The organism is Peribacillus frigoritolerans (assembly GCF_001636405.1).
Taxonomy (GTDB): domain Bacteria; phylum Bacillota; class Bacilli; order Bacillales; family DSM-1321; genus Peribacillus; species Peribacillus frigoritolerans.
In genome coordinates this window covers 586030-816715 of sequence record NZ_KV440950.1, presented here as the reverse complement: position 1 = coordinate 816715, position 230686 = coordinate 586030, and the positions used below count along the sequence as shown (strand labels likewise).

The window sequence follows — 230686 nt, the reverse complement described above, 5'->3', positions numbered from 1 at the left end:
ATTAAGCAAAGTCTTCTTAACGGAAATTATACGGCCATTGCCTCACATGATGACAAAATCATTGAATATACAAAAGAGCTGGCCAAGAAATATGACATCCCAAATACACAATTCGAATTCCAAATGCTTTATGGCATGAGGAACAAGACTCAATACGAATTGGTCAAGCAAGGTTACAAAATGCGCGTCTATGTACCATACGGTCTGGATTGGTATGGATACTTCATGAGAAGGCTTGCAGAAAGGCCATCCAATATTGCCTTTGCCTTCAAAGGGATGGTCAGAAGCTAAATATACTTTCAACATTATTAATTGCTACAAAAAATCTATTAAAAGGTGTGATTATCAATGATTTCATATAAACACGAACCATTTGTTGATTTTACAAACGAGGAAAACAAAAAAGCATATCAGGAAGCACTTCAAACTGTTGAGGGCTACTTAGGGCAAGACTACCCTCTTTATATCGGTGCAGAGCAAGTGACGACTGATGAGAAAATCGTTTCATACAACCCTGCAGATAAGCAAGAGGTCATCGGCCGCGTATCGAAAGCGAATAGGGACCTTGCTGAAAAAGCCATGCAGGAAGCTGTTACCGCTTTTGAAAGCTGGAAAAAAGTGAAGCCGGAAATCCGCGCTGACGTTTTGTTCAAAGCGGCTGCCATCATTCGCAGACGCAAGCATGAATTCTCTGCATTATTGACGAAAGAAGCGGGAAAACCTTGGAATGAGGCTGATGCCGATACAGCGGAAGCAATCGATTTCCTTGAATTCTATGCTCGTCAAATGCTTACTCTTAAAGATGGTGTGCCTGTTCAAAGCCGTCCGGGAGAATTCAACCGCTATGATTACATTCCATTAGGAGTAGGGATCATCATTTCTCCTTGGAACTTCCCATTTGCGATCATGGCAGGTACAGCTGTTGCCGCTATCGTTACCGGGAACACAATCCTGTTGAAACCAGCTTCCACTACTCCTATCGTTGCTGCGAAATTCGTTGAAGTGATGCTTGAAGCAGGCCTTCCAGCAGGCGTATTGAATTTCGTTCCAGGAAGCGGAGCAGAGGTCGGCGACTACTTGGTCGATCATCCTAAAACACGTTTCATCTCCTTCACAGGTTCACGTGATGTAGGTCTGCGCATTTACAAACGTGCTTCTGAAGTGAACGAAGGCCAAATTTGGCTGAAGCGTGTCATCGCTGAAATGGGCGGAAAAGATACAATCGTCGTCGACAAAGAGGCAGATCTTGAATTGGCTGCTCAATCGATCGTTAAATCTGCATTTGGCTTCTCTGGACAAAAATGTTCTGCTTGTTCCCGTGCTGTCATCGTTGAAGATGTATATGATCAAGTTTTAGCTCGCGCTGTTGAATTAACAAAACAACTTACAGTTGGTAATCCTGTAGAAAATCACTTCATGGGACCGGTTATCGACCAAGCGGCTTTTGACAAAATCATGAGCTACATTGAAATCGGGAACGAAGAAGGACGCATTATGACTGGCGGAGAAGGAGATAGCTCTAAAGGCTACTTCGTTCAACCGACAATCGTTGCTGATGTCGATCCGCAAGGCCGCTTGATGCAAGAAGAAATCTTCGGACCAGTCGTTGCCTTCACAAAAGCCAAGGACTTTAACGAAGCACTAGAGATTGCCAATAACACTGAATATGGTTTGACTGGGGCTGTCATTACGACAAATCGCCTTAACATGGAAAAGGCACGCGAAGAATTCCATGTGGGGAACTTGTATTTCAACCGCGGCTGTACTGGTGCAATCGTAGGTTATCAGCCATTCGGCGGGTTCAACATGTCAGGAACTGATTCCAAGGCAGGCGGACCGGACTACTTGCAGCTTCATATGCAAGCAAAAACAACATCCGAAACATTCTGATAATGTTCCATAGAGCAATTTTGAAGATAATTTGAAATCCCTATGGTTTCCGTATCCTCCATTCTGGATATGGAAACCAAAATGAACTTAAATGGAGGAAGTGACAAATAGGTTGCTTCCTCTTTTAAAACAAAAAATTATATATTTCATCACGAAGGGAGTCTTTTATGGATTACGCATTAATAATTTCGATCAGCATTTACATGGCCGGCATGCTTCTCATCGGTTACTTCGCATACAAAAGGACTTCCAATTTAAATGATTATATGCTGGGCGACCGGGGTCTTGGACCTGCTGTCACTGCATTGAGCGCCGGTGCCGCGGACATGAGCGGTTGGCTTTTAATGGGTATGCCTGGTGCCATGTTCGCAACAGGACTAAGTTCAATCTGGATTGTAATCGGTCTCACATTAGGGGCCTATATGAACTGGCTGTATGTTGCACCTAGATTGAGAACCTATACGGAAGTCGCCAATAACTCGATTACGATCCCCGCTTTCCTGGAAAATCGTTTTGGCGAGGGCTCACAGATCTTAAGGCTCATTTCGGCTTTGGTTATCCTCGTATTCTTTACCTTTTATGTTTCTTCCGGAATGGTATCCGGCGGAGTCTTATTCCAAAGTACATTCGGCCTTGATTACCATACAGGCCTATGGATCTTGACAGGCGTCACCGTTGCCTATACTTTATTCGGTGGATTCCTGGCAGTAAGCTGGACAGACTTTGTTCAAGGGATCATCATGGTTGTCGCCTTGGTTCTTGTACCGATCGTCACCCTTTTCCATGTTGGCGGTTTCGGTCCTGCGATTGACACGCCACGTTCCATTGATCCTGCTCTGTTGAATATTTTCACAGGGACCAGCTTTTTAGGAATCATCTCATTATTTGCTTGGGGACTCGGTTACTTCGGACAGCCGCATATCATTGTCCGCTTTATGGCGATCAGTTCTATTAAAGAAATCAAGAAAGCCCGTACTATCGGAATGGGCTGGATGATTTTCTCCAGTATCGGTGCCATGCTGACTGGATTCATCGGTATTACGTATTTCCATCAGAACAACCTGAAGTTAGCTGATCCTGAAACGATTTTCATAGAGTTAGGGGAAATACTATTCCACCCGCTTATCACTGGTTTCTTGATTTCAGCGATACTGGCAGCCATCATGAGCACGATTTCTTCGCAGCTTTTGGTTACGGCCAGCTCTTTAACGGAGGATATGTACAAAACTTTCTTCCGTCGTTCCGCTTCAGATAAAGAGCTTGTTTTCCTGGGCAGACTTTCCGTACTGGCCATATCCGTCATAGCGCTCATTCTCTCTTGGGAACAGAATGACACGATCCTTGGACTTGTCGGCTATGCATGGGCTGGATTCGGATCTTCATTCGGTCCATTGGTCATACTGAGCCTCTGCTGGAAACGGATGACAAGATGGGGCGCTTTAGCTGGGATGATCGTTGGTGCCGCTACTGTAATTTTCTGGTCGATGGCAGGATTATCCGATACGCTTTATGAAATGATTCCTGGTTTTGGCGCAAGCTTGATTGCCATCATCCTGGTCAGTCTTCTAACAGCGAAACCATCAAAAGCAGTAGAAGCGAAATTCGAAGAATTCGAAAAAACTTTAAAACAAAAATAAAACCCCTAAAAGGAACGGTATTTTTTCATATACCGTTCCTTCTTTGTTCTTGCCCCTATATACATCATTAGTTTAAAAGTATTATTAAACTAAGTTGTCATATACTTCAAAAAATTGCAGGGGGCCATATATGTCATTAGAAAAAATCCTGACACTCACAAACATCAACGATATAACGGATATGGTCAGCACTTATTTAAAAAAACCAGTCGTCATCGAAAATGACCAATTTTTATTGCTGGCATATAGTTCATATTATATCGAACACTTCGACCAAGCCAATCGGCAAACCATCTTCACAAAGCATTGGCCGATTCCAATCCTGGAAAAATTCATGGATGAGGGCATTGTCGAACAGCTTAAAACAGTGGAGCATCCCTTTAGGGTGAAACAAATCGAGGAAATCGGGTTAAATCAAAGGGTCGTTGTGAGCGCCGTTCATAAAGGACAGGTCTTCGGATTCATTTGGGTCCAAGAAACGGAAATCATGACTGATTCCGATCTGGAATTTTTACACGAAGTTTCCCATCATATCGGCAAGCTTCTTTATCAGAAAAAACAGATAAACATGAAAAAAGATGAAGAAAAAAATGAGTTTTATCAAAAGGTCATTGACGAAGTCTATCAAACGGAAAACCAAATAAAATGGGAAGCCGCCAATATGAGTCTTCTCATTCCGGAAACCTTCCTTGTCAATGTCTTTACCATCGCTCAATCAGATGCGGAACATTTCGATGAATTAGCTGATACAGTCAGTCTGTTCGCCAATGCGTTGAATCATTTTACCCATGTATTCACAAACCAATTGAAGATCATCGTCCTGATTGGCAGCAACGGAAAAGGGAAAGACCTGCTTACCGATAGCGCCAATGATTTAACGAATACCGTTCTTTCCCAATTCACTGACAAAAAGGTATTCCCGGGAATCGGAAATGAGTACTCTTCGATTCTTCAATTAAGAAAATCCTATCTCGAAGCCCTGGAAGTGATCAACGCAGCCAAATTCATCGGTGAACCCGAACAGCTTCCCTTCCAATATAGCAAGCTTGGGATTTTCCGTTACCTCGAAATGATCTCCAACCATCATACTAAAACGAATTATATCAATACGGATTTAGAAATTCTTCAAAAGAAGGACCTGGAAAGCCAAACCAAACTCCTTCAAACACTGGAAATATATCTCTTGAACAATTGCCGGATCAAACCGACATCGGAACAGCTATACATTCATACCAACACATTGAAATATAGATTGAATCAAATAACCGATCTCACCTCCATCGATTTTGATGACTTTCATTCGAGAATGCAACTATACATCGACTTACAGCTTATAAAGCAGAGATCTTAAAGAACGTCCCGTTTTTGAGTTCGGGTGATTCAATAAGCGAAGGAGAGAAGAAACGCGGCGAGGCTGCCAGTTTCTTCTCTCCTTCTACATTTTTGTACTTCTTTAATGCTTTTACCATATCAAGTTAATGTTTTTATATAATTTTTTTAAAATCGGTTACTATTTATACAAGTTTCCTTCCAAAAGATCTTTCAAAGTGGTATTATCCAGCAGTTCTGCCACTTGATCTCTAATCAGTGCCCAAAGAGGTTTCAATAAACAGTTATTATCTTCAAGGGGACAATATTCATATGCTGTAATGCTTACACAACTCATAGGGGCAAGCGGTCCTTCTAAGTCCCGAATTACGTTTCCAATGATAATTTCATTAGGCAACTCCTTTAAGGTATACCCTCCGCGGACTCCCCTTTTACTTTTTACATATCCGTGACTTTTCAAATGCAATAGAATTTGTTCGAGATATTGGGGAGACACTAATGTCTCATTCGCAATATCTTTAATCTGCATGAGTTCTTCTTCATTCTTTGCTAAAGCTATTAAAGCTCTTAATGCATATTCCCCCTTACTTGAAATCTTCATATGATGATCACTCCCACCATTACCCTTTATATCAGGCTATTTAATGAATGATGATTATATACGTGGAAATTTGTGACCATTTCATTCTTACGAGTGCACATCCATATCATTTATTCATACTATATTTCAGAAAGTCGACAAACTTCATCATGTTACTTTGGAATCAAGTTAAATCATTAAAGAGAAAGGAGTCGAAAGGTTTCAGATTTAATTTAACTATTAACCTTCTCAAAATAAAGGGACGAGTCCAGCTTCCTGACATTGAAAAAAAATGAACGCTATCTTATTTGTAAGGAGCCGAGAAAGAATGGGTTTTTTAGAGACTATCAAAAGCACTTTGGATAACTTACCCTCATATAATGAGGTTAATCTAGTACAAGCCGTACAATCTTTAAATCTAACATTTAATGAAGTTTCTAAGTATGTTACTGAACCGAAGGATTTAGAATACGGAAGAAATGTTATTTACAGATCCGAAAATGTCGAAGTAATTGTTATTCATTTACCTAGTATGGCCAAGACTTTAATCCATGATCATGGATTATCTATTGGATGCATTTTTGTAGTGGCTGGAGATTTTCTAAACGTATTATATAAATTAGAAGACAAAGCATCTTATCCTATTTATGATCAAGTCGAGGTGTTTTCCCAGCATGAAATCCTCGTTGTTAAAGAAGATACCATCCATATGATGTATAATCCCACACTTTCACCTGTTATTACATTTCATATATACACCCCACCATTAAAAGGCGGAACAACTTATCCTTCCCCATGAAACATTCCCAGGTTCATAACTGCCCAAATATATGAGCGGATCAAATAATTTAAGAATGTCATTTTCACAATTGAAAAAAAAATTACAGGAGGATGCTATGAATTCGCAAAGCCATCAATTTATTCAAAGCCTGCAAGACGGCAGAAATGTTTGGATAAATGGAACAAAAATTGATGTCACAACCGACGAGAACTTCATTGGTACATTACGTACGATTTCCGGTTTATTTAATATGATCGATGATCCGCTAATGAGAAACTTGGTAAGCTATCCTAGTCCCAAAACGAAAAAGTTCGTCCATTCAGCCTTTTTAGTTCCCCACTCTTATGATGATCTACTGCAGAGGAGGGTAGCTTTTGAAACTTGGAGCCAAACAACAGATGGTGTGATGAGCCGTTTATCAGACTATGCAAGATCAAGATTAACAGGATGGTATGCATCGCGAGAGGATTATAAAAAGTTTGATGCCCACTTTCCACATAAAATGAAAGCTTATTATGAAGAAGCAAGAGATAAGAACCTTTTTTTAAGTGTCGTCCAACGAGATCCCCAAATCAATCGGGCCAATCAATCCTTCAAAGATTTAAATGATCTAGGATTATTAAGAATTACAAAGAAGACGAGTGATGGTGTTTTCTTAAGTGGAGCCAAAATGATCGGTACCGCAGCACCATATTCGAATGATCTAATCGTTTATCCCCTCACAAACCTGAAAGAAGAACAAAAATCGATAGCTCATATGCTTATTGTTGCGGCCAACTCTCCCGGATTGCATATGGTTTGCCGGGAATCCTTTGCTGCAAATCAAATCAAAAAAGCAGATTCGCCTCTAAGTTCAAGGTACGACGAGATGGATGCTTTATTAATTTTTGATGATGTATTCGTCCCATGGGAACGTGTATTACTGTACGACAACCCAGATGCTTTGTTACAAATCAAATTAAATCCCGCATCAAATGGCTTAGCCTACCATCAAGCCATTGTACGATTATTAACAAAGCTTGAATTCGTTACGGCCATAGCTTGCGAAGTTGCTGAAGCAATAGGGGCCGATGTCTATCTGCATGTTCAAGAAAAAATAGGAGAACTACTAATCCAAGTCGAAACGATCAGAGCTTTATTGATAGCTTCAGAAAGGGAAGGAAAGCTAGATCAATATCAAACGTTCATCCCAAATTTCACATATATTGAAACAGCCAGAAACCTTGGGACCAAATATTATCCCCGTGCCATAGAGCTCTTGCAACTCATAGGAGCAGGGGGATTCATTCAAATTCCCTCAAGTGTCCAGGATTTTCAAAGTCCCTTATCCGATTTGCTGAAAAAATATTATAAAGGAGCGAATCTGGATGCAGAAAGAAGAACAAAACTATTTAAATTGGCGTGGGATCTTGTGGGGAGCCCTTTAGGGTCGAGGCATGAATTATATGAACGTTTTTACGCAGGAGATCCGATACGTAATATCGCTAATCAGTATAATAATTATGATAAAAAAAGATTTAAACAAATGTTGGAAAAGCATTTAGATGATTAATAGTTGGCGAAATCGGTAATTTGAAAAAGCTTGTTAAATAGTACAAGCTTTTTATTCATTCATCCTTTGAGTAAACACCAAGAACCATTCCGTCTTTATCCGTGATAAGTACATCATGGACGATTACTTCACTTGTTATGTTCACAATTTCTTGAGCTAATTTGGCTAACATATTATCCCCCCTGGTTATCGCAAAACCATGAAAAACCAGCTCGTAAATAACTTGAGCTGGTTTTTCATGTATCTTCTTCTATTAAATTAATTTAATAGCATTTTCCCTCAAGAAACATTTTCCTTGTCGCCGGTGTACTCACGCTCCCAAAAATCGGCGTTTTTTATGCCTAAAGCTTTTGGATTGAAAACCGGATCGATTCCTGCTTTCTTTTGCTTTTCGTAATCCTTTAACGTAATGAGCGCCGGTTTAGCAAGGATTAAAATGGCAATGACATTGAGCCATACCATAATGCCTAAACCTGCATCCCCTAATGCCCAAGCCAGCTCTGCCGTACGCACGGATCCGTAAAAACTGGCCGCCAGGATGATGAGCTTCAAGGCGAACATGGCCGATTTACCATTCCGGTTGCGCATTAAATAGGCGATATTGGTTTCAGCGATATAATAGTAGGCCATGATCGTCGTAAAGGCGAAAAAGAAAAGGGCGATTGCGACAAAGCCAGCACCAAAACCTGGGATTACGCTATCAATTGCCGCTTGTGTATACCCTGGACCAGGTGTTACATCTCCCAAATTATTGACGATAAATGAACCATTTTCCGCTTGTGTATTATACATGCCTGTAAATAAAATCATGAAGGCCGTAGCGGAACAAACGAACAATGTGTCGATATAAACCGAGAATGCTTGAACAAGACCCTGCTTTGCCGGATGTGATACTTCCGCCGCAGCCGCAGGATGAGCTCCTGTCCCTTGCCCGGCCTCATTCGAATAAACGCCGCGTTTTACTCCCCAAGCTATCGCCATGCCAATGATCCCCCCAAATGCGGAATCCAACCCGAAGGCACTTCTGAATATCAAAGAGATGACTCCTGGTAATTCTGTGATATTCATCAGAACGATGACAACAGATAGCAATATATAACCAAGGGCCATAAAAGGGACGATTAAGGTTGCAGCATTAGCTATCCGTTTTACACCGCCGAATATAATGAAGCCAAGTAAAAGGACAATGGCCAAACCAGTGAACACCGGTTTGATGCCGAATGCATTTTCCACCCCGGCAGCAATCGAATTGGATTGAACACCAGGCATCAGCACAGCCATGGCTATAAGTGCAGCGAATGCAAAAAGGACAGCAAACCACTTCACGCCCATTCCTTTTTCAATATAATAGGCTGGTCCCCCTCGATATTGACCGTCTTGTTTAACTTTATAAATTTGAGCTAAAGTGGATTCCACAAATGCACTGGCCGCTCCTATGAATGCTATGGCCCACATCCAGAAAACGGCACCGGGACCGCCAAAGGCGATAGCCGTGGCCACCCCTGCAATGTTACCTGTACCGACCCGACCTGAAAGGGCTATGGATAAAGCCTGGAATGAGGAAACCCCCGCTTCCGAACTTTTTCCTTGGAACATCAAAAGGACCATTTCCTTAATATGCCTCACTTGCAGGAAACGGGTCAAAATCGAGAATAATAAACCTACTCCCAATAAAATATAAATGACTGGCGAACTCCATAAAACCCCATTTAAAGCCGTAATAAAATCAGACAATCAATTTCCCCCTTTATAGTTTGAAAATTCTAATTTATCTTTTAATGATTATATTTCATCTTGATGGATTAAACAATAGTTTTTACGTAAGGAAACCTCACATACATATTTTTATTTTTCCACTTGCAAATACCCCGATAATCACATTCCGAATACAAAAAAACGCCAGCGATTCCGCCGGCGTCATGTTTTTTGCATATAAGTCAAGATACTTTAATCGCACCCAATATTTCCTGTTCCAATTGATTGGTTCTCTCCATTTTTGTTGATTCCGTCCATCCAAAATATCCAGCCATATAATCGATCACTGCATGTTTATGCGTTTGGACTAAATCGATATCGAATAACAGTGTCCCCGTCCTGCGGAAAAAGAAATCCACTGGGGTTGCGGCCATTTCATGATCAACTGCGTATTTCAGCTGTACGAACAATTTCTTTGGAAGACCGCTGTTCGCTCCTCCGTCTCCTTCGTTTTTGGCGATATCGAATAACACAGGTGCGTTGGACCCGTACATGGCCAATATCTCTTTGGCGTCCTTTGCAGCGAGCCCTGAGTCCACTCCCATTTGAACATGTTGCTTGATATAATCGGAGAAGTTGCTTGATCCTCCGACATCCCCTCCGGAAATCGGCATGCCTTTCGTGCTGCTGGCTGGATAAGCTTTATTGGATTGCTGGGCTAGCTTCCCTGCCAAAAGGTCGACCGTCGTTTTGGCCATTTTGCGATAACCGGTCAATTTCCCACCAGCAATCGTGATAAGGCCAGAATCGGACTCCCAGATTTCATCTTTCCTTGATATCTCAGAAGGATCTTTCCCTTCTTCAAGAATCAACGGCCTTACCCCAGCCCAGCTGGATTCGATATCATCATCCGTAATGTTCACTTCTGGAAACATATAATGTATGGACTTTAATAGATAGGCACGGTCTTCGGAAGTAACGGTCGGCACTGCAGGATCACCATCATAAAAAGTATCCGTAGTCCCTACATAAGCTTTACCGGCTCTCGGGATGGCAAAAATCATCCGGCCATCAGGCGTATCAAAATAAAGCGCCTGCTTCAACGGGAATCTCGATTGGTCGATGACCACGTGAACACCCTTGGATAACTTCAGCGTTTTCCCTTTTTTCGATTGGTCTTTCTCACGAATGGAATCCACCCACGGACCTGCTGCATTAATAACTTTGTCTGCGTATATTTCATAAGCATCACCTGAAAGCAAATCGGCCACTTGGACTCCGTTCACCTTACCGTTTTCATATAACAATTTATCTACTTTTGTATAATTTATCGGTGTTGCACCTTTATCGACAGCCGCCTTCATGACTTCAATCGTAAGACGTGCATCATCTGTCCGATATTCAACATAGTAGCCTCCGCCCTTCAGTCCCTCTTTCTTAACGAGAGGCTCCCGTTTTAGTGTTTCATCCGCCGAAAGCATTTTCCTGCGTTCAGATTTTTTAACCCCTGCAAGGAAATCATAGACCCGAAGCCCAATCGAAGTACTGAATTTCCCGAAGGTGCCTCCTTTATGCATCGGTAACAGCATCCATTCCGGCGTGGTCACATGCGGTCCATTCTCATATACGATTTCTCGCTCTTTACCAACCTCGGCAACCATTTTTATTTCAAATTGCTTCAAATACCGCAATCCGCCATGAACAAGTTTTGTCGAGCGGCTTGAAGTACCTGCAGCAAAATCCTGCATTTCAACCAAAGCCACTTTCATCCCACGGGTCGTTGCATCCAGAGCGATCCCTGCACCGGTAATTCCCCCACCAATGACAACCACATCAAATTTCTCTTTTCTCAGAGTTTCGACCGTTTCTTCCCGATATATATTTGAAAACCTCATGCCTGACTCCTCCTTTAAGTATTGCATTCTATTGTTTTTTGTATGAATTGGCGCTGATCACTCGTGAATTCTCACGATTTACTCATGAATTCTCACGGATTACTCGTGAATTCGAGGTTTACTCATGAATTCTCACGGTTTACTCGTGAATTCGAGGTTTACTCGTGAATTCGCGCTGTTTACTCGTGAATTCTGCACTTTTACTCGCGAATTTGCGCCATTTACTCGTGAATTCTCACGGTTTACTCGTGAATTCTGCGTTTACTCGCGAATTCACACGATTTACTCGTGAATTCTGCACTTTTACTCGTGAATTCACACGATTTACTCGTCAATTCTCCACTTTTACTCGTGAATTCGGTCATTATATTCAATTGGTTCATTTGTTCGCATAAGTTATATAGATATTAATATCCCTAATCTGCCATTAAAAACAAAAAAAGAGACCATAAATGCACATTATCGAATTAACGATAACGCATTCATGGTCTCTCCTGTTCTCCGGCCGAGTTATTAACTTAATTTCATTATAGCATACTCCAGCTCATTTGAGAAAGAATTCATGTTGTTTTTTATTTAAACGCCATAGCGGCATGTACGGCTTTCTTCCAGCCTTCATATAATTTTTCACTTTCTTGCTCTTCCATGGATGGTTTAAAGGTTTTGTCCACCGCCCATTGCCGGGAGATTTCTTCTTGATCCTTCCAATACCCGACAGCAAGGCCTGCTAAGTATGCAGCACCTAATGCTGTAGTTTCGTTTATGGTCGGCCTCTCGACGGGCACACGTAATAAGTCGCCCTGGAATTGCATCAAGAAGTCATTCTTGACTGCCCCGCCATCCACTCTTAATGTTTGCAGCTCGATTCCTGAATCCGCCTCCATTGCATCAAGGACATCCTTCGTTTGATACGCAAGTGATTCAAGTGTGGCGCGAATGAAATGTTCTTTTGATGTGCCGCGCGTCAAACCAAAAACGGCTCCCCGCACTTCGCTGTCCCAATATGGAGTTCCAAGTCCTACGAAAGCTGGTACCACATATACTCCATCCGTACTTTCCACCCGTTTTGCATAGTCCTCGCTGTCCTTGGCATCATGCAGCATCCGCAGGCCATCGCGGAGCCATTGGATGGCGGAGCCAGCTACGAATATACTGCCTTCAAGTGCATATTCGACCTTCCCATTCAAGCCCCAAGCAAGGGTCGTCAATAGTCCGTGTTCGGAGCTGACAGCCTTGGTTCCTGTATTCATGAGCATGAAACACCCTGTTCCATACGTATTTTTAGCCATTCCTTCCTTAAAGCAGGCTTGGCCGAATAATGCTGCCTGCTGATCACCGGCTGCCCCGGCGATCGGAATCGATTGGCCGAAGAAATGATATTCGATCGTACGTGCATATTCCTCAGAGGAAGGCCTCACTTCCGGCAGCATTGACTTTGGTACAGTCAATATCTCAAGCAGTTCTTCATCCCATTTCAGTTCATGGATATTGTACATCAATGTCCGGGATGCATTGGAATAGTCCGTTACATGAGCCTTGCCTCCTGATAGCTTCCAGATCAGCCAAGTATCGATGGTACCGAATAACAGCTTGCCTTCATCCGCCTTTTGCCGTGCCCCTTCCACATTATCGAGGATCCATTTCACTTTCGTTCCGGAAAAATAGGCATCTATCAACAATCCCGTTTTATCCCGGAATAAATCATTAAGTCCCTTTTCCTTCAACTCATCACAGATTCCACTTGTTTGCCTGGACTGCCATACAATCGCATTATAGACAGGCGTACCTGTTTCCTTATCCCAAACGACTGCCGTTTCACGCTGGTTGGTGATCCCGATACCGGCAATTTGCTCTGGCTTTACACTGGATTCAGATAGTACACCGGCGATCACCGCCAGGATCGATCCCCAAATCTCATTGGCATTATGCTCGACCCAGCCTGGTTTAGGGAAATGCTGTGTGAATTCCTTTTGGGAGGAATGGACGATTTCCCCCTTTTCATTAAATAAAATCGCCCTCGAACTTGTTGTTCCTTGATCTAATGATAAAATGTATTTTTCCATTGTGCATGCCCCTCCTTTTAATTAACTAGCGATATTTCTGCTATCCAATTCATGTGACTGTTTTTTACCAAAAGCATAGGCTACTATCAATAGTACCAGGCTTGCACCCATAACAGACCAAAATCCTGCCGTTATTTCCCCCATGAAGAATGCTTTATAACAAACGGCACCAAGTGAACCCCCTACAATCGGTCCAACGACCGGAATCCATGAATAGCCCCAGTTGGAATTTCCTTTACCGGGTATCGGCAGCAAAAAGTGAGCGATGCGCGGCCCCAGGTCGCGGGCCGGGTTAATGGCGTATCCTGTCGTTCCCCCAAGTGACATCCCGATCACGACAATCAATAACCCGACTGCGAATGGGTTTAGACCCTCTGTAAAATTATTGGCCCCTATAAATAATAGACCAAGAATAAGGATGAAAGTTCCAATCATCTCACTTAATAGATTTGAAAATGTGTGCGGGATTGCAGGTGAAGTCGCGAATACACCAAGCTTCGCCCCTGGATCATCCGTAGCTTTCCAGTGTGGCAAATAGTGCAGGAATACTAGAGTTGCGCCGAGTATCGCGCCAATCATCTGGGCAACGATGTAACCGGGCACATCACTCCATGGAAATTCTCCAATAATGGCAAACCCTACTGTGACCGCCGGGTTTAAATGCGCCCCGCTTATGGAACCCACTGCAAATACACCCATGGTAACCGCCAATCCCCACGCAATCGTGATAACGATCCAGCCGGCATCTTTTGCATAGGAACCCTTTAAGGATGAACCTGCCCCAATACCTGCTCCGAATAAAACTAAAATCATCGTGCCTAACACTTCTCCCCAAAATGGAGTCATGATAAAACCCCTCCCCTGATAATTTTTTAAACCTTGCCAACAAATAAAAGGAGATCCACAGCAGAACCATCTTCATAAAAAAAATTATGAATAGATCTGTTGTGAATCTCCTAGTCTCCGTCACATATATTAACTTGTACTGTAAAATATACTAGGTTATGAAAACGCTGTCAATAATTTGTGAAAAATTAATCTATTATTCTGTAATTTTTTTCAATTTTTCCCTATTAGACGATATCCCATAATTCAGTTTTTGAAGTGGTGATTGACGAGGCGCCGGCATCAAGGGCATTCAGGACTTCATCCGAAGTTCGTATGAGGCCGCCAGCAAAAATCGGTGTCTGCAATCGTTCCTTCACTTCTTTTATCATCCATGGCATGGCGCCCGGCAATACTTCGATATAATCCGGCTTGGTTTTCTGCACCAGCTTATAACTTTTCTCAAGTGCATGTGAGTCAATTAAAAAGATTCGCTGGATGGCAATGACCCCCTTTTGCTTCGCCTTCAATATAACGCTTGATTTAGTCGAAATCAGCCCATAGGGGTTATATTCCTGACAAATGAATTCTGTCGCGTACTCATCACTTCTTATGCCATGGATCAAATCGACATGATAAATCATTTTCTTATTATGCTGCTTTGCCATCATACTTACATTTTTCAATTGTGAGATATGCAAATCAAGAAACACACCTATTTCATAGGAACTTTCTAGAAATCTTTCAAAATCCTTCATGCTTGCAGAAGCAGGCAAAATCTTCTGATCCATCATTATCCTCCTCATTCCCAGAAAAACTCAAAACCTCAAGTCATTTAGTATATTTTAAAGAGCTTGAATTATCAAACACATTTTTTTCATGAACCATGTCATCTTAACACTATCATACCTGGCAAACCCTTTATAGTTTGCGGCTAAGGATATATGTAAAATATCCCCTTGAATCATAAAGAAAGTTTCATTTTCAATGCACCTTCGGCGAGTTCATACGATTTAATTGTGCCAATCGGAATTTTCCTCACGATGCTCCAAGCATTAACATTCATTTTGATCGCTCTTTTTTCATATTCAAAAAATGGCGGTCTGTTAAATATCCTTTGGTTGATGAAATTCCTGTCAATGGGTTCCATTTCCACTAATTCGAATGAAATCGTTCTTTTTTCCACATGAACCGGTTTTAATGTAATCCGGAAAGCTACGTTTTTCTTAAACATCATTTTTTTCACTTCCATCGTTCCGGAAAGCACAATATGCCTTGGCGTAATCTCGACTTTAATATCCTGACCAGATGATTTCATTTTTATGATTCTCTCTATCATGACTTCAGTGACCGTAATCGGTATGCCATTTTTGAATGGACTCACCCTTGCATTCCCTCCCCACTCAAAGCATATGCCGGATTCCCTGATGCCGTTAACATTCCAGCCCGGATTAATAAACGGTATATTCGAAATATTCCAGCTCCACCCCTTGACCTTCATAAAAACTACCTGTATAGTCATAGTTAATTTAATAGACAACTCTTATCCAGAGAGGTGGAGGGACTGGCCCTTTGATGCCTCAGCAACAGACTGATCTTGTACTGTGCTAATTCCAGAAGTGTAAAAACTTGAAGATAAGAAGAGTATATAGCTTTGTTGCCAACACCTCTTCTTATTTTTAAGAAGAGGTTTTATTTTGGCTGTTTTCACATACTTTGTTGCTATTTACCAGGTAGTGGGTTGTGGTTGATTTCCCCTCAAGATGCTCGCTTTCCGCGGGGCGGGCGGTGAGCCTCCTCGGCGTAAACGCCTGTGGGGTCTCACCTCTCCCGCTGCTCCCGCAGGAGTCTCGCACATCCGCTCCAATCAACTTTAAATAGTTTCGTTTAAAAACAACAATCTTTACGAAAAGAGCCTTTATTTTTAAAAGGAAAGAAGGAATCAACATGTCAATCACATTAACGAAAGCACCATTCAGGGCGGACCACGTCGGAAGTTTATTAAGACCGGAACGTTTACATATTGCCAGGAAGGACTTTAATGAAGGTACCATTTCAGCTGAGCGGCTTCGTGAAATTGAAACTGAAGAAATCAAACGGATCGTCGATAAACAAATCGAAGTTGGTTTAGAGGCCGTTACGGACGGTGAGTTCAGACGGACATGGTGGCACTTTGACTTCCTCGAACATTTAAATGGCATCGAGGGTTATGTAACTGAAAAAGGCCTTACATTCGATGGTGTCGAAACAGAGAGATATAATGTTCGCAATACCGGGAAGGTTTCATTCAACCCTGAACATCCCTTCATTCGTGATTTCATTGAATTGAACAAAATCGTGAACGGACGTGCAGTTGCCAAGCAAACCATTCCCAGTCCGAATCAATTATTTGCTGCAGGCATTCATAATGAAGACGTCTACCCTGATATTGAAGACTATGCAAATGATATCATCAACGCCTATCAGCATGCTTTGAAAGCCTTTTATGAAGCAGGTGTGCGTTACCTTCAATTGGATGATGTATATATTGCCAGACTTTCAGCTCCGGATTTCCAGTTCAAAGATGGAAAATATACGAGGGAACAATTAATCGATCTTGCACTTCGGGTCATTAATGGTGCATTGGAAGGCAAACCAGAAGACCTTATCGTCACTACCCACCTATGTCGCGGAAACTACCAGTCGACATGGGCGTTTGAAGGAAGCTATGCCCGTATCGCGCCAACTTTATTGGCAAAAGAAAAAGTGGATGGATTCTTCTTGGAATATGATGATCAACGCTCAGGGGATTTCAAACCATTGGAATACATTCCAAATGGCGGTGCACGGGTCGTACTGGGTGCCGTCACTTCAAAAAATGGAGAAATCGAAGACAAGGAAGCTGTTAAGGCACGCATTAAAGAAGCATCGCACTTCGTTCCGCTCGAACAATTATGCTTAAGCCCTCAATGCGGCTTCGCCTCCACACATCACGGCAACAAGCTAACCGAAGCACAGCAATGGGAAAAGCTGAGATTCGTCGTTGATGTAGCGAAAGAAGTATGGGAATGATTATTTTACGGAGACTTTAAAACTTATTTACAGGATTCGAACAACCTAATCGGCTTCAATATACGTGCCGATTAGGTTTATACTTAAAACCCTAAAACTGAAAGCAAACAAAAAAGAACGGCCATCTGGACGTTCCCTTTTTACTTGCAGCTATCATCATCCTCCATTTTCTTCACGAATATATCATCCGTCACCCTATCTTCCAGCTTGTTCCTCAAGGCCAATTCCGCAGCCTTCCCATCACTAGGCGATCCGTCCGAGAAATACATCGGAAACAGGGAGAAAAACATAATGTAGAAAGAAAAATAGATAAATTGATACCAGATTACCGAGCTGTCCAGGATATTCTGATACACTAAGCTGTATATGATCAGCATGCTGATTAAATTAAAGATAGCACCCCCTAAATAGATCAGGGTATTCGTCAATCGATTATCATGTTTCAAACCCTTGAACTCGCAAGTCCCATTCCAAAAATAATATTTCCTCACCTCTATGTTCCGAAAGGCGAAAAGCTTATTACCACACCCGATCAAGATCTTCTTTTCCGCTCCCCCAAAGATCGTAACGAAGAAAATATGCCCGCTCAAATGTATCAGTGTAACGATCGGCATGATCAAAAAAAAGGAAAATAGAAATTTAATGATATCAGAGAGACCAAACATATTTAACTAACCCCCTCCTTACCAGCGATTTCCTTACCAGGATGCTACTCTGATACCCTGCCCACACTGGTTATAACTAGTAAATTTTCACAGTGGTAATATGTTGCTTTCCACAAATGATAAGAGGATAATTGTTCTCCTTCCGCTTCACTTCGACCTTCGAACGACTATATCGACCCTTCCCCTGCTTTTTCCGGCATTCAAAAAAAACAGGCTATCACCTTCCAAAAAACCCGGAAAAGCGATAGCCTTTACATCTTTATTTAGCGATTGGGGGTGCGAAGGATTTCTGCGTTGTTTTGTCCTGGCTCCAAGCCTGCATGTTTATATCCAGGGGTGAAAACCGATGTTTTGATCGGGCAGGCGATTTGCCTCTGGACATTCCCTTTTCCGTCAGGTACCTCGACGATCATTCCCCTCTCCTTCAATTGGGGATGCTCGGCCGCTTCGGTGAAAGTCAGCACTGGTTCTGCGCAAGCCTCGAATTCAGCGAATATCTCCTGCCATTCATGAAAATCTCTTTCGAGGAAAGCCAGCCGGACGGCCGTTTTAAACCTGATTCCGCTTTCTTCACCGCTTTTCATGCTCAGCTCATATAATTCGGGTGCACCAATCGCTTCACATAATGCTTTTCGAAAAGGGGGCTCAAGGCTGCCTACCGAAAAATAGCGTCCATCTTTCGTTTCGTAAAAGTCATAAAAAGACCCTCCGTTCAGCATCAATTTTTCTGGTTCAAGTTCAAGGCCACCTTGTAAATTCAGAGGTGCGGATATGGCATTCAAGGTAAAACTGCAGTCGGTCATGCTGATGTCGATGGCTTGGCCGAATCCTGTTCTTTCCCTGTGAATGACTGCAGATAATATTCCGATGACAGCATGCAATGAGCCTCCGGCAAGATCTGCTATTTGGGTTCCGTTTTTTGCCGGGCCGTCCTTTTTCGTACCGGAATAGCCTGATAAGCCTGCTATCGAAATATAATTGATATCATGTCCCGGTCGGTCTTTATAGGGACCAGTCTGGCCGTAGCCCGTAATCGAACAGTAAATCAGCTTCGGGTTGATCGATTTTAATGTCTCATACCCCAAACCCAGACGTTCCATGACACCTGGACGGAATTGTTCAATGACGATATCGTATTCCGTCACTAGGTTTCTTACGGATTCGATAGACTCGGATTGTTTTAAATCCAGTGTGATCGACTTCTTCGATCTGTTAAGATATTGGTTCACACTCCATGAATCCTTTGTCCCCGGCCTCTCCACCTTCAAAACATCCGCTCCTAAATCCGCTAGCATCAAAGTGGCAAATGGACCTGGCAGTAACGTTGAAAAGTCCAATACTTTTAAATGAGTCAATAAGGTCATCAGCCTTGCACCTTCCCTTTCCCTTGAAAATAGTAAAAGCCTTCCAGTCGTTCCGTACATGCAATTTAGCCGAGTTTACGATTATCATATAACACCCCCCATAACATTTGTATAAATTTCCATTTAATAAAAATAAAAAACCAGGAATCAGCTTCCTGGCTTTTTATAATGAGCCTATAGAAAACAAGTAAAAGCCGGACAATTTAAAACATATTGTCCGGCTGCTTTTACTTTAAGCTTGTTCATTCATATTTTTTGTCAAAGTCAAATTCGACTTCATCAAGTTTAACGAATTTAGTTTTTCTTATAAATTTATAGCCAAGCCATAGACCAAGGAAAAGCGGAATCCCCAAGTATGCAGCTACAACACTGCCCCAATCGATATGGTCTGAGAAAAAGGCTTGGATATTTTGGGACAGGATGACGATCATGCCGATTAAAATGGCAAAGATCGGTCCGATCGGGAACCATAATGCCTTATATGGCAGCTTCTCCAATGAATGGCCTTGAGCGATGAATGCTTTCCGGAAACGGTAATGGCTGATGGAAATGCCGAGCCAAAAGATGAATCCTGTAATTCCGATGGCATTCATTAACCAAATATACACTTTACCATCGCCGAATATGGAGGCTAAAAAGGCCAGCATGCCGATGGAGCATGTCAAAATCATGCCTGCTACCGGTACGCCGCGTTTATTAAGTTTTGCAAAAATACGCGGTGCTTGCCCATCTTTTGCCATTGAGTATAACATACGCGTTGATGCATATAGACTTGAGTTACCTGCAGATAATACCGCTGTTAAAATGACGGCATTCATAAGCGAAGCGGCAAAGGCGATTCCAGCTTTTTCAAAAATGAGCGTGAATGGACTTACCATGACGTTATCACCCTGCAAACTTGAGTTCGTATAAGGGATAATCAGTCCTATTACGAAGATTGCCAATACGTAAAAGAGCAAGATTCTCCAGAAGACACTTTTAATGGCCTTCGGTATATTCCGTGCAGGATCTTCACTTTCCCCGGCAGCCACACCGACGATTTCGGTACCTTGAAAAGAAAAGCCAGCCGCTATGAAAACGATGAAGACACCCATGAACCCGCCCGGGAAAGGAGCGTCATCGACGGTGAAGTTTTTAAAGCCTACCGCTTCGCCGCCCATAATGCCGACGATCATTAGCAGCCCGACGATAATAAAAATAACGATGGCGGTTACTTTTATGAAGGAAAACCAGTATTCCCCTTCACCATATCCTTTAACGGATAAATAGTTCAATAGGAAAATGAGCACCAAGAATGATGAACTCCATAACAATGATGGACTATTCGGAAACCAGAATTTCATGATCATTGTCGAGGCTGCCAACTCTGCGGCTATCGTCATCGACCAATTGAACCAATACGTCCATCCCAAGGCAAAACCAAATGCCGGATCGACGAATTTCGATCCATAGGTACTGAAAGAGCCGCTTGTCGGCATAAAGGCTGCCAATTCCCCTAAGCTCGTCATCACGAAGTACACCATTGCCCCAACTAAGGCATAAGCAAGTAATGCCCCGCCTGGCCCAGCTGTATGAATGGCTGCACCGCTGCTGAGGAACAGCCCGGTACCAATAGCCCCGCCAATGGAAATCATCGTTAAATGGCGGGATTTCAAACCGCGCTTTAACCCTTGTTCTTCTTGCTTTGGAGGATGCAAGATGTCATTTTCTTGTTTTGGTATCATAATTTTTCATCCCTTTCTATATAAGCGCTTTCATATATGGGGAAATCATTTAATAAATTTTCCTATTTCATAGACTCTCAAATAGATCTAATTTACAATTCGAATTCCTTTTCTGAATATATGCAATTTTCATGCCAAATTTACAAAGCGCAATATTCAACAGATTATCCAAAAAAATGCCTCCAATAGACAAATTTCTTTGCACTTTACGCCATGGTTTTTTGCACATTATGCCATGGTTTTTTGCACATTTATTCATTTGGTTTAATTTAAATACATTCCAAATATTACTAAAAGAATATATTCAAAGAATATTTCTATCAAAATCCATTTTTCTCCATTTTATTCCTTTAAATGTCATATTTTTTGCGAGTTTTCTCCATTTGATAATAATTATGAAACGATGTAAAAATGAGGTATTCTCATGAAGGAGTTGAGTGTTATGAAAGGTAAGGTATTTTTAGGAACTGCACTATCAATCGGTCTATTATTTTCTGCTATTCCCCATCAAGAAGCTTTAGCGGCAAAAAATGTGTTAAGTGTTGAAAAGTACAATAAGCATAGGGATTCACTAGAATACAAGTCTGGGAAGCTTACGGACCCCTCAAAGCAAACGGCAGAAGATATCATTCTTACCTTTTTTGATGAGAACAAAAAGTCTTACAAGCTAGAAAAGCAAAAGGCGAAGGACTCCTTCACGATCGAGAAAGAAAGCAAGGATGAACTGGGCAATACCGTCCTTAAATTGCAACAAACCTATAAAGGCGTACCAGTATGGAATTCCACACAAGCCGTATTGATTGACGCTAAAGGTGTATTGACCGTCGTGTCCGGTACGGTTGAAGCCAATCTAAACACGAAATTAGGGAAAAAGGCTAAAAAAGGCATCAGTGAATCCGAAGCTATCAAAATAGCTGAAGCGGATCTGGGGTTCACACCTGCCTACGAGCAATCACCTGAATCTGACCTGTATGTATACGCAAATGAAGGCAAGGCCGATTATGTATATAAAGTCAATTTGAAATTCTTAAGTCCGGAACCAGGAAATCATAATTATTTCATTTCAGTCAAAACGGGTAAAATCCTGAATAAATATAATACATTGGATGAAGTGACGGGGACCAACTCCGTCGGAACGGGCACTGGCGTCTTAAACAATACGGTGTCGCTGAACACTACCTTATCCAACGGTCAATACTACTTACAAGACAATACACGCGGTAAAGGCATCTACACGTATAACGCCAATAACCGTTCAAGATTGCCTGGTACACTCTTTTCCAACACAACAAATGCTTTTACTGCTTCTGCCGATAAAGCTGCGGTGGATGCCCATTATTATGCGGGTAAAACCTATGATTATTACAAATCCACATTTGGCCGGAACTCCTATGATGGTAATGGAACCATCCTGAAATCAACAGTCCATTATGGCTCAAGATACAATAATGCTTTTTGGGATGGCACCCAAATGGTTTACGGTGATGGAGATGGCACGACGTTCATCCCATTGTCCGGCGGGCTCGATGTCGTTGCGCATGAATTGACGCATGCCGTCACTTCCTCGGAATCGAACCTTACCTATCAATATGAATCCGGTGCTTTGAATGAAGCGATATCTGATATTTTTGGCACTGTCGTAGAATTTAAGAATCAAAGTGCCAAAGCCGATTATTTGGTCGGGGAAGATATTTACACACCTAACATTTCCGGTGATGCACTCCGCTCGATGGCTAATCCAACATTGAATGGGGACCCTGACCATTATTCGAACCGTTATACAGGAACGGGTGATAATGGCGGAGTCCACACGAACAGCGGAATCATTAATAAGGCAGCTTATTTAATCTCTGCAGGCGGAACCCACCATGGCGTGAGTGTATCCGGAATCGGCATCGATAAACTAGGAACCATCTTTTATCGGGCAAACACAACATATTTAACTTCGTCGTCTACTTTTTCACAAGCCAGAGCGGCCGTCATACAATCGGCCTCTGATTTATACGGTTCAAGCAGTTCAGAAGTCACGGCTGTCAAAAATGCCTTTACTGCTGTCGGTGTGAATTAACAGATTTACCTATATATCAAACACCTCCCTAGCTTCCCTGCTAGCGGAGGTGTTTTCATCTTATGTATTGGTCTACCTTCCGAGGATCATGTCGGCCGCCCTTCATGTGAGGAATTCCGTCCTACGGTACAGGCGGGGCCTCAATAAAAACAAACTGATTCTTTTACTAAAAATGATTAATTCCGTAAAATAGTTGCTTTTCTTCTTATTAACTGTCAAGCTTAGATGATCTGGACTATATTGAATAGAACAAGTAGGTGACGAACATGATTGAAGTTAAAACTTCCACACTCAGTGATGGCGAGTTCAATAGAGGCGTATTCGCAACACGAGATATTAAAAAAGGTGAGCTTTTGCATGAGGCACCTGTCATTGCATATCCGAACGAGGAGCATGTTTTCATTGAGAAGACATTGCTGGCTGATTATGCGTTTGAATATGGAATTAACCATACTGCCATGCTTTTAGGCTATGGCATGCTGTTTAATCATTCTTATACACCCAACGCTACGTATGACATAAACTTCAAGAATCATACGTTTGATTTCTTTGCTTACACCGACATAAAAGCAGGGGAGGAAATCCTGATTAATTATAATGGTGAAGTCGATAATGAGGATCCGCTTTGGTTCAATAAAGAAAATGACGGCGAAGATGAAGCTGAATGATCATTGATCCTTCATGAAAGCACTTGTACTTTTGAATGCCTGTCCATGGTCTTCAAAAGAAACGAGTGCTTTTCCTTTTACCGGCATGATGAATTCACTAAACCTAAAAAAAGCCCCATTAAGATTAACTTAATGGGGTAGTTTTTTGAAGACGATTGAATAAATTTGCCACACTCTTGCCGAATGACTGGTTAGCCGAAACCGCTTGCTTTGATTAGGCTTGGCAGACAATCGGGCGGAAGCAGCAGATTTGAGGGTTAGTAATATGATTTCCACTCCAGGCACTCGCTTTCCGCAGGCGGTCCGGGAGCCTCCTCGGCGCCTTTGCGCCTGTGGGGTCTCCCCTGGACTCGCTTTTCCCGCAGGAGTCTCGTACCTTCCGTTCCATTCAACTTTTCATTTAAAGTAAGGTGAAACCCTCATTTACAAATCCGCGACACTCCTGCCGAATAACTGGCTAGACGAGACCCCACAGACGCTTGTGTCGAGGAGGCTTGGCAGACAGTCGGCGGAAAGGAAGCGGATTTCTTTAATCAGCGGGAACTTAAAAAAACTTTGACCCCATTAAGAATTACTAATGGGATCATTTCACCTTAACGTACGGATGGGTTACTTGATTTTGTTTTGGTTATTGATTGGAATTGGCTCTTCACCTTATCAATGGTTTCTGGTGTGGCTAGAGATCTTATTTGACTCATGGTTTTTTCACGGGTTTTCTTATTGCGCATTAAAAATGCGGCTGCTCCTATCAGGACGGTTCCAAGCATTTTGTTTGATGGCATGTTAGTTTCCTCCTTCAAGTTAGTCCTATATAGTATTCCCTCTATCAGCTGATTTAAACAAAAGCACCTTTTTGAGAGAGCGGTTTCGCTTTATTCATCCTCGCTCAGGCTTTCGATGAATTTTATGCTTTCCGGATTTTTCACGACTTTTTCCGCTTGATCAGGGTCAGCTTTCGTTTGCTTCATGTTGTTAAGTTTATATGTCAACACTCTTTTCACTGACTCGTTAATTCTATCCATTGGAACTTCCCCTGCTTTTACTGCTCGCAGTAATCCGTTATATACCTCAAGCTCATGGGAATATTCATGACAGACAAGTAATAAGTCCGCTCCAGCAAGGATTGCCTGCTTCCCCATCTCATCATAGGAGAAGTACTTGTTCACGGCTCCCATTTCCAAATCGTCGGTAACAACAAGTCCTTCATATTTGAGTTTCCCCCGAAGCAGGTCTTCTATGATGATTTTAGAAAGGCTTGCTGGTTTTTCTTTATCATAGGCTGGATATTTAATGTGGGTCACCATCACGAAAAACTTTTGGTTATCCATTTCACTTATGATTTGCTTGAAGGGATAGATATCCGAATTTTCCAGATCCAGTTGGTTGGCCTCCACGGATGAAGTTTCGACATGCGGATCGATTTCGCTGCGTCCGTTGCCGGGAAAGTGCTTCAATGCACCCGTTATCGATACCTCATTCAAGCCTTGAATGGCTTTCTTTCCGAATTGATAGACCTTTCCCGGATCTTGCCCCAATGAACGTTTATCCGTTTTTGATAAATCAAGTACAGGGGCAAAATTAATGTTAATCCCCATGGATCCCAGTTCTGTCCCATTCAATCTGGCCACCTTGTACATCTCTTCAATAGAGGCATTTTTCCCAAGATCCTGTTGCGCAGGGAGGGGCGATACCCTTTCCTTCATCCTGATGATGTCCCCCCCTTCCTGATCGATGGCCACCATCAACGGAAGCGAATGTGCACTTTGATTGGCCGTTTGCTGAAGCGAGTTGGATAACCGGGCCACTTGTTTAGGTGATTTCATATTGCGGTCAAAATAGATGACGCCTCCTATATGTTTTTGTTCGATGAGCTCCGTAATTTCATCGCTCTTTTCAGTCCCCTTGAAACCGACCATCATAAGCTGTCCGATTTTTTCTTCAAGCGTCATTTTATTCAGCAATTTCTCTATTCTCTCATGATTATCCGCATCGTCGTCCTCCCCTTTTTCCGCTCTGGAATTGACATCCATATTCAACTGAATGAACACGGCTGAAAAAGCGAGGATTGCGATGAAAAGCAGGCCCATAAATATTTTTTTATTCCTCATGCTTTGACCTTCTGTCCTTTCTTGATTGCCCTTTTATATTTGTTGCACACTTCTTAATCATGTTCATAAAGTGACGATTCTATATCATCATTGCCGGTTTTTTTGCATAAACCATTAGCCGCGTCTAATACTACATACATAGCCTAATTCAAAGGAGATGCACCCATGAACGGAATCTTGAAGAACATTGCCGGCACTTTCAGTCATGCAGTCGATTATGCAAAAGAAAAAATAACAGCCATTACAGGAACAACTTCTGTTACGATAGCGGAATTGAGTGAGCACATCATCAATCAGCCCGAAACAAAACTAATCAGGAAAGACCTTTTAGGGATACCTTTTTCCTTTTATCATTTACAAATAGAAGACGTTACGTACTATTTGGAAATGAAAAGCTCACAGGTTCTCCAGTTGGACGTTCAAGCGCATAATCATACGATTGTGTCTTACAGGTCTTATCGAGATAAATCCAGCTTGCCCACGGCCATTAAATTTCCTAAAACCCTTTTATCCGAATGAAAAATAAGGCTGTTTTCGCATACTTTGTTGCTATTAACAAGTAGTGCGGTGTGGTTGATTTCCCCTCCAGATGCTCGCTTTCCGCGGGGCGGGCGGTGAGCCTCCTCGGCGTAAACGCCTGTGGGGTCTCACCTGTCCCGCTAATCCCGCAGGAGTCTCGCACTTCCGCTCCAATCAACCTTAAATAGTTTCGTTTTAAAAACAACAATCTTTTCGAAAAGAGCCAAAATAAAAAAGCTGATATCCCCTGCATATGGGGTTATCAGCTCTTTTTTTCAAATCTTATAGGGAGAAAAAACGGTCTCTCTCACTTGAAATCCATTTCTCGGCATCTTCTTCATCCTTTTTAACCAAGCGGTTAACGAGGATATCATGCCAAATGTAATTTTCGAGAAAATTGATATGAATGGGATCATCTGTGTAAAACGCCGTTTCTCTCGTTTCGGGCGAAGGGCCGTAAATCGTCTCCTTGCCATCAATGGATAAGATGAACCATTTGTTTTCCCCGATATTTTCCACATAGCTTGTTTGACGATGAATATCTATACCCGATAATGGGTTTTCAACCTGAAATGCAATCCCCTTCAGCGTGCAATGCGCAGCGGCCCCTATTAGCTCTTGTTCAAGTTTTCCATACATCTCGTCCCATAGGGAAACCACCACCCTCTTCTCGGCTTTTTGAATCAAGGTACGGCAGAAGGATAGGATGTGCCCTTCACCTTTAAGCGTCATTACACGATTGTCGGACATCGGTTCGTTTTTCTCGAATTGCTTTAATGTATGGCTGATGGATTGATAGGTATTGTTCCATTTTGATTGAACCGATTCCAAAAAAACATCAACTGGCAGCGGTGAATATTTTATCGAGTCATTGATTTCCTCTTTTAAGACGATGCCTTCTTCTTGCAGTCCATTTAATATTTCATAGATGCGGGCCCTTGGAATTCCTGACTCCTTGCTTACTTGATAGGCACTGGTTGGGCCTTGGCGAACCAAAGAAACATAAGCCTTTGCTTCATATTGACTAAACCCGAGAGACTGTAGTTTTTGAATGATATCTTGCATAGTACCTCCTAGTGCTTTGGTAAGTTATATGCCTATCATACCAAATCTCTTATCGAAATCTATTCGATTTCAAACAGTATGGCTCAAATATTCTTATTTACAGAATGGTTCATATTAGTTACTATCTAAATAGTGACTAATATGAACGCGTGGATTATGGCTCAAGCAAAACAAGCATTTCAGCCATAATGCCATCGATACGGAGGCTTCTTGGATGGAAGATATACAAATTTCGACACTATTGCTGCTGATGTTTTTCGGATTTTTGGCAGCATTCATTGATTCCGTGGTCGGCGGCGGCGGCCTGATTTCGATACCCGCTTTATTATTTTCAGGACTTTCCCCGTCAGCAGCGATCGCTACGAATAAGTTAGCAAGTTCCATGGGGTCTTTAACAAGCACCATTGCCTTCATTCGCTCAGGTAAGGTTGATTTCAAATTGGTTTCAAAACTTTTCCCATTGATTTTCATAGGTTCCCTGCTAGGAGCTTGGGTTGTCAATTTCGTCTCGCCTGAATTATTAAAGCCAATGATCTTGGTTCTATTAATAGCTATTGCCATTTATACCTTTTTTAAAAAGGACTGGGGCCAGAAATCGACTTACCATACACTCACATGGCAAAAGGCTGCACTATTTGCGTTCGCTATATTTGCCATTGGTTTTTATGATGGCTTTTTAGGCGCTGGAACGGGATCCTTCATTTTGTTTGCCTTTTTAATGATTGGTTTTGATTTTTTGCACTCTGCAGGAAATGCCAAATTTTTGAACTTCGGAAGTAATTTGGCGGCACTGATCATGTTCATTTTCCTTGATACCGTCAACTTTTCCTACGGAATTCCAATGGGGATCTCCATGATAGCAGGAGCGTTGGCCGGTTCTAAATTTGCCATTAAGAAAGGAGTGGCATATGTAAGAGTATTATTTATCATCGTGACCGTCATTTTGATCGTGAAAAATATAATGGATTACTTAATGGGCGGCTAATCTTTTAAAAAAATAGACGACAGCACACTGTTCCCCGCACAGAATGTGACATATAGGGATTATTTGGGTATATGATAGGTAAAGACTGTGTGGAAAGGTGTGATTGGATGATTGAAAAGTGGGATGGCGAAGAAATGGCAGATGTATTGGGGCAAACCATTGTGATTACTGGTGCAAATAGCGGGCTTGGCTTCGAAACGGCTTTTGCATTGGCCGGTAAGGGGGCAGAGATCATCCTTGCGGTCCGGAATGCTTCAAAGGGTGAAAAGGCGGTCGATAGAATCTTATCGGTCCATCCAAAGGCAAATGTACGTGTGATGGGAGCTGGATTTAAGTGATTTGAGCAGCATTCGGCATTTTGCCGCTTCCTTTCAGGAAAACTATGAATCTCTCTCCGTCCTCATCAATAACGCAGGTGTGATGATCCCGCCCTACAGTAGGACAAAGGATGGCTTCGAGCTGCAATTCGGCAGCAATCACCTCGGTCATTTTGCTTTGACAGGCCTCCTTCTTCCGCGTATCCTTTCTACGCCAAAATCGCGTGTGGTCACATTGAGCAGCTTGGCCGCCATCAATGGATATATAGACTTCGAAAATCTAAATGGTGAAAACGGTTATAAACCAATGAAATACTATGGGCAAAGCAAGCTGGCCAATCTACTCTTCGCCCGCGAATTACAGAATAAATTCAACCAGCATGGCGCAACCCCGATCAGTGTTGCCTGTCATCCAGGCCTTTCCCATACTAATCTCATGTCCCGCGGTTCCGGAAAACCCATAAATAGATTCGTGCACTTTCTTTCCAAAACCATCACCCAGCCGGCAAGTATGGGAGCATTGCCTACCCTTTATGCCGCAACGGAACCTTCATTGACAGGCGGGGAGTATATCGGACCCGATGGAAAGAAGGGCAGAAAAGGCTTTCCCAGAAAAGACGAGGTCATCCATACCTTATATAATGAAGAAACGTCGAAAAGGTTATGGGATATTTCAGAAACCTTGACAGGGATCAAATATCGTTTCATTGAAAGCATGACTCCAAAATGACTCTATATTTCCCTGTCTTCGCTCATGAACAGAGCAAAAAGAAAGAGGGGGCATAATGCCCCCTCTTTTCGCTTCCATCATTCAGCGTCAAAAACTTCGACTTTTTCCATTTTGTCGCCATTTTTCATAGCTTTGGCTGTTTCAAGTCCAGAAGTCACTTTACCGAATACTGTGTGAACACCGTTAAGATGCGGTTGTGGTTCATGCACGATAAAGAATTGGCTTGAGCCTGTGTCTTTTCCAGCATGTGCCATAGATAGGCTTCCTGCCTCATGTTTATGAGGGTTTCCTTCTGTTTCACATTTGATTTGTGTGCCGCTTCCGCCTGCGCCTGTACCTGTTGGGTCTCCGCCTTGGCTTACGAAACCAGGGATTACACGGTGAAAGACTACGCCATTATAAAATCCTGTGTTTGCCAAGTTTTCGAAGTTAGCCACTGTGTTAGGTGCTTCGTTCGGGAAAAGATCGAATTCGATTTTTTCTCCATTTTCCATAAGTATGTATCCTTTTTTAGCCATGTTAAACATCTCCTTTAATATGAACTGAATCAAATCTAATAGTACCATTTTTAGAAGCAGAAAGAAAAGGAAGCGCTACTTATTTCGAATTGTATCATTATACATTCCTCTATTTTTTCTTTTATAATGGGGTAGATTCATTATTATAAGGGGGAACGAACCATGATACAGCAATTTGATGCATTAGTCGTGAATAAGCAAGATGATCAATTCACCGTTAACATTCAGCAGCTATCACTTGATGATCTACCTCAAGGCGAAGTGCTCATCCGTGTTCATTATTCCGGTGTGAACTATAAAGATAGCCTTGCAGCCATTCCAAATGGAAACATTGTCAGCGGCTATCCGATCGTTCCGGGAATTGATATGGCTGGTGTTGTCGTTTCATCTGAGGATTCCCGCTTTAAAGAAGGAGACGAAGTCATTGCGACCTCCTACGGAATTGGCGTTTCCCAATCAGGGGGCTATAGTCAATTTGCCCGTGTTCCTGCAGAGTGGATCGTCCCGCTTCCTGATGGCCTAACAATGAAAGAGGCGATGATCATCGGAACGGCCGGTTTCACTGCAGCACTATCGGTTCTGCGGCTGGAAGAAAATAACCTCACACCTGAGCAAGGGAACGTTCTTGTCACTGGTGCAACTGGCGGGGTCGGCAGTTTTGCCGTCTCGATCCTTTCCAAACTTGGCTATTCCGTTGAGGCTAGTACAGGAAAGGAATCGGAACATGGATATTTGAAGGCAATCGGTGCGTCGACCATTGTATCGCGTGAAGATGTATATGATGGCAAGCTGCGGGCTCTGGGCAAACAGAAGTGGAGCGGGGCGGTAGATCCCGTCGGCGGTGAACCGTTAGCTTCGGTCCTTAGCCAAATCAAGTATGGCGGAGCTGTGGCGGTCAGCGGATTGACAGCTGGGACAAGCCTTCCTGCCACCGTCTTTCCATTCATCCTAAGAGGTGTTAATCTACTTGGGATCGATTCGGTCAATTGCCCGATGGATACAAGATTGAAAGTTTGGCAACGCCTTGCCACCGACTTTAAACTGGAGGATTTGGAACAGCTCGTTCAACAGGAAATTACACTTAAAGAATTGCCTGACGTCCTTCCTACCCTATTAAAAGGGGAAGCAAGAGGCAGGACGATCGTTAAACTTTGAACCAAAAAGTGACGAGAGCATGGCTTCTCGTCACTTTTCATTGTGAACTTTCATAGATAGGGAGACTGATATCCACAATCGTCCCTTCTCCCACTTCGCTAGTGAAATGAATTTCCCCATTATGTTCATGGATGATTTTGGTGCTGACCATGAGCCCAAACCCTGTTCCTTTTTCAGATGTACTATAAAAAGGCTGCCCTAGATGCTTCATTCGTTCATTTGAGATTCCGCAGCCTTCATCAATGAACCGGATCATCGCAGAGTCACCTTCATGGTTTAACTGTATATGAAGTTTACCCCCATTCGGCATGGCTTCTATCGCATTATTGGCGACATTCGTGAATACTTGTTTTAACTGATTCGGTTCGCCAAAGACTGATGCCGTATCCGTAGTATATTCCTTGATGATTTCGACATCATTCAATATCGCTTGAAATTCGGCTAACGTAATCACACTGTCCAATATCTCGTTAAGCTGAATGAGTTCACAAACCTTCGCTTCAGGCTCTGCTAAACTTAAAAACTCATTGGCCAGGATTTCGATTTTTTCAACTTCACTGACCGTCATTTCAAGATAGTCCTTTTGCTCAGGGTCTTCCCTTAATAATTGCAAAAACCCTTTGACCGTAGTTAATGGATTTCTTATTTCATGTGCGATGCCTGCAGCCATCTGTCCCACTGCCGATAACATATTGGATTTACAGAGCAGCTCTTCGGTCTTTTTACGCTCCGTAATATCCCTACAGAATACCTGTATGGCTGGTTGCCCTTTATAAATAATCGGAAGACCGAGTGTTTCTCCATAAAATTCTTGTCCGTCAAGCCGAATGAACTTTTGTTCCAGTAAACCAACCGCCTGATGATCGTCCCTCATGATTTCGATTCTTTTTTGTACACTTTCCTGGGACTCCAGGTGGACGAACTGAAAAACCGATTTACCGATAATATCTTCCACACTATCCATCCCAAGCATTTTTGCCCCCATGGGATTCATATACTCGATGATCCCATTGCGATGTACGAAAATCGCTTCAGGTGACACCTCCACTAAACTGCGATACCTTTGTTCACTTTCCTTCAAGGCAGCTTCAGCAAGTTTTTGATTCGTAATATCCCGATAAACGAAAACCAAAGCGCACGGCTCATTTTCATTATCGCGGATATTGAACAGGGAGATGCTTACATCGATTAACTGGCCATCCTTCCTTAACCTGACCGTTTCAAAGCCTTTCTTTTGTACCCCAGCCTTAATTTGGTCATGCAATTCATTGACTGACTCCTTCAAGAAATCAGGAATAATTGGAAACGGCATGCCAATGAGCTCATCATTCTTCCATCCGAAAAACTCTTCAAAAGCTGCATTCACCTGAAGGGTCTTTCCTTCCAGATCAACAATGGAAATGGCGTCCGGGTTGTTCTCCATGAAAGACTTGAATTTCTCGGTACTATCCTCCGGCTGTTCTCCCATTTGCCCTTGTCCATAATCAATAAGCCTTTTACTCATCAATTTTTTATTCCTTTCTTATCCGGAAATTTACAGTCTCAATTTTACAGTATCAGTAAATCATTTGCCAGTTTTATCATATGTTTTTTCCAAGTTAAGGATTGATGCACAAAGAGGCCAAACCCCCATTAGGTTCAGCCATTTCCTTAAAATGTATTATAAATGTTGGGACATTCTGTACCTGTTGGTTCATAAAAGCAATGGAGCTTGAAACGCCCAACAAGGGGTTGATTATACCAGGTTGCCGGGCAATCTCCCGGTGGCCTGAAGTACCATAGGCTAAATTTCGAAGGCCATAGCCTTTCGCCGCTTACGCTACGGCGTGCAAGCCTCTTTTCCCTGTCTCTTGCCCGCTGATAAAAATACCCCTTCTGTACAGCCTCAAAGGCATGCTCCTGATAAATCATGTCTGGAATCGTCCTCAACCCCTTGAAATCGGAACAATTCGACCTAATCCGATTGACCCCTACATTACCGATCATCAGCATGCCTTGATCACCTTCACCCTCGCCTTCCGCCCTAAGCAATCTTGCCAATAAGGCAATATCGGCATCAGTGTGCTTTACAACGGCCATCCCATCGCCTCCACTTTTTTTATCCTATGCCTTGGTTATGGAAAAATACTCCGTTTATTAACAAAATCTTCATATGGAGTACACGTCCTATCAATAATACAACCCTATACTTAAATAAGGCTGGATAGCACGCGTGGCTATCATGGTATTTGGCGAAGGCGGGGCCGATACTTTCCTTATACATATAAAAAAGGCGGCACACATTGTGCCGTCTTTTATCTTGTCATTCTTTCGCTTCAAATGCCGCTTCAAACGCCAATGATACCTTTTCGAATTCTTCATCCGATTCGATATCGAGCAGTTCACCTTCGCCTTCGACCCTGAAAAAGAAAATATCGATATCTTCATCCGTATCCTCTTCAATATCTTCAAGCAAGCCTACTGCAACATATTCCGTTCCTTCTACATCCAATGAACCTAAAACCTCAACTTCATGGCCTTCATCACTGTCATCAGTAAGAGTAAAAACTTCACCTTCACGAATTTTTCCCATACTACCTCTCCTCTCCTATCCATTAATAATGGAGTTGTTTCCATAGTATATCGACTATTCCATTTAGAAACAAATTTTTGCCCTGGAAAATGATGAATACATTTCTTTCCAAGAAAAGAATCTATCAAGTGATACTATGGAAGAAAAGTATTATCCCATAAGCCATTTGTCATTTTTCATTATTTACCAATACTTTCCCTTTATTAACATCATTTTAAAAATTATCTAAAAACGGCTATAAAAAAGTAATTTAATTCCGAATAATCTTATATATACTACTATTAGCAAGTTGCATACGGATTTAATGAAGGAGGAAGATTTCTTGGCTGTAAAAAGGGTCGATCACATTGGCGTTGTTGTAAAAGATCTTGAAAAATCCATCGCCTTTTATCAAGATGTGCTGGATTTGAAATTAAAGGAACGCATGACTCACACTAATGGAGTGATCGAACTGGCATTCCTCGGTTACGAAGAGTCGGACGAAACAGAAATAGAATTGATTCAGGGATATAGCGACACACTTCCCTCCGAAGCAACGATCCACCATTTCGCCATTACCGTGGATGATATCGAAGAAGAATATGCCCGGATCAAAAGCTTGGATAACACCGAACTGATTGATGAAGAGATTGTCACCCTTCCGAATGGTTATCGCTATTTCTACGTATATGGACCGGAAAAAGAGTGGATTGAATTTTTCCAAAGGTAAAAACCATCCTAAAAAGGCAGAGTCTATAGACTTCTGCTTTTTTTAACGTTCACTCTATTCTTCAAACAAAATTTACAGATAAAAATCCTTTCTTTACTTATATGAAGTAATTTCTTAATATACTGCATTTATCCTAAATGTAATCATATTTTTGGAGGTATGCATTTTGGGGAAAATGAGCAAAAAGGTAGCAGGAATTACTTTAGCGGGCGCGGTGGCCATATCATCACTTGGTATTTCAACAATGAAGGAAGATGTTCAGGCTAAAGACAAGAAAAAAGAACCAACCAACGTCATCATGATGGTGATGGATGGAACAAGCACAGGAGCAACAACCCTTTCAAGGTGGTATAAAGGCGATAATCTAGCCATGGACGAAATGCTGTCTGGCGGCATGCGTACATACTCGGCTGAATCGGCGATTACCGACTCAGCTCCTGCAGCAACAGCGCTTGCGACAGGAAATAAATCAAATGATAAATTTGTCGGTGTCCTGCCAACCATCGTTAATTCTCCAGGGCTCGATCCAGTTAATCCGAAAAATGTCCATAAACCAGTCGCTAACGTTTTGGAGGGTGCGAAACAAGCCGGAAAGGCTACGGGCATCATTTCTACATCTGAAATCCAGCATGCTACACCCGCAGGCTTCTCCGCTCACGTGACACATCGAAGCAATTATGGTGATATTGCGGAACAGCAGGTTTATCAGGGGATTGACGTCGTTTTGGGAGGGGGCAAAGAATCCCTTTTACCAGGTAAAACAAAAAATGCAAGAATTGATGGAGAAAACCTTTTGGAAGTGCTCGATGAAGACAAATATGATTTTGTTGAAACCCGTGACGAGCTGTTAAAATCCAAATCGAATAAAATTTGGGGAAGCTTTGCACCAAGCGCCCTGGCATATGATTTAGATCGTAAAACAACAAAGCCCAGTGAACCCACTTTAGCTGAAATGACCAATAAAGCCCTTAAAACCTTGAAAAAAGATAAAGATGGCTTTTTCTTATTTGTTGAAGGAAGCAAGATTGACTGGGCTGCTCACGGAAACGACACGATCGGAATGATTAGTGATACTTTAGCTTTTGATGATGCCGTGAACGAAGCCCTTACGTTTGCAAAAAATGACGGAAACACGATGGTCATTGCTGTAACGGACCATGGGAACAGCGGAATTACAATGGGTAACGTAAACACGAACTCCTCCTACCCGGAAACACCCGTATCAGCTTATATCGATCCATTAAAGAAAGCGAAAATGACTGTTGAAGGGGCCTTAAGTAAGCTAAAACCAGATCATTCCAATCTGAAGGAAGTTGCGGCACTGTATGGACTGGATAATCTGACTTCTGAAGAAACAGCAAAACTTACCTCTTCTAAAAATGTAGGTGCTGAAATGACAAAGCTGCTTGCTAACCGTGCCAACATTGGCTTTACAACTGGCGGTCATACAGGTGAAGACGTATTCCTGTATTCTTATGGCCCTTCAAAACCGACTGGATTAGTGGAGAATACAGACCTCGCTAAAAAAATGGCCGAATTCATGGGCTTTGATTTACAAAAATTATCGAACAAACTATACATGAATGCTAAAGATTCCTTTGAGAAAAAAGGATATTCAACCCGCATTGATGTTACAGACCCGAATAACCCAGTTTTTGTAGCGAAAAAGGGGCAGCAAAAAGTGGAGTTGCCTGCAAATAAGAATATCGTTATCAGCAAGACTCCTAAATCCACTAAACAAAAAGAAATTAATGCGATCACCGTTTACAACGGAAAAGACTTCTATATATCCGAACAAGCATTAAAGGCAGTCAAGTAAGCAAACACTTTTGAATGGGAAGGAGCCCTTGTTTAACAAGGGCTCCTTTTCTTATGAATGATTTAGAACTCCCCGCTTCACCAGCTTGACTTTTTGACACCCGGCAGTTGCCCTTTATGAGCAAGTTCCCTAAAAACGATACGCGACATGTTGAATTTCCGCATATATCCACGGGGCCTCCCCGTTACTCCACAACGATTGTGGACCCTTGTCGGCGAGGAATCACGAGGGAGTTTGGCCAATGCGGCATAATCCCCTTTCTCCTTCAATTCCTTTCTAAGTTCTGCATACTTTTCGACCATTGCCAACTGTTTTTGCGCTTTTATCACCTTGGATTTTTTCGCCATTTATATTCTCCTTTTTTTAAATCTTGAATGTATGAAAAATCTATAAACTATTCACAATTCGTTCCGCTGCCTGTCTTGCTCCCGATATATTCCTGGATATCGGTCCCATTTCAAGTTCAGCCAATGCACCCGTGACATATAAGCCAGGTCCCCATTGCAACGACTGCGATACAATTGGATAACCACATTCCGCGCAGCGTAAATCATGCGACCGGATGACTGGCGTCAGCCAATCCTTCCCTGGCAATGATGACTTAAAGCCGGTCGCTAAAAGAATCGTCCCTGTTTGTTGAATGACCTTTTCGTTTTTATCCCTGAGGCTGATATGCCCGTCCCTCCACACAGCGCTTTTCACCTCAACATCCATGACACGCAATAATCCCTGTTTAACCTGATTCATCAGCGCTTTATGTAAGTCAGGTGGGATGGATCCCTTATTACGGGCCTGGATAATGGTCTCGCGTCTTTTTTGAAAGCTGGATATAGCACGGAAAGGTCGCTGTTTTTTCGGCCCCAACCAACCAGGATCACTGTCGAAATCATGAATTCTAAAAGGATGCCGCTTCAGAACCGTCACATCATGTGGATAGATATTACTCAGCTTTAAAGCGAGATGGACAGAAGATATGCCGCCCCCAATGATCGTAATGGGTCCCTGTAATTGTGTCAGCTCCGGAATATTTTCATCGAATATGTGGTAAACGGAACCCCCATGCTCTTGTTTGAATTGCCGTGCCCATTCAGGCCAATAAGGCTGTTCGCCAATGCCAATTGAAATCACAAGTTTTTGCCCCTCAAGCCGTCGCTTGTTTTGCAATTGGATTTCCCAGCCCTGTCCCGTTTTGCAGGCAGAGATGACTTCCCCTTGCACCCATGCCTGCTTAATGGTTAAATCATCAGCCAAGTGAACACAATGTTCATTGAAGGATTGTAGGGATGGCCGCTTATATTGGCCGTAAAAGTTATTTTTCCAGTCTGCCTTCTCCACATATTTCTGCAGGCTGAAGGGATTCACATCCAGATGGTGTACGGATGGAGAACGTAAATATGGCATTGAAATGACTTCCGTACACTGCTTCCATCTTGCCAATGGTTCTTCATTTCTATCGACAATCGCCAGCTGGTCCACCGTCGTTTTTCCTGACTTAAGTAAAAATGCAGCCATCGTCATACCTTGAATGCCTCCGCCAACAATGATCCATTCCAACATGAACTTCCCTCCTTTCACATCCATTCACTTCGATAAAACATAATCATTACGATTTAAACCTTAAAATTACTTCGTTTCACGGTGAAGCGTGTGTTTCTTCAATCGCGGGCAGTACTTTTTCAATTCGATCCTGTCCGGATTATTCCGCTTGTTTTTCGTCGTAATATAATTTCGGTCCCCTGATTCTGTGCATGCTAACGTAATGTTTACTCTCATTTCTATTTCCTCCTAAAGTTTTTTAATGAACGATTTCCGTAAATGCAGGCAATCGATCTTCATAAAGAGACCAATCCTGCTGCATCTCGATTTCCGTCAATAAGCATTGATCTAATTCATTTTCGAGTTCCTGTTGATTCATTTGAATGCCAATCAGCACAAGCTCCGTCATCCTGTCACCGTATACTGCATTCCACCGTTCCAATAATTCAGGTGCTTCCTTTAAAATTTGGCGCTGTTCTTCCTCAGGGTAAGCTGCAATCCATTTACCGGCTGCTTGTAAAGTCAATGACGGTCCTGCCTGCGAAAGCAAGCCTGCCGTATCATTTCTCGATGCCAGCCAAAGGAATCCCTTCGACCTCACCACTTGTACGGGCCAGTTTTCCAACCACTCCATCAGCCGTTCGGGATGAAAGGGTATTCCCCTCCTGTAAACGAAGGAAGAAATCCCATACTCCAAGGTCTCCGGGATATGCTCTTCATTCAATTCCTTTATCCAGCCGGCTCCTTGGCTTGCCTCTTCAAAATCAAATAAATGTGTATTCAATACATCCTTTAGCGGCACCTTGGAATGGTTTGTTTCGATAATTCTCGCATCGGCATTCATTTTATGAAGAACCGCCTTCAATTCCGCAACGGTATCAGCATCCATCAGATCGATTTTATTTAACAGGATGACATTGGCGAACTCTATCTGATCTATTAATAGATCGACCACTTCCCTGCCATCCGCAGCATCAGTTGCCTGCATCCTATCAATAAGCGTTTCTCCGGAAGTGAAGTCTTGCCAAAAATTATACCCGTCAACAACGGTAACCATCGTATCAAGCCGGCAAGATTTCGATAAATCAATTCCCATGCTTTCATCAACATAACAGAAGGTTTGGGCTACAGGGACCGGTTCGCTTATCCCAGTCGATTCAATCACGATGTAATCAATGTCCCCTTGTTTCGCCAATTTCTCCACTTCAATCATCAAATCTTCACGAAGCGTACAGCAAATGCAGCCATTCTGCATTTCCACCAGTTTTTCATCCGTCCGGGTAAACCCTCCTTGTTTGACCAGCGAAGCATCAATATTGATTTCACTCATATCATTAACGATGACGGCAACCTTCAGATCATCCCGATTCTCAAGAATATGATTCAAAAGCGTCGTCTTTCCTGCACCAAGGTATCCACTCAATACTGTAACCGGAATTTTCTTCATCTCCAACCCGTACCACTCCTTACCTAATTTCTTTGCTTAAATTAAATCAAAATCATTACGATTTAAACACCAAAGCAATCTCCATATAAAAAAACACTCTCTAATAATAAAACGTAATCATTACTATTTGCAAGTTTTTTTCAAAATAGCCTCCGAATACTTCTCTTGAACCCATGTAATCACGCTTGCTCCGACACATGGATAAATGAAAGAGGCTTACATTAAAACAATAAAAATTAAATGGAAGCCCCATCACACATTACATCATGTGTAAGAAACCTCCATTGCAGTTTAATCATTTTAATGTACTTCAATATTTACAAACAGCTGATCATTAACAACGTTTCATTATCCAATACATTTTTCTTTTTCTTTGTTGCAAATCGAGAAAAAAATTATTGGCCATTGTGCTTATTCCGCCATTTCCCACCCTGAAGATGTTACTGTCTTTTGTTCAAAAGTTTCACTCTCTCTCTGTTTCGCCAGCTTAGAAGCTTGTGACATGGACCACGTTAAATTCCCAAAGGCAATCACTGTCCCGATCGAGATAACCAACACCTTTTTACAAAGTACTTTTTTCAATAGCTTCCTCCTGAGAATGTATTGGAATACTCTAAATATAAACCAACATTGTTAACCTAACATGTAGCTGCTGTAAATGTACGAAATTGTTTCTGTACATATCCCTAAACACAAAAAAGCTGAGTGCATATGCAATCAGCTTTTCTTAGGTGTTTCTTATTTATAAAACACTTTATCGACGTTGTATTTAGCATGAAGCTTATTGATCATGTACGTTTCATAGATTTCACGTTCCATAGCGTCTTCGACTAAAAGAATGTCAATTTTCTTGACTTCATTACGATGCTCTTTAATCGGAGATACGTTATCCTCGAAATGCTTCTTGACCCTTGGTCTTAATTTACGGGCTTTACCGACAAAAATCAGTTCATCATTCTCATTGTAAAACAAGATGATGCCGCCTTTATCACGGGGAATCAAATGAAAATCGATAAACCCGTAAATTTCAGGAATGACAGCTTCGTCTCCTTCTATAACTTGCTTTCTTTGTTTGATGCTTATATCCGCTGCAGGGATTTCAATTTTAATCATTACAATTCACGTCCTCTATTCGTATAAGGTGAAACTTTCAATCGACTCCAGTTTCACGCCAAGCTCATCACTTCAATCTTAAAGGTAAATGGTATCATAATTATGAGTGAAAAGCCATGAATGCCTTGCTTGGATTAAGATGATTCTAAATATAAAGAAGAAGACTCGCTGGGAGCCTCCTTCTTTGTCGGAAATATCCGTTACCACCTGTGAGCCTTTGCATTGCTTCTTAGTATAATGTTTGTTTGTGATTCTTGCGTGTGGCCATTAACTTGAGATTTTGAACGCTTAGGTCTTGTCCAATTATGGTGAAACTTTTGAGAATGTGGATCTAATTGATCTTTATAGCTCATTCTGTGTCACCTCATCATTAGGATTTGGATATTCCGTTCAGTGATAGTAATCCCCATCACTTGTTCTAGTATTTTATTTTTCCAAGCCATTTATACATATTCTTTAAAAAGCGAATTCAGCTGACTTGCCTTTTGCAAGGACTTTCCCTTCGTCATCCACCGCATCACTTGACATGACGGATATGCCTTTTATGTTTCCATCATTTAGAATGAAACCAATGTTTCCGCTTTTTGAACCGTTTCCTTCTATTTCACCAGTAAGTTCTTCCAAATAGATCTCATCTTCCCATGTCAGATGTTCTCCTCTGTCCGTTTCAAGGAAAGCAACTGGCGAAAACTTAATTTTTTTATCCGAATTGTTTTTGATTTCCACATTCACTTTTACGATATCGAAATCTTCATCATGCGTATAGCCGTGGAAGAAATCGATCATGCTGTAATCCGGAGTGGCATGCATCACTTTCATTTCTTTGATGTTAACCTCGATCGGGCCAACATTCAACGTTTCATTCACTTTTTTATAGGCCTTCAAAGTTAATTCGCCTTTGGCATCGGAAACGTTCTGTCCGATCTGGTTCAAGTTTATATCATCAGGAAGCTGCGGATTCGGAACATAGACATCCTTTTTTTCCAGTGGTCGTGCAATTTCCTCTGTTTTTTCTTTAGCTGTCGTTTCTTCTTCGTAAGCTGGTTGGGTATTAAGAGCACCAAATGCCGTTAATAACAGGGCACCGATCATCAGTCTGTTCATTGAATCCCTCCCTGAAGTCATTATTTCTTTAATAGCTCAAAAATGATTTTGGCTTGATCCGTGTTATCGACCTGCCCGGCAAAACGTTCTTTATAAGGCCCGTATGCATAGACTGGAACATCTTCACCCGTATGTCCCCCAGTAGTCCAGGCAGTATTGGTCCGGTTATCGAATATGGCTTCGATGGCATTATCGACATTCGTCACATTTTTTGATTTGGCAGCTTCAGTTACCGTTTTGATTTCACCGTCAGTTAGCTTCACTACATTTTGGTTAATATATTGCTTTAGGGTCTTTTCGACATCAGCGCCTTTGACGATGGCATCCGCCATGAAGTCAGGAGTGCGTTTGGCTGCCTTGATTGGCTCACCGTACCAGTTATATATTCCTTTTGCTCCGATCGAGAATCCTCCTGTAGAGTGATCCGCCGTAGCCACCACTAAGGTATGTTTGTCTTTCTTCGCAAATTCCATGGCCGCTTTGTATGCTTTTTCAAAGTCTTCCATTTCACTCATTGCACCTACGATATCATTATCATGTCCTGCCCAATCGACCTGGCTTCCCTCGACCATAAGGAAGAATCCATCTTTATCTTTATTCAAGCGCTGGATCGCCGAACTTGTCATGTCTGCCAAAGAAGGCGTTTCACTTGGACGGTCAATCATTTTCGGAAGTCCTTCAGAAGCGAATAAACCAAGAACCTGCTCATTTTTGTCCTTTAGCATTTGATTTTTATCCGTCACATAACTGTAACCGTCTTTTTCGAAGGCTTTCGCCAAATTGACATCAGGCCGGACAAAATTGGACTTCCCTCCGCCCAATAGGACGTCAATTTTATGTTTGCCTTTGATTAATTCGTTATAATAATCGTCTGCGATTGAATTCATGTTTTTCCGATTTTCATCATGGGCGCCAAAAGATGCAGGCGTAGCATGAGTGATTTCCGAAGTGGCAACCAATCCCGTCGCTTTTCCTTTTTCCTTTGCTGCTTCCAATACGGTTTTGACTTCGGATTTATCATTATCCACTGCAATGGCAGCGTTATAAGTCTTCACACCTGCAGACATTGCCGTAGCGGCTGAAGCTGAATCCGTTATATTTTGTGCAGAGTCTTCTGGGTAAGTCATCTGCTGGCCAACCAAGTATTTATCAAACTCTGTCCGTTCTGCCACCTTCGTACCAGGATTATCTTTTAAATACCGGTAAGCGGAGGTATAGGAAACACCCATGCCGTCACCGATAAGGAAAATGACGTTCTTGATTTCCGGTTCTTTATTTGGGTTCCCCTTTGCCGAAACACGATCCGCACCGGACCATGATAAACTTCCAAATGCCAATGCAGAAACGAGCGTGATGGGTAAAACCTTTTTACTCCAAGTGCGATTCAAATGAATGACCTCCCGTTAATGTTTTCTATTTAATTTAACTATAGGTGAAGAAAATGAACTCAATGTCAAGGCTATGTAAAAAGATGACAGGATAATTGTTAAGACAAAGTAAAGACAGCATGTGGAATTGGTTATTCAGGGAAGTCATCAGTAAAGGGGGCATATTACAATGAAAAAGATTTGGTTAACACCAGTGTGGGTAAGTGAACTTGAACAAAGTTTTTTTCATTCAACGTCTTCAAATCTGGTGATTGTCAGGAGTTTAAATTGCTATTAATGGAGGAAAGTAATAAAGCATCCGAATAAGGATGCTTCAGAGTCAGACTGCAGACAAATTCGTTACCTACAGTTTTTTCTTTGAGAAACGTTACATTTTTTTCAGAAATCCGTTTTTTTGTCGAAAAACTGAAGCTCCATTCAAGAGCGCGTTTTTCACTATTCTCTCTCTACAACTAAACATTCCAAAGCACGGGCCGCATTCACTCTCGCCACCTCGGTGGAATCGGCAGACGACAGGGCGACCGCAACCCTTCTACCTGCCTTTGTAACAGGTTTTCCGAAAAGGCGCACTTGTGTATCAGGTAAAGCCAAAGCCTGTTCAACACCGACTATTGAATATTCCGATAACTCATCTTGCGCTTTTAATGGACGGCTGGCACCTGGACTGATCAGCTTGATTTCCGGGATGGGGAATCCTAGAATCGCCCGAATATGAAGGGCAAACTCGGACAAATTCTGAGTCACCAATGTCACTAGCCCCGTATCGTGCGGACGTGGGGAAACTTCACTGAAATAAACTTTATCCCCTGAGAGGAACAGCTCTACCCCGAATAATCCGTACCCGCCAAGTTCATCCGTAATGGCATGGGCAATTCTTTTCGCTTCCATTATTTGTGCTTCTGTCATATTATGCGGCTGCCAGGATTCAATATAATCCCCGCCCTGCTGAATGTGACCGATTGGAGCACAAAACATGGTACCATTTACGGCCCGGACAGTAAGCAGCGTGATTTCCGAATCAAAACGGATAAATTCTTCAATGATCACCCGTCCATTTTGAACCCGGCCGCCTTCCATCGCGATTTTCCAGCAATCCTCCAGGTCACCTTCCGTACGGCACACACTTTGCCCTTTACCTGAAGAACTCATCAGCGGTTTGACGACATTGGGAAACCCAACTTCCTTGGCAGCTTGGACAAATTCTTCATAAGTGTTTGCGAATTTGTAGGCTGCTGTCGGAATCTCCAGAGTTTCAGAAGCCAGCCTCCTGATCCCTTCACGATCCATCGTCAATTTAGCGGCTCTTGCTGTCGGAATGACTTGAAAGCCTTCCTCTTCCAACTTGACTAATTCGGATGTGGCGATGGCTTCTATTTCCGGTACAATCAAATCGGGTTGTTCTTTCTCTACAACTCCCCTTAGTTGTTCCGCATCCAGCATATCGATCACATAACTGCGATGAGCGACTTGCATGGCAGGGGCATGTTCATAACGGTCTACAGCAACGGTCTCCACACCAAGTCGCTGAGCTTCAAGTATGACCTCTTTCCCCAATTCACCCGAGCCCAATAATAAAATCTTTTTCGATTTATACATTCAGTCTCTCCTCCTTAATTCCTCAAAAACATTATATACGAACTATAAACGAATAAACATAAATATTTATTCGTATTTTCATTTAAAATCATACTGAAAACAGGAAATGAATATATTTATTTCCCGTTATCAAATACCAACTTGACAAATAGGATTAATAAACTTTATACTGCTTTTATATAAGGAATATATATAAGCTGACTAGTCTACTGGAGGCTCTCTATTCAACAGGAATAGGGGGTTTTTTCGTTTTTATCAATGAGGGAGGAGTTTACTATGCAAAAGGAATTGCTAAGGACCATTTCCCCTGTCATGAATGAGAAGAAAAATGGGGGCTTAGAAGATATGGAGTACCTTAATCTTCCTGACAGACTATTTTTCCACTGGTGCCAGCAGAAATATCGACTGAATAAAGGGGTTTACAACACGATTGATCATTGGTTCTATGAATACGGCATTGTCCATATTCTTCACCGCCGGATCAACCTTTTAGCCTTTTTGGATTTCGCTTCTACCTCGGAACAGGAAGCCGGAAAGACAAAGTTCATTAAATTCGGCAATGGTGGCCTAAGGCAAAAGCTACAGGAATTCATTGCAGATTAATCTGAATCTTATAGGGCCCTTATCAGTAATATGCCCATTCTCCACCTACTGGTAAGGGACGCTTATACGAATGTCGAAATTTGCAGTACGATTATTTTTGAAAATGTAAGCGCTTTCTATTATAATGAAATTAGGTTGGATGGCATGCGTGGCCGTCACAGTATATGGCGTAGGTGGGGCCAATACTAGCGCTAAGGAAGGTTAACTTCTTTACCGTAAAACTATTAGATTTCCTTTTGGTAGGGGCTGCAATATAACCGAGGCATGGAAAATGTCCGTTCATTTCAAGCTAAAAAGCAATTTAATCATGCAATCGATAAGTAAAGCATAACTTTACTTATTTTTTGCAGCAGCCCTCATCGTTTCAAGTCTAATAGTTTATAAGACTAAAAAGCTCTACCCCTTGGAAACGGAGTTGAGCTTTTTCATTTGGTCAAATTTCACATATATAACCCTGCCAAGAAAATCCCAAGCGACTTCTGATAAATCTCATCGAACTGAGATATGGGAAGGGGATTCGTTCCTTTGCCCAGCTCCACGGTAAATCCCGGTCTGCGCCAATCCTGAATGAACCAATCCTTATACCCTGCATAACTATTGGCGGATTTAACAGGCTCATATCCACTGACCCTCGCAAACTCATTGACTATCGTTTCCGACTCGGGTGGTTCCAAACCTTCAAACCCCCAAAAAATCACCTCTCCTTGGGTGTGGAACGCAAGGACTTTGCCAAAATCACGTTTTTTTGTCAACTCTGACATTGCAATGGCCTCTGGCTGTGTAAGCGGCCCTTCCCCTGGATAATTAGCCGGACCTGGCTCCGTTACATTATTACGGGCTTGTTCCAGTTCCCATTCGGCGGGAAATTGATCATTCAAATCTACACCATTAATATTGGCTTTCCAGCCAGAGAAGTCTTCGCTGCCATTATTCCATTCGATGAGCCGTCCTCTCAAAGGCTCATCTGCAGGCGGTCCTTTCAAAACCAACTCCACTCCGTCCGGATTCACCATTGGGACGATCGACAGCATCGTCTGTTGATAAAAGGGAAACATATCTAGACCGCGGATGTCAGCCTGATTCGTGATTGCAAGTAAATAATCATTTAAAAAGGTCATGATCACAGGCGTCGTTATCCACTCATTCGCATGAAAGGAACCATTATAGTGAACTCGTTTGTTGCCATTTCCAATCAGAACTTCGGGGATATCCCTTTCAAGCACGGAGTCCCCGATGGGGGAGGTTTTTATAAATGGATAGATTGTTTTCAAACGTCTAACATCGGTCATCATCGTCTCATAAGCATATTCCCGATTTCCTTGAATGAGCCTCCACGTAATCCTTAATGGTACAGAAATTGTCTGACCGACTTGCAAGGCATTCGGGTTGAGATTGGGATTAACTAAAAATAGGGCATCCAATGAAAGATTGCGTGACCTGGCAATTGCCCATAACGAATCACCTTGCTTTATACTATAGCCGGTTGTCGTAAAGCCAGGTATTTTGATTTGTTGGCCAATCATAAGTGCAAGTGGATCTATCCCACTATTGGAATCAATGATAAGTTGGTAATTCACCTTGAATAATTGGCTATAATACCACAAGGAATCATTTTGCCGCACAAAAACATCCATACTGCACCTCCTCTTAACCAAATGTATGCAGATTCGATTTAATTATTGCCAAAGCAAAAGTCACTTCTCAAAACGAACCAAATTGGGGTTTTCATCCAGAATGCTTTGATATTGCTCAGTACTTCCATACGTACCATCAGGGTCCAATTCCCGATATCTTTTGAATTTCGCCATCCGATCTTCTTTTTTGGCCCAGCCCAGATGCTTCAATCGTATGTCGGATAACTTGTGAGGCAATTCAAAGACATTTTCGGCAAATCTACCGCAATGCTGCGGCCTATCGTTCCATTTGCATTCAAACCCCTCCCGATATCTTACCAGGAACGGCCGGTAATACTGGTGAGCGCACCAGTGTTCATCCTCCCTGTAATGGGTTTCATTCCAAAAGTCATATAACCGGAAGCAATATACATCCACTTCCTGATCGCTTATCAGCTGCCTGACTTCCTCTTTGAACCTATTTTCAAACACTTCATCGGCGTCAAGATTTAAAATCCACTCGGGATTTGACTTCACTGTCTCTTTCCATTGCATTTTACGAAGTTCAATTTCATTGGAGAACTTGGAAATGTCATTCCTGATTATACGCACGGGCATCCCTTTCAAAACCTCTAAACAAACCTCTGCGGAATTGTCCGTGCTGCCATCATCAATAATCACGGCTTCATCAATATAATCACGAATTTCCTCTAAAACCCTCCTTAGATAGCGCTCGCTTTCATTTTTCATGACCATGCTCAGCGTTAATTTAGGACGTGATGCCTCTGAACCTTCCCCCATATCCGTTCGATCGAGGAATTCCATCGCACCTTCCAAATCCGAATCCCTGTATATATGATAAGCGGGTAAGTGGGTATCAACATACATCGAAATCCCTAAAGCTGCTGCACGGATGCAAAAATGCCGGTCTTCACCCCAAAATGACAGATTCTCGATTCTATTAAAAGTCACCCCAGCTTTCAAAGCTTTTTGGCTGATGAGTGTACAGGCACCCAGTCCCCCAACTTTATGAACACCAGGTGTTCGCATCTTACGGATGAACGATTGATAACGTGTGTTGATCTCCGAGTCCGTCAACACCTGACCGCGTGATATCTCCCATTGGGTATATTCATCATATAACCATACTTGAGGACGCTCTTCGGCATCAGGCTGCCATTTTGTCCAGAAGATATTAGAGGTGATATCCTTATTTGCAGAAATAAGCTGGTTGATGGTCTGAGGATATAGCAGGAGGTCTGAATCGATTAGAAATAAATAATCATATTGTTCTTTAATTGCATGTTCGATAATCATATTTTTGAAACCCGCGACCTTCCATACCAAATTTTCATTCCAGTAATGGGTAGTGCCATTACACACATAAACATCGCTTTGATTGGATGCCAGTAATTTGACATTGTTCTGCTCCTGACTGAAATCTTCGAGCATCTTGCTTGATCGCTCATCTTCATTGTCGTCAATGAAAAAATAGGCAAGTTCCTTCCCCTCCGCATCCAACCGTTTGAGTGAAAGCAGGAACTTTTGTAAAATATGTGGTTTTTGGTAAATTGGACTGCCCACTAACACCCGAACCTTTTTACTGGTCATTAATACCACCCTTTACTGTAAATCTTAACTGGCCCCCAATTAATCTGATTGCAAAACTTTCCCTGAAGACATTTATAACTATATATTCTTAACGAACTTGTCGGATGTCATTTAAAAACGGCGCCCTGCATAAACAAAACAGGCATCCATTCATGAATGGATGCCTGTTTGCATTTACTAGATTGGGAGTACCATATATTACACTTCCTGCGGTACTGATAAACCTAAACCTTCGGCTATGCGCGTTCCGTATTCCGGATCGGCTTTATAAAAATGACCGATTTGACGAAGCTTGATTTCCTCTAATTCCACAGGTTTCATTGCGCCCACGATCGTGTCAACAAGGCGCGTTTTCTCTTCGGCACTCAATAGACGGTATAAGTCACCTGCTTGAGTGTAGTGATCATCACTATTATGACCAACTTGTGCAGCTTTCCCGGTTACCTCGAAAGGAGTGACTTTATTTTCCGTTGATTCGGCAGGGCCGCCAAAACTATTCGGCTCATAATAAACAGATCCCTTGCCATTGTCATCTGCACGCATGAAGCCATCACGCTGATAGTTGTTCGCTTCCACTTTCGGACGGTTAACCGGAAGCTGGTTATGGTTCGAGCCCACACGGTAACGGTGTGCATCTCCGTATGCGAATAGACGCCCTTGAAGCATCTTGTCCGGGGAAGCCTCAATTCCCGGTACGAATGTTCCCGGTGAGAATGTGGCTTGCTCTACTTCAGCAAAGTAGTTTTCAGGATTTCTGTTCAATTCCATACGGCCAAGCTCAATCAGCGGATAATCCTTTTGAGACCATACCTTCGTCACATCGAATGGATCGAAACGGTATGTATCCGCATCTTCCAGAGGCATGATTTGAACATATAATTTCCAGGCAGGGAAGTCCCCTTTTTCAATGGCATTGAAAAGATCTTCCGTATGGTAATCAGGGTTTTCCCCTGCTAGTTTTGCAGCAAGGTCCACATCTAGGTTTTTGATGCCCTGTTCTGTTTTGAAGTGGTATTTCACCCAAACGCCTTTTCCTTCTGCATTCACCCATTTAAATGTGTGGCTACCAAAACCATGTGTATGGCGAAGTGTAGCAGGAATGCCCCGATCGGACATCAGGATCGTCACTTGGTGCAGGGATTCCGGTGAATGTGACCAGAAATCCCAAACAGCCGTAGGATTTTTCAAATGTGTTTTAGGATCTCTCTTTTGTGTATGAATGAAGTCGGGGAATTTAATCGCATCGCGAATAAAGAATACTGGCGTATTATTACCGACAATATCGTAGTTTCCTTCTTCGGTGTAGAATTTAACGGCAAATCCACGCGGATCACGGACTGTATCTGCAGAACCCAATTCACCTGCAACTGTGGAGAAACGGATAAAAAGATCTGTCTTCTTGCCCACACCATTGAAAAGTTTAGCTTTCGTGTAATGAGAAAGGTCGTTCGTTACTTCGAAAGTGCCGTATGCACCGGCACCCTTCGCATGAACCACACGTTCAGGGACACGTTCACGGTTGAAGTGGGCTAGCTTTTCCAATAAGTGTACATCTTGAATGAGCACAGGGCCGCGTTCGCCGGCAGTGATAGAGTTTTGATTGTCTCCAACTGGTGCTCCCCAGCTTGTAGTAAGGTTTTTCTTATTCGACATAATTGAACCACCTTTTCATTATTATTTATGTATATAATGATAAAGCTTCTCAGAAAAAAATCAATACTTATTTATAATAATTTTAATATAATAATCAATTCATTATTCGTTCGTTGATGATATAACACCAAACACATCCATAATATGGATAATGAAAAAGGTATAAACGCTGAGGGAACAGCCTATTCACATAATTCCATTCCTAATAATGGTATACGACCCTTATAGGCGATTTTCCTTCATGACGAGTGATTTTATCATTTCTCCTACCAATGGGACAGCAATCGAGAATGGTTAACGAATAATCATAGATACTTTGAACTACTTTACCTCTTTCCTTCTATTCATCTTATAACAAACAGAATTGTTCTCCTGTGACTTTGTTCACATCGTCAGACTTTATTTAGAGAATGACGAATAGCCGGATGCACAGAAACTGAATTTTTCATTGCTTTTGTGAATCCTATCTTTCAACAGAGCCCTTCCTGAATCAGCTGAAACAAAAGGCCATCCCCCTTATTTTGCTAGAGAATTTGTAAACATACTGGTTTGTGTTCATATAGAAAATAAGATACTATTACGTTAAAATGACCGTCCAATAAGAGTAAGGGTGATATATATGAATGAGCGCAAACAAATGGTAGTTAAATATGCGCACCAATTATTTATTGAAAAGGGTTACCAAGCAACTTCCATTCAGGATATTTTAGATTATAGCGGCATTTCAAAAGGAACATTTTACAACTATTTTTCTTCTAAAAGCGAATTGCTTAAGGCAGTCTTCCTAACTTCGCAAGAAAAATTCGAAAAAGAGCGGAATGAATTGCTGATTGGGCAAAACCTTGCAGATATTGAAATATTCATCAAACAATCAGAATTACAAATGCACTCAAACAAAAACAACAAAATCTTTTTCTTATATGAAGAAGTAATGATTTCAAATGATAAAGAACTTAAGAACTTCATAACACACGCTAAATTCCAGCATATCCATTGGTTATCAAAACGGTTTCTGGATATTTTCGGTGCTGATAAAAAACCTTATATTTTGGACTGTGCCATTCTTTACTCGGGAATGATGCATCAAACGATTCATTTTAATGCCTTGGCTAAAGAGCCCGAGTTCAACCCTACTGAAATTATCCGTTATTGTGTCGATAGGATTAAATCGATTTTCGAAGATGTCAGCAAGTCAAATGCACAGCTATTGGAACCCGATCTCATCAAGCAATGGCTTCCTGAGTGCTTCCATAACCAGCAGGATTTTCATACAGCACTCCTGCACTCTGCAAATGACCTAAAAAAGATGATCTTGAGGCTTTGCCAAGATGATGAAGCGGAACGGGTTAAAAACTTAAAATTGATTCACTTTATCCAAGAGGAATTATTACAAAACGTTGAACCGCGAACCTTTCTTATTGAAAGTGCCCTGCTTTCCTTAAACACCAATCCCAAATTAAAAAACACTTTGGAATTAAGTGAATTCGAAAAGATCATTGCCAACAACTAAAGAGAACCTAATGAATCCCATTTTGTAGACAAATGGGAACGTTCGTTGATTTCCACTACAGGCACTCGCTTTCCGCGGGCGGGCGGGAGCCTCCTCGGCGTCGCCTGCGGGGTCTCCCTTGGCCACGCTTTTCCCGCAGGAGTCTCGTACCTTCCGTTCCAATCAACCGAAATGTTTTTTAAAATAAAAACTGCAGGCAGATATCTATTCGGAACCAAGTTTAAAACTAGTTTATCCTTTAAGTTTTTTTCACCTGTAATCCTCATTGGATGGAAGAAAATTGCGACACTCCTGCCGAATTACTGGCTAGCCGAGACCCCACAGGCGCTTGCGCCGAGGAGGCTTGGCAGACAGTCGGCGGAAAAGGAGTGGATTTCTGAAATCGACTGGACCTTTTAATGAAAAGACTGTAGCCAAACCGTGTTTTTAAAACAAGGCTTGCTTACCTTCATGGTTTACTTTTATATTGATGAAACACTATATTGGATTGAAGAAATTTGCGACACTCCTGCCGAATTACTGGCTAGCCGAGACCCCACAGACGCTTGCGTCGAGGAGGCTTGGCAGACAGTCGGCGGAAAGGGAGCGGATTTCTGAAATCGACTGGACCTTTTAAATGAAAAGGCTGTAGTCGAACCGTCTTTTTAAAACAGGACTTGCTTACCGTCATGGTTTACTTTTATATTGATAAAACCTATATTGGATTGAAGAAATTTACGACACTCCTGCCGAATTACTGGCTAGCCGAGACCCCACAGGCGCTTGCGTCGAGGAGGCTTGGCAGACAGTCGGCGGAAAGGGAGCGGATTTCTGAAATCGACGGACATTTTAAATAAAAAGCGTCTATTCCATTCTGGGAATGCATACCGTATCCTCTTTTTTTTGTGACAATTCTGCAAACATATAACTGAATTCATTAAATTTTAGTATAATGACTTGTAGAAAGTGACTTCAGGAGGAGTTTTTCATGAACATAATCATGCGTTTTCTTATCAACGGGCTGGTATTGCTCGTTATTGACTGGCTTCTCGACTCCATCACGATCAAATCTTACGGAACTGCCTTGCTGGCGGTTTTTATATTATCGATCATGAACTTGCTGGTTAGACCCATCCTCCAACTTATCACATTGCCGATCACCATCCTGACGTTCGGGTTGTTTTCTTTCATTATCAATGCCTTCACATTCCAAATCACTTCCTATGTTGTCAGTGGCTTTGTAATCGATTCTTTTTGGGGGGCTTTAATCGGATCATTGTTATTGAGTTTCATTCAAAGTCTTCTTATAAAACAGAGTAAAAAAAACCGTCAGTAGCATGCTGACGGTTTTTCGTGTCATTTCCATGACAGCCTTCGATATTTCCCGGGCTATTTCACTAAATTCCGCTAAGCATCCCTAGCTGTTTTCTCTCATTTTTGACAATCCAGAAGGGAAAAGCGGCTAATATCCATAACCTTACATATACATGCCAATTTCTCTGGAAATGGTCATGAATCGAATTATGGAGGAATCACATGTTCACAAAGCATGAACCACCTTCGCCCTATTGATGCCTCCGTCAACAGTACAAGAAACAACCTGGACTTTGATAATGGAGGCTCTGAACATACCGAAGCGACAGGAAATTACTATGATTCTGATTCGTGGGAACCTCGCGATAGCGTCAAAGGTGATGTCGCCCGGATGCTGTTTTATATGGCGGTTCGTTACGAGGGTGATGCAGGGGAAGTTAATTTAGAGCTGAATAATCAAGTGAACAATGGCACCGCCCCTTATCATGGTAAATTGGCTGTCTTACTGGAGTGGAATGAACAGGATTCTGTAGATGCCTTCGAGCGTAACCGAAATGAGATCATTTATAATCAATATCAGCATAATCGCAATCCTTTCATTGATCATCCTGAATGGGCCTCCGCCATCTGGCAATGATGAAACTAAACCACAGCTTTTCCACTTTTAAATGTCTAAATCTTTTGAAAAATCACATAATTATATTTTGTTTGTATAGCATTATAAATAGTTTCGAAAAATTATTATACGAGAAAAAACACGGGAGCACTCCTGTAGTAAGCGTTTTCATTTTTTGCTTTACATTCATCCTATTAAAATATATTATTTAGTTGTAATATTATGTGAAAAATCAATAAATAATATGTATTCTCCTCTACTAGTGATAAAATGCTAGATAGAGAAAATTAAACTCCAACATAGAAAAGGGGAAAATTATGCAAAACTCCAAAGAATCTCAACTACATAGAGGTTTGGAAGAAAGACATATCGCATTAATGTCTCTTGGCGCAGCCATTGGAGTCGGTTTATTTCTCGGCTCGGCATCCGCGATTAAATTAGCCGGTCCAGCAATCATCATTTCTTATGCCATTGGCGGACTTATGATCTATCTTATCATGCGTGCACTAGGTGAAATGGCAATAAAAAATCCAGTCGCAGGCTCCTTCAGCCGCTACGCAAGCGAATTTGTCGGTCCTCTTGCCGGATATATTACCGGATGGAATTACTGGTTCGTTTGGATCGCCACCTGTATGGCCGAAATTACGGCAGTCGGAATCTACATGCAATTTTGGTTCCCTGATACTCCGCAATGGGCTTGGGCGTTAGCCGCACTTGCCATCATGACAACGATTAACTTTCTTGCTGTAAAAGCTTACGGTGAATTGGAGTTTTGGTTCGCCCTCATTAAAATCGTAACGATCATCCTGATGATTGTCCTTGGCTTCGGAATGATCATCTTTGGTTTGGGGAACGGCGGAATCGCGGTCGGTTTCGGCAACCTTGTTGAAAATGGTGGATTTTTCCCTAATGGGATTTCTGGAGTCATCCTCTCGTTCCAAATGGTCATGTTCGCCTATTTGGGAATTGAAATGCTCGGTGTAACCGCAGGTGAAGTTAAAAACCCTGAAAAATCTTTAAAAAGAGCCATCGATACCGTTTTTTATCGGATTTTACTTTTTTACGTTTTAGCTCTGACGGTCATTTTATCAATCACTCCATGGGATGAAATGAATGGAGAAAACAGCCCATTCGTTATGATGTTTGATAAAATCGGTATACCAGGCGCAGCAGGAATCATTCAGTTTGTCGTACTGACAGCAGCCCTTTCATCTTGTAACAGCGGGATCTTCAGTACAGGAAGAATGTTATTCAACCTGGCACAGCAAGGTGAATCACCAAAAAGTTTCGAACGTACAACAAAGTCAGGCGTTCCTGGCGTTGCCATTATCGTTTCGGCTATCGTACTTCTTTTCGGCGTTTACCTTAACTACATGGAAGCCGATAAAGTTTTCACTTACGTCACAAGTGTCGCTACATTCGGCGCCCTCTGGACATGGGGAACGATACTTGTCACACAGATTATGTCTAGACGAAAAATGAGTCAGGGAGAAAAACAAGGCTTATCTTACAAGATGCCTCTTTTCCCATTGACTTCTTATTTCACTTTAGCCTTTTTAGTATTCGTAATGATCGTACTCGGTTTTTCAGCAGATACAAGAATCGCTCTAATCGTTGGTCCGATTTGGATCTTACTGTTGGTAGTCCTGTATTATGTGACCGGCTTGCATAAACGGAAAAGATAAATGCCAGAGGGTGCCAATCTAATTGGCACCCTCTATTTCTTGCCTTCACCTTTTACCCCTTCTTTTGATCACCCAATGGACCACCGCACCAGCTCCGCCTAAAATAATGAGTATCGGCAAGTTTCCGATTACAAAAACAATGATTCCTGAACCCGCTTTAAGTAATAGATTCGCACTCGTTGCAAGTTGTTTCTTTGTCCTCTCCCATGTATTCAATTCCTTATTATCAATGCCCGGCACAACTATCCTGTCCTGTGATAACGTAATGGTGACCGTCGAATATGAGGTCTGGTTTTCAAGATACTTCATTTGCCCGGTCAGCTGCTCTATTTCTTCTTGCACCACGGCAAGATCGGATGATATTTTCAGCAAATCTTCCGTCTTCTCAGCATCCTTCATGAATGCAAGTAACCTTTCCTCCACTGCCCTCTTTGACTTCAACCTTGCTTTAAGATCCACATATTGCTCCGTTACATCCTGTCCTGTCACATTCCTTCCGACCACTTCTGAAGCCTCGCCCTCGCTATCGGTTAGAAAATCCTGAAAATGGGCTTCAGGGACCCGAACAGTGATCGTTCCTTCCACCAGTTCTTCATCTTCCCTGTATACATTGGACTCAACAACATATCCGCCATATCCAGCCGCCTTATTCTCAATCTTCATTTGAGCCTTTTCAAGGTTCTTCACCTTCAACTCAAGCTGGGCCTGATGGATGACCTTTCTTTCATCCGTCATCCCTTCCTTTTCCGCTGCTTCTTCCTGCACCTTATTCCCGGAAATGGAAGCGTCCATTTTACTTTCCGCCTTTTCATCCTGTGATTCCGATGCTGAATCATCTTTTTCGTTACTGCTGCATCCAGCAAGTAAAAGGAACAAACTGAACATTAGCATCATTGTTTTACGGTTCATCGGTATTCCCCCTTTTCTTAATAGTACCGACGTAAAGTTTGGAAGAAAGTTACACTTCTTGATTAAAGGGGATGTTTTATTTTCAGGTGCGAAAGTAAAGGTATAAGAAATGAAGAAAGAAGAGGATTGCATTATGAACTACGGAAAATTGGCTAAAAGTGTGTTGGTACCTGTCGTCGGAGGTTCACCTGTGGGGATATTCGCCACAAGGAATTCAAAAGAAATTTATGACAAACTCAAGAAACCTGCTTTTGCTCCTCCTTCCTGGACTTTCCCCGTTGCTTGGCCAGCCTTTATACGATTATGGGAATAGCGAAATATCGTATTGCATCCAAAGAAAAAGAATCGAAGTCCGCTGAACTCCTCCATGAAACTCAACTAGGGTTGAATTTCTTATGGTCTTTTTTATTCTTCACATGTGGCTTGAGCGGAACAGCCTTTATTGAAATGGCTGCACTGCTGAACTTGATAACAGTGACGGCATTCGAGTTTTATAAAATAGACCGTACATCAGGTTTAGCAATGATTCCCTATATAGCATGGGTCACCTTGCTATTTAGATTGAAATTTTCCATTTTTAGAAACTATTAATCACAAAAAAGAGCGCCCCTTATATTAAGGAGCGCTCCCTTTAGAGTTTCACAAGTAAAAGTTGAAAACTCACGAGTAATTGCTCAATTTTCACGAGTAAACCCGCTAAACTCACGAGTAAATGTGCTATTTTCACGAGTAAACCTCAACTAATTATTGATATTCGTAATTCTGCCTTCAATTCCTGCGGTGATCTTTCCGCCTTTAAAGGTCTCTTTCACATAGTTAACGAATGCTTCCAGGTCTGCATGTCCAAACACACGCTCTTTTCCTTTCAGGACGGTATAGTTATCACCGCCGCTTGCCATGAAATCATTGACGGCCACCGTGTATGTTTCGGTATCCTTGATCGGTGTTCCGTCCGCTTTCTTCAATAAGGTGACACGCTCCGTGACAGGTTTACTGAAGTCGGCTGTATAGTTCAGTCCAGAAATTTGCAAAGTTTTCGGAGATCCTTCCACGATCCATTGCTGTTGAAGCAGCGTTTTCACTTCCGCTCCAGTCAATTCCAGCTTAACCAATACGTTTCCGAACGGCTGGATTTTCGCTAAATCGGAAAAAGTGACTTCTCCCTTTGGAATATCTGCACGGATTCCGCCTGGATTCATGAAGGCAAAATCGGAGTTCAAATCGGCCTTCATTGAATCGGCAATTAAATTTCCAAGGCCCGTTTCCTGCGTATAGGCATTGGTTCTTAAAATTTTCTCGTCCGTTGTCCCAAGCGGAGCTTTCAGCTCGGGGAACATGTCCAGGTAGTCGCTGATGAATTTCGTCGTCCCGGCATCCGGTGTGATGCCATCTTGTGTAACCGTAACAATCTCAGCTGACTTTTTGACAATATCCTTTGTGCTTGGATCGATTTCCAAATCCACATCTTCAAAAGCCGTTCCATAAGAGTAAGCTTGTACGATCAATTTATTATCGACATAGTTATTGACCTTTGCATGATTATCTCCGGCTAAGATCACATCCACTTCATCATCCACGGCATTAGCAAGATTAGCCACTTCGCCTGTGATGACCCCTTCCTTTTCCGTGCCCGGGTCATGTGAAATGATCACGATCGCTTTGACGCCTTTACCTTTCAACTCACTAACCGCCTTATTTACGGCAGGTGCCTGTTCTATGAATTCCACATTCTTAATGCCATCCGGACTTACTTTTTGAGGTGTTGCATTCGTGACTACACCTATGAACCCAATATCAACCCCGCCGGCCTTTTTTATGACGTAAGGGTCCAAAATCGGTTTTTTCGTGTCTTTATATACGACATTGGCCACTACATATGGAAAGTTCAATTTATCGAATACCACTTCGGATGTTGGCGACTTTCCGCCATTGATCTGAGCCATCAAGGTTTCTACCCCTTTGTCGAACTCATGGTTCCCGACAGTTCCGACATCGAATTTCATATTATTCAAAAACTGAAGCGTCGGTTTATCCTGGATCAAAGAAGAAACGGGTGCACTTGCCCCAACGGCATCCCCTGCCGAAAGTAAAAGAGTATTTTCAGGGTTTTCAGCTTTACGCTGCTTCAAGTGCGCGGCTAAATAATCTGCACGCCCTTGTTTGATGCCGCCGAAATCGGAGGTGGTATCAAGCTGGCCGTGAAGATCATTGATCCCGAGCAGTTGCACCTTAACGTTTTCTTTTCCCAAATTGTATTTGTAAATGCCAAAGCCTTTATCATCCTTTTTGCCTGTATAGGAAATCGGGCTGTCTTCCTTTAAATATTCCGCACCTTTAGGCGATGAGGTGAAAGTAACGTTCACCTTGCCTGAAATCGGTGCTATCGACCAGTTATTATCAGCGGTTGGATTGATCTTACCCTCTTGTGTGATGTAATCCATCAAGATCTGGCGATTTTCATCCGTAGAGTCAACCACATATTCGCTGCCCTTGACTCCTGGGAAGTTCCCCCCGCCCGAAGCACGGTAATTATTCGTCACGACGATGAAATCTTGATTCGGGTCCACTGGTTCACCATTATATTTCAAATCTGCAATCCTGCTTGAATCCGACACTTTTATCCCTTTTTCATCATAGCGCGGAGCCTTGGTGACATCGATTTGGTAAGTGACACCGTCAATCACATCAAAATTATAGACGGCAAACTTTCCATTAAGCAGCTCCTGTTCCTCAGACTTGGCAGGATCGATCGTATTATATTTCCCGGCAGACATCTCAAGCCACTCTTTAACCACGGACCCTTTGATCTTGATTGCCTTCAAGGTATTATCGTATAAATATAAATCACCGGCGCTGCGGATGGTCAGTCCGCCTTCCTTGATTTCCGTGAATTCCTCGACGCCATTGCGCCCCGCTTTGAATGGTGCTCCTACAGAGAGGATGGGCAGGTCTTTGTATTCAGGGCGGTTGCTTTGAATGTATTTTTCTACATACCATTTCTGTGCGCTCGTCACGACCTGTACGGAAGGATCGTCTTGCACAAGGGCGAAATAACTATGAATTGGAGCTGTAGTCGTTCCGATTGGCGTGTTAACATACTTTATCGTTCCTTCGTGTTCCTTCTTCACGGCTTTGACGACAGCTGCATCTTCAGCCGCTTTTTTTCCTGTTATTTTGTCGTTGATTGCCCGTGTTGATGACTCGGAATTCACGACTTTCCATTTCCCCTTGATATTTTGGATATCAAGATCGATGATCCCGAGATTACTGCCGCCATATCCTGCTTGAACGGCTGGTACACCATTGATGGTACCCTTTTTATTATCCACGCCTTCAAGGACTTTTCCTTGGCTATCTTTGAATAGGCTGTCTAAAGAAGCCTCATCTTGTGCCGGGAAGACTTTATGCGTGTGGGAGAACGTGATGGCATTGATACCGGATACCTTGCTTAATGAATAGATGACATCCTCGGTATTCTTGGTATCGCCATTAAACCCGGAATGCGTGAGGGCCACGATGACATCCGCGCCTTTTTTCTTCATTTCAGGTACATATTTTTTTGCAGTCGTGACGATTTCCTTTGTCATGACCTTACCGTCTAGATTCGCTTTATCCCAATCCATGATTTGCGGAGGGGCAAATCCAATGTATCCTATTTTTACTGATTTTTCTTTTCCATTGATGTCCTTCACTTTCTTCGTGACGATTTTATAAGGAGCATATTTATTTTTATCATTCTTTGGATTATTGTCTTTATCCTTTTTATAAACATTGGCATTGACGTAAGGGAAGTTCGCATCGTTGATGGCCTCGTCCAAATAAGATAAACCATAATTGAATTCATGATTGCCAAATGTGGCCACATCATAGTCAAGCAAGTTCATCGCTTTATAAACGGGATGGACTTCACCCTTTTTAAGAGGTGCTATTTTCGCTTTGTACGTACCTAGGGGGGTCCCTTGAATAAGGTCGCCGTTATCCACTAAAACGCTATTTTTCACTTCTTTTCGTGCCTGTTTGATTAAAGATGCCGTGCGGGAAAAGCCGACGGAGTCCAATACGGCATCCTTATAATAATCATAGCTCACCAGATTGGTGTGTATATCAGTCGTTTCCATGACCCTTAGTTCAAATGGTGCATCCGAAACGGAGGCTGCCAGGCTTTTGCCGAAGTCACTCGTATGGTCGTTATAATTGGAGACAACCGATACGTTAACCCAATAACCCGATTTGTATGAGTTGAAGTACGCCGAGAACTTTTGGGCCGACTTAATATCCGCCTCAACGGCTGATTGTGAAATGACCTTCGTCCCATTCATTAATTGAAAGACAACGGTTTCATTTCCTTTGTTCCCCTTTTTCGGTGTGACCGTTACAGTCGCTTTGGTGCCTTTTGAGTAATGAACAGTAGGAGCTGAAATGATAAATGGTTCAGTCGTGGCCGGTTTCTTATTAGACTCTTTGGCGGATGCCTCCCCCGGTACGGTAAATGGCGCTGTAATCAAACTCACAGCAAGAATCGGGGCGAGCATCTTCTTAACATGCATCTTGTACGACATACTTCACAACCCTTCTAGTTTTGTAAAATGCTAGAATAATATATCATGATTTTGTCGAATTATCGCCAAAATTTACCGTAATATTACGAATTTTGAATAAATGGTACTTTTTATCGATTCCCATCCAAAGTGCCTAGTTCGATATACCTTCAATCATGTATATAAATCATCATAGAATCCCTTTGTATCCTTAGGGAGAATGTCCTCTGATAGAGAAAGCTGGCCCATGAAAATGAACCAGCCTGCTAACATCGTATGGATTTCAAATATGTTCCTTACGCTTTTTTTTCAGGGAAACCCTTTAAAAACGGCAAACCTATAAATCCCGATCTATTAAACTGGCGGATACCGGTTCGATGCCCATCTCCCTCGACCAGATGGACAGCTGGCCTATATGGTGAATTTCGTGCGCTATGAGATGGCGCAATATCCTGCCTTTTTCATATGTCCCCTCCATCCAGGATGGCTGAACCATTCCATGCCCTTCTTCAATTGCATGCGAGTTCAAATAGTCCATGACCTCTGAGTGATATTGGTTAGATAAATCCGCCACTTTTCCGATCGTTTCATAAGCGTCCAAATCGATCGCGACATCAGGCCTCCCTTGTATGGCCCTGATCCAGCTGTATTCGACATCGATAATATGGGCAAGTGTCCGCAATATATTGCCCATTCCTCCCGTACGCTGCCGTTTCAGCTCCTCATTCGGTAAGGATCGGCACCACTTGATCCATTCCCTTCTCACCTGCCAGTTATAATCGAATAATGTCAACATCCTTCCCAGCCCCCCTAACACTCTTTGTCGTCAAATCCCCTTCAGCCTTTGTATTGATAATAATCCTGTCTTTGAATCGTTTTGAAGCCACAAGATTCATAGAGTCTTAACGCATGCTCATTAGTCGCCTCGACCTCGAGAAAAATATCATATCCCAGCTGGCATTGTTCGGCTACAACCTTTTTCAATGCCTTTCTTCCAAGTCCTTTTCCCTGGTATTTTGGCAAAATGGAAAATCCATAAATCCACGCTTCCCCGCCTGAGTGATCAACACGGATCTTACCGACTGGGCGGCCGCCCTTTTCAATCATCATGGTTTTCAGAGTATCCTCATATAGGATGCGCTGATAATAATCCTTCGCCTCTCGTTTCGTAAAATGGAAACATTGAATATCCAGCTGAATTTCCGTTTCCTCATCATCTCTCCGTGAAGGGCGAACGACTGCATCATCATAATCATCAAGCTCCGTTTCGGACCACTTCATTTGAAACTCTGAAAAAGCAAACTCACATGGGAGCTGTTTCAAAAATTCTGTCCCAGAATGTGATTGAGCGGGTGAGTTCAAGAGAATCACCTTATAGTTGCGCTCCACGGCACTCCTTATCGCCTCTTCCAGCAGCTTAGTAAAAATGCCTTGCCTCCGGTAGTCGGGATGCACCATCCCGCACATCTCCGCTTTGTTTCCAAAATCGTAAAGACCAAGAAAACCAACAAGCTTCAATCCATCATAGTGGAGAAAATCATTCTTATGAACACCATTTCGACTGCGAAGCGTTTCCCAATTCAGTTTTAACGTAAAACCTTCCCGTTCACATTCTTGCTGCAGGATCCGAATATCTTCCAGCTGTTCATTTTTCAAATTTGCCACCCCTTTTCCATATTATCAGTTTATTACCAAAAAATAAGAAAAGCAGCACCCTTTTACTTGGGTGCCGCATACTATTCAGAAGTTTATTGATGAATGTTGTTTTTTTAAAAGTATTTTCACTTTAATCCATAAAACTAAAATCCTACGAGGGGAGGATTTCCTATCTAATTCCATTGACGGATGAATTATAGCAGTAAAATGATTCCAAATGACGATTATTTTTTACCTATTTTGTGCTATATTCCAAATAATGGTTTATTATTATTTTATTTTAGGTTAAGGGGGGGATTTAACAAAAGCTTGAATCAGTTAGTACCCATTTCTTTATACCCGAATTCCGGACCCTTTTTAGTATAGAATCCGAAATTCGGTGTTTACCATCCGGCACTTACGTCCTGAGGTTATCGTTTTTTCGTTTTATGAGCGGACTTTTTTAAGTTCTCTACGTCCGTTGTCAGTTCTTTTAATTGTTTACCGAAGCGGAAGAGCAAAAACATAGAAACGACGAATGGATAGCCAAATTCGCTAACTAATGAAACCCACATAGTAGCATCCTCAATCATCATCCTCTTCACCCCTTTTCTTGTATCTGATATCTAAAGTGAAACTTGTCAAAAAAAATCAATCTAGCACTATTGATTTATGGAAAAAAGAACGAATGTTCCTATATAATTGATTTATTCCCCTTGTCTATCACTTTATTAATAAAAGGAGGGATAACAATGAACCAATTAACTTCTCATTTTTTTTCTCATTCATTGGAGTTTCTGCAGCAACAGTACTCATCTTTCTTTGCACAACCGATCATTCAATTATTCTTACAGAACCCAGAGCATTTAAAGATTTTCACTGAAACTCTTGATTCCCCTTCTTCCCACAACATTGATCATCTCAACGAGACTTTCAAAATTTTCTACTACCGGGCTAAAGTATACAAATACATGTGCTCCTTAATTTACTTTTTCTCTGTTGATTTTGATAAAAGGGCACGGAAGCAGCGGGAACGTTATCGAATGGTACTTGATGCGACGCCAAGGGATACTGGAGGATTGATCGATCGAATCGGCACCTTGGATGTTCAACTTGAAAAGATGGGGGAATTGAATGAACTCGCTTCACACATAAGTGATGAAGAGATGGCAAAAGCCTTGAAGAAGTTAACAGCCAAACAAAACCTGGTGCTAACCATGATCTTTTCCTACGGCCTATCCAACAAGGAAATCGCTGCCTATTTCCAGGAGTCGCCACAGAATATCTCAAGCATCCGTAAACAAGCTCTAAAAAAACTTCGAAAGCACTATATGGATGAGGTATATGTTAGAAAGGAGAAAAGCCATTGTGGATAAAAAACTGTCAAAAGAAGAATTGTTGGACCTGATCGAATCTTTGAATCCTAAAATAAAAAAATCATTAAAAAATACGAACTATCAAGACCGGAATGATCTGGAGCAAGAAATTAAACTCAAGATCATTGAATCATATGAAAAAATCGCAGCGATCGAAGCCCCTAATTTTGAGGAGTTCCTTGCAGAATTCCTGACTAAGCAAAAACAATGAAAAAGTACCAAGTCCAGAGAAATCTGCTGGACTTGGTACTTTTTTTTGAATCTCAGTTTGATGGTTTCAATATCAGCTTATCCCCTTTTGGATCGTCCATCGTGGTTTTGTGATAAGTACCCTCTGCCCAATCATCAAGCTGATCGTGATACCACTCACTTTTAACGTTACCTGATTGACCCGGTCCAACAAGGTGATATCCTTGTTTCATGTCGGCTAGGTCGATGACGAATCGCCAGGAGCCACCGTGATTAACGGTTCCATCATCTAAAAATGCCGCCGCCTGTACGGTGACACTGCTGCCGCCTACCGGAATGCCGCCGCCGCCGTTAAATAAATAATGTAACGGGGCGACACTTGATAGCGGGTGGTTAAACCTGACCTGATGATAGTTTCCCCATTCCCAATCAGCTATATCGTCACCTTGTGATTCTGCCAGTTCCGTTAACGTCACCTGTAACGACTTGGCAAGCACCTGCTCAAGTCCGCCTGCATCTTCAATCCATGGGCCCGGCTTACCGTCCAGTGCCCGCCTTAGCAGTTCATCAACTGCCGAACGCCTTCCATTAAAAAGGTTGAGGGTTTCTTCCGGTATTTCTTCTTTAAGCAGAACATCCCCTATATTTCGCATCCAGACATTAAAAATCATCGGAGCCGCTTCATCAGCGGAATCGATATGATTCCATTTCTTCAGAATCGTCAGTGCCTGGGCTTCCTGTTTCCCAGATGGACCCTTCAATACCTCCGCGAATCGAGGAACAAACTCCTTAGCTTGCAAATTCACTTTATCCATCTGCAGGCTTTGCATATCCTCGGCCGTAAGCTTTTTATTCGCCTTTAAAAACTCCTGTATCCTCATCTGGCGGTATGGCTGTGCCCAGTTATTGCTGATATGGTAAGGGTAATCATCCGAGATGACTTTATTATTCGCTGTCGAAATGAATCCCTCTTTTGGATTCACCGTTTTTGGAAGTTCATCAAAGGGAATGTAGCCTTTCCACTCAAATTCATCCATCCAGCCAGGTACAGGCAGCATACTATCACCTTTTTTCCGGATTGGGATTTTCCCATTCGCCTTATAGGCAATGGTCCCATCGGCTGAGGCAAAGACGAAATTCTGTGCCGGCGTTTCGAATTTCAAGAGGGCCTTTTCGAATTCTTTCCAGCTTCCCGCCTTATTCATATTCAGTACCGCTTCAAGCTCGGCAGATGGATCAAGTGCCGTCCACCTTAAGGCAAGCACGGTATCTTTTCCGCTTTTCCCGGCAAACTCGGAGACAACGGGTCCGTGGCGGGTAACCGTCACTTGATAGTCAAGTGTTTCCCCATCCTTCACCTTGATGGGTTCGTCCAAGATTTCAGCTTTTTCCCATTTACCTTTGTAGGAGAATTCTTTCTCGTTTTCCGGGTTTCTCCTCTCAATATACAGATCCTGAACATCCGGACCGGTATTGGTCACACCCCAAGCGACCTTTTCGTTATGGCCTAGTATGATTCCCGGAATCCCGGCAAAAATGACACCGCTCACATTGACTGACGGGGCCTCCAAATGCATTTGATACCAAACCGACGGTGTAGCCAATCCCAGATGGGGATCATCCGCCAATAACGGCTGACCGGATTGCGTGTTCTTGCCTGAAACGACCCAGTTATTGCTGCCGTTGAATTCATAAGGAATAACGGCCCCTGCAAAACTTTTTTCAATATCCAGTTCTTCCTTGCTGATGATATATGGAGCGTTCTTTGGATAATCAGGAAATAAATCATATGCCTTTTCCTTGGGGAACGTTTGCAGCAAATACTGCCTAAATGCCTGATCTTCCCAGTTTCCGCCTAAATCAAAGGCCATATATTTACCGATGGTCAGCGAATCGACGGGTGTCCAAGGCTCCGGTTCGTATCCAAGCAGAGTGAACTCCGCCGGCCATTTCCCATTCTCCTTCAATTCATCGATATAAAGATTTACACCCTCGGCAAACATATCCAAGGCTACTTTTCCGTCACTTGAATATGCAGCATAAGAGGCTTCGGCCGCCCGCCTCAAACCAAGTGTGCGGAAATACTTATCATTTTTGACGGTTTTCTCACCAATCACTTCACTCAATCTACCTGACGCCTGACGCCTGCTTAAATCCATTTGAAATAAACGGTCCTGGGCTTGGATATATCCTTGGGCTAAATACAAATCATGTTCACTCGCTGCGTTTATATGCGGGACCCCACTTGAATCCCTCACCACCGTAACCGGTTTCAAAAGACCTGGAAGCGATATTTCCCCCTTTGTTTCCGGCAAGGATCTTGAAAGGAATACATTTGCGGCAATCAAGACAGACAGCAAAAGTATGATCAGGATACCAAAACTCCATAGCGCCCGCTTTCTCCACTTCCGTTTTGGCTTTTGCTGAGGTACGGCAACTTCCATCGATTCATCTTCCTCTCCCCTTAAAACTCTCTTTCTTTCTATTTAAGATATTCCGCGTTTAACTCCATCTTTCCTACCACCCTCCCCACATTCTCTCTTTTTATTTCAAGAAGGAAGAAAGGTGCAAGTACGGATTATTCCGAGCAACGTCGAATTATTACACACAAGGTCGAATCAACTCGCTCAAGGTCGAATTTTCACCGTGAAATTGCTCCGATAAACAGTAAATCAAATGCAAAAACACCGATACAATGTATCGGTGTGGCAGGAATGCTAGCTATTTGCAATAATGTATTCAATCACTTTATCTGCATCGTCTGTATAAAAGAGGGCTTTATCAAAGTCATGGGCCGCCTTCGTCTCGGCTTCCATATAATCAATCGGGGAAAGGAGACCAAAGATCCTCTTCCATTTATGAGTTTTCTCCAGAAGTTTTCTTTCCTTTTTTATATCCTCTGGTATGAATTCATTAATGATAAACCATGGGTCGGAAAGTGAGGGGTCCCCAAAACGTTCATTCAAGGCTTGCAATTTGTCCCGATCCCATTGCACCCTTACCAAGTCCGATATGACCGAGACATTTTGGACCGAGTCAAGGATGCGTTTGGATAAAACATCATATTCTTCATCCTCCAGCCCATTATCCGTCATGATTCCTACACAATACCATTTTTCGTAATGTTCAGGTTCTTCATTTTTCTTGAAAAACACTATTCAACCACCTTCCTTACACGCTTTACATGTCCTATTTAATTTAAATCAAAAACAACATGTCCGTCCACGTCACTTCACTATAACATGGAGAAATATCGATGGGCGATTAAATATGGGAGCAGCAGGAATGTTAGCCTGACATAGAAAAAAAGATACCCTAAAAAAGGATACCTCCATCATACTGGCTGAAGAGCCAGCCCTCTTTGGTTAAACAGATATTCCAGGGCCTGCCTGAACGATAGAAAGGCTTTTACCTGATTTGCAAAATCAAGTTTGACGATCTCTTTCACGACATCAGGGGTAAAACCGACAAACATCGTTTCCGTTCCCATCAAGGCCAATGCCCCCACTAATTGATCCAGCAGGGAGAGCATATCGCTTTCCTTCGTAAAGGTAATTCCCGAGAAATCCATGATCAATACTTCCGCATGCAGATCTGCACATTTTTGCAGCACCGTCGATTGAATCGACTCCATTCTCCAATCGTCAATGCGTCCGATCAACGGTAAGAGCAGCACATCCTTTAATATGGTCTGAACAATCGGGGTGGACAATTCTTCCATGACTTCTTGGTTTTCTTTTATCTTCTGCAACGATTCGTTTGCCATTCTCGCCATTTCTTTATAATGATTCACGTAACTGATACTCACACAGTGTATGAACTGGTCCAGGATTGCATCAATTATCGAGCTTGCCTTTAACAGAATTTCAATGGAGTAATATCGGTTGCTCACCTCTTCTTCAATGAAACTCCAGAAAAGGTTACGCACAAGCTGCGCTTCCTCAATATTCTTATCTAAAGGAATGCCCATATCCACGATGCGCTTACCTATTTCCATACCCGTTATTTTCATGCTTTCCATCGCTTGTGCCTTTCCATGAATCAAGGCATCTGCATGAATTTGAATAAGTTTTGACCGTACCTCTTTACTGGTTTCTAAATCATAGAGCGGTTCCTCTTCTTCAAACAACTCGATATGCTCCACTAAGATATATTTAAATTTTTCAATTTTTTCGCCGATCATTCTTAATTCTTCCATATGGACCTCCCATACAGGGCTTTTATCATATTTTAGCAAATAAACGAGGGTTAAGGATATAAAATCCTTCTATTACCAATATGCTAGTAGACGTTTACCCTTTTCTTGATAAGGGTATTATGATATATGACTTGGAGGGATGAACATGAAAAAAGATCAACAAGACTTCGAATCTGAAAACATGAGCGATTTAGTCGAGCTCATAAACAGTAAAAATAACAGCCGCAGAATCTTGGATGTACTTCGGCGTAATAAAAAGGATAAAAGTAAAGACAAAGATAAAAAATGAAAAAGCCCAGTCCAAATTGGCCTGGGTTTTTTGAATGGGATCAAATAAAAGAGCTGAGCTGTTCATTAAGCAAGCCCAGCTCTTTCGTCATTAAAAATCGATAAGCCACTACCTTTTTCTCCGGATCTCCTTCACATGGTTCCCTTCAGTAGTAATATAGACTGTTTCATCAATTTTGTATGTTAAATAACGGTCACAATCGATTTCAAACGTTTTTCCATTGTCGAATTTCATTGCGCAATTGGATCCCTCTTCGGTTTCCGTAACATCAATGACTTCGTTCGTCTTAAAACCGACTGCCTTGCCATCGGAGAAATGCGGATAGTATTTTTCAACAATCTGCACCTTATGCAATCTGCCCGGACTTGTTAAGTATACAACGAATAATATAATTAAAACGGCTATTAACCCAATGAGAATTACTGCTTTTCGTTTCACTCTATCTAATACCCTCTTCTCTTATCAATCTATTATTCAATATCCATTTTCACTAGATTATATTCAGGATTCCGGAAAAACATGATAGAAAAGATCATTTTATTTAACGATTTTCACTTTTTCAACCATCATCGCACAAGCGGCAGCAAGGAGGATCAGAATGGATACAGCCGAGATGACCCCTCCCCAGCCGAACTTCATCAGGAATAAACCGCCAGATGCCCCCACTATACTTGACCCTGCATAGTAAAACAGGAGATATAATGCGGATGCTTGTGCCTTTTCACTCTTATCTGCCAAACTGCCGACCCAGCTGCTCGCAATGGAATGTGCTCCAAAAAAGCCAAATGTAAACAGGGCAAGCCCCATTATTTTCAGCAGAAGCGGGTCCAATAAAGTTAACAGGGCGCCCATCAGCATGATTGCGATTCCGATAAGAAGTACACCCCTCCGACCATATTGATCGGCAAGCTTCCCCATCCATGTTGAACTAAACGTCCCCACAAGATAGATTATGAATATGAAGCCAATCAATGTCTGTGATAAATGATATGGCGGTCCCATTAAAGGTATACCCACAAAGTTATAAACGGTAACGAACGAGCCCATTAATAGGAAGGCCATGCCGAATAAGAGTACTAGTCTGTTATTCCTTAAGTTATTGATAAGGGAGGTTTTGATTCTCGATAATGAGACCCGTACGCGGACAGCATGCTGCGAATGCGGTAGCATCCACCAAAAAGCCAGACTGATGATCAAACTTAAAGCTCCAAGGCTTCCAATCGCTATGTTCCATGAGAAATGGTCGGTCAGCACCCCGACAATCAGCCTGCCAGCCAACCCGCCGATACTCGAGCCGCTCACATAAATCCCCATCACATAGCCAAGGCTTTTCGGATGAAACTCTTCATTGATATAGGCCATCGCAATGGCCGGGAAACCTGCAAGCACCGCTCCTTGAATCGCCCGAATTGCGATCAGGATGTATAGATCATCCTGGATGAAGCTGACACATATGGATAACAATGCAGACAGAGTGAGCGCCGTCCCCATTATTTTTTTCCTATCGATATTTTCTGAGAAAAAAGAAACAAGCAATAAACAGAGTGCAAGCGTTCCAGTCGCGAAAGATAATGTGAGGCTTGCCATTGCAGGAGAGACTCCAAATTGCTTTGCGAAAACCGGAATGACCGGTTGGGTACTATACAGATCCGCAAACGTTACAAAGCTACCGAGAAATAAAGCCAAGATCGTTTTCCTGAATGATTTACCAGCAGGCTCGATATAATTCACTTTTGTTCAGACCCTTCACTATTTAACTTTCCCCCTATGTTAATACGAACTTCCCGAGTTGTCTATTTCACCACTTCTATCCAACTGGAAAATTTCATTCCAGCAACAAAAAAAACCTTCACTGCATGCAGTGAAGGTTTTTTCATTAATTTGAACGTTTACCATCCCGCTCATTTTTCTTAAGGAGCCAGTACACTGGCATACCGATAATGAGGATGATCACTGAGTACAAGGCATTTAAAGGTGTTTGGATCAACGTGCTTAAAACGATGTATATTGCACCAGCAATCGCCACGATGGGGATGAATGGGTAAAACGGCACTTTATACGTTTTTGCATCCGGATCTTTTCTGCGTAAGATGAAGACCGCAAAGAAGGCTAATCCATAAAAACAGAAGACAGAGAAAACAGCCATATTGGTAAGTTTGTCAGGGTCTGTTGCAACCATCATGATGATTGCAATGAACACTTGCAATACCGTGGCATTTATAGGCGTTTTGAACTTGGGCGATATTTTTCCGATTTGTTTATGGCCTGGCATCATTTTATCAGTCGCCATCGCCAAGGTAATGCGCGGAAAGGTCAAAAGCTTTCCGTTCAAGCAACCGAAGATTGAAATCGCAATTCCGATCGATATCAATTTCCCGCCCAATTCACCGAATAGAAGGGTTGCTGCAACATTCGCTGCATTCGTACCATGGGCTATGACTCCCTCCGCCCCCAATACATGAAGCATGGCAAGATTCACACCCAAGTAAGCGACCATGACCACGACCAATCCCGTTATGATTGCCCGCGGCAACGTTTTCTGCGGATTTTTCATTTCCCCTGCCATGAAGCCGACATTCATCCAGCCATCATACGCCCAGAGCGTTGCCAAAATCGCACCGGCCATACTGATTTTCATTGAACTTTCGCTATCGATATTGAATACAGGCATATCACCTTGTGCGATACCGAATACCGCTATGAAAATGATTGGGATCAATTTAGCAACGGTCGATAAGGTTTGGATGATACCGCCGTATTTTGTCCCCAGCAAGTTCATGCCTGCTATGAATACAATCGTAAGAATCCCTATCGCCAAAGAGTAGCTTGAAGCGATCTTAAATATTCCGGCAACTAATAACCCGAAGTATAAACTGAGTGCGCCCATGACTGCAGGTCCGTATACCAATGTCTGAACCCAGCCGCATAGGAACCCCCATGCTTTACCGTACACTTCTTCCATATAGACATATAAGCCGCCCGTTTTAGGAATCCGTGTACTTACTTCCGCAATCGTCAACCCGCTTGCAAGGGTAATCAGACCGCCTATCAGCCAAGCTAACAAGGCCATGGTTGAATTACCGCTCAATTCAAGCACGTCACCAGGTCTCATGAAAATACCAGAACCGATAACTGTACCAACTACAATAGATGTTCCAACCCAAAAGCCAATCGTTTTCTTCAATTGGTCATTTCCCATGTTGTCCTCCCCAGGTGTACACATGTACTTTATTTATACTAAAATTATATCATATAAATTATACGGAAATAGTTTATGTAATCATTTGAATATTCCGGAAAATACTCAAACACGTTGGTATCATTACGCTCAGGCAGTTTTATTTCATTTATATTTTTTTTATCAATTATGACTGAAATTGCACTGAAAACCGAATATTTTTTTATTATAAAAAGATTTATTAAGTTTTTACTCAATAATGACGAATTAAAAACTTAAAAAGTGAATTATCATTCGTTATTAATTTCATGGGGATTCTGCTTATTTTCGGACACACAAAAAACCACCCCGAATCAACGGGGTGGTTCCTCTCCTCTTTCAAGCTTCATTTCGTATTACCAAATAATGAATAGAAGCACAACCGCCAAGACGATCCGGTAAATGGCAAAAGGAGTCAATTTAACTTTATTGATTAAAATCAAGAAAAAGCGGATACAGAATAACGCAAAGATAAATGCACTGATGAAACCTGCAATAAAGAATGGCAGGACTTCAGGCGTGAAGCTATCCCAGTACTTCACGATTTTTAACAGACTGGCACCAGCCATGATCGGCACTGCCATGATGAACGTGAAATCGGAAGCAGCCCGATAGCTCATCCCTAATAGCACACCACCTGATATCGTTGAACCTGAACGGGAAAATCCCGGCCATAGTGACAAACATTGAATTAACCCTACACCTAAGGCTTGTTTATAAGTGATTTGGTCAACCGTCTCTGCAGTCAGCTTTGGACGGAATTTATCCGCAGCAATCATCAAAAACGCGCCAAGGAACAATCCGACGATAACCGTCTTCATCGTAAATAGATTATCATCAATGTAATCTTCGAATAATAGACCTAAAACGCCCGCCGGCAACAATCCGACAATGATCTGCAATAGGTTAAGCTTTTGGCCGTTCCCAGCGGATGTGCCTTTCAGCTTCCTTAAACCAAGCAAGTCCATGAATCGCCCCCAGAAGAGCACCACAACGGCGAGTATCGAACCAAGCTGGATGACCACCTTAAAGGCATTAGCCACTTCACTCCCGAAAAGCTCTTTCGAATTCAGCCATAAATCATCAACGATAATCATATGCCCTGTTGACGATACAGGAGCAAACTCAGTTAATCCTTCTACAAGACCAAGGATAACTGCAACAAAAATTTCCCACATATTCATTTTATTCACCTCATATTTCGAACACCTATTTATGGAAATACCATATGTATTTTACTCGTTGTTTAAAATATTGTCTATTAAACATTGCTGAAACAATTCAAGCGTACATGTATGATAGGGTTCAAGATAAAGTTTAAAGGGGAAGTGATGATTTTGCAAAACATACTGATTTTCGCCCATAGAGGGTCCAAGGGGACGCATCCTGAAAATACCATGGCAGCCTTTCAAAAGGCGGCAGAAATCGGGGCCGAGGGGATCGAGTTCGATGTCCACCTCAGTTCTGACGGGGAATTGGTCATCATCCATGACGAAACACTTGATCGAACGACCACCCTTACTGGTTATGTAAAAGATCATTCGGCACAAAAACTGAAAACGGCTGATGCCGGGAGCAAATTTTCCAATGAATTCCTTGGGGAGCGGATTCCTTTTTTAATGGACGTTTTCGACTGGGCTAAGGGGAATGCTTTATTGATGAATGTCGAAATCAAGACGGATAAACTCGCTTATGAAGGAATCGAACAGAAGATCATTGATTCAATTCGCCAATATGGAATGGAAAACCGGGTGATTCTCTCTTCCTTCAACCATCAATCCATTGAAAAAGTGAAGATGCTTGCCCCAGATCTTGAACGGGCATTATTGTTCGAGGGACTTCCTGAAAATTTCGAAGAAATCTTACGTGATAAAAAAGAATTGGGTTTTCATCCAGATAAAAACAGCCTGACTCCAGCGGTTAAAGAAAAAGCGAAAAAACTTGGATATAAAATCCGGCCTTGGGTCGCCAATGATGAAGCCGACATCGTCAGGCTGGCAGAGTTGGGAGTCGACGTCATCATGACCGATTTCCCTGAAAGGGCAATCAAGATTTTAAAAGCTTGGCAGTCACATGGCTGAACCATGCGAAAGAGAAGGAGCGTTGCTCCTTCTCTTTCAAATCCATATTTATTCAATTAATTAACGAGAAAAGTTTGAACCGCCTAGTTGTTGTTCAGCCATTTGAACCAAACGTTTTGTGATTTCCCCACCAACAGATCCGTTAGCGCGAGAAGTAGTGTCAGCACCTAGGTTTACACCAAATTCACTAGCGATTTCATTCTTCATTTGTTGTAGAGCTTGTTCTGCACCAGATACTAAAAGTTGATTGCTGTTATTGTTGTTTGCCATGTGTTTTTCACCTCCTACTAATATTAATTAGCATTTTAAGCTTAAATTATTATTGCCAATTTATTGAATTTTTTTGTTTGCGTTTCTCCCAATCCTGAGCTCTTTATCATGAATTTCTTTTTATGCTCATAAACTGTTAGGAAACTTTCAGTAGGAGGGAAAAGAATTGCAAATACATGTGGTTAGGCCAGGCCAGACGTTATATGGCATCGCCCAGACGTACAGCGTAACCGTTGACAGGCTCGTTGAATCAAATAAGATCCCTAACCCAAATAATCTTGTTTCGGGGCAGGCCCTTGTCATTCCAATCGTCGGCAGTTATTATTTCGTTCAACCGGGTGATAGTCTTTATTCCATTTCCCAAAGGGTTGATGTCCCTGTTCAAGAATTGGCAAATATAAATGGCATTGCCGAAAATCAAATCCTATCCGTTGGATACCGGCTTTATATTCCGGCACGGAGGAAAAGGACCGCCGAATTCAACGGTTATGTCGAGCCGAGGGGTACGACGGTTGCACCGGCCCTTGTGACGGCCGCCAGGGAAGCTGCGCCCTATTTAACCTACTTAGCCCCTTTCAGCTTCCAGGCGCTGCGAGACGGCTCCTTAAAAGAGCCATTACTCGATGACTTCCCTGCCATCGCCAGGGAAAATAAAAATGTCCTGATGATGGTGATCACAAATCAGGAGAATGACCAATTCAGCGATGAGCTCGGGCGGATCATCTTAACGAATACTTCCGTTCAGAATAAGTTCCTGAACAATATCGTTACAACGGCAAAGAAATATGGTTTCCGGGATATCCACTTTGACTTTGAGTATTTACGGCCGGCCGACAGAGAAGCCTATAATCAATTTCTCCGAAAAGCCAGGGATCGCTTCAAGAAGGAAGGATGGTTCATTTCCACGGCACTGGCCCCTAAAACAAGTGCTGAGCAAAAAGGCCGATGGTATGAGGCGCATGACTATAAAGCACATGGTGAAATCGTCGACTTCGTCATCATCATGACATATGAATGGGGGTATAGCGGCGGACCGCCAATGGCAGTGTCACCTATCGGACCTGTTCGGGATGTCCTCGAATATGCCGTCACCGATATTCCTTCCAACAAGATCCTGATGGGGCAAAACCTATATGGCTATGATTGGACCCTGCCTTTTGTACAGGGATCCACCGCCAGGGCCGTGAGTCCGCAGCAGGCCATCCAAATTGCGGCGGACAATGATGTTTCAATCGAGTATGATGAAACCGCACAGGCCCCTCACTTCAATTATACCGATATTGAGGATAGGCAGCATGAGGTGTGGTTTGAAGATGCCAGATCGATTCAGGCAAAATTCGATTTACTCAAAGAATTGAACTTAAGGGGAATGAGTTATTGGAAGCTCGGCTTAGCCTTCCCCCAAAACTGGCTGCTCATCAGTGATAACTTCAACGTACGGAGAAGGGTTTAACAAAAGATGTAGGAATACCGCAGCTGAAATGGGCATATAATCAACCATCGAGCATGAAGTCCATTCAGGATACGTGACTCAGCACTAAAAGCCTTCCGACATCTTCCGGAGGGCTTTTAACATTTACGGTAATTCGATCAGGCTATATGCCGATATTCATCATTCAAAGTTTGTCTGTCCGGACCCTTATGAGCCATGCCTTTTTTGACCATACTATAAGGAACAGCTCAAAGGGTGTGAAAATAATGATTCGAATCGGTCCATACATCAGTACCGTTCCCAGATTTCCGCGTTTCATCAGATTGCTTTCCATCATCGCATTATTTTTACTTTCATTCGGGGTCTTGATCCACATTGTGGAGCCGAAGAGATTTCCCACCTTACTTGATGGCATCTGGTGGGCAATCGTGACGATGTCAACGGTCGGCTATGGAGATTTCACTCCCGTGACCAATCTTGGCAAAATCATTGGGATGGTCCTCATTTTGTCAGGGGCCGGCCTGATTACTTCTTATTTTGCGTACATCGCTAAAATTTCCATATCCAATGAACAGCAATTTCTAACAGGAAAGAAAGTATTCGGCGGCGGCGGACATATTATCATTGTGGGCTGGAATGGCCGTTCCAAGAGAATCATCCAAAACATCCATGATCGTAAGCACCATCAATCCATTGTCCTTATCGATGATACACTGCAAAAGCACCCGCTTCCACGAACGAATATCCACTTTATCCAAGGAAAGGCTACATTGGATTCCGTTTTGCAGAAAGCCAATATTAAGCAAGCCATTCGCGTCCTTATTACGGCTGACCTTAAGCAGGACGAGCTGCAAACGGATATGTTCTCGATTTTAACGTTACTTGCCGTCAAAGGGCTGAATCCGCATGTGTATTGTCTTGTGGAAATATTGACGCATGAACAAAAGGAAAATGCTTTACGGGCTGGGGCGGACGGTATAGTCGAAACGAATAAATTCGCGAGTGAATATATGCAGGAGTGCTTATCGAAGGGGATCATAACGGAAGCCAAAGAACAAAATGAGCTGGATGGATTGAGCCTCAAACAGCTGCCCATCCAGGATGACTGGGCGGAATTGACGTTCAAACAGCTGAACGTTAAGCTATTCGATCAAAACATTTTATTGGTCGGCATCATTTCAGGAGGCAAGACCTTAATCAAGCCCCCCGGAGATGTAATCATCCATCGTGATGACACTCTAATCATCATTGATGATTAATCTAATAAAAGCTTTTCCAGATTACGGACAAGCGTTTTTCCTAATGAGATATAGTTTTCCGGAAATTCGGCATCCGGATTTTCAGGCTCGGCAAACTGATTGAAGGAAGCGGATAGGTTTCCGATATTTCCTTCATCATCAATCCCGTCCTCGTACTTATGAGATAACAAAAACGGTTGTAAGAGTTCGACCATTACCCCGTCCTGATCGAGTGAACCATCAACAGCCTTGAAAGGGACCCGCAAGAATTGGTAGCCATCACTGTCATCAATCTTATAATCAAAAGACCCGTGGTCATAATCCCATCCCCCGCCTATTGCATATCCTTCCGGTTTTAACTTTGTCTCCAGATCGAACAAACCGAATGTTTTCCCTTCCAACTGAGAAGAAATTTTAATCATTGTATAAAACCTCTTTCGCTAATTTTCTATTAGCTTAACCAAAGCGCCTAAAAAAAAACCTGGAACGACTCTATTGCCCCCTTGATCAGGCATAAAGGAAGATTGGCTTCCTCACTGATTTCCAAGCTTTCCTTACGCTTTTATTTCAGCTTCGTCGCTCCCTCCCCCTCCTCCATTCGTAATTACTGGATCTTCTGCTGGTAGCGTCAGGAAAATGCGGATTTACAACTTTAAGCACATTTTCCTGACGCTGCCCATATATAACTTTGGCTCTTTGGCTCATTGAGTTTAACTATAGCATTGAACGAGACTTTAAATTCCCCACTTTTAACCTCAGAAATATGAACTAGGAACAGCACATAGAATAGGTATAGAAATATTGCGGCTAATGCTGGACATGGAGGGGATGTATTTATATGAGTACCAGAATAATCCGGCAACTGATAAGGTCAAGGCAACAGGAATTAGTCGAACTTGCTGCTTCATTTATTCGAATTCCATCTGAAAATCCATCGCCCGAGTTTAAGAAGCGGTCAGCAGAAATGGGACGCCATATTAGCCGATACCTAGCAGCAAAAGGGTTCTTGATTACCGAGCACCGCCGTAGCGAAAATGCGCTGGTTACCGTGGTCTGTGATGCTCCCTTAACCAGGGTACCTGGTCCACGGCTCCTATTTTGTGGGCATACAGATGTCGTACCTGCAGGCGATTGTTCACATTGGACCTTCGATCCTTTCTCAGGAGAAGTCAGAGCAGGTATGCTTTTGGGTAGGGGAGCCTCCGATATGAAAGGAGGCTTGGCATCACTGATTTTTGTGGCTGGACTACTTCAGGAGTTCGCCCCCACCCTTAATTTGAAAGGTAGCCTAGGAGTTATTGCCTCTCCGGATGAAGAAACTGGCGGCATTGAGGTGGCCTCGCTCCTGGATCAAGGATTGATTAAGGGTGATGCTTGTCTGATTGGTGAACCAACGGACCGCTACCATCCGAATGCCGGTGAAAAGGGCAAGGCATGGATGCAGGTGATCATACCAGGTCAGACAGATCATGGCAGCCTACAACCGCTTTATGGAATCTCCGCCGTACGAAGAGGGGCAGCTGCGGTCGAAGCACTAACCAAGCTATGGGAGCTCAAGTCAACGCCTCCGTCAGAGCCTTGTCAACTTTTGTACAATACTGAGTGGCTCCTATCTCAGAGTCTAGGAAATCCCTTACTGTCACAGTTACTTTATCGTCCCTCTTACAATCCAGGTGTAATCCAGGGCGGAACAAATGTAAACGTCGTCGCAGACAAGTGTATCATTAAAGTGGATACCCGAGTTCCATTCGGTATGAAGCCCGAGTTTGTACTTGATATCGCTAGGAATCTTGTTTGTGCTGTAGCGCCAGGTGCGGTTGTAGAGCCAATGGTACCCTGTACTAACCCGAACTGGACCTTAGAGGATCGTACAATTGTGAGGGCCATGGAACTGGGAATCCAGCGTGTCCTTGGAATGGAGGAACCCGTCTTCAGCGTACTTTTGCTTGGTTCAAGTGATGCCAGTCACTTCCGGCGCCATGGCATTGAAACCGTCCTTTACGGTCCTGGGCTGGAACACACTATCCATGGGTACGATGAGCGGGTTTCAGTGGAGAACTTAATAGAATCTGCCGAGATATATGCTGAGACTGCAGTCAAGTATCTTAGGTCATTTTAAATCTATTTTCACTAAACTTTATGCAGGTGCAGGGTATACTGCACGCGCTACTGCTAATGTTCTCTTTCAAGGTGTATATGGTGGTGGTCATTGGTGGGAATATTTATATACTCGTTGGTATTAATTCTTTAGTTCAATGCTAAACTAGATATATTTATTGCGTGTTTTGATCAAACTTTGTTTCAAATTTACATGAAGACCAAAAGCTAAAAAAAGAGCCTGGAGCAGTAAAACCGCTTCAGGCTTTTTTCTTTTTGGGAAAAGTGGGAATTCCTTTTTTCTCTGAATGAACTAGGATTTTTTTTAATAATTCTTTGCCTTCTTTTTTAGTCAGGTTCACTTTTTGTATTTTAACATCTGACCTGTAGACAAACCAAGGGTTACAACGGCCCCTAATATGGGTCCTATGCAAGGAGTCCAAACAGCAGCATATCCTATCCCAATTAAAATAGAACCTATCTATCGGATGGGCGATTTTTATCCATCATTAAGAATTTTGGTTGAAAAACCCCAATAATCATTAAACCAAAAACAATTATCAAAATGCACCTACTTGTCTAATTAAATCAATGTATTCATAAAAGAGATCGTAAATAAAATTGGCCTGCTATTTAATTTGTTATTATCTTCTTTTAATTCTGTAACTGATAATCCTGTAATATAAGATAAAAAGGCAGGATATACGGGCAAACAGCAAGGAGAAATAAAGGATAAACCCCAGCACCAAAAGATATAAAAATATTTAAGTCTCCCAATATGATTTCCTCCAGTTTTGATTTTGTCTTGTTTTAGCATCTTACATCTTCTTCTTTCCATCCGGCAGGCAGGCTTCTTGCGGACCGGGGAACCGTTCACAGTTTCTCTAGCTCCTCGATACTAATCACCCCCCACTTTCATTTTCGATCCAGTGTCGTTTATTCTTACCCTTTGGCGTTCAACAAAAAAAAGGCATCAAGCCGGATGTTATTCCGGCTTGATGCCTTTTATATTATAAGCGCTGTTCGAGCTCCGCTTTTTTCTTTTCATAACCCGGCTTGCCTAAAAGAGCAAACATGTTCACCTTATAGGCTTCCACTCCAGGCTGATCAAATGGATTTACACCCAGTAAATAACCGCTCATTGCACAAGCTTTCTCGAAGAAATATACAAGGTAGCCAAAAGTATAAGCATCGAGCTGAGGAACCGTTACGATCAGGTTGGGAACGCCGCCGTCCGTATGGGCTAACAGCGTACCTTCAAATGCTTTATTATTCACGAATTGCACCGTTTCACCTGCTAGGTAATTCAGGCCGTCCAAGTCATTGGACGCTTCTTCAATCAAGATTTCGTGTCGGGCCTTATCGACTTTGATGACCGTTTCAAAAAGATCACGCCGTCCTTCCTGGACATACTGCCCTAATGAATGCAGGTCAGTCGAGAAGTTAGCCGATGAAGGGAATATCCCTTTTTGATCCTTCCCTTCACTTTCTCCAAATAACTGTTTCCACCACTCAGAGAAGTATTGAAGTCCAGGCTCATAGTTTATCAGCATTTCAATCGTTTTCCCTTTATTGTAAAGGATATTCCGAACCGCCGCATATTGGTATGCCTGATTCTCCCCTAGCTCGGAAGAACTGAAGTCGGCCCTGGCACGCTCGGCTCCCTCCATGATTTGATCGATATCCGCCCCGCTGACAGCAATCGGAAGCAGCCCTACAGCCGTTAAGACCGAGTAACGTCCGCCAACATCATCAGGAATGACGAAAGTTTGGAAACCTTCCTCCGTTGCTACCGTTTTTAATGCGCCCTTCTCTTTATCAGTCGTAGCATAAATGCGGCTCTTAGCTTCTTCAACGCCGTATTTTTGTTCAAGCAGTTTCCTGAAAATCCTGAAGGCCAGTGCAGGCTCCGTGGTCGTACCGGATTTAGAGATGACGTTGATCGAGAAATCCCTATTTTCCAATAGGTCCATCACGTCCTGCATATATGTAGAGCTTATATTATTACCGACAAATAAAATTTGCGGTGCTTTCCTTTTATCCGAAGGTAGAATGTTATAAAAACTATGTTGAAGCATCTCAACTGCTGCCCGTGCTCCCAGATATGATCCACCGATTCCGATAACCAGCAGCACTTCTGAATCTTCTTTTATTTTCGCGGCCGCTTTTTTGATTCTTGAGAATTCTTCTTTATCATAATTGGCGGGTAAATCAAGCCAGCCAAGATATTCATTGCCTGCCCCTGTCTGCTCATGCAGGGAATGGTGTGCCACTTTTACAGCATCCTGTAGATAGGTAATTTCATGCTCCCCGAAAAACGGCAGGGCTTTTGAATAATCGAAACGAATATGGGCCATTCAAATTCCTCCTTGAATTCTTTAGTTTCCCTTTCACTTTATCTGATGTAATTCTCATAATCAAGAAATCGATCAAGTAAATAACGAATTATGCATATAAAGCAATCTCCCACCTGGCAAGGAGGGAGATCGGATCATATCACTTGTTTATAAGGAAGCCCGTAAAATGGCAAGGACATCTTCACGGTTCAGGACTTTGAATCGTCCAAATTCCCCTCTGCTCATCGCTTTATCAGCCATGACTTCCAATTGTGAGTCATCGATGCCATAATCCGAAAGATTGGTCGGCGCCCCTAAGCTGCTCCAAAATGACCTAAGTCTTTCAATGCCTTCAAGGGCCGCTTCCTCATCCGTTTTACCTTCCGGATCTACATGGAATACACGGACTGCAACTTGTTTAAATCGTGCGACATTTTCATGGAGCACATGCTTCATCCAATTCGGGAATAAGATGGCCAATCCTCCTGCATGCGGGATGTCATAAACAGCTGAAACGGCATGTTCAATGTTATGCGTTGCCCAATCACCGCTGTAACCAACCCCAAGCGACCCATTCAAGGCTAGGTTTCCGGCATACAGGATAGTGGCCCGATGCTCATAATCCTCCAGGTCTTCCAATAGTTTAGGTGCCGTTTCAATCACCGTCGATAACAGAGATTCACAAAAACGGTCTTGCAGCGGTGCATGCGTTTCCGGGTGGAAGTACGTTTCGAATACATGTGACATCATATCGACCATTCCGTATACCGTCTGGTCTTTTGGTACTGAAAAAGTATTTTCAGGGTCCAAAATGGAGAATTGCGGAAATACCAATGGACTTCCCCATCCATATTTCTCTTTCGTTTCCCAGTTTGTTATGACAGATCCGGAATTCGCCTCAGAGCCTGTTGCAGCTAAAGTCAGCACCGTTCCGAATGGAAGGGCCTCTTCGACTGGTGACTTCTTAATGACAAGATCCCATGGATCACCCTCATATTTAGCACCTGCAACGATGGCCTTTGTAGCGTCTATAACGCTTCCCCCTCCAACCGCAAGGACAAAGTCGATCCCATGTTCTTTACAAAGGTCAACACCCTTCCGGACTGTTGAGATGCGTGGATTCGGTTCAACTCCGGAAAGTTCGTGCACCTCTGCATCGATCTCTTTCAAGGCATTGATCACTTTTTCATATAAGCCATTTTTCTTTATGCTCCCCCCGCCATATACAAGTAAAACTCTATCGCCATAGGCGGGAATTTCAGTTTTTAAGCTTTCAAGCTGACCTTTCCCGAAAATTACTTTTGTAGGATTTTTATATGTGAAATTCTCCAATGGTATCTCTCCTTTAATGCCACATTGACTCCGTTTTCGAATGAACGACAGGGCCAAGTGCTAGTTTTTCTTTTATTCATTATGACCAATGTTCCATTTAAATACAAAATATCCGCCCTAACTTTTGGGTGGATGTATATTTACATGCTGAAAATGCATGATAAGTAAAGAACTGATTTTTTCAAAAAAAAGGAGGCTGTACAATGAGTGGAATACAAAGAATTGCACTTGTTCTTACTATAATCGGGGCAATCAACTGGGGATTAATAGGGTTTTTCCAATTTGACTTGGTCGCTTCGATTTTCGGAGGGCAAGATGCCGGAATGGCCCGTATCGTTTATGGATTGGTTGGAATTGCAGGTCTCATTAATCTTGGTCTTCTCTTTAAACCAAGTCCTGAAATTTCCAGGGAGCCTGAAACCAAACCGACTCGCTGAGATCTTGATCATCGACAATGTTAGGTTCTATAAAATAAAGCCGGACCATGGATAAACACATGACCCGGCTTTATTTCTTCATGTGCCCCAGGACAAAAAAAACCGGCTGATCGAGGATCTGCCGGTTCTAAAAAATTATTTTTTGATTAAGTCTTCGCGTTGAGATTGTTCAATCCACTCTTGAAGTTTGTCTTTCAATGTGTTGAAACCTTCAGTAGATTCGATGTGAGATGTCGCTTTAACAGATGCTTGGCGTTTTTTCGGAGCTTTTTTCGGAGCTTCAGTACGCTCAGGAGCTTCTTCTGTAGCGCGGATCGATAAGCCGATTTTTCCAGCAGCTGAATCGATGGAAAGAACTTTAACTTTCACTTCATCGCCCACTTTTAAATGTTCGTTAATATCTTTAACGAAGCCGTGAGTGATTTCAGAAATATGAACTAAACCTTGAGTTGATTCATCTAAAGCAACAAATGCACCGTATGGTTGAATACCAGTAACTTTACCAGCAACTACCGCACCAATTTCGAATTTTTCAGACATGGTAACACTCCTATTTTATATATATTTTTTCGTCTTTTCACGCAATAAAAAATTATATCACATAATTGGAAAATAATCAAAGTTAAGTATACCATACTTTTTGGGATTTTACTCATTAAAAATGTTTGTTTTTTGGAAATAATAAATATTATAAGATCTTTGTATATAACTTAACCTAAAAATTTGCAAATAACCCCTATTTCCCTTAAGATATTTACTCATTTTTCTAAAGATTGTAATATTAAACCTATCCAATTGCCCTTAATCATAGTAAGATGAGAAAATGTTTTAAAAAAAATAATATACAGCTAGATATTCTTTACATCTAAAGGAGTTTTTCCATCATGTCAAAACAAGATCAATGGACTTCAAAACTTGGGTTCATCCTGGCAGCCGCGGGATCCGCTATCGGATTGGGCGCCATCTGGAAGCTCCCGTATATGACTGGGGAAAATGGCGGTGGGGTCTTTTTCCTGCTCTTCATTATATTCACCCTGCTTATCGGGGCACCGATATTAATAGCGGAATTCACGATTGGCCGCAATGCACAGAAAGATGCCATTAGCGCATATAAACATATCGCCCCTGGAAAGCCTTGGGCATTGATTGGATATGGCGGTGTCGTCGCTTCAATCATCCTTCTTTCCTTCTTCAGTGTTGTTGGAGGCTGGATCATCTCCTATTTAGCAAGGAGCTTTACAGGTTCCCTCTCAAACTTGACGCAAGAGGAATATGGGAACTTCTTCAATACGATAATCAGTAATCCTTATGAAACGGTCATCGCTCAGTTATTATTCATGGTCTTTACCATTTGGGTCGTGCAAGGCGGCGTTTCCAAGGGAATTGAAAAGGCTAATAAATATATGATGCCTTCATTGTTCATTCTTTTCATCATCCTTCTTATCCGATCCTTGACTCTGGATGGGGCAATGGAAGGTGTTAAATTCTTCTTGAAACCGGACTTTTCCGCATTAACAGGGGAAACGATCCTATTGGCACTCGGCCAATCCTTCTTTGCACTAAGTGTCGGTGTTTCCGTGATGGTAACCTACGCATCCTATTTAAGTAAAAAAGAAGATATTACAAAATCGGCCTTTTCTGTAGTTGGACTGAATATCTTCATTTCCTTGCTGGCAGGTTTGGTCATCTTCCCGGCTGTTTTCGCACTGGGCTTCAGCCCTTCAAGCGGGCCTGGACTGGTATTTGTCGTGTTGCCTGCCGTCTTCAATGAAATGGCGCTTGGCGGGATCTTCATGTTCATTTTCTTCATATTATTATTATTTGCCACCCTTACGACAGCATTCTCCATTCTCGAAATCGTCGTTGCAGCCATGATCAAGGGGGATTCCGCAAAACGGAAGAAGGCCTCTTGGATAGCTGGTATCACCGTTTTCCTGATTGGGATTCCTAGCGCATTGTCCTTTGGGGTGCTTTCGGATGTGAAGATTTTCAATTTATCCATATTCGATTTCGCGGATTATCTGACAAGCAATATCGCGCTGCCAGTCGGCGCCTTGTTCATATCCCTTTTCATCGGTTATCAAATGAAAAGGATCGAGGTACAAAAGGAGTTCGAAACTGGCGCTGATCCCGGCCGATCACTTTTTAAACTTTGGTACTTCCTGATTCGCTACATCGTGCCGATCATGATCATACTCGTATTCCTTAAGTCAACTAATCTCATTTAACATTCAACATGCCGTTTCGATATTTCTCGATGCGGCATTTTTTTCACAAAACCTACATATTCCGTTCCTTCACTTAAGTAATAATATGGTAAAATAATTACATAATAAAAATATATTTCCTGAAAAAGGAGTGTCTGACCATGTCAAATATCGCGAAGAATATCCGTCAATACCGAGAAGATCACAACCTAACTCAACAGGAACTGGCTTTGAAATTACGAATCGGCACGAAGAAAATCGAAAAGTATGAATCGGGTGAATCGGTTCCTGATACACAAACCATTTTACGTCTTTCCACCGTTCTTGACATTCCGGCTTCAGAATTCCTGAAGGATGCCCAGACCGGTAACGCCGCTGGTATCGACGAGGACATAAAAAAATTGATTGAAGAAATCGGAACCAAAAAAACTGAGCTCATTCTAAGAACAGCCAAGGACTTTAGCGAAGAACAAATTCTGAAAGTTATGCATACTTTATATAAAACACAAGCTTAATTCAAAAAATGGGTCGTAGTATGTGTATTTTTTTTCTGGGTACTGGATATACTATGATTAACACTTTCTATGTTAATCTATTAGATTAACTCTTTTTTCTAATTCCCCCTATGGAAAGGGATCCGGCTGCTAATGGCCGGATCCCTATTTTTTTGCTTTTATTGGCAATGATTCTTCATGAAACGTTCCATTCTTCTGAGTGCTTCCTGAAGCTGTTCCATGGAGGATGCATAAGAACAGCGGATATGACCTTCACCGCTTTCCCCGAACACATCTCCCGGTACAACGGCAACAAGTTCTTCCGTCAGAAGTTTTTCAGCAAATTCCATCGAAGTCATCCCCGTTCTCTCGATTGATGGAAAAGCATAAAAAGCCCCGCCGGGATTATGGCAATCCAGCCCCATATCGTTAAATGATTTCACGATATAATTTCGTCTTCTCCGATAACTCCGACGCATTTCTTCCACATCCTGCATACCGTTCTTTAAAGCTTCCAATGCAGCATGCTGCGCAACGGTCGGCGCGCACATCATCGCATATTGGTGAAGCTTAAGCATCGCTTCGGAAATTTCCTTAGGTGCACAAACGAACCCAAGACGCCACCCTGTCATCGCAAACCCTTTCGAAAACCCATTGATGACAATCGTCCGCTCAAGCATGCCGTCAACGGCAGCAAAAGAAGTGAATTCCTCATCATAAGCAAGTTCGGCATAGATTTCATCGGAAATCACCAGCAAGTCATGCTTTTTAACGATGTCAGCAAGCATCACTAATTCTTCCTGCCCAAGCTGGGTTCCCGTCGGGTTATTCGGTGAACAGATTAAAACGGCCTTCGTTTTAGGCGTGATCGCCGCTTCGAGTTGTTGGGGAGTCAGCTTAAAGTCTTCTTCCTTGGATGTTTGGACCGTGACCGGTATTCCCCCTGCCATGGTCACAAGCGGTGCATAGGCGACGAAACAAGGTTCGACGACAATGACTTCTTCACCTGGATTCAAGATGGTCCTCAGGGCAATATCGAGGGCCTGGCTTGCTCCGACCGTGACAATGATTTGATCATCCGGTCTATACGAAACATGGAACTGCTTCTCCATATACCGGCTGATTTCCGACCTTAATTCAAATAATCCGGCATTGGCCGTATATGAGGTATATCCTTCCTCCAGGGAGTTGATCGCCGCTTCCCTTACCGCCCAAGATGTAACGAAATCCGGTTCACCTACACCAAGCGAGACGACCCCTTCCAAATTGGCTGCCAAGTCGAAAAAGCGGCGGATGCCTGATGGCTTAAGCTCTGCAATCGTTTTTGAAACATAACTCGTTTTAATCATGGTGACACCACTATCCGCTTATCTTCTTCAGTTTGATCAAAAATGGTGCCATCATGCTTGTATTTTTTCATTATGAAGTGAGTCGTCGTAGAAATGACGGAATCCAGTGTCGAAAGTTTTTCCGAAACGAAGCTTGCCACTTCGTTCATCGAACGCCCTTCGACAATGACTGAAAGATCATAAGCCCCAGACATTAAATAAACGGACTCGACTTCTTTGAATTTGTAAATCCTTTTTGCAACATCATCGAAACCGACGCCGCGTTTTGGAGTGACCTTTACATCGATCATCGCTGTGACACCATGGTATTCATCCACTTTAGCCCAGTTGATGACTGTTAAGTAACGTACAATGACCCGCATATCTTCCAATTTCTTCAATGTTATTTCAATGTCCGAATCTGATTGATCGGTCATTTTAGCCAAATCCTTCAGATCAATCCGGCTGTTATTTTCAATGATTCTCAAGACTTCCAATTCCTCTTCATTCAAGTGCATTGGAAAACCCCCCTTTTGGAATTCACTAATTTAGCTGTAATGGTTTGGCTGGCAGATAGTCTCACGAATTACCTTATTAGACTTTTTAAAAAACCTATATGACAATATAATTTAATAAGTCCTATGCTGTCAGGATAAACTTACACTATTATATCAAAATTGGCTGGTGACCTGTTATAGTAATTGTCTTTTTTCATCGTTATTATTACAATTACTGTTATGCAACAGTATTATAGGACCTTTTTTGGAGTATTCAGGGTAATATGGGTTTTTATCACAATGGAGGAGGAGCTTATATGGAAAGTCATACAATCAAAGGTCTCGAACGGGTAGGGAATATCGAAATCTATTTTGAATATGACCGAATCGATGATTCTCTCCCCACCCTTGTCCTGCTTCACGGATTTTTGTCATCGAGCTTCAGTTTCCGTAAATTAGTCCCCCATTTAATCAAGGAATACAATGTGATCTCCATAGACCTCCCGCCATTCGGGCAAAGCGGAAAAGATTATCGATATACATATTCATTCCGAAACATCGCTAAATCCGTCGTTATGTTCCTGGAGGGAAAAGGCATCAGGAAATTCAGTATCATCGGCCATTCCATGGGCGGGCAGATTTCCCTGCAGCTCATCAAGTCATATCCTGATCTTGTCGACCATGCCATTCTACTTGCCGGCTCAGGCTATCAGCCCGGCTATTCGGAAAAAATGAAAATGGTCAGTTACCTGCCTTTCTTTTCATACGGGATAAAACGGTATCTGCAAAAATCAGGTATCGAAAAGAACTTGAAAAATGTCGTCCATGACCCGGCGATGATCGACGATGAAATGCGGCAGGGATATCTCGGGCCATTCATAAAGAAGCATGATATTTTCCGGGCATTGGGAAGGATGCTTCGAGATAAGGAAATCGATTTGCTGAAGGAGGACCTTAGTTATATTCATACACCATGCCTGCTTATTTGGGGAAGACATGATCGAGTGGTGCCATTGAGTATCGGCGAAAGGCTCCATGATGATCTGCCCAATTCCGAGCTTGTTGTCATTGAGGATTCCGGGCACCTTCTTCCAGAGGAGAAACCTGAAGAAGTGTATCAACTAATTAAGGGGTTTATTGGAGTAGCCACCCCAACGTAAACTCACGAGTAAATCGCTGTAATTCACGAGTAAATGGGCGAAATTCACGAGTAAATGGCTGTAATTCACGAGTATACTGCACAAACTTACGAGTAAAAGCACAATTCACCAATAAATCGCCGAATCTCACGGGTAAATCACTGAAATTCACGAGTATACTGCACAAACCATCAGTTAACTGAACAAACTATGGGTATAGAGCAAAAAAACAACGTAAAAAAGGTGCCCCTGATTTCCGGGTACACCTTTTTCACCTTTATATCGAACAGCTGGCATCATTTTTTATGATGAGTAGCTTTCGTGCAACGTCCAGGCACTTTTCCATCTGAATGGATTCATCGAATGCGAACTCGTAAATGGATTTTATTCTTTCCGCCAGTTCCTTCGGGTCATCTATATCCCGGATTGCTACGACCGTATCTGCAATTTCCGGCTCATATAGATCCCAACCTATCTTGAAAGGGTCCCATTCTTGTAAAACGGCAACCAACGCTAAATTCATTTGCTGTGTATCCATCTAATTTATCACCTGCTCAATATTTTCAAAGAACATGATATCATAGTATCATAACAACAGGCTTTTCGCGAAGACGACAAATTTTTATTCGGTGGTGGATATTTTGAACAAATCAATATTTGAAGAACAAATCAACAGGGAAAATTCAGGGTCTGCAAAATGGGATAAAAACTCCCTCACATCCTTATATGGGCGTGAGGATGTTCTGCCAATGTGGGTTGCCGATATGGACTTCCCATCTCCTGAGGGCATTCAAAAGGCATTGATGGAACGCTTGAATCATCCAATTTTCGGCTATACCGTCCCTTCTGAAACGGTTTTCACTGAAATTCAAAGCTGGCTTAAAGACCGGCACTCCTGGCAAATCGATAAGAAGTGGATTTCATTCAGCTCCGGCATCGTTTCCGCAATCGGTACAACGATCCAGGCATTCACGAACCCGGGCGATAAAATACTGTTACAATCTCCCGTCTATACCCCATTTTTTGATATGATCAAAAATAATGACCGGGAAGTGGTCAATAGTCCCCTTATCATAGAAAAGGACCGCTTCGAGATTGATTTCAACGATTTTGAGGACAAGCTGAAAAGCGGAGTGAAACTATTTCTTTTTTGCAGTCCGCATAACCCTGGCGGACGCGTTTGGACAAAGGATGAACTCTTGCGGATCGGGGAGCTATGTGAAAAATATGATGTAGTCATCGTCAGTGATGAGATACATGCTGACTTATTCCATACAACATCCAAGCATTATCCGATCGGCTCCCTTTCAGGAAAATTAGCGGATAGGACCGTTACATTGATGGCGCCAAGCAAAACATTCAATATTGCCGGCCTTCAGGCTTCATTCCTGATCACCAGTAATGAAAGATTGCAGAAGAAACTGCAAATGGCGCAAACGAAACTGGCCTTCCATGGCCTTAACATCTTTGCCTTAACAGCAATGGAAGCCGCATATCGGGAGGGCTTGGAATGGCTGGAAGACATGATTGGCTACATTGAGGAGAATATAAAAGTGGCAGAGGAATTCATTGCAGCCGAAATCCCTTCACTGCATGTCATGCATCCGGAAGCCTCTTACCTTTTATGGATTGACTGCCGTGACCTTGGATTGACCGACAAGGAAATAAAGGATCGACTGATCCATCAAGGGAAGCTCGCATTGGAGCCTGGTTCTAAATACGGACCTGGCGGAGAAGGTTTCGTCCGAATGAATCTCGGTTGTTCACGCAGCGTCCTGATGGATGGGCTAAACCGGTTGAAATTGGCTTTTTCTTAAATAAAGGCTCTTTTCGGAAAGATCTTTGTTTTTAAAACGAAACTATTTAATGTTGATTGAGCGGAAGTGCGAGACTCCTGCAGGAGCAGCGGGACAGGTGAGACCCCACAGGCGTTTACGCCGAGGAGGCTCACCGCCCGCCCCGCGGAAAGCGAGCATCCGGAGGGGAAATTAACCACACCTCACTACTTGGTAAATAGCAACAAAGTATGTGAAAACAGCCTAAATAAAAAAAGAACCAGGCTTAGAATCCTGGTTCTTCTTTTTCATTCTTTTTCTTCATCCACATAAGGATCATGCTCATATCGGGGTAAATCCCCAAACGGGGTTTGAATATTTTCTTCAAAAAGTTCTTCCTTCAATTCTTCATATTGAGAGTTCGGATAAACCGTTACCTCTTTACCGTATATATCCACACCAACGAAATTTTCATAATTTTCCACATAGCCGACATTTTCTTCAGATTCCACATACATATCTTCGTAATCGTTTGGCGGATTTAAGAAATCGGAAGGCGATTCAGATGTTCCATAACTGGCAACATCCTGCCAAGAATCTTCCGCATCGTACGCAACCGATTCATGCCGGTCATCATAATCAAACCTCCCAAATGGGGGTCCGAGCACTTCCTCTTCCACCGGCCGATTGTCCGAAGTTTCCTGTGAGGGGGTATGCTCGACACAATAAGTCGTAGTAGGGATCGCTTTCAAACGTTCAAGAGGTATTTCCTTTGAACAAACCTCGCATTTTCCATACTCACCTGCCTCGATGGCAGAAAGCGCTCGTTCAATATCCCTTATTTCATCCCGATCATGCTCGGAAAGGGCTAAATCCTTTTCCCGTTCATATAACTCGGTTCCTTCATCTCCGGGATGATTATCGTAACTCGATAACTCACCAGTCGAATCCTCCAGGCTTCTTCTTAAATCGTAGTTGCCTGAATCATTTAATCGCTCTTCCAACTCTTGCTTCGTTTGCTGCAATTGCTGTTGAAATTCTTTTAGCTGCTGATTGGATAGCATGTGCAACATCCTTTCAAAATCGTTCTTCCCTCTAGTATTTCTCTCTTCCCGCCATTCCATAAAGGTACTTTTTACCTTAGGAATAATTTAATTCAGATAACAGAAGCTAACTTAGAAATATTCATTTTAAGGAGGGCTTCCATTTGTACTTCTATAAAGAAGACTTAATCAATATGATCGTTCCCGATAAGCCTGATCCAAATGCAGCAAAAGTGCTCCAGGAAACGCTTGGAGGGCAATTCGGTGAAATGCGGACAATGATGCAATATTCTTTCCAAAGCGCCAACTTCCGCGGCAAGGCTAAACAATATCGTGATTTAATTCGCGGGGTTTTCTTGGAGGAGCTGAGCCACGTCGAACTTGTCCAATCAACCATCAATCAGCTGCTGAATGATGCTGGCGGGGATATGCCTGGAGATTCCGGTACCGATGGCGCCCCATTGGATGAAGTCATCAAAGGCGGCGCAAACCCCCACCATTTCATCATCGGTGCGAAAGCATCCCTGCCCGTCGATGCTGGCGGCAACCCATGGAACGGATCATGGGTTTATGATCATGGTAATCTTGTGGCGAACCTTTTGAATAATGTCATGCTTGAATCTACAGGAGTCCTGCAAAAGTCCAGGATTTATGAAATGAGTTCCAATAAAACAATGCGCGAAACACTGGCATTTTTAATGGTTCGCGACAATTCCCACCAAAATGCATTTGCCAAGGCATTGGAAACACTTGGGGTCGACTGGGGAAAAATCTTCCCTGTGCCTAATTATGATTTGAACAAATATCCTGAATGCCGCAAATATGTGGATTTAGGCTACCATAATGCCCAATTCAATTTCAGGATGGATCAAACGCGGATCAGCCAGATTTTCCAAGGGGAGACACCGAGCCGAAATGGCGGAAACCTTGCTGTTACCGAGCCGCCAAAAGGATTCCCGGTCCCTGAAATGCCGGATATGCCAAATGAGCATAGCCCGGGATTGAATGATTTGAATAATTAAAAAAGAAGGCGGACACATCATTCTGTGTTCGCCTTCTTTTTTAATTATTGATATATTTCTCAAAAACAAAGCCAAAATCTTTCACATGGTACTTTTTCCGGCTGTCCATCAACCATTCGAAAGCGGCCGAATTTATTTCCTTGAAACTTGCCGCCATTTGGCTTCCATCAGTGCGAACCTGGTTCAAAGTGGAAGAAGCAAGGTTTACGCTTTGCTGGGCATATTGAAGGGCAAACTCATTCTCATGGCTAATTTCAGATATTTTCACGAGTGATTTGAACAAGTCCTTTAATTCTTCAATGAATTTCTTATGGACATCAATGGAGAACGTCTTTGCACCGATCGAAAATTTAATTTCCGCATCCAAGTCCACTGTCCCTGCGGTTTCAAGCGTGGCGTTGGAAATCGTATACTGGCTGTAGCTATATCTCGTAAGTGTTCGCTTTTTGCTGATTGCACTTGTGCCGTCCAAATGTATGAACGCTTGATTCGTGAAGCAGTACTCATCGGTTTTCGATTTAATCAGGAAATAAATTTTTTCCCCATCTTCATGCATGATATAATCATCTGCATCCACCTTGTCATAATCTGCAGGACTAATCACACTTCCAATATCACTAAGACCAAGGGCATCAGCCGCCATTTTCTTAAACATAACCATTCCCCCTATCAATATCCAGGTGAACTTCACCTTATTATAAGCATTTCTCCAGTATGATCTCGTCTCGGATCGGAATTCCATCAAAACTGTAGAATGGTATTTCCGGCTTGATTTTCCGTGATTCTTCCACGGCATTTTTAACGATTTCCGAAATGACATAACCACGCTTTTGAAAAAACTTCAACGCCTGTAGATTATCGTTCGTTGTAATCGCTTTAATAGTATGGCAATTTTTTTCCTTAGCGATATTTTCCATCACATAAAGCAATGATGAGCCCACACCTTGATTCTCATGCTCACTGTTCAAAGAGATGATCTGACATACATGGTCGGATAATTTGTATGTTCCCAACCCCGTGATTTTTCCATTCTCGTCCATCACCCCAACACCCTCAAGTTCCGCATAATGAAACAAGCCTCTTGAAAAAACGACTTGAGTCGTCTCCCAGTGCTGAATGAAAAAATCCTTGACCGTATCTGCCGCAATCATTCTTTTAGCTACGATTTGCATAACCAATTACGCCCCCAAAATTTCTATCTCTATGCTTATAGTATAAAATGCTTATGCTGAGAAGGGAACATTTAATTCTTTACGACCTTCTAACAAAACATAATACCATTCATATTCAGATAATCAATATCAAAAAAAGGGGCTCGCGATGCAGGCATCTTCCGGGATCAGGAAATGGTATCATCCTTTATACGCTGGTTCCTTCTGGTGACCTCATCTTCGAATTGCTTCGTTTTCAATTCTTCCTTCTTTGAATATCTTATAATTGCCCTCATCGTAAAAACGGCGGCCACTAAAAAAATGAAGCAAGTTATACCAGCCGAGATATATTCAGTCTTGTCTTCCGGAAAGTAAAGAAACAAACCTAGTAAAGCATGATTGAGAAAGTCCATCCGTTACATCCTTCCTGATAGGGAATTAAACTGCATTCTCTCATTATATCAATTACCAGAACAATCCACTAGTGGGCGTAATCCACTAAAACGTAAAAACGAGAGGCACTGAGCCCCTCGCTTATCTTTTATTTAGGCTCTTTTCGTAAAGATTGTTGTTTTTAAAACGAAACTATTTAAGGTTGATTGGAGCGGAAGTGCGAGACCCCTGCGGGAGCAGCGGGATAGGTGAGACCCCATAGGCGTTTACGCCGAGGAGGCTCACCGCCCGCCCCGCGGAAAGCGAGCATCTGGAGGGGAAATCAACCACAACTCACTACCTGTCAATAGCAACAAAGTATGTGAAAACAGCTTTTATTTATAGAATGGTGATCCCTTTAATGACAACATCAACTGCTGGCTTGTCTCCCGCAACTGTCTCTACGTTAGCAATCGTATCAACAACGTCCATGCCTTCGACCACTTGTCCAAAAACAGAGTGTTTATGATCCAGCCAAGGTGTGCCTCCTTGTTCCATATAAGCACTGATGATTTCTTCCGGATAACCGGCTTGCTTCATTTGCTCACCCATCCTGCTGTCCACATGCTGGGCTTGTACGACGAAGAATTGGCTGCCGTTTGTTCCCGGGCCTGCATTAGCCATGGAAAGAGCTCCGCGCAAATTGAATAATTGCATGGAGAACTCGTCCTCAAATGGAGCTCCCCAAATACTTTCTCCACCCATTCCAGTCCCTGTCGGATCTCCGCCTTGAAGCATGAAATCCTTGATGACACGGTGGAAGATGATTCCTTCGTAATAACCGTTCTCAGCATGTGTCAAGAAATTCTCCACTGTCTTTGGAGCCAGTTCAGGGAATAGTTTAATTTTAATATCGCCCATCGTCGTTTGCATGATGACCGCTTTTTCATTTTCCAAAACTTCACTTGTTAATTGCGGAAAGTTTGTCATTGTACATAACCTCTTTCTTTTTAAAATAAAATGGCATGAAACACCATTTTTCATCTTCATTTGTACACTTTACACGATTTTCAAAAAAAAAGCATCTTTACGAAATTGAACAAATTCACTGTGAAAAATCGTTGTTCTTATGTATCATGAAGGAAGTTAAAAGAAAGGTGGTAGGGAAATGTCAGAACAGGATTTTAAAATCGGCGATAAGGTTACCGCCATATATAAAACTGGAAAATACATCGGGGAAGTCACCGATATCAGACCTGCTGCATATCTTGTTAAAGTGTTGGCTGTTTCGAAGCATCCCATGCAGGGAGATCTTCATAACCCGAAGCAAACGGAAGTGTCCATGTTCCATCAGCGGCGTGCTCTTGCATTCCGGGAGCAAACCAATGTACCAAAGAATATGGTAAGGACATTCGATGAGGAGATTCCGGAGTATAAGGAATCCTTAAGAGAAGCTGTTGATAAAATGAAAGGCACTTTAAGCGAAGCCCAAACAGAGTGGAATGATAAAAGCTTACAGTTGCTTGAAGATCTAGCGGCGGATTATTTCAAATAAAGCTTAAAAGCCAAATCAGTAGTATATGATTTGGCTTTTATAACGCTAAATGATTCAATACCTTTGATAAATCAATGCGGTCGCCAATTGTCGTCGGTTCATGATTTTTCATGTAACTTTTATCTTTCTCCACTAACTTAAAGATATTATATGTCGTAATCGCATCATCCAGCGCCCTATGATGCTTGCCTGTCCCTTCTTTGCCATAGGCCTGTACAGCTTTCCAAAGTCCGGTTTGATTTTGATCCCCGAAAAAGCGTTTATACTCCAGGCATAGATCATTTTCCTTCCCTGAAAAAGGGAAATCCAATCCTGCCTTCTGACAATTCTGGCGAAGCACCTTCATGTCCATATTTCCCCAAGTAACGATCGTCGTCGGGTGCTGTTCATCTATTTTCTTCAATAACGCAACCAGCTCTTCAAATGAAATCCCCCGGTCCACCTGATCCTGGGTAATGTTCAAGAACTTCTTGCATCTTCCCGTTAAAACTGGAAATTTCATTGGGTTAACAAAAGATGAGAATTGTTCCTCAATGGTCTCATTAATGACGGTGACTAAACCAACCTCAATGATTTCCGGATAAAACCCCGTTGGATTGGCTTTTCCTTCCGGCATCGTAAATTCAAAATCTATGAATACATATTGCTGTTGTTCCTCCATTTTTATGACCCCCTTCATATTCCTGACATTAACATATAAACAAACATGGTTATTTCTCACGAGATTATTATAACAGAAGATTTAGAAAGTTATTTCTTTGCCATTCGAATACCGCACTCGCCGTCATACCTAATTTACCCAAAACCCTTTATTGTCTACCTTTTTTTGGATTATGATGGATGAGCAGGTCAAAAGAACCCTTTTTTTCTTTCCTTCATTCCAAGGACATACTAAAAATATATTAGTTAGGAAGTTGAACTATGCGCACGTATCTTGGCTATATCACGTTTTCCCTCTTAGTTCCCGTATTGATCCTTTTCATTTTCCTTTCCCATCATGAGTGGTCCTTAGCGCAATCCCTATCATGTACTCGACGAGCGGATTCCTGTTGAATCGATAGAACTGGCTCAGAATAGTTACATGAAGGCCGCAAATGGAAAGGTCATCAGTGAAATTTCCACTGGTGAGAAACGGACTTACTTAAAACTTGAAGACATCCCCCTTTTCCTGGAAAGTCTGTTCATCGTTACAGAGGACCAGAAATTTTATGATCATGCAGGATTCGACCTTTCCGGCATAAGCAGGGCACTTCTTATCAATTCACAAAATAAAACAATCGAACAAGGCGGCAGTACCATTACCCAGCAACTGGCCAGGAATGTTTATCTATCACATGATAGGACATATAACCCCGAAAACTCAGTGAACTCATTTATGCCTCTCAGATAGAGCGAAAAAAATCAAAACCGGAAATCATGGAGCTATATTTGAATGCCATCTATTTCAGTAATGGAGCTTATGGAATCGAAGCTGCTTCCCAATATTATTTCAGTAAACCGACTGGAGAGTTAACCAAGGCGGAACTTGCCTTCCTTGCCGCAATCCCTAATAATCCGGAATACTATAATCCCCTTGAACATTTCGATGCGACGAAAAAGCGTCAGGAGAGAATGCTGGAACAAATGGTTGCCAATGGTGCATTAGAACAGGCCGAGTATGAAAGTCTTATCAAAAGTACGATTAAATTGGACTTGTCCATCCCGGTCGACTTATATCCCGATTACGTGACATATGTTCATCAGGAATTGAAAAACCTGTGGCATCCTCCGAGGGTCTCGACAAATCTCTGCAAAGCACTGATGTCACTATACGTAAGAACGCGGAAGCCGAGTTGGATAAAAAGGTCAAAAAGCTTTTGAATTCCGGTGTAACCATCCATACCGCACTCGATACTAAACTGCAAACACAATCAAAGACTGCTGTACAATCAAAAATCGGTGTCAATGATATCGAGGGAGCTTTAGTGGTTATACAGCATCATACGCACGAGCTTGTCTCTTTGATTGGGGGAAAAGATTAAAAAAAAAATTCTTTCAACCGGGCATACCAAAGCTATAGGCAGCCAGGGTCTGCGATTAAGCCGCTTCTCGATTATGCTCCCTATTTAGAAGAAACGGATGCTGACACAATCTGCTCGTTAGCGGAGCAAGCTATTGAGCAATAGCTATTGTCCAAAAAATTATAGCGGCGACAGCTATGGGATGGTCACACTAAGAACTGCCTTTGCTCAGTCGTATAACACACCCGCCATAAGACTCTTTGAAAAAGACGGGGGTGGAAACGAGTTTCAAGTACCTGGATGCTTTTGAATTTAGAAAAGTCAGCAAAAAAGACCACCATACGAGTTCGGCCATAGGCGGATTCGAATATGGCATGAGTCCCCTTGAACTCACAAATGCCTATACTTCCTTCCATGACAGAAACTATCACAGCTCGAGCCATTACAAAAGTCACCGACCAAGAAGGTAAAGTCCTTTATAAATGGAAAGACCGCTCCAAGGAGATATGGAACAAACGCACCGTAGCCAAGATGCGGCAGCTGCTCCATGAAACAACGCTTTCCGGGACAGCCCGAAAAGCCTACTTTCCTACAGATTATGTTGGCGGTAAAACCGGTACGACCAATGATGTCAAAGACATGTGGTTTGTCGGTCAGACAGCAAACTATACAACAGGGGTTTGGATTGGAAGGGACAAGCCATCCAATCTACAATCCATTTATTCACATTCACCCCATTCTATTGATTTGGAAAGATATCAGCCAGACTGCCGAGTGAAAAAAGAAGGTGCCGCAATGGCACCTTCTTTTTCGCTATATGGGAAGACTTGCAATGACGCTGTTATAGAGCTTCAATCCCGCATAAGCGACTATTGAAATCAGCCCGAAGATGAATTGAACGCTGAACAATGAACAGGCACCGTCAATCACATAAATGACAGACCCCTTTCTTACACTGTTCAGGGCTTTACACTCCGAATCCTTGGAAAGAATAATAAAGACAGCTCCAATATCGTATCGGAGATCAGCTTCAATGCAGCAAAAACCATGAAGAATAAAAGGAGCAATACGATCAGTAGCGCCAGCTTCAGAAAAGAATTCCAGCATCCCTTGATAGATTCCCAAATTTCCAAATAACTTGAGCATTTGCATTTTCCCGTAAATGGCAAAGGAGAGGCTGAATAACACGATTAAAATGATTGGTAAATAGCTAAATAAATGGGTGTTTTTCATGATTTCCCCATAAGCGTTTCTTTTGTCCTATATCACGCAAGATAATCCACGATTTCACAATGGATACTCTGCTCATTCACCGTTGAAAAACTTTTTTTAATAAATTTTTCAGGACGGTTCCCCCTCCTTTTCTACCTATATATAAAACATCATTCTAGTTGGCCTTCACCGTTTTTAAAGCCATGCAAACCCACATAAATTGCGTTATACTTTTAAGCGAGGCAAGCATTCGATAAAAAAATACATATTCAACGAAGATTTCCTAACGTCTAGGATTGCGTGAAAAAAGCATAATAAGACGACTGACTTCGTTTTTAAAAAAAGGGGGGAGTTTATGTCTTTACTTCATTGGGCGGTATTATCACCGTTTCTATTAGCACTTATTGTACCAATATTGTACAAACTATTCCGACAAATACATACAGGTTGGTTTGTATTGATTTTACCGATTCTCCTTTTCACCTATTTTTCAAGGTTCATTTCCTTGACCAAACAAGGGGATATCGTTATGGAAAGCGCAACATGGATTCCTTCTCTCGGAATAGATGTTGATTTCTATGTCGATGGACTAGGGCTTTTGTTTGCCTTGCTCATTACAGGTATTGGTTCACTCGTCGTTCTTTATTCAATTTTCTATTTATCGAAGGAGAAAGAAAAGCTGAATCAATTTTACGTCTTCCTTTTGCTTTTCATGGGAGCGATGCTTGGTGTCGTCCTATCCGATAATCTAATAGTCCTTTATTCGTTTTGGGAATTCACGAGTTTATCATCTTTTCTATTGATAGGATATTGGAATGAAAGGGAGCGTTCACGTTACGGGGCGCAGAAATCGTTGCTGATCACTGTGCTTGGAGGCTTAAGCATGCTTGGAGGCATCATTCTCCTTTCCATTATGGGGAACACATTCAGCATACGTGAATTGATTGCCAAAAGCGGGGAACTTATGGACCACTCGCTCTTCGTTCCTGCACTTTTGCTTGTGCTGCTTGGCGCGTTCACTAAATCCGCACAGTTCCCGTTCCACATTTGGCTTCCTGACGCTATGGAAGCCCCTACTCCGGTCAGTGCTTACCTTCATTCCGCCACAATGGTCAAGGCTGGCATTTATTTGGTTGCCCGATTAAGCCCTGTTTTTGCAGAATCCGGATTATGGTTCTGGCTCGTTTCGATCGCCGGATTGATCACCCTGTTCTGGGGCTCATTCTTTGCAATCAAGCAGACTGATTTGAAGGGGATTCTCGCTTTTTCCACCATCAGTCAGCTCGGATTGATCATGTCGCTTTTGGGACTTGGAGCTGCGGCACTCCACTATGAAACGTTGGGGGAAAATATATACTTGGCAGCCACGGTTGCAGCAGTATTCCACTTGATTAATCATGCGACCTTTAAAGGAAGCCTATTCATGGTTGCAGGCATCATTGATCATGAAACCGGTACGCGTGATATCAGAAAGCTTGGCGGATTGATGCAGTTGATGCCGATCACTTTCACCGTCGCTGTGATAGGTGCTTTTTCAATGGCTGGACTTCCGCCCTTCAATGGTTTTTTGAGCAAGGAAATGTTCCTGGCCAGCATGGTGAATGTATTGCAATTGAATATCTTCAATATGGAGACATGGGGGGTCCTGTTCCCTGTGGTTGCATGGGTAGCCAGTGTATTCACTTTTATTTATAGCATGATTGTCGTGCTCAAACCCTTTACTGGCAAACTTCAGTTACAACTTTTGGAAAGGAAGCCCCACGAGGCACCGGTCGGGATGCTGATATCCCCGATCATCCTTGCTTCGTTGGTCATCATTTTCGGTATTTTTCCAAACTTGCTGTCTTCATCCATCATTAAACCTGCGGTTGCCGGCATACAGCCAAGCTTGGCGGGACCGGATTTCCAAGTCCATATCGCCTTCTGGCATGGATTCGAACCTGAAGTATGGATGACCATCGGCATCATAGCATTTGGAATTCTATTATACAAAACGCTTCCGAAGTGGCAGAAAGTCACTCAGTGGATTCCTGAACGCATTTCCCTGAATGCTTTGTATGATAACGTGGTAAGAGGGCTCGAACGTTCAGCTTCCTTCGTCATGAAAGTATTAATGACAGGTTCGATTCGGACGTATCTGCTTTCAATCTTCCTTTTCTTCATATTTTCCTTGGGCTTTACGCTCTATTGGAAGGATGCATTTAAATTGGATGCAGGGAATTTTGCCCCGATCGGCATATATGAATTGGTATTAGCTGGAATCATCGTGATTGGCTCGGTCGCCATTCTGTTTGCAAGATCCCGTTTAACTTCCATTATCATCTTAGGAGCCGTCGGTTATACGATTTCCTTATTTTTCGTTTTACTGCGGGCACCGGATTTAGCCTTGACTCAACTAGTCATCGAAACGATTTCGGTAGCGCTGTTTTTGCTCTGTTTCTTCCACCTTCCGTTAATGGCAAGCAGAAAGGAAGAACGAATGACGTTCAAGTTGAATAATGCCATGATATCCATTGGTGTAGGAGTCATCGTCACATTGATCGCCTTATCGGCACATAGCAATAAACTGTTTGATTCCATCTCCAGTTACTATCTTGAAAATGCTTATAAGGAAGCAGGCGGGAAAAACGTCGTAAATGTCATTCTTGTTGACTTCCGCGGACTTGATACGATGTTTGAAATCACTGTCCTTTCCATCGCTGCGCTCGGAATATTCGCGATGATCAAATTGCGTTTAACAGGGGGGAAAGATAAATCATGAAGCAAAATGACCTGATTCTCCAAACGGTTACGAAAGTCGCCGCCTTTGTTATCTTGCTGTTTGCGGTAGCCATCTTTTTAGGCGGGCATTATTCCCCGGGAGGCGGGTTTGTTGGCGGTTTAATGACTTCAGCCGCCATAGTCCTGCTGTTGCTCGCTTTCGACATTAAAACCGTCACCGGCATCCTGCCGATTGACTATAAGTTAATGATCGGCTCAGGCTTGTTCATATCAAGCCTGACCGTAGCCGGCGGGCTATTTTTCGGGGTGCCCCTCATGACACATGTTTATCAATATGTTGATTTACCGCTTCTTGGGCACATCTCGCTTCATACCGCGGTACTTTTTGATCTGGGTGTTTATCTTGTGGTTGTTGGTGTAACGATGACCATTATTCAAACGATAGGGGAGAGTGAATAATGGAACTTTTAATGGCCATTGTCATTGGAATACTATTTATGTGTGCGACCTATTTAATGCTTTCAAAAAGCATTTTAAGAATCATAATCGGGACCGGGCTGCTCAGTCACGGCGCCCACCTTTTGATTTTGACGATGGGCGGTTTGAAAGGCGGTTCCGTTCCATTGCTAAGTGATGAAGCTGCAACCTATGTCGATCCGCTTCCGCAAGCGCTTATCTTGACGGCGATCGTCATCAGTTTCGGAGTCACATCATTTCTGCTGGTACTTGCTTATCGGACCTACCAGGAACTCGGTACGGATGACATGGAAGAAATGAGAGGTACGGAAACGAATGAATAATCTTACTTTCATGCCTGTTTTATGGCCGCTTTTCACAGGCATCCTGCTTATATTCTTTGCAAAAAAAATCAAGCTGCAAAGAGGGATATCGCTTTTTTCCTCTCTTATCGGAATTGTAATTTCCTTTTACCTAGTGATTACGGTCCATAATCAAGGCATCTTGACTTTAGGCGTCGGCAGCTGGGATGCGCCATTCGGGATCGTGATCGTCGCAGATATGCTATCTTCGCTGCTCGTACTGACCACGAATATCATTGGATTTGCCATACTGCTTTATTCGTTTTACTCCATAGGGGAAGAACGTGAAAGACATTATTACTATCCTGTATTTCAATTTTTGCTGATCGGGGTAAACGGTGCCTTCCTTACGGGGGATCTTTTCAATCTATTCGTATTCTTTGAAGTCATGCTGATGGCTTCCTACGTGCTGCTTGTACTGGGAGGTACGAAAATCCAACTGAGGGAATCATTGAAGTATATCATCGTCAATGTACTATCCTCTTCCTTTTTCGTCATCATGGTGGCTTATCTTTATTCAGTCGTAGGAACATTGAACATGGCGGACATCAGTCAAAGGATATCGGAAGTCAACCAGCCAGGAATCATCTCGGTGATAGCGATTGGCTTTCTGATCGTCTTCGGTTTGAAGGGTGCCATTTTCCCGCTTTTCCAATGGCTGCCTGGGTCTTATTATGCTCCGCCAATTCCAGTGATGGCTCTATTCGGGGCATTGCTGACAAAGGTCGGGATATATTCAATTTTCCGTACCTATACACTGATGTTTTATCATGACCAGGATTTCACCCATACATTCCTGGCGATACTTGCAATCTTGACCATCATCATCGGTGTCATTGGTGCGATAGCTTATTGGGATGTAAAAAAAATCATCATTTACAATATCATCATCGCCGTCGGGGTTATTCTATTCGGCATCTCCGTCATGAATGAACAGGCCTTATCGGGTTCCATTCTATATATCATTCATGACATGCTGATCAAGGCTGCGCTCTTCCTGCTGGTAGGTATCATGATCAAAATCAGCGGATCGGATGATTTACGGGACATGGGCGGCTTGATCAAGCAATACCCTGCCGTTGCATGGACCTTCTTCATAGCGGCCATATCATTGGCGGGAATCCCGCCGTTCAGCGGTTTTGCCGGCAAGCTCCTTATTCTTCAGGGAGCTGCAGAAAAAGGGGCCTACTTGGGAATGGCCGTTATCTTAATTTCAAGCTTGATGGTCCTCTATTCCGTCATGAAAATATTCATGAATGGCTTTTGGGGAACTCCAAAAGCTGATTATGCCTTAACTAATGGAAAGGTTAATAAAATGCTGGTTCCTGCAGTCCTCCTCGTCATCATTTCCGTTTTATTCGGAGTAGGGACAGAATCGGTTTACCCATACATTACACAAGCTGTAGATTCATTAATGAATCCCGAAATCTATAACAAAGCGGTTTTAAAGGAGTAGTGCCTGATGTCATTCCAAATTTTACTGAATGTGTTCCTTGCGTTTATCTGGATGTTTTTGAAAAATGAGTTTAACGGGAGCACTTTTATCATCGGATATATATTGGGGCTCGGCATCATGTTCGTCTTCCGTCATTTTTTCAATGATCGTTTTTACTTGAAAAGGGTGAATGCCGTCGTTCTATTGCTGCTCATATTCGCAAGGGAACTCATACTTTCCAACATTAGCGTCCTTAAGGCCGTGCTTAAACCAAGTCTGGATATGAAACCTGGCATATTCGCATTTGAAACCGTGCTGACCAAGGATTGGGAAATTACGATACTATCGAATTTAATTACACTGACACCAGGTACACTTGTCGTTGAAGTATCGGAAGATAATCGGATTCTTTATATCCACGCGATGGATATTGCCGACAAGGATGAGGCTGTGGACAGCATTAAAAATACATTTGAAAAAGCGATTATGGAGGTGGGCAAATAATGTTCGATCTAATGCTTAAAATCGCGTTGCTCGGTGTTTCGCTTTCCATGATTGGATTCTTATACCGTTTAATCAAAGGGCCTTCCGTGCCGGATCGTGTCATTGCACTCGATGCAATGGGAATCAATCTTATCGCAATCGTTGCACTTGCCTCCATTGTCATGGATACAAGCGCATATCTGGAAGCCATTCTTCTGCTCGGAATCCTATCTTTCATCGGAACGGCCGCTTTCGCCAAATTCCTTGAGAAAGGGGAGATAATCGAAGATGACCGCAATCGTTGAAATCCTATCGGCCCTATTCCTATTAATGGGAGTCTTTCTCTTTTTAGTCTCGGCTTTCGGCATCATCCGGCTGCCCGACGTCTATACAAGAAATCACGCTGCCTCAAAAAGCTCGACACTTGGAATCATGTTCATCCTGATCGGCACCTTGTTATATTTTTATTATAAACATAGCCATTTCGATTTCCGGGTCGTGCTCGCGATCATCTTCATCTTCATGACCAGTCCTGTTGCCGGACATTTAATCATGCGCTCGGCTTATCATACTGGCGTTAAAATGTGGGATCGGAGTGTCCAGGATGATTTAAAGAAAACCCGGTGATCCCTGCCATTGCAAAAGAGCTGCCCTGATTACAGGAGCAGCTCTTTTCTGTTTCAATCTTTTAAAAATACCTGGTCGCCCACTTTGATTTCACCTGTTTGCATGACCGAGGCATATACGCCAAAATGATTTTCCCTTTCCTTGACGACAGTTTTCAGCAGTGATGGATCTCTATGTGAATCGCTTGGATCGACAGTTATGATCATACAGCGCTCACAATGCCTTTTGATCTCCAATTCCACTTCATTTCCGATTAGAATCCTTTTTCCGAACCATTGCTCTTCTAAAAAGGGGGTTTTATTCACTAAGGATATAATCAAATTTTGCCTGAATCTCCTGCCATCCAGTTCTTTTCCCCAAAGCTTTGTCAATTCGCCAATCGAGGCATCACTGACAAGCAGGATGTTTTCTTCTTCAATCGCACCTAACGGAATATGTGCAGGATGATAAACAACTGGTTCTGCCTCCTGTTTCAACAACCGTTCCATTTCCTGCTGAAAGGCTCCCTCCCCCCATGTCAAAACGTTTCCTGAAGGGGTCTTCACTTGGATTTCCGGATATTGGTCAAGTGCTTCCTCACCAGAAAAAGCAGCTTGATAACGGACCATTTCCGGGACTTGGGTTATCGTCAGGAACTTCCCATTTTTGCCTTTAAAGGCATGGCTGCGATCACCATATAGTCCATAGTCCATCACCTTCGTTTTTTGTACCTGTTCACCAGTGAATGATTTTACAGGATGACGGGTGATTTCTTGTATATGACCCACCAGCATAAAAAAAACCTCTTTTCATACAATAGTCTGCTGCCATATTATACGTAAACCGGATAATGTAGAATGATTGCGCCAATTTACGTTGTTCTTTTGATTCACTTTGACTTCGGTAAGTCGATAACGGCCAATGTACAGCGTGAAATGCAGATAAGATGATCCTCTTCATCACGGATCTTCACGTCCCACACCATAGTCGTCTTCCCGCGATGGATGATGTTCCCCTCTGCGGTAACAACACCTGAACGGACGCCCCTAACATGATTGGCATTGATTTCAAGGCCGACGACAGCTTGTTTTGTACTATCTACCAGCATCATCCCTCCAAAGCTTGCAACGGATTCCGCAAGCGCAACGGATGCTCCCCCATGCAATAAACCATACGGCTGCCTAGTGCGTTCATCCACAGGCATCGTCGCAATGACTTTCCCCTCGCCGACTTCTTTCATTTCAATCCCAAGCGTGCCTATCAATGAATTTTCAATATTTCTCTCCATCCCATTACCCCCGACTCTCTTGTTTTTTTAGCAAAAAATGAACCGTTATTCATATTAGTATACAAAAAAAGGATGACCCAAGTCTATCAAGTCATCCGTCAATCATGTAAATGTATTATTTGGAGAGGATTTCTTTTAATTCAAACCAGCTTGTCAGTCTTGGAATATCCAATTCCCTGTTATAGGAGTTATCCATTGCATACACTTTCGTTGGAATATCCAATAACGTTTCCAGCACCGCCGGTTTATCATCAAAATAATAATCCAATTCCAATTTGCGGATCGTATCAATTTTTTCATGATCCTTCATCCCGCAGTAAAAATGGTCATCCTTAACCGGAAAGCCGTTTTCGATCAGCCATTTTTTCGTCCTTTCTCCATGCTCCGCTTTTCTGGCGGTGATGTAATAGATTTCATGGCCATCGCGTTCAAGCTCCTGCAGCGTTTCCACTGCGCCCTCGAAGGCTGGACAGGATGAATAATACACTTCATCGGCAAGGCTGTTCCACATCTTGCCCCCAGCCTCTTTATCAAGCCCGAAAGCTTCATGGATCTCCAACGTCTTTAAAGACCTGAATTTCGTTAACTCTATGTTCGTATTAAGCTTTTCATTATAAAGATGGAACGCGAACTCCCTCAAATTAATAAGGGTATCGTCAATATCAAAACCGAATTTCATATCCTTCACTCCTATTCAAACATAAGCGGCGGCAAACTGTGATGCGAAGGACATCTCCTTGTCCACCTGAACGGCCTGTAATCTTTCAATCTCGGCTTTTCTTTTTGGCTCAGCCATTTTAAGTCCAAGGAAGCCAGTATCCCCCTGCAGGATGCATCCAGAAATAAGCTCGGCCAATATATCGGCATCCTTCATGGCACAATTGAGTCCGAACGCACCTGTAGGCGTCATCGTATGGGCTGCATCACCTAATAAAGCAACCCCATCCTTTGTCCACGTCTCACAATAGCTGCTGTAAACATCCAATAAAATGAAGTCCTGCCAAGAGCGGATATTTTCACACACAACCTTTTTTAATTCAGGAAAGGCAAGAAGCAAATCTTCAATGAACGGTTCAAAATGCTGTTTTCGCAAATGGGGAAATGAACCATGCTCTATATTCCAGCCAATTTGGATGAAACCTCCGGCCTGGGTGAAGAGGGCAACCTGGGAGCCATTGACCAATGCCATCTTGATCGAAGGCCTCCACCCCTCCGGAGCAGGAATTTTTGCCCACAGTAAATCATAGCCATGATCTTTAATCTCGACTGGTATTCCCGCCTTTTTTCGAACGATGGAAAACCTGCCGTCCGCTCCGATTATCAATGGACTTTGCACTTCAAGGTCATTCCCGCCATTACGGGCCTTGACACCCGTAAAACGGTTCATTTCATTCTGCATCAAGCCGGTAACCCTCGTATTCATCATCAATTGAAAGGAGTCCAGCTTTTCGGCTTCATTCAATATGGCTTTAAGCAGATGGTTTTGAGGGACATGTATCCCAACATGATCGACAGGCCATTCCGGGATAATGCTTTTGAATATTTGGCCGTCATGCCAATATTCAATTTGTTCCATCCTAAGCAAGCCAAGTTTTTCCACACTATTGAATAAACCGTGCTTTTTAAGAATGCCCTCTCCTTCATCGTTCAAGAACTCGCCCCTGAACTCCCTTGAAACTTCAGAATGCCTTTCAAGCAATACGACTGAAATGTCCTGCTTGGCCAATAGGTAAGCCAGCAGGGCACCTCCAGGACCTGAACCGACTATGCATACATCTGATTTAACCATCATGCCTCTTCACCTGTTGTCTATTTTTATTTAGGATAAGCCGTGATGCGTATGTCCTCACCAAACGTTTCCACGCCAGAGAAGGAAACATCCATCGCTTCATCCATCGTATCCACATTCATGCCAGTATACGGTGTTAGTGAGTTTCTGCCGCCCAATAGTTTAGGGGCTATATAAATCAAGTATTTATCGATGAGCCCTTCCCTAAGGAATGAGGCATTCACTTCGCTTCCGCCTTCCAGCAAGACATCCGTAATCCCCTTTTTATACAGCTCTTCCATTAATGCCGTTAGATTCAGTCCCGTCTCGTTTTTGGGGACGAAAATGAATTCGATCCCTTTTTCACGTAAAAGGTCCATTTTATCCGCAGGTGCATTTTCCTGCGTTACGATCAAGGTCTTCGCATCTGATACTTCTACAACTTTGGCATCCAATGGAACCCGTAATTCACTGTCTAAGATGATCCGGATCGGATTTTCCCCTCCGCCCTCCGGAAGTCTGGTCGTCAGTGATGGATCATCGGCCAACACAGTCCCGATACCAACTAGGATGGCATCCACCTCATCACGGAGCAAATGAACGGAATGACGTGACTCTTCTCCTGTTATCCACTTTGAATGGCCTGTGTGGGTTGCAAGTTTTCCATCGAGCGTCATCGCATACTTCGATATGACAAATGGACGATCCGTCAGCATATTGTGAATAAAACGCTCATTCAGCCTTTGAGCTTCCTTTTCCAGGACGCCGACTTCAACTTCAATGCCTGCATCCTTTATGATCGATATTCCTCTGCCGGCCACTTCCGGATTCGGATCTTGAGTCGCAACCACCACTCGCCGGACACCTGATTCTTTCACCAAATTGGCACAAGGAGGCGTCTTTCCATAATGGGAACAAGGCTCAAGAGTCACATAAAGCGTTGCACCTTCTGCATACTCACCCGCCATTTTAAAAGCATGTACTTCCGCATGCGGTTCACCCGCTTTACGGTGGATCCCTGTCCCGGCTATCACACCGTCTTTCACTATGACTGCCCCGACCACTGGATTTGGATTCGTCTTTCCTTTAGCACTGGCTGCCAAATCCAGTGCCAGCTTCATGTAATATTGATCATCATTCATTCTATAGCTCTCCTTATACAATCAAAGTTGGCTTCTTTTTGGGAATATGTCCAGACTTCTTGACCTTTGTATCGAGATAGAAACTATTATCTTCCGTCAAACCGCCCCATAGCGGAATATGGTCCTTTGCCGCAAGTCCATGCTTCATGAGGGCATCCAGCTTTTTGGGGTTGTTCGTGATTAAAGTAACCGGATCCTTACGCAGTTCCCTCAATACGCGAATGGCTCCCTCGTAAGATCGCGTATCATCTTCGAATCCTAAAGCCTCATTCGCCTCGACCGTGTCATAACCTTCCTGCTGAAGCAAATAGGCAAGAGATTTGGAAAATAGGCCAATCCCTCTTCCTTCATGGTCCGCAAGGTAAAAAATGGCCCCGCACCCATGCTCGGCTATCATCTTCATCGATTGGTGGAGCTGGTAGCCGCAATCACAGCGTTTACTGCCGAAGATATCACCTGTGTGGCAGATGCTATGCATCCGGACAAGTGCATCCTCCGACTTTTCAAAATCACCATAAACCAATACGGAGGATTGCTGTCCAAAAGCGAGGTTCGCTTCCGAAAGAGAATCAAGCACCGTATCCTTGTCATTATCCGCACCGTCAAGCTGAAGCCATGTATACCATTGGAAAACTGTTGAGAAATCTCCTTGTTCAACCGGCAGGTTCACAGGTCCCACAAGGCATATATCAGCTTTACCGAGGGTTTGGATGATATTCATTTTATCTATTAAAAGGTCTTTTGTTTCCTGGGTTATTTTCATGTTAACATCACCTATTTTATAATTTATAGTGTGCCTTCTCCTTACTTTAGGTAAGTAAGTATATTACTATACACTATACCTGTCAATGAAGCAGTTTACAAATAATAGTGTGTCTTTGATCATAATTTTCAAGAAGTTATTTTGCAGAAAAAGGTCATTCAAAAACCGCTATCATATCGGCTGGCCTTTATACATATTTTAACGTATAACGAAAACGTGTCTATAGACAGACCTAATGAAAGGAAGGAAACCTTTTGGAGGATTTCCCTTATTTTTTATATGATCCTATCCTATTTCCGCCTCACGCCAGGAATCGGACATTGCGTCCCTACTTGGCAACCAATCCAGATCTGCTAGTCAAATCGGCAAAGACCTCGCAATCTTTGATGCTTGATGTAAAAAAAGTCATGGATACTATAGCCACATCCAAGCCTTTCTCGAACCGGTTGATGACTGCTGCCCAAGCATCGCAAAAAAATGTCGTGATCGATATGATCCGAAAGATAGGAATTAAGAACGAACCTGATATCACGTATAACCCCGATGGGATCCGTTTTGATTTCTATCCTAAAGCAGGGGAAGAAAATTGCCATATCATCGTCAGCTTGAAATGGAGGGATGCATAACGTCCGTCCAACACCTTTTTGGTAAAAAAACCGAAGCCTATTTTCGGCTTCGGATATTTGGGTTCATCTTGTTTTCGTTTCAAAGGTTTCAACCAATAGTGCAAGCGTGCGTGCCATGACACCGGTAGCCCCCGATGTGCACAATTCGGAGTTGCTCGAGGTTGTGGAAGTTCCGGCAATATCCAGATGGACCCACGGAGTGTCTTCGGCAAATTCACCGATGAAGGCGCCGCCCATGATTGCATGTCCCGCCCCTCCAGGTGAATTATTCAAATCCGCTATTTTACTATTGCGTACCCGCTCTTTATCCTTTTCCGTAATCGGCAATCTCCAAATGGGCTCCCCGGCCTCCTCTGAGGCTTTGACCACTTGTTCATAGAATTCCGTGTCATTTGTCATTGCACCCGTCATATCCATGCCCAGCGCCGTTATGACACCACCCGTTAAAGTCGCAACGTCAATAAGATAGTCAGCACCATGATGTTTAGCGTAAGTCATGGCATCCGCCAAAACCAGACGGCCTTCCGCATCCGTGTTCAATACCTCTATCGTCTTGCCGCTCATGGCAGTGATCACGTCATCGGGCTTGAATGCATCACCGCTGATCATGTTATCGGTGGAAGGAATGACCGCCACGACATTTTGGTCCGGTCCCAATTCGCCGATGATTTCCATTGCACCTAAAACGGCTGCCGCACCGCCCATATCCGTCTTCATTCCAACGATACCAGCCTTCGTTTTCAATGAGTATCCACCCGTATCGAATGTGATCCCTTTACCGACCAACCCGATAACATCCTTCCATTCATCCTTACCTTGATACTTCAGGACGATCATTTTCGGAGGCTCGACCGAACCTTTATTGACAGCAAGGAGTGCGCCCATTCCCAACTTGAGCATGTCCTCCTTCTCGAGGATCTCCACTTCAAACCCATAACGTTCGCCCAAGGCAGATGAATAATCCGCCAAATCCGTGGAAGTCAGCAAATTGCCTGGTGTATTGACCAAAGTTCTCGCTGAGTTCGTCGCCCTTCCGAATATCCTCCCTACATGAAGCGCGGCACCGACCTCTTCTTGATCAAATTCACTGTAAACCGTAATCGATTCAAGGCTTTTTTCGACCTGGTTCGATTTTTGCTTGTATCCGTCAAACTTATAGGAAGCAAGTTCAAAAGCCTCGGAACAAGCATGGGCTGCGTCCAATGCATCCAGATTTTCAGTCGTGAATGTATCCAACGCGATCGAAAGTGTCGTAATCTTGGATTCTTTAATCGTCTTACGCGCTTTTCCTAACGCTTCGCGGAGCGTTTCAAAAGATAGCTCCTTTTCCTTGCCCAATCCTACAAAAATCAATCTCTTTACGCTTAATTTACCTAATGTATGTATTTTGACCACTGATTTTTTCTTGGAAGAGATTTCCCCGGCTTTCACCAACTCTGTCAGCTGGCCATCCAATCGTTCATCCGCTTCTTTTCCTATCCCTGTGAACTTTACGGGTCTGTCAAATACGCCTAGAATCAGGCATTCATCAATCAAATCAATATTTAAGGAATTTTTTACTGTGAACATTCTGCTACCTCCTCCATTCTATTACATTCATTATAACGAAATCTTCAAAAATTTTCGAATAAGGTCCGCGAAAATAATAATAACAAGGTATATTGTTTAGAATGGGTGACTTTAGAGTAATAGTATAAGAAAGATCATATTTATACCTATACCGGCAGGGAATCGACAGGACTGAATGGAACTAATAATAAGGGCCTTATTCCGAACAGGATGCATTTACCCATATATGGATTTCATCTTTACTTATAACTAGAAAGAAGGCTGATACTCTTGGAATTATTACTCAACTTCCCTTTAATCGCAGCATTGATTGCCATTTTCTTTGCTCAATTCATCAAAGTGCCAATCCACTTCATAGCATTTCGTAAAGTGAACTGGTCACTCATTAACTCCACAGGCGGTATGCCAAGCTCCCACTCTGCGGCCGTATCAGCCCTGACCGTGGCGGTAGGGATCGAAACCGGAATGGATTCCCCTGTATTTGCCGTTGCCGCGATCTTTGCAATCATCACGATGTTCGACGCGACAGGAGTGAGACGGCAGGCAGGAGAACAGGCAGCCGTCTTGAACCAGCTCGTTACCGACTTCAATACCTTTGTCGAGCAAGCAAAGAACTGGCAGAAAAAAGCTGATAAACAGAAACAGCAGCAATTAAAGGAACTGTTGGGCCATAAGCCAATCGAGGTATTTTTCGGAGCCTTGACCGGGGTATTCATTGCATTGGCACTTCACTTTTTCATCTTTCAAGGGTAGGTGTTCAATTTGAAAATAATCTCTCTTTGCCCCAGCAATACGGAACTATGCACATATCTAGGAATCGAAGATCAGCTGATCGCCATCGATGACTACTCTGATTGGCCTGAAACCCTACAGCATCTTCCTAAGGTGGGGCCCGACTTATCAATCGATATCGATCATGTGGAATCACTAAAACCCGATTTGGTGCTGGCTTCACTGAGTGTACCGGGTATGGAAAAAAACATTGAGGGGCTAAAAGAACGGAACATCCCCCATATCATCTTCAACCCGCAATCGCTTGAAGATATCGCAAAAGATTTACTGACCTTGGGCGAGGCGATGGATCTTAAGGAAAAAGCAGAGGAACAGGCTGCCAAATTCCGTGATGCCATCCTTCAATATAAAAACATCGCCGATAAAATCGAAACAAAGCCGTCCCTGTATTGGGAATGGTGGCCTAATCCCTTATTCAGCCCCGGGGGAGTTAATTGGCTTTCCGAAATCAGTACGCTTGCGGGAGGATATAACCTTTTCGAGGATGTCGACATGGCAAGCATTCAAGTTACTTCCGAAGAGGTCCAAAAAAAGGATCCCGACCATATTTGCTTAGCATGGGTCGGTGTCCCTTTACGTAAAGTAAACCCTGCGCTTGTCAAGAAACGGCAAGGGTGGACTGATATGAAGGCCGTCCGGAATAACCGTATTCATATCATGGAAGAACCTTTATTCTGCCGGCCTTCCCCGCGTTTGCTGGATGGGCTGTCCATATTGGCAAAGACTCTGCATCCTGAAGCCTACAAAGGCATGCCCTAAGGGCGTCCCAAATGAAACAGAAAAGGCTGCCTCAATTGAGGCAGCCTTTCACTTTCCTCTTTAAAAAGCAAAGGAAGCTACATTCTCATTCAATGTTTTCTCAGCGATTTTCGGCTTGAATACCTGCTTGATCTTGGTTTCATTCAACCTGCTTAACTGTTGTTCGGATAACTCGCCGTTCCCTTTTTGGACAACATATACTTCAAGGGTTTTCTTTCCCCAGTTCTCGTACACATCCTGTACCGTTTCGTAGTATAGATCCAGGTGATTCCCTTTGATCGCACCACCCTTGTCCGCTACAACCCCATATCCATAGCCCGGAATCCAAAGGATGGTTCCGAGAGGGAATACGGCAAGATCGGCGGCAATGGTGGAAAACAGATCCCGTTTCACTTTCACCCCTGAATATGTAATTCCATAAGATGGGCTTTCCGGGTACTTTCCGGTTGATTCATACCCTGCTGTATATCCTGTAGCCAAAACTTCATGCTTCGGGTATTTCGAAAGCTCGATTGCCTCCGCTATCGTCGTGGGACCATTGCTCGCGGATGCCGATGCCATTAGCGTTGCCACTTGCCCCCCACTATAAATCGCTTTATATTCGAGACCAAGCATTCGATGTTGTCTCATTGCCTCTTCAAAAGGATGATCTTCAGGAACTGCCCCAAAAACATGATTCAAGGTCGATTCGATGGCCAGGATAAATAATATGATAATAGCAACCCTCAAAAATAATGCCTTCACAATCTTCATATGTATCAATTCCACTCCTCTCACAAGGATATTTGTTCCCTTTACGGAGTGAAAGTATTCATAAAGCATGGAAAGAACCAATTTTTCTTACAAAAAAGGCTCTTTTCGTAAAGATCGTTGTTTATAAAACGAAACTATTCGATTGATTGGAGCGGAAGTGCCAGACTGCCTGCGGGAGCAGCGGGACAGGTGAAGACCCCACAGGGTTTACGCCAAGGATACTCACCGCCCCGCGGAAAGCGAGCATCTGGAGCGGAAGTGCGAGACTCATGCGGGAACAGCGGAAAGCGAGCATCTGGAGGGGAAATCAACCACACCGCACTACTTAGTGAATAGCAACAAAGTATGCGAAAACAAAAAGGACCGTCCATACATGACGGCCCTTCCCTTATTAAAACATTTGATATCCTTTATTCCTTAGAATCCTGATGACCACACCAGCTAAAACCGCACCAAGCAGCCCGCTTGATAAAATAATGATGTCTGCCGTATGCAGGGATGTAAGGTTCGTACCAAGATTGGAAAAAGATATTCCCGGATTCCTAAAATATTCTATTAGCTTTGTTTCATTGACAATGATGATGAAGACGATTGGAAATAAGAAGACCATGATCCACGAAGAACGAAAGAGCATATTCAGCAAAAAGCCAATTCCGAAAAACAATATGAAAAATAAGAGTATTGAGATAATTAAAACAGGCAATGGCATGTTATTCTTGACCCTCCTTAAAAGCGACACCTTTAGTTTACTGAAAAAATAATTGCTGCGTCAACGACTTATACCAAATAATACCGAAGAAAAGATAATTACCCAAATTACAAGAATAGTTTATATGATGTATATCCAAATTGATCTCCCGGATTCAACCCGTCAAGCATCGTCTGCATTCTTTCCTTTTTAAAAGCTAAAAGCTGTTCCAATAGCAACGATTGCTTCCCTTCCTTCATGAGTAAATCAGGGTGATAAAATTTAGCTTCATATAATTCATCCAATTGAGCATTTACTTCAAAACTGAGCGGTTTAAGTAAAAATATCAACATATTATCACTTATATCCCCTTTGATGACTCCGCTTCTCACTCCTACGATGCCTTCGATTTCTGTATGAATGCCCGTCTCCTCCAGCACTTCCCTTACGACAGCTTCATCGACGGTTTCATCATTTTTGACAAAACCTGCCGGAAGCGACCATTGCCCTTTCAATCCGCCATACCTTTTGTTCACGACAAGCCACTCACCTTTATCCGATATCACAAGGCCGGACACTGCCAGCCAAACATTTTTGCAACGTTCCACCAAAACCCACTTCCCCTACATTCATTATTTAGTAAAGATGATGCCAAAGATAATTTCCTTGATCAAACTTCGTCATCCCCATTATATTCCACACAAAAAAATTGCATACTCCGCTATGACACACTCATCGATGGATGGGATGCCAATGAAAAAGCCATTCAGGGACAATCCCCAAATGGCCATTATTGATCTATCAAAAAAATTAAAGAACGTTGAATTTACCTTTTTTAGCAACAAGTGAGGCTCCGCCAATCATTAACAATGCCCTGTTATCAACCATTTTCTTCATGAATGATGCAGTCTTACCTGTAACTTTCTTGCCGAAGACAACACCAATCGCATTATCTTCACCGAGTGAACATACCGTTCCTTTGTTTTCGAAGGTGAACGTTTCCAGGTCGCTTTCGTTACGAACCAATTTAGTCAGGTTCTTTGCAATGACCTCACCTTGCTGCATCGCTATTTGTGCAGTAGGTGGATATGGACGATTAATTTCCTCGTTGATGATCAAAGCGCAATCCCCTACGATGAAGATATCGTCATGCCCCGGTGCCCGCATGTCAAGGTTCACTTTAATACGTCCGCGCATAGCTTCAAAACCGGAAGCTTCTATCACGGAGTTTCCACGTACGCCAGCTGCCCATACAACGGTGCCCGCTTTGATTTCTTCCACTTCATCTTCGCCTTTCGCCACGATGATGCCTTCAGGAGTCGCCCCCTTGATCGGTGTGCCGATTTTGAATTCCACACCTTTTTTCTCAAGGTAAGATACTGCATAATCCACCAATTCCGGATCGAAGCCAGGAAGGACGGCTGGAGCTGCCTCCACACAGTACATGCGGACCTTTTGGAAATCGATGTCGTATTCTTTACAAAGTTCAGGGACACGGTTAGCCAATTCGCCAAGGAATTCGATACCCGTAAATCCTGCTCCTCCAACAACGATCGTCAAGCGGTCTTCATTCTTTTCGACCTCAGTACTGTACGTCGCGAATTGCAATTGGATATGGTCACGGATTTTACGTGCCGTGTTCACGTTAGAGATAGAGAAAGCATATTCTTTTAGCCCCTGGATTCCGAATGTTTCCGATTCAGGTCCAAGACCAATCACTAAATAATCATAAGAAATTTCGCCGTTTTCAAGGATGACTTTTTTGTTCTCCGTTTTCACTTCCAAAACGGAATCCTGGATGAATTTAACTTTGCTGTTAATGACACTTTTGATTGGATAGCGCACACGATCATGATGAAGCGTTCCAGCGGATGCTTCATGCAGCCATGTTGTTTCATAGTGGTAATCATTTTTGTTAACTAATACGATTTCTGCTTCATTTTGACCTAACGCCTTCTGTAAGCGAGTAACAGTCATCAATCCACCATAACCTGCTCCTAAAACAACGATTGTTGGCTTTTTCAAAAGTATTCTTCCACCTTTACGATATTTTCTTGTGATGCTTTCCATAACTAAAATATATTGTCTATCTTTATAATTTCCATTATAAAAAGCACTCTTATACATTTGTGACGTATTTCACGTAACACTTCATAAATGTCATAAAAAATTCATAAAAAATTTACCAAATGATATCTAAGTAAATATTAGTCTTTTTCCTTACCTTTTTCAAGTAACAAACCGAACTTTTTCGGGTTAAAATATAGCCGGAAAACATTACTTTTCACCCAGTTGCGACCATATTTATACGATATGCTCAACATTGGCAAAGGGTAATTTCACCCGGATTTGAAAGCGGATACAGAACATCCATCAGGAAACTGCGCAAATATAGTCAAAACTTTCCCACTTTTCTAACTTTCTCCGTTTTTTAAAAGATCATCTATGTTAAAATAAGAGAATAAATTTCAGCAAACCTAGTATATCGGAGGGATAACGTTGGAAGTTAATGAAAAAGTTTATGATATTACAATCATTGGCGGAGGCCCGGTTGGATTATTCACTGCATTTTATGGAGGAATGAGACAGGCATCCGTAAAAATCATCGAGAGCCTGCCACAATTAGGCGGACAATTGTCGGCCCTTTATCCTGAGAAATACATCTATGATATCGCTGGTTTCCCAAAAGTGCGAGCTCAGGAGCTAGTGAATAATTTGAAAGAACAAATGGCAAAGTTCGAACAGGATGTCGTCCTGGAGCAAGCCGTTCAAGAAGTGGAAAAGCAAGCCGATGGAGTGTTCAAGTTAACGACTGATAAAGAAATCCATTACTCCAAAACGATTATCATCACAGCTGGAAATGGGGCTTTCCAACCCCGCCGCATCGAAATTGAAGATGCAAAAAAATATGAAAACGGCAACCTTCACTATTTCATCGATGACCTCAATCATTTTGCCGGCAAAAAAGTGGTCGTCTTCGGCGGTGGGGATTCAGCAGTGGACTGGGCCTTAATGCTGGAGCCGATTGCCGAGAAAGTGAGCATCATTCACAGAAGGGATAAGTTCCGTGCCCATGAACATAGTGTAGAAACACTTAAAAATTCAAAAGTGGAAATAAAGACTCCATACATACCTGCAGAGTTGATTGGTACAGACGGACGTATCCATACAATTGTCATCAAGGATACAAATGGTGACGATACAGAGACGATGGATGTAGATGCAGTCATCGTCAATTACGGCTTCGTTTCTTCTCTTGGTCCCATTAAGGAATGGGGACTTGATATCCAGAAGAACAGCATTTTGGTGAATTCCAGAATGGAAACGAATATTCCGGGGATTTATGCAGCAGGCGATATTGCAACCTATGATGGCAAAGTAAAATTGATTGCCAGTGGTTTTGGTGAGGCACCCACTGCCGTCAATCATGCCAAACAATATATTGACCCAAAAGCAAAAGTTCAGCCGATGCACAGTTCTTCCATGTTTTAATTATATTACGCAAAAACCGGCTTTCATGGCCGGTTTTTTTTTGTCCCCAATTCGATGATTGTGGATAAGTTTTTTCAATTAGTTATCCACAGTGCTTACCCTTGTCATTATATTGGGTAAAGAGTAGGAGAAGCCATGAAAGGGGAATGCATCCAAGAATATTTTAATTGCAGGGGCTAACGGCACGACCGGAAAGCAGATCATTGGGGAATTATCAAAAATTGCAATTGACCGTATACGGGATGACAAGGAAAGAGGAACAAGCTCAAACGATAAAAGAACTCGGCGGGCATCCAATCTTGCAGATTTAGAGGGAAATGTGGATAAAGCAGTGGATAACATGGAAGCCATCATTTTTGCCGCCGGATCCGGACCCGAAACTGGGCCGGATAAAACGACAGCTGTGGATAAGAATGGTGCCATTAAACTGGTTGATGCCGCCAAAAAGAAAGGGTTCGAACGTTTTGTCATGTTAAGCTCAGTCGGTTCTGATAATCCGGAACAAGCCCAAGAAGAAATGCACCATTATCTTGAAGCAAAACATGATGCCGATGAACATTTAAAGCAAGCGGGCTTACATACACGATTGTCCGGCCGGTTACTTTGACAAATGAACAAGCGATTGGCACAATCTTTGCGGATGAGAAAGTGGATCATACTGATAAGTCCATTCCAAGAGCCGATGTCGCACCGTTCTTGCCCAATCTGTCACAGAGGAAAAAACGTTCCATAAAACATTCGAGATATTCAGCGGCACCCTCCCAATCAAGGAGGCCCTGAACAATATGTAAGGCAGTATGGAAAAGGGGCACTTGTTAAATTGCCCCCTGGACTAGACTGTAGAAACATTCAAAGAAAAGCATGTTTGCCTACCGTTTTTTTTAAAAAACGTAGTTGATTTCAGAAATCCGCTCCCTTTCCGCCGACTGTTTGCCAAGCGTCTGTTTGGTCTTGGCTAGCCAGTTATTCGGCAGGAGTGTCGCAAATTTCTTCATTTACAATAAAAAACAGTAAGGATAATCTAGTCTCGTGTTAGGATGAGACCATCCTAATCCCTCTTGTAAAAAACAAACAAAGGAGGCACTTATTAAAGTGCCCCCTTTTCCATGTATTGGAGTTTACTTAGCAGTTCTCCGGCGTACCGGCATTTTTAGCCGTTTTGAAGGAAGACCCGCAACCGCATGAAGCGATGGCATTTGGGTTTTCGATCGTAAAGCCTCCGCCCATCATCGTTTGCTTATAATCAATTACCGTTCCATTCAATATATCTGCATCCTCGGAATTAACAAGGATCTTAATTTCAAACTGTTCCAACTGGCTATCTTTTTCTCCGGGCTCTTGTTCAAAGCCCATTCCGTAGGATAATCCACTGCAGCCTCCGCCTTTAACGGCCACTCTTAAAAAGGAACCCTCTTCACCATTATGTTTCATCATTTCTTTTATCTGAAAAGCGGCAGCTTCCGTTATTTGAACAACTTCACTCACAATAAATTCCTCCTTCTTCTGAATATGTGAGATAGAACCATTTCTCTTTATAGTATATACCAAAGAAATTCCCGCGCTCAATTTTCCAGCTTGGAAAAATTCATATTCCCCCACCTATTTTACCAACTAAAATTAGTCTATAACAATAGGTATAGGTATAATGGGCCAATTCGTTGAACCCAATCCTAAAATACAATAAGAGGTAATCACCATCGAAAGTATATATCCTCTATATGACAAAATCATGGAATGCCTTTTATGCAAACAAAAATCATCCAATTAAAAGGTACGGTCACGTTTTGTAAAAGTTGCTAAATATGACACGGACTTTTGTTCCATTCATGCTGATTCAGCCGTAAACTCACTTTACTATAATATTTTTGTATGCTCTCACTGCGGCTTTTCATATTCCGCGGATTTTTCCCGGTACCCCCCCCCCACTACAATGGAAATCATTTTGGAAAAAGTCAGCTCCCATGGGTTCCCCATCATTTTAACAAGGAAAGATCCATTAAAGACGCGATCAATACATACAAGCTGGCGAGTTATTGCGGAGCTTTAAAAAAGGAAAAACATATAATCTTTGCTGGAATCTGTTTACGGATAGCCTGGTTATATAGGATAAAACCAAATCAAGGAACAAGAAGAAATATTTTAAAGTTCGCCCTAGAGGAATACGAAGCATCGTATTCAACAGGGGACTTCAGCGTCACCCAGGTATCCGAAGCCAGGATCCTATATCTCGCTGGGGAAATCTTATGGAAGACAGGCCAGGAAAGGCAGCCATCAAGTACTTTCCATTCGTGTCCCAAAAAATGCCCGGAAAGCCTCTCTCATCCAGATGGCCAGACACCGCTTTCAGGAATTCAAACGGACCCAGGAAACAATCCACCCTTTGCTGCAGCACTGATAAAAAAAGGGCTGTCCCTTCCAGGAACAGCCTTTTATCCGCCGTGATGATTAAGACATTTCAAATTCATCAATGTACTTATATATTTTATCTACCAATTCATCCGTTGTGTCACCAAAAACCACTTCACCGTTTACAAGTGCATATAAGTTACTGGAGCATCTGCCGCAATGTCCCAGGCAACCATATTCTATGATATCCAAATTCGGATCCCGCTCCAATCTTTCGAGAGCCTCCTGAGCCCCGCTGGCTAGATTGCTTACGCAAAATTCAATAATCGGGTACATTGTTTCACCTCACAGTTACTAACAACTCATCTTATTACTTTTCCCATTAACAGTCAATATTTACGCATAAAAAATAAGCCTATTTCAAGATATCGGTTGTGATTTCCTTTTATATTCGTTATACTTTTGTCGGGGTACGTAAAAAAAGAAAATTATCTAATTTTTTATTCTTACTACAAATTGGGGTATATATATTTAATTAAACTTTTAAGGGGACCATTTGGGGGAATCCTATAGTTAAGTGCTAATCAAATTTTTCAAGAGATCAAATAAAGGGGAAAAAATCATATGAAGAATCTAGTCATACTTGGTGGCGGGTATGGTGGTATGCGCATGTTGCAAAGATTGCTGCCTAATCAGCTTCCTGAAAATGTGAGCATCACGCTTATCGACCGTAATCCTTATCACTGCTTAAAAACGGAATATTATGCTTTAGCAGCAGGTACCATTCCAGATCAGCACATCCGTGTTGCATTTCCTGAACATCCTCGCTTGAAGAACGTATACGGAGAAGTACTTTCCATCGACATGGAAAATAAACAGGTCATTATAGAAAATCAAGATCCTGTCGTTTATGATGATTTAGTCATTGGCCTTGGCTGCGAAGACAAATACCACGATATTCCTGGTGCAGACATACACACTTACAGTATCCAAACAATTGATAAATCACGCCGCACATATTCAGCTTTGAATAATTTAGGTGCCGGTGCAACCGTTTCTATCGTTGGTGGCGGACTGAGCGGTGTTGAGCTTGCAAGTGAATTGATTGAAAGCCGTTCAGATTTAAACGTTAAGCTATTTGACCGTGGACCGCATATTCTATCTGCTTTCCCAGAAAGATTAAGTACTTTTGTCGAATCATGGTTCGATAAACATACCATCGAAATCGTCCATCATTCAAATATTACGAAAGTTGAACCAAACCTTCTTTACAATGGCGACGAAGCCGTTCAAAGCGACGTCATCGTATGGACAGCTGGAATTCAGCCAAGCAAGATCATCCGCGATATGGATATTGAAAAAGACCGTCAAGGAAGAGCCGTTCTGACTCCTCAGCATTTCCTTCCTAATGATGACAGCATCTTTGTAGTCGGCGACTGTGCGAGCCTGCCTCATGCACCTAGTGCTCAATTAGCGGAGTCCCAAGCTGAGCAAATCGTCCAAGTCCTTGTGAAGAAATGGGCAAATGAACCACTTCCTGAAAGCTTCCCTACCATGAAATTAAAAGGAACATTAGGTTCCCTTGGGAAGAAACAAGGTTTTGGTCTTGTTGCAAATCGCCCAATCACCGGCAGAGTGGCACGCCTAATGAAATCAGGCATTCTGTGGATGTATAAATACCATAACGGTTGATTATAAACTGGCCCAATGAGCTGCATGCAGCCCATTCATGGGTCAGTTTTTCTTATTTCTTCCATTATATATCACACTCGCACTGAGTATCCATATTTCTCCATCGTTTCCACCACTTTTTTGAGACGGACATTTCCTTCCGCAACGATTTCACCTTCGATGAGGACCAGTGGATAAAATAAATCTTCCTCGATCATTTTCTCGGCAAAGCTCTTTTGCTTCAATGTTTCTGGTGGGTTATACATATCTATATAGGATATTTTGAATGGCTGCTCAGGAAATTTTCTCGTTAAAGCGGCTTCAAGCCACTCGCAGGTATCTTTCGAAGAGGGGAGATTCACACAACTGGCGCAAATTTGCTCCGCTCCATACACTTCTATCTCAATATCTTTCCTTACCATACTCTTCCTCCTTCAGCTTATTATAGTTGCTTCATTTGAATAATGTTTAAAACTTCACCTGTTTTCATCATACCAGAATAATATAGATTATATTTCCGCAAAGTTACAGTTGGATTTTTTATTACCTTCGCATTATAATATGATTAGGAAAGGAGTCGATTGCAATGTCTGAACAAACAATGGAAGTTCAAGTTCAAGAAGTCCTAGATAAGCTTCGTCCGTTTCTTCTTCGTGATGGCGGTGACTGTGAACTAGTTGACGTAGAAGATGGAATTGTAAAATTACGATTACTAGGAGCTTGCGGAAGCTGTCCTAGTTCGACCATTACGCTAAAAGCTGGGATTGAGCGTGCCCTTCTTGAAGAAGTTCCTGGTGTAGTGGAAGTTGAACAAGTTTTCTAATAGCCCTTTAAATATCATGCAGCGTATGGATGAAGGATCACTTCATCTATACACGTTCAACCTTTTTTCATGCAGGCCGGAATTTTTTTGCGGACTGTAATAAAAATAAAGCTGACTCGGCTTTTGCCCTATCAAATGAATTGATACGGCTTGACACGGGTCAGCTTTTTTATATGGCAAATGAACACGGCTCACGATTTCAAAAACTTCAATTCCTTTTTTTCCTGTTCAGAAAGGATTGCAGTATAACTTCCATCATTATCGATTTCCAATTCCTTCACATGGAATTCCGGAAATCTATCCTTCAATCCAGTGAGCAAACCTTCACTTTTTTCTGGAGATGCCAAGCATAAAACAGTTGGTCCTGCTCCGCTTAATGCCGCACCAAATCCGCCTTCATTGTGGACGACTTCTTCTATAAGCGCTAAATGAGGGACCAACTCCGCTCGATATGGCTGATGGAAACGATCACTTTGCATCATTTCACCAACAAGTTTCCAATCTTTCGATAGAACTCCTGCAAGCATTACATTTGCGGCTGCACTCCCGCTTATCGCATCTTTATAGGAAAGCGAATTCGGAAGGACATTTCTTGAATCCTCAGTTAGCAATTCAAAATGGGGAATGACAGCGATCACCTTAACTCCCTCGATCGGAAACGACACGACATCCGTCCTTTCCTCCGTATGAATGCCCACAACCAATCCACCATACACAGATGCCCCCGCATTATCGGGATGCCCTTCAAAGAGGGAAGCATGCCTATTCTTCTCCTCATTTGATAAATGAAGCTCACCAACGATGTTTGCCAATTCAATTCCCGCCACAATGGCAGATGCACTGCTTCCAAGCCCGCGCGCCAGTGGAATTTCGCTAGAGACGAAAAGCCGGCATGGGGAAAGTTCCTTTCCATAGGAGGCCGCCGTTTCCTTGGCAATTTGGACGATATAATTATTATCATCCCTTGGAAAAACAGACATTTCCTCTGAAAGCGGGACGACTTTCCAATGATCTGATGGAGATCCGTGTATTTCCAAGTAAAGTCCTAGCGCCAAGCCGATGGAATCGAAACCTGGCCCTAAGTTGGCCGTACTTGCTGGTACACGGATCAAGAACATCTCTGATTCCGCACTCATGCCTGTTTCACACCTTGCAGATGTTCTAAAATGACTTCTTCATCCATTGGCAGCAATGTAGGTTGAATCGTGCTTGTATTGACTGCCACATTCGGATCCTTCAATCCATTTCCAGTCAATACAGCAACAATCTTACTTCCTTTTTTGATTTCACCGCTTTTTAATTGTTTATAGATACCTGCAATGGAAGCACATGATGCCGGCTCTGCAAATACCCCTTCTTTTTTAGCAAGGAAATGATAGGCTTCCAGAATTTCTTCGTCTGTCACCTCATCAATTTTGCCTTTGGATTCATTTGCCGCTTCCACAGCAAACTTCCAACTTGCAGGATTTCCAATCCGGATGGCCGTTGCGATCGTTTCTGGATTTTCAATAATGCTATCCCGGACAATTGCAGCCGCTCCTTCAGCTTCGAACCCTCTCATTTCAGGAAGGCCCGTTTGTTTCGATTCGTTATATTCCTTAAAGCCTTTCCAGTAAGCCGTTATATTCCCTGCATTCCCGACTGGCAGCGCCAAAATATCCGGTGCGGAGCCGAGAGCATCACAAATTTCGAAAGCAGCTGTCTTCTGCCCTTCAATCCGGTATGGGTTGACCGAATTCACAAGAGTTATCGGTGAACTCTCACTAAGCGAACGGACGATCTTTAAAGCTTGGTCGAAGTTCCCTTCGATCGAGATGATTTCCGCTCCATACATAACGGCTTGGGCAAGCTTGCCCATGGCTATTTTACCTTCCGGGATGACGACGATACAGCGCAGGTTGGCACGGGCCGCATAAGCTGCTGCAGCTGCAGATGTATTCCCTGTGGATGCACAGATGATCGTGTCGCTGCCGTCTTCTATCGCTTTGGCGACGGCCATGACCATTCCGCGGTCCTTAAATGACCCAGTTGGATTTGCCCCTTCATATTTTACATGTAAGTCGATTCCCCACTCTTCGGATAATCGATTCAGTCTGATTAAAGGTGTATTGCCCTCCAAAAGGGTTAGTGCAGGCGTATTTTCATTGACGGGTAAAAAATCTTTATACGTGCTTATAAGTCCTTGCCAGCTCATTTGATGTCCTCTCCTTCAACTCTGTATGTGCTTTTCACTTCTCTTACCATATTGTAATCATGTAATTTCTGTATTATTTGCTCAAATGCAGCCTTTGTGGCAGTATGCGTAACTAATACGATTTCGGAAGATTCCTTTTCATCCAGCGGCAATTGAAGGATTTTATCGAATCCTACCCCGTGCTCGGCAAATAAATTCGTGATTTTGGCTAAAACGCCAACTTCATCCTGAACATGTAACCGAATGAAGAATTTAGCGAAAATTTCAGTGGCATCTTTTAATTGTTTCGGGTATTGAGGTGCAACGGCACTGCGGCCATTTACGCCCAGCCTCATATTCTTGATGACCGTCACCATATCAGAAACGACTGCAGTCGCAGTAGGAAGACTGCCAGCCCCCGGTCCGTAAAACATCGTTTCCCCTACGGCTTCCCCATAAACGTATACAGCATTATACTCATTATTTACCGATGCCAACGGATGTGCTTCCGGAAGAAGTGCAGGCTGGACACTTACGTCGACCCTATCTCCTGCCCTGGAAGCGACCCCAATCAATTTCATTGTATAACCAAGCTTCTTGCTATATCTCAAATCCTCTTCGGATATCTCGGTAATGCCTTGTACCTCAACATCATTCAAGCCAATGTTCATTGAGAACCCGAGTGTTGATAGGATCGCCATTTTACGGGCCGCATCCAATCCGCCTACATCCGCTGTCGGATCGGCTTCAGCAAATCCCAGCTCCTGGGCTTCCTTCAATACGTCATCATAAGCTCTGCCTTCCTTGCTCATTTTCGTTAAAATGAAGTTTGTCGTTCCATTGACGATTCCCATCATTTTCGTGATGCGGTCAGAAGATAACCCATCGACAAGACCGCGTAAAATCGGAATTCCCCCTGCAACACTTGCTTCATAGAACAAGTCACATTGATTATCGGTGGCCAATTCCAACAGTTCCGGTCCATGTAAAGCCATTAGGTCTTTGTTGGCCGTAACGATATGCTTTTTATTTTTTATCGCTTCTATTAGATAGCCGCGTGTTTCTTCGATTCCGCCCATCACTTCTATTACAACATCAATCTCGGGATTCGAAAGGATATCCTCAGGATTGTCCGTTAACATTCCTTTTTCGACCGCGACAAGCCGCTCCTTCGTCGTGTCTTTCACTAGTATCTTCTTAATGGATATGGAACAGCCCACTTGATGCATGAGCTTGTCCTGGTGGCTTTCAATGATTTGTACGACTCCTGATCCGACTGTACCTAACCCTAATAAACCGATCGAGATGGCTTTCATATTTTGGTTCCCCCTTAAAACTGTTTGCCTGTAGAAAACATTTGTATTTGTATAGTAGACATTATAAGTTTAATTCACATAATTATCAATAGTTAGAAAAGATGGATGCACGAACTTTTTTCGTCCATCCCTTGAACGAGTAAGAACGGGTAACGTTTATTTTTTTTATGGGAAAACCATTTTGATGATTATTACTTAACGCTCTTCAATGAATCATTTGTACCCATTACAATATGTGGCTTTTGCACGGGATCCATCCATTTCAGTAAACTGAGGACATTGCTTTCGGCAGTGGCTGTACATCCCGCCGTCGGTTTTGTACCCCCTCTCCATATATGGAGAAAGATTGCACTGCCTTTTCCTTTTATGATGGGATCCGTATTATAATTGATGACCGCTCCATACCTATACAGTTCATGATTCATTCTTTCAAAAGACTTCCATTTAACTGCAGGATTTCCTTTATAGGTTTTCCACTTGTTATAATCCTTGGATGTCTGATCATCAATCCAGTAGTCATATTTGGTCGTTTTCTTATAACCCATTTTCATTCCGGCCGGCTTCGTTTCGCTTCCAAAGGCCGTACCAAAGGAAAAAATTCCAACCGGGGATTTCCCATCCCCCTCTTTTTTGCTCTTCGTGAAGCCGTTCTTCCCAATGACACCCTCCATCTTCTTCAATGCCCGGCGCCATTCCCCTTGTTTCTTCTCATAAGTTTGGATCGTTACCTTCGTATCACTCATCGATTTACCTGTCGCCGATACAACTTGGTTAACGCCTTCCCTCCTATCGAATTTCTTCAGAAGAGCTTTTTCATCAGTACTGAAAACCTCTTTTACATCTGCCATATTGATATATGCGGCCTTATTTGCGTGACAGATTTCATACCAGTTTCCAGTTCTCCCGCTTGCCGATAATTCTTTATTTTTCTTATACGTTTTTAACGTTTTACTGGCAGCCGACGCCTTTTCTTTCACATCCGCTTCAGACTTCATGACAATCTTGAATTGAGTCGATTCGCAATTTGTTTTCGATTCAGCTTTCACAAGATCCGCCGTTTGGATGATTAAAAAGGCTATAACGGCGGCCATCATCAATCTTTTCATAATCCCATCCTTCCGCAGTGATTAAATATCTAATTATTCTAAAAAATCTTGTTATCATCATAACATAGTAAGTAAGAATGAATCATATTTCTTTCCCGTTTTTATCTAAATCCAGTCAATTTTAGGCAAATCATAATGCTTGGCAGGGACCTCTGCCAATTCATAAAAATGTTTGAGGAAGGACTCATATTGTTGGGAGGATTTCGTGATCGATGCTATTTTATCCTCCAATTCATTCGACCTCGATTCCGTCGTTTTTGAGAAATACTCTTCCACCGTTTCAAAATAATGTATGGGAAACAGCATCCTCGAATATAACAACCGGGCTGAAAAACTGGAAAAGGGTTCTATGGACTGATATTCGTGAAAGAAATGGCCAATGCCCCGCTGATGGGTATGCACATTTTGAAAATAATGTTCCCTCACCCATTCCGCGACATCCCTGGTTCCGTGGTCGAATACCCAATCGAACGGATTTTTCATCCACTTATTGCTTTTCCAGGTATCATGTAAAAAACGTTCATAACATACCGTTCCGCTATCGACAATTTGCGGGGTATCATCAATTTCCGTGTCGACTAAATATTGAATCGCATTTTCACCTAGGACCATATAATAGGGAAAGGTTTCTATAAATAATTTTTCAAACTGGTTATCAGGATGGGCGTTGAGCTTATCCCGCCAAATCTTTTCTAACTGATCGATCCTTTGTTCCCAGAGTTCTTTCCATTTACCGATCCTTGAACAAGTTCGAATCGTTTCATTAATCGTTCTCCCACGCTGATGGAATCTTGCCAGACGTCTTCCCGGATTGAAATTTCTCGGACCTTCCAATGCCTGATTGGCGAGAAGGATGAATAATTGTTCATCCGCTTCCGAAACATAACTTCCATGATTGGCAAGGACAAAGGCGGATACGTGACGATCACCTTGTGAAATCAGATGTTGAGACATTTTATACCGTTCCACTAATTCCTCCTGCTCCATATTTTCAATGGGAACGATACTGTACACCTTATTTCCTGAGCGGAAGCTTGGAAACCTGACATTGGCTTCTTCAAGCTCCACCTGTATGCCATAATTATTAAAAATGATTTCTTCTATCATGGAATGGCCTCCTTCATCAAATGGATATAATAGAAATATTGGACATCATATACTTATATATATGTGGAATAACCCGTTTTCTGAATGATTATCGAAACCTTATTAGAAATTCCAATCAAAACATCCTCCATAGGTTTTCAGTTTAATCAAATCAAACTACCTGCATTAGAACTATCCCTTTAAAATATAGAGAAATGGGTGATGAAATGGCTAATATTGAACAATCAATGTCAGAAAAGACAGCTCGGAAATGGCTAATTGAACGAGGAGTGAAATTGGAGGATATCGCTGAGCTTGTCATGTATTTACAATCCGGCTACCATGAAAATCTCCAAATGTCCGATTGCCTTCACAATGTCGAACGTGTCCTTTCAAAACGCGAGGTCCAAAATGCCATCCTTACCGGCATACAGTTGGATATTCTGGCTGAGAAAAAACTGCTCGAGGAGCCTCTGCTGAGCATCATTGAAATAGATGAAGGCCTATATGGGGTCGATGAAATATTGGCTTTTTCAATTGTGAATGTTTATGGATCCATCGGCTTTACCAATTATGGTTTCATCGATAAACAAAAGCCGGGTATCTTAAAATATTTAAACGATAAAAGCACAGGTAAGGTGAACACCTTTTTAGATGATATCGTTGGGGCAATTGCCGCTGCCGCTTCAAGCCGGCTTGCCCATAGAACCGAAAATGCGGAATAAACGAATGATATTGACGACATGAAAAAACCAGGGCTGCATTCGCAGACCTGGTTTTTTTCATTCAAAGCGCCATAAGTCAAGGGTGTCCACCACATGCGTAGGCTGCTCCTTATATTGCTTTAAACGTTCTTTTGTCGTTACGCCAGTATGTACAAGCAGTGTATCGATCCCAGCATTAATGCCGGCAAGAATATCCGTATCATAGTTATCCCCAACCATGATTGTCTCTTCTTTAGGAACCCCCAATACTCTTAAGGCTTGCTCCACTATGACGGATTCTGGCTTTCCAATGAAAATCGGCTGTACCTGGGTCGAAACGGAAACAACGGAGGTCAAGGAACCATTCCCAGGCAAAAGGCCTTGCTCGGTAGGAATGGCAATATCACCATTGGTCGAAATGAAAACAGCACCATTTCTTACAGCAAGACAGGCTTTTGACAGCTTTTCATAATTGATGCCGCGGTCGATGCCCATGACCAGATAATCGGGATGCTCTTCCACAAGCTTCATTCCTTTTTCCTTAAGAGCCTCGATTATGCCTTCTTCACCCACCACATAGACCGATGCACCTTTCTTTTGTTCAGCTATGTAATTGGCAGTGGCCATGCTTGTCGTGAAAACCTGGTCATCCTCCGTCGATATGCCGATGCTTCTCAATTTATCCGCTACCTGTGCCGGAGTACGGGATGAATTATTGGTGACGAATAAATAAGGGATATCCCTTTTCCTTAAGTCATTAATAAACCCTGCCGCTTCCGCAATTTGTTCCGTTCCGCGATACATGGTGCCATCTAAGTCAATTAAATATCCTTTATACGACTTCATTTGAAATTCGCCTTCCTAACGCTGCTAGTTTTTAAAAGCTGAAACAGGTCCCAATTCATTCGTTAAATAGTTCCTCACCAAATCAGGGAATTGCTTGAATGCCTCGATATTTTCCGAAAATACGGCATGCAGTTCTTTGTGATTCACTTCAATGAAGTCTTGAACCAGCATTTTCCTTAATGGCAAAACCTTTTTGAATTGCATCGCTTTTTCTTCTGAAATCACTTTTTCATCTTGAAGGATATCGATAATATCCTCATAACTTCCTGGATCACGCATAATGAAACCATCAATTACCGCATTTCCTACATCCAACACGGAATCGATGGAAGTTTGTATAAGCCTTTCAGCGATAAGTTCCGAATGGTTTCCATCCCAATTATCCTGCCCCTCAAAAAGTCCAAGCTGCTTTTCAAGAAAACCTAATATTTGTTCAATCTTTTGGCGGTCTACAAAGTACATTTTTTCCAGATCCTTTCTGATCTAAGATGATATAGGGAATCATTGGTTGAATGAGCGGCATAGTTAAAAACGCTGTACCGAACCAACCTTATTCCTTGATAATACCATAGCTTCTCCCTTACTCTCAATTCCTTCAACCACACATTGCCTATTCTACGCGGGTGCATTTCCAGACGTACACTCCCCGATTCCATTTATATTCTTGCCATTTTCATTTAATCGATGAATGCCATTATTGCTGGAGCGAAGTTCTTCAGCTGAAGCCCGAAAAATGTCTGTTCCCCTATTGAAGTCACTTTGTTATGATGGAACTACAAATGTGAAGATACGAAGGGAATGATATTATGGAAGATCGCTTTTATTTATACAATGACGTCGTTGATTCAAAAACCCGGTTCATAAGCTTCATGGGAGAGGAATCAAGATTCGATCTGGCCATTACGGCAACCGATCGTTTCTATGGAAAGAAGCTTGTTTTAAACATGCAGAGTAACCGTTTCGCGATTATTGGGCCTGATGATTTGGAAGAGGAAGGCTATCTTGAGCATGCCTTTCAATTGTCGGAAGCGGAAGCCGAAGAACTTCGTCACTTTTTAATGGAAATCGTCTGAGTGCTGAAGTTTTTTAGCTTAAACGGGAAACCTACTGAGTGTAAGACCGATTACATGAGGGGGGATTATCTTGGACAAAGAAGAATACCACGATTTTTCCAATGTCGAAAAACAGAGGGATTATTTAATTCCTGAAGAATTTCCCGAAGGACCTTTTGGATCAGCCATAGCAAAAGATGAACCAGTTCAGAATAAAAATACCCCGTGGCAGGAAGGGCAACGATATCAAAGTGCCTTTAATTATGAAAATAAATCGTTACATGAGGGTATGCCTCGACAATATCCTGGGGCACATCCGACACATGATGATTCAGAAAAAGACGAACAGCCTCCATATAAAGGATATGGCAACTCTTAACATGGAAGGCCAGAGTGAATTCTGGCCTTTTTATTTCTTTATTTTCTTCACGACGAAATAAGGACAGCCAAAATTGCAGTATTCATATAGATATTCACTAAGCGTGCTTATTTTCGTATCAAAGGTGGCTTTCTGATTGGAATCATCAAAAAATCCACGCAGCCTCAATTGCCCGTAACCCCAATCGCCCACTATATAATCATACTTCGTTAAAATCTCACTGTATCTGGCTTTAAACGCTTCTTCGTTATAGCCTTCCCTTTCATCCTCAATTATTTCATAGGTCATGTTATTGATGTTAATCATTGTTTTCACCTCTCATATATACATTCCTTCTTTAAATTATAACTGATTCCCCATCAATTACTAAGCGAAAAATAGAGAAATATGTTCATCCTAAAGTTATGGGGGTGTTATTGATGAAAAAAACGATAATAACGATAGGTTTAAGCTCGATTATTGCACTATCCGGATGTGCTGATAAAGAAGAAGACCAGGGGCTAGGTGCAAAAAACAATGCCGGTAACCCAACAAACGTAAATAATCCAACTCAATATTATGACGAGGATTATCGTAATAATGACAATAAAAGTGATGATTTCGGTTTTACCCGCACAAATAGTGCAACCATTGACGGCCGTAACATTTCCAACAAAGCTGCTTCCATTGACCGTGAACAACTTTCTGATGTCATCTCTAAACTGAGTGTTCAGATTCCAAATGTCAATGATGCCGCTACCCTCGTTACTGATGAGGAAGTGCTTGTCGTATATGATACCAATGCAAAGGATCGGACGGAAACCGCAGACCAGGTTAAACGTACTGCCATGTCCGTCGTGCCTCGCTACTATCATGTCTATGTCAGTGATGATTATCAAACCCTTGCCCAAGATGTCGAGAACTTCGCTACAGTGAAATCCGGCAGCAGAGGGATTGACTATACGATTGAACAGACCATCAAAAGAATGCTGAAGTCGCCTCAAGGATACAAAATGAGTGACGGTGAAAATGAAAACGGCGAAATGGTTAACGATAAAAGAGATCATCACGATAACATCCATCAAAAAATGGATAACCGTTGAATACAAAAGGACCGAATTTTTTCGGTCCTTTATTTCACTCTATTTCAATAATTCTTCACCTTTGCTCTGCTTATGTTTTGCCGCAGCATTAACCTGTTCATCCGCATGGTAGGACGAACGGACAAGCGGACCTGATTCACAATGGCTGAATCCTTTTTCCAATGCACGTTCTTTCAGTTCGGCAAATTCTTCAGGCGTGTAGTATTTCAGCACTTTTAAATGCTTTTTAGTCGGCTGCAAATACTGGCCGATCGTCATGATATCCACATTATTGGCCCTTAGGTCATCCATTGTCTCAAGGATTTCCTCACGCGTTTCACCCAGCCCCACCATTAAACTGGACTTTGTCGGTATTTCCGGATACAGTTCCTTGGCTCTTCTTAAAAGCTCCAATGAACGATCATACTTGGCCTGAGCCCGTACACGGTCGGATAAACTTCTGACAGTCTCTATATTATGGTTAAGGATATCCGGTTTAGCATCCATCAAAGTCTTGATATTTTCAAACACCCCGCCCATATCAGACGGCAATACTTCAATTGATGTAAATGGATTTTTGCGACGGATTGCACGGACCGTTTCAGCGAAAACTTCAGCGCCTCCATCCTTTAAATCATCACGGGCAACAGCTGTAATCACGACATGCTTTAAATTCATCAAAACAACGGAATCGGCAACACGCTCCGGTTCAGCCCAATCCAATTCATTCGGACGTCCGGTTGTTACTGCACAAAAACGGCAAGCCCTTGTACAGATTTCACCTAGAATCATGAAAGTAGCCGTCCTTCTCACTGCCCAGCATTCGTGAATATTCGGACATTTTGCCTCTTCACAGACAGTATGAAGATTTTTCTCGCGCATCATATTTTTTAAACCGAGGTAATTTTCGTTAGTATTAAGCTTTATTTTCAACCAATCTGGTTTTCGAAGAATTTCTTTATTTCTAGAAGACATGAAAATGCCACTCCATTCTATAGAAATTAACACACCCTACTTTAACAATAAAAAAGCATTTATACAAGTTATAGTTGGTTTCCCATTATTTATTTTTCATGTTTATTGCCAAATCAGCAAAACTATAAAAGATGGATGGACTGATGTCTTTTAATAACGGAGAATATCATGAAAGGAGCCTGCCCCGTTGAAAAAATTATTCCTTCTAACGATAACTTGTTTGTTTATCTTGGCACCAGGCCAAGTCGCCAATGCTGCCGATACCCCTGATGTTTATGCCGGGAGAATGGCGCTATATAAAAATATGGAGGCTGCCCTCCAAATCCCGTGGTATTACCTTGCTGGAGCAGATCAATATGAGCACAGCCTAAGGGCCGCAAGAAGGGATTTAGAGCCGGCAAAAGGCTTTATAGGCATCCACATCGAGCCTTCAAAGTGGAGCGGGGCTCTCAATCCTGACTTAAACGATGTGAACCCGCTCACGATCACATTTTTTGATGGGTTGGGCCAGGATGGCAATGGTGATGGCAAAGCGGATATTACTAATGATACCGATCGATTGTATGCTTTTTCGAAGCATCTCCAAGCATATGGTGCAGATGAAGATAATATCCGGATCGGCTTGTGGGATTATTATAAACGCGATAAAGCCGTCAGCATCATTATGGGCAATGCCGAGATTTATAAGAAATACGACCGGTTGGATCTACATGAAAAAGCCTTCCCGGTTCCAGTACGGACTCATTATACGTACTTGAATACATGGGGAAGCGCTCGCGGATGGGGCGGAAGGAGAATCCATGAGGGCACTGATATTTTCGCGGATTATAGCCTTCCCGTTCGTTCCACGAGCTATGGAATCATTGAAATGAAAGGCTGGAATAAATTCGGCGGTTGGAGGATCGGGATACGGGATTTAAATAATACCTATCATTACTTTGCCCATTTAAGCGGCTTCGCCAAAGGGTTGAAAGTCGGTCAAATCGTCGAGCCCGGACAAGTCATCGGGGGTGTCGGCAGTACGGGCTACGGTCCTCCAGGAACTTCCGGAAAATTCCCTCCTCATCTTCATTACGGAATGTACAAAGACAACGGAATCACAGAATGGAGCTTTGACCCTTACCCCTATTTAAAATTGTGGGAAAGGAAAGATCTGGCCAAAAAGAAATAGTGAGCGGCGTGAATTTTACGCTGCTTTTTTTTGATTCGAACATAAACCCCTGAACTTGATGCATAGTTATTAGTAAAGGGGGCTAAAGCGTGTTCCGAAAAAGATTTCGAACGAAGAAATTCCAAAAAAAGGGGCCTCTTCCCACCCGAAAAGTATTTCTCTATTCATTTATCCTGTTCATCATATCAAGCATCATGACTCTTTGGTACGTGGACAAATCGATCGAACCCGTGATCATGAGTGTAGCCGAATATGAAATCAAAAGGATTGCAACCGAAACGATTCATGAATCGGTTGATGAGAATATAGCCAAGATTGACATGAACAAAATCATCACCAACACCAAGGGTGGTGAGGACTCCAGTTCTTCCTATAGCTTCAATCCAGTCATATATAGTGAATTGCGGGCTAACATCACGAAGGATATTCAAAAGAAGCTTGGAATCAAACAGGGAAACCCTTTTAAAACAGGTTCAGCCAAAATAAATGATGATCAATATAAAAGTGTGGTGTATTATATACCATTTGGTGTCGTAACCGGGAATAACCTCCTTTCCAATTACGGACCTGAAATCCCAGTGAAAATGTCAGTCATCGGGAATGTTGAATCGGATTTGAGGACAAAACTGACAAACGCAGGCATCAATAATGTTTATTATGAATTGATTGTGGACTTTGATGTCAATATTCAAATCGTCATCCCCTCTTTCACGAAGGAGACCAAGGTAAGCCAGGAAGTGACAGTCGGAAGCCTGCTGATCGAAGGTGATGTTCCAAGTTATTTCAGTAATGGAAACGGCTCGGTTGCACCTGCCATCATGAAGGAAAACAAGGAATGAAAAAGCCAGCTTATCCTTGAGGTTAGGCTGGTTCTTGTATCGAGACATTTCATGATGAGCAAATGCAGGTTTTTATTCAAGTCCACTTCGTAGGGCTCTTTTATCCGCTCTCCATCTTCTTCAAGTATCCTTATCATGGGGCGGTCTCCTATCCCTTCATTTTGAGAGGATACTACCCCTTTCCTCCCATCATTCAATTCGACGGATAGACCATTGGGATAAATGGCAACCGCCCTGCGGAAAGCCTCGGTGATCGCATTGTCGAACTTTTTCCCGACTCCGGCATAAAGGACTTCCAATCCTTGATGCGGCAGCATGGCCTTTCGGTAAACCCGATTGGAAGTAACGGCATCAAACACATCGGCAACGGCAATGATCTTGCCGAAATAGTGGATTTCATCCCCTTTTATCCCACGGGGATATCCAGATCCATCTAACCTTTCATGATGCTGATAGGCACAATTCGCAACTAAAAGTGAAACGGTATGAACATTTTTAATTAGATGAAATCCGTAATCGGCATGTTTTTGGATTTGTTCAAACTCCTTTTCCGTCAGCTTACCGGGTTTACGGAGGACTTCCAAAGGCACGAGCATTTTGCCGACATCATGTAAAATCGCTCCAAGCCCAAGAATTTCGAGATTCTTAACATTGATATTCAATTCCACCCCGATCGCCAAGGTATATTAGGTCACATTGAAGGAATGTGTGAAGATATAGTCATCGTATGTATAAACGTCGGCCAATAAAGTCATTAGCTCTTTATTCCTTTTCAGCTCGCCCATGATGTTCCGGACTATTTGAGTTAATTTGACGTTAGCCTGCTCTATCGTGAATGATCCATCCAGGTTCATTTTACTTTTCATGTCCAGGAAAGTGGTTTCAATCATATTAATGGCTTCTCTTCTATGTTTCCCGGAAACTGGGGGCTTCGGAATAATGTCATCCGTCCTGGAATCTTGAATGTAAACATAGGGAATATTAAGGGAAACCAGTCGATTGATCATCTTCTGCGTTAATCTAAGACCCTCGCACAATAGGATATGGCCCCGATCATTATAAATGTTTTTACCGAGCCTTGCTCCAGGTCTTAGGGACTTTGTAATAGCTTGCCTCATACTTGTACTCCGTTTCCCCATTCAATATTTATAATTAAAACCGATTCTTTCTTTATAAGTTTTATCGGAGCATATTTTTATAAATGAATCTGTTAGAACATATTTATTTATAAAATATTAGCATTTACTTTGATAAAAAAATAAGGCCCCCTTCGGAAGAAAGAAAGCCCACCTTTTCAAATCATTTTGATTAATGCCTCTTTACCAATCATTCCTGGATGTATGCCCTTTTCCACAGCCTCCCAGGTGACTGATTCAAGCGGCGCTTCCAATAACTCTTCAATCGATTTAACTCCTGTGGCCCTCCCTGCAAGGATTTTACGATCTCTCAATTTATCGTTCAGCAGTCCAACATCTAATGCACCGCACATTATATACCCTTTTTCGGACGCGACAGCAAGTAAATTCGTTTTCGGCAGTCGGACAGAAATGGCTAGGAATGTATGATTATCAAGAATTATTGGGATCATGTTAATCAATTTGGTTTCGCCCCTTCCTTCCCCATACTTTATGAAAAAAAGGGCAAAACCGTGATTTTTGAATCAGGGGTTAGTGTATATTTTCTTCAGCTTCCATAAAAGGATATCCCGTAAGAATTCCGGCAGTAAGTATTCCTTGCGATTGGAGCGATGGATACTTGGAAAGAAGTGCCCGAAAGTGAACATATCAGGTATTGCCAATTTATAGGACTTATCCGCCTGCAGTTTCTCTCCTTTTATAAGGATCCCTTTTACGATTCCATTCTCCATTTCGTTAAATTCAATTTGATCATATTGCATGACTCCCATGATTTTTCCGCGGAAACCGAAACCTTTCACCTGAATATGAGGCCACTCTTCATTTCTCGATTGCATCAAGATTTCCTTTAACTCATTCCCATCTACTTCAACGACGCAAGGATTGATGGGATGTGGGCAGATTCTGTGAATATCCCCTTTTGTGACAGGTCCCTTCGGAAGCCCCTCGAGCAGAAGACCTGCATTCAAAAAGGAACAATCCGCCTGACTCCACTCCCTTAGGGCCTCCACAAGGATTTCCGTCAAAGGACTTCGTTTGAACCAATCATTATCCAGTGCCACCGGTAAATCCACAGCAACCTGTTTTAGCGTTTCCCCTCCGGCCTGGTATATTTCTTCAATCCATGACCGTTCATTCTCCAATTCCAAAAAGTCATTGGTATCATAAAGAATGGCCCTCTTCTGGCTAATTTTCTTTTCCTGATTGACGGTCATTTCCACCTGTCCAACAAAAAAACCATATTTCCCTGCCCCGCAAAGGAGTGTGTCATTGATCAATTTACCTTGGTGGAGAATGTGGTGGGTATGCGCGCCAAGTATAATGTCAATCTCCGGAAAGTCCCTTGCCATCCTCTCATCATCATGGATGCCCAGGTGGGAAAGGATGATGATTACATCCGCCTCTGTTTTGACCCTTTCGAGCTGCACCTTTAACTCCATGAATGGTTCCGTTATTTCCCAGCCCATCGCAGAATAAAACTTTTGAAAAAAGGCTGTCAAACCTATCATCGCGATTTTGGTGCCTTTTGCCGTTGTATGTATCCAAAATGGAAGCGCCCATTCCGGCCTTTCATTATCACCGTAATAAATATTGGCTGCCAAGACCTTGAACCTTGCATGATCATATAAGGAGTCCAATGCATCATGAGGTAAAGTGATCCCTTCATTATTGCCGATGGTCACATATTGGTAGCCCGCATCATTAAGCTGTTCAATATTTCCTTTACCCAACGTACCTTCTGTATATGGATGCCAGCGGTCCACATGATCGCCTATATCCAGTATGATCGCTTCTTCTCCCGTTTCTTGATGAAGTTGTCTTCTTTCTTTAAGAAACTTATCAATACGAGGCCAATTCTCAAAATGACTATGGAGATCATTGGTGTGATATAAATGAATGATTTCTGACATCATTTTTCCTCCTCGTTTATCCTGTAATGCCTTGGTATATAAGACGTAAACCAATGATTATCAGCACTATTTTCAACATATTTTCCAGCGACGCACTCTTTAGGCGCGTATTTATGAATGCACCCAATTTAGCACCGAACCACGCACCCGGAATCAGGGCAAAAGCATATGGCCAATTTACATTTCCAAGGGAAATATGCGTAATCGAATTAGTGATGGAAGATAGAAATACCATGAACATCGAAGTCGCTACAGCCATATGCGGAGGGAAGAAGAAAAGAAGCATCATGACGGGTACCATTAAGGCTCCGCCGCCAATTCCAAATAACCCGGAGCTGAATCCCACCACAAAAGAAATCAAAACAGCTAACAGGGGGTGGTAACCATAGGAAAATGAATGTCCATTTTCGGTTTTATACGTTTTCACTATTTTCCCTTTTCCAGGCTTGAAAAGCATGGGCTTCAAACGATTTTTCACTAATAACACGATGGCCATGAAAACCATGAAAATTCCAAAGTACAATGAAAAAGCTTCGGCGTTAAGGTTTTTATTCACATAGGCCCCCATTATTCCACCAGGTGCACTGCCAATAAAAAAGATTAAGCCGGCCTTATAATCCACCACCTTATGCTTTAAATAAGATAGAGTGGAAGATAAGCCGGTAAAAATCATGATTACGGTTGAAACACCAACGGCGACCTGTGGAGTCAGCTCATCGATAATATTTGTAGATGTACCTAAATATAAAAGGGAAGGCACAATGATGATTCCGCCTCCCAGACCGACAAGAGCGCCGATTGATCCCGCTAATAATCCAATACCCACTAATACTAACCATACCATGAAAAAATCCGCCTTTATCTGTTTGTGAGGATATTACCTCTACTAGCTTGTCACATCATCACATTATTCATTATATAATTCCTCTTAAAACAAACCAAGCTGCTTAGGAGCCAGCCCTTCATATTCTATACCAAGCAGCTCAATCATTTGTTTGGCATTATCAGCTGCATCCCCGCCTGAGTTATTATTGAACAGGACATATAACTCCTTGGATTCCTTTTCCAATATCCTGATTTTCTCCACCCATTCAGTCAATTCCTGATGATTATATCGATATAGGTACCTGACCTCACGCCAATTATCCCCCGAAGCAGGCCTTTGCCAACCATGCAGGTTACGGCCATGAAAGCGTACCAGGGTTTTATCTTTATCGGTGGCATGCAGAACGACAGGTATGGATCCCTCACCAGCCTGCGGCTCATCGCATACAGTATGGATCCAGCCTTCCTTTTCGATAAAATCCAAAGTTTGCTGGACTACATTGGGCCTGTACCAGCTTTGATTCCGGAACTCTATGGCAACTGGGATATCGCCCATTTCAGCTTTGCACCATCGCAGGTAATTCACGTTTTCACGTTTACAATCAAACCATGGCGGAAACTGAAATAAGACCATCGCGAGCTTGCCGGACTTCCGATATGCTTCCAGTGAGTCGCAAAACGCCTTGAACATCTCCTTCTTACTTTCAAATGGGATTTCCCCACGTTGATGTCCTGTCATCCCTTGGTAGGCTTTAACGACAAACCGGAATGATGCTGGCGTCTCGGATACCCACTTTTCACTGTTCCTCTTTGGCTGGACTGCATAGAATGAAGCATCCACCTCCACAATGGGAAAATGAGCGCCGTACTCTTTGAGTTTATCACGTTGGGAAACACCTCCATGATATAAACTATCATGATCACCCCAACCGGTCACACCAACATAAATCATCTGCATCATCACTCCTTTGGGACAGGACCATTTCCTGACTTCTTCTTTTATTTTTTTACCCTCATTGAGCCATATCTAATCTTTCGTATAAGGGTGTGGAATATCAAAATATCAAAACAAAAAGCCTGCCAGTCAAACCCGGCAGGCTTTTGTATGAATGATTATTCTAAATCGCCTTACAGGCAGGCCAGTCGGTTATTATCCGATGGAGCCTTCCATTTCGAACTTGATCAGACGGTTCATTTCAACCGCATATTCCATTGGAAGTTCTTTTGTAAATGGTTCAATGAAGCCCATTACGATCATTTCCGTTGCTTCTTGCTCAGAAATTCCGCGGCTCATCAAGTAGAACAATTGTTCTTCAGATACTTTGGAAACCTTCGCTTCGTGTTCAAGGGAAATGTTATCATTCAAGATTTCATTGTAAGGGATCGTATCAGATGTAGACTGATTATCCATGATTAATGTATCACATTCAATGTTGGAACGAGCTCCATCCGCTTTACGTCCAAAATGAACGATACCACGGTATGTTACTTTACCGCCCTGTTTAGAAATTGATTTAGATACAATCGTTGAAGATGTATTTGGCGCTAGGTGAATCATTTTCGCTCCCGCGTCTTGGTGTTGGCCTTTACCTGCAATGGCAATCGATAATGTCATACCGCGAGCGCCTTCACCTTTTAAGATGACAGCAGGATATTTCATTGTCAATTTCGAACCGATGTTACCATCAATCCATTCCATTGTTGCATTAGCGTCACAAACCGCACGTTTCGTAACCAGGTTAAACACGTTGTTTGCCCAGTTTTGGATCGTCGTGTAACGGCAGTAAGCATCTTTCTTGATGACAATCTCAACAACCGCACTATGAAGGGAGTTAGTTGTATAAACAGGAGCTGTACAACCTTCTACATAGTGAACGGATGCGCCTTCATCAACAATGATTAGCGTACGTTCGAATTGCCCCATGTTTTCAGAGTTGATCCGGAAATAAGCTTGAAGCGGAGTATCCACTTTAACGCCTTTTGGTACATAGATGAATGATCCACCTGACCAAACTGCCGAGTTCAATGCAGAAAATTTATTGTCAGTAGGCGGGATCGTTTTCCCGAAATGCTCACGGAAGATATCTTCATTTTCACGAAGTGCTGAGTCCGTATCTTTAAACACGATACCCAAGTCTTCCAATTCTTCTTTCATGCTATGGTAAACCACTTCAGATTCATATTGGGCAGATACACCGGCAAGGTATTTTTGTTCGGCTTCAGGAATTCCCAATTTATCAAAAGTCTGTTTGATTTCATCAGGAACTTCATCCCAAGACTTCTCTGATTTCTCTGATGGCTTAACATAGTATGTGATTTCATCGAAGTTCAGGCTCTGCATGTCGCCGCCCCATTGAGGCATTGGCATGTTGTAAAAATGCTCCAATGATTTCAAACGGAAATCAAGCATCCATTGCGGTTCATCCTTCATTCGAGAAATTTCTTCCACGATTTCTTTTGTCAGACCACGCTTTGAACGGAAGATGGAAACATCTTTATCCGCAAAGCCATATTTATAATCGCCGATATCAGGCATTTTCTTTGCCATAGCTCGTATTCCTCCATTTCAAATGGCTGAATTACAACAGCTCATTTTAATTTAATTATTCCTTCAATCCCTTTTCCATGGCTTTCCAAGCTAGGGTAGCACACTTGATTCGGGCAGGAAATTTAGAAACACCCTGAAGGGCTTCAATATCCCCAAGGTCCATCTCATCGTCGTATTCTTTTCCCTGAATCATTAAGGAAAAAGTCTCGGACATCGCAAGGGCAGTATCAACGTCTTTGCCCTTAATGGCTTGCGTCATCATGGAAGCCGAACTCATCGATATTGAACAACCATCACCATCGAATTTAACATCGCTGACCTTGCCGTCTTCAATCTTCATCGTTAAACGAATCCGATCGCCGCAAGTTGGATTATTCATATCGATTGTCATGCTTCCATCTTCTAGCATGCCCTTATTACGAGGTTTCTTATAGTGATCCATAATGACTTGACGGTAAAGTGTATCAAGGTTATCAAAAGACATTACTGAAATACTCCTTCGTTTTAACAAGCCCGGACACAAGCTTATCAATATCTTCTTCCGTGTTATATAGATAGAAACTTGCTCTTGCTGTCGCTGATACGTCAAGCCATTTCATTAATGGCTGTGCGCAGTGGTGACCGGCACGGACAGCAATTCCATCTGCATCAAGAACGGTTGCGACATCATGTGGATGTACGTCATCAATATTAAAGGTTATTACACCAGCACGCTTTTCTGCATCTTTTGGACCGTAAATGGTCAGCCCTTCAACTGCTGACATTTTCTCCATTGCATAAGCGGCGAGCTTATGTTCATGCCGTTCAATATTATCCAAACCGATTTCCTCCAAGAAATCAATGGCAGCCCCCATGCCGATGGCGCCGGCGATGATTGGGGTACCGCCTTCGAATTTCCACGGGAGTTCTTTCCATGTAGACTCATACAAACCTACAAAATCAATCATCTCTCCGCCGAATTCGATCGGTTCCATTTTTTCCAGAAGATCTTTCTTGCCATATAATGCGCCGATGCCTGTTGGACCGACCATTTTATGACCTGAGAAGGCAAAGAAATCACAATCCAAATCACGGACATCCACTTTTAGATGCGGCGTGCTTTGTGCCCCGTCGACTACCATTACAGCATTGTGATCATGGGCAATTTGGGCGATTTCCTTCACAGGATTGATAACGCCAAGCACATTCGAAACCTGCATGATGGACACGATTTTCGTTGCTTCCGTAATTGTAGCCCTCGCATCGTCAACGGAAATCGTGCCATCCTCCTGAAGCGGAATATACTTCAATACAGCGCCTTTTTCTTTGGCAAGCTGCTGCCACGGAATGATATTACTGTGATGCTCCATGTAAGAGATGACGATTTCGTCACCCTCTTTAATATTTGCACCACCGTAACTTCTTGCTACAGTATTTAAAGCAGTCGTTGTGCCTCTGGTAAAGATGATTTCTTCTGTAGAAGAAGCATTAATGAATTTACGTACCTTTTCACGAGCACCTTCATACGCATCCGTAGCTTTTGTTCCTAGTGTATGCACCCCGCGGTGAACATTCGAGTTATAGCCGCGGTAATATTGCTCAATCGCTTCAATCACTGCAGCCGGTTTTTGAGAGGTTGCAGCACTATCTAAATAAACTAATGGCTGACCATTGACTTCTTGATCTAATATTGGAAAAAGCTTACGAATTTCGTATGGGTTCATTACTGTACTTTCCTTTCAATGACCGCTACTAATTGTTTTTTGACTCCCTCAATTGGAAGCTCGTTAACAACAGGGGCCAAGAATCCGTGAATGACAAGTCTTTCTGCTTCTTTCTTTGTAATACCACGGCTCATTAAATAATACAGTTGAAGCGGGTCGACACGGCCGACTGAAGCAGCATGACCAGCCGTTACATCATCTTCATCGATCAAGAGGATCGGATTGGCGTCTCCGCGTGCTTTTTCACTTAACATCAACACACGTGACTCTTGTTCAGCATTGGCCTTTGTAGCACCATACTCTATTTTCCCAATTCCATTAAAAATGGAGGATGCGGATTCTTTCATGACACCGTGCTTAAGGATATAACCCTCAGAGCGTTTGCCATAATGAATGATGGCTGTCGTGAAGTTCTGCTTTTGTTCCCCGCGCCCGACTACAACGGTTTTTGTATCACCGTGGGAGCCATCGCCCATTAGATATGTTGTATTATCCGAAATCGTATTTCCGTCGTTCATCAGGCCAAGCGCCCACTCAATACGTGCGTCACGTCCTGCCACTCCACGGCGGTTAACATATGTCGTGAAGCCTTTTGAAAGGGTATCGACCGCACCATATTGGACTTTGGCATTCGCATTTGCAAATACTTCGGTTACGATGTTGGCAACACCTTCGTTAGACTCAACGGTTGAGAAATAGTTCTCTACATATGTGACAGAGCTATTATCTTCAGCTACGATCAAGACATGGTTGAAAAGTGTAGTATCCGGATTATCCAAAAGGAATACCGATTGAATCGGCTCTTTGATTTCTACATTTTTCGGAACATAAAGGAATGCTCCCCCATTAACCAATGCAGCATGAAGCGCTGTTAAACGATGCTCATCTATTTTAACGCCGTCTTTCATGAAATATTTTTGTACGAGCTCAGCATGATCGCGGGCCGCCGATAAAATATCCGTAAAAATGACGCCTTGTTCTTTCACATTAGCTGACAGATTGATATGTGCCGGCGTATTATTGCGTTGGATGTATAAGTTTTCATTTTCTTCAATGATGGACTTAATTTCTTCCGGAAGCTCCTCTAAAGAGGCAAAAGCTTCACTCTCAACCGTATGAGTTTGGAAAGAAGTGAAATTCCATTTATCGATTTTCGTTTTATCCGGCTTTGGCATCGGGAGCTTTTCTAATTCAGAAAACGCTTGAATCCGAAGCTCGGATAGCCAAGCTGGATCATTATTTTTAGTTGAATAGGAGCTTATATCCTCTTGTTCAAACGGTAATTTCGTTTCTGTAGTCATTGCAAATCCTCCTACTTACGCTTCTTCGCCAACAGTTTCGTCTTCAATGCCCAATTCTTGTTTAATCCAGTCATAACCTTCCGCTTCCAAGCGGGCAGCAAGTTCAGGACCGCCTGATTTTACGACACGTCCTTGCATCATTACATGTACAAAATCAGGAGTGATGTAATTTAATAGACGTTGGTAGTGAGTGATGATCAAGCATCCAAAGTCTTCTCCGCGCATTTCGTTGATTCCTTTTGAAACGACTTTAAGTGCATCGATATCTAGACCTGAATCAATCTCATCCAAGATTGCAATTTTAGGTTGGATCATCATTAATTGAAGAATCTCGTTGCGTTTTTTCTCTCCGCCTGAGAAACCTTCATTTAAATAGCGTTGCGCCATATCTTCATCCATTTCAAGGAATTCCATTTTTTGGTCCATTTGACGGATGAATTTCATCAATGAAATTTCATCGCCTTCTTCACGGCGTGCGTTAATGGAAGAACGTAAGAAGTCTGCATTTGTAACACCGCTGATTTCACTTGGATATTGCATAGCAAGGAATAGACCGACACGAGCGCGCTCGTCTACTTCCATCTCCAATACATCTTCACCATCGAATGTGATGCTTCCGCTAGTTACCTCATATTTAGGGTGACCCATGATTGCTGATGATAAAGTTGATTTACCAGTTCCATTTGGTCCCATGATCGCATGGATTTCTCCACCTTTAACTTCAAGGTTTACCCCTTTTAAAATCTCTTTGCCTTCAATTGATACGTGCAGATCTTTAACCGTTAATGTAGAAGCTGACATAATAATACCTCCGTGAACTAATTCCAATTTTATTACCAGAAAGTAAAGATTACTTTCATTACTATAATTTCCGTAAAAGCATTCTCACTTTATTCTCATTCCAATTTTATAACAAATCCAATTTGGAATCAACTAAATAGATAGGGGTTTCCACTTCGGCCATGTTAAAAACCTGTCCGATTCTTACAATATTAACAGATATGGCCTGTTTACTGCATATTCATACTTATTTTAGCTTTTGTTAAAATTATCTTATTATTCGGCAAATCTTTGTCCTTATTACTATATGTTCAAAGGTTTCGATTGCAAGGTATGAACGTTCCGCTTAAAAAGAAAAAAATCGGACTGTCAGGTATTATGTAAGTTTATCCAATAAGGAAACCCTTATTTTATGGACCACTTTCCATTTTACCTCTACAGACCGATCTTTTAAAGAATTCTTTTATATGCTTAGCCGTGAATTTTGCGTTGTAGGTCCTGGACCATTTTGTTGCACTTTACATGTTCCCTATCCCGTTCCTTCTCAACCTCGATACGGAGGTCTAAGTCTCTACTGTACTCACTGTAGCCAATCCCATGTGAAGACTGCATCGCCTTTTCCATTTCGCTTGTTACATTTAAATCCAGAGTATTGATAGTGAACCATCCTTTCAAATTTGTGTATCTTTTTTTACCTTCATTATCTCTATACCCTTTCCTTTCCTGATTAAACATGAAAGGAATTAAATTAAGACGCAGACTGAAACAACCTGGACCATCATTATAGCGAGCTTGTTTGTCCGTTCAGCTTTTACATAATGCGTCGCTCATAATTTTTAGTTTGTCTACAGTTTTTTAGACTTTTAGGTTTTTCAAAATTTGAACGTTACTTTCCACTTCAGGCACTCGCTTTCCGCGGGCGGTCCGGAAGCCTCCTCGGTGCTCTTGCGCCTGCGGTGTCTCCCCTTGACTCGCTTTTTCCCGCAGGAGTCTCGAACACCCGCTCCAATCCACTAAGACTACACAATCAGATAGAATCACTTTCACCTACATTCTATATTCCGTTCAATGCCGGTTAGGATTTCCGTGATAAAGTGCTTCACTTCTCTAAGTTCGGCAGCTTTATTAATCATTTGTTCAATCAGAGGCTCTTAATCGAGTATTTCCGGGTGTTACTATCGTCCCAACACAAATCCGTTATCGTCTGCTGAAGCATAAATGAATAAAACCTGAAGCTGTTGACGCAGATTCCGCAACCATGGCTATGTGTAATATGAGCGTTTTGGTTGTTATCCCTGCCCATCGGCACTCAATAAAAATACAGAGGGCTATTATGATTCAAATCCAATAAAAAAAAGGTTTCGGAATGAGAACATTCCGAAACCTTTTTAAACTGAGACCTGAATTAAATCAGGCCGCCATTCTCGAATTATTTATCCGCCGGTACAACTGCACCTTTGTATTCTTTAAGAATGAAATCTTGAATTTCTTTAGAATGCAATACTTCTACAAGCGCTTTGATTGCTTCTTTATTTTCGTCACCTTTGTTTACGGCAATGACGTTCACATAAGGTGATTCGGAATCTTCAATCGCAATTGAATCTTCAAGAGGATTCAAACCGGCGTCAATTGCATAGTTGGAGTTGATCAAGACTGCATCGCCTTCGCCGCTCTCATAAATTTTAGGAAGCAGGGCCGCTTCATAATCGGCATCGAATTTAAGGTTTTTCTTATTTTCTACGATGTCTTTCGTTGTAGCCGTCGTTTTATCGATGCCTTCTTTCAAAGTGATCAGGCCATTCTTTTCCAAAAGGGATAAAGCGCGTCCATGATCAGCAACAGAGCTGCTCATAATAATTGTTGCGCCTTCCGGAAGTTTATCAATGCTTTTATATTTTTGTGAATATAGAGCAATCGGCTCGATATGGATTCCGCCAGCATTGACGAAGTCATATCCATTTTCTTTAATTTGCCCTTCTAAATATGGAATGTGTTGAAAGTAGTTAGCATCCAATTCCTTATCATTCAACGCCTTATTCGGTAAAACATAGTCCTGGAACGTTTCAATTTCCAAATCGATTCCTTTTTCTTTAAGAAGCGGTTTAGCTTCCTCAAGGATTTCTGCATGAGGAACATTGGATGCCCCTACAACTATTTTCTTCGATTCTTTATCCGTATCGCTGCCGCTTTTATCCTTTTCACTTCCACAAGCAGCCAAAGCGATAGATAACACTAAGATTAATGCAAATCCTAAAAACTTTTTCATCCTCTTCATCTCCCTTTATCTTTTGTCCAATTTAGATGTAATCACATCTCCAATAATTTGAATTATGAAGACGATAATTAGAATAACGATCGTCGCTACAAGCGTAACGTCATTTTGATTTCTTTGATAGCCGTCCAAATAGGCTAGATTACCAAGCCCGCCAGCGCCGATGACCCCGGCCATCGCGGTATATCCAACCAATGCAATCGATGTTACCGTAATCCCGGAAATAAGGGCAGGCATCGACTCTGGAAGAAGGACCTTCCAAATGATCGTGCTCGTTTTTGCTCCCATCGATTTAGCGGCTTCAATTACACCTTTATCGATTTCACGAAGGCCGATTTCAACCATACGCGCATAAAATGGGGCAGCACCGATAATAAGTGCCGGCAGTGCAGCGTTCTCACCGATCATGGAACCGACAAGCGCTTTAGTGAAAGGAATGAGCAGCACGATCAAAATAAGAAATGGAATGGAGCGGAATATATTGACGACAGCACTCATGACTCCGTTGACAGCCCGGTTTTGCCACATATTACCCTTCCCTGTCAGGAAAAGGATCAATCCTAGTATTATGCCTATAAAAAAGGTTGCCACTACAGAGACGCTTGTCATGTAAAGCGTTTCTTTCGTAGCTTCAATGATGTCTTCCCAATCAACATTCGGCAATAATTCTTCAAGCATGAGTAATCACCTCCACGCCTACCTGCTGTGCTTTAATGAATTCGATTGCGCGGAGCATTTCATCCTCTTTGCCATCTAGATGGATAAACAATGTTCCATATGAACCGCTTCTTGTTTGGGATATCTTACCTTGAACGATATTGACATCCAACTCGAAGTTACGTACAAGCTTGGTGATCAATGGGCTTTCTGCATGATCACCTACAAAGGTCAATTGAATCACTTTGCCTGCTGGATAGCGTTCGAGCAAATGGTCCATCGTTTCTTTCGTTTCTTCCGGTTCCGTTACCTGTTGCACGAAACGCTTCGTCATTTGTTCTTTAGGATTCTTGAAAACATCCAGGACAGGACCCTGTTCAACAACCTGCCCGCTTTCCATCACGGCGACACGATGGCAGATTTTACGTATTACATGCATTTCATGCGTAATCAAGACGATCGTCAATCCCAAACGCTTATTGATGTCAACAAGCAATTCGAGTATGGAGTCGGTAGTCTGCGGATCCAAAGCAGAAGTCGCTTCATCACACAGAAGCACTTTAGGGTCATTTGCCAGAGCCCTGGCTATTCCCACCCTTTGCTTTTGCCCTCCGCTTAATTGCGAAGGATAGGCCTTTTCCCTGCCTTCAAGTCCGACTAACTTGATCAATTCGTTCACACGCTTGGTGCGTTCAGGTTTAGAAACTCCTGCAATTTCCAACGGGAAAGATATATTCTCCTGAACGGTCCTTGACCATAATAGATTGAAATGCTGGAAAATCATGCTGATTTCTTGACGGGCCTTACGGAGCTGAGCCCCTTTAATTTTTGAAATTTCCTTTTCAGCCACCACAACGGATCCCTCTGTCGGTGTTTCCAATCCATTGAGCATTCTGATCAAAGTACTTTTCCCCGCTCCACTGTAACCGATGATCCCGAAAATCTCGCCTTTATTTATTTCAACATTCACATTATTTACAGCCTTGATCGTCTCACTGTTTCCTTTTCCTGTTCGGAACAGCTTACTGACTTTCGTCAATGTAATCATTAACCCTCACCTCTTTTATCCAATAAAACCTATGAACTTAGTTGATTTCTCTACATTATTAGTCTGTTTCTCCTATCATGTTCCCAATTAAAATAGAAAAAACCTTTCTGCATGAGCAGAAAGGCAGGTGAAGAATCAGGCCTTCCTCTCATCTTCCAAAGTGATTAAACTTTGTGTGAATTGGCACCTTTCCAAGGAAATCACCTTGTCGGTTGCCGGGTTTCATCGGGCACATCCCTCCACCTCTCTTGATAAGAGCTAATATATAGAATATTTGTACATCATTAAGTTCTTTAGTATGGAGAAATTTTATCATAGATAAAAAAGGAGCGCAATGTATATTATTTCTAGTACAAGAATGAACAGGAACTTTGCTTAAAGCGTTTTGGAAGTCAAGGAGACGATGTTCGTCACCTTTTCAATTGCCTGCTCCAAATCTTCTATTAAGTCGTCTACATTTTCAATCCCAATCGATAAACGGACTTGATCGGCACTTACACCCGCTTTCGCAAGACCCGCCTCATTCAATTGTTGATGGGTGGTACTTGCTGGGTGGATGATCAAGCTCTTCGCATCCCCTACATTCGCCACATGGGACCATAATTCCACCGAATTGATAAGTTTTGCCCCAGCTTCGCGATTACCTTGAATCCCAAATGTGACGACAGATCCAGCTCCCTTTGGCAAATATTTATCCGCAAGGGCTTTATCGGGATGATCCTCATCACCAGGATGTGAAACCCAGGTCACGGCAGGATGGTTTTTTAAATATTGAATGACAGACTTGGTGTTTGATAGATGCTCTTTCATCCTTACATGCAGCGTTTCAAGTCCAAGCGTAAACTGGAAAGCACTTTGGGCACTTAGCGCAGGGCCCAAATCACGGAGTAACTGGACTCGGGCTTTCGTTATGAATGCGGCAGGGCCAACTGCCTCGGCGTATACCAGACCGTCGTAACTAGGGTCAGGCTCCGTGAAGCCAGGATAGTTTGGCGAGTTCCAATCGAATTTCCCTCCATCCACGATGACACCGCCTAGCGTCGTTCCATTTCCAAGAAGCCATTTTGTAGCGGAATGGATGACAATATCCGCTCCAAAATCAATTGGTCTGCAAAGATACGGTGTTGCGAAGGTATTATCAATGATTAAAGGTATGCCGGCTTCGTGGGCGATTTCCGCTACCGCTTCAATATCGAGCACCCTCAAACTTGGATTTCCGATCGTTTCAGCAAAAATGGCTTTAGTTCTTGGTGTAATCGCCCTTTTAAAATTCTCAGGGTCATCGGGAGAAACGAACTTCACTTTGATCCCATATTTAGGAAGAGTGTTTTCGAAAAGGTTATACGTACCGCCATATAATGTAGAGGCTGAAACAATCTCATCCCCTGCGGCAGCAATATTCAGGATTGAAAGTGAGATGGCGGCCATTCCGCTTGCCGTTGCCAATCCGCCGATACCGCCTTCCAATAAGGCCATTCTTTCCTCAAAAACGCTGACCGTGGGATTATGAAGCCGTGAATATATATAGCCATTCTCCTTTAGGCCAAATAAATTCGCTGCATGGTCGGTATCCTTGAACAAGTATGCATTGCTTTGGTAGATAGGAACGGCACGGACACCTGTTTCATCAGCTTGCAGACCGCCATGAACACTCAATGTTTCGAAACGCAACTTTTTCTCTGACATATAATTTCACCTTTTTTCTATGGATTTAGTTGGATTTATATGAAATCTAGCTTTTTATAAACAAAAAAACCACTTCTATAAGAAGAGGTTTCAAGAACACACCTCATCTACCAGAGCCAACACTCTGCAGGAATTAGCACCGTATATAAAAATTTATACCGGTTGCCGGGCTTCGTCGGGCCAGTCCCTCCGCCACTCTTGATAAGAACTATTAAATTCTGCCATTACTTAATTCAAAATATAGCATTTTAGATTAAATCAGTCAATGAATTGTTAGAATATTCTTTGTTTATTTCCTACTCTCATTCTAATGTCAGTAACAAAGAAAACCAACCGCGGTTCTGGTTGGTTTCCTAACTGATTTCCTTAAGCAATCCGTACAAATAAGGAACGGATTGAAAGGCATATATTTTCTTGTGCAGCTGCCCTTCTTTGAAAAGCAATAAGCAAGGAACACTTTCGATTTCATATGATTCGGCAATTGCTTGGATATAGTTCATATTCATTTTGCCTGCCTTCAATTCGGGGAAAAGCTCCAAGGATATCGTCAGCATCTTGGAGGCCACCTGACAGGTTCCGCATAAAGGTGTATATAAATATAAGCAAAAGGTTTCCCCATTTTCAACAGCAAGCTTACACTCTTCTTCTTTCCATTCCTGCATCAATTAGTCGTTCACCCTTTGACTTAAAAATTTCATTTTCACATTCATATTGGCAGATAGGAGCACAGTTGCGATATGATGTTCGGGTGAGCTCTCCACTTCTTTGTACATTTTATTAATATACAGGTGGTTCGCTTCCGGCATTTCCCTTCGGAACTGCTTCCGCAGCTTTTCTCCTGATTCATCTGCGTCAAAAAGGAGATAAACATCACGGTCGATCAATTCATCCACTAATTCATCCAGCTTAGTTAATGATATGGTCCCATTCGTACATCTTATTTCCACATCTTCATTTAAAACGGAGGCAACTTTTCTTCTATCGGAACTGCCTTCTACAATGATCACTTTATCGAATTCGCCCCACTCCATGTCATCACTCCATCTCACGAATTATGTGCGCAACTCACCCACTGTACAAATGAAAAAGAGAGCAGGCCTTTTCAGTCCCCCCTCTCCTTTCTTTTTAACCGTTGATTAAACTCTCATACTCTTCAGCGCTCATCAAGTTTTCAATATCACTGCTATTAGATGGTTCAAGCACGACCATCCATGCCTTTTCATAAGGAGACTCATTTACATATTCAGGGTTGTCACTTAAATCTTCGTTCACTTCAACAACCTTGCCACTGATAGGTGCATAAAGTTCAGAAACCGTCTTAACGGATTCAACGCTTCCAAATGGTTCGTTCGCTTTCAATTCATCGCCGATTTCCGGAAGCTCAACGAATACGATGTCCCCTAGCTCGGACTGTGCGAATGCCGTAATTCCAATGCGCACTGTTCCATCTTCCGTTTTGACCCATTCATGTTCTTTAGTGTAACGAAGTTCTTTTGGTGTTGTTGTCATAATTAACCCTCCATATGTACATCTTATTTTATCTATTCCATTATAAGGTAGATTGTTTGTTTAAGTAAGGAATTAACCAAATATTTTGTGAAATTTCAGTTCCAAACCTGTTCGAATTGCTCTTCTTTGAATCCTACCGTCACTTTGGTGCCATCCGTAACAATCGGCCTTTTCAGAAGCATTCCATCTGTGGACAATATATCAAGCATCTCTGCTTCAGAAGCTTCTTTCAGCTTATCCTTTAAGCCCAGCTCCCGATATTTTTGACCGCTAGTATTGAAAAACTTCTTCAACTCCAAATTGCTGTTTTTATATAGTTGTTCTATTTCAGTTCGCGAAGGGGGATTATCCGCTATATGGGTCGCTTCATATTGCAGTTCATGATTATCCAGCCACTTCTTCGCATTACGGCATGTACCGCATTTTGGGTACCAATATAATGTTAAGCCCATCATTTCACCACCTATCAATAGAATACCCGTTTTTACCACGCAATACAACGAAATGTCTTTTGAATTTCCAATGCGATTTCATCAAAGGAAATAAAGGGAATGCCTATACGGGCATTCCCTTTTCGGATTCTGACTCATTGCTTAAAGAGCATATTTTTCCGTTTCGATTACTTTGACGGATGCTTCGCGTTTTTTCGCAATGACATTGATCGGAGTGTGTCTTGTCAGCTTACGGAGCGACGAAAGCATGATGCGGAGAGTATCGCCTGTTTCCACCGCAATTAACGTTTCCTTTGCATGCTGTTCTATTTCATTGAAAGCTTCCTGAACGAAGATTTCAGTGTAAAGCACTTTTTGTTTATTCTTCTCCAGACCTGTAGCTGCAATTGCTTTTTCCGTACGCAATACCACGGATTCAGCTGCATAGGCAAGGGATGCGATATCTGCAATGTTGGAGAGGATTTCTTGTTCTTGATCAAGATTTTTGCCGTATTTCTGTGCCGCAAGCCCAGCTGCCAGAATACCAATTTTCTTAGCGTTCCTAACAAGCATTTTTTCTTGTGCCAGTGGCTCATCGCCAGGTTCTTCCGGCATCATCATCATTAATTCCTCTTGCAGGCCTTGAGCTTTTTGAAGTAGCGGCAATTCCCCTTTAAGTGCTTTCTTCAGGAAAGTTCCCGGGACAAGCAATCTATTGATTTCATTTGTACCTTCAAAGATCCGGTTAATACGGGAATCGCGATATGCTTTTTCAATTTCATACTCCTGCATGAAACCATAACCGCCATGAAGCTGTACGCCTTCGTCCGTAACGTAATCCAATACTTCGGAAGCAAAGAATTTATTCAATGAACATTCAATGGCATACTCAGCGATTGCAGCCGCCATTGATTTCCCATCTTTCACTTGCTCATCCGTCAATTTGCTTTGTCTTTGATCATAAAGGCCAACCGTACGATATACAGAGCTTTCTGCTGCATAAATTTTCGCTGCCATTGTTGCAAGTTTTTCTTTCGTCAAGTTAAAATCGGAAATTTTCGTTTTGAACTGTTGACGTTGATTCGTATAAGCAGCTGTAATCTCAAGGGCACGTTTAGATCCGCCGACAGCACCGACGCCTAATTTATAGCGGCCGATATTCAGGATATTGAAAGCGATGACATGCCCTTTTCCGGCTACACCCAAAAGGTTTTCGACTGGTACATGAACATCTTCGAGGATTAAAGTACGTGTAGATGAGCTTTTGATCCCCATTTTCTTTTCTTCAGCCCCAGTTGATACGCCTTTATAATCACGCTCAACAATGAAAGCGGAGAATTGTTCGCCGTCGATTTTGGCGTATACACAGAAGACATCTGCAAAACCTGCATTTGTAATCCATTGTTTTTCGCCATTTAAAATATAGTGTGTTCCTTCCGCATTCAATTTCGCTGTCGTTTTTGCTCCCAAGGCATCAGAACCTGAGCTTGGTTCCGTTAAGGCATACGCAGCAATCTTCTCACCCGTTGCAAGTAAAGGAAGGTATTTTTTCTTTTGGTCTTCATTCCCGAATAATACGATTGGCAAAGAGCCAATACCTACATGTGCACCATGCGTAATTCCGAAACCGCCTGCAAGTGCCATTTTTTCCGTAATCAATGCCGAACTGATTTTATCGAGACCCAATCCGCTGTATTCCTCAGGAACATCAGCACCAAGTAAACCGATTTCACCTGCATGCTTCAGTAATTTAACGGAACGGTCAAACTCATGGTTTTCTAAATGTTCAACCTGCGGCAGAATTTCATTCACTACGAATTCCTCGGAAGTCTTGGCAATCATTTTATGCTCATCAGAATAATCTTCCGGTGTAAACACTTGATCATACGTAATATCTTCTATTAAAAAGGCCCCGCCTTTAATGAGGTTATCTGTAGTTTGATTGGACATGTTATTTCCTCCTATGTGTTTAAGATAGTAACCCGCCGGAAGCATGACAGCTTCCGGTAGGGTTTGGATTACGCCATTAATTCAAACACTCCTGCAGCACCCATCCCGCCGCCGATACACATTGTCACGACTCCGAACTGTTGGTTCCTGCGCTTCATTTCATGAAGCAGGCTTAATGTCAATTTCGCTCCCGAACATCCTAGTGGATGGCCTAAAGCGATGGCTCCGCCATTTACATTGACAATCTCTTCATTCAATCCGAGCTCACGAATGATTTGAATGGATTGGGAAGCAAATGCTTCATTCAATTCAAATAAACCAATATCCGATAATTCAAGACCCGCTAGCTTCAAAGCTTTAGGTATGGCTGCAATCGGTCCAATACCCATAATTTCAGGCGGTACTCCTGCTACAGCAAAGGAACGGAACTTACCCATCGGTTTCATCCCTAAGGAAGAAGCCTTTTCCCCGTCCATGACCATGACCGCGGCTGCACCATCACTCGTCTGTGATGAATTCCCTGCTGTTACGGATCCCGTAACGGAGAATGCAGGTCTTAATTTTTTCAGCACTTCAGCAGTCGTTCCTGGACGAACGCCCTCATCCTGTGTAAAAGTAAATGATTTTTCCTTTAACTTAAGATCTGGCCCCACTGAACGAAGGGTAACGTCAACCGGTACGATTTCATCGGAAAACTTTCCTTCTGCAATGGCCTTAGCCGCCTTCTGATGACTTCTAACAGAAAATGCATCTTGCTCGTCACGGGAAATGCCGTATTTTTTGGCAACGGCTTCAGCAGTGTGACCCATCCCCATATAATATTCCGGTGCCGTTTCCGCAAGTCTCGCGTTCGGACGTGTTACATGGCCCATCATTGGCAAAAGGCTCATGGATTCCGCCCCGCCTGCAATGACTGTATCACTTTGGCCGAGCATGATCCTTTCCGCTCCATATGCGATACTTTGCAGCCCGCTTGAACAATAACGATTAATCGTTATGGCCGGTACTGTATAAGGCAATCCTGCCAATGCTCCAATGTTACGCGCCATGTTCAATCCTTGTTCCGCTTCAGGCATTGCACAACCGATAATTAGGTCATCTATCGTTCCTTCATAATTCCCTGCACGCTTTAACGTTTCCTTTACGACAAGAGCCCCTAAATCATCAGGACGTACACTAGCAAGAGAACCTTTTTTCGCTCTTCCTACCGGAGTCCTTGCTCCAGCTACTATTACCGCTTCTTTCATGAGGATCCCCCTTACTCATTTTTAAGCTATCGATCTATTGATCTCGTTTTGGCCATATCTTCATCTATTCATCAATTACGGAGTGGTTTACCTTTAACGAGCATGTGCTGCATCCTTGCCTGGGATTTCGGAGTCGAAATCAGTTTTAGGAATGCCTGTTTTTCCAGGTTCAAGATATACTGTTCATCTACTTCCGTGCCAAATGGGAGTTTCCCCCCTGCCAGGACGTATGCCAGCTCTTTGGCTATGACAAGGTCATGTTCAGATAAAAATCCTGAAAGGCGCATGGATTCCGCCCCTAATAGCAGTGCGGCATATCCAGTTTCACCTACGACAGGGATCTTTGTGCGGGCTGGAGCGGTATAGCCTTGTTCATGCATGGAAAGTACCGCCTGTTTCGCATCATAAAGCTGATGATCTGCATTCACGCTTATTCCATCAGCTGAATCAAGGAAATTATTCCCCCTCGCTTCCTCGGCTGAGGTCGAAACTTTTGCCATGGCGACCGTTTCAAATACTTGGTTGGCCACTTTCTGTAAGTCGAAGTCAACGCCCTTCGGCATATTCCTCAACGTCTTCACATAAAGTTCTTTAGTCCCGCCCCCGCCTGGGATCAAGCCGACACCAGGTTCCACTAGTCCCATATACGTTTCAGTCGTTGCCTGGATGCGCGCTGCCGGAAGGGACACTTCAGCACCCCCGCCAAGTGTCATATTAAACGGGGCAACCACTACAGGAACTGCACTGTACTTAATTTTAAGCATCGCCTGTTGGAATTGGCTGATGACCATATCGAGTTCAAAAATATTGTCATCCTGCGCTTCCATAAGCATCATTGCAATATTAGCGCCGACACAGAAATTCTTTCCTTGGTTTCCGATGACCAGGCCTTTAAAATTCGTTTCCGCTTCGTCAACCGCGGCATTGATCATTTGTATGATATCCAGACCGATTGCATTATTCGGCGAAGTGAATTCAAGCAGAGCCACTCCATCGCCGATATCGATCAAGCTTGCGCCACTGTTTTTCTTGATTACGCCTTTTTGCTTCTTGATCGCTTTAAGATTGATCACTTTAGGATTTTCGACAAGCTCTTTATATTCACCATTATCATAATAGTGAACTATGCCATTTTCTTCTTTATAGAATGACGTGATGCCTTTAGCGAGCATATCCTTCACCCATTGCGGAACGGTGATGCCTTCCGCTTCCATTCGGGCTGCCGATTTTTCTACCCCTATCGCATCCCAGGTTTCAAATGGCCCTGTGGACCATCCAAATCCCCATTTCATCGCTTGATCGATCGCCACGATGTCATCCGCGATGTCCCCAAGCAGCTGGGCAGAATACACAAGCGCCGGATTCAAAACATTCCATAGCAATTGGCCGGCACGGTCTTCACTATAAACAAGCGCTTTCATTTTATTATCCAAGCCCTTGGCCTGTTTAGCCATTTCGATGGAAGGCGTTTTTAATCTTTTTCGTGCAGCATATTCAAGGGTTTCGGGATTCAGTTCAAGGATTTCCTTGCCTTTTTTCAAGAAGAATCCTTGTCCTGACTTGCTTCCAAGCCACCCATTCTTAAGCATTTCATTCATGAAATCAGGTATCTTGAAAACTTCTTTTTCTTCTCCGTCCACCTGGTCATAAACGTTTCTGGCAACATGTGCAAAGGTATCCAATCCAACGACGTCAAGTGTCCGGAAAGTCGCGCTAGTTGCCCTTCCAATCAACGGACCTGTAACCGAATCGACCTCACCGACACTGTATCCGCCTTTTTGCATTTCCCGCAAAGTGATCAATAAACCATAAGTTCCAATGCGGTTTGCGATGAAGTTGGGGGTATCCTTGGCTTCGACAACACCTTTTCCAAGAACATCTTCGCCAAATCGTTTCATATATTCAAGCACTTCTGGTGAAGTTGCCTTAGTAGGGATGATTTCCAACAATTTAAGATAACGCGGCGGATTGAAGAAGTGAGTTCCCAGGAAGTGCTTTTGAAAGTCCTCCGAACGTCCTTCTGCCATCGCTTCGATTGAAATTCCGGATGTATTCGATGAAACGATGCTTCCTGGTTTACGATGCTGATCAACCTGGGCGAATACACTTTGCTTAACCTCAAGCTTCTCAACGACCACTTCGATGATCCAATCGACATCCTTTAAACGACTTATATCATCTTCCAGGTTTCCAGCCTCGATCAACGCGATGTTTCCCTTAGCCGAAAGCGGAGCTGGTTTCTGTTTTAAAAGTTTCGTAATCGCCGTTTGGCTGATGCGGTTACGCACTTGTTTATTATCTAATGTCAGTCCCTTTTTCTTTTCATCCTCAGTGAGTTCACGAGGTACAATATCCAATAATAAAGTCGGAATGCCGATGTTAGCAAGGTGTGCAGCAATCCCTGATCCCATAACTCCTGACCCTAGAACAGCAGCCTTTCGTATTTGTCGAACCAAGTTTATATCCCCCTTACACAATTTATTGAATGAATGTTCATTCATTTTTAATTCAAAAAAATTTTGAATATTTTTTCTTATTACTAATATAGAATATATTTGGAAATTCCGCAATGATTAAACAGGAAAAAATATATTTTTTTCTCCGCGTTCTTTCGGTTATTTCTCCTCCTTTCAGTAAAAAATAACCGGGCAGGAGGTGACTTATATAATGAAGCGTAAAGATAATCCTTCTAAAGCAGCCGTGAGCGCAGCAAGTGTTAAAGGCAATGCCGGCCCTGGCTCTGAACGTCAACATGGAATCAATAAAGTGAACAGCCAGAACAATCAGTTCAAAAGATAATCCTTCTTGATTTGAGCAGCCGTCCCCTTTTCCGGGGCGGCTCTCGCTTCCTATTTCTTGAATAGGCCTTTTAAAACGAAAGCAATATTGGCTGGCCTCTCCGCAAGGCGGCGCATGAAATATCCATACCAATCCGTACCATAAGGAACATACACCCTTACCTTATATCCTTCTTTAGCAAGTTCAAGCTGCTTTTCAGTGCGGATGCCATATAACATTTGAAATTCAAATGAATCCCGGGGTATTCCCTGACCTTTGACTAGGTCCCTCGTATAATCAATGATACTATCATCATGTGTGGCAACGGCTGTGTAATTTCCATTTTGCATATGCTTCTTGATGATTTTCTTGAAATTCTCATCCACATCTTTTTTTTCAGGAAAAGCCACGTCCCTTGGTTCTTTATAAGCCCCTTTAACAAGTCTTAAATTCGGATGGTATGCATCCAGCTCTTCAATATCCCTCTCAGTACGATACAGATAAGCTTGAATGACAGTCCCCAATTCATTATATTCAGACTTAAGGGTTTTGAATACATCCAAAGTCGGCTGACAGCGCGGAAAATCTTCCATATCAAGCGTCACGAAAACACGATGGGCTCTAGCTTCATCCAAGATTCTCCGCATGTTATTCATTACGACTTGTTCGGACACATCCAAGCCCATCGAGGTCAGCTTCAGGGATAACTGTGAATCCAGTTCATTTGTGCCAATCATCCGGATGGCTTCGATGCACTCTTCTGCCATCTTCCCTGCTTCTTGTTCATCTTCAATGAATTCACCCAAATAATCAATGGTGACAGCAAGCCCCTTCCGGTTGAGTTCAGCAATCACATCACATGCCATATCCAAGGATTCTCCTGCCACGAAGCGAGATGCACCAAACCGCAGCCCGTATTTTTTCGCTGCCTGTGTCATAGCTTTATTCTTTGATAAAAAAAGGAATAGATTTTTCAAAATCCTTTCCATCTGCATTCCCCTCCAAATCATTTTGGAAAATAGATGCACAAGATTATTTTACCATTTAATTCATTTTTCAGATATTTAGAATCAAGAATAAAAAATTTCATGAAGGGAAAATTAAGCCCGATTAAAGAACACATGAGGAGGTAGAATGATGGAACAGCAAAATTCGTTTAATAGCCAACAGCAGTCGACCGGCTTTATGAAACAGCCGCCGGAGATGGTTTCGGTGAAAGATAGCTTATACTTAACCGATATGCTTGCATGGAATCTGAATGCGGTTAAAAAGGCACATTTTTTTGCCACACAATGTAAGGACCCGCAAATCATTGATGCGTTAAATCGGTGCGGACTCATGCATCAACGCCATTACGATACCATTTTGAAACATTTGAACCCGGACCAAAATCAGAGTCAACAACAATATCAATAAAGGAGGGTTCTTGATGCCCAATGAAAACAAAGTCCAAAACCCTGAATCTCCCGTGGCAAAAACACCGCAAATGAATGACAGGGATTTTATAAATGATATGCTCACAACTGAAAAGTACTTTTGTAACTCCCTTTCCGTTGCCTTGCATGAAATGAGCAATCAAGCATTATTCCAAGACATTTTCTCCATTTCCAAAGAAAATCAGGAGATGCAGCGTGAACTCTATAACCTTATGTTCGAAAAAGGCTGGTATAGTTTAGAAAAGGCGCAAGCTTCCAGCTTAAGCCAATCGCATCAACAATTTTCCGGTTATAAAAATCAATTTCCATCTGGAACGAACATTCAATAAACAAACATTCAGGGGGGTGGATTCTGCTCCTTTTGTTTTTTTGCTACAAATAAAGCCGGCCCATCGGGGGCCGGCTTTATTATTAGATATCCGTGGAAAACATATACTTCTTATAGTGATACCGAATGCTGAATATTAAGCCCATCGCCATCATGTTCCCCATGAGCGAGCTTCCTCCATAACTGACAAATGGAAGCGGAATCCCCGTAATCGGCAAAAGGCCTACAGTCATGCCGATATTTTGAAAAACGTGGAACGTCAACATGCTTATAACGCCAACACAGATATATGTATAGAAGTTATTTTTCGTGTCCATTCCCGTTTTTGTTATGTGGTAAATCAATAGGAAAAACAAGGAAATGATGATGCTTGATCCGATGAAGCCGAATTCTTCACCGATGATGCTGAAAATGAAATCCGAATGACTCTCGGGCAAATACACTTCCCTTGAACCGATTCCCTTTCCTGTGGTCTGGCCGGAGCCGATGGCCAGTAAGGATTTGGTTAAGTGATACCCTTCGGAGCTGGCATAATTATATGGATCCAGCCAAGAATAGATACGGCCGAATTGATAAGATTTTACCCCTAGGTATTTTTCCAGGATTTCCGGCTTCCAAAGTACAAAGTACAGGACCGTGGAAGCGACGACAACTCCCCCCGAAACGATCGGCAGCAGGATCTTCCATGATACCCCTGATATGAAAATCATTCCGAGCATGATTGACATGATGACAAGCGAGGTGCCCAAATCAGGCTGTTGCATGATTAACAATAAAGGGGCACCGGTCACAAGACCGATTTTAATAAGCAGCCAGATATCCGTTTGAATCGTTTTCAGCGTGTTTTTGAGATGATGGTTCGATATGACATTCGCTAAAGCCAGGATCAGGAAAACCTTCATGAATTCCGATGGCTGAATCGAACCGATTCCCGGAATGATGAACCAACTTTTCGCACCATTCCGGACAGGAACGATGCTTTCCGGCATAATGATCAGCAAAAAAAGTAAAAATAATCCGAAGCCATAAGCGTACCAAGAGATTTTCTTCAACTGGTCCGAATCCAGTGTGATGAACCCTAATACGATTCCTATCCCCACTATATACCAAAAAATTTGTTTTATTAAGAAGTTTTCAGCGTACTGTCCAGTCGTTTGGGCACTATAGATTGCCAGGCAGCTTCCAACGCATAATAACAGCAATATTGTGACCAAAGAAAAATCTATTCGAGATGAAAATTTATTTTGTTCTTCCATACTAAACTCTCCCTTAAAAAGGCTCCTGCGATACATCTATAAATACACTTATTCATTATACTTTAAACAAATAAAATCACAACTATATAGAAGAATAGTTTACAGGCTTCATGGAGTTATTTCCATGAAGCCTGCAGGCATGGGAGCTATGCGTGTGATTCCTTTGATTTTCTCCGTTTCAGCAATAGGCTGACCAATCCATTGCCTGGGGAGAAGAGAAAGGCCAATCCGAATAATATGGCGGCCGAACCCACCATGCAACCTGATATCGAGGCATCCAAAATGGTGGCTGAATAGTAGCCGATGACGGAACTTAGCACCCCGACCCCGATACTGACCAATATCATGCGGCTTAAACGGTCTGACAGCAGATAGGCCGTTGCCGCAGGTATGATGAGCATTCCAACTACTAAAATGGAACCTACACTATCAAAAGAAGCAACAGTTGTCAGTGAAATGAGGCTCATCAATAAGTAATGAAAGAACAGTACAGGAATTCCCATCGCGGCAGCAAGTGCTGGATCAAATGAAACGAGTTTAAACTGTTTGAAGAAAAGGAAAATCATTATGAGGTTCAGGATAAAACAACTGCCGACTATCCAAACAGCTTTTGGTCCAGCCTCGATTCCCCCGATTGTCATCGTGTTCCACGGGGTATAGGCTATTTCCCCATAAAGGACATGTTCCAGGTCAAAATCTATTTGTTGCGTGTACAAGCTCACAAGTACGATCCCCGTTGCAAAAAGGGAAGTGAATACAATCCCGATAGCAGCGTCGGATTGAACGCCCGACGATTGGAAAAGCTGGATCAAGAACACGGCAAGCAAGCCGAGCGCAGCAGCCCCGATCAGCATTGGAACCGAATCACGGGTTCCGGTTATTAAAAATGCCAATACGATTCCCGGCAAAACGGAATGACTGATTGCATCCCCAATCAACGTCATTTTCCTGACTATCAAAAAACACCCCAATACACTGCAAGAACCCGCCACTAATGCTCCGACTAAGATAATCCAAAAATCATTCATGATGAGTGGCTCCCTTTCCTTCTATCCTGTTCGAGAGAATATTTCTTTTTCGTCGAAACCCTTCTCCATATAGATGAAAGCACTCCGCGTTTAGGTGCAAAAAGCATGGAAAAGAAAAACCATACCGTCGCGGATAAGACAATTAACGGTCCTGTCGGCAAATCATTGACAGATGTACTGATCAACGTTCCAGACACACCGCTCATCATTCCGAATATACCAGACAGGATGACCATGATATGCAGGCGCTCGGTCCAATATCTCGCTGATACCGCAGGCGTTATCAGTAAAGATGCCATCAATACGACGCCTACAGCCTGGATACCGATCACTACAGCTGCCACGATCAGCATCATGATGAAATAATCCAGAAAAACCACCGGCAATCCCATCCCCTTAGCAAACCCGGGATCAAAGGACAGTAATTTGAATTCTTTAAAAAATACGGTACAAGTGAAAATGAGAATGAAGGAAACCGTCATCATCATATATACATCGGACATGACCATTGACGCCGTCTGTCCGAATAAAAAGGTATCCAATCCACTCTGGTTTCCATACTCGCTCTGCTGGATTTGCGTAAGCATCACAATTCCGAAACCAAAGAAAGAAGATAAGACGATTCCCAAGGCCGCATCCTGCTTGATCTTACTGTATCTCGTAAGCACACTGATCAAGAAGACAGCGACTAAGCCAGCCAGGGCGGCACCTATCAAAAAGTAGGAAGTGGATTTCACTCCAGTTAACATGAAGGCGACACAGATACCGGGTAGCGCTGCATGTGCGAGCGTGTCGCCAAGCAAAGACTGCTTTCTGAGGTAGGCAAAGCTGCCGATGACCCCGCTGCTTAATCCGAGGAACATCGTGCCAAGCAATATCCACCTTGTATTTGGATCGGTGATAATGTCCATTATATTCATCGTGTACACCTCATTTTAATAAAAGGCCGGACTTTGTGTCTGATAGTATCGCTAGGCGGCCTCCATATGTTGCCTGTAGGTATTCGGGAATGAACACTTCTTCTGTCGGACCTATTTTCATCACCTTCTTATTCAATAACATCGTCCAGTCGAAATATTCCTTCACGGTGGATAGGTCATGGTGCACAACCAGAACGGTTTTGCCTTTTTCCTTCAATTCCATCAGCAATTGTATGATCGCTTTCTCTGTTGCGGCATCCACCCCTACGAACGGTTCATCCATAAAATAAATATCCGCTTCCTGTGCCAATGCACGGGCCAGGAATATCCGTTGCTGCTGTCCGCCTGATAGCTGGCTGATCTGGCGGTTTGCGTATTCAGCCATCCCCACCTTCTCCAGGCACTCCATCCCCTTCTGCCTTTCGGACTTCCCTGGTCGCCTCAGCCATCCGAGATGACCATATCTGCCCATCATCACGACATCAAGTGCGTTGGTCGGAAAATCCCAATCCACTGACTCCCGCTGTGGTACATAGCCGATGCTCTTCCTCATCGATTTATAAGTAGAGCCCTTGATCGTGATGTGCCCCGATATTTTCGGGATCAATTCGAGTATCCCCTTTATCAAAGTGGACTTCCCTGCTCCATTGGGGCCTATGATTCCGATTAAATTCCCTTCCGGCACCTCAAATGAGACATCTTCGACAACCGGCTTCTTATGATAAGCAATCGTTAAATTCTCGACCTTCAAAGCTGCTTGATTCATAGTTTCTCCCCCCTATTTCAAAGCACGGACGATGGTGTCCGTGTTATGACGGACCATTCCGATATACGTTCCTTCTTCCGTCCCTCTTTCACCCATGGCATCCGAGAACAATTCACCGCCGATTTCCACTTTGTGGCCCTGCTTACCTGCTCCTTGAATGACAGCCTCGATAGCCTTCCTCGGTACGCTTGACTCTATGAAAATCGCTTTTATTTTGTTCTCCACAAGATAGTTCCGCATATCCGTCACATCTTTCGATCCATATTCCGATAATGTATTGATCCCTTGGAGCCCTCTTACGTCCAGGCCATATGACTGCCCGTAGTACCCAAAAGCATCATGTGCCGTAACGAGCACCCGTTGGTCTTCTGGCACTTTATTGATTTCCTCATGGACATATTTATCGAGTTCCTCCAATTGCAGAACGTACTCCTCATAATTTTCACGATACTCCCCTTCATTGTCCGGGTCCTTGGCGATCAATTCTTTCTTAACTGCCTCCGCCGCAACGATCCAAAGCTTTACATCAAACCATACGTGGGGATCATGCTCAGATGCACCCACTTTGCGAAGTTGGTTCTCCTTGAAGTCTTCCGTTACGGCAATCGTCGGTTTATCCTTGCTCATCATTTCAAATATATCCGTCATTTTCCCTTCAAGATGCAGTCCGTTATAAAAAATCATATCAGCCGAATCCAATGTCTTCACATCACCCTGCGTCGCTTTATATAGATGGGGGTCGACTCCCGGTCCCATTAAACTTGTGACCTCGACATGTTTACCGCCGATATTCTCAACCAAATCCCCAATCATTCCCGTTGTTGTAACGACATCCAGCTTGCCATTGCCATTATCACTTTCGGCCGTATCATTGCCGCACCCCGTTAAAACCAGCAATGCAACAAGCACGCCTCCAATAGATTTAAGAAAACCCATCCATATTCCCTCCCTTTTTCATCTTTCTAAAATAGTTTGCCTTGTGCAAAACTAAGTGTAAATTTTTTTACATTGTCGTAAATGCTAAAAAGTTTCCTCTACACAACTTATTTTATACTATACACAAATATACAAAAAAAGTGCAACTATTTTTAAACATTTCAAATAGGCGAATGACTTTTACACGCAGCAAAAACTGTCAGGAGGCTCCACTAGGCAGCTTCTGACAGTCAGTCATTCCGTATGATGAAATTATATTTATATTGTGGAGTTTCACTGGTGAACATAACTAGGGGGAGCTATTTCTGGACGACGTGAAATTCACGAGTAAACGCGGTTTCCACGTATAAAGCCGCGGACTTCTTCTTGACGGGCATTGCCACTCATTTCTCCTGTTTCAAGGAAATGGCCAAGTACGCAAATCCCAATTCGATTCCGCAAAGCAAAAACAGGGTGATTAAAGTTTGAAACATCATGATTTCCTCCTCCTCTAAGACTTAGACCAATCTTAAAGGATGAAACCAATACCATAACAAGACCCTATTTGTAGAAATCTTCAGCAGTCCCCACTGTTCCCTTGCCCTGAAATGGGTTTCATACTGTACAATATAAAAAAAGAAAAACGGTGATATCATGACAAATATTAAAGAAATAGCTCAATGTGCTGGTGTATCTGTCTCAACAGTGTCTCGTGTATTGAATGATCATCCTTATGTAAGCCCCGATAAAAGAAAGAGCGTCCTAGAAGCGATCAATCGTTTGAATTATACGAGAAACATCAACGCCATCCATCTTTCAAAAGGGAAAACCAACCTTATCGGCGTCATCATCCCCTTCAACAATCACCCATATTACGGGGCAATCGTTAACGGAATCACAAAACAGGCAAATGCAATTGGCTGTCATATCGTCATCTTTCAAACAAATTATGACAGGGAGAAAGAGATCCAGGCTTTTAATATGCTGCAAATGAAGCAGCTCGATGGCATTATCGTTTGTTCAAGGATTTCGGAAATGAAAATCCTCTTGGATTATCAAAAATACGGACCGATTATTTTATGTGAAGATACCGCCCAGGCTGAATTCTCATCCATCAGCATTGATCATTATGCAGCTTTCTCCTGTGCCCTTGAGTACGTGATTGCTAAAGGATATAAGAAAATCGGATACAGCCTCGGCCGTAAAAAGAGCAGAAACAGTTCCCATCGTACAAAGGCCTTTAACGATATCATGAGTAAACACCAACTGATAAACAATAAAGAATGGCTGTTTGAAGGCAGTTATCACATTAAGGACGGTGAACAATTGTTTCAGGAATGGAATTCGATGATGGATAAACCTGAAGCCATCATCATAACGAATGATGACACGGCGGCGGGCTTCATTCTTACCGCTAAGAAATCGGGCATAAGGGTGCCGGAAGATGTGGCCATTCTCGGCTTCAATAATGATAGCCTTGGCGAAATGCTCGACATCACGACCATTTCCTTACCGCTGGAATGGATCGGGAAAATGGCAGTGGATCTCTTTGAGAATCCTGAAGAGGTCAAACATGTAAAACTGGACTATGCCCTAATAAAAAGGAAAACCGTTTAGTTATCAGGATTTGCTATATTTTAGTATATCGTCACTTGATTCTCCCTTACTGCCATCATTCATTAACTAGGGAAAAATAACCATGTGAAATAATCATTGCGATATCCCAGAAGTTATTTTATAATTTTGATATAGTAAAGTTTACTCAATTACTAGCAATCTATTAGCGATTGCATGAATTTCATGAGTAAAATCGTCAGACGTCACCTACAAACTGACGCCAACGATTTTAGAAAATTGAATACTTCCTCATTTACCGATGAGTTAGAGGCTGCAGCTTATAAAAGTAAAACGGACGAGATTCTGGAAAATTAAAGACTCCGTTTGAAAGGATAAGTTGCCGAAGTTAGGGTATATTCCATGTATATTCTTGCTGGCGGTGTAACCGAATAGGAACACCACTGTCACGTTTTTTCAAAAAAGCGTGGGGAGCTATCTTCGGAAGGATAAACGGGTTTATTATAAACAGCCGTCGATCTTTTTCGACTGCTGTTTTTTTATTTTTCGTTCCCTTCCAATAAAAAGGAGTGTAACATCAATTGTCAAATTCACAATCACCAACAAGCCCTACTGAACTGAAAAGGAGCCTGAAAGCGCGTCATTTAATGATGATTTCATTAGGTGGAACGATTGGAACAGGTTTATTTTTAGCAAGTGGCGGTGCCATTCATTCAGCCGGTCCCGGCGGTGCCTTGGTGGCCTACGCGGTCATCGGTATCATGGTTTATTACTTAATGACAAGTCTTGCAGAAATGGCAGCGTTCATGCCAGTGGCCGGTTCGTTCCGTGTCTATGCATCCAAATTCGTCGATCCGTCCTTCGGTTTTGCGATTGGTTGGAACTACTGGTATAACTGGGCAATCACCATTGCCGCCGAATTGGCAGCCGTTGTCTTAATTATGAAGTTCTGGTTCCCGGATAGCCCTTCATTTATCTGGAGTGCCATTGCGTTAATCACTATGTTTCTTATCAATTACATGTCCGTTAAAGGTTTCGGGGAAACAGAATTCTGGTTTGCCATGATCAAGGTCGTGACAGTCGTCATTTTCTTGATTACGGGTGTTCTGATCATTCTCGGAATCATGGGTGGGAATGACCCAATCGGTTTTTCCAATTTCACAATGGGCGAAGGTCCCTTTAACGGAGGGTTCTTCACGATTCTAGGTGTATTCATGGCTGCCGGCTTTTCATTCCAAGGTACGGAATTGCTTGGAGTGACTGCTGGTGAAAGTGAAGATCCAGAAAAAAATATCCCAAAAGCGATCAGATCCGTTTTCTGGCGCATCCTCTTGTTCTATATCCTTGCAATTTTCGTTATTGGAATGATCATTCCGTTTACGGATTCACGTTTATTGAGTCAAGATGTTGCCGTAAGTCCATTCACGCTTGTATTTGAACGGGCCGGCCTTGCATTTGCTGCATCCATCATGAACGCGATCATTTTATCATCCGTACTCTCTGCCGGTAACTCTGGCATGTACGCTTCAACCCGTATGTTATGGGACTTGGCACGTGATGGGAAAGCACCGAAATTCCTAGGCAAGTTAGATAAAAGAGGAGTGCCCGTGAATGCACTTATCGTGACTTCTTTAGTTGGCTGCGTTGCATTCTTAGCTTCATTTTTCGGGGATGGCGTCGTTTATATCTGGTTATTGAACGCTTCAGGCATGGCAGGATTCGTCACCTGGGTAGGGATTGCGATTGCCCATTATCGGTTCCGCAAAGCTTATGCCGCTCAAGGCCTTGATATGAATGCTTTACCATTCCGGGCAAAAGGCTTCCCATTCGGACCTATATTCGCACTTGTCCTTTGTATTATCATTATCATCGGACAAGGCTATCAGGCTTTCAGCAGCGATGGGATCGACTGGAATTCAATGTTCGTTTCCTACATTGGCTTGATTCTATTTTTCGTCCTATGGTTCGGCTATAAAATTAAGCATAAAACGAAAATCATTCCGCTTGAGGAATGTGACCTTAAATCAAAATAATACGCAAAGGACCTGTTCTTCCCTAACCGGAGAAGAACAGGTCCTTTTTTCATTTCAAATGATAAACACGGCATTCATATGGTTGCAGGGGTTTACTGGAGATTCCTTCTTCCTCCTGATCATAATTGCCGATCATCTTTGTGGCAGAATATGCATGCAGCTCTTCAGGCAAAGTATAAGAGGCCTGCTCTTCTTTAAAGTTGCACAGCACCAACAGCTTTTCTTCCTCAAACGATCTCGTGTAGGCAAATATTCGTTCATCATCCGGCAACAGCAGTCCAAAACGGCCATAAACGACGATATCATGTTCCTTGCGCAGTTGGATAAGCTTTTTATAAAAATGAAAAATGGAATTCGGATCATTGTAAGCCTTTTCTGCATTAATCTCGGGAAAATTGGGATTAACCTTAATCCAAGGGGTCCCTTTCGTGAATCCTGCGTTCCGGGAGTCATTCCACTGAATCGGTGTCCTCGCATTATCCCGGCTGCGGGCGTGGATGGCTGACATCATCCGCTCTTTTGACCAGCCATGAGAATGGACGAGTTCGTCATATGAATTCAATGTTTCGATATCCCGGTATTCATCGATGCTTTCAAATGCAACATTGGTCATTCCCAGCTCTTCCCCTTGATATATATAAGGTGTACCTTGCAGCATATGAAGACAAGCGGCAAGCATCTTTGCGCTTTCAATACGATACTTTCCATCATTACCAAACCTTGAGACAACCCGGGGCTGATCATGGTTGTTCCAGTATAAACTGTTCCAGCCATCCCCCTCCAAACCAGTCTGCCACTTAGAGAGGATTCGCTTTAAATCGGTTAGCTTCCATTTATCGTTACTCCATTTCCCTTCTGGTCCCCTCCCCAAATCCATATGTTCGAATTGAAAGACCATATGTAGCTCACCACGATCTTTACCTGTAAACAATTGCGCTTCCTCCGGCGTGACGCCTGGCATTTCCCCAACCGTAATCACGTCATGTCCAGAAAGTGCCCGTTGATTGATTTCCTGCAGAAACTCGTGTATGCGCGGTCCATTCAGGAAAAAGGGGCTTCCATCACCATACTGCTTCTCATGATGAACGGCTCCATCTGAATAGCTTTGATCTTTTGAAAGGAAGTTGATGACATCCATCCGGAAGCCATCGACACCCTTATCCAGCCACCAAGTCATGATACTGTAAACTTCTTCACGGAGCTTAGGGTTCTCCCAGTTTAAATCCGGTTGTTTCCTGCTGAATAAATGTAAATAATATTCATCGGTTGCTTCATCATATTCCCATGCTGAACCTTTAAAAATCGACTCCCAATTATTTGGCTCTTTCCCATTCCTGCCAGGTTTCCAAATATAGTAATCACGTTTCGGATTGTCTTTTGAGGATCGGGATTCCTCGAACCATGGATGTTCATCTGAAGAATGATTGACCACCAGGTCCATCATGATCTTCATTCCACGTTCATGAACGGCCTTCAACAACCTATCGAAATCGGCCATGGTCCCGAATTCAGTCATGATTGCTTTATAATCACTGATATCGTACCCATTGTCATCATTGGGAGATTGATAAACTGGGGATAGCCATATCACGTTCACACCCAGCTCTTGTAAATAATCTAGCTTCATCAAAATCCCGTTTATATCACCAATACCATCGCCATCACTATCCATAAAACTCCTTGGATACACTTGATACACAACTGCCTCTTTCCACCATGCTTTGTCCATGCTTTTCCCCCTTTTTTACCGCATTGACACAATCCTTACACCAATACCCTATTATAAAGGGGGAAACTCCAGAATATTCTACTTTTATTCAGCTATTCCCGTTTGAATCATTTCAATATCCAGATCGACCTCGATTGGAATATCGGGATATGCCTCCTCCCAATGTTTTTGATCAAAATTTCTTGTTTTACTTTTAGCATGATCACCGAGTGCAAGCGGATCTATATGGTTCTCCTGAAACATGGTTACCATCTCATTTAATTTTTTGCCAATGACCTGCTCGGCCCTGGCCTCTATTTTATTCAGGTCGACCGCTTTGCCCAAGTCGTAGCCTTGGACCTCTAGCAGACTCGCTTTCATTTTCACTTCAATCCTGACCTTTGGGTCTTGATTGGCATTCGAAATATGATAATGGACACGTGACTCCACGTTATTGATATCGGTAAAGTCATTTTCCTTCCATTTAATTTCATAACTCCCCAGCTTAAAATTTTCACTAAGGACCTTATATAAAAAGCCGTCTTCATAAGGTATATATTTCCCAATATAACGATCCGTTTTAAACAAGGCGATCCCCCTTACCCGTATTTGGTCTCCTGTTGTTTCCAATAAGGGCAAGACCGGATCGATCCCTTTACCATGACACGCATATAAATACCTGTGAAGATCTACATCAGGCAAATTGGTCCTTATATTCTGTTCGATCAGCTCCTTCACTTGAACCCCTGGAGTTTTAATCAACTTCGGCTCCATTTTAACTACATCCTCCGCTTTGCCATGAACGACCGCTAAATACAAATCCCTTCCCACCATTGGGTCACGCCTATATGTATCGACATAATCATTCAACCCCTTACTTGCCAATTCTTCACCATATAGAGTGACTGTCAGTCTCCCGCCGACAATCGGGTATGGTGTTTTTGCATTTTCCTGCTGACGGGCCGCCTTTATATCATGGGAGTCCGCTTCATATACTTCTTTACCCAGATCTGCTTCCTCCCCAGGCTGAGGAACGCTGACAACGACCGTTCCTTTGATTTTCTTGTCTCCGGCATCATCATAACCAACGACTTCAGCAATTAATATATCTTCTAATATTTGCTTTTCCACGCCGCACGCCGTCATCAAAAAGCTTGCTAATGTTATCAAGAGAAGTTTGATTTTCATGATTTATGCCCCCTGAATTTATAGACGATCGACTGCCATATGAATAAGAGAGGAAGATACAAATAAACGATATAAAAACCAATTTGCGAACTGATCGTGTTAAACTTATCGATCCTATAGCGGTTATCCAAAAAAATGCAGGAAACCAAAATGATGATCAGAATGAGAACCAACATCTTTTTTTGTCTATATCCGAATACTCTTTTCGCTGTCCTGCTTGCTGCCCAAACCCCTAGGCAAACATTCGGCAGCACCATGAACAGCCAAACGGAAATCCCTATGTATTCGAACCTTTCAATGAATGGAAGGTCTACAATTTTCCATAACGTCAAAGTTGCCCAAATTACATCTTTCAGCTGATCTTGATGATAGTAGGCTAATGAAACAAGTATGGATACTACATAGATCACCATAGTGAACAACGCCCCTAAGTGGGCCCACTTTTGAGATTTTTCACGATTTTTAATGAAAGGATAATAAATGAGGATTAATTCAAAACCAAGGTAATTCAGGGTCATCTTCTTACAGGCCTTCATGATTTCCAAAAAGGAATGATCAAGAAAAGGACCCAAATTTTCAAAGTGGGCGTACTTCAAAGGGAAATAATTCAAAAGGAATAATGGCGATCCAATCATAAGGCCGATTATGCAAAAACCGGTAATGACCCTGAAACCGCCCTCCACAAAGCGATATACGAGAATTAGAATGATGGTTATCAGCATCAGGACATTGACACCTGGGAACATCCAAACCTGAATGACTTCTAAATAAGTCCTGATAAGAATGATGGAAATCATGATAAAGTAGAGGATGAATAATATATTGAAAGCATTTCCGACCCATTTACCAAACAAATCCTTGTGGATGGCAACCAAATCAAGTGTTTGGGGGCCCCTGCCCAAAAGCTTGAAACACATCCAAAGCAGAACATTTATGATCAACCCTGATATCAGGACCGATATCCATGCGTCTTGGCCAGACTCTTTCGCTATTATCCGTTCAAACCCCAATATCCCTACTCCAATCTGCATGCCGGGCATGAGGAAAAAAACAAAAAATGGAGATATTTGTTTTGTTTCATTTGGTTTGACTTCCATTCCTTCTCACCGCTTTCTACTTCCTTATTCATCGATATCATTACGGGTGTTTCGTTTTTCCGCCTCTTTCCTTATCCTTAGTGGATTTTCCGTCCGCAGAAACTGCGGGCGTTTTTTCTGCTTTGAAAAAGGGAGGCGAATCAGACTATCTTTAAAGTCATGAATTCTTAACGGGTAAAGCGGGTCTAAATAAGGACTGCCAAGCGAAGTCAATTTCAATAAATGACTTAAAATGAATGCACTGCATAAAGCTATTCCAAACAGCCCGTATAACTGGGCAGCAATTAGAAAGGGAAAGCGGATAAGGCGAATCGTATTGCTGATTTGGTAAATCGGCACCGTAAATGAAGCCAAGGCAGCCAAAGCGACAAGCATCAACAAGACATTACTGACAAATCCCGCTTCCACAGCGGCTGAACCGATAACTATACCGCCAACAATGCCGATGGTAGAGCCAACTTTGGCAGGCAGCCTGACCGCCGCTTCCCTCAGCAATTCGATCGTCCCTTCCAGCACGATCGCTTCCAAGATCGGCGGAAAAGGGATCACTCCCCTGGATGATATTAAGATTGGCAGCAAATCCGTTGGGATCACTTGATAATGATAGGTTAAAACGGCCACATACAGAGGTGATGACAAAACGGAAAACAGCACGGCGAAAAGCCGAATCAAACGGAATGAAGTACCGAGATTCCAAATTTGAAAATAATCTTCAAATGACGAGAAGAATGAAATGATGGTATTGGGACCAACCAATGCATGAGGAGATCCATCCAGCATGATCCCTATTTTCCCTTCCGATAATACACTGGCCAGATGATCAGGCCGCTCCGTATCAATCAATTGCGGGAACATCGAATTCCGATTATCCGTGATCATCTGGCTTACGAACGAAATATCGACGATCGTATCATATTCTATATCTTCTATTCTCTGTATGACCGTCTTGATGATCTGTTGATTTACCACCCCATCTATGTAGAGTACCGCTATCCTTGTTTGCGAGATGCTCCCGACCCTAAATTCCTTGGACTGCAATTCAGGAGTGGGCAATCGGTTACGGATCAGATTCAAATTCGAATCAAGCGATTCAACAAACGCCTCCTTGGATCCAACGACCGTATACTCCGACTCAGGTGTTGAAATTTGCCTTTTCACACTGTGAACACACGGAATGAGCAAACACATTTCATCGTCTTGTTTGTATTGAATCATGATCGATCCTTCCAAAACCAATCTTTGAATGTCTTTTAAATCAGCCGTCAATTTCATATCTTCCATCGGAATATCGCCTTTTAGTTGCTTAAGGACCTTCTTTGGTTGATTCGACATGACCGCCAATACTTGTTCGTGGAGCTGTTGTACACTGACCAGTGAATTGAAGTAGGAGATGATATAGCCATCATCATTCGGGAATTGGAAGGTAAGAAAATCATCAGATGTTTTAAACTTTTTAAGGAGTTCCTGGAAATCCTTGGAAGTAACCTGAAAGGATGCTGAATCCATTTCCCTCTTGCCCTTAAAAAACCTCACCATCCCACCCCCAATACAAAGTTTTTCGTTCATTCGATTATTGTAACCACCCTATTTAAAGTTAGTCATGTTCCACAGATATCTTTAAAATAGGAAAAGACCTATCCGGAATCCACCGGATAAGTCTTTACTTCTTAATTTCCAATTATCTTGGACTTGGAAAGATCCGTGTTACAAGTTCACGGAACTCTTCAGCAAATCCTTCAACGGGTTTTCCATTCTCGATATCATTCGCATACCCATCCATTCTTTGAACAAAGTCCGGATTTGCCGACACATAAACTTGGTCTACAGATGGATCTGCTCCCCTTACTGCATCAGCAACCCTTTCTTTAAGGTCATTCGAGATATCCTTTTCCCCGCCGTCTTTTAATACTGCGCCTACATAGGCATTATTTTCAGTCACGATGACATTTGCGTTACTTACTTCCTTCAAAGCTTCGACTCGATTTGAGATATCCTCGGAGACCCTCATACCGTTTACGCCATTATCATTATTATCATTATTATCATTATTGACATTATTAACATTTTGCCTTGTGTCGCCTACATTCATCGGATTATCCAAATTATCCTGATGAGTACGATTCAGGCCAAGATTATCACTGGCGTCTTCGTTATCATTCGTTGCACAACCTGTAATCACTAAAGCCATCATTGCACTTGATACTATCGCTTTATAGTTCATATTCTTCACTCCTCAAATATCATTTAACATTACTATTTGCGAGGAGTGGGCAGATTATTCAGAAGAGGTGACCTTCAAGCCGATAATTCCAACCAAAATAAAACCGGCGAATACCAATCGCATCGCATCCTTAGGCTCGTTAAAAACGATGATGCCTACCAGAACAGCCCCAAGAGCCCCTATTCCCGTCCAGATTGCATACGCTGTTCCCATAGGCAGAGTTTTTATCGCCGATGACAAAAAATAAAAACTAATAACCATGCCAGCAATCGTTATGATAGAAGGTAATAATTTCGTAAAACCCTCGGTATACTTTAGACTTGTCGCCCATACCACTTCAAATATTCCTGCAATCACCAATTGAATCCAAGCCATCTTTTTCCCCTCCAATTACAGAAAAAGCCCGGGAGGTCATCTTTCATAACCTCCCGGGCTTTTTTCCCTCCGTGTACGCAGATTCCTGCGCGTTTCTCTTGGACCATTCCGGTAACATTCAACCGAGGAACCCTAGAAACATAGTATTTCCATACTATATCATGTACATTTCAGATCGGTCAAACACTTATGCATCGCTTCTGTTTCTAAGCTTCCACTTGTCACCTTTTATTGAAAACCAAATATGCTTAAAGGGTTCAGGTATTTCTTTAGCCGCCTCAACCGTATATTGGACAGCCTCTTTTTTATATTCAACATCTTCAGTGATTTCTTGCTGTGTCATGGCGAGTTGGTCCGTTTCCGATTTAATCTGGTCCGTTTTGGCCTGGATGCGTGTAACGGTTTGAGTCACATTTTCAATTGTCGGTTTGGAATCCTTAAATGTTTTAAAAGCAAAAAACGCTAAATAAATAATCGATCCGATAAAGAGGGCAAGACTAATATATACAATGATCACCTAGATTCCTCCTTTTATTTTACCTTTACTATACCCGTAATAATTGAGCAGAAAACGAATCCCCATGTATTTTCTTTTATGCCTGGTCATATTATTGAAAGTAAAAGGAGGAATGAAAATGAATCAAATGCCTCTTCTTAAAGCCTGTTTTAAAGCTGGAATCCACTTCATTAGACATATGACCATACAGCAGGCTGCCACGATTGCAGGAATCATTTTTTTAATCATTCATCCAGAAGTTTTCAGCCCCCTTTGGCTTACATTGGCAACATCCGTCTTGATTCTGCTCCTGCTTTGAAGATTGCAAGTATCCCCTGCACACTGGCTGTGTTATGGATTTCTTCGCTGACACCCCCATCCAGATCAGAAAAAAACCGAGGATATGCACCAGCATTCTACCCTTGCTTCGGAAGAATGTTCCTGTACGGAACAAACTGCCATGGAGGCCCGACCATGAATATTGCTCGGACTGTTCCTATCCAGGATTTCAATCTCTTCATAGCTATGATCTTTAAAGTTTAATCAATCGATTGATTAAAACGGAATTTGCCTTTACCCCCCCTTGTGACAGCTGGGCTTCCCTCCCCTTCAGATATTATTTACACTACATTTACCATACTACGGAAAACTATTAGTTTACAAAACAGTTCAGGAATTTGCCCACCACGGCGATTTCAGATGCAATGGATGGGTTGAGCAATCACCTTAAGTTTTAATCAACCAATCAAGACTGTAGGCAAAAGGGTTCTATCAAAGAGTTAAAACAATTAGAGCGGGTGTGCGAGACTCCTGCGGAAATGCGCGTCCAGAAAAAAGAAGCCGCAGAGGAGGCTACCAGAGGGGGAACGTTCAAATTGTACAAACCGTAAAAAAACTTTAGACAAATTCGATTTTCATCGAGTTTATCAAAAGCCTGAAGCCCCTCTAAATCGGTCTTTTCATTAATTTAATGGTTGTGTGTTCTGACAGGGTGGAAATGCATTTATATCCTGAATCATATAAAAATCGTATTGTTTTAAGGAGAATTGTGCTTGATACATATATTCACAAAAAGCTTTTCACCTGAAGTACCACACAAAACACCTGACGTCCCTTGTTCATTCGTTAATGAAATCCCAACAGGCTGACTTATTAAATAGCAATTTTTTGTTGCCACGGCATATTCATCACTCCTTCATGCACATCCTATTAAAAATGAAAAAATGGGTGCCTTCATTTCTTGAAAATTCGCAGTTCGGTTATGAACCGGTGTAACAGACAAAACAACACTTACCATTTTATCAAGCTGAAAACTATTAGAAAATTACGAAATTTGTGTATAATTAGGCTATATTCATTAACTCTTAAGGAGGAATCATAGTCATGGATAATCTTATTCAACAGTTCAGGAATTTGCCCACCACGGCGATTTCAGATGCAATGGAAGGGTTAAGCAATCTTGATTCGGCAATTAAACCCTTAAAGGAAGAATTTCGTTTGGCCGGACGAGCTTTGACCGTAAAGATTCCCGTCGGTGATAATTCAGCCGTGTTAAAAGCGATCGGTGAAGCCAAGCCTGGGGATATAATTGTCGTTGACAGCAAGGGTGATACATACCGGGCAATAGCAGGAGACTTTGTTGTCGGCATGATGCAGACCATGGAAATAGGCGGCCTCGTAGTCGATGGGGTCATTCGCGACCTTGAAGCCATTAAAGAATTGAATTTCCCTGTATTCAGCAAAGGGACGACGGTTGCCTCAAGCGGCAAGGCAGGTGTAGGCGAAACCAATGTGCCCATATCATGTGGAGGTGTCACCGTATATCCAGGGGACATCATCATAGGGGACATAGATGGGGTCGTGGCCGTGCCCAAAGATAAGGGTGAAGAAATCCTGGTCAAAGCAAAGGATAAAATCACCAAAGACGAACAGCGTGCTGAAAAATATGCCGGGAAGCCTGATGAAATCAGAAAGTATATTGCCATGATGACCAATAAAGGATGACACATAAAAAAACAGGCAGGAAGCGATGGCTTCCTGCCTGTTTTTCATTAGCCTTATTTATCGGTCTTTTCTTCCTTAGAACCTTCTTCATCATATGTGTAATCATAATCAGCAGGATCAATCGGTTTAAAGCCGTTTGGAGTATAGAAACGGAGTAAGTCGCCGTTCACTACTTGGTCGGATAAATTGAGCATCGTTTCAGCTCTCGTTTTATAATTGAGGATGGCATCATTTTCCTCGACCAATTCTCCCGTTTTAGTATCGTAGTATTTCCCTTTAATGGAAGTGACATCCGGTGTTACAAAATCACCATTCCTGAAAGGTACCACTTCATTATGATCTTTTGACAATAAATCGGAACCGAATTGTACATAATCTTTAGATTCAATTCCTAACAGATGCAATAAAGTCGGGAGAAGGTCAATCTGTCCTCCGTATTGGTGCATTTCCCCGCCTTCAACACCTGGAACATGGATCAATAATGGTACACGTTGCAATTGGGCATTCTCAAATGCGCCAACATCCTCGCCAAGAACTTTTGACATGGCTTCTTTATGGTTTTCGGAAATACCATAATGATCACCATACATAACGATTACCGAGTTATCATATAGACCGGATTCCTTCAGATAATCGAAAAACTCTTTAAGCGCCTCATCGGCATAGCGTGCAGTTTGGAAGTAACTATCAACGGAAGCATCACCTGTCGTATGCTTGCCGATTGTTGCTTTTTCCTGGTCCATCGCATATGGGAAATGATGGGATACCGTTATGAATTTTGTATAGAAAGGCTGTTTAAGCGTTTCTAACATTGGAATCGATTCCTTAAAGAACGGCTTATCCATTAATCCATAACTTAGTACTTCCTCTTTATTTTCCATATTATAATGGTTTGCATCGAAGAACTGATTAAAACCTAGAGACTTATACATATTATCCCGGTTCCAGAAAGATTTGTAATTACCATGGAACACAGCGGATGTGTATCCTTGTTGTCCTAAAATAGCTGGTGCTGCTTGATACGTATTTTGGGAACGGTTTGTGAATGCTGCTCCCTGTGGTAAGCCGAACAGGGAATTTTCAAGCATGAATTCGGCATCCGCCGTTTTCCCTTGGCCTACTTGATGGAAGAAATTGTCAAAGTGCATGAAATCTGATTTATCATGTGCAAGTGAGTTCAAAAATGGAGTTACTTCTTCCCCATTCAACTTATAATCGATAAGGAAATTCTGCATCGATTCCAAATGCAGGTAGATGACATTCTTGCCTTTGGCTGCACCAAAATACTTAGGATTCGGCTCAGCGCTTGTTGCCTTCGTATAGTTGACGACTTCGGCGATATCCGTGCTGTTTGCAGTCGCACGCTGGGCGTATGTTTTAGTATTCTGAACGGCATCATAAACCGTATAGTTGAACATGCCCAAGTATTTGACGATATAGTTCCGGTCGAATGTTCTTGATAATAATTGCGGGCGATCCTTTTCGGCAAGTCCCAAATTGATGGCGAAAATCGCCAGTCCCGCTAGGTAAACCATTCCAACTGTACGGCGTTTGACTTTGAAGTCTTCCGCTTTAAAGTCTTTGAATCTGTACAACACGATCAAAAGTATCGTATCAAGGAAATAAAATACATCATGGCCTTTAAATAATTCTAAAATACTCGGTCCCAAATCCCCGGCATTTTGCACTTGCGTCAAGGTTGGCAATGTAATGAAATCGGTAAATGACCGGTAATATACAATATTGAAGAATAACCATAAGGACATCAATAGGTTCAACCTGATGATCCATTTAAACGATTTTTTGCCTCTAGCCAATAGTGCCAAGCCAAAGAATAAAATGGCTGAACTGATCGGATTTATGAACAGTAAGAACTGTTGCAGGCCATTTTCAAGACCTAAGTTAAATTCAATTCGATATCCAATATAAGTTTTTATCCAAAACAAGACTACCGCAATAAAGAAAAAGCCTAGTATGTTATCTGCAAATAAATGCCGGCTTTTTTTAAGAAAATTATTCATGCTTTCACCTCTATTAATCTAGTGGTTTATTTATATAAATTTTTACAAACTTACAAAAGACGGAAAATCGGAAACCTTATAATAGCATTCTTTCACTTGGATAGTCAAGATTGTGAAAACCACCTTTTGTCACATCCATAACTCTTATCCAGAACACTTCTTTAGCTTATGAACAAGCCTTTGAAAAAATAACAGAGTTTCGCCCGTCTCGAATGTTCAGCGTACCTATAACAAATATATAGGAACTACACGCCTTAATCCAATAAATATTACCGTAATTTTTTGGTGTGACTGCGGATGGCAGTAACTAAATATTTTAACGTCCTTCAGGCTTTTACCATTATAAACGACTCTTTATAAAAAAACCAGCACATTACAAAATATGTAAAGATATAAACCTTCAATTATTGAAAGCTATGCTTATATCCCAGGATTTTTTTCCCGATAATTCGACAGTTTAAAATTAATTGCCGGATACATGGATGCTTTTCTCATCCGCACTTTTGATACCCCGTGCCTGTAAAAGTTTAACCTTTTAATTATAAGCGTCCAGCCACTCTTAAATCCCATAAAATAACAAATGGATTGCACGAAGTATCGACATCATTCCCCTCCGGCTTTTTTATTCAGCTTTTTCAAATAATTTTTCCTGAAAAATATTAATCCACCGATTTCCCCCCAATAATTTGAAGTGGAGATCATATTATTTTCATCATCCATAATAGAATGAAATTTGCCAATTTTACATAAATTTCGATTTCAAATCCCTCCTGGTACCGGAAAGGATGCAAAAAGACAGTATAATAGGAAGAAACTGAATTTTTCTTTTTGGCTGAAGGGTCAAATTCTGACGATTGCAGCCCATATAAGCCATCGCGACGGCAACAGGCGGAATATAGACCTTGTCCTTTCCCATTCCCCCTTAATTCGGTTGTGGGCGCCTTATTATATGCTTACCTGTGTTTTGCAGGAATTCTTTTCTTCCCCTTTGTTAGTATATTTGTTTCATCCAGCTTTATTATAAAAAATAAAAAATCCTGCCCCTCGATCGAGGACAGGATTATCTTAAATCATATTTACATTACTTAATGCCTTCTGAAACTTCTTTAACCATAGCGTCAACAGATTCTAAACCGCCGCCTGATAAGTACCAGTAGTTAGGGTCTAGATAAATGATGTTACCTTCTTTAAATGCCTTTGTATTTTTTACAATGTCATTTTCAATCGTTTCTTTTGCTGCAGCTCCATCACCGGCAACCGCATCTCTATCTACAACGAATAAGTAGTCAGGATTTTTTTCAGCAATGTATTCGAAAGAAATACTTTGACCATGAGTCGAAACTTCCAATTTATCATCCACTGCAGGTACTCCGAATACATCATGGATGATACCAAATCTTGAATCCGGTCCGTAAGCACTTACTTTTCCGCCGCTGGAAAGAACGATTAAACCAGTTTTGTCAGTCGGGGCTTTTTCTTTCAAAGCGTTAATGTTTTCTTCAACACTTGCCAATTCTTTAGCTGCTTCGTCTTTTTTATCGAAGATTTTACCCAAAAGTGTCACGTTTTCTTCAAACGACTCCATATACTTTGTTGTATCCACACCTACAAAAACAGTAGGGGCAATTTTGCTTAATTCTTTATATGCTTCAGATTGACGGCCAGAAATAAGGATTAAGTCTGGAGCAATTTCGTTGATTTTTTCGAAGTCAGGCTCTTTTAATCCACCGGCATTTTCAGTTGTACCTTCATATTTAGAAAGGTATTCCGGAAGTCCATCATGAGGAACAGCTGCTACTTCCACACCTAATTTATCAAGAGTATCAAGAGTACCCATATCGAATACAACGACTTTTTCAGGGTTTGTTTTCACTTTCGTTTCGCCTAGTTGGTGCTTAACCGTAATTTCTTCGCTTTTAGCACTTTCTTTTTTCGTGCTTGATTCTTCTTTTTCTTTATCTGCTCCACAAGCTACAGCCACTACAGCCAGCATTGCAACCAAAAGCAGTAAGGATAATTTCTTGATCATTATTGTCACCTCGAAAAAATTTTTTTATTTAAAATTACATATTGAATCCTCACCATCACAGAGTTCACCTTCATCACTTTTCCTGCCAGATGAACGGGAGGCGGCTAAAGTCTTGGGCGCCCGCCAACTCTTAACTGCCTAAGAAGCGTACGGGGTGACTTCTGGACGGCTATGAATACTGAAGTAATTTAAAACCAATTTTGGAATTGCCTTATGTGAAGTACACACAGATCTTATTGTCATTGATACTTTGGATTTCAATATCCATATCATAAATTTCCTTTAAAACATTGGAATTGATGACTTGTTCGGTTGGCCCATTATGAACAACCTTGCCATCCTTCAATGCGACGATATAGTCGGAATAACAGGATGCAAAATTAATGTCATGAATGACGATGATGACCGTTTTCCCCAATTCATCGGCCAATCTCCTCAATACCTTCATGATTTGGACGGAATGCTTCATATCAAGATTGTTCAGCGGTTCATCAAGAAGCACATACTCCGTGTTCTGAGCAATGACCATGGCAATGAAGGCCCGCTGTTGCTGCCCGCCGCTAAGCTGGTCAAGAAACTTATCCTGCATGTCAGCAAGTTCCATATATTCAATCGCTTCATCGACGTATTTCCAATCCTCTTTCGTCAGCTTTCCTTGTGAATAAGGAAAACGGCCAAAGGCGACGAGTTCACGAATCGTTAAACGGATATTGATGTGGTTAGCCTGCTTTAAGATGGCAATCTTTTTCGCAAGTTCATTGCTATTGAATTTCCCCATATCCTTACCCTCGATAAGGACTTCTCCTGAATCCCGGGTAATGAGACGGCTGATCATCGAAAGGACGGTACTTTTACCCGCTCCATTGGGACCGATGAAGGATGTGATTTTCCCTTTCATTATTTCAATGGAAACATCCTCGACAACCGTTTTATTATTATATTTTTTGAATAAATTTTTCACTTCTACCATGATTTATTCTCCTTTAATAGAAGATAGATGAAATAGACACCGCCGACAAAGTTGATGATGACACTTAAGGTCGTGGAAAACGTGAAGATCCTCTCTACAATGAATTGGCCGCCGACCAAGGCAATCACACTGATCAGCATTGCACCCGGGAGGATATGTTTATGCTGATAGGACTTAATGAATTGATAAGCCACATTTGCAACAAGCAATCCGAAGAACGTGATCGGACCGATCAAGGCAGTCGAAATGGAAATTAAAATCGTAACGACGATTAAAACCCGCTTCGTGACAAAATCATAATCCACACCCAAGTTTATGGCTTGGTCCCTCCCTAGGGACATGACATCTAAATACTTCAAAAATCTCATGAAATATATCATTGCCGCAATCATGAGGACAATAGTTAAGGTTAACAGGTCCGTGTTGACATTATTGAAGCTGGCGAACATTTTATTTTGAATGATTTGGAATTCATTCGGGTCAATCAATACCTGCATGAATGAAGACATGCTGCCGAATAAGGTTCCGAAGATGATACCGATCAGCAATAGGAAGTAAATATTGCGGTTTTTCTTGAACATGAACTTGAACAGCAGGCTTGCAAAAATGAGCATGGCCGCAAGTGTAATCAGGAAATTGAGATTTTTATTCATGATCATGATATGCGTTGAACCGAAGATGAAAATCACTCCCGTTTGAATCAGCATATACATGGAGTCCAACCCTAAAATGCTTGGCGTCAGGATTTTATTATTCGTGACCGTCTGGAAAATCACTGTTGAAAAAGCAATTGCACAACCTACCACGATGATGGCGACGATCTTTATGACCCTTCTCGGCAGTGCATAATCCCAATTCGGGCCAAGGTCCCAAAAGATATAACCTGCCGTTAAAGCAGCTGCAAGAACAGCCAATACAATGATCCTACTTTTATTATTCATATGCCTTTCTCCTCAGTATCAGATAGATAAATACGGCGCTTCCTATCACACCAACCACGAGTCCGATCGGGATTTCAAATGGATATATAAGGATCCTGCCCAGAATATCGCAGATCAATAGGAAGACTGCCCCTAGCAATGCTGTATGAGAAAGACTCTTTTTCAAATTGTCACCAAGGTAAAGGGATACAATATTCGGTACGATCAATCCTATGAAAGGAATCGTTCCCACCGTTAACAAAACGACAGTGGAGGATAATGCCACGATGATCAATCCAAAGTTGACTATAAGCTTATAATTGAGTCCTAGATTGATAGCAAACTCCTCACCCATCCCTGCCACAGTGAATTTATTGGCAAAGAAGTATGCGAGAATGACTAGCGGGATACTTAGATATATAAGTTCGTACCTTCCCGACATGATCATCGAGAAATCACCATTCATCCATGTGTTGAGGCTTTGAATCAAATCATATTTATAGGCAAAGAAAGTCGAGATCGATCCTACGATATTACCAAACATCAAACCAACCAATGGAATGAAGATCGTATCCTTATATTTCACTTGATCAAGAATTTTCATGAACAAGAATGTACCTGCCAAAGCGAATATGAAAGCGAATGCCATTTTCTCAATAAGTGCTGCCGATGGAAAAATGATAATGGCAAGAAGAAGTCCCAGCCTTGCAGAGTCCATGGTACCGGCAGTCGTCGGGGATACAAATTTATTGCGGCTCAATTGCTGCATGATCAGACCGCTTATACTCATCACAATACCAGCAATGACTATGGTCACCATTCTGGGGAAACGGCTTTGCAGCATGATTTGCACTTTATCATCACTTAGATTCAATAAATCCAGGGGGGTAATATCTTTTACACCAATGAATAATGACGTAAATGATAGAACAATTAACGCCATGACTAAATATCTTATCTTCATCTACATTTCCTACTCTTCCTATCTCACTTTAATACAGCGATAATATTTTTAATTAAATATATTTGAATAAAGACTATCATTAAGTCACCTATTGAAATGGGACTCATTAAATTGCAATAGTTACAAGGATCTTCCATTCGTGATAATGAGATTCATTATCATCCATTCTTATTCTATCATTTCTTGGACATGTGTCAATATATACAAGGGAATTACTTGATATTCTCCCGATAGTCAAATTGTAATGGATTCGGATGAACCAACCATGCATTTCGTTTCAGGAAGTGATAAAATCAAAATAACAAATATTTACTCTTCCAATGAAAGAAGCGATATGATGAAAAACTTGTTATCCAAAGTGTTCTCAAAAAAGGCGAAAATCCAGATTGAATTTTGCCAAAATAATCTTGACCGCTTCCTTAATGAACAAACAATTGCCGATTATGGTAAGTTCTTAGAGAATCCAAGGATTCAATATAAGGAATATGAATGTTTGAGTGAGTGTAAACTTTGTAAGAAAACCCCCTATGCGAAAGTGAACGGCCAGATAATGAGCGGCGAAGATTCACAGGATCTTTTAAATAAGTTATATGATGAATTGAAATGATACGGATTAAGCAAATAGCTTAATCTGTATCATTATGACTTTCCACCTGTAATTATATAGAATACAGGTGATAAACATCTATTAAAAGGATTGCGAATTTTCCCATGGAATCATTAATCTGGTCGTTACTTCCTGTTCACCTACTTCAATTGCTGCAAAAGCGAAGTCAATTCTAATCATACTTCTGCTTTTGTTTAATAATTAACCTATCTCACCAATCCTATGAAATACTCCCCCGTAAGTCTTATAAAATCCACAATCCCATACCTTCAATTTCACCGTATATGTATGCTCCATCGCTATCAGCCTTCCCATTTTTAAACTAGTTCTATATACAAAGGGAAAGTATTGCTATTGGAGGGTCCTACGAGTTAAGCACGGAGGGTTAAGGCGCTTTTCATTCAGTTACTCTCTAGGGAATGAAAAGAATAATTAATTTCGCTTATTAATATGCGTATCAAATTATATTTGCTAAGATAGTGAAATTCCCTAGTGTAATCAATCAACACAGGAGAAGCTGATTCATCAGGAAATCCTTTCTTTAATAGCACACCCGGACCAAACGGAGCCTTGTGAGGAGATTCCGGAATTTTGTTTGTTCCCCTATGTTTAACATTAACTTCTTCCCCCCCTCTAAATTGAAGCCATTCCATCTGAAGGGCTCCATTGTCTTTAAGTAATTTTTTCTTATATATTCTGATTTATTGATTCTTTAATATTTTTGAATTTCAAGCATGCTGACACTTCTTTCAATTGAGATTACTTTTAATTAATAGATTTCCTCCCCTTACCATTGATATGCTGATTGGAATATCATAGTAGGAGTTGGCAAGCCTTCGTTTCAAGGGAATTTGTATAGGATAGCGCCAAGTCTTTATCGTAATGAATGTCACTAAGAGATTTAATCTCTTGAATTATTTGGTATTGGTCTTTTGGATTTTGATAAATACGTCCATATAACATCGTATCGTAAGAATCAATAATTCTGATAATCCTAGAAAGAAGAGGTATATTTTTTCCTTTCTTTCCGTAATATCCAGATCCATCAAAATTTTCATGATGAAATAAGATTACATCTGAAAGCTCTGATGGGAATTGGGGGATGCTTTGTACTATTTGTGCTCCGTAAACTGTATGGTGCATAATCTTTTCATATTCGAGTTCTGTTAGACTTTCTTTTTTATTTAATAATTGTTGAGGAATTTCTAATTTACCAATATCATGAAGAGCTCCTAAAATAAAAAGAAATTCTTGATTTTCAATTCCCAAAAAACGTCCGAAACCACATAAGTCATTCCCCACCCTAAATGAATGGCAAGTTGTCACTTTACAGTGCTTATATAAATTACATATTAATTCTTGTGTAGTTTCTATCATTCCGTACTCTCCTTATTAATACTCTAAATATAAAGTAGATAGAATAATTGAGTATTATTTATTAAATGTTATTAGGTAATACATCGATTAAATTCATCACTTCTTAAAGAGTACCCCTTCAAAATTCAGACAATATATCTTTGTTGAAACCAAACAAATTAAAATTGGGACGTATTTTTTTGCAAAGGAAGTATAATTGAATTACCTAATCCAAAAATCCATCTGTTTTTATGGGCTAGTACTAACAAGAGCTCAAAAAAGAATTTACATATATGATCTTAACTGTAGAGAAGTTTTAGTTAAGTTTCTATTTGCCCATCATCCCACATAGTTAAAAACCTCTAAAAAAATAGGTAAGTTCCGCCGAAAATAATCGGTGAAACTTACCTTAAAAAAATAAGGGGTTGAGGGTATGTGGAAATAAGTATAAGACATGAAAATACCTATAGTATTTCTTTATTGGAGCAAACTACTTCATATTAGATATATTTTTAAAGATAGTTTGTCCAAATCAATTTTCCTCTTATGTACTTTTTCCGATTAGTCTTATGCTAATTGGAAAAGTGTCTCCCCCCTCCCCCCTTCAGCTGTATCTTCTGCAAATCTTTCGTGCTGCTCCTGACTAGACAAGTATGATCTCAAAACCTTCGTTTTATAGTCCTGTTCAACATTCTCATAAGGCATCCATTTAACTCTTTCAAAAACAAGGCGAAAACTCATCAAAAACAACTTCAACAAATTTCTGTTTACAAAAACAGCCCAATAAATTTATTTAGACTAGAGTATATGCCGTTTATCGAAACTATGAGCCCTTTTGATTATTTAATGTCAAATCCCCTTTTCGTAACTACTAATAGTGTTTCCTCCTCTTGAAATATAACTTTCATTTAAATAAGTGAATTATGCTTCTTATTCCCTCTTTAGCCTTCTAGCGTTAAATTTACATAACCCGAAAAATCACAACAGTCCTAAGTCATTCAAAGTAAATATCAGTAGGTCTAATTTCTTATATGAAGTCTCATAACCCATTTTTGAAATTAGATCTAACGATTTATTTTATAGAATGTAATTAACACATGACATTCCTTTTATCCTACAGACTACTCATTTCTTCATTGAACATAAATAACTGCAAGGAGGGAAAAACAACGGGAAAACGAGGAGTTATTAGTAGAATTGGTAACAGTGTTTTATCGAAACACTGGGTTTTTCATCCAAACCAGAGGCATGGTCATGTTCAACATATATTAAAATTTAAAAGGGGAAATACAAAATGAGTATCAAAAAAGCCTTAATTAAAGGACTAATGTCCTCAGCAGCATTACTGTTATTCGCGACACCTACATTCGCAGCAATCGATCCCAATGCAGTGACAGGAAGTACAGATGGCCTTGGAGCAACTTCTCATGGTCATATTATGATAACACCAGGAGACGAAACTACAGGACCAACCGATCCAATTTTCCCAAGTGAACCAGGTGGTGAAACAGGTAACGAAGGTTCATTAACGATTGATAATGTTTCACCTTTAGAATTCGATACCCACCAATTAGCGAGTGGTGCCGTAGAATATACAACTACATCCATAGATCCTAACGCACAAGTAACCGATAAGCGTGGTACAGGTGTTGGTTGGGCTTTGCAAGTTGCAACTTCACCATTTATGGATCAAACAGATGGCACTAAAATTTTAAAAGGTGCAATTGTTACATTACCAATCGGTACTGCTGAGACGAATCCAGGAAATGTTTCTCCACCACCTGAACTAAGGGAAGTACAATTAGGTACGGATAGTGGAACAACTAATCCCCAAATCCTTATGAGAGCTGATATGAACACAGGATTAGGGACATGGGTAGATAAATTTGATCCAAGCAGAATTAAAATTTCCGTTCCATCAGGAAACTTAGCAGGGGATTATGTATCGACTTTAACTTGGAGTCTATTGGACGCTCCACAATAATAAATAAACGAAATAGGAGATTAGAAAAATGAAAGCATTTAGTCTATCAGCAGTAGGCAGCATTATTTTGGCCGGAACACTTCTTTCAACAAGTTCAGCAGAGGCGGCTGTCATAAATGACGCAACTTCTAATAATTATATTGGCTTTATTGCAGATGAGGGACCGACTAATCCAGTAGATCCTACAAATCCGGACAATCCTAATCCACCAAGTCCAATTGATCCGGAAGATCCAGGCAATGGTGGTACTGGAAATGCTGGGGCTTTAACTCTGGACCATGTCTCAAATATCCAATTTGGAACACAAAAAATCATGAGCGGAAACACGACTTATAATGCTAAAAATAAGGATCCCTTTGTACAAGTTTCAGATAAACGCGGAACGGGGGAAGGATGGTCTTTGACAGCAAAGGCTTCAGAATTTAAAAGCGATTCTGGAGAAGTCTTAAGAGGAGCTATTTTATCATTCAAAAATGGACAAGTGAAATCACAAACCAGTAATGTTTCCACACCACCAACTGCTAATGATGTTGTATTTGATAATTCGGATTCCAAAGTACTTATGTTAGCTGAAGTAGATGCAGGTCGCGGAACATGGCTAGATGTTTTTTCAGGTACCGAAGGCGATAATAGTAACGTACAATTAAATGTTTTGGCGGGATCCGCTGATGCTCAAAACTATACGGCTACTATGACATGGGAATTATCTGACGCACCGAAATAAATTCAAATTAAAGAAACTTGGCTTAATTAATTATTTTAGCCAAGTTTTTTTTGAAAAATAACATCATGAAATTAGAGATATGAGGGATAGAAAAAATGAAAAATATGTTATCCATTATGGTTTTAATATTATTGACTGGATTGGGGTTTGTTTCCACTAATGAAGTGGCCTTTGCTGGTACTATGGAGTATTCAGTAAAAGCCAATATCCCCAAAAACCAAATTAATAAAAAGCTCACCTATTTTGACTTGAAGATGGCTCCAGGTTCAAAACAAACGATATCTTTAACCGTTAAAAACACTTCTAGTGAAGAAAAAAAGATAATGATCGAACCCAATTCAGCTATTACCAATCAAAATGGAGTGATCGACTATAGCAAACATGGACACAAAAAAGACAGCTCATTAAAATATGCTTTTTCTGATTTGATATCTCCAAAGCAAGAAATTGTAATAAAAGGAAAAGAAACGAAGAAAGTGCCCTTTACTATTCAAATGCCCAAAGAGTCATTTGATGGAATTATTCTGGGTGGATTCTATGTTGACGAAGTAAATAAAGAGGAAAAAAAGAAAGAAAATAATAAAGTTCAAATCAAAAATGAATTTTCGTATGTGATTGGCGTGAAATTAACCGGAACGGATGAAGTTGTGAAGCCGAAACTAAAGTTAAATGAAGTTCAAGCAGGGTTGATGAACTATCGTACGGTTGTTACTGCGAATTTACAAAATACCGAAGCTGTCATAATAAATAACTTGGATGTAAATGCACGTATTACGAGGGAAGGAAAAAAAGAGAAGCTCCACTCAACGAAGAAAAGTAAGTTATCCATGGCACCGAATTCTAATTTTGACTTTCCTATTACCTGGGATAATCAAAAACTGGAACCAGGTAAATACCATCTATATTTAACAATTACAGACGGTAATCAAACATGGAAATTTGATAAAATGTTTGAAATTAAAGGTGCAGATGCAAAAGCGATAAATAAAACAGCAATTGAAGTAGAAAAAGATTATACGTTCCTTTTCATCGGACTTGCTGTGTTCATTTTATCACTGATCATCATTATCATTATTTTGCTGAAAAAGAAAAAAAGAGGGGAAGACAATGAAGAAGAGTAACAGGAAATTTCCTCGTGCTGCCCTTTCCGTAATGTTAGTTATGGGGTTAATTCTACCAAGTCCCGGTTGGTTGGCCCCTGTGCAAGTTAAAGCAGCAAATAACGGTAATCCTCCATTTAAAATTGATTTGACTGGTATATTCGTTACTCCCGCTACCGGTTCAAATAGTTCCGTTATAGGAGGTAATATCGTTCAAGTAACCCCTGATACTACTAATCAAAAGGGTGGTATCTGGTCGACTGAAGCTAATAAAATGGATTTAACAAAAGATTTTAAAGCGTCAATGTATATCTATTTCGGGGATCGCGGAGCTAACGCAGCAGATGGTATGGCCTTTGTTATGCATAATGACTCAAGAGGCACAAATGCCATATCACCTCATAGTGGTTCGGGTCTTGGAGTTTATGCTGGACAGACACATGGGTCATCCAAAACGGATGGCATTCAAAAAAGCTTTGCTGTTGAGTTCGATACCTTTATAAACAATAATGTGAACGATGGTTATTTTGATACAAATACAACCAAAGGGGCCCATGTTGCTTGGAGCTACCCAGGCCAAGCTGAAACTTATATCGATTACTACACAAGTTTTCAGTATAGAAGAACGATGAAACATAATAACATTGATGGTCCAAATAATGGTGCTCAATATCCTGGCAATTTATCGAATGATACCTGGCGTAAATTCACCATTAATTGGAATGCAACAACTTCAACACTTACGTATCAATTAGAAGGCCTATCGTCTGTTAGTATCCCAATAAATGTACAAGATATTTTTGGTGCAGATCAAGTCTATTGGGGGTTTACTGGTTCAACGGGATCTAGATATCAGAACAATCGTGTTGCATTTGAAGAAGTGCCAGGGCTAGTAAATGCAGAAGTGAAACAAACAATTACGAGAAAGGATGGTGCTGTTGTTGACAATGGTGCCCTGGCCAATAATGGTGAGGAACTAACCTATACGATAAACGCGAAGTATCTTTCCGGCAAACAGGATTGGACCGATATTATAGTAAAGACTTTTTTAAATGATCATGTTTCCTATGTTCCTGGCTCAATGGCAATATCATCAGGGGACGGCTCAGGAGAATTGGATGATGGTTTTTGGACGGGACAATCTTTAGCAGCTAGTATTCCTAATATGGATACCAATCGGAACGATGTCACCATTTCCTTTAAAGTGAAAGTCAATCAAGTAAAGGTAAATACGCCAGTTACTGAGACAGTTAAGTTTGAGGGTAGTAACTATATAACGAATACGAATCCAGTAGATTATGTCATTCAAGCTAACAATGTACCTGAAGTGACCATAACTGAAGAAGGTCCCATTCATTTAGCTGTTGGTGAAGATTATCATGCAAAAGGAACTTGGAAAGATCCAGATGATTCCACTAATACCTTGTATTATGACTTAAATGGCGAGTTGCTAAAATCCGAAGTGCTAGACAATGGAGGTTCTACTGAACCGGTAGATTGGAGCTATCTTATAACATCAGATCAGTTAAAATTAGGAGAAAATAATCTTCAAGTCACAGCAAAAGATGGTAAAGGCGCTTATTCAGTTTCCGCTAAGTTGAAAATCATTGTTGAAAGTCCTCCAGCCATTACGTTAACGGATGCTAATCGGGAAATTCCTGTTGATTTTGGCACTGAGTATACGATGAGTGGCAGCTGGAACGACCTTGATAGTAATCTAGTTGATTTATATTATGCAGTAGACAGTAATACTCCTGTAAAATTTGCTTCTAATGTATCAAATTCTACTAACAAAGGTGAGGACATTAACTATCAATACAGCATTCCGGCAGATCAATTGTCTATAGGCATGCATCAAGTTTCAGTTTATGCTGTGGATGATACGGGTCGAAAATCAAATATTGAAGTAGTGAACGTCAATGTAACGGGAAAATTAAGTTTCATGAGTGTAACTGAAAATGTTAGTTTTGAAAATATGAAAGTACCAAATCAACCAACCTATTCAAAAAGAAATGATGATTGGGAGATCCTTGTGAAAGATACCCGTGGATTGGGAAGTTCATGGCGTCTCACAGCAACATTAGTGGAGGAATTCTCTGATAGTCAAGGGCATTTTTTGAGGGATGCATTAAAGTTTGTTAATGAGGATGGAATTGAAACAACAATGGCGCTTGGAGCTGGGACGAATGTTTATGAAATGATTACACAGGATGAACAAAATATATCGATTAACTGGGAATCGGATAAAGGTATACTGCTAAAAATTGATCCTTTTGTTTATATAGGTAATTATACTGGGAAAATTAATTGGAATCTAATTGATGCCCCATAATATAGAGGGTAAATTGACATACTTATTCGGTTAAATCGTAACTTGAAGAAATGATATGAACTGAATAGGTTCCATTCAATTAATACTTAGGACAATCCGTATACTTGCTTCATTTCATTGTTACGAATAGGTTTAATAAACGTTTTAATAATATAGAAAATTAGAAGGGTAGGAGGAGCTGCCTAAATGACTACCACAATTGCGATTATAGATGATCATCAACTTTTCCGAGAAGGGTTTAAACGAATCCTTGAAATTGAAAAATCTTTTCAAGTTATTGCCGAAGGTGTAGATGGTATCGAAGTAGCTTCTATTGAAAAAGAATATAAGCCAGACGTTTTCATAATCGATATCAGTATGCCACTAATGAATGGACTCGAAGCAACACGCAGGCTAATCGAAAATAACCCCAATACAAAAGTAATGATCTTATCCATAAGTGAAGATGAACATTATGTAACCGAAGCACTTCAAAGCGGTGCAATAGGTTATCTGCTTAAAGAGATGAGCGCAAGTGAACTTATTGATGCTGTTCATCTTGTTGCGGAGGGCGGTTCTTATTTGCATCCAAAGGTAATCAACAATATCCTAAATGAATATCGAAAATTAGCTGAAAAACACTTAAGAGAAGATGAAGCTTTTGAGCAATCTCTTAAGCTTTGTCGCCCTCTCCACCTGCTAACGAATCGCGAATGTGAAGTCCTTCAATTGCTTACAGATGGAAAAAGCAATTCCCAGATCGGTGAAGCACTTTTCATTAGTGAAAAGACTGTAACAAATCATGTCAGCAGAATACTCCAAAAAGTAAAAGTAAATGACCGTACTGAAGCAGTTATCCATGCGATTAAAAATAACTGGGTCAAAATTTGATAATAGATCAGGACTTTTAACTACGAAAGTTAATGGTTGAAATCATGTAACAATCCCCTGCCTACTCTTTAACAGGCCACAAAAAAAGAAAAGACTATTTGAGCACTTACTTTATGTAAGTGCTTTTTGCTACACATTCAGTCATGATCACCATCTTCTTAAAAGTTGGGGATTATTCTAAGTTTTTTAGTCAGAAAGAATAATACCTTAAATAACGGGGTGTGAGCCAAAAGCGGGACTTTTTTTATAATTTTCTGAATATTCACCAAGGAGAAAAGGTATTATTAAAAAAACGGGACTTAGTTACTATCAATAAGAGATCGATGTAAAAATTCTAAGTTAATAATGTAAATTCCTTAAACAGGGAAAATAAAATGAGAATCCTTTTGTAGTCTTAGGTTTAGGAATGGACTATGATCGATTACGAAATAGGTGATAATATGAATCGATTTTATAAACGTTATTCAGACTTGATCTTTCATTTACTTAATAGTAACAAATGGATTAGTATAGCTGAATTATCCGAGAAAACAGAGTATTCAAGAAGTACTATTTGGCGTGATTTAGAAATCCTGGAGTCTATTTTCCCTGACGGATGGATTTTGAAAAAAAATGAAAACCTTGGAGTTCGTCTAATTAAACCTGAAAATGGTACATTAGAAAGTTTATTAACACAAATAAGAGAAAAGAATTCCTATTTACACACATTAAAGTTAATTCTTTTGAACGATGGTGTTGATATTCCCCAGATATCCCAAGCGGTTTATATTAGTCGTTCCACTGCATACCGTCACCTTGAAAAATTACAAGAGGTTGTAAGTGAGGCAGGTGTTACATTAACTGCAAGCCCCTTTAAAGTCATAGGGGATGAAAAAAAGATTAGAAGATTCATCATGAAATATTTGGACTTTATGTCAGTTGAAGCCAATACCATTAAAGATGATTCAATCGATACGATAAAATTTCAAACAGATTTATTACAGCTGTTTTCAAAATATTCAATGTCTTGCAGAACAGGTGCCTTACAGCGATTAACAATGATTTTATTTATATCAAATTTTCGTGTCTCCATGGGGCATTATATCTCATTTCCTAAAAATCTAATAAATACTTACGAAGGTAGTAAATATTTTGAGCTCTCGAAAGAATTGGTAAAATATATGGCCAAATGCCCGACAAGAGATATTCAACTACAGGAAATTCTCTTCTTTTCTATTTATATCATGAGTGAGGAACGACCATTAAATAGATCACAGTACATTAATTATATTAAAAAAAGAATGAGGAGTAAAAAAGGTTTTCCCTTGGTTAAATTTTTAAAATGTCTTTCTAAATATGTTGGTTTTAATCTATCACAAGATGATATTTTTTTATTCCATTTATCCCAAACATTAAAAAGGATACAAGTTGAAACTGAATTTGAAACGGAAAGTGCAGGAAATTCAATGTTGCAGTTCCTTCCATACTTTGAAACAAATCCGATTTTCCAGGTAATTGAGGAACTGGCAATTGAAAGTTTTTCTTCAGTGCCTTTAACGATTAAGAAACTTGATGTTTTAGAGATATTTTCACTTCTACAGTCTGTTGTCTTGAGAAAATGGAATCAACATACAATACAGGTTGCATTAATGTGCAGAACTTATAACGAAAAAGATTATATTAGGGAAGTATTAAAATATCACTATGGTAATAAAGTGGCTATTTCAACATTGGATCCTTCCAGTATTGATTTGCTCTTCAAATATGAGGAGTTTGATCTGCTCATTTCTACCGATATTGGTGATCATAAAAATATGTTAATTGAGCACATCCCTACCATTCAAGTATCGTCCTTTCCCACCCCTTCAGAATTAATAAATATTAAACATTTTATAGAACAGCATTTTTATGGAAATTTAGGTATAGAACCGGAATTGATCTATCCCTATGGTATTAATGAATGTCCTTGTTAATGAACATAAGAACTCAAGTAGAAGAAAATAAGTATATCTGGTAGCAATATACCTAACCCGAATTCCTCGCATAATTCGGGTTAGATGATTTAAAAGCATACCTTCTTTGAATCAAACCGAACTACTGATAGGATCCAAATGACGCTTTGGCAGCTTTCATTGCCCAAGCGTTTTTAGTTCCCCCCTCCTTTATCGATGCGCCTGACATGATTTCTTGAATGCAACGACAAGTTTTGAATATACATATAAACGGAAATGTGTTTTTAGAGGAGGAAAGTCATTGAACCAAGATGTACAATCGGAAATCAATCGCCTTGTTCATCGCTTGAAACAAGACCAATCCGCTGATGGTTCGTGGAATTATCCCTTTGACACCGGGATAACAGCAGATGCCTATATGATCATATTATTGAAAATTCTAGATATGGAAGATACTCCTCTTATAGAGGCTTTAGTAAAAAGAATCGAAAGCAAGCAAACGGAAAACGGGTCATGGAAACTATTCCAAGATGAGAAGGACGGCAATGTTACGGTTACGATCGAGGCTTACTATGGCCTTCTTTTTAGCGGACTCCGCAATAAGAATCATCCACATATGAGGAAAGCCAAACAATTCATTCTTTCCAAGGGCGGCATCAAACAGGCCAAAATGTTAACGAAAATGATGCTTACTGTCACCGGACAATATCAATGGCCGCGCCTATTCCCCATTCCACTCGAAGTGGTCTTACTGCCTCCGACCTTTTTCGTCAGCATTTATGACCTTTCCGTTTATGGGCGGGTCAATATGATTCCATTGCTATTGCTGGGCCATAAAAAGTTTCAGATCACGACCCCGGACACGCCAAGTTTAAAAGATTTATTCCAAACAAGGGAGGACAGTTCCGAAGAGCAAGTGTGGGAAGAATACCGTACCAAAGAATATCGTTCCTTCTTCTCCAAACTTCAAACAGGCGTCAAAACCTTGATTGGTTATCCGGATTATTTGCATTCCTTGGCCTTGGATTCAACGAAAAGGTTCATGCTTGACAGGCTGGAACCAGACGGGACACTGTACAATTATTTCGGCTCTACCTTTTTCATGATCTTTGCCCTCCTTTCAATTGGATATTCGAAAAGAGATCCAGTGATTCTAAAGGCCATTGCCGGTCTGAAGGGGATGGCCTGCTCCATTGAGGGACACACACATATCCAGTTCACGACGCCCCATGTTTGGAATACCTCCTTAATAAGCTACGCCCTTCAAGAAGCGGGAATGCCTTTCAAAGACAAAACGGTCAAGGCCGCCAATCAGTACTTACTGTCACGCCAGCATTATATGTATGGAGATTGGCTGATCCATAATCCTGATGCAATTCCTGGCGGCTGGGGGTTCTCGGATTTGAATACCATGAATCCGGATGTCGATGATACGACCGCGTCACTGCGGGCGCTGGCTAAGCAATTGCAAGCGAAACCGGATAATCGGGACAGCTGGCAGCGCGGTGTCACCTTCACGATTTCCATGCAAAATGATGATGGTGGATTTCCAGCCTTCGAACGGAATAACGACCATAAATGGCTGCAGCTTCTTCCTATAGAGGGTTCGAAATATCTCCTGACTGACCCTTCCACCGCTGATCTGACAGGAAGGACGCTGGAATTCCTGGGGAACTATACAAATATGAAAAAGCCGGAAGAAGTCAGTAAAAGAGCGGTGGATTGGCTATTGGAAGACCAGAAGCATGATGGCTCCTGGTATGGGCGCTGGGGCATCTGCTATCTATATGGCACATGGTCTGCACTGACCGGCATGAAGGCAGCAGGGCAAGCCACCGGACATCCATCCATCCAAAAAGCCTTAACTTGGTTGAAGAAAATTCAAAATGAAGATGGCGGCTGGGGTGAATCTTGTTACAGTGATATCAAGCAACGATATATCCCCCTCGGAACAAGCACACTGACACATACAGCCTGGGCTGTGGATGCGTTGATATCGGCATCAGAAAAGCCGACAGCCGAGATTGAAAAAGGCATTGCCTACCTCATCCGTGCAGGTCAACAAGAAAGCTGGACCAATGATTATCCTGCAGGCCAGGGAATGGCGGATTTTTTGTATATCCATTATCATAGCTATCGCTATATTTATCCCCTTTTAGCCTTAAGTCATTACAATAAAAAATTCCTGGAGACTTAATCGCCAGTGTTTTTTTCATATTAAAGGTGAATATGTGGATTACCTGTGGAAAAGTAGTGAATAACACCGGAAAGTTATCCACAATCCGAGGTTATCCACATTCATTTATCCGTAAAAGTGGCAAAAGCAAGAATTTCCACCTCAAATTTGTTGATTCATTCATTTCGGCTATGTAAAAATGACTGGTTTTATACAGGTTTGTGGATAGTTTGGGGATGAGCACGATTTTATGTGAAAACTTTATCCAGTTTATCACTATAAAATTCTATAGCCTTAGCATAAGATTGTATTTCTTGATCCCTCGAGGTTTCGGCAATGATCTTCAAAAGAGATTCCATCGCAAGATCATGTTGGCCCAAATTATAAAATGCCATGGCCCTGAATACCGATAAAGCCTTATCCCCAGGAAACTTCGCCAGTCCGGATTCCAATGTCCGTCTTGATTTTTCATATTCCCCTATGGTGCGATATGTGCTCCCCAACCCGAGGTAGGCCCCTTTTGCATCCTCCTCCGGCAACCCTAATTCGAGTGCCGCTTCATAATAGGGCACCGCCTTTACCTCAAGTCCGAGAATATCCAAACTCCAGGCACACTGATACTGTATGACTGCATCACCGGGATTTTGCTTTGCGAGATCCATCAATATACGATTGGATTTTTCGAGTTCTTTCTTTTCCCTTAAGTGCAGGGCCATTTCCAAATTTCCCATTGTCATTCCTCCATTGTATATGATTCCTTAATGCCCCTATTCGCGATTCTTCTTTTCAATTCCTTCTTAATATGTATAAACAGCCCATCTCCCAACAATGCTGCAGCCAGGAACTAATATATTGTTAAGGATTCGGAAGCTTCACTTCCCCAACTAGCTTGGCAAATAAAAAAAGGATCTGCCTCCCGGCAAATCCTTTCATACATTTCAATCTCCATATATCATGGATTACTGTCGACATGACATATGATTAATCATCCAATTGGTTTTTCAATACTTTTCCCGTGGTGGCATCCACCACTACATCATATTCCTTTAGTTCTTGTTTTATTTCCAGCTCGTACACAAGGGTGCCATTCTCTGAATCCAGCTCCATATCCGTTACTTGACCATCCACCGCTTTCAAGGCAATCTTTTCAGCTTGATCTCTGCTGACTTTTGCATTTTCCACGGCTTGTTGTATGCTCATATCCTCATCGTCACCGTCTTCCATCTCCTGAGAAAGAATCTCTCCTTTTTCAGCATCAACGTCAACGTCCTGATAGCCTTCTTTCGTTTTTACGGTCATTTCATAGGTCATCGGCTGGTCCCAATCCTTTTCAAATTGAGTAACTTCCCCGCCTAGTTTTTCTGAAATCATTTTGATAGCCTCATCCTCGGAAAGGTTCCCCTTATTGACTGCATATACCGCCGTTCCAGCAGCACCGCCGAAAAGCAATACGGACGCTATGGACACTGTCATGATTACCTTTTTCCTTTGAATGATCCCTTCTTTAATCGTACTCCACTGTTTTTTCATGAATGATTCCTCCTTTAAGTTGTTACCCTTATAATAAGCACCCTTCATGAAATGAACATGAGCGTTAGATTAGAATTTGATGAGAAAGAGTAAGAGTCACCAACGTTCCCTCTCCCACCTCGCTTTGAATCTCCAATTTACCGTCGAATGACTCTACAAGCGTCCGGGCGATGGATAGCCCGAGTCCATTGCCTCCCGTTTTCCTTGCCCTTGATGAATCAACGCGATAAAAACGGTCAAATACATGTGGGAGATGTTCTGGTGATATCCCTCCGCCGTGATCTTTCACACCGATGACAATTTCATTATCCTGCCGTTTTATCATGATCTGTATACTTGATTCACTATATTTCATTGCATTGTCCAATAGGATGACTATCACCTGTTCAAGCTTACTGGAAATGGTCATTGCATAGATTTCCTTAAACTCTGACTCTATCGTTATTTCACGATTTCCCGTCCTTCTGAATGTTTGGGCAATCCCTTCACAAAACGAAATGAGTTCTATTTTCCCTTCCACATCTTCTGAAGGTTCCGTTTGGGAAGCTGACTGCAGAAGATGTTCCGTCAGTTTTTTCATCCGGACGGCTTCATGATGGATTGCCTCCACTGCCTCTTCCTGAATCGCCTGATCCTTCATTCCCCAGCGTTTCAGTAGAGAGGAGTAGCTTTCGATGACCGTAATCGGTGTTTTCAATTCATGTGAGGCATCTGAAAGGAATTGCTGCTGTTGGTTATAATTCCGCTCCAGCCTTTCCATCATCCTGTTGAATGCCGCTCCCATCACCTGCAGCTCGTCCTTCGATTGATCCGATAGCGGTATTCGTTTGAATTCCCCGCTTTTCTCAATATCCTTCATCGTTCCGCTCATGACCGATATCGGTTTGAGGATCAGGTTGGCCAGCCACTTACCGGCAAGAATCGATAACAGAATGACAAAAAGGGATGCACCGCCCAAAACGAGGGCAAGCGTCGATAAATTATCAAGGAGGGTATCCTGCGGCTGTGTGACCTCGATCATCCCCAGTTTCTTCCCCTCATCAGGATAAGGATAACGGTAGGTCAATACATATTCACCGTCAGCTTTGGCAAAATCATATCCTTTCTCGTTAATGGATTTAACCGCAAGCCCCTTGAGGTCCTCTTCATCCGTAAATGATTTAACCAGCCTTCCATCCATGTCGAATATCCGGACCATTCCATCGTCCGGGATATACGGTTCCATTAAATCGGAATCACCGGAAATCAAATCTTTCGTCAGGATATTTTCTTCGATTAATGAAGCTTGATCTTCAAGCAGATCCCGTTCCCTCTCTAACGATATCCAAAGGAAGGCGATTAAAACGATGATACTCAACAATATGAGCATGACGCTTAAAAAAAGACTGGAATACGATTGGATTTTCGTCCGAATCTTCATACTGGCTCCTTCAGGCTGTAACCTACCCCGCGGTAAGTATGGATGAGCTGCAGCTCAAAGGGATAATCTATCTTTTTGCGCAAATAACGGATATACACATCAACCACATTCGTATCCCCTGCAAAGTCATATCCCCATACATGTGTCAGGATTTGCTCCCTTGAAAGTACTTGATTTTTATTTTGCAAAAGATAAACCAGCAAATCGAATTCGCGTGAAGTCAGCTCAATCCTATTGCCTTGCCTGTGAATATCCCTAGTGCCAAGGTTCAGCTTCAGATCATGGATCTTCAGTTCATCCGCTTCCCCTTCTGATTGGCTCTCCCTTACATTGGTACGAAAACAAGCACGGATCCGTGCCAGCAGCTCTTCAATTTCAAACGGCTTCGTTACATAATCATTCGCGCCATGATCCAGGCCATTCACCTTGTCTGGCACAGCATCCCTTGCGGTCAGAAGGATGACCGGTGTCGATCCATTCTTTTTCCGGTAACGCCTAAGTACCTCTATGCCATTCAACTCGGGCAGCATCACATCCAATAAGATTAAATCCCACTCTTCGGCTTCCGCCCTTTCCAGACCTGCCTTTCCCGTAAATGCCGATTCTGTTTGATAACCCTCATGATTAAGTTCCAGCTGAAGGACCCTTGCTATTTTTTCTTCATCTTCTATTATTAAAATTCTCTTATTCATGATCATCACCACCTACCCCTTAGTGTACTGAAGAAATATGAAAATATCATGAGAAATTGACCCCTCCGCATAAAAATCCGCTGAAATGATGAATTTAATTTTTGTACCTTTAAAAGGACAATAAAAAGAACCGGATGTGAAAACACACCCGATCCATTTCATTCACCGTTCCAATGCTGGCCAATGAATTCATCGCGTCCCGATTTCGCACGGTCCGCTTTATAATCATCTTTGTTTTTTTTATGATAGCCCTGATGGTACTCTTCGGCAGGGTAAAAGGTTTGGGCCGGAAGGATTTCCGTTACGATTGGTTTCTGGAACTTCCCGCTGGCCGCTACCTTTTCTTTCGCTTCAAGGGCCAGTTTTTCTTGAGCTTCATCATGATAGAAGATGGCCGTCCGATATTGGCTTCCTCTATCATGGAATTGACCGCCATCGTCGGTTGGATCGATTTGCTGCCAATATAGTTCCAGCAATCTTTCATAAGGAAATAACTGAGGATCGAAAGTGATTTCCACGACTTCATAATGCCCCGTAGTTCCCGTCTTCACTTCCTCGTAAGTCGGGTTTTCAACATGTCCTCCCGTATAACCGGATACGATTCCCCCAATCCCCGGTTGTTCTTCAAATGGTGTCACCATGCACCAGAAACAGCCTCCAGCAAATGTAGCCTTTTGCATAATGGTCACCCCTTTCCTTATGTAATAGAAATTAATATACCATAATTCAATCCTGACACAGTGCTTTTTTGATTTGCAAAGCCTCCAGGGATTTACGCTTTGTTCAATCCTTTGACCAGCCCTTTTCCTTGAATTTTACGATCGCTTCAACGCGGTTGCTCACATCCAATTTATCAAGGATGACCGATATATAATTACGGACCGTTCCATTGGTCAGATAAAGCTGGCTTGCGATTTCCTTTGTGGTCTTACCATCTGCGATCAATTTGAGCACTTGGCTCTCCCTTTCAGTCAAAGGGTTTTCTTCTTCGAAAGCCATATCCACCAGCTCAGGAGCATAAATGCGCCGCCCATCCATGATGACACGAATCGAGTTCGCCAGTTCCTCACTTGGGCTATCCTTGAGAAGATATCCGCCTACCTCGGCCTTTCTTGCTCTTTCAAAATACCCAGGACGTGCAAAGGTGGTCAAAATGATGACTTTGCATTGGTGGCCCTGATCCTTGATCTCCTCCGCTACATCAAGCCCGGTTTTAACTGGCATTTCAATATCGGTTATGCAGATATCCGGCTTTAATTGATTGACGAGATTCATTGCTTCTTCCCCATTGCTCGCTTTTCCGACAACTTCCATGTCACTTTCCAAATCAAGGATGGAACCTAAAGCGCCAAGCAGCATCCGCTGATCTTCGGCAATTACGATTCGAATCAAGGTTAATCCCACCTATCCATTATTTTTTATAGCATTCGGAACCCTTATATACAGTGTCGTTCCATCTGTTGATTTAATATCCAGGCTGCCATTAACGAATTCGAGCCTTTCTTTCATTCCTTGAAGTCCATTTCCTTTAATATACTCTGCTCGATGTGAAAGTCCCACTCCATTATCCTGTACTTTGATCGTCACTCCTGTTTGTAATTCTTCGATGACGATATTACAGCAGTCGGCACCGCTATGCTTGACGATATTGGTCACAGCTTCCTTCAGGCACATGCTCAAAACCGTTTCAACCAGCAATGGGGTATCCCGCAATTCCGCGGTGCCTTCCAAATTGAATTCTATCTCTGCCGCTTTCAATATTTGCTTGACCCGGATGATTTCATCGCTTAGCTTCGCCCCACGCATTTCCGACACCATTTCACGTACTTCCTTGAGTGCCGTCCTCGCCGTTTGCCGGATATCCTTGATTTCCTTCTTGGCCGTCTCCGGATTCAAATCGATCAATTTCCCTGCAAGGTCACTTTTCAAGCCAATCAAAGACAGCTTTTGTCCAAGTGTATCATGTAGGTCACGGGCAATCCGCTGACGTTCTTCCATTTTTCCAAGCTCTGATATTCGTTTATGGGCATCCTCCAATTGTTCTTCCAGCATACCCCGTTTGTTCCGATTATACGTGTTGAAAGGGAGAAGGATCACGCCTACCACACAAATGAGCATAAAGGGAAATTGCGAAAAGAAGGTAGGGTCTTTCATGATGAAGCCAATATTGACAGACACAATGGTAGCCAATAGCTGGATTGAATATAATACGAAAAATCCAACCTTATTTTGAACATTCCCAATAAAGAATGCCAAAAAGAGTGAAAAGTAAATATAGCTGAAAAATATGGTCATCGATATGGAAATGATTATTTGTATCGCCGTCCATACGTATACGGGCCATCCCTTCGAAACGAATGAGAGACCATATGATATGAAAAACAAAATGATCATGACGATTCCAAAGACTATCTCCAACATCGAAGAGGATTTGAAGATGAAATAAAAAGGAAGGATACAAAAAATGATCCAGACATAAGGGCTCAGCCCTGTGTTTTTCGGAAAGATATGATACCAACTTTGCATGGCGCCGCCTCTATTTCTTTTTACCCTAGTATATACTAAGGAGTTTCATCAAAAAACCATCCAATGGAAATCGAATGGTTTTTTGATGAACTATTTATTTTTCTTGAAGACTTGGACGTTTATTATTGATTTCCACCTTAGATTTTGTTTCATTTAGACGTTCCTTAATCTCTTTAAAACTTACAAACGTCTTGTTTTCTCCATCATAAAGGCGGAAGCGAAGCGATTTTAAACTTGAACCAATGGTGATTGTCGTTGCCTGCTGCAATGGCAGGGTGGAATCATGGACTTTTTCCAAGTTATAGTTTGGCACTCTTGGACTAAGGTGATGCACATGGTGAAAACCGATATTACCGGTTACCCATTGCAAGGCCTTCGGAAGTTTATAATAAGAACTTCCATCAATGGCAGCCTTCACGTAATCCCATTCAGATTCCTCTTCGAAATAAGAATCTTCGAACTGATGCTGTACATAAAACAGCCAGATGCCCAGTGATCCCGTTACAAAAAGCATCGGTACCTGAATCATAAGGAATGCCTGCCATCCGATAGCCAAGCATAAAAGACCATAAATTGCCACGATTGCAGCATTTGTCAAATACGTATTCATCCGTTCTTTCTTTTTAGCGCCCTTTTTATTCAGACGGTTCGATACAAGAAATAGATAAAATGGACCCAATCCAAACATGACGATCGGATTTCTATATAAACGGTAAGCAAGACGCCCCCAGAATGAAGCGGCGATATATTCATCAACGGTCATGATCCAAATATCCCCTGTACCGCGTTTGTTTAAATTACTGCTTGTTGCATGATGTACGGAGTGGCTATGCTTCCATTGTTCATACGGAAATAATGTAACGATCCCACTGATTGTACCCAGGACGCTATTCGCTTTCCTGCTTTTGAAAAACGATTGATGGCAGCAATCATGGAAAATGATGAAAATCCTGACTACGAATCCAGAAGCAAGAACGGCCAATGCAAGTGTCAGCCAGTATGAAATGGTTAAGCTTTGATAAGCTAAAAACCATAACAGGAAAAATGGCGGAAATGTATTTATGAGCTGTTTCACGCTTGATTTAGTATTGGATTTTTCAAAAGGGGCAATATCTTTTCTCAATTGTTTTTGATTATGGTTACTCATGTTTTCCTCCTCTTAAAATATATGGAGTGTTTGAATGTATTAATTCGCCGGTATCTCTGCTTTAAGTATAGGATTAATAACCGATTTTCTATAGTCATAAACGTCAAATCCCTGCCATGACACTTGTCATATACTTGTCTGCTTCAACACTTTTCACATTATTTTTTCCTCTTTCATCATTTTTACACTTCAAAAAACGTGAATTTCCATCAATCCGATTCCAAGAAATAGCCTGCATTTATTCGATCAAATAAAAAAAGATCCGCCTTTGGCGAACCCATTATATCTTGATGGCATAGACCCGTTCAGGTCGTCCTACCGTGCCATATGTTAAATCGGCATCAATCTTTTCCTCTGACATCAAGTGCTCCAGATACCGCCTTGCCGTTGTCCTGCTCACCCCGATTTCCTTCGCCACTATTTCTGCAGTTAACCCCGGGGAGGATTTCCCCAACACAACCATCACCTTCTCCAAAGTCATCCGATCGATTCCTTTTGGCAGTGAAGTTCGTTCCCTCTCTTTTTCTTTCATTTCCTTTCGCAAAAGCTTGTCCACCTGTTGCTGCGTTACGGGAAAATTGCCCTTTTCCAATTCAGACAGTTTAATGTGATACTCTTGATACCGGCGTAAAGACTGCTTGAAACGTTCAAATGCCACAGGCTTGATTATATAATCAAATATGCCGATCTTGATAGCTTCCTGGACTTTTTCGATTTCTTTAGCCGCCGTTATCATGATGACATCCATTTGTTTGCTTTGCTGCTTGATTTCTTTCAGGATATCGAGCCCATTCATATCCGGAAAATACATATCGAGCAGCAGTAGATCCGGCTGCATGATTTCAATGAAGCTTTTAGCCTCGTCATAGCTTGATGCGATCCCGATCGTTTGAAACCCCTCAAGCTTTTCGATGAATAGCTTTTGTATCTCGGCAATCCGCAGGTCATCTTCGACGATCAGAACTTCTATAGCGCGATGGGCCATCATTTCATCCCCCCTCTGTTTTTTGGTATGGCTACGGTAAAGATCGTATATTCCCCTTCTTTCGTCGAAAAAGTGATATATCCCCCTAAACCATCAATTGCTTCCTGAACAAGGCTCAAACCTATACCCGAATTGGTTTGATGGCTTTTCGTCGAAAAACCGTTCCGGAAAATCAGTTCCGTAACCTCTGAGCTCATCCCTTTTCCATTATCTTCAACCTCTATGATCAACTCTTTACCCAAGTCCGTGACGAACAACGATACCCTTTTTTCCTCCCTTTCGTTTTCCCGTACAGCTTCGAAGGCATTATTGATGAGATTGCCAATGATCGTCACTAATAAATCCCGATCTATTTCGGACGGAATATCTTTAAAACTGCTTTCTCTATCGATGGTAAAATCAATTTTCAGCTCGCTGGCTAAACTTAACTTCCCTAAGATGAATCCCGCAATGATCGGATCGGGCACTTCCTTCATCAGAAAGTGAAGGAAGCTCTGGGTGACATCGACTTCCTTCGATATGAAATCCATTGCTTCTTTATATGAACCGAGTTGAATCAAGCCCAGCAGTGTATAAAGCCGATTGGAATATTCATGTGTCTGGGCCCTCAGCCCCTCTGCATACGCCTTTACATGTGACAGTTCTTGCAGGAGATTGGATAGCTCCGATTTATTTCTCAAACTGGCAACGGCACCGATGATTTCCCCCTGTCCATTCAAAATGGGAATCCGGCTTGCCAAAAAAACTTCACCGTCAATCATGAATTCCTGGTCATATTCGGCCCGTGCCGTGCTGACTACATCAAGCAAATGTGTATGCGTTATGACTTCTTCGATTTTTCTTCCGCGAAGCATGACGTCTTTAGGAATATGAAGGATTTTATGCGCCGTTTCATTGACGATCGTGATTTTCCCATGAACATCAATGGCAATGATGCCTTCATGAATGGATTCCAAAATGGCGTGCTTCTCTTGAAACATCCAGGCGATCTCTTTCGGCTCCAGACCCAATATCGCCTTTTTGATATTGAATGAAATGAAAAAGGCCACCAACAAACCGCCGATTAATATAAAAGAGATGATCAAGACGATCTTTCTTTGTATACTGGACACTTCTTTTTCAATATCATCCTGTAGGTAGCCAACGGAGACGACACCAATGACCTTTTCATTGGCGATTATCGGGGATTTCCCCCTTATGGAAGGTCCCAATGTGCCAGTGGACTCCGTGATGATGGATTTCCCATCCCAAACCTCGGCGTTATCTCCCCCAACCATTTTCTTTCCGATCAGGTCGGGATTTGGATGGGACAGCCGTGTTTCATTTTCATCTCCTATCACTATGAATTCCGCATCGATCTGCCTGCGAATTCTTTCCGCGATGGGCTGGATGATTACAGAAGGATGATCCGTTCGAAAAGCTTGTTTAATTTCAGGCAGCAAAGAAATGGTCTGGGCAACCGACAATGCTTTTTCCCCTGTTTCCTGCTTCAGGTTATTTTCCAGGATATTTATGAAAATAACTTCAAAGATTCCACCCATTAAGATGATTAACGTACAGATGCCCAGCATCAACTTGGTATGTAAACGCATTCAATCACCTCTACTTACATCATATAAAAAATAACCCCTTTAAAAAAGGGGTTATTTCACAACATTCAGAAAATACCGATTAACCTTCAATATTGATGACAACATCCTTCCCTCTCTTCTTAAGTAAAACCGGAATGAGCAGCCATAATGCCGTTACGATCAGGAAGGACAGCGAAAGCGGCCGAGTGAAAAACAAACTGTAATCCCCATCGGATATCGTCAGTGCCCTGCGCATATTGTTTTCTATCATCGGCCCTAAAACCAGGCCTAATACCAACGGGGCGATTGGATAATCATTTTTACTTAAGAAGTAGCCCAAGACCCCGCACCCTAGTAATAGCAATAAATCATAAGTCGATACTTGTACCGCATAAACACCAAAAATGGAAATCGCGATAATGATCGGAATCAAATATTTCTTTGGCGTTTCAATGATTTTCGCAAAAACCTTAACGAGCGGGAGATTAAGGATGAGGAGCATGAGATTTCCGATGAACATACTGGCGATAAGTCCCCAAGCCACCTGGGGATGGTCCTCGAATAATAATGGACCTGGCTGAACATTGTACATCATGAGCGCACCCATTAAAATCGCCGTTGTACCGGAACCCGGAATTCCCAGCGTCAATAATGGTATCATCGCTCCGCCAGAAGCCGCATTATTGGCCGTTTCAGGGCCAGCCACACCAGCGATCGCCCCTGTACCGAATCTCCCAGGTTTTTTTGAAATCCGTTTTTCCATAAGGTATGAGAAGAAGGAAGCAAGAGTGGCCCCTGCCCCCGGCAGGATTCCTACAAAGAAACCTAAGAGCGATCCCCTCGCGATCGGCCCCGCAGATTCCTTGAATTCTTCTTTGGAAGGAAGCAAATTATTGATCTTTGCAATTTCCCCATCATCTTCGTCCTTTTCCAAGATTGTCTTGAATACTTCCCCAAGGGCGAATAGACCAACAGCGATCGTCAGGAATTCGACCCCTTGATACAGCCAAGGAATGTCGAAGGTAAAACGGGCGATCCCGGAAACATTATCAATGCCTATCGTCCCGATCAACAAACCGCAAACCGTCATGATCAGTGCCTTGGTTACGGATTTTCCCGCAAGGCCGCTGACTGCCGCCAACCCTAGAAGCATGAGTGAAAAATACTCCGCAGGACCGAATTTAATGGCAATCGTCGATAATGGCTGAGCCAAGGCAATCATGGCGATAAGGGTGACGATCCCTCCTACGAAGGAACCGATCGCCGAAATGGATAAAGCACTCCCTGCTCTTCCCTTCTTGGCCATTTGATAGCCATCCAATGTGGTGACGACAGAAGAAGATTCGCCAGGTGTATTCAATAGGATTGAAGTTGTCGATCCACCATACATCGCTCCATAATAAACACCTGCAAGTAAAATGATGGCGCTTGTTGCCGCTTGCTCTGGAGGAAGTCCACCTGTAATCGAAGCGGTTACCGGAATTAAAAGAGCCACACCGCTCATCGGCCCGATCCCCGGCAAAACGCCGACCGCCGTACCGATCAATACCCCGACAAATGCAAATAGTATGTTATACCAAGTTAGTGCCGTTTCAAATCCGTGCATTAAATAATCAAAAGTGCCCACTTCACATCCCCCTTCCTTTTATGAAAACCAGATTGGCCAACCCGGAAGTGTTCCCTTTAACACATTCACGAATAAATAATAGATGATTCCGGAAAAACCTGCGGAAATGATGAGCGATGTCACCCACTTATTCCGTTCCATCGTTTGAAAGCAAACTAACAAAAACAGAAAGGTCGTAATGACATATCCTATCGTTTCCAACGTCAAAATATAAATCAAGGTGGAGAGCAGAATGATGATAAATGGTTTATATTGCAGCTTTTCTTTACGTGATTCCTGCCCCTTACCCCGAAATGCCTCATAGAACAGGCGAATACTTAAAAGAGAAAGAACGAGCCCCAATACAAAAGGGAAAATGTCCGGTCCTACCGAACTTCCATATGAAGAACTGGCCAGTTTCCTGCTTCCTATCATAAACAGCACCCCGACAGCCAGAAAGGCTGCAGAAGCGAAGCGATCAAATTTAACATCCATCACAATCCCCCCATTTCAGAAAATAAGAAGAAGGTGAAGCACCCCCTTCTTCCCGATTATTTTTCCATGCCTAAAGCTTTCAATAATTGCTGCACCTGTTTCTCCTGTTCTACTAAAAACTTGCTGAATTCTTCACTATTTTTATATTCTTGTTCCCATCCCTGCACTTCCACTTCCTTTTTCCATTCAGAAGTTTCAACTAGCTTCTCAATGGTTCCGTCCCAAAAGGTTTTCGCTTCACCAGACATATTCTGAGGTCCAAAAACGCCTCTCCAAATCGTGAATTCAGCATCGACCCCTTGTTCCTTTGCCGTCGGTATGTCTATAAGATCCCCACCTAAACGTTCATTCGAGGTTACAGCCAACACTCTAATCTTTCCTGCTTTTAAAAATTCCCTGACACTGGATGCATCCGTTCCGATCACATCCGCATTTCCGCCAAGCAATGCCGTAATCGCTTCCCCGCCACCGTCGTAAGAAACGTATTTAAGTTCGGTTGGATTCAAGCCATATTCATAGGCTGGAAGAATGGAAATCAAATGATCCATGGATCCCGGTGCAGATCCCCCTGCAAAGGTCAGCTTACGAGGATCTTTCTTCACCGCTTCCAGCACGGATTTCAAATCCTTGAATTCAGAATCCGCCTTTACCACTATCGCCCCATAATCCTTTGTCAGCTGCGCCAAAGGTGTCGTATTTTTATATCCATAAGGACTGTTGCCTTCTTTTTTAAGGTTATTGATGATGACAGGCGGTGAATTAACGAACAGCATGTCATTATTATCCGCTTGCTGTGTTGCATAGTCCGCCATGAAGACAGCGCCCCCGCCGCCAGGTTTGTTTTCGACGGTCAATGGCTGGTTCACCAATTTCGTCTCACCCAAGACCTTTGTAAATGAACGAGCCGTTAAATCCCATCCCCCGCCTGCACCCGAAGGAGCAACGACCGTTATCGCTTTTTTCGGATAGCCTGTTTCTTCTTTCTTTTCTCCTGATGTCCCCGAACTGCTGCATGCACCTAAACTTAAAGCTAACGAACCTGCCAATAGTACCGCTGAAATCTTTTTACGAGAAAACATAGTAATCCCCCTTTTGAAAGCGTTTTCTTAATTCTACAAAAATATCTTCGCTTTCAATGATTGCCCAACTAAAATGCATAAATTCCAAAACCTTCATATTGTTCATAAAGTTTTATCACAGGAAAAGGGGAAAGGACTGCTCCTTCAGAGCAGTCCCAGTTTGCAGGCAAAAGGGGTTCTATCTAAATGAAACTGATTGGGACTCCTGCAGGAAAAGCGTGTCCAAGGGAGACCCCGCATGCGTAAAGAACGCCGAGGGCGGACTGCCCGCGGAAAGCGCGGTTCGATTTTAAAGAGCAGCCCTGCTAGAATAGTATTTTTGATAGATACACGACCATCGTTACCGTTATGCTGCTGAATAACGTCGACATCAAAACCGCCTGTGCCGCATAATCCGGATGGTTGTCATATTCCAAAGCGAATAATGCGCTGTTTCTTGACGTGGGAAATGAGCTTGCGATAAACAACCCTTGGGCGACAGTCCCTTCCAAGCCCAGCATGAGGATGATCAGGAAGGCGATGGATGGGGAGAGTATTAAACGCCCCGCCAAGCTAAGGATAAGCGGAAGCGGAAAATGCGTTATTTTCAAATAGGCACTCTGTGCCCCTAATGTAATCAATGCAATGGCTATGAAGGCACTCGCGATATTATCAATCGGGGTCCATAAGAACAGAGGGATTTCGAAAGAAACTGAATGTAATATTAAACCAAGCAATAAAGCATAAATGACGGGGTTCTTCAAGAACTCGCGAATGGCGCCCTTTGCACTTTTTGTATGGACGGAAACGGAATTCATCAATCCATAGGTATAGGTCAACAGGTTTTGAAAAATGATCACGATGACTTGGATCGACAGGCCAAGGGGGTTTCCATTAAACACCATCTGACTGACAGGTAACCCGAAATTGGCCGAGTTATTCAGGACTACACTATTTTTAAATGTGGCCGAAAGACTTTGATCAAACCTGGCTAGTTTCGCTACCACTGTACTCACGATGATGAGGCTTGCTGCTTGAAGAGCAAGGAAGCTGAATATCTGGACGATCATCCCCCCGCCCAATTTGCTTTGATAGATATTGACAAAGCTAATGGCGGGCATGAGCAGGAAGTGATTCAATTTAGACAGCGTATTCATATCCAACTTGAATTTACGATGCAGAATGGCCCCCGCCCCTATAAGGAAAAAAACCGGTACAATCACATTCAATACGATCAGAAACAGGACACTCACTTGACTTCCTCTCCATTCCTTAGGCAAATTCCTGATGATTTACATCTCCCATCTATCATAATGCCCGGATGGCCATAATTAAAATACCAATAAATTATCGTTGCCCATTCAAAAAAGGAATGATAAAAAAGCACAGAGGGTTCTGCGCTTCAGTTAAATATCCCTCATGAAATCGACGCCTTTGACAAATTTGACAAACTCTTTGACCAGTTTTAATTCCAGCGACTTTTCATGATATAACATCCATGTATTCCTGATAAGGGGATTACCTTGCTTGTCCTTAAGGTCCATTTGACGGAGGTTTTGGTCATTCTCCAATAAAACGCTGGGGAGGATGCCATATCCCAGGCCATTCTTGACCATTTCCTTGCATGTATCCCCTTTGTCCACTTCCATCCCCACCAAAGGAGGTCCGGAAAAATTGTCTCTCCACCAATTATCGATCATTGTTTTCAAAAGGGCATCTGTCCCATAATCGATCCTCGGCAGGAAAGGCAGGTTCCGGACTTCGATTTCTTCCTTGGAAGCAATGCAAATCGTTTCCTCAAAAAGATGATGCCTTGATCCTGACCATTGGTAGTCCCCCCGAACAATCCCGACATGCACTTCTTCCTTATAAATGAGGTTCAGCACTTCTTTACTCCATCCGGTTGTCACATGGAAATCCACTTTAGGAAATCGCTCACGAAATATTCTCAGCAGGCCTGGCAGCTTATGCAGCGTAATATAGTTGGAAACACCCAGCCGTAATGTTCCACTGATCTCCTGACCCATATTGAATGCCGTCTCTTTTATCTGCTGGAGCCTGATCAGCATCTCATCTGCACAGATGGCCAAATATTCACCTTGAGGGGTGAACTGCACTCCCCTAGTTCCCCGCTCCACAATCTTCAGATTGAATTCCTTCTCTATTTGTTGAATCCGTTTCGTTAAAGAAGGTTGCGAGATATATAAACTTTGCGCCGTTTTAGTAATATTCCTGTGTTCATGCAACACCTTTAAAATATGCCAATCCCTTTCGTTCATAACCCTTCCCCCGATACGAATTCCCTTGAATGTTATATAAAAACTGTACCATAAAAGGCCTGTTGGATATATCCTTTTACAAATACAAAAAAGCCCAGGCCAAACCGGCAGGACTTTCCGATGAGCATCCTTCCAGCGAAGGATGCTCAGTCATTCAATAGAATCCTTTCAGGACATGTGTAGATATTCAGCGAATCATTGCGAATGAACCCGACCGTCGTGATTCCCAATCCTTCAGCCAACTCCAAAGCCAATTCAGTTGGAGCGGACTTAGAGAGTATCAGTTCACAGCCGATTTTCGCCACTTTCAAAAGAATTTCCGATGAAATCCGGCCGCTGAAAACGATAGCCTTCCCTTCCATCGAAATGCCATTTTTCAAGCAATGGCCGTATATTTTGTCCAAGGCGTTATGCCGTCCGATGTCCATCCTGCTTAATACGAGCCCATTGGCATCACATAAAGCAGCATTGTGGACTCCGCCCGTATTCTGGAAAGTGACAGCAGAATTTTGTAAATCCTTCATCAAGCGGAAGCAGTCATCAGGAGTCAGTTTCACCGAAACATCATCCATTTTCTTGGCAGTCAATGCATCATTTACAAAGACGAAACCTTGTCTGCTCATTCCGCAGCATGATGTAATATACCGCTTATTTTGAAAGTCCTGGAAGTAGGGATTCACTTTATCCGTCTTCACATGAACAAAGCCTTCTTTTTCCTGAACCCAGATTTCTTTTATCTCATCATATTTTTTGATGATTCCTTCCGAAGCCAAATAACCAATCACCATATCCTCGATGTATTCAGGTGTACAAACCATCGTGACGAATTCCTGGCCATTTATTTTGACAGTAACGGGATGCTCCGTTACGATCGCATCTCCCGTCCGCTCGATGTTACCTTTGGTTATCCGGATGATGTCCCTTTTGATTTCAATCGCTTTCATGTTCCCACTCCTTTTACTATCCAGGAGCCAATTGACCAAATGTAAGGAACATGGTCAATGCCCGTTGAGTTTGTCCGCTATATTCTTATCAAATACGAATACGGAAATCGCTATGTTCTCTTTGATTTTGATGTCTGAAAACAAATGGAGCAGTTTAGCTCCAACCAGATCTTCCATTCCATCAGGAGGACTCTCCGAATACACATCCTGAACCATTTTGGTTCGTGCAGAATGGACCATATCCCTTCCTTCCTCCGATCTTGATATGAACATTTCCGTAGGAGTCAAATTTCCATATAACGTAGAAACGGCCATATTTTCGACGAAAACCGTGTGTATGCGTTCTGGTCCTTTACCGAATAGTTCCTTGCGCAGCTTACGAATCATATCATTGAATTCATGGATAACTTTTGACACCGTTGCGTCACTCCATTTCAAGAAAAATTAAGTTCTCAATTTTCTTATCATAAATCAACGCGAAGAAAAACGAAAGGAATTTGGGAATGATACCCTCTTTCCAGGATTGTTTCTTTCCATGATAAAAGGTATAATATCAATGATGAAAGTTGGGAGCATAATAGTGTACTGTTGTGTCCTATCTTTTTTAAAATTATCCATTATGGTATGGATTGGTATATTGGCAAGCTTTGCTATTAAACTATTCCACCATGACCTACATTTCCGTTCAGGGACGGAGGTGTAATCATGGTGGTTTTTTTGCGTCTTTTTGGCTATAAAAGGGGGAAATATAATGATCGATTCAAACATCACCATCACAATCAACGGGAAGGCTTATACCGCTAATGAAGGTGCGACAATACTGGAGGTCATCAACCAAAATGAGATGGCTCACCCACAGATTTGTTATGTTCCTGAGGTGGATCCGATACAAACATGCGACACATGCATCGTCGAAGTTAATGGGAAACTCGTCCGGTCATGTTCGACAAAAGCAGTGAGCGGCATGGATATAGCCATGGACTCAAGCAAGGCAAAAGAAGCCCAAACCGAGGCCATGGACCGGATACTGGAAAACCATTCTTTATACTGTACTGTATGTGATAATAATAACGGAAATTGCAAACTACATAACACAGCAGAATTAATGGAAATTGAACACCAAAAATATCCTTATACACCGAAAGTGGAATTGGGTGCCGTCGATATGTCCCATCCATTTTACCGCTATGATGCCAATCAATGCATCGCATGCGGGCAATGTGTTGAAGTGTGCCAAAACCTTCAGGTCAACGAGACGCTGTCCATCGACTGGGAAGCAGAACGCCCTCGGGTAATATGGGATGAAGGAACGGAAATCAATAACTCATCTTGTGTAGGCTGCGGGCAGTGTGTAACGATTTGTCCATGTAATGCATTAATGGAAAAATCAATGCTTGGCGAAGCTGGTTTCATGTCAGGCTTGAAAAACGATATGCTGGAACCGATGATCGACCTTGTCAAAGAAGTGGAACCTGGATACAGCGGGATTTTTGCCATTTCGGAGATTGAAGCGGCAATGCGAGAGACACGGACGAAGAAAACAAAAACGGTCTGTACGTTCTGTGGGGTAGGATGCACATTCGAAGTCTGGACAAAAGGCCGTAAAATCCTTAAAGTCCAACCTACTCATGAAGCACCCGTCAATGCGATATCCACATGTGTCAAAGGGAAATTCGGTTGGGACTTCGTGAACTCGGAAGAACGTTTGACAAAGCCCCTGATTCGGAAAAACGGAAGATTCGTTGAATCAAGCTGGGATGAAGCACTTGATTTGGTTGCGTCCAGACTGGGTTCGATCAAACAGCAATACGGCGGAAATTCAGTAGGCTTCATTTCCTCATCCAAGATCACGAACGAAGAAAACTATGTCATTCAAAAACTGGCACGGCAAATGTTCGAAACGAATAACGTCGACAACTGCTCGCGTTACTGTCAATCCCCGGCAACAGACGGACTGTTCCGTACAGTCGGCATGGGCGGAGATGCTGGTACGATCAAGGATATCGCCGCAGCAGGACTTGTCATCATCGTTGGGGCTAACCCGGCAGAAGGACATCCCGTACTGGCGACGCGCGTTAAACGGGCACATAAGCTTCACGGACAAAAGCTGATTGTAGCTGACATCCGTAAAAACGAAATGGCCGAACGTTCCGACATCCATATCAGCCCAAAACAAGGAACGGATCAAGTCTGGTTGATGGCGGTTACAAAATATATGATCGATCAAGGCTGGCATGATCAAGAATTCATCAATGAAAATGTTAACTTCTTCGACGATTATAAAGAAGTACTTGAGAAATATACCCTGGAATATGCAGAAACACATACAGGTATTTCTAAAGAAACATTGATCCAAATAGCTGAGGCCATTCGCGATGCAGACGGTACATGCATTCTTTGGGGTATGGGCGTAACACAAAACACCGGTGCCTCCGATACTTCGGCGGCAATTTCCAACCTGCTATTGGCTACGGGCAACTACCGTCGTCCAGGAGCGGGAGCCTATCCGCTTCGCGGCCATAACAATGTACAGGGCGCTTGCGATATGGGTACCCTTCCAACATGGCTTCCGGGATATCAGCATGTTACCGATGACGTGGCACGTGCTAAATTCGAAAAAGCTTATGGAGTGAAAATCGCTGGCCAACCAGGCTTGAACAATATTGAAATGCTTAAAGCGATAGAAAAAGGCGACATGAAGGCGATGTATCTTGTAGGTGAAGATATGGCACTTGTTGACGCGGATGCCAACCATGTTGATAAAGTGTTATCCGGATTGGACTTCTTTGTTGTCCAGGATATTTTCCTTTCAAGGACAGCCCAATATGCCGACGTGGTATTGCCCGGAGCTCCATCTCTTGAAAAAGACGGAACGTTCACCAATACGGAGCGCCGTGTACAGCGATTATATAAAGCCCTTCCCACTATGGGAGATTCTAAGGCGGACTGGGAAATCACCCAAGAAATCGCCAACCGCTTAGGTGCGAATTGGAATTACGCTCACCCTAGTGAAATCTATGACGAAATGGCAAGCCTGTCACCGATATTCAGCCAAGCGAATTACGAAGTGCTGGAAGGATGGAACAGCTTCCTCTGGGGGAGCCATGATGGATCAAGCACACCCCTTCTTTATGTAGATGGCTTCAACTTCCCTGATAAAAAAGCGCGCTTTGCACTGGCTGACTGGGTGGAACCTCATAAATTCCCGGAAGAATATGACCTTCATATCAATAATGGACGCATGCTGGAGCATTTCCATGAAGGCAATATGACGAACAAGTCCAATGGAATCCAATCGAAAGTACCTGATATTTTCGTCGAGGTTTCACCAGAACTTGCCAAAGAACGTAAAGTCAGTGATGGCGGACTCGTTCGCTTGGTGTCTCCTTTCGGGGCCGTTAAGTTAAAAGCATTGATCACAGACCGTGTTAAAAATAATGAGCTATTTTTACCGATGAACTCCGTCGATAAAGACTCTGCCATTAACTTCCTGACCGGTCCCATCTATGATCGACGCACAAGCACGCCTGCTTACAAACAGACGATGGTCCGCATGGAAGTATTAAGCGCAAGCGGAGACGTTCCATTACCGGGTACCAATCCACGGAACAAAAAACGTCATCCTCAAAATGGCGTCGAGGTCGAACGTAAGTGGGCCCGTCCAGGGTATGTTCACTTAACGGATAAATAAACAAGGAGGGTGAAGATCATGGCAGCTCCTATAACGGAAATCCATAATCCCATTACTGAGGAAGAAATAAAGCTACAAAAACTGGAGGAACTGAAAACGCTGATCACCGAAAATGAAGATGCCTTGAACAATATGTTTAAAATCGTCAATGAACTGAATGACTCGGGAGTATTCGAAGCCGCGACCTCCATGCTTCAAGGAAAAGAACAAATTGCGAAAATCGCACTTCAACAAATCACAAGGCAACCTGTAACAAACCTGATCAATACCCTTATGGGTGCAACGGGAGCCTTGATGAACGCCGATGCCGCACAATCCACGAAACTGCTGAACAGTGCACTTGCAGGAATCGATGAAGGAAACAAATTCCTTCAGGCCGATAAGAAGATCGGTGTTCTGGAATTAATGAAAACATTGAATGACCCAGACATAAACAGGGCGATCGGCTTTGGCGTCCACTTCCTCAAGGGAATGGGCAAGGAGTTAAAAGAATAGCCTCGGAACAAAGACTCAAGAGAAGCTTCTTTTGAGTCTTTTTCTATCATAGGGCTTAGTTGCTGCAAAACTGCTGAAAGTGCAGCGTTGGATAAGATTAGCATTGGAGTGGATGTGTAATGAATCAAGAAGAAAAAATTAAGGGCAAAAGAATTACATCTAGTGTCAGGAAAAATTTCCAAAATGTTGATGTGAATATAAAGAAATGAGTTAAAGTCATTCAGCAAAATTCAGTCTGTACACCCTTCCCTTATTCACACCGCTGCTTGTCAGATTCAATGATTGCAAAATCCGTGTTGCACTGGAAGAAGAGGCAATGCTTAAAAAATCCCTCAACTGCCGATTCGTTATGGTCGAGCTTAATAGATAAAAATAATCTCGTAAAGCCGGGATATGTGCTTTTTTACTGGAGAGTTGGCAATTGATTGCAAAGCCATGTGCCATGCCTTCTAAGTAATTTATTGCCATTACAATTCTCACAAATCACTCCTTTAATTAAGTCCTTTTCGGTAAGATTGTATCGTTCCAGGATGGAAAAGTCCGCATCGATGTGGTGTTTATTCATTACGCGAATTGCTTTCTTCAAATCTTTCTCACTAAAACTGGATTCTGTTATGGAATGCTCCATTTGATTAATTTTAGCGGGAAGTGCATCGCGATGGATAACTTTATAGTGGAGTTCATGGTTTTCAAGAACTGTACGGATGATTGTTTGGGGATTACTGATGACAATCAATGAAAGGATGGGCAGTGAGGGAAAACCGTTTTTCAAGAACCAATTGGTCAATTGTGATTCCTGGCGGCTGACTTGTATGATGGGATCTGGAAAGGCCGTTTCTTTTCCTTCTATCGTTCGAATGAGCTGATTGAAATGCGGATCAAAATAGATCGACCCTGCCCTGCAATGTTCTTCACTTCAATGATAAGCGCATATTTCTTGGAGATTAATAAGGTATCCAGTTGAAAAAATCGGGATTGATCCTGAAGCCTTAAATCGTGGAAGATGAAATAGCTTTTCGGTTCAAGAAAGCTTAATGGAAAATCAATGGAACATTCCCCTTTATAGCCCGCTTCCATTTTTTTGAGATCGTTCATGATTAAGGGAACTTTAGGGTGATTCGAAGGAAGCCTGCACGCTAATGCACGTAATTTGCGGACGGCAAGAGGAACTTTTCGCTTTTTTACAATCAATTTCATCGCTCCAATCCTATTTTCTTCAAAAGGATACTACAGCAAATGATGGAAATTGTACAGTTTATCTGCGAAATCGAGAATATATCTTCGAAATTGGAGATATATCAACGAAAACTCCTGATATATCTGCGAATTATTCGATTTATCGATTTTTCGACAAAAACGACGAAAAAAAACCAAATAAAAAACCACCAATATATGTATTGGTGGAGACGGTGGGAGTCGAACCCACGTCCAGACATAACGGCACTTAAGCTTCTACGAGTGTAGTCGATATATTCGCATTTCGCGAACTCATTAGCCTATCGACAGGCGGCAGAGCAGCTAGTCTGATTGGTCTCTTCCTTCATCCTCAGACGGTGGATTCCGGCGTATCCCACTTAGAGTGAGTCCCTTACCCTACCACGTGGGCCATGGAGGGAGGAACAGCTATCGACTGTTATTAAGCAGCGAAAGCTAGGTTGTTGTTTTGTTTGCCAGTTATAGGCGTTGACGTTTTAACGAGGCCGATCCCCTCGACTCGCAACTTAAGCTCGAACTATCCCTGTCGAATCCGTAACGTCCCCATGATAGAAATGGAGCGTACGAGAGAAGAATAGTCAGCAAGTTGGCTGATATTCAATTGTCATCGGTACAGGATTAATTATAACAGATTGGTTCAAAAAATCAATTGTAAGGTCTTGGCAGTTTTACATCTTCTGACGATCACGGAAAGCACGTTCAATATCACGCTTCGCTTCCTTCTTCTTCAGGTCATCACGCTTGTCATATTGTTTCTTCCCTTTTCCAAGTCCGATTAAAACTTTGGCAAAGCCATTCTTTAAATACATTTTCAACGGGACGATGGTGTAACCTGTTACTTTTGTTTCCCCGATCAGTTTACTGATTTCTTTCTTATGCAAAAGAAGCTTCCGTGTCCGTAACGGATCATGGTTAAACTGGTTTCCCTGCTCATAAGGGCTGACATGCATATTATGAAGATAAACTTCACCATTTTCTATTTTAGCAAAGGCATCCTTCAAATTCACCCGGGCCGCACGGATTGCTTTGATTTCGGTCCCTTTTAAAACGATTCCCGCTTCAAACGTTTGTTCAATAAAGAAATCATGATACGCTTTTTTATTTTGTGCTAGTTGTTTACCTGAGCCTTTTGGCATCTAACTCTCCCCTTTTTTACATCCAATCGCGGCAAGAGGATGAAAGAATCATCCCCCCGCCTGAATCTTTATCTCTTTTTTGGTTTTCTCTTGCGCTTGGCAGCTGGTGCATTTTCAAAGAATTTTTTCTTCTTTTTTGGTTTTCTTCCAGTAGAAGGCGAATCTCCATTACGGCCGCCGCCTTTTCCTTCATTACGTCCTCCATTGCCGCCTCGGCCGCGTTTGCGTTCACCTGAATTGGCTTTGAATATTTTCTTCTCGCCGGATGGACGCGGACGGCTTACCTTCATGCCGATAATCTCAAAATCGATGGCGCGTTCCTCTTTATTGACGTTGGAAACCCGTACGTCGATCTCATCGCCAATCCGGAACACATTACCGGTACGTTCCCCGATCATTGCTAGCTGACGCTCATCGAAGCGATAATAATCATCCGTCATGAAGCTGACATGGACAAGTCCTTCAATCGTGTTCGGCAGCTCGACGAACATCCCGAAATTGGTGACTGAACCAATGATCCCGGTATATTCTTCACCGATTTTATCCAGCATATATTCCGCTTTTTTCAGATCATCCGTTTCCCGCTCGGCATCGACTGAGCGACGTTCGCGTTTCGATGTATGATCGGCAATCTCAGGTAAATTGGCATTCCATTTCTCCTTCGTAGCTTCATCCAGTTTACCTTCCACCAAGTAGGTCCTGATCAGCCTGTGCACGATCAAATCCGGGTAACGGCGAATCGGAGATGTGAAATGTGTATAAAACTCAGCAGATAAACCAAAGTGGCCTAAGCTCTCCGGATCATATTTCGCCTGTTGCATGGAACGAAGCATGACGGTGGATATGACCGTTTCTTCCGGCTTACCGGCAACCGCCTCAATGATTTCCTGTAACGCCTTAGGATGGACGTCATTGGCCGATCCCCTTACAATGTATCCGAAGTTCGTAATGAATTCGAAGAAACGCTGCAGTTTTTCCGGCTTTGGATCTTCATGAATACGGTAAATGAACGGTAGGTCAAGACGGTGGAAATGCTCAGCAACGGTTTCATTAGCTGCAAGCATGAACTCTTCAATCAGCTTTTCCGCAACCGACCTTTCACGTAAAACCACATCAGTCGGATGGCCCTCTTCATCAACGATGACTTTCGCTTCATTGAAATCAAAGTCGATCGCGCCGCGATTCATCCGGTTCTTGCGAAGGATGGCCGCTAACTTCTCCATGTCCTGGAACATTGGCACCAACGCTTCATAGCGTTCAAGCTGTTCTTCATCTTTATCGACAAGGATTTTGTTCACATTGCCATATGTCATACGTTCCGTCGTCTTAATGACACTTTCAAAAATATCATGGTTGACGACTTTGCCATCCGGCGTGATTTCCATTTCACATGAGAGTGTAAAACGATCGACTTGTGGGTTCAGGGAACAAATGCCATTCGATAAACGATGCGGGATCATCGGGATGACCCTGTCCACCAAATACACGCTCGTCCCTCTTTCCAGGGCTTCCTTATCGATTGGAGAACCTTCCTTCACGTAATGACTGACATCAGCTATATGAACGCCCAGCTTGTAATTGCCATTCTCGAGCTTGGAAACAGTGACGGCATCATCCAGATCCTTTGCATCCGCTCCATCAATCGTAACCAAAACATCATTACGCAAGTCCTTGCGGTTGCCAATTTCACTTTCTTGAATGGTATCGGAAACTGCATTGGCCTGCTCCATGACGTCATCCGGGAACTCCATCGGCAAACCATACTTATGGATCACGGAAAGAATGTCCACACCAGGATCATTTTTATGGCCAAGAATCTCAATGACTTCACCTTCGGCACTTATGCGTCCTTCAGGATAAGAAGTAAGCTTGACGACAACCTTATGTCCCTCTACCGCTCCATGTGAAGCATGCTGTGGAATGAAGATATCGTTTGCGATCTTTTTATCATCAGGGATGACGAAACCAAAACTTTTACTTTCGGAGTATGTACCGACCACTTGTGTAATTCCGCGTTCAAGTATTCTGATGACCGTGCCTTCTTGCCTTGAGCCCGATGTTTCCGAAGATACCCGTACCATGACGACATCTCCATGCATCGCTGTGCCCGTTTCATTTGGCGGAATGAAAATATCATCCATTCCCGGGTTGTCTTCAGGTGTGACAAAGGCAAACCCCTTTGCGTGCCCCGTTAATTTACCGCGGAACAAATTCATTTTTTGCGGCAGGCCGTAACGATTGCTCCTCGTTCTGACCACTAATCCCTTTTCTTCCATTTTTACTAAAGCCTTAACGAAATTCTTGAAATCTGCCGAGTCTTCGATTTTCAAAGCCTCTTCCAGTTCTTGTACCGTTAGCGGCTTATACGCTTCATCCGTCATGTATGTCAGAAGCTTATTAATATGTTCTTGAATGTTATCTTCCATGAAAACCCTCCTATTCAGGGTATATTTTTGTTATTCGGACCAATCCAGGCTTTCTAAAAATTCCAATACATCTTCATGCAGCTCGTCTTTTTCTTTATCAAGGGTTATGACATGACCGGATTCTTCATACCACTTGATTTTTTTGACCGGTGATTCTATGGAATCAATAATAATATCGGCACTTTTTGGATTGATAACATCATCATGCCGGCCCTGCACGACAAATGTCGGAGCGTAAATAAGATCGACGTGCTCCCGTACATCCGTTATCAATTCCTGAAGGGCTTTCAATGTATTCATCGGTTTATCGGCAAGGAGGTCCATTTCAAGCTCTATTTGCTCTTGAGTTTTTCCTTCATACTTCTTAAATTCTCTGGCGTACTCCAATACTCCTTTAAACATCATTTCTTCACTTTTGATATACATAGGCGCACACATTGTTACGATACCCTTTATAGGTACAGTGTAACCTAATTTAAGAGAAAATACGCCTCCTAATGAGAGTCCGGCAACAGCAATTTCTTCATGGCCTTTGCTTTTCAGGAAATCATAGCCCATCATGACATCTTTCCACCAATCTTCCGGACCTGTTTTCACCAGCTCCTCTGGGGGAACGCCATGCCCTTCATAGTGGGGGGCATGGCAGGTGTATCCCTGTTTCTCCAAGTAACGGCCCAGCATCCGTACATCCGCTGAATTCCCCGTGAACCCATGTAAAAGTAAGACAGCCCTTTTTCCGCCTTCAAAAGTAAAGGGCTGCTGCAGCTTGATTTTCATGACCTTAAACTCCTTTATCAGTAAATAGAATTTTAAAAAATCCCTATCCTATAATTAAGTACTAAAATCACTATATCTATTCATGCAACTATTGTGCAAAGAAAAAAGCCTAGCTATTTAGCTAGACTCATTTTTGATCCATTACACATCAAAGTATGCAACAAGTAAAGTTAAAGCAAAGAATAAAATCGCCAATACTATTGTCGCACGATGTAAAACCAGGTCCAAACCGCGTGCCTTTTGCTTTCCGAATAACTGCTCAGCACCGCCGGCAATCGCACCTGATAAACCTGCACTCTTACCTGATTGAAGCAATACCGTCACAATGAGGGCGATACTGACAATCACTAAAAGCGTTATGAGAAATGCATGCATGCAATTACACCTCCTGAAGAACCAATAAACAATTACTTTAACTTTACCACACCCAATAAATATCCACAATCTTTGTTATACTATGATGGTAAGAATTCCTAAAAACCCATAGTCATTTATTTCTTTTTGAATCAAAGTTTGAGATAATTTGCATAAATAGAGAAAGAGGTGTCAACATGTTTAAGTCCATACTACGGATTCTTGATCTCCTGACCATCCTATTCTCGGCGGTTGCCGGCTATTCTTTATGGGCAGGCGGAAGCAATTTCATCAACGTCCTATTAATCATCCTATCACCGCTTCTATTGCTGCTGGCAAAGTATCACGGAAATCGATACTTATTATTTGCTGCATATATCACGACAACCGTTTATTTTACTGCTATTATTTATAATGGACTTTCCAATAGCGGTATCGACTTTTTCCAATCAAGCTTCAATGTCCTCCTGATCGGGGCAGCAGCCGCCTTGCTGAGCGTCATAGCGGCGGTCATTGGGTTCGGGACCAATACCCTTACGATTCTTTGGTTAGCGCTTCACGCCCTTGTCACATTCGAGACAATCAGGATGTCATCCGGTTTCCTTTCGAGCTTTTGGTCTGATCCTGTCGTGGAAACCGCAATCCGTAACGATTATCCATTTTTACTGATGGTCGTCTGGATTGGCTTATTTCTTGATAAATATCAAAGTGAATTAACAAGGGATTACTTATCACGATAATTTTCAAAACTACTTTTATTGGAAATCTTATATTAAAAGCAAGGGGCCTTTCATATGTTAAAACCTATATTTGCAGCAACCGCTCTATCATCTTTCATTCTGATGGCTGGCTGTTCATCCGACCTGACCAGTGAGCATGAAAAAGAGCAAAAAGAAGAACAACCGAGCTCCCAGGAGACTGAGAAGGAGACTGAGACCGACAAGAATAATGATTCAAAAGAATCGGCCCAGCGCCAGGTGGAGATTGATGAAGCGGCTACACCCGCACAGGCTGGCCTTCAGACGTTGGCCCATCCGGAAAGCATACCTGTACTTGTCAATAAACAATACAGCCTGCCTGAAGATTACAAACCTGCTGACCTTATCTACCCAAATGTGGATTTCATCTTTGAAGATAAAATCGAAAAAAGAATGATGCGCGAAGAAGCGGGAAAGGCTCTTGAATTAATGTTCCAAGCTGCCGAAAAAGACAATATGCACTTTGCCGGCGTTTCCGCTTACCGCTCACACCAAACACAAATCACGGTCTTCAATAACTATGTGGCTAAGGACGGGGAAGAAAAGGCGAAAACCTACAGTGCAATGCCTGGGACAAGCGAGCATGAAACGGGCCTGGCGATCGATGTCACGACCCACGATGGGGCATGCGCTGCCCAAGACTGCTTCGGTGATACGAATGAAGCGGCCTGGCTTGCTGAACATGCACATGAATACGGATTTATCATCCGTTACCCTGAAGGCAAGGAAAACATCACGGGTTATAAATACGAACCATGGCATATCCGCTATGTTGGTGTCGATGCCGCAACTGAAATCTTTGAAGCGAAGATTACATTAGAAGAATACTATAATGCCGTACCAGTGGAAGCTGTATCGGATAAATGAAAAAAGGTGCCCTGATGCGGCACCTTTTTTTATTAATTAAACGTTTGATTAAATCCTTTCAAGCTGGAAGCAGTCACTGGTTTATGAGCATAAAAAACCTCCTATTCAATGTGGATGGCCACATTGAATAGGAGGGAAAATTTCTGTAATCCTTCTTCTAGCAAAGATTACTTCTTCAAGTTATAGAAAGATTTCAAGCCGCCATATACAGCCAAGTCACCTAGTTGGTCTTCGATGCGAAGAAGTTGGTTGTATTTAGCGATACGGTCCGTACGGGACATGGAACCGGTTTTGATTTGTCCTGCGTTTGTTGCAACGGCGATATCAGCGATCGTTGCATCTTCCGTTTCACCTGAACGGTGGGAAACGACTGCAGTGTAGCCTGCGCGTTTAGCCATTTCGATTGCATCAAACGTTTCAGTCAGTGTACCAATTTGGTTCACTTTGATCAGGATGGAGTTACCGATGCCTTTTTCGATGCCTTCAGCCAATTTTTTCGTGTTCGTTACGAAAAGATCGTCACCAACAAGCTGAACTTTAGAACCGATGCGTTCCGTTAGAAGCTTGTGGCCATCCCAGTCATTTTCATCCAGGCCGTCTTCGATGGAGATAATAGGGAATTCATTCACTAGCTCTTCATAGAAAGCAACCATTTCTTCGGATGTAACACCATTGCGGCCTTCGCCTGCAAGATCATATTTGCCTGTTTCTTTGTTATAGAATTCAGATGAAGCCACGTCCATGCCAAGGTAGATATCTTCGCCTGCTTTGTAGCCAGCTTTTTCAATTGCCTCGATGATGACTTGAAGCGCTTCACGGTTTGAACCAAGGTTTGGCGCAAAGCCGCCTTCATCGCCGACTGCCGTATTCAAGCCTTTGGCTGAAAGGACAGATTTCAAGGCATGGAATACTTCCGCACCCATACGAACTGCTTCTTTGAAGCTAGGAGCCCCTACAGGAAGGATCATGAATTCCTGGAAGTCAACATTGTTATCGGCATGTGATCCGCCGTTAATGATGTTCATCATTGGAGTCGGAAGTTGTTTCGCATTGAACCCACCAAGGTAACGATACAATGGCAATCCAGAAAATTCCGCAGCGGCATGGGCAGCAGCCATTGATACGCCAAGGATTGCATTAGCTCCCAAGTTTCCTTTGTTTTCAGTGCCATCCAATTCAATCATAGTAAGGTCAAGGCCTGCTTGGTTCGTTACATCCAAACCGATGACAGCTTCAGCAATGATATCATTTACATTATCGACTGCTTTTTGTACCCCTTTACCCAGGTAGCGAGATTTATCCCCGTCACGAAGCTCAACCGCTTCGTGTTCTCCTGTTGAAGCACCTGATGGTACGATTGCACGTCCGAAGTATCCGGACTCTGTTTGGATTTCTACTTCTATTGTTGGGTTACCACGTGAATCTAGCACTTCGCGTGCATATACATGTTCGATGTACGGCATTATAAATCTCTCCTTTTCCTATTCACAATTTTATTTAGATAATAGGGATTTCCCTGTCATTTCAACAGGTTTTTCGACTCCAAGCAAATCGAGCATCGTTGGAGCTAAATCGCCTAAGATACCACCTGTTCTTAATGTTACCTGATTTTTAGTGATAATGACAGGAACGGGATTCGTAGTATGGGCTGTCATCGGGTTGCCTTCCAGCGTTACCACTTCATCAGCATTCCCATGGTCAGCGGTGATGATCGCTGTACCGCCTTTTGAGACGATTAAATCGACAATCCTGCCTAGGCATTCATCCACTGTTTCAATCGCTTTAATGGTAGGCTCAAGCATCCCTGAATGACCAACCATGTCCGGGTTGGCAAAATTCAAGAGAATGGCATCAAAACGGTCAGCCTCAATTTGTTCCACCAATGCATCCGTCACTTCATAAGCACTCATTTCCGGTTGTAAATCATATGTAGCGACTTTCGGAGAATTAATTAAAATCCTCTCTTCACCAGGAAACTTCTCTTCACGTCCGCCGCTCATGAAAAACGTCACATGCGGATATTTTTCAGTTTCAGCGATACGAAGCTGGGTAAGCTGGTTTTGGGAAAGTACTTCCCCTAATGTATTATCAAGATTTGTCGGATTAAATGCAACATATCCGTCAACTGTTTCTGAAAAATGTGTCAAGCAGACAAAATGGAGATGCTTCGGATGTCCAGGACCGCGGTCAAATGAGCGGAAATCCTCATTCGTGAACGTATTGGAAATCTGGATCGCCCGGTCTGGACGGAAGTTATAAAAGATTACGGCATCATCATCTTTAATCGTTGCCACCGGTTTACCGTCTTCCGCCGTTATGACTGAAGGTATCACGAACTCGTCGAAAATTCCATGTTCGTACGAATCCTCGACACATTCCATCGCAGAAGAGTAAGCAGGGCCATCACCATACACCATCGAACGGTAGGATTTCTCCACACGTTCCCAGCGCTTATCACGGTCCATCGAATAATATCTTCCGGAAATGGTCGCAAACTGACCAACACCGATTTCCTTCATTTTCGCTTCCGCTTCCTTAATATAACCCTGTGCCGTTTTCGGTCCGACATCACGGCCATCTAAAAATGCATGTACATATACATTTTTAACTCCTTCTTTAGCGGCCAATTTCAAAAGGGCATACATATGATCGATATGACTATGCACGCCGCCATCTGAAAGAAGACCAAAAAGATGAAGGTCCGTGCCTTTTTTCTTGGTATGGCTCATGGCATCGACCAAAGTTGGGTTTTGTGCAAACTCACCTTCACGTATTGCCAGGTTCACACGGGTCAGGCTTTGATAAACGATCCGTCCTGCCCCGATATTCAAATGGCCCACTTCCGAGTTCCCCATTTGACCGGCAGGCAAGCCGACCGCTTCCCCGCTTGCAGTTAAATGGGAGTGCGGATACTGTTCCCAATATCGGTCAAAGTTCGGTTTTTTCGCATGAAAAACAGCATTACCCTTTTCTTCGTTACGGCAGCCAAAACCGTCTAAGATGATAAGTGCCACAGGCGACTTACTCATAGTGACCAGCCTCCAGCAATTGTAAAAATGAATCGGATTTCAAACTAGCACCGCCAACCAATGCACCGTCTATATCAGGTTGTGCCATGTACTCTTTAATATTCTCAGGTTTTACACTGCCACCGTACTGAATGCGGATGGCTGCAGCTGCTTCATTTGAAAATTTGTCGGCAACGACTGAGCGGATATGCGCACAAACTTCATTAGCATCTTGAGCTGATGACGATTTTCCGGTTCCAATCGCCCAAATCGGCTCATAAGCAATAACGGCTTGTTTCAATTGATCGTCAGATAATCCTGCTAGGCCTTTCTCAATCTGGCTGCCTACGAAATCATTCGTTTCGCCAGCTTCCCTTTGCTCAAGTGTTTCACCGCAGCAAACGATCGGGGTCAATTGGTGGGCAAAAGCGGCATGAGCTTTTTTATTAACGGCTTCATCCGTTTCGTTGAACATTTCCCTGCGCTCAGAATGACCAAGTATGACGTAGGATACCCCAAGATCAGCCAAGGCGATTGGGCTGATTTCTCCTGTGAAAGCACCGCTTTCTTCAAAGTGCATGTTCTGTGCCCCGATTTTCACATCGGTTCCTTTTGCTGCTTGAACGAGCTGATCCAAAAATAAAGCTGGAGCACATACAACCGTATCGATTACATCTTGCTTCGGAATCAAATTGCTCACTTCTTCTAAAAAGGCAGTCGCTTCAGATAGTGTTTTATTCATTTTCCAGTTTCCTGCAATAATCGGTTTACGCATTTGGTTTCTCATCCCTTCTAATGTTGAAATATGTAACGGTTCAATCTTATTTATCGTTCAAGGCTACAACGCCAGGCAACTCTTTGCCTTCCATGAACTCAAGAGATGCACCGCCGCCAGTTGAAATATGGGACATCTTTTCTGCCAG

General features: G+C 42.3%; 229 protein-coding genes, 1 other RNA gene, 6 pseudogenes and 5 riboswitches (2 of these 241 running past the window's edge). Of the genes and pseudogenes, 82 read left to right on the top strand and 154 right to left on the bottom strand.

All coding sequences use genetic code 11. From position 1 onward, the window contains the following. The 4 genes from A6755_RS03925 to A6755_RS03910 all read left to right on the top strand — a co-directional run. Nucleotides 1–291, top strand: partial view of a proline dehydrogenase family protein gene (locus A6755_RS03925; RefSeq protein WP_063589825.1) — the final stretch only. Its footprint begins 627 nt before the window's first position; only the last 291 of its 918 coding nucleotides appear in the window; its start codon lies beyond the left edge, outside the window; it ends in the stop codon at nucleotides 289–291. A 57-nt stretch (nucleotides 292–348) separates the two neighbouring features. After that, nucleotides 349–1890: an L-glutamate gamma-semialdehyde dehydrogenase gene (gene pruA / locus A6755_RS03920; protein ID WP_063589824.1), complete on the top strand. Its 1542-nt coding sequence runs from the start codon at nucleotides 349–351 to the stop codon at nucleotides 1888–1890. A 167-nt stretch (nucleotides 1891–2057) separates the two neighbouring features. Further along, entirely contained in the window at nucleotides 2058–3527 is a 1470-nt protein-coding gene (gene putP / locus A6755_RS03915) for a sodium/proline symporter PutP (RefSeq protein ID WP_063589823.1), read from the top strand. A 130-nt stretch (nucleotides 3528–3657) separates the two neighbouring features. After that, nucleotides 3658–4878 carry a PucR family transcriptional regulator gene (locus A6755_RS03910; RefSeq protein ID WP_034310461.1) on the top strand — a complete coding sequence of 407 codons (1221 nt, stop codon included), beginning with the start codon at nucleotides 3658–3660 and terminating at the stop codon, nucleotides 4876–4878. Nucleotides 4879–5037: 159 nt separating this feature from the next. Here the strand turns inward: A6755_RS03910 and A6755_RS03905 are convergent, their stop codons facing one another. After that, nucleotides 5038–5457: an RrF2 family transcriptional regulator gene (locus A6755_RS03905; RefSeq protein WP_034310457.1), complete on the bottom strand. Its 420-nt coding sequence runs from the start codon at nucleotides 5455–5457 to the stop codon at nucleotides 5038–5040. A 307-nt stretch (nucleotides 5458–5764) separates the two neighbouring features. Here A6755_RS03905 and A6755_RS03900 point away from each other — a divergent pair, with 307 nt between their 5' ends. Together A6755_RS03900 and A6755_RS03895 are read left to right on the top strand one after the other, a co-directional pair. After that, on the top strand, nucleotides 5765–6235 hold the full coding sequence (locus tag A6755_RS03900) for a cysteine dioxygenase (RefSeq protein WP_063589822.1): 471 nt from the start codon (nucleotides 5765–5767) through the stop codon (nucleotides 6233–6235). Between the two features lie 97 nt (nucleotides 6236–6332). Further along, nucleotides 6333–7769: a 4-hydroxyphenylacetate 3-hydroxylase family protein gene (locus A6755_RS03895; RefSeq protein WP_063589821.1), complete on the top strand. Its 1437-nt coding sequence runs from the start codon at nucleotides 6333–6335 to the stop codon at nucleotides 7767–7769. Nucleotides 7770–7824: 55 nt separating this feature from the next. On the opposite strand, the gene A6755_RS27880 is transcribed toward A6755_RS03895, so the two are convergent. From A6755_RS27880 to A6755_RS03865, 7 genes are all read right to left on the bottom strand, one after another. Beyond that, entirely contained in the window at nucleotides 7825–7941 is a 117-nt protein-coding gene (locus tag A6755_RS27880; protein WP_283866677.1) for a sugar diacid recognition domain-containing protein, read from the bottom strand. Between the two features lie 107 nt (nucleotides 7942–8048). Then, the gene (locus A6755_RS03890) at nucleotides 8049–9503 is read right to left on the bottom strand and encodes an alanine/glycine:cation symporter family protein (RefSeq protein ID WP_063589820.1); all 1455 of its coding nucleotides are present in this window, start codon (nucleotides 9501–9503) and stop codon (nucleotides 8049–8051) included. A gap of 203 nt (nucleotides 9504–9706) precedes the next feature. Further along, on the bottom strand, nucleotides 9707–11359 hold the full coding sequence (locus A6755_RS03885) for a glycerol-3-phosphate dehydrogenase/oxidase (RefSeq protein ID WP_063589819.1): 1653 nt from the start codon (nucleotides 11357–11359) through the stop codon (nucleotides 9707–9709). 572 nt (nucleotides 11360–11931) lie between these two features. Beyond that, nucleotides 11932–13422, bottom strand: coding sequence for a glycerol kinase GlpK (gene glpK, locus A6755_RS03880; RefSeq protein WP_063589818.1), 1491 nt, complete (start codon nucleotides 13420–13422; stop codon nucleotides 11932–11934). A gap of 21 nt (nucleotides 13423–13443) precedes the next feature. Then, complete coding sequence (locus A6755_RS03875) at nucleotides 13444–14268, bottom strand: MIP/aquaporin family protein (RefSeq protein ID WP_034310441.1); 825 nt, start codon at nucleotides 14266–14268, stop codon at nucleotides 13444–13446. A gap of 227 nt (nucleotides 14269–14495) precedes the next feature. After that, the gene (locus tag A6755_RS03870) at nucleotides 14496–15038 is read right to left on the bottom strand and encodes a glycerol-3-phosphate responsive antiterminator (RefSeq protein ID WP_048683275.1); all 543 of its coding nucleotides are present in this window, start codon (nucleotides 15036–15038) and stop codon (nucleotides 14496–14498) included. A 173-nt stretch (nucleotides 15039–15211) separates the two neighbouring features. Then, complete coding sequence (locus A6755_RS03865; RefSeq protein ID WP_134402080.1) at nucleotides 15212–15631, bottom strand: hypothetical protein; 420 nt, start codon at nucleotides 15629–15631, stop codon at nucleotides 15212–15214. 156 nt (nucleotides 15632–15787) lie between these two features. Beyond that, nucleotides 15788–15889: riboswitch (SAM riboswitch) on the top strand. 305 nt (nucleotides 15890–16194) lie between these two features. On the opposite strand from A6755_RS03865, the gene A6755_RS03860 reads away from it, so the two are divergent. After that, complete coding sequence (locus A6755_RS03860; protein WP_063589816.1) at nucleotides 16195–17298, top strand: 5-methyltetrahydropteroyltriglutamate--homocysteine S-methyltransferase; 1104 nt, start codon at nucleotides 16195–16197, stop codon at nucleotides 17296–17298. 140 nt (nucleotides 17299–17438) lie between these two features. On the opposite strand, the gene A6755_RS03855 is transcribed toward A6755_RS03860, so the two are convergent. The 3 genes from A6755_RS03855 to A6755_RS03845 form a co-directional block, all read right to left on the bottom strand. Next, a complete protein-coding gene (locus tag A6755_RS03855; protein ID WP_063589815.1) occupies nucleotides 17439–17963 on the bottom strand; it encodes a hypothetical protein in 525 nt (174 codons plus the stop codon). A gap of 263 nt (nucleotides 17964–18226) precedes the next feature. Continuing rightward, on the bottom strand, nucleotides 18227–19327 hold the full coding sequence (locus A6755_RS03850) for a CaiB/BaiF CoA transferase family protein (RefSeq protein ID WP_063592418.1): 1101 nt from the start codon (nucleotides 19325–19327) through the stop codon (nucleotides 18227–18229). 242 nt (nucleotides 19328–19569) lie between these two features. Then, nucleotides 19570–21051, bottom strand: a complete 1482-nt coding sequence (locus A6755_RS03845) for an amino acid permease (RefSeq protein ID WP_063589814.1) — start codon at nucleotides 21049–21051, stop codon at nucleotides 19570–19572. A gap of 442 nt (nucleotides 21052–21493) precedes the next feature. Between A6755_RS03845 and A6755_RS03840 the strand changes: the two genes are divergently transcribed. Further along, entirely contained in the window at nucleotides 21494–23119 is a 1626-nt protein-coding gene (locus tag A6755_RS03840) for a M4 family metallopeptidase (protein WP_063589813.1), read from the top strand. A 266-nt stretch (nucleotides 23120–23385) separates the two neighbouring features. After that, nucleotides 23386–23787 (top strand): SET domain-containing protein, encoded by a 402-nt coding sequence (locus A6755_RS03835; protein WP_034310428.1) that lies wholly within the window; start codon nucleotides 23386–23388, stop codon nucleotides 23785–23787. Between the two features lie 593 nt (nucleotides 23788–24380). On the opposite strand, the gene A6755_RS03830 is transcribed toward A6755_RS03835, so the two are convergent. Then, nucleotides 24381–24569 (bottom strand): hypothetical protein, encoded by a 189-nt coding sequence (locus A6755_RS03830; protein ID WP_034310424.1) that lies wholly within the window; start codon nucleotides 24567–24569, stop codon nucleotides 24381–24383. A 90-nt stretch (nucleotides 24570–24659) separates the two neighbouring features. Continuing rightward, entirely contained in the window at nucleotides 24660–25895 is a 1236-nt protein-coding gene (gene nagZ / locus A6755_RS03825; RefSeq protein ID WP_084737381.1) for a beta-N-acetylhexosaminidase, read from the bottom strand. Between the two features lie 165 nt (nucleotides 25896–26060). Between nagZ and A6755_RS03820 the strand changes: the two genes are divergently transcribed. Further along, a complete protein-coding gene (locus A6755_RS03820; protein WP_063589812.1) occupies nucleotides 26061–26414 on the top strand; it encodes a hypothetical protein in 354 nt (117 codons plus the stop codon). 282 nt (nucleotides 26415–26696) lie between these two features. Here A6755_RS03820 and A6755_RS03815 read toward each other — a convergent pair whose 3' ends face one another. Then, nucleotides 26697–27479, bottom strand: a complete 783-nt coding sequence (locus tag A6755_RS03815; RefSeq protein ID WP_034310422.1) for a TrmB family transcriptional regulator — start codon at nucleotides 27477–27479, stop codon at nucleotides 26697–26699. 214 nt (nucleotides 27480–27693) lie between these two features. Between A6755_RS03815 and A6755_RS03810 the strand changes: the two genes are divergently transcribed. The 3 genes from A6755_RS03810 to A6755_RS03805 all read left to right on the top strand — a co-directional run bounded on the left by A6755_RS03810 (nucleotide 27694) and on the right by A6755_RS03805 (nucleotide 29511). Continuing rightward, nucleotides 27694–28464, top strand: a complete 771-nt coding sequence (locus A6755_RS03810) for a sulfite exporter TauE/SafE family protein (RefSeq protein WP_034310419.1) — start codon at nucleotides 27694–27696, stop codon at nucleotides 28462–28464. A gap of 107 nt (nucleotides 28465–28571) precedes the next feature. Then, nucleotides 28572–28802, top strand: a complete 231-nt coding sequence (locus tag A6755_RS28080) for an SDR family NAD(P)-dependent oxidoreductase (protein ID WP_343929527.1) — start codon at nucleotides 28572–28574, stop codon at nucleotides 28800–28802. Nucleotide 28803: 1 nt separating this feature from the next. Next, complete coding sequence (locus A6755_RS03805) at nucleotides 28804–29511, top strand: oxidoreductase (protein WP_343929529.1); 708 nt, start codon at nucleotides 28804–28806, stop codon at nucleotides 29509–29511. A 77-nt stretch (nucleotides 29512–29588) separates the two neighbouring features. Here A6755_RS03805 and A6755_RS03800 read toward each other — a convergent pair whose 3' ends face one another. Beyond that, on the bottom strand, nucleotides 29589–30029 hold the full coding sequence (locus tag A6755_RS03800; RefSeq protein WP_034310415.1) for a peptidylprolyl isomerase: 441 nt from the start codon (nucleotides 30027–30029) through the stop codon (nucleotides 29589–29591). Nucleotides 30030–30191: 162 nt separating this feature from the next. Between A6755_RS03800 and A6755_RS03795 the strand changes: the two genes are divergently transcribed. Beyond that, entirely contained in the window at nucleotides 30192–31184 is a 993-nt protein-coding gene (locus tag A6755_RS03795) for an NADPH:quinone oxidoreductase family protein (protein ID WP_034310411.1), read from the top strand. 37 nt (nucleotides 31185–31221) lie between these two features. Here the strand turns inward: A6755_RS03795 and A6755_RS03790 are convergent, their stop codons facing one another. The 3 genes from A6755_RS03790 to A6755_RS03780 all read right to left on the bottom strand — a co-directional run bounded on the left by A6755_RS03790 (nucleotide 31222) and on the right by A6755_RS03780 (nucleotide 33756). Further along, the gene (locus tag A6755_RS03790; protein ID WP_063589811.1) at nucleotides 31222–32688 is read right to left on the bottom strand and encodes a PAS domain-containing sensor histidine kinase; all 1467 of its coding nucleotides are present in this window, start codon (nucleotides 32686–32688) and stop codon (nucleotides 31222–31224) included. 146 nt (nucleotides 32689–32834) lie between these two features. After that, nucleotides 32835–33263, bottom strand: coding sequence for a cell wall hydrolase (locus A6755_RS03785; RefSeq protein WP_034310408.1), 429 nt, complete (start codon nucleotides 33261–33263; stop codon nucleotides 32835–32837). A 223-nt stretch (nucleotides 33264–33486) separates the two neighbouring features. Further along, complete coding sequence (locus A6755_RS03780; protein WP_034310405.1) at nucleotides 33487–33756, bottom strand: DUF1292 domain-containing protein; 270 nt, start codon at nucleotides 33754–33756, stop codon at nucleotides 33487–33489. 322 nt (nucleotides 33757–34078) lie between these two features. Between A6755_RS03780 and A6755_RS03775 the strand changes: the two genes are divergently transcribed. Then, the gene (locus tag A6755_RS03775; RefSeq protein WP_223255861.1) at nucleotides 34079–34465 is read left to right on the top strand and encodes a VOC family protein; all 387 of its coding nucleotides are present in this window, start codon (nucleotides 34079–34081) and stop codon (nucleotides 34463–34465) included. 175 nt (nucleotides 34466–34640) lie between these two features. Further along, nucleotides 34641–36284, top strand: coding sequence for an alkaline phosphatase (locus A6755_RS03770; RefSeq protein ID WP_082201233.1), 1644 nt, complete (start codon nucleotides 34641–34643; stop codon nucleotides 36282–36284). A gap of 77 nt (nucleotides 36285–36361) precedes the next feature. Here A6755_RS03770 and rpsN read toward each other — a convergent pair whose 3' ends face one another. From rpsN to purT, 10 genes are all read right to left on the bottom strand, one after another. After that, the gene (gene rpsN, locus A6755_RS03765; protein ID WP_034310392.1) at nucleotides 36362–36631 is read right to left on the bottom strand and encodes a 30S ribosomal protein S14; all 270 of its coding nucleotides are present in this window, start codon (nucleotides 36629–36631) and stop codon (nucleotides 36362–36364) included. Nucleotides 36632–36671: 40 nt separating this feature from the next. Further along, complete coding sequence (locus A6755_RS03760; protein WP_063589810.1) at nucleotides 36672–37841, bottom strand: NAD(P)-binding domain-containing protein; 1170 nt, start codon at nucleotides 37839–37841, stop codon at nucleotides 36672–36674. 66 nt (nucleotides 37842–37907) lie between these two features. Then, complete coding sequence (gene rpmG, locus A6755_RS03755; RefSeq protein ID WP_034310390.1) at nucleotides 37908–38057, bottom strand: 50S ribosomal protein L33; 150 nt, start codon at nucleotides 38055–38057, stop codon at nucleotides 37908–37910. 22 nt (nucleotides 38058–38079) lie between these two features. Next, nucleotides 38080–39267 (bottom strand): GTP-binding protein, encoded by a 1188-nt coding sequence (locus A6755_RS03750; RefSeq protein ID WP_063592416.1) that lies wholly within the window; start codon nucleotides 39265–39267, stop codon nucleotides 38080–38082. A 411-nt stretch (nucleotides 39268–39678) separates the two neighbouring features. Continuing rightward, a complete protein-coding gene (locus A6755_RS26890; protein ID WP_174878692.1) occupies nucleotides 39679–39849 on the bottom strand; it encodes a hypothetical protein in 171 nt (56 codons plus the stop codon). A gap of 156 nt (nucleotides 39850–40005) precedes the next feature. Beyond that, a complete protein-coding gene (locus tag A6755_RS03745; RefSeq protein WP_170946990.1) occupies nucleotides 40006–40386 on the bottom strand; it encodes a nucleotide excision repair endonuclease in 381 nt (126 codons plus the stop codon). 194 nt (nucleotides 40387–40580) lie between these two features. Beyond that, a complete protein-coding gene (locus A6755_RS25840) occupies nucleotides 40581–40733 on the bottom strand; it encodes a YpzG family protein (RefSeq protein WP_072272311.1) in 153 nt (50 codons plus the stop codon). A gap of 103 nt (nucleotides 40734–40836) precedes the next feature. Further along, a complete protein-coding gene (locus A6755_RS03740; RefSeq protein ID WP_034310384.1) occupies nucleotides 40837–41484 on the bottom strand; it encodes a DUF4352 domain-containing protein in 648 nt (215 codons plus the stop codon). A 20-nt stretch (nucleotides 41485–41504) separates the two neighbouring features. Beyond that, nucleotides 41505–42872: an alkaline phosphatase gene (locus tag A6755_RS03735; protein ID WP_095395309.1), complete on the bottom strand. Its 1368-nt coding sequence runs from the start codon at nucleotides 42870–42872 to the stop codon at nucleotides 41505–41507. Nucleotides 42873–43307: 435 nt separating this feature from the next. Further along, nucleotides 43308–44468 (bottom strand): phosphoribosylglycinamide formyltransferase 2, encoded by a 1161-nt coding sequence (gene purT, locus A6755_RS03730; protein WP_063589808.1) that lies wholly within the window; start codon nucleotides 44466–44468, stop codon nucleotides 43308–43310. Nucleotides 44469–44744: 276 nt separating this feature from the next. Here purT and A6755_RS03725 point away from each other — a divergent pair, with 276 nt between their 5' ends. Next, nucleotides 44745–45071 carry a hypothetical protein gene (locus A6755_RS03725; protein WP_222620010.1) on the top strand — a complete coding sequence of 109 codons (327 nt, stop codon included), beginning with the start codon at nucleotides 44745–44747 and terminating at the stop codon, nucleotides 45069–45071. Between the two features lie 440 nt (nucleotides 45072–45511). Here the strand turns inward: A6755_RS03725 and A6755_RS03720 are convergent, their stop codons facing one another. The 3 genes from A6755_RS03720 to katA form a co-directional block, all read right to left on the bottom strand. After that, nucleotides 45512–46705, bottom strand: a complete 1194-nt coding sequence (locus A6755_RS03720) for a M14 family metallopeptidase (protein ID WP_063589807.1) — start codon at nucleotides 46703–46705, stop codon at nucleotides 45512–45514. 60 nt (nucleotides 46706–46765) lie between these two features. Then, on the bottom strand, nucleotides 46766–48295 hold the full coding sequence (locus tag A6755_RS03715) for a glycosyltransferase family 2 protein (protein WP_063589806.1): 1530 nt from the start codon (nucleotides 48293–48295) through the stop codon (nucleotides 46766–46768). Between the two features lie 198 nt (nucleotides 48296–48493). Continuing rightward, on the bottom strand, nucleotides 48494–49948 hold the full coding sequence (katA, locus tag A6755_RS03710; RefSeq protein ID WP_174878691.1) for a catalase KatA: 1455 nt from the start codon (nucleotides 49946–49948) through the stop codon (nucleotides 48494–48496). A 619-nt stretch (nucleotides 49949–50567) separates the two neighbouring features. Between katA and A6755_RS03705 the strand changes: the two genes are divergently transcribed. The 6 genes and pseudogenes from A6755_RS03705 to A6755_RS03685 all read left to right on the top strand — a co-directional run bounded on the left by A6755_RS03705 (nucleotide 50568) and on the right by A6755_RS03685 (nucleotide 55052). Continuing rightward, nucleotides 50568–51458, top strand: a complete 891-nt coding sequence (locus A6755_RS03705) for a TetR/AcrR family transcriptional regulator (RefSeq protein WP_034310372.1) — start codon at nucleotides 50568–50570, stop codon at nucleotides 51456–51458. 45 nt (nucleotides 51459–51503) lie between these two features. Then, nucleotides 51504–51857: a hypothetical protein gene (locus A6755_RS26885; RefSeq protein ID WP_174878690.1), complete on the top strand. Its 354-nt coding sequence runs from the start codon at nucleotides 51504–51506 to the stop codon at nucleotides 51855–51857. A gap of 269 nt (nucleotides 51858–52126) precedes the next feature. Next, nucleotides 52127–52294: a hypothetical protein gene (locus A6755_RS26880; protein WP_174878689.1), complete on the top strand. Its 168-nt coding sequence runs from the start codon at nucleotides 52127–52129 to the stop codon at nucleotides 52292–52294. 131 nt (nucleotides 52295–52425) lie between these two features. Then, nucleotides 52426–52773 (top strand): phage holin family protein, encoded by a 348-nt coding sequence (locus A6755_RS03695; protein ID WP_048685276.1) that lies wholly within the window; start codon nucleotides 52426–52428, stop codon nucleotides 52771–52773. Nucleotides 52774–52917: 144 nt separating this feature from the next. Next, nucleotides 52918–53388 (top strand): annotated as a pseudogene (locus tag A6755_RS03690) (endonuclease I family protein); the annotation flags it as partial. Between the two features lie 296 nt (nucleotides 53389–53684). Beyond that, nucleotides 53685–55052: an amino acid permease gene (locus tag A6755_RS03685; protein WP_057278004.1), complete on the top strand. Its 1368-nt coding sequence runs from the start codon at nucleotides 53685–53687 to the stop codon at nucleotides 55050–55052. 45 nt (nucleotides 55053–55097) lie between these two features. On the opposite strand, the gene A6755_RS03680 is transcribed toward A6755_RS03685, so the two are convergent. Then, nucleotides 55098–55961 carry a DUF4349 domain-containing protein gene (locus A6755_RS03680; protein ID WP_063589803.1) on the bottom strand — a complete coding sequence of 288 codons (864 nt, stop codon included), beginning with the start codon at nucleotides 55959–55961 and terminating at the stop codon, nucleotides 55098–55100. A gap of 109 nt (nucleotides 55962–56070) precedes the next feature. Here A6755_RS03680 and A6755_RS28195 point away from each other — a divergent pair. Continuing rightward, a pseudogene (locus A6755_RS28195) lies at nucleotides 56071–56552 on the top strand (TspO/MBR family protein). Nucleotides 56553–56701: 149 nt separating this feature from the next. Here A6755_RS28195 and A6755_RS03670 read toward each other — a convergent pair. The 4 genes from A6755_RS03670 to A6755_RS25835 form a co-directional block, all read right to left on the bottom strand. Continuing rightward, entirely contained in the window at nucleotides 56702–60520 is a 3819-nt protein-coding gene (locus tag A6755_RS03670; protein ID WP_063589802.1) for a bifunctional 2',3'-cyclic-nucleotide 2'-phosphodiesterase/3'-nucleotidase, read from the bottom strand. A gap of 316 nt (nucleotides 60521–60836) precedes the next feature. After that, on the bottom strand, nucleotides 60837–61295 hold the full coding sequence (locus A6755_RS03665; protein WP_063589801.1) for a DinB family protein: 459 nt from the start codon (nucleotides 61293–61295) through the stop codon (nucleotides 60837–60839). A 41-nt stretch (nucleotides 61296–61336) separates the two neighbouring features. Then, nucleotides 61337–62155, bottom strand: a complete 819-nt coding sequence (locus A6755_RS03660; protein WP_063589800.1) for a GNAT family N-acetyltransferase — start codon at nucleotides 62153–62155, stop codon at nucleotides 61337–61339. Nucleotides 62156–62565: 410 nt separating this feature from the next. Beyond that, nucleotides 62566–62730 (bottom strand): YvrJ family protein, encoded by a 165-nt coding sequence (locus A6755_RS25835; RefSeq protein WP_081088496.1) that lies wholly within the window; start codon nucleotides 62728–62730, stop codon nucleotides 62566–62568. A 156-nt stretch (nucleotides 62731–62886) separates the two neighbouring features. Between A6755_RS25835 and A6755_RS03655 the strand changes: the two genes are divergently transcribed. Both A6755_RS03655 and A6755_RS03650 read left to right on the top strand, forming a co-directional pair. Beyond that, nucleotides 62887–63510, top strand: coding sequence for a sigma-70 family RNA polymerase sigma factor (locus A6755_RS03655; protein ID WP_084737373.1), 624 nt, complete (start codon nucleotides 62887–62889; stop codon nucleotides 63508–63510). Next, a complete protein-coding gene (locus A6755_RS03650; RefSeq protein ID WP_052137357.1) occupies nucleotides 63503–63721 on the top strand; it encodes a hypothetical protein in 219 nt (72 codons plus the stop codon). The genes A6755_RS03655 and A6755_RS03650 overlap by 8 nt, the downstream gene beginning before the upstream one ends. A gap of 52 nt (nucleotides 63722–63773) precedes the next feature. Here the strand turns inward: A6755_RS03650 and A6755_RS03645 are convergent, their stop codons facing one another. From A6755_RS03645 to A6755_RS03635, 3 genes are all read right to left on the bottom strand, one after another. Continuing rightward, nucleotides 63774–66143: a penicillin acylase family protein gene (locus tag A6755_RS03645; protein ID WP_063589799.1), complete on the bottom strand. Its 2370-nt coding sequence runs from the start codon at nucleotides 66141–66143 to the stop codon at nucleotides 63774–63776. A 273-nt stretch (nucleotides 66144–66416) separates the two neighbouring features. After that, nucleotides 66417–66854, bottom strand: a complete 438-nt coding sequence (locus tag A6755_RS03640; RefSeq protein ID WP_063589798.1) for a hypothetical protein — start codon at nucleotides 66852–66854, stop codon at nucleotides 66417–66419. Between the two features lie 179 nt (nucleotides 66855–67033). Continuing rightward, on the bottom strand, nucleotides 67034–67897 hold the full coding sequence (locus A6755_RS03635; RefSeq protein WP_063589797.1) for an STAS domain-containing protein: 864 nt from the start codon (nucleotides 67895–67897) through the stop codon (nucleotides 67034–67036). A gap of 145 nt (nucleotides 67898–68042) precedes the next feature. Here A6755_RS03635 and A6755_RS26875 point away from each other — a divergent pair, with 145 nt between their 5' ends. Next, entirely contained in the window at nucleotides 68043–68186 is a 144-nt protein-coding gene (locus A6755_RS26875; RefSeq protein WP_174878688.1) for a hypothetical protein, read from the top strand. A gap of 108 nt (nucleotides 68187–68294) precedes the next feature. On the opposite strand, the gene A6755_RS03630 is transcribed toward A6755_RS26875, so the two are convergent. The 4 genes from A6755_RS03630 to A6755_RS03615 all read right to left on the bottom strand — a co-directional run bounded on the left by A6755_RS03630 (nucleotide 68295) and on the right by A6755_RS03615 (nucleotide 72587). Further along, nucleotides 68295–68624: a hypothetical protein gene (locus A6755_RS03630; RefSeq protein ID WP_063589796.1), complete on the bottom strand. Its 330-nt coding sequence runs from the start codon at nucleotides 68622–68624 to the stop codon at nucleotides 68295–68297. Nucleotides 68625–68723: 99 nt separating this feature from the next. Further along, nucleotides 68724–69917: an MFS transporter gene (locus A6755_RS03625; protein ID WP_063589795.1), complete on the bottom strand. Its 1194-nt coding sequence runs from the start codon at nucleotides 69915–69917 to the stop codon at nucleotides 68724–68726. 145 nt (nucleotides 69918–70062) lie between these two features. Continuing rightward, nucleotides 70063–71385, bottom strand: a complete 1323-nt coding sequence (locus A6755_RS03620) for an APC family permease (RefSeq protein ID WP_034310330.1) — start codon at nucleotides 71383–71385, stop codon at nucleotides 70063–70065. Between the two features lie 374 nt (nucleotides 71386–71759). Beyond that, nucleotides 71760–72587, bottom strand: coding sequence for an undecaprenyl-diphosphate phosphatase (locus tag A6755_RS03615; protein WP_034310327.1), 828 nt, complete (start codon nucleotides 72585–72587; stop codon nucleotides 71760–71762). A 153-nt stretch (nucleotides 72588–72740) separates the two neighbouring features. Between A6755_RS03615 and A6755_RS03610 the strand changes: the two genes are divergently transcribed. Next, the gene (locus A6755_RS03610; RefSeq protein ID WP_174878687.1) at nucleotides 72741–73484 is read left to right on the top strand and encodes a glycerophosphodiester phosphodiesterase; all 744 of its coding nucleotides are present in this window, start codon (nucleotides 72741–72743) and stop codon (nucleotides 73482–73484) included. A 60-nt stretch (nucleotides 73485–73544) separates the two neighbouring features. Here the strand turns inward: A6755_RS03610 and A6755_RS03605 are convergent, their stop codons facing one another. After that, nucleotides 73545–73754: an alpha/beta-type small acid-soluble spore protein gene (locus tag A6755_RS03605; protein ID WP_034310322.1), complete on the bottom strand. Its 210-nt coding sequence runs from the start codon at nucleotides 73752–73754 to the stop codon at nucleotides 73545–73547. Nucleotides 73755–73920: 166 nt separating this feature from the next. On the opposite strand from A6755_RS03605, the gene A6755_RS03600 reads away from it, so the two are divergent. Further along, nucleotides 73921–75207 (top strand): glycoside hydrolase family 18 protein, encoded by a 1287-nt coding sequence (locus A6755_RS03600; RefSeq protein ID WP_063589794.1) that lies wholly within the window; start codon nucleotides 73921–73923, stop codon nucleotides 75205–75207. A 245-nt stretch (nucleotides 75208–75452) separates the two neighbouring features. Beyond that, nucleotides 75453–76445 carry a potassium channel family protein gene (locus A6755_RS03595; protein WP_063592414.1) on the top strand — a complete coding sequence of 331 codons (993 nt, stop codon included), beginning with the start codon at nucleotides 75453–75455 and terminating at the stop codon, nucleotides 76443–76445. On the opposite strand, the gene A6755_RS03590 is transcribed toward A6755_RS03595, so the two are convergent. Then, entirely contained in the window at nucleotides 76442–76846 is a 405-nt protein-coding gene (locus tag A6755_RS03590; RefSeq protein WP_063589793.1) for a YugN-like family protein, read from the bottom strand. The two genes, A6755_RS03595 and A6755_RS03590, sit on opposite strands and share 4 nt — an antisense overlap. Nucleotides 76847–77262: 416 nt before the next feature. Between A6755_RS03590 and A6755_RS03585 the strand changes: the two genes are divergently transcribed. Continuing rightward, nucleotides 77263–78543 (top strand): M20 family metallopeptidase, encoded by a 1281-nt coding sequence (locus tag A6755_RS03585; RefSeq protein WP_063589792.1) that lies wholly within the window; start codon nucleotides 77263–77265, stop codon nucleotides 78541–78543. 363 nt (nucleotides 78544–78906) lie between these two features. On the opposite strand, the pseudogene A6755_RS27475 reads toward A6755_RS03585, so the two are convergent. The 3 genes and pseudogenes from A6755_RS27475 to A6755_RS03565 all read right to left on the bottom strand — a co-directional run. Next, nucleotides 78907–79298, bottom strand: a pseudogene (locus tag A6755_RS27475) (cytochrome c biogenesis CcdA family protein); the annotation flags it as partial. 233 nt (nucleotides 79299–79531) lie between these two features. Further along, nucleotides 79532–80878 carry a glucose-6-phosphate isomerase gene (locus A6755_RS03570; protein WP_034310314.1) on the bottom strand — a complete coding sequence of 449 codons (1347 nt, stop codon included), beginning with the start codon at nucleotides 80876–80878 and terminating at the stop codon, nucleotides 79532–79534. A gap of 147 nt (nucleotides 80879–81025) precedes the next feature. After that, nucleotides 81026–82189, bottom strand: coding sequence for an iron-containing alcohol dehydrogenase (locus A6755_RS03565; protein WP_063589789.1), 1164 nt, complete (start codon nucleotides 82187–82189; stop codon nucleotides 81026–81028). Nucleotides 82190–82392: 203 nt separating this feature from the next. Between A6755_RS03565 and A6755_RS03560 the strand changes: the two genes are divergently transcribed. Next, the gene (locus A6755_RS03560) at nucleotides 82393–82626 is read left to right on the top strand and encodes a DUF378 domain-containing protein (RefSeq protein WP_034310308.1); all 234 of its coding nucleotides are present in this window, start codon (nucleotides 82393–82395) and stop codon (nucleotides 82624–82626) included. A gap of 135 nt (nucleotides 82627–82761) precedes the next feature. Here the strand turns inward: A6755_RS03560 and yugI are convergent, their stop codons facing one another. Next, on the bottom strand, nucleotides 82762–83166 hold the full coding sequence (gene yugI / locus A6755_RS03555) for a S1 domain-containing post-transcriptional regulator GSP13 (RefSeq protein WP_034310304.1): 405 nt from the start codon (nucleotides 83164–83166) through the stop codon (nucleotides 82762–82764). 344 nt (nucleotides 83167–83510) lie between these two features. On the opposite strand from yugI, the gene A6755_RS03550 reads away from it, so the two are divergent. Beyond that, nucleotides 83511–84854, top strand: a complete 1344-nt coding sequence (locus A6755_RS03550; RefSeq protein WP_053536716.1) for a sodium-dependent transporter — start codon at nucleotides 83511–83513, stop codon at nucleotides 84852–84854. Between the two features lie 140 nt (nucleotides 84855–84994). Continuing rightward, complete coding sequence (locus tag A6755_RS03545; RefSeq protein WP_063589788.1) at nucleotides 84995–85348, top strand: helix-turn-helix domain-containing protein; 354 nt, start codon at nucleotides 84995–84997, stop codon at nucleotides 85346–85348. Nucleotides 85349–85506: 158 nt separating this feature from the next. Here the strand turns inward: A6755_RS03545 and A6755_RS03540 are convergent, their stop codons facing one another. Together A6755_RS03540 and A6755_RS03535 are read right to left on the bottom strand one after the other, a co-directional pair. Continuing rightward, nucleotides 85507–86676: an aminotransferase gene (locus tag A6755_RS03540; protein ID WP_034310296.1), complete on the bottom strand. Its 1170-nt coding sequence runs from the start codon at nucleotides 86674–86676 to the stop codon at nucleotides 85507–85509. Next, complete coding sequence (locus tag A6755_RS03535; protein WP_034310292.1) at nucleotides 86673–87173, bottom strand: Lrp/AsnC family transcriptional regulator; 501 nt, start codon at nucleotides 87171–87173, stop codon at nucleotides 86673–86675. The genes A6755_RS03540 and A6755_RS03535 overlap by 4 nt, the downstream gene beginning before the upstream one ends. 296 nt (nucleotides 87174–87469) lie before the next feature. Here A6755_RS03535 and A6755_RS03530 point away from each other — a divergent pair, with 296 nt between their 5' ends. Next, on the top strand, nucleotides 87470–88312 hold the full coding sequence (locus tag A6755_RS03530; protein WP_063589787.1) for an alpha/beta fold hydrolase: 843 nt from the start codon (nucleotides 87470–87472) through the stop codon (nucleotides 88310–88312). Between the two features lie 256 nt (nucleotides 88313–88568). Here A6755_RS03530 and A6755_RS03525 read toward each other — a convergent pair whose 3' ends face one another. Then, the gene (locus tag A6755_RS03525; protein ID WP_063589786.1) at nucleotides 88569–88829 is read right to left on the bottom strand and encodes a DUF1871 family protein; all 261 of its coding nucleotides are present in this window, start codon (nucleotides 88827–88829) and stop codon (nucleotides 88569–88571) included. 103 nt (nucleotides 88830–88932) lie between these two features. Between A6755_RS03525 and A6755_RS03520 the strand changes: the two genes are divergently transcribed. Then, nucleotides 88933–90108 (top strand): MalY/PatB family protein, encoded by a 1176-nt coding sequence (locus A6755_RS03520; RefSeq protein ID WP_063589785.1) that lies wholly within the window; start codon nucleotides 88933–88935, stop codon nucleotides 90106–90108. Between the two features lie 266 nt (nucleotides 90109–90374). Here the strand turns inward: A6755_RS03520 and A6755_RS03515 are convergent, their stop codons facing one another. Further along, entirely contained in the window at nucleotides 90375–91130 is a 756-nt protein-coding gene (locus A6755_RS03515; RefSeq protein WP_063589784.1) for a TraR/DksA C4-type zinc finger protein, read from the bottom strand. Nucleotides 91131–91273: 143 nt separating this feature from the next. On the opposite strand from A6755_RS03515, the gene A6755_RS03510 reads away from it, so the two are divergent. Next, nucleotides 91274–92131: a manganese catalase family protein gene (locus tag A6755_RS03510; protein ID WP_063589783.1), complete on the top strand. Its 858-nt coding sequence runs from the start codon at nucleotides 91274–91276 to the stop codon at nucleotides 92129–92131. Between the two features lie 40 nt (nucleotides 92132–92171). Here the strand turns inward: A6755_RS03510 and A6755_RS03505 are convergent, their stop codons facing one another. The 4 genes from A6755_RS03505 to A6755_RS03490 all read right to left on the bottom strand — a co-directional run bounded on the left by A6755_RS03505 (nucleotide 92172) and on the right by A6755_RS03490 (nucleotide 94644). Beyond that, complete coding sequence (locus A6755_RS03505; protein WP_034310278.1) at nucleotides 92172–92786, bottom strand: PH domain-containing protein; 615 nt, start codon at nucleotides 92784–92786, stop codon at nucleotides 92172–92174. Nucleotides 92787–92826: 40 nt separating this feature from the next. Beyond that, on the bottom strand, nucleotides 92827–93303 hold the full coding sequence (locus tag A6755_RS03500; RefSeq protein ID WP_034310275.1) for a GNAT family N-acetyltransferase: 477 nt from the start codon (nucleotides 93301–93303) through the stop codon (nucleotides 92827–92829). Nucleotides 93304–93470: 167 nt separating this feature from the next. Beyond that, a complete protein-coding gene (locus A6755_RS03495) occupies nucleotides 93471–93695 on the bottom strand; it encodes a hypothetical protein (protein WP_034310272.1) in 225 nt (74 codons plus the stop codon). A 358-nt stretch (nucleotides 93696–94053) separates the two neighbouring features. After that, on the bottom strand, nucleotides 94054–94644 hold the full coding sequence (locus A6755_RS03490) for a peptidylprolyl isomerase (protein WP_034310270.1): 591 nt from the start codon (nucleotides 94642–94644) through the stop codon (nucleotides 94054–94056). 178 nt (nucleotides 94645–94822) lie between these two features. Between A6755_RS03490 and kapB the strand changes: the two genes are divergently transcribed. Continuing rightward, nucleotides 94823–95209 carry a kinase-associated lipoprotein KapB gene (gene kapB / locus A6755_RS03485; RefSeq protein ID WP_063589782.1) on the top strand — a complete coding sequence of 129 codons (387 nt, stop codon included), beginning with the start codon at nucleotides 94823–94825 and terminating at the stop codon, nucleotides 95207–95209. 37 nt (nucleotides 95210–95246) lie between these two features. On the opposite strand, the gene kapD is transcribed toward kapB, so the two are convergent. Beyond that, nucleotides 95247–95870: a 3'-5' exonuclease KapD gene (gene kapD, locus A6755_RS03480; RefSeq protein ID WP_063589781.1), complete on the bottom strand. Its 624-nt coding sequence runs from the start codon at nucleotides 95868–95870 to the stop codon at nucleotides 95247–95249. 420 nt (nucleotides 95871–96290) lie between these two features. Between kapD and A6755_RS27875 the strand changes: the two genes are divergently transcribed. The 4 genes from A6755_RS27875 to A6755_RS27460 all read left to right on the top strand — a co-directional run bounded on the left by A6755_RS27875 (nucleotide 96291) and on the right by A6755_RS27460 (nucleotide 98085). Next, nucleotides 96291–96599, top strand: coding sequence for a transglycosylase domain-containing protein (locus tag A6755_RS27875; protein ID WP_284108453.1), 309 nt, complete (start codon nucleotides 96291–96293; stop codon nucleotides 96597–96599). Beyond that, nucleotides 96581–97069 (top strand): transglycosylase domain-containing protein, encoded by a 489-nt coding sequence (locus A6755_RS27870; protein ID WP_347876807.1) that lies wholly within the window; start codon nucleotides 96581–96583, stop codon nucleotides 97067–97069. Before A6755_RS27875 ends, A6755_RS27870 begins: the two co-directional genes overlap by 19 nt. Then, on the top strand, nucleotides 97042–97230 hold the full coding sequence (locus A6755_RS27465; RefSeq protein WP_231892149.1) for a hypothetical protein: 189 nt from the start codon (nucleotides 97042–97044) through the stop codon (nucleotides 97228–97230). Before A6755_RS27870 ends, A6755_RS27465 begins: the two co-directional genes overlap by 28 nt. Nucleotides 97231–97593: 363 nt before the next feature. Beyond that, on the top strand, nucleotides 97594–98085 hold the full coding sequence (locus tag A6755_RS27460) for a hypothetical protein (protein ID WP_244889626.1): 492 nt from the start codon (nucleotides 97594–97596) through the stop codon (nucleotides 98083–98085). On the opposite strand, the gene A6755_RS03470 is transcribed toward A6755_RS27460, so the two are convergent. After that, nucleotides 98023–98442, bottom strand: coding sequence for a DUF5366 family protein (locus tag A6755_RS03470; RefSeq protein ID WP_343929535.1), 420 nt, complete (start codon nucleotides 98440–98442; stop codon nucleotides 98023–98025). The genes A6755_RS27460 and A6755_RS03470 overlap by 63 nt on opposite strands. 334 nt (nucleotides 98443–98776) lie before the next feature. Here A6755_RS03470 and A6755_RS03465 point away from each other — a divergent pair, with 334 nt between their 5' ends. From A6755_RS03465 to mnhG, 7 genes are read left to right on the top strand one after another with little or no spacing between them, the layout of a single operon-like run. After that, a complete protein-coding gene (locus tag A6755_RS03465; RefSeq protein ID WP_063589780.1) occupies nucleotides 98777–101182 on the top strand; it encodes a Na+/H+ antiporter subunit A in 2406 nt (801 codons plus the stop codon). Next, on the top strand, nucleotides 101179–101601 hold the full coding sequence (locus A6755_RS03460; protein ID WP_053536727.1) for a Na(+)/H(+) antiporter subunit B: 423 nt from the start codon (nucleotides 101179–101181) through the stop codon (nucleotides 101599–101601). The genes A6755_RS03465 and A6755_RS03460 overlap by 4 nt, the downstream gene beginning before the upstream one ends. Then, nucleotides 101601–101942 (top strand): Na(+)/H(+) antiporter subunit C, encoded by a 342-nt coding sequence (locus A6755_RS03455; RefSeq protein WP_034310252.1) that lies wholly within the window; start codon nucleotides 101601–101603, stop codon nucleotides 101940–101942. Before A6755_RS03460 ends, A6755_RS03455 begins: the two co-directional genes overlap by 1 nt. After that, entirely contained in the window at nucleotides 101935–103416 is a 1482-nt protein-coding gene (locus A6755_RS03450; RefSeq protein WP_063589779.1) for a Na+/H+ antiporter subunit D, read from the top strand. The genes A6755_RS03455 and A6755_RS03450 overlap by 8 nt, the downstream gene beginning before the upstream one ends. 6 nt (nucleotides 103417–103422) lie before the next feature. Then, nucleotides 103423–103899 (top strand): Na+/H+ antiporter subunit E, encoded by a 477-nt coding sequence (locus A6755_RS03445; RefSeq protein ID WP_034310248.1) that lies wholly within the window; start codon nucleotides 103423–103425, stop codon nucleotides 103897–103899. A gap of 11 nt (nucleotides 103900–103910) precedes the next feature. Next, entirely contained in the window at nucleotides 103911–104183 is a 273-nt protein-coding gene (locus A6755_RS03440) for a Na(+)/H(+) antiporter subunit F1 (protein WP_377307425.1), read from the top strand. Continuing rightward, nucleotides 104167–104505: a monovalent cation/H(+) antiporter subunit G gene (gene mnhG, locus A6755_RS03435; protein ID WP_048687653.1), complete on the top strand. Its 339-nt coding sequence runs from the start codon at nucleotides 104167–104169 to the stop codon at nucleotides 104503–104505. The genes A6755_RS03440 and mnhG overlap by 17 nt, the downstream gene beginning before the upstream one ends. A 53-nt stretch (nucleotides 104506–104558) precedes the next feature. Here the strand turns inward: mnhG and A6755_RS03430 are convergent, their stop codons facing one another. The 6 genes from A6755_RS03430 to A6755_RS03405 form a co-directional block, all read right to left on the bottom strand. Continuing rightward, the gene (locus A6755_RS03430; protein WP_063589777.1) at nucleotides 104559–105278 is read right to left on the bottom strand and encodes an MOSC domain-containing protein; all 720 of its coding nucleotides are present in this window, start codon (nucleotides 105276–105278) and stop codon (nucleotides 104559–104561) included. 95 nt (nucleotides 105279–105373) lie between these two features. Continuing rightward, complete coding sequence (locus tag A6755_RS03425; protein WP_034310237.1) at nucleotides 105374–105772, bottom strand: hotdog fold thioesterase; 399 nt, start codon at nucleotides 105770–105772, stop codon at nucleotides 105374–105376. A gap of 115 nt (nucleotides 105773–105887) precedes the next feature. Then, nucleotides 105888–106451: a 5' nucleotidase, NT5C type gene (locus A6755_RS03420; protein ID WP_063589776.1), complete on the bottom strand. Its 564-nt coding sequence runs from the start codon at nucleotides 106449–106451 to the stop codon at nucleotides 105888–105890. A 15-nt stretch (nucleotides 106452–106466) separates the two neighbouring features. Continuing rightward, nucleotides 106467–107564 carry an FAD-dependent monooxygenase gene (locus A6755_RS03415; RefSeq protein WP_063589775.1) on the bottom strand — a complete coding sequence of 366 codons (1098 nt, stop codon included), beginning with the start codon at nucleotides 107562–107564 and terminating at the stop codon, nucleotides 106467–106469. 23 nt (nucleotides 107565–107587) lie between these two features. Next, the gene (ribD, locus tag A6755_RS03410; RefSeq protein WP_063589774.1) at nucleotides 107588–108682 is read right to left on the bottom strand and encodes a bifunctional diaminohydroxyphosphoribosylaminopyrimidine deaminase/5-amino-6-(5-phosphoribosylamino)uracil reductase RibD; all 1095 of its coding nucleotides are present in this window, start codon (nucleotides 108680–108682) and stop codon (nucleotides 107588–107590) included. Nucleotides 108683–108695: 13 nt separating this feature from the next. Then, entirely contained in the window at nucleotides 108696–109445 is a 750-nt protein-coding gene (locus A6755_RS03405; protein WP_063589773.1) for a GTP cyclohydrolase II, read from the bottom strand. 254 nt (nucleotides 109446–109699) lie between these two features. On the opposite strand from A6755_RS03405, the gene A6755_RS03400 reads away from it, so the two are divergent. Further along, a complete protein-coding gene (locus A6755_RS03400) occupies nucleotides 109700–110071 on the top strand; it encodes a YuzC family spore coat inner layer protein (protein WP_052137354.1) in 372 nt (123 codons plus the stop codon). A gap of 63 nt (nucleotides 110072–110134) precedes the next feature. Here the strand turns inward: A6755_RS03400 and A6755_RS03395 are convergent, their stop codons facing one another. After that, nucleotides 110135–111640 carry a leucyl aminopeptidase gene (locus A6755_RS03395; protein ID WP_034310224.1) on the bottom strand — a complete coding sequence of 502 codons (1506 nt, stop codon included), beginning with the start codon at nucleotides 111638–111640 and terminating at the stop codon, nucleotides 110135–110137. 270 nt (nucleotides 111641–111910) lie between these two features. Between A6755_RS03395 and A6755_RS03390 the strand changes: the two genes are divergently transcribed. Both A6755_RS03390 and A6755_RS03385 read left to right on the top strand, forming a co-directional pair. Continuing rightward, nucleotides 111911–112393, top strand: coding sequence for a divergent PAP2 family protein (locus tag A6755_RS03390; RefSeq protein ID WP_034310222.1), 483 nt, complete (start codon nucleotides 111911–111913; stop codon nucleotides 112391–112393). 9 nt (nucleotides 112394–112402) lie between these two features. Beyond that, nucleotides 112403–113191 carry a cobalamin-binding protein gene (locus A6755_RS03385; RefSeq protein ID WP_063589772.1) on the top strand — a complete coding sequence of 263 codons (789 nt, stop codon included), beginning with the start codon at nucleotides 112403–112405 and terminating at the stop codon, nucleotides 113189–113191. A 60-nt stretch (nucleotides 113192–113251) separates the two neighbouring features. Here the strand turns inward: A6755_RS03385 and A6755_RS03380 are convergent, their stop codons facing one another. The 4 genes from A6755_RS03380 to A6755_RS03365 all read right to left on the bottom strand — a co-directional run bounded on the left by A6755_RS03380 (nucleotide 113252) and on the right by A6755_RS03365 (nucleotide 116657). Beyond that, entirely contained in the window at nucleotides 113252–113944 is a 693-nt protein-coding gene (locus A6755_RS03380) for a 3D domain-containing protein (protein ID WP_063589771.1), read from the bottom strand. A gap of 391 nt (nucleotides 113945–114335) precedes the next feature. Then, nucleotides 114336–114653, bottom strand: a complete 318-nt coding sequence (locus tag A6755_RS03375; protein ID WP_034310217.1) for a YuiB family protein — start codon at nucleotides 114651–114653, stop codon at nucleotides 114336–114338. Nucleotides 114654–114760: 107 nt separating this feature from the next. Then, on the bottom strand, nucleotides 114761–115240 hold the full coding sequence (locus A6755_RS03370; protein WP_053537405.1) for an NUDIX domain-containing protein: 480 nt from the start codon (nucleotides 115238–115240) through the stop codon (nucleotides 114761–114763). A 202-nt stretch (nucleotides 115241–115442) separates the two neighbouring features. Further along, entirely contained in the window at nucleotides 115443–116657 is a 1215-nt protein-coding gene (locus A6755_RS03365) for an NAD(P)/FAD-dependent oxidoreductase (protein WP_034310214.1), read from the bottom strand. Between the two features lie 474 nt (nucleotides 116658–117131). Here A6755_RS03365 and A6755_RS03360 point away from each other — a divergent pair, with 474 nt between their 5' ends. Together A6755_RS03360 and A6755_RS27455 are read left to right on the top strand one after the other, a co-directional pair. Beyond that, on the top strand, nucleotides 117132–118124 hold the full coding sequence (locus A6755_RS03360; protein ID WP_034310210.1) for an NAD(P)/FAD-dependent oxidoreductase: 993 nt from the start codon (nucleotides 117132–117134) through the stop codon (nucleotides 118122–118124). A 160-nt stretch (nucleotides 118125–118284) separates the two neighbouring features. After that, a pseudogene (locus A6755_RS27455) lies at nucleotides 118285–118904 on the top strand (NAD(P)H-binding protein). Nucleotides 118905–119246: 342 nt separating this feature from the next. Here the strand turns inward: A6755_RS27455 and A6755_RS03350 are convergent. Further along, nucleotides 119247–119609 carry a HesB/IscA family protein gene (locus A6755_RS03350; RefSeq protein ID WP_063589770.1) on the bottom strand — a complete coding sequence of 121 codons (363 nt, stop codon included), beginning with the start codon at nucleotides 119607–119609 and terminating at the stop codon, nucleotides 119247–119249. A 295-nt stretch (nucleotides 119610–119904) separates the two neighbouring features. On the opposite strand from A6755_RS03350, the pseudogene A6755_RS28190 reads away from it, so the two are divergent. Beyond that, nucleotides 119905–120566, top strand: a pseudogene (locus A6755_RS28190) (DUF2225 domain-containing protein); the annotation flags it as partial. A 3-nt stretch (nucleotides 120567–120569) separates the two neighbouring features. On the opposite strand, the gene A6755_RS03340 reads toward A6755_RS28190, so the two are convergent. Beyond that, the gene (locus tag A6755_RS03340) at nucleotides 120570–120806 is read right to left on the bottom strand and encodes a YuzB family protein (protein ID WP_063589769.1); all 237 of its coding nucleotides are present in this window, start codon (nucleotides 120804–120806) and stop codon (nucleotides 120570–120572) included. Nucleotides 120807–121094: 288 nt separating this feature from the next. On the opposite strand from A6755_RS03340, the gene A6755_RS03335 reads away from it, so the two are divergent. Beyond that, nucleotides 121095–122162, top strand: coding sequence for an NAD(P)/FAD-dependent oxidoreductase (locus A6755_RS03335; protein ID WP_048687320.1), 1068 nt, complete (start codon nucleotides 121095–121097; stop codon nucleotides 122160–122162). Between the two features lie 71 nt (nucleotides 122163–122233). On the opposite strand, the gene A6755_RS03330 is transcribed toward A6755_RS03335, so the two are convergent. Next, complete coding sequence (locus A6755_RS03330) at nucleotides 122234–122563, bottom strand: YuzD family protein (RefSeq protein WP_063574758.1); 330 nt, start codon at nucleotides 122561–122563, stop codon at nucleotides 122234–122236. A 164-nt stretch (nucleotides 122564–122727) separates the two neighbouring features. Here A6755_RS03330 and A6755_RS03325 point away from each other — a divergent pair, with 164 nt between their 5' ends. Next, nucleotides 122728–122964 (top strand): NifU family protein, encoded by a 237-nt coding sequence (locus A6755_RS03325; protein WP_034310199.1) that lies wholly within the window; start codon nucleotides 122728–122730, stop codon nucleotides 122962–122964. Nucleotides 122965–123155: 191 nt separating this feature from the next. Here the strand turns inward: A6755_RS03325 and thrB are convergent, their stop codons facing one another. From thrB to yutH, 5 genes are all read right to left on the bottom strand, one after another. Continuing rightward, nucleotides 123156–124100 carry a homoserine kinase gene (gene thrB, locus A6755_RS03320; RefSeq protein ID WP_063589768.1) on the bottom strand — a complete coding sequence of 315 codons (945 nt, stop codon included), beginning with the start codon at nucleotides 124098–124100 and terminating at the stop codon, nucleotides 123156–123158. Continuing rightward, nucleotides 124097–125158 (bottom strand): threonine synthase, encoded by a 1062-nt coding sequence (thrC, locus tag A6755_RS03315; RefSeq protein ID WP_063589767.1) that lies wholly within the window; start codon nucleotides 125156–125158, stop codon nucleotides 124097–124099. Before thrC ends, thrB begins: the two co-directional genes overlap by 4 nt. Beyond that, entirely contained in the window at nucleotides 125155–126453 is a 1299-nt protein-coding gene (locus A6755_RS03310) for a homoserine dehydrogenase (RefSeq protein WP_034310194.1), read from the bottom strand. The genes thrC and A6755_RS03310 overlap by 4 nt, the downstream gene beginning before the upstream one ends. A 191-nt stretch (nucleotides 126454–126644) precedes the next feature. Further along, nucleotides 126645–127559 (bottom strand): L,D-transpeptidase family protein, encoded by a 915-nt coding sequence (locus A6755_RS27445; protein ID WP_244889624.1) that lies wholly within the window; start codon nucleotides 127557–127559, stop codon nucleotides 126645–126647. 105 nt (nucleotides 127560–127664) lie between these two features. Beyond that, nucleotides 127665–128666 (bottom strand): spore coat putative kinase YutH, encoded by a 1002-nt coding sequence (gene yutH, locus A6755_RS03300; RefSeq protein WP_063589766.1) that lies wholly within the window; start codon nucleotides 128664–128666, stop codon nucleotides 127665–127667. 206 nt (nucleotides 128667–128872) lie between these two features. On the opposite strand from yutH, the gene A6755_RS03295 reads away from it, so the two are divergent. Beyond that, nucleotides 128873–129370, top strand: a complete 498-nt coding sequence (locus A6755_RS03295; protein ID WP_034311650.1) for a phosphatidylglycerophosphatase A family protein — start codon at nucleotides 128873–128875, stop codon at nucleotides 129368–129370. 57 nt (nucleotides 129371–129427) lie between these two features. On the opposite strand, the gene A6755_RS03290 is transcribed toward A6755_RS03295, so the two are convergent. After that, nucleotides 129428–130195 carry a TIGR01457 family HAD-type hydrolase gene (locus A6755_RS03290; protein WP_034310188.1) on the bottom strand — a complete coding sequence of 256 codons (768 nt, stop codon included), beginning with the start codon at nucleotides 130193–130195 and terminating at the stop codon, nucleotides 129428–129430. 24 nt (nucleotides 130196–130219) lie between these two features. Then, entirely contained in the window at nucleotides 130220–130657 is a 438-nt protein-coding gene (locus tag A6755_RS03285; RefSeq protein WP_063589765.1) for a DUF86 domain-containing protein, read from the bottom strand. A gap of 344 nt (nucleotides 130658–131001) precedes the next feature. On the opposite strand from A6755_RS03285, the gene A6755_RS03280 reads away from it, so the two are divergent. Next, nucleotides 131002–131268, top strand: a complete 267-nt coding sequence (locus A6755_RS03280) for a DUF3055 domain-containing protein (RefSeq protein ID WP_034310182.1) — start codon at nucleotides 131002–131004, stop codon at nucleotides 131266–131268. A gap of 70 nt (nucleotides 131269–131338) precedes the next feature. Then, on the top strand, nucleotides 131339–131626 hold the full coding sequence (locus A6755_RS03275) for a cytosolic protein (RefSeq protein WP_170946935.1): 288 nt from the start codon (nucleotides 131339–131341) through the stop codon (nucleotides 131624–131626). Nucleotides 131627–131656: 30 nt separating this feature from the next. Here A6755_RS03275 and A6755_RS03270 read toward each other — a convergent pair whose 3' ends face one another. Then, nucleotides 131657–131932, bottom strand: a complete 276-nt coding sequence (locus A6755_RS03270) for a YutD family protein (RefSeq protein WP_034310177.1) — start codon at nucleotides 131930–131932, stop codon at nucleotides 131657–131659. 113 nt (nucleotides 131933–132045) lie between these two features. Between A6755_RS03270 and A6755_RS03265 the strand changes: the two genes are divergently transcribed. Beyond that, a complete protein-coding gene (locus A6755_RS03265; RefSeq protein WP_034310174.1) occupies nucleotides 132046–132708 on the top strand; it encodes a YhcN/YlaJ family sporulation lipoprotein in 663 nt (220 codons plus the stop codon). A 39-nt stretch (nucleotides 132709–132747) separates the two neighbouring features. On the opposite strand, the gene lipA is transcribed toward A6755_RS03265, so the two are convergent. Further along, nucleotides 132748–133662, bottom strand: coding sequence for a lipoyl synthase (gene lipA / locus A6755_RS03260; RefSeq protein WP_034310172.1), 915 nt, complete (start codon nucleotides 133660–133662; stop codon nucleotides 132748–132750). 187 nt (nucleotides 133663–133849) lie between these two features. Between lipA and A6755_RS03255 the strand changes: the two genes are divergently transcribed. Further along, nucleotides 133850–134833 carry a M23 family metallopeptidase gene (locus A6755_RS03255; RefSeq protein WP_034310168.1) on the top strand — a complete coding sequence of 328 codons (984 nt, stop codon included), beginning with the start codon at nucleotides 133850–133852 and terminating at the stop codon, nucleotides 134831–134833. A gap of 89 nt (nucleotides 134834–134922) precedes the next feature. Continuing rightward, nucleotides 134923–135672: a sporulation protein YunB gene (yunB, locus tag A6755_RS03250; RefSeq protein ID WP_063589764.1), complete on the top strand. Its 750-nt coding sequence runs from the start codon at nucleotides 134923–134925 to the stop codon at nucleotides 135670–135672. On the opposite strand, the gene A6755_RS28075 is transcribed toward yunB, so the two are convergent. The 23 genes from A6755_RS28075 to A6755_RS03135 all read right to left on the bottom strand — a co-directional run bounded on the left by A6755_RS28075 (nucleotide 135612) and on the right by A6755_RS03135 (nucleotide 159176). Continuing rightward, on the bottom strand, nucleotides 135612–136340 hold the full coding sequence (locus tag A6755_RS28075) for an HD-GYP domain-containing protein (protein ID WP_343929583.1): 729 nt from the start codon (nucleotides 136338–136340) through the stop codon (nucleotides 135612–135614). The two genes, yunB and A6755_RS28075, sit on opposite strands and share 61 nt — an antisense overlap. A gap of 18 nt (nucleotides 136341–136358) precedes the next feature. Further along, on the bottom strand, nucleotides 136359–136790 hold the full coding sequence (locus A6755_RS28070; protein WP_063589762.1) for a hypothetical protein: 432 nt from the start codon (nucleotides 136788–136790) through the stop codon (nucleotides 136359–136361). A 176-nt stretch (nucleotides 136791–136966) separates the two neighbouring features. Then, entirely contained in the window at nucleotides 136967–137269 is a 303-nt protein-coding gene (locus A6755_RS03235; RefSeq protein ID WP_034310161.1) for a YunC family protein, read from the bottom strand. 63 nt (nucleotides 137270–137332) lie between these two features. Continuing rightward, nucleotides 137333–138718: a bifunctional metallophosphatase/5'-nucleotidase gene (locus A6755_RS03230; protein WP_063589761.1), complete on the bottom strand. Its 1386-nt coding sequence runs from the start codon at nucleotides 138716–138718 to the stop codon at nucleotides 137333–137335. 16 nt (nucleotides 138719–138734) lie between these two features. Continuing rightward, a complete protein-coding gene (locus tag A6755_RS03225; RefSeq protein ID WP_048688231.1) occupies nucleotides 138735–139562 on the bottom strand; it encodes a sulfite exporter TauE/SafE family protein in 828 nt (275 codons plus the stop codon). 84 nt (nucleotides 139563–139646) lie between these two features. Continuing rightward, the gene (locus A6755_RS03220) at nucleotides 139647–140495 is read right to left on the bottom strand and encodes a DUF72 domain-containing protein (protein ID WP_053536752.1); all 849 of its coding nucleotides are present in this window, start codon (nucleotides 140493–140495) and stop codon (nucleotides 139647–139649) included. A 198-nt stretch (nucleotides 140496–140693) separates the two neighbouring features. Then, entirely contained in the window at nucleotides 140694–142091 is a 1398-nt protein-coding gene (sufB, locus tag A6755_RS03215; protein ID WP_034310152.1) for a Fe-S cluster assembly protein SufB, read from the bottom strand. A 55-nt stretch (nucleotides 142092–142146) separates the two neighbouring features. Beyond that, on the bottom strand, nucleotides 142147–142575 hold the full coding sequence (sufU, locus tag A6755_RS03210) for a Fe-S cluster assembly sulfur transfer protein SufU (protein ID WP_034310148.1): 429 nt from the start codon (nucleotides 142573–142575) through the stop codon (nucleotides 142147–142149). Then, complete coding sequence (locus A6755_RS03205; protein ID WP_048688225.1) at nucleotides 142565–143794, bottom strand: cysteine desulfurase; 1230 nt, start codon at nucleotides 143792–143794, stop codon at nucleotides 142565–142567. The genes sufU and A6755_RS03205 overlap by 11 nt, the downstream gene beginning before the upstream one ends. Beyond that, complete coding sequence (gene sufD, locus A6755_RS03200; RefSeq protein ID WP_034310144.1) at nucleotides 143794–145095, bottom strand: Fe-S cluster assembly protein SufD; 1302 nt, start codon at nucleotides 145093–145095, stop codon at nucleotides 143794–143796. The genes A6755_RS03205 and sufD overlap by 1 nt, the downstream gene beginning before the upstream one ends. Nucleotides 145096–145110: 15 nt before the next feature. Then, nucleotides 145111–145896: a Fe-S cluster assembly ATPase SufC gene (sufC, locus tag A6755_RS03195; RefSeq protein ID WP_034310141.1), complete on the bottom strand. Its 786-nt coding sequence runs from the start codon at nucleotides 145894–145896 to the stop codon at nucleotides 145111–145113. A gap of 450 nt (nucleotides 145897–146346) precedes the next feature. After that, nucleotides 146347–146487: a YuzK family famiily protein gene (locus tag A6755_RS28425; RefSeq protein ID WP_479687500.1), complete on the bottom strand. Its 141-nt coding sequence runs from the start codon at nucleotides 146485–146487 to the stop codon at nucleotides 146347–146349. Between the two features lie 817 nt (nucleotides 146488–147304). After that, a complete protein-coding gene (locus A6755_RS03185; RefSeq protein WP_034310133.1) occupies nucleotides 147305–148141 on the bottom strand; it encodes a MetQ/NlpA family ABC transporter substrate-binding protein in 837 nt (278 codons plus the stop codon). Nucleotides 148142–148156: 15 nt separating this feature from the next. Beyond that, the gene (locus A6755_RS03180; protein WP_034310130.1) at nucleotides 148157–148825 is read right to left on the bottom strand and encodes a methionine ABC transporter permease; all 669 of its coding nucleotides are present in this window, start codon (nucleotides 148823–148825) and stop codon (nucleotides 148157–148159) included. After that, nucleotides 148818–149852, bottom strand: coding sequence for a methionine ABC transporter ATP-binding protein (locus A6755_RS03175; protein WP_034310128.1), 1035 nt, complete (start codon nucleotides 149850–149852; stop codon nucleotides 148818–148820). The genes A6755_RS03180 and A6755_RS03175 overlap by 8 nt, the downstream gene beginning before the upstream one ends. A gap of 145 nt (nucleotides 149853–149997) precedes the next feature. Next, nucleotides 149998–150110, bottom strand: a riboswitch (SAM riboswitch). Between the two features lie 117 nt (nucleotides 150111–150227). After that, nucleotides 150228–151538 carry an O-acetylhomoserine aminocarboxypropyltransferase/cysteine synthase family protein gene (locus A6755_RS03170; protein WP_174878686.1) on the bottom strand — a complete coding sequence of 437 codons (1311 nt, stop codon included), beginning with the start codon at nucleotides 151536–151538 and terminating at the stop codon, nucleotides 150228–150230. 100 nt (nucleotides 151539–151638) lie between these two features. After that, nucleotides 151639–151746: riboswitch (SAM riboswitch) on the bottom strand. Nucleotides 151747–151891: 145 nt separating this feature from the next. After that, a complete protein-coding gene (locus A6755_RS03165) occupies nucleotides 151892–152200 on the bottom strand; it encodes a thioredoxin family protein (protein ID WP_053537408.1) in 309 nt (102 codons plus the stop codon). A 3-nt stretch (nucleotides 152201–152203) separates the two neighbouring features. Further along, nucleotides 152204–152569: a toprim domain-containing protein gene (locus tag A6755_RS03160; protein WP_034310126.1), complete on the bottom strand. Its 366-nt coding sequence runs from the start codon at nucleotides 152567–152569 to the stop codon at nucleotides 152204–152206. 94 nt (nucleotides 152570–152663) lie between these two features. After that, nucleotides 152664–153047 (bottom strand): glycine cleavage system protein GcvH, encoded by a 384-nt coding sequence (gene gcvH, locus A6755_RS03155; RefSeq protein ID WP_034310122.1) that lies wholly within the window; start codon nucleotides 153045–153047, stop codon nucleotides 152664–152666. A gap of 95 nt (nucleotides 153048–153142) precedes the next feature. Continuing rightward, nucleotides 153143–153499, bottom strand: coding sequence for an arsenate reductase family protein (locus A6755_RS03150; RefSeq protein ID WP_063589760.1), 357 nt, complete (start codon nucleotides 153497–153499; stop codon nucleotides 153143–153145). Between the two features lie 141 nt (nucleotides 153500–153640). Beyond that, entirely contained in the window at nucleotides 153641–155428 is a 1788-nt protein-coding gene (locus A6755_RS03145; protein WP_063589759.1) for an acyl-CoA dehydrogenase FadE, read from the bottom strand. 68 nt (nucleotides 155429–155496) lie between these two features. Continuing rightward, nucleotides 155497–156675: an acetyl-CoA C-acetyltransferase gene (locus A6755_RS03140; protein WP_034310115.1), complete on the bottom strand. Its 1179-nt coding sequence runs from the start codon at nucleotides 156673–156675 to the stop codon at nucleotides 155497–155499. Between the two features lie 71 nt (nucleotides 156676–156746). After that, nucleotides 156747–159176: a 3-hydroxyacyl-CoA dehydrogenase/enoyl-CoA hydratase family protein gene (locus A6755_RS03135; RefSeq protein WP_431188838.1), complete on the bottom strand. Its 2430-nt coding sequence runs from the start codon at nucleotides 159174–159176 to the stop codon at nucleotides 156747–156749. 163 nt (nucleotides 159177–159339) lie between these two features. On the opposite strand from A6755_RS03135, the gene A6755_RS25810 reads away from it, so the two are divergent. Then, a complete protein-coding gene (locus A6755_RS25810; RefSeq protein WP_084738157.1) occupies nucleotides 159340–159474 on the top strand; it encodes a YuzL family protein in 135 nt (44 codons plus the stop codon). Nucleotides 159475–159524: 50 nt separating this feature from the next. On the opposite strand, the gene A6755_RS03130 is transcribed toward A6755_RS25810, so the two are convergent. Then, complete coding sequence (locus A6755_RS03130; protein WP_063589757.1) at nucleotides 159525–160442, bottom strand: proline dehydrogenase family protein; 918 nt, start codon at nucleotides 160440–160442, stop codon at nucleotides 159525–159527. A gap of 148 nt (nucleotides 160443–160590) precedes the next feature. Here A6755_RS03130 and A6755_RS03125 point away from each other — a divergent pair, with 148 nt between their 5' ends. Both A6755_RS03125 and A6755_RS03120 read left to right on the top strand, forming a co-directional pair. Beyond that, the gene (locus tag A6755_RS03125) at nucleotides 160591–160869 is read left to right on the top strand and encodes a hypothetical protein (protein WP_034310108.1); all 279 of its coding nucleotides are present in this window, start codon (nucleotides 160591–160593) and stop codon (nucleotides 160867–160869) included. Nucleotides 160870–160882: 13 nt separating this feature from the next. Further along, complete coding sequence (locus A6755_RS03120) at nucleotides 160883–161218, top strand: spore coat protein (protein ID WP_063574745.1); 336 nt, start codon at nucleotides 160883–160885, stop codon at nucleotides 161216–161218. A gap of 82 nt (nucleotides 161219–161300) precedes the next feature. Here the strand turns inward: A6755_RS03120 and A6755_RS03115 are convergent, their stop codons facing one another. From A6755_RS03115 to A6755_RS03095, 5 genes are all read right to left on the bottom strand, one after another. Further along, nucleotides 161301–162473, bottom strand: a complete 1173-nt coding sequence (locus A6755_RS03115; protein WP_034310104.1) for an FtsW/RodA/SpoVE family cell cycle protein — start codon at nucleotides 162471–162473, stop codon at nucleotides 161301–161303. 146 nt (nucleotides 162474–162619) lie between these two features. Then, nucleotides 162620–163501: a metal ABC transporter permease gene (locus tag A6755_RS03110; RefSeq protein WP_063589756.1), complete on the bottom strand. Its 882-nt coding sequence runs from the start codon at nucleotides 163499–163501 to the stop codon at nucleotides 162620–162622. Next, nucleotides 163498–164421 (bottom strand): metal ABC transporter permease, encoded by a 924-nt coding sequence (locus A6755_RS03105; RefSeq protein ID WP_063589755.1) that lies wholly within the window; start codon nucleotides 164419–164421, stop codon nucleotides 163498–163500. The genes A6755_RS03110 and A6755_RS03105 overlap by 4 nt, the downstream gene beginning before the upstream one ends. A 10-nt stretch (nucleotides 164422–164431) precedes the next feature. Then, entirely contained in the window at nucleotides 164432–165187 is a 756-nt protein-coding gene (locus A6755_RS03100; RefSeq protein WP_034310095.1) for a metal ABC transporter ATP-binding protein, read from the bottom strand. A gap of 12 nt (nucleotides 165188–165199) precedes the next feature. Next, complete coding sequence (locus A6755_RS03095; RefSeq protein WP_063589754.1) at nucleotides 165200–166123, bottom strand: metal ABC transporter solute-binding protein, Zn/Mn family; 924 nt, start codon at nucleotides 166121–166123, stop codon at nucleotides 165200–165202. Between the two features lie 633 nt (nucleotides 166124–166756). Between A6755_RS03095 and A6755_RS03090 the strand changes: the two genes are divergently transcribed. Together A6755_RS03090 and A6755_RS03085 are read left to right on the top strand one after the other, a co-directional pair. After that, entirely contained in the window at nucleotides 166757–167719 is a 963-nt protein-coding gene (locus A6755_RS03090; RefSeq protein ID WP_063589753.1) for a LacI family DNA-binding transcriptional regulator, read from the top strand. Nucleotides 167720–167976: 257 nt separating this feature from the next. Next, a riboswitch (Lysine riboswitch) is annotated at nucleotides 167977–168162 on the top strand. A gap of 96 nt (nucleotides 168163–168258) precedes the next feature. Further along, entirely contained in the window at nucleotides 168259–169710 is a 1452-nt protein-coding gene (locus A6755_RS03085; RefSeq protein ID WP_034310089.1) for an amino acid permease, read from the top strand. Between the two features lie 49 nt (nucleotides 169711–169759). Here the strand turns inward: A6755_RS03085 and A6755_RS03080 are convergent, their stop codons facing one another. From A6755_RS03080 to A6755_RS03050, 7 genes are all read right to left on the bottom strand, one after another. After that, entirely contained in the window at nucleotides 169760–171439 is a 1680-nt protein-coding gene (locus A6755_RS03080) for a glycoside hydrolase family 13 protein (protein ID WP_063589752.1), read from the bottom strand. A gap of 84 nt (nucleotides 171440–171523) precedes the next feature. After that, nucleotides 171524–172606 carry a Ger(x)C family spore germination protein gene (locus tag A6755_RS03075; RefSeq protein ID WP_048688163.1) on the bottom strand — a complete coding sequence of 361 codons (1083 nt, stop codon included), beginning with the start codon at nucleotides 172604–172606 and terminating at the stop codon, nucleotides 171524–171526. Beyond that, the gene (locus A6755_RS03070) at nucleotides 172603–173703 is read right to left on the bottom strand and encodes a GerAB/ArcD/ProY family transporter (RefSeq protein WP_063589751.1); all 1101 of its coding nucleotides are present in this window, start codon (nucleotides 173701–173703) and stop codon (nucleotides 172603–172605) included. Before A6755_RS03070 ends, A6755_RS03075 begins: the two co-directional genes overlap by 4 nt. 24 nt (nucleotides 173704–173727) lie before the next feature. Further along, nucleotides 173728–175239: a spore germination protein gene (locus tag A6755_RS03065; RefSeq protein WP_084737362.1), complete on the bottom strand. Its 1512-nt coding sequence runs from the start codon at nucleotides 175237–175239 to the stop codon at nucleotides 173728–173730. 142 nt (nucleotides 175240–175381) lie between these two features. Next, the gene (locus tag A6755_RS03060; protein ID WP_063589750.1) at nucleotides 175382–175924 is read right to left on the bottom strand and encodes a YhcN/YlaJ family sporulation lipoprotein; all 543 of its coding nucleotides are present in this window, start codon (nucleotides 175922–175924) and stop codon (nucleotides 175382–175384) included. Nucleotides 175925–175978: 54 nt separating this feature from the next. Continuing rightward, nucleotides 175979–176299: a quaternary ammonium compound efflux SMR transporter SugE gene (sugE, locus tag A6755_RS03055; protein WP_063589749.1), complete on the bottom strand. Its 321-nt coding sequence runs from the start codon at nucleotides 176297–176299 to the stop codon at nucleotides 175979–175981. 48 nt (nucleotides 176300–176347) lie between these two features. After that, a riboswitch (guanidine-I (ykkC/yxkD leader) is annotated at nucleotides 176348–176446 on the bottom strand. Nucleotides 176447–176486: 40 nt separating this feature from the next. Then, nucleotides 176487–176816, bottom strand: a complete 330-nt coding sequence (locus tag A6755_RS03050) for a DUF948 domain-containing protein (protein WP_063589748.1) — start codon at nucleotides 176814–176816, stop codon at nucleotides 176487–176489. A gap of 118 nt (nucleotides 176817–176934) precedes the next feature. Between A6755_RS03050 and A6755_RS03045 the strand changes: the two genes are divergently transcribed. Then, nucleotides 176935–177114, top strand: coding sequence for a hypothetical protein (locus A6755_RS03045; RefSeq protein ID WP_034310080.1), 180 nt, complete (start codon nucleotides 176935–176937; stop codon nucleotides 177112–177114). Nucleotides 177115–177757: 643 nt separating this feature from the next. On the opposite strand, the pseudogene A6755_RS25805 reads toward A6755_RS03045, so the two are convergent. Next, a pseudogene (locus A6755_RS25805) lies at nucleotides 177758–177977 on the bottom strand (hypothetical protein). Between the two features lie 201 nt (nucleotides 177978–178178). Here A6755_RS25805 and A6755_RS03040 point away from each other — a divergent pair. Then, the gene (locus A6755_RS03040; RefSeq protein ID WP_063589747.1) at nucleotides 178179–178799 is read left to right on the top strand and encodes an RraA family protein; all 621 of its coding nucleotides are present in this window, start codon (nucleotides 178179–178181) and stop codon (nucleotides 178797–178799) included. Nucleotides 178800–178852: 53 nt separating this feature from the next. On the opposite strand, the gene ltaS is transcribed toward A6755_RS03040, so the two are convergent. The 5 genes from ltaS to A6755_RS03015 all read right to left on the bottom strand — a co-directional run bounded on the left by ltaS (nucleotide 178853) and on the right by A6755_RS03015 (nucleotide 185703). Next, complete coding sequence (gene ltaS / locus A6755_RS03035) at nucleotides 178853–180820, bottom strand: lipoteichoic acid synthase (protein WP_063589746.1); 1968 nt, start codon at nucleotides 180818–180820, stop codon at nucleotides 178853–178855. A 1081-nt stretch (nucleotides 180821–181901) separates the two neighbouring features. Continuing rightward, nucleotides 181902–182846 carry a siderophore ABC transporter substrate-binding protein gene (locus tag A6755_RS03030; RefSeq protein ID WP_174878776.1) on the bottom strand — a complete coding sequence of 315 codons (945 nt, stop codon included), beginning with the start codon at nucleotides 182844–182846 and terminating at the stop codon, nucleotides 181902–181904. 214 nt (nucleotides 182847–183060) lie between these two features. Then, nucleotides 183061–183819 carry an iron ABC transporter ATP-binding protein gene (locus A6755_RS03025; RefSeq protein WP_034310071.1) on the bottom strand — a complete coding sequence of 253 codons (759 nt, stop codon included), beginning with the start codon at nucleotides 183817–183819 and terminating at the stop codon, nucleotides 183061–183063. After that, on the bottom strand, nucleotides 183813–184760 hold the full coding sequence (locus tag A6755_RS03020; RefSeq protein WP_063589744.1) for an iron chelate uptake ABC transporter family permease subunit: 948 nt from the start codon (nucleotides 184758–184760) through the stop codon (nucleotides 183813–183815). The genes A6755_RS03025 and A6755_RS03020 overlap by 7 nt, the downstream gene beginning before the upstream one ends. After that, on the bottom strand, nucleotides 184753–185703 hold the full coding sequence (locus tag A6755_RS03015) for an ABC transporter permease (RefSeq protein WP_048688135.1): 951 nt from the start codon (nucleotides 185701–185703) through the stop codon (nucleotides 184753–184755). The genes A6755_RS03020 and A6755_RS03015 overlap by 8 nt, the downstream gene beginning before the upstream one ends. Before the next feature lie 265 nt (nucleotides 185704–185968). On the opposite strand from A6755_RS03015, the gene A6755_RS03010 reads away from it, so the two are divergent. Continuing rightward, nucleotides 185969–186310, top strand: a complete 342-nt coding sequence (locus A6755_RS03010; protein WP_226990537.1) for a DUF1450 domain-containing protein — start codon at nucleotides 185969–185971, stop codon at nucleotides 186308–186310. Between the two features lie 401 nt (nucleotides 186311–186711). On the opposite strand, the gene A6755_RS03005 is transcribed toward A6755_RS03010, so the two are convergent. After that, nucleotides 186712–186963, bottom strand: a complete 252-nt coding sequence (locus A6755_RS03005; protein ID WP_063589743.1) for a hypothetical protein — start codon at nucleotides 186961–186963, stop codon at nucleotides 186712–186714. 160 nt (nucleotides 186964–187123) lie between these two features. Next, entirely contained in the window at nucleotides 187124–187687 is a 564-nt protein-coding gene (locus tag A6755_RS03000; protein ID WP_063589742.1) for an HD-GYP domain-containing protein, read from the bottom strand. 1273 nt (nucleotides 187688–188960) lie between these two features. Here A6755_RS03000 and A6755_RS02995 point away from each other — a divergent pair. The 7 genes from A6755_RS02995 to shc all read left to right on the top strand — a co-directional run bounded on the left by A6755_RS02995 (nucleotide 188961) and on the right by shc (nucleotide 198804). After that, nucleotides 188961–189650 (top strand): WxL domain-containing protein, encoded by a 690-nt coding sequence (locus A6755_RS02995; RefSeq protein ID WP_084737356.1) that lies wholly within the window; start codon nucleotides 188961–188963, stop codon nucleotides 189648–189650. 28 nt (nucleotides 189651–189678) lie between these two features. Next, nucleotides 189679–190374 (top strand): WxL domain-containing protein, encoded by a 696-nt coding sequence (locus A6755_RS02990; RefSeq protein WP_034310063.1) that lies wholly within the window; start codon nucleotides 189679–189681, stop codon nucleotides 190372–190374. A gap of 95 nt (nucleotides 190375–190469) precedes the next feature. Further along, nucleotides 190470–191495, top strand: coding sequence for a WxLIP family cell surface protein (locus tag A6755_RS02985; RefSeq protein ID WP_063589741.1), 1026 nt, complete (start codon nucleotides 190470–190472; stop codon nucleotides 191493–191495). Further along, complete coding sequence (locus tag A6755_RS02980) at nucleotides 191482–193806, top strand: L-type lectin-domain containing protein (protein WP_063589740.1); 2325 nt, start codon at nucleotides 191482–191484, stop codon at nucleotides 193804–193806. The genes A6755_RS02985 and A6755_RS02980 overlap by 14 nt, the downstream gene beginning before the upstream one ends. Before the next feature lie 186 nt (nucleotides 193807–193992). Beyond that, complete coding sequence (locus A6755_RS02975) at nucleotides 193993–194676, top strand: response regulator transcription factor (protein WP_063589739.1); 684 nt, start codon at nucleotides 193993–193995, stop codon at nucleotides 194674–194676. Between the two features lie 413 nt (nucleotides 194677–195089). After that, a complete protein-coding gene (locus A6755_RS02970; protein WP_063589738.1) occupies nucleotides 195090–196628 on the top strand; it encodes an AcpB/EbpR/MafR family transcriptional regulator in 1539 nt (512 codons plus the stop codon). Nucleotides 196629–196908: 280 nt separating this feature from the next. Next, nucleotides 196909–198804, top strand: coding sequence for a squalene--hopene cyclase (gene shc, locus A6755_RS02965; protein ID WP_063589737.1), 1896 nt, complete (start codon nucleotides 196909–196911; stop codon nucleotides 198802–198804). Between the two features lie 227 nt (nucleotides 198805–199031). Here shc and A6755_RS02960 read toward each other — a convergent pair whose 3' ends face one another. The 17 genes from A6755_RS02960 to A6755_RS02880 form a co-directional block, all read right to left on the bottom strand. Beyond that, entirely contained in the window at nucleotides 199032–199514 is a 483-nt protein-coding gene (locus A6755_RS02960) for a tetratricopeptide repeat protein (RefSeq protein WP_174878685.1), read from the bottom strand. A 250-nt stretch (nucleotides 199515–199764) separates the two neighbouring features. Beyond that, nucleotides 199765–200313 (bottom strand): PepSY domain-containing protein, encoded by a 549-nt coding sequence (locus A6755_RS02955; RefSeq protein ID WP_063589735.1) that lies wholly within the window; start codon nucleotides 200311–200313, stop codon nucleotides 199765–199767. Nucleotides 200314–200377: 64 nt separating this feature from the next. Then, complete coding sequence (locus tag A6755_RS02950; RefSeq protein ID WP_048688112.1) at nucleotides 200378–201733, bottom strand: sensor histidine kinase; 1356 nt, start codon at nucleotides 201731–201733, stop codon at nucleotides 200378–200380. After that, a complete protein-coding gene (locus tag A6755_RS02945; protein ID WP_063592409.1) occupies nucleotides 201730–202425 on the bottom strand; it encodes a response regulator transcription factor in 696 nt (231 codons plus the stop codon). The genes A6755_RS02950 and A6755_RS02945 overlap by 4 nt, the downstream gene beginning before the upstream one ends. A gap of 158 nt (nucleotides 202426–202583) precedes the next feature. Beyond that, entirely contained in the window at nucleotides 202584–203105 is a 522-nt protein-coding gene (gene msrA / locus A6755_RS02940; protein WP_053536794.1) for a peptide-methionine (S)-S-oxide reductase MsrA, read from the bottom strand. Between the two features lie 103 nt (nucleotides 203106–203208). Then, on the bottom strand, nucleotides 203209–203817 hold the full coding sequence (locus A6755_RS02935; protein WP_053536795.1) for a response regulator transcription factor: 609 nt from the start codon (nucleotides 203815–203817) through the stop codon (nucleotides 203209–203211). A 12-nt stretch (nucleotides 203818–203829) separates the two neighbouring features. Continuing rightward, a complete protein-coding gene (locus A6755_RS02930) occupies nucleotides 203830–204951 on the bottom strand; it encodes a sensor histidine kinase (RefSeq protein WP_063589734.1) in 1122 nt (373 codons plus the stop codon). Between the two features lie 94 nt (nucleotides 204952–205045). Further along, nucleotides 205046–206098 carry a Delta(5) desaturase DesA gene (desA, locus tag A6755_RS02925; RefSeq protein ID WP_063589733.1) on the bottom strand — a complete coding sequence of 351 codons (1053 nt, stop codon included), beginning with the start codon at nucleotides 206096–206098 and terminating at the stop codon, nucleotides 205046–205048. Nucleotides 206099–206378: 280 nt separating this feature from the next. Beyond that, a complete protein-coding gene (locus tag A6755_RS02920; RefSeq protein WP_084737336.1) occupies nucleotides 206379–207086 on the bottom strand; it encodes a response regulator in 708 nt (235 codons plus the stop codon). Next, complete coding sequence (locus A6755_RS02915; protein ID WP_063589732.1) at nucleotides 207083–208675, bottom strand: ATP-binding protein; 1593 nt, start codon at nucleotides 208673–208675, stop codon at nucleotides 207083–207085. Before A6755_RS02915 ends, A6755_RS02920 begins: the two co-directional genes overlap by 4 nt. Nucleotides 208676–208754: 79 nt before the next feature. Continuing rightward, nucleotides 208755–210281 carry a tripartite tricarboxylate transporter permease gene (locus A6755_RS02910; protein ID WP_034310031.1) on the bottom strand — a complete coding sequence of 509 codons (1527 nt, stop codon included), beginning with the start codon at nucleotides 210279–210281 and terminating at the stop codon, nucleotides 208755–208757. Nucleotides 210282–210299: 18 nt separating this feature from the next. After that, nucleotides 210300–210755 (bottom strand): tripartite tricarboxylate transporter TctB family protein, encoded by a 456-nt coding sequence (locus A6755_RS02905; protein WP_063589731.1) that lies wholly within the window; start codon nucleotides 210753–210755, stop codon nucleotides 210300–210302. A gap of 56 nt (nucleotides 210756–210811) precedes the next feature. Next, on the bottom strand, nucleotides 210812–211834 hold the full coding sequence (locus A6755_RS02900; protein ID WP_063589730.1) for a tripartite tricarboxylate transporter substrate binding protein: 1023 nt from the start codon (nucleotides 211832–211834) through the stop codon (nucleotides 210812–210814). Between the two features lie 305 nt (nucleotides 211835–212139). Then, entirely contained in the window at nucleotides 212140–213066 is a 927-nt protein-coding gene (locus A6755_RS02895; RefSeq protein ID WP_063589729.1) for an AEC family transporter, read from the bottom strand. 153 nt (nucleotides 213067–213219) lie between these two features. Then, nucleotides 213220–214092: a LysR family transcriptional regulator gene (locus A6755_RS02890; protein WP_063589728.1), complete on the bottom strand. Its 873-nt coding sequence runs from the start codon at nucleotides 214090–214092 to the stop codon at nucleotides 213220–213222. Between the two features lie 146 nt (nucleotides 214093–214238). Continuing rightward, complete coding sequence (gene fdhD, locus A6755_RS02885; protein ID WP_063589727.1) at nucleotides 214239–215036, bottom strand: formate dehydrogenase accessory sulfurtransferase FdhD; 798 nt, start codon at nucleotides 215034–215036, stop codon at nucleotides 214239–214241. Between the two features lie 54 nt (nucleotides 215037–215090). Next, on the bottom strand, nucleotides 215091–215453 hold the full coding sequence (locus A6755_RS02880; RefSeq protein ID WP_048688083.1) for a Na-translocating system protein MpsC family protein: 363 nt from the start codon (nucleotides 215451–215453) through the stop codon (nucleotides 215091–215093). A 334-nt stretch (nucleotides 215454–215787) separates the two neighbouring features. Between A6755_RS02880 and fdhF the strand changes: the two genes are divergently transcribed. Together fdhF and A6755_RS02870 are read left to right on the top strand one after the other, a co-directional pair. Next, nucleotides 215788–218727 (top strand): formate dehydrogenase subunit alpha, encoded by a 2940-nt coding sequence (gene fdhF / locus A6755_RS02875; protein ID WP_063589726.1) that lies wholly within the window; start codon nucleotides 215788–215790, stop codon nucleotides 218725–218727. Between the two features lie 18 nt (nucleotides 218728–218745). Next, complete coding sequence (locus A6755_RS02870) at nucleotides 218746–219222, top strand: helical membrane plugin domain-containing protein (protein WP_063589725.1); 477 nt, start codon at nucleotides 218746–218748, stop codon at nucleotides 219220–219222. A 403-nt stretch (nucleotides 219223–219625) separates the two neighbouring features. Here A6755_RS02870 and A6755_RS27440 read toward each other — a convergent pair whose 3' ends face one another. From A6755_RS27440 to secG, 7 genes are all read right to left on the bottom strand, one after another. Next, nucleotides 219626–220009 (bottom strand): hypothetical protein, encoded by a 384-nt coding sequence (locus A6755_RS27440; protein WP_244889622.1) that lies wholly within the window; start codon nucleotides 220007–220009, stop codon nucleotides 219626–219628. A gap of 59 nt (nucleotides 220010–220068) precedes the next feature. Continuing rightward, the gene (locus tag A6755_RS27435; protein WP_244889621.1) at nucleotides 220069–220419 is read right to left on the bottom strand and encodes a nuclease-related domain-containing protein; all 351 of its coding nucleotides are present in this window, start codon (nucleotides 220417–220419) and stop codon (nucleotides 220069–220071) included. A 201-nt stretch (nucleotides 220420–220620) separates the two neighbouring features. Beyond that, nucleotides 220621–220982, bottom strand: a transfer-messenger RNA (tmRNA) gene (ssrA, locus tag A6755_RS02860). 123 nt (nucleotides 220983–221105) lie between these two features. Next, the gene (gene smpB, locus A6755_RS02855; protein ID WP_034310006.1) at nucleotides 221106–221573 is read right to left on the bottom strand and encodes an SsrA-binding protein SmpB; all 468 of its coding nucleotides are present in this window, start codon (nucleotides 221571–221573) and stop codon (nucleotides 221106–221108) included. A gap of 68 nt (nucleotides 221574–221641) precedes the next feature. Next, on the bottom strand, nucleotides 221642–223999 hold the full coding sequence (rnr, locus tag A6755_RS02850; RefSeq protein ID WP_063589724.1) for a ribonuclease R: 2358 nt from the start codon (nucleotides 223997–223999) through the stop codon (nucleotides 221642–221644). 30 nt (nucleotides 224000–224029) lie between these two features. Further along, on the bottom strand, nucleotides 224030–224776 hold the full coding sequence (locus A6755_RS02845) for an alpha/beta hydrolase (RefSeq protein WP_034310002.1): 747 nt from the start codon (nucleotides 224774–224776) through the stop codon (nucleotides 224030–224032). Nucleotides 224777–224917: 141 nt separating this feature from the next. Next, nucleotides 224918–225151 (bottom strand): preprotein translocase subunit SecG, encoded by a 234-nt coding sequence (gene secG / locus A6755_RS02840; protein WP_034309999.1) that lies wholly within the window; start codon nucleotides 225149–225151, stop codon nucleotides 224918–224920. Between the two features lie 176 nt (nucleotides 225152–225327). On the opposite strand from secG, the gene A6755_RS02835 reads away from it, so the two are divergent. Then, nucleotides 225328–225870, top strand: a complete 543-nt coding sequence (locus A6755_RS02835; RefSeq protein WP_063589723.1) for a hypothetical protein — start codon at nucleotides 225328–225330, stop codon at nucleotides 225868–225870. A 54-nt stretch (nucleotides 225871–225924) separates the two neighbouring features. Beyond that, nucleotides 225925–226755, top strand: a complete 831-nt coding sequence (locus A6755_RS02830; RefSeq protein ID WP_063589722.1) for a M15 family metallopeptidase — start codon at nucleotides 225925–225927, stop codon at nucleotides 226753–226755. Nucleotides 226756–226922: 167 nt separating this feature from the next. Here the strand turns inward: A6755_RS02830 and eno are convergent, their stop codons facing one another. The 4 genes in view from eno to A6755_RS02810 are tightly spaced (at most 46 nt apart) and all read right to left on the bottom strand, a layout consistent with a single transcriptional unit that may run on beyond the window. Beyond that, entirely contained in the window at nucleotides 226923–228218 is a 1296-nt protein-coding gene (eno, locus tag A6755_RS02825) for a phosphopyruvate hydratase (RefSeq protein ID WP_034309992.1), read from the bottom strand. Nucleotides 228219–228248: 30 nt separating this feature from the next. Beyond that, entirely contained in the window at nucleotides 228249–229784 is a 1536-nt protein-coding gene (gene gpmI, locus A6755_RS02820) for a 2,3-bisphosphoglycerate-independent phosphoglycerate mutase (RefSeq protein ID WP_053536809.1), read from the bottom strand. After that, complete coding sequence (tpiA, locus tag A6755_RS02815; protein WP_048688041.1) at nucleotides 229777–230538, bottom strand: triose-phosphate isomerase; 762 nt, start codon at nucleotides 230536–230538, stop codon at nucleotides 229777–229779. The genes gpmI and tpiA overlap by 8 nt, the downstream gene beginning before the upstream one ends. A gap of 46 nt (nucleotides 230539–230584) precedes the next feature. Beyond that, nucleotides 230585–230686 carry the end of a phosphoglycerate kinase gene (locus A6755_RS02810; RefSeq protein ID WP_063589721.1) on the bottom strand. It continues 1083 nt past the right edge of the window, so only the last 102 of its 1185 coding nucleotides appear in the window; the start codon falls outside the window, past its right edge — the gene reads right to left on this strand; its stop codon occupies nucleotides 230585–230587.

Excerpts from the sequence above, each read along its gene's own strand:
- pruA (WP_063589824.1), top strand. The coding sequence starts at position 349 with ATGATTTCATATAAACACGAACCATTTGTTGATTTTACAAACGAGGAA.
- putP (WP_063589823.1), top strand. The coding sequence starts at position 2,058 with ATGGATTACGCATTAATAATTTCGATCAGCATTTACATGGCCGGCATG.
- A6755_RS03910 (WP_034310461.1), top strand. The coding sequence starts at position 3,658 with ATGTCATTAGAAAAAATCCTGACACTCACAAACATCAACGATATAACG.
- A6755_RS03905 (WP_034310457.1), bottom strand. The coding sequence starts at position 5,457 with ATGAAGATTTCAAGTAAGGGGGAATATGCATTAAGAGCTTTAATAGCT.
- A6755_RS03900 (WP_063589822.1), top strand. The coding sequence starts at position 5,765 with ATGGGTTTTTTAGAGACTATCAAAAGCACTTTGGATAACTTACCCTCA.
- A6755_RS03895 (WP_063589821.1), top strand. The coding sequence starts at position 6,333 with ATGAATTCGCAAAGCCATCAATTTATTCAAAGCCTGCAAGACGGCAGA.
- A6755_RS27880 (WP_283866677.1), bottom strand. The coding sequence starts at position 7,941 with ATGTTAGCCAAATTAGCTCAAGAAATTGTGAACATAACAAGTGAAGTA.
- A6755_RS03885 (WP_063589819.1), bottom strand. The coding sequence starts at position 11,359 with ATGAGGTTTTCAAATATATATCGGGAAGAAACGGTCGAAACTCTGAGA.
- glpK (WP_063589818.1), bottom strand. The coding sequence starts at position 13,422 with ATGGAAAAATACATTTTATCATTAGATCAAGGAACAACAAGTTCGAGG.
- A6755_RS03875 (WP_034310441.1), bottom strand. The coding sequence starts at position 14,268 with ATGACTCCATTTTGGGGAGAAGTGTTAGGCACGATGATTTTAGTTTTA.
- A6755_RS03870 (WP_048683275.1), bottom strand. The coding sequence starts at position 15,038 with ATGGATCAGAAGATTTTGCCTGCTTCTGCAAGCATGAAGGATTTTGAA.
- A6755_RS03860 (WP_063589816.1), top strand. The coding sequence starts at position 16,195 with ATGTCAATCACATTAACGAAAGCACCATTCAGGGCGGACCACGTCGGA.
- A6755_RS03855 (WP_063589815.1), bottom strand. The coding sequence starts at position 17,963 with ATGTTTGGTCTCTCTGATATCATTAAATTTCTATTTTCCTTTTTTTTG.
- A6755_RS03850 (WP_063592418.1), bottom strand. The coding sequence starts at position 19,327 with ATGACCTTATTGACTCATTTAAAAGTATTGGACTTTTCAACGTTACTG.
- A6755_RS03845 (WP_063589814.1), bottom strand. The coding sequence starts at position 21,051 with ATGATACCAAAACAAGAAAATGACATCTTGCATCCTCCAAAGCAAGAA.
- A6755_RS03840 (WP_063589813.1), top strand. The coding sequence starts at position 21,494 with ATGAAAGGTAAGGTATTTTTAGGAACTGCACTATCAATCGGTCTATTA.
- A6755_RS03835 (WP_034310428.1), top strand. The coding sequence starts at position 23,386 with ATGATTGAAGTTAAAACTTCCACACTCAGTGATGGCGAGTTCAATAGA.
- A6755_RS03830 (WP_034310424.1), bottom strand. The coding sequence starts at position 24,569 with ATGCCATCAAACAAAATGCTTGGAACCGTCCTGATAGGAGCAGCCGCA.
- nagZ (WP_084737381.1), bottom strand. The coding sequence starts at position 25,895 with ATGAGGAATAAAAAAATATTTATGGGCCTGCTTTTCATCGCAATCCTC.
- A6755_RS03820 (WP_063589812.1), top strand. The coding sequence starts at position 26,061 with ATGAACGGAATCTTGAAGAACATTGCCGGCACTTTCAGTCATGCAGTC.
- A6755_RS03815 (WP_034310422.1), bottom strand. The coding sequence starts at position 27,479 with ATGCAAGATATCATTCAAAAACTACAGTCTCTCGGGTTTAGTCAATAT.
- A6755_RS03810 (WP_034310419.1), top strand. The coding sequence starts at position 27,694 with ATGGAAGATATACAAATTTCGACACTATTGCTGCTGATGTTTTTCGGA.
- A6755_RS28080 (WP_343929527.1), top strand. The coding sequence starts at position 28,572 with ATGATTGAAAAGTGGGATGGCGAAGAAATGGCAGATGTATTGGGGCAA.
- A6755_RS03800 (WP_034310415.1), bottom strand. The coding sequence starts at position 30,029 with ATGGCTAAAAAAGGATACATACTTATGGAAAATGGAGAAAAAATCGAA.
- A6755_RS03795 (WP_034310411.1), top strand. The coding sequence starts at position 30,192 with ATGATACAGCAATTTGATGCATTAGTCGTGAATAAGCAAGATGATCAA.
- A6755_RS03790 (WP_063589811.1), bottom strand. The coding sequence starts at position 32,688 with ATGAGTAAAAGGCTTATTGATTATGGACAAGGGCAAATGGGAGAACAG.
- A6755_RS03785 (WP_034310408.1), bottom strand. The coding sequence starts at position 33,263 with ATGGCCGTTGTAAAGCACACTGATGCCGATATTGCCTTATTGGCAAGA.
- A6755_RS03780 (WP_034310405.1), bottom strand. The coding sequence starts at position 33,756 with ATGGGAAAAATTCGTGAAGGTGAAGTTTTTACTCTTACTGATGACAGT.
- A6755_RS03770 (WP_082201233.1), top strand. The coding sequence starts at position 34,641 with ATGAGCAAAAAGGTAGCAGGAATTACTTTAGCGGGCGCGGTGGCCATA.
- rpsN (WP_034310392.1), bottom strand. The coding sequence starts at position 36,631 with ATGGCGAAAAAATCCAAGGTGATAAAAGCGCAAAAACAGTTGGCAATG.
- A6755_RS03760 (WP_063589810.1), bottom strand. The coding sequence starts at position 37,841 with ATGTTGGAATGGATCATTGTTGGCGGAGGCATTCAAGGTATGACGATG.
- rpmG (WP_034310390.1), bottom strand. The coding sequence starts at position 38,057 with ATGAGAGTAAACATTACGTTAGCATGCACAGAATCAGGGGACCGAAAT.
- A6755_RS03750 (WP_063592416.1), bottom strand. The coding sequence starts at position 39,267 with ATGAAGAAAATTCCGGTTACAGTATTGAGTGGATACCTTGGTGCAGGA.
- A6755_RS25840 (WP_072272311.1), bottom strand. The coding sequence starts at position 40,733 with ATGAGCTATAAAGATCAATTAGATCCACATTCTCAAAAGTTTCACCAT.
- A6755_RS03740 (WP_034310384.1), bottom strand. The coding sequence starts at position 41,484 with ATGAACAGACTGATGATCGGTGCCCTGTTATTAACGGCATTTGGTGCT.
- purT (WP_063589808.1), bottom strand. The coding sequence starts at position 44,468 with ATGTATAAATCGAAAAAGATTTTATTATTGGGCTCGGGTGAATTGGGG.
- A6755_RS03725 (WP_222620010.1), top strand. The coding sequence starts at position 44,745 with ATGCAAAAGGAATTGCTAAGGACCATTTCCCCTGTCATGAATGAGAAG.
- A6755_RS03720 (WP_063589807.1), bottom strand. The coding sequence starts at position 46,705 with ATGGATGTTTTTGTGCGGCAAAATGATTCCTTGTGGTATTATAGCCAA.
- A6755_RS03715 (WP_063589806.1), bottom strand. The coding sequence starts at position 48,295 with ATGACCAGTAAAAAGGTTCGGGTGTTAGTGGGCAGTCCAATTTACCAA.
- katA (WP_174878691.1), bottom strand. The coding sequence starts at position 49,948 with ATGTCGAATAAGAAAAACCTTACTACAAGCTGGGGAGCACCAGTTGGA.
- A6755_RS03705 (WP_034310372.1), top strand. The coding sequence starts at position 50,568 with ATGAATGAGCGCAAACAAATGGTAGTTAAATATGCGCACCAATTATTT.
- A6755_RS26880 (WP_174878689.1), top strand. The coding sequence starts at position 52,127 with ATGGTTTACTTTTATATTGATAAAACCTATATTGGATTGAAGAAATTT.
- A6755_RS03695 (WP_048685276.1), top strand. The coding sequence starts at position 52,426 with ATGAACATAATCATGCGTTTTCTTATCAACGGGCTGGTATTGCTCGTT.
- A6755_RS03685 (WP_057278004.1), top strand. The coding sequence starts at position 53,685 with ATGCAAAACTCCAAAGAATCTCAACTACATAGAGGTTTGGAAGAAAGA.
- A6755_RS03680 (WP_063589803.1), bottom strand. The coding sequence starts at position 55,961 with ATGAACCGTAAAACAATGATGCTAATGTTCAGTTTGTTCCTTTTACTT.
- A6755_RS03670 (WP_063589802.1), bottom strand. The coding sequence starts at position 60,520 with ATGTCGTACAAGATGCATGTTAAGAAGATGCTCGCCCCGATTCTTGCT.
- A6755_RS03665 (WP_063589801.1), bottom strand. The coding sequence starts at position 61,295 with ATGTTGACATTATTCGATTATAACTGGCAGGTGAGAAGGGAATGGATC.
- A6755_RS25835 (WP_081088496.1), bottom strand. The coding sequence starts at position 62,730 with ATGATGATTGAGGATGCTACTATGTGGGTTTCATTAGTTAGCGAATTT.
- A6755_RS03655 (WP_084737373.1), top strand. The coding sequence starts at position 62,887 with ATGAACCAATTAACTTCTCATTTTTTTTCTCATTCATTGGAGTTTCTG.
- A6755_RS03645 (WP_063589799.1), bottom strand. The coding sequence starts at position 66,143 with ATGGAAGTTGCCGTACCTCAGCAAAAGCCAAAACGGAAGTGGAGAAAG.
- A6755_RS03635 (WP_063589797.1), bottom strand. The coding sequence starts at position 67,897 with ATGGAAGAATTAAGAATGATCGGCGAAAAAATTGAAAAATTTAAATAT.
- A6755_RS26875 (WP_174878688.1), top strand. The coding sequence starts at position 68,043 with ATGAAAAAAGATCAACAAGACTTCGAATCTGAAAACATGAGCGATTTA.
- A6755_RS03620 (WP_034310330.1), bottom strand. The coding sequence starts at position 71,385 with ATGGGAAATGACCAATTGAAGAAAACGATTGGCTTTTGGGTTGGAACA.
- A6755_RS03615 (WP_034310327.1), bottom strand. The coding sequence starts at position 72,587 with ATGAATATGTGGGAAATTTTTGTTGCAGTTATCCTTGGTCTTGTAGAA.
- A6755_RS03605 (WP_034310322.1), bottom strand. The coding sequence starts at position 73,754 with ATGGCAAACAACAATAACAGCAATCAACTTTTAGTATCTGGTGCAGAA.
- A6755_RS03595 (WP_063592414.1), top strand. The coding sequence starts at position 75,453 with ATGATTCGAATCGGTCCATACATCAGTACCGTTCCCAGATTTCCGCGT.
- A6755_RS03590 (WP_063589793.1), bottom strand. The coding sequence starts at position 76,846 with ATGATTAAAATTTCTTCTCAGTTGGAAGGGAAAACATTCGGTTTGTTC.
- A6755_RS03585 (WP_063589792.1), top strand. The coding sequence starts at position 77,263 with ATGAGTACCAGAATAATCCGGCAACTGATAAGGTCAAGGCAACAGGAA.
- A6755_RS03570 (WP_034310314.1), bottom strand. The coding sequence starts at position 80,878 with ATGGCCCATATTCGTTTCGATTATTCAAAAGCCCTGCCGTTTTTCGGG.
- A6755_RS03560 (WP_034310308.1), top strand. The coding sequence starts at position 82,393 with ATGAGTGGAATACAAAGAATTGCACTTGTTCTTACTATAATCGGGGCA.
- yugI (WP_034310304.1), bottom strand. The coding sequence starts at position 83,166 with ATGTCTGAAAAATTCGAAATTGGTGCGGTAGTTGCTGGTAAAGTTACT.
- A6755_RS03550 (WP_053536716.1), top strand. The coding sequence starts at position 83,511 with ATGTCAAAACAAGATCAATGGACTTCAAAACTTGGGTTCATCCTGGCA.
- A6755_RS03545 (WP_063589788.1), top strand. The coding sequence starts at position 84,995 with ATGTCAAATATCGCGAAGAATATCCGTCAATACCGAGAAGATCACAAC.
- A6755_RS03540 (WP_034310296.1), bottom strand. The coding sequence starts at position 86,676 with ATGATTAAAACGAGTTATGTTTCAAAAACGATTGCAGAGCTTAAGCCA.
- A6755_RS03535 (WP_034310292.1), bottom strand. The coding sequence starts at position 87,173 with ATGCACTTGAATGAAGAGGAATTGGAAGTCTTGAGAATCATTGAAAAT.
- A6755_RS03530 (WP_063589787.1), top strand. The coding sequence starts at position 87,470 with ATGGAAAGTCATACAATCAAAGGTCTCGAACGGGTAGGGAATATCGAA.
- A6755_RS03525 (WP_063589786.1), bottom strand. The coding sequence starts at position 88,829 with ATGGATACACAGCAAATGAATTTAGCGTTGGTTGCCGTTTTACAAGAA.
- A6755_RS03515 (WP_063589784.1), bottom strand. The coding sequence starts at position 91,130 with ATGCTATCCAATCAGCAGCTAAAAGAATTTCAACAGCAATTGCAGCAA.
- A6755_RS03505 (WP_034310278.1), bottom strand. The coding sequence starts at position 92,786 with ATGTTTAAGAAAATGGCGGCTGATGCCCTTGGTCTTAGTGATATTGGA.
- A6755_RS03500 (WP_034310275.1), bottom strand. The coding sequence starts at position 93,303 with ATGCAAATCGTAGCTAAAAGAATGATTGCGGCAGATACGGTCAAGGAT.
- A6755_RS03495 (WP_034310272.1), bottom strand. The coding sequence starts at position 93,695 with ATGGACTTTCTCAATCATGCTTTACTAGGTTTGTTTCTTTACTTTCCG.
- A6755_RS03490 (WP_034310270.1), bottom strand. The coding sequence starts at position 94,644 with ATGACAAACTTTCCGCAATTAACAAGTGAAGTTTTGGAAAATGAAAAA.
- kapB (WP_063589782.1), top strand. The coding sequence starts at position 94,823 with ATGTCAGAACAGGATTTTAAAATCGGCGATAAGGTTACCGCCATATAT.
- kapD (WP_063589781.1), bottom strand. The coding sequence starts at position 95,870 with ATGGAGGAACAACAGCAATATGTATTCATAGATTTTGAATTTACGATG.
- A6755_RS27875 (WP_284108453.1), top strand. The coding sequence starts at position 96,291 with ATGAAGGCCGCAAATGGAAAGGTCATCAGTGAAATTTCCACTGGTGAG.
- A6755_RS03470 (WP_343929535.1), bottom strand. The coding sequence starts at position 98,442 with ATGAAAAACACCCATTTATTTAGCTATTTACCAATCATTTTAATCGTG.
- A6755_RS03465 (WP_063589780.1), top strand. The coding sequence starts at position 98,777 with ATGTCTTTACTTCATTGGGCGGTATTATCACCGTTTCTATTAGCACTT.
- A6755_RS03460 (WP_053536727.1), top strand. The coding sequence starts at position 101,179 with ATGAAGCAAAATGACCTGATTCTCCAAACGGTTACGAAAGTCGCCGCC.
- A6755_RS03455 (WP_034310252.1), top strand. The coding sequence starts at position 101,601 with ATGGAACTTTTAATGGCCATTGTCATTGGAATACTATTTATGTGTGCG.
- A6755_RS03450 (WP_063589779.1), top strand. The coding sequence starts at position 101,935 with ATGAATAATCTTACTTTCATGCCTGTTTTATGGCCGCTTTTCACAGGC.
- A6755_RS03445 (WP_034310248.1), top strand. The coding sequence starts at position 103,423 with ATGTCATTCCAAATTTTACTGAATGTGTTCCTTGCGTTTATCTGGATG.
- A6755_RS03440 (WP_377307425.1), top strand. The coding sequence starts at position 103,911 with ATGCTTAAAATCGCGTTGCTCGGTGTTTCGCTTTCCATGATTGGATTC.
- mnhG (WP_048687653.1), top strand. The coding sequence starts at position 104,167 with ATGACCGCAATCGTTGAAATCCTATCGGCCCTATTCCTATTAATGGGA.
- A6755_RS03430 (WP_063589777.1), bottom strand. The coding sequence starts at position 105,278 with ATGCTGGTGGGTCATATACAAGAAATCACCCGTCATCCTGTAAAATCA.
- A6755_RS03425 (WP_034310237.1), bottom strand. The coding sequence starts at position 105,772 with ATGGAGAGAAATATTGAAAATTCATTGATAGGCACGCTTGGGATTGAA.
- A6755_RS03420 (WP_063589776.1), bottom strand. The coding sequence starts at position 106,451 with ATGAAATTCGGTTTTGATATTGACGATACCCTTATTAATTTGAGGGAG.
- A6755_RS03415 (WP_063589775.1), bottom strand. The coding sequence starts at position 107,564 with ATGATGGTTAAATCAGATGTATGCATAGTCGGTTCAGGTCCTGGAGGT.
- ribD (WP_063589774.1), bottom strand. The coding sequence starts at position 108,682 with ATGAATGATGATCAATATTACATGAAGCTGGCACTGGATTTGGCAGCC.
- A6755_RS03405 (WP_063589773.1), bottom strand. The coding sequence starts at position 109,445 with ATGAAAATAACCCAGGAAACAAAAGACCTTTTAATAGATAAAATGAAT.
- A6755_RS03395 (WP_034310224.1), bottom strand. The coding sequence starts at position 111,640 with ATGTTCACAGTAAAAAATTCCTTAAATATTGATTTGATTGATGAATGC.
- A6755_RS03380 (WP_063589771.1), bottom strand. The coding sequence starts at position 113,944 with ATGAAGATTGTGAAGGCATTATTTTTGAGGGTTGCTATTATCATATTA.
- A6755_RS03375 (WP_034310217.1), bottom strand. The coding sequence starts at position 114,653 with ATGCCATTGCCTGTTTTAATTATCTCAATACTCTTATTTTTCATATTG.
- A6755_RS03340 (WP_063589769.1), bottom strand. The coding sequence starts at position 120,806 with ATGTACCCGATTATTGAATTTTGCGTAAGCAATCTAGCCAGCGGGGCT.
- A6755_RS03335 (WP_048687320.1), top strand. The coding sequence starts at position 121,095 with ATGAAGAATCTAGTCATACTTGGTGGCGGGTATGGTGGTATGCGCATG.
- A6755_RS03330 (WP_063574758.1), bottom strand. The coding sequence starts at position 122,563 with ATGGTAAGGAAAGATATTGAGATAGAAGTGTATGGAGCGGAGCAAATT.
- A6755_RS03325 (WP_034310199.1), top strand. The coding sequence starts at position 122,728 with ATGTCTGAACAAACAATGGAAGTTCAAGTTCAAGAAGTCCTAGATAAG.
- thrB (WP_063589768.1), bottom strand. The coding sequence starts at position 124,100 with ATGAGTGCGGAATCAGAGATGTTCTTGATCCGTGTACCAGCAAGTACG.
- thrC (WP_063589767.1), bottom strand. The coding sequence starts at position 125,158 with ATGAGCTGGCAAGGACTTATAAGCACGTATAAAGATTTTTTACCCGTC.
- A6755_RS03310 (WP_034310194.1), bottom strand. The coding sequence starts at position 126,453 with ATGAAAGCCATCTCGATCGGTTTATTAGGGTTAGGTACAGTCGGATCA.
- A6755_RS27445 (WP_244889624.1), bottom strand. The coding sequence starts at position 127,559 with ATGAAAAGATTGATGATGGCCGCCGTTATAGCCTTTTTAATCATCCAA.
- yutH (WP_063589766.1), bottom strand. The coding sequence starts at position 128,666 with ATGATAGAAGAAATCATTTTTAATAATTATGGCATACAGGTGGAGCTT.
- A6755_RS03295 (WP_034311650.1), top strand. The coding sequence starts at position 128,873 with ATGGCTAATATTGAACAATCAATGTCAGAAAAGACAGCTCGGAAATGG.
- A6755_RS03290 (WP_034310188.1), bottom strand. The coding sequence starts at position 130,195 with ATGAAGTCGTATAAAGGATATTTAATTGACTTAGATGGCACCATGTAT.
- A6755_RS03285 (WP_063589765.1), bottom strand. The coding sequence starts at position 130,657 with ATGTACTTTGTAGACCGCCAAAAGATTGAACAAATATTAGGTTTTCTT.
- A6755_RS03280 (WP_034310182.1), top strand. The coding sequence starts at position 131,002 with ATGGAAGATCGCTTTTATTTATACAATGACGTCGTTGATTCAAAAACC.
- A6755_RS03270 (WP_034310177.1), bottom strand. The coding sequence starts at position 131,932 with ATGATTAACATCAATAACATGACCTATGAAATAATTGAGGATGAAAGG.
- A6755_RS03265 (WP_034310174.1), top strand. The coding sequence starts at position 132,046 with ATGAAAAAAACGATAATAACGATAGGTTTAAGCTCGATTATTGCACTA.
- lipA (WP_034310172.1), bottom strand. The coding sequence starts at position 133,662 with ATGTCTTCTAGAAATAAAGAAATTCTTCGAAAACCAGATTGGTTGAAA.
- A6755_RS28070 (WP_063589762.1), bottom strand. The coding sequence starts at position 136,790 with ATGAGGCAAGCTATTACAAAGTCCCTAAGACCTGGAGCAAGGCTCGGT.
- A6755_RS03230 (WP_063589761.1), bottom strand. The coding sequence starts at position 138,718 with ATGTCAGAAATCATTCATTTATATCACACCAATGATCTCCATAGTCAT.
- A6755_RS03225 (WP_048688231.1), bottom strand. The coding sequence starts at position 139,562 with ATGGTATGGTTAGTATTAGTGGGTATTGGATTATTAGCGGGATCAATC.
- A6755_RS03220 (WP_053536752.1), bottom strand. The coding sequence starts at position 140,495 with ATGATTTATGTTGGTGTGACCGGTTGGGGTGATCATGATAGTTTATAT.
- sufB (WP_034310152.1), bottom strand. The coding sequence starts at position 142,091 with ATGGCAAAGAAAATGCCTGATATCGGCGATTATAAATATGGCTTTGCG.
- sufU (WP_034310148.1), bottom strand. The coding sequence starts at position 142,575 with ATGTCTTTTGATAACCTTGATACACTTTACCGTCAAGTCATTATGGAT.
- A6755_RS03205 (WP_048688225.1), bottom strand. The coding sequence starts at position 143,794 with ATGAACCCATACGAAATTCGTAAGCTTTTTCCAATATTAGATCAAGAA.
- sufD (WP_034310144.1), bottom strand. The coding sequence starts at position 145,095 with ATGACTACAGAAACGAAATTACCGTTTGAACAAGAGGATATAAGCTCC.
- sufC (WP_034310141.1), bottom strand. The coding sequence starts at position 145,896 with ATGTCAGCTTCTACATTAACGGTTAAAGATCTGCACGTATCAATTGAA.
- A6755_RS28425 (WP_479687500.1), bottom strand. The coding sequence starts at position 146,487 with ATGCAGTCTTCACATGGGATTGGCTACAGTGAGTACAGTAGAGACTTA.
- A6755_RS03185 (WP_034310133.1), bottom strand. The coding sequence starts at position 148,141 with ATGAAAAAGTTTTTAGGATTTGCATTAATCTTAGTGTTATCTATCGCT.
- A6755_RS03180 (WP_034310130.1), bottom strand. The coding sequence starts at position 148,825 with ATGCTTGAAGAATTATTGCCGAATGTTGATTGGGAAGACATCATTGAA.
- A6755_RS03175 (WP_034310128.1), bottom strand. The coding sequence starts at position 149,852 with ATGATTACATTGACGAAAGTCAGTAAGCTGTTCCGAACAGGAAAAGGA.
- A6755_RS03170 (WP_174878686.1), bottom strand. The coding sequence starts at position 151,538 with ATGTCAGAGAAAAAGTTGCGTTTCGAAACATTGAGTGTTCATGGCGGT.
- A6755_RS03165 (WP_053537408.1), bottom strand. The coding sequence starts at position 152,200 with ATGCAGGAATGGAAAGAAGAAGAGTGTAAGCTTGCTGTTGAAAATGGG.
- A6755_RS03160 (WP_034310126.1), bottom strand. The coding sequence starts at position 152,569 with ATGGAGTGGGGCGAATTCGATAAAGTGATCATTGTAGAAGGCAGTTCC.
- gcvH (WP_034310122.1), bottom strand. The coding sequence starts at position 153,047 with ATGACAACAACACCAAAAGAACTTCGTTACACTAAAGAACATGAATGG.
- A6755_RS03150 (WP_063589760.1), bottom strand. The coding sequence starts at position 153,499 with ATGGGCTTAACATTATATTGGTACCCAAAATGCGGTACATGCCGTAAT.
- A6755_RS03145 (WP_063589759.1), bottom strand. The coding sequence starts at position 155,428 with ATGTCCAATCAAACTACAGATAACCTCATTAAAGGCGGGGCCTTTTTA.
- A6755_RS03140 (WP_034310115.1), bottom strand. The coding sequence starts at position 156,675 with ATGAAAGAAGCGGTAATAGTAGCTGGAGCAAGGACTCCGGTAGGAAGA.
- A6755_RS03135 (WP_431188838.1), bottom strand. The coding sequence starts at position 159,176 with ATGAATGAACATTCATTCAATAAATTGTGTAAGGGGGATATAAACTTG.
- A6755_RS03130 (WP_063589757.1), bottom strand. The coding sequence starts at position 160,442 with ATGGAAAGGATTTTGAAAAATCTATTCCTTTTTTTATCAAAGAATAAA.
- A6755_RS03125 (WP_034310108.1), top strand. The coding sequence starts at position 160,591 with ATGGAACAGCAAAATTCGTTTAATAGCCAACAGCAGTCGACCGGCTTT.
- A6755_RS03120 (WP_063574745.1), top strand. The coding sequence starts at position 160,883 with ATGCCCAATGAAAACAAAGTCCAAAACCCTGAATCTCCCGTGGCAAAA.
- A6755_RS03115 (WP_034310104.1), bottom strand. The coding sequence starts at position 162,473 with ATGGAAGAACAAAATAAATTTTCATCTCGAATAGATTTTTCTTTGGTC.
- A6755_RS03110 (WP_063589756.1), bottom strand. The coding sequence starts at position 163,501 with ATGAATGATTTTTGGATTATCTTAGTCGGAGCATTAGTGGCGGGTTCT.
- A6755_RS03105 (WP_063589755.1), bottom strand. The coding sequence starts at position 164,421 with ATGAATATAATGGACATTATCACCGATCCAAATACAAGGTGGATATTG.
- A6755_RS03100 (WP_034310095.1), bottom strand. The coding sequence starts at position 165,187 with ATGAATCAAGCAGCTTTGAAGGTCGAGAATTTAACGATTGCTTATCAT.
- A6755_RS03095 (WP_063589754.1), bottom strand. The coding sequence starts at position 166,123 with ATGGGTTTTCTTAAATCTATTGGAGGCGTGCTTGTTGCATTGCTGGTT.
- A6755_RS03090 (WP_063589753.1), top strand. The coding sequence starts at position 166,757 with ATGACAAATATTAAAGAAATAGCTCAATGTGCTGGTGTATCTGTCTCA.
- A6755_RS03080 (WP_063589752.1), bottom strand. The coding sequence starts at position 171,439 with ATGGACAAAGCATGGTGGAAAGAGGCAGTTGTGTATCAAGTGTATCCA.
- A6755_RS03075 (WP_048688163.1), bottom strand. The coding sequence starts at position 172,606 with ATGAAAATCAAACTTCTCTTGATAACATTAGCAAGCTTTTTGATGACG.
- A6755_RS03070 (WP_063589751.1), bottom strand. The coding sequence starts at position 173,703 with ATGGAAGTCAAACCAAATGAAACAAAACAAATATCTCCATTTTTTGTT.
- A6755_RS03065 (WP_084737362.1), bottom strand. The coding sequence starts at position 175,239 with ATGGTGAGGTTTTTTAAGGGCAAGAGGGAAATGGATTCAGCATCCTTT.
- A6755_RS03060 (WP_063589750.1), bottom strand. The coding sequence starts at position 175,924 with ATGAACTATAAAGCGATAGTATCAAGTGCAATGATGGCTTTAGTGATT.
- sugE (WP_063589749.1), bottom strand. The coding sequence starts at position 176,299 with ATGGCTTGGATTCAATTGGTGATTGCAGGAATATTTGAAGTGGTATGG.
- A6755_RS03045 (WP_034310080.1), top strand. The coding sequence starts at position 176,935 with ATGAATCAAATGCCTCTTCTTAAAGCCTGTTTTAAAGCTGGAATCCAC.
- A6755_RS03040 (WP_063589747.1), top strand. The coding sequence starts at position 178,179 with ATGGATAATCTTATTCAACAGTTCAGGAATTTGCCCACCACGGCGATT.
- ltaS (WP_063589746.1), bottom strand. The coding sequence starts at position 180,820 with ATGAATAATTTTCTTAAAAAAAGCCGGCATTTATTTGCAGATAACATA.
- A6755_RS03025 (WP_034310071.1), bottom strand. The coding sequence starts at position 183,819 with ATGGTAGAAGTGAAAAATTTATTCAAAAAATATAATAATAAAACGGTT.
- A6755_RS03020 (WP_063589744.1), bottom strand. The coding sequence starts at position 184,760 with ATGAATAATAAAAGTAGGATCATTGTATTGGCTGTTCTTGCAGCTGCT.
- A6755_RS03015 (WP_048688135.1), bottom strand. The coding sequence starts at position 185,703 with ATGAAGATAAGATATTTAGTCATGGCGTTAATTGTTCTATCATTTACG.
- A6755_RS03010 (WP_226990537.1), top strand. The coding sequence starts at position 185,969 with ATGCATTTCGTTTCAGGAAGTGATAAAATCAAAATAACAAATATTTAC.
- A6755_RS03005 (WP_063589743.1), bottom strand. The coding sequence starts at position 186,963 with ATGGAATGGCTTCAATTTAGAGGGGGGGAAGAAGTTAATGTTAAACAT.
- A6755_RS03000 (WP_063589742.1), bottom strand. The coding sequence starts at position 187,687 with ATGATAGAAACTACACAAGAATTAATATGTAATTTATATAAGCACTGT.
- A6755_RS02995 (WP_084737356.1), top strand. The coding sequence starts at position 188,961 with ATGAGTATCAAAAAAGCCTTAATTAAAGGACTAATGTCCTCAGCAGCA.
- A6755_RS02990 (WP_034310063.1), top strand. The coding sequence starts at position 189,679 with ATGAAAGCATTTAGTCTATCAGCAGTAGGCAGCATTATTTTGGCCGGA.
- A6755_RS02985 (WP_063589741.1), top strand. The coding sequence starts at position 190,470 with ATGAAAAATATGTTATCCATTATGGTTTTAATATTATTGACTGGATTG.
- A6755_RS02980 (WP_063589740.1), top strand. The coding sequence starts at position 191,482 with ATGAAGAAGAGTAACAGGAAATTTCCTCGTGCTGCCCTTTCCGTAATG.
- A6755_RS02975 (WP_063589739.1), top strand. The coding sequence starts at position 193,993 with ATGACTACCACAATTGCGATTATAGATGATCATCAACTTTTCCGAGAA.
- A6755_RS02970 (WP_063589738.1), top strand. The coding sequence starts at position 195,090 with ATGATCGATTACGAAATAGGTGATAATATGAATCGATTTTATAAACGT.
- A6755_RS02960 (WP_174878685.1), bottom strand. The coding sequence starts at position 199,514 with ATGGGAAATTTGGAAATGGCCCTGCACTTAAGGGAAAAGAAAGAACTC.
- A6755_RS02955 (WP_063589735.1), bottom strand. The coding sequence starts at position 200,313 with ATGAAAAAACAGTGGAGTACGATTAAAGAAGGGATCATTCAAAGGAAA.
- A6755_RS02950 (WP_048688112.1), bottom strand. The coding sequence starts at position 201,733 with ATGAAGATTCGGACGAAAATCCAATCGTATTCCAGTCTTTTTTTAAGC.
- A6755_RS02945 (WP_063592409.1), bottom strand. The coding sequence starts at position 202,425 with ATGAATAAGAGAATTTTAATAATAGAAGATGAAGAAAAAATAGCAAGG.
- msrA (WP_053536794.1), bottom strand. The coding sequence starts at position 203,105 with ATGCAAAAGGCTACATTTGCTGGAGGCTGTTTCTGGTGCATGGTGACA.
- A6755_RS02930 (WP_063589734.1), bottom strand. The coding sequence starts at position 204,951 with ATGCAAAGTTGGTATCATATCTTTCCGAAAAACACAGGGCTGAGCCCT.
- desA (WP_063589733.1), bottom strand. The coding sequence starts at position 206,098 with ATGAGTAACCATAATCAAAAACAATTGAGAAAAGATATTGCCCCTTTT.
- A6755_RS02920 (WP_084737336.1), bottom strand. The coding sequence starts at position 207,086 with ATGATGGCCCATCGCGCTATAGAAGTTCTGATCGTCGAAGATGACCTG.
- A6755_RS02915 (WP_063589732.1), bottom strand. The coding sequence starts at position 208,675 with ATGCGTTTACATACCAAGTTGATGCTGGGCATCTGTACGTTAATCATC.
- A6755_RS02905 (WP_063589731.1), bottom strand. The coding sequence starts at position 210,755 with ATGGATGTTAAATTTGATCGCTTCGCTTCTGCAGCCTTTCTGGCTGTC.
- A6755_RS02900 (WP_063589730.1), bottom strand. The coding sequence starts at position 211,834 with ATGTTTTCTCGTAAAAAGATTTCAGCGGTACTATTGGCAGGTTCGTTA.
- A6755_RS02890 (WP_063589728.1), bottom strand. The coding sequence starts at position 214,092 with ATGAACGAAAGGGATTGGCATATTTTAAAGGTGTTGCATGAACACAGG.
- fdhD (WP_063589727.1), bottom strand. The coding sequence starts at position 215,036 with ATGAAAGCGATTGAAATCAAAAGGGACATCATCCGGATAACCAAAGGT.
- fdhF (WP_063589726.1), top strand. The coding sequence starts at position 215,788 with ATGATCGATTCAAACATCACCATCACAATCAACGGGAAGGCTTATACC.
- A6755_RS02870 (WP_063589725.1), top strand. The coding sequence starts at position 218,746 with ATGGCAGCTCCTATAACGGAAATCCATAATCCCATTACTGAGGAAGAA.
- A6755_RS27435 (WP_244889621.1), bottom strand. The coding sequence starts at position 220,419 with ATGAAATTGATTGTAAAAAAGCGAAAAGTTCCTCTTGCCGTCCGCAAA.
- smpB (WP_034310006.1), bottom strand. The coding sequence starts at position 221,573 with ATGCCAAAAGGCTCAGGTAAACAACTAGCACAAAATAAAAAAGCGTAT.
- rnr (WP_063589724.1), bottom strand. The coding sequence starts at position 223,999 with ATGGAAGATAACATTCAAGAACATATTAATAAGCTTCTGACATACATG.
- A6755_RS02845 (WP_034310002.1), bottom strand. The coding sequence starts at position 224,776 with ATGAAAATCAAGCTGCAGCAGCCCTTTACTTTTGAAGGCGGAAAAAGG.
- secG (WP_034309999.1), bottom strand. The coding sequence starts at position 225,151 with ATGCATGCATTTCTCATAACGCTTTTAGTGATTGTCAGTATCGCCCTC.
- A6755_RS02835 (WP_063589723.1), top strand. The coding sequence starts at position 225,328 with ATGTTTAAGTCCATACTACGGATTCTTGATCTCCTGACCATCCTATTC.
- A6755_RS02830 (WP_063589722.1), top strand. The coding sequence starts at position 225,925 with ATGTTAAAACCTATATTTGCAGCAACCGCTCTATCATCTTTCATTCTG.
- eno (WP_034309992.1), bottom strand. The coding sequence starts at position 228,218 with ATGCCGTACATCGAACATGTATATGCACGCGAAGTGCTAGATTCACGT.
- gpmI (WP_053536809.1), bottom strand. The coding sequence starts at position 229,784 with ATGAGTAAGTCGCCTGTGGCACTTATCATCTTAGACGGTTTTGGCTGC.
- tpiA (WP_048688041.1), bottom strand. The coding sequence starts at position 230,538 with ATGCGTAAACCGATTATTGCAGGAAACTGGAAAATGAATAAAACACTA.